Source organism: Bacillus sp. FJAT-47783 (assembly GCF_022808615.1).
Taxonomy (GTDB): Bacteria; Bacillota; Bacilli; order Bacillales; family Aeribacillaceae; genus Bacillus_BZ.
In genome coordinates this window covers 288,123-463,883 of the sequence record NZ_JAKZKS010000001.1, presented here as the reverse complement: position 1 = coordinate 463,883, position 175,761 = coordinate 288,123, and the positions used below count along the sequence as shown (strand labels likewise).

The 175,761-nt window shown below is 37.5% G+C and carries 178 protein-coding genes, 1 pseudogene, 5 riboswitches and 1 other annotated feature (1 of these 185 cut by a window edge); of the genes and pseudogenes, 146 read left to right on the top strand and 33 right to left on the bottom strand.

What is annotated here, in order from left to right; all coding sequences use genetic code 11:
- Nucleotides 1–120 precede the first annotated feature (120 nt).
- The 6 genes and pseudogenes from wecB to MLD65_RS02325 all read left to right on the top strand — a co-directional run.
- Nucleotides 121–999: pseudogene (wecB, locus tag MLD65_RS02350) on the top strand (non-hydrolyzing UDP-N-acetylglucosamine 2-epimerase); the annotation flags it as partial.
- A gap of 75 nt (nucleotides 1,000–1,074) precedes the next feature.
- The gene (locus tag MLD65_RS02345) at nucleotides 1,075–2,160 is read left to right on the top strand and encodes a glycosyl hydrolase family 8 (protein ID WP_243290231.1); all 1,086 of its coding nucleotides are present in this window, start codon (nucleotides 1,075–1,077) and stop codon (nucleotides 2,158–2,160) included.
- A gap of 536 nt (nucleotides 2,161–2,696) precedes the next feature.
- Nucleotides 2,697–3,605 (top strand): amyloid fiber anchoring/assembly protein TapA, encoded by a 909-nt coding sequence (tapA, locus tag MLD65_RS02340; protein ID WP_347709257.1) that lies wholly within the window; start codon nucleotides 2,697–2,699, stop codon nucleotides 3,603–3,605.
- Nucleotides 3,583–4,164 carry a signal peptidase I SipW gene (sipW, locus tag MLD65_RS02335; protein ID WP_243290230.1) on the top strand — a complete coding sequence of 194 codons (582 nt, stop codon included), beginning with the start codon at nucleotides 3,583–3,585 and terminating at the stop codon, nucleotides 4,162–4,164. The genes tapA and sipW overlap by 23 nt, the downstream gene beginning before the upstream one ends.
- An 83-nt stretch (nucleotides 4,165–4,247) precedes the next feature.
- The gene (locus MLD65_RS02330) at nucleotides 4,248–4,925 is read left to right on the top strand and encodes a TasA family protein (RefSeq protein ID WP_243290229.1); all 678 of its coding nucleotides are present in this window, start codon (nucleotides 4,248–4,250) and stop codon (nucleotides 4,923–4,925) included.
- Between the two features lie 61 nt (nucleotides 4,926–4,986).
- A complete protein-coding gene (locus MLD65_RS02325; protein ID WP_243290228.1) occupies nucleotides 4,987–5,610 on the top strand; it encodes an LPXTG cell wall anchor domain-containing protein in 624 nt (207 codons plus the stop codon).
- 314 nt (nucleotides 5,611–5,924) lie between these two features.
- On the opposite strand, the gene MLD65_RS02320 is transcribed toward MLD65_RS02325, so the two are convergent.
- The 4 genes from MLD65_RS02320 to MLD65_RS02305 form a co-directional block, all read right to left on the bottom strand.
- Nucleotides 5,925–6,251, bottom strand: coding sequence for a helix-turn-helix domain-containing protein (locus MLD65_RS02320; RefSeq protein WP_243290227.1), 327 nt, complete (start codon nucleotides 6,249–6,251; stop codon nucleotides 5,925–5,927).
- Nucleotides 6,252–6,302: 51 nt separating this feature from the next.
- Nucleotides 6,303–6,467 carry an anti-repressor SinI family protein gene (locus tag MLD65_RS02315; protein ID WP_243290226.1) on the bottom strand — a complete coding sequence of 55 codons (165 nt, stop codon included), beginning with the start codon at nucleotides 6,465–6,467 and terminating at the stop codon, nucleotides 6,303–6,305.
- Nucleotides 6,468–6,497: 30 nt separating this feature from the next.
- A riboswitch (cyclic di-GMP riboswitch) is annotated at nucleotides 6,498–6,584 on the bottom strand.
- A gap of 104 nt (nucleotides 6,585–6,688) precedes the next feature.
- Nucleotides 6,689–7,492: a YqhG family protein gene (locus MLD65_RS02310; RefSeq protein WP_243290225.1), complete on the bottom strand. Its 804-nt coding sequence runs from the start codon at nucleotides 7,490–7,492 to the stop codon at nucleotides 6,689–6,691.
- Between the two features lie 169 nt (nucleotides 7,493–7,661).
- The gene (locus MLD65_RS02305; protein WP_243290224.1) at nucleotides 7,662–9,329 is read right to left on the bottom strand and encodes a DEAD/DEAH box helicase; all 1,668 of its coding nucleotides are present in this window, start codon (nucleotides 9,327–9,329) and stop codon (nucleotides 7,662–7,664) included.
- A 294-nt stretch (nucleotides 9,330–9,623) separates the two neighbouring features.
- Nucleotides 9,624–9,712: riboswitch (glycine riboswitch) on the top strand.
- Between the two features lie 206 nt (nucleotides 9,713–9,918).
- Here MLD65_RS02305 and gcvT point away from each other — a divergent pair.
- Genes gcvT through gcvPB form a run of 3 tightly spaced genes read left to right on the top strand, consistent with a single transcriptional unit; the run spans nucleotide 9,919 to nucleotide 13,845 of the window.
- Nucleotides 9,919–11,022 (top strand): glycine cleavage system aminomethyltransferase GcvT, encoded by a 1,104-nt coding sequence (gene gcvT, locus MLD65_RS02300; RefSeq protein WP_243290223.1) that lies wholly within the window; start codon nucleotides 9,919–9,921, stop codon nucleotides 11,020–11,022.
- 20 nt (nucleotides 11,023–11,042) lie between these two features.
- On the top strand, nucleotides 11,043–12,389 hold the full coding sequence (gene gcvPA / locus MLD65_RS02295) for an aminomethyl-transferring glycine dehydrogenase subunit GcvPA (RefSeq protein ID WP_243290222.1): 1,347 nt from the start codon (nucleotides 11,043–11,045) through the stop codon (nucleotides 12,387–12,389).
- Nucleotides 12,382–13,845: an aminomethyl-transferring glycine dehydrogenase subunit GcvPB gene (gene gcvPB / locus MLD65_RS02290; RefSeq protein ID WP_243290221.1), complete on the top strand. Its 1,464-nt coding sequence runs from the start codon at nucleotides 12,382–12,384 to the stop codon at nucleotides 13,843–13,845. Before gcvPA ends, gcvPB begins: the two co-directional genes overlap by 8 nt.
- 268 nt (nucleotides 13,846–14,113) lie before the next feature.
- Here gcvPB and MLD65_RS02285 read toward each other — a convergent pair whose 3' ends face one another.
- Nucleotides 14,114–14,488 (bottom strand): rhodanese-like domain-containing protein, encoded by a 375-nt coding sequence (locus MLD65_RS02285; protein ID WP_243290220.1) that lies wholly within the window; start codon nucleotides 14,486–14,488, stop codon nucleotides 14,114–14,116.
- Nucleotides 14,489–14,808: 320 nt separating this feature from the next.
- On the opposite strand from MLD65_RS02285, the gene MLD65_RS02280 reads away from it, so the two are divergent.
- From MLD65_RS02280 to MLD65_RS02265, 4 genes are all read left to right on the top strand, one after another.
- The gene (locus MLD65_RS02280; protein WP_243290219.1) at nucleotides 14,809–15,645 is read left to right on the top strand and encodes a lipoate--protein ligase family protein; all 837 of its coding nucleotides are present in this window, start codon (nucleotides 14,809–14,811) and stop codon (nucleotides 15,643–15,645) included.
- 353 nt (nucleotides 15,646–15,998) lie between these two features.
- On the top strand, nucleotides 15,999–18,563 hold the full coding sequence (locus MLD65_RS02275) for a vitamin B12-dependent ribonucleotide reductase (RefSeq protein WP_243290218.1): 2,565 nt from the start codon (nucleotides 15,999–16,001) through the stop codon (nucleotides 18,561–18,563).
- A 310-nt stretch (nucleotides 18,564–18,873) separates the two neighbouring features.
- A complete protein-coding gene (gene mntR, locus MLD65_RS02270) occupies nucleotides 18,874–19,299 on the top strand; it encodes a transcriptional regulator MntR (RefSeq protein WP_243290217.1) in 426 nt (141 codons plus the stop codon).
- A gap of 388 nt (nucleotides 19,300–19,687) precedes the next feature.
- Complete coding sequence (locus MLD65_RS02265) at nucleotides 19,688–20,566, top strand: patatin-like phospholipase family protein (protein ID WP_243290216.1); 879 nt, start codon at nucleotides 19,688–19,690, stop codon at nucleotides 20,564–20,566.
- Between the two features lie 5 nt (nucleotides 20,567–20,571).
- On the opposite strand, the gene MLD65_RS02260 is transcribed toward MLD65_RS02265, so the two are convergent.
- Both MLD65_RS02260 and MLD65_RS02255 read right to left on the bottom strand, forming a co-directional pair.
- Complete coding sequence (locus MLD65_RS02260; protein ID WP_243290215.1) at nucleotides 20,572–20,940, bottom strand: SA1362 family protein; 369 nt, start codon at nucleotides 20,938–20,940, stop codon at nucleotides 20,572–20,574.
- A 66-nt stretch (nucleotides 20,941–21,006) separates the two neighbouring features.
- Nucleotides 21,007–21,942 carry a DUF1385 domain-containing protein gene (locus MLD65_RS02255; protein WP_243290268.1) on the bottom strand — a complete coding sequence of 312 codons (936 nt, stop codon included), beginning with the start codon at nucleotides 21,940–21,942 and terminating at the stop codon, nucleotides 21,007–21,009.
- A 250-nt stretch (nucleotides 21,943–22,192) separates the two neighbouring features.
- Between MLD65_RS02255 and MLD65_RS02250 the strand changes: the two genes are divergently transcribed.
- The 4 genes from MLD65_RS02250 to efp all read left to right on the top strand — a co-directional run bounded on the left by MLD65_RS02250 (nucleotide 22,193) and on the right by efp (nucleotide 24,989).
- The gene (locus MLD65_RS02250) at nucleotides 22,193–22,720 is read left to right on the top strand and encodes a YqhR family membrane protein (RefSeq protein ID WP_243290214.1); all 528 of its coding nucleotides are present in this window, start codon (nucleotides 22,193–22,195) and stop codon (nucleotides 22,718–22,720) included.
- A 123-nt stretch (nucleotides 22,721–22,843) separates the two neighbouring features.
- Entirely contained in the window at nucleotides 22,844–23,290 is a 447-nt protein-coding gene (gene aroQ / locus MLD65_RS02245) for a type II 3-dehydroquinate dehydratase (RefSeq protein WP_243290213.1), read from the top strand.
- The gene (locus MLD65_RS02240; RefSeq protein ID WP_243290212.1) at nucleotides 23,287–24,348 is read left to right on the top strand and encodes a M24 family metallopeptidase; all 1,062 of its coding nucleotides are present in this window, start codon (nucleotides 23,287–23,289) and stop codon (nucleotides 24,346–24,348) included. The genes aroQ and MLD65_RS02240 overlap by 4 nt, the downstream gene beginning before the upstream one ends.
- A gap of 83 nt (nucleotides 24,349–24,431) precedes the next feature.
- Nucleotides 24,432–24,989 carry an elongation factor P gene (gene efp, locus MLD65_RS02235; protein WP_243290211.1) on the top strand — a complete coding sequence of 186 codons (558 nt, stop codon included), beginning with the start codon at nucleotides 24,432–24,434 and terminating at the stop codon, nucleotides 24,987–24,989.
- Between the two features lie 178 nt (nucleotides 24,990–25,167).
- Here the strand turns inward: efp and MLD65_RS18055 are convergent, their stop codons facing one another.
- On the bottom strand, nucleotides 25,168–25,293 hold the full coding sequence (locus tag MLD65_RS18055; protein ID WP_279325926.1) for a hypothetical protein: 126 nt from the start codon (nucleotides 25,291–25,293) through the stop codon (nucleotides 25,168–25,170).
- A 122-nt stretch (nucleotides 25,294–25,415) separates the two neighbouring features.
- On the opposite strand from MLD65_RS18055, the gene MLD65_RS02230 reads away from it, so the two are divergent.
- The 25 genes from MLD65_RS02230 to MLD65_RS02110 all read left to right on the top strand — a co-directional run bounded on the left by MLD65_RS02230 (nucleotide 25,416) and on the right by MLD65_RS02110 (nucleotide 47,984).
- Complete coding sequence (locus MLD65_RS02230; RefSeq protein ID WP_243290210.1) at nucleotides 25,416–25,685, top strand: YqhV family protein; 270 nt, start codon at nucleotides 25,416–25,418, stop codon at nucleotides 25,683–25,685.
- 67 nt (nucleotides 25,686–25,752) lie between these two features.
- The gene (gene spoIIIAA / locus MLD65_RS02225) at nucleotides 25,753–26,679 is read left to right on the top strand and encodes a stage III sporulation protein AA (protein ID WP_481748483.1); all 927 of its coding nucleotides are present in this window, start codon (nucleotides 25,753–25,755) and stop codon (nucleotides 26,677–26,679) included.
- Nucleotides 26,676–27,191: a stage III sporulation protein SpoIIIAB gene (gene spoIIIAB, locus MLD65_RS02220; RefSeq protein WP_243290208.1), complete on the top strand. Its 516-nt coding sequence runs from the start codon at nucleotides 26,676–26,678 to the stop codon at nucleotides 27,189–27,191. The genes spoIIIAA and spoIIIAB overlap by 4 nt, the downstream gene beginning before the upstream one ends.
- Before the next feature lie 26 nt (nucleotides 27,192–27,217).
- Nucleotides 27,218–27,424 (top strand): stage III sporulation protein AC, encoded by a 207-nt coding sequence (gene spoIIIAC, locus MLD65_RS02215; protein WP_243290207.1) that lies wholly within the window; start codon nucleotides 27,218–27,220, stop codon nucleotides 27,422–27,424.
- A 14-nt stretch (nucleotides 27,425–27,438) separates the two neighbouring features.
- Nucleotides 27,439–27,831: a stage III sporulation protein AD gene (gene spoIIIAD, locus MLD65_RS02210; protein WP_243290267.1), complete on the top strand. Its 393-nt coding sequence runs from the start codon at nucleotides 27,439–27,441 to the stop codon at nucleotides 27,829–27,831.
- A gap of 16 nt (nucleotides 27,832–27,847) precedes the next feature.
- Nucleotides 27,848–29,050 (top strand): stage III sporulation protein AE, encoded by a 1,203-nt coding sequence (spoIIIAE, locus tag MLD65_RS02205; RefSeq protein ID WP_243290206.1) that lies wholly within the window; start codon nucleotides 27,848–27,850, stop codon nucleotides 29,048–29,050.
- Between the two features lie 9 nt (nucleotides 29,051–29,059).
- Entirely contained in the window at nucleotides 29,060–29,695 is a 636-nt protein-coding gene (gene spoIIIAF, locus MLD65_RS02200) for a stage III sporulation protein AF (protein WP_243290205.1), read from the top strand.
- Nucleotides 29,695–30,336, top strand: a complete 642-nt coding sequence (spoIIIAG, locus tag MLD65_RS02195; RefSeq protein ID WP_243290204.1) for a stage III sporulation protein AG — start codon at nucleotides 29,695–29,697, stop codon at nucleotides 30,334–30,336. Before spoIIIAF ends, spoIIIAG begins: the two co-directional genes overlap by 1 nt.
- Before the next feature lie 4 nt (nucleotides 30,337–30,340).
- Nucleotides 30,341–30,997, top strand: a complete 657-nt coding sequence (locus MLD65_RS02190) for a SpoIIIAH-like family protein (RefSeq protein WP_243290203.1) — start codon at nucleotides 30,341–30,343, stop codon at nucleotides 30,995–30,997.
- Nucleotides 30,998–31,360: 363 nt separating this feature from the next.
- On the top strand, nucleotides 31,361–31,864 hold the full coding sequence (gene accB, locus MLD65_RS02185) for an acetyl-CoA carboxylase biotin carboxyl carrier protein (RefSeq protein ID WP_243290202.1): 504 nt from the start codon (nucleotides 31,361–31,363) through the stop codon (nucleotides 31,862–31,864).
- Between the two features lie 11 nt (nucleotides 31,865–31,875).
- The gene (gene accC, locus MLD65_RS02180) at nucleotides 31,876–33,225 is read left to right on the top strand and encodes an acetyl-CoA carboxylase biotin carboxylase subunit (protein WP_243290201.1); all 1,350 of its coding nucleotides are present in this window, start codon (nucleotides 31,876–31,878) and stop codon (nucleotides 33,223–33,225) included.
- Nucleotides 33,226–33,244: 19 nt separating this feature from the next.
- Nucleotides 33,245–33,652, top strand: a complete 408-nt coding sequence (locus MLD65_RS02175; RefSeq protein WP_243290200.1) for an Asp23/Gls24 family envelope stress response protein — start codon at nucleotides 33,245–33,247, stop codon at nucleotides 33,650–33,652.
- A 330-nt stretch (nucleotides 33,653–33,982) separates the two neighbouring features.
- Complete coding sequence (nusB, locus tag MLD65_RS02170; RefSeq protein WP_243290199.1) at nucleotides 33,983–34,378, top strand: transcription antitermination factor NusB; 396 nt, start codon at nucleotides 33,983–33,985, stop codon at nucleotides 34,376–34,378.
- Between the two features lie 19 nt (nucleotides 34,379–34,397).
- The gene (folD, locus tag MLD65_RS02165) at nucleotides 34,398–35,249 is read left to right on the top strand and encodes a bifunctional methylenetetrahydrofolate dehydrogenase/methenyltetrahydrofolate cyclohydrolase FolD (protein WP_243290198.1); all 852 of its coding nucleotides are present in this window, start codon (nucleotides 34,398–34,400) and stop codon (nucleotides 35,247–35,249) included.
- A 120-nt stretch (nucleotides 35,250–35,369) separates the two neighbouring features.
- Nucleotides 35,370–36,722: an exodeoxyribonuclease VII large subunit gene (gene xseA, locus MLD65_RS02160; protein WP_243290266.1), complete on the top strand. Its 1,353-nt coding sequence runs from the start codon at nucleotides 35,370–35,372 to the stop codon at nucleotides 36,720–36,722.
- A complete protein-coding gene (locus MLD65_RS02155) occupies nucleotides 36,715–36,954 on the top strand; it encodes an exodeoxyribonuclease VII small subunit (RefSeq protein WP_347709256.1) in 240 nt (79 codons plus the stop codon). The genes xseA and MLD65_RS02155 overlap by 8 nt, the downstream gene beginning before the upstream one ends.
- Nucleotides 36,954–37,835, top strand: coding sequence for a polyprenyl synthetase family protein (locus MLD65_RS02150; protein WP_243290264.1), 882 nt, complete (start codon nucleotides 36,954–36,956; stop codon nucleotides 37,833–37,835). Before MLD65_RS02155 ends, MLD65_RS02150 begins: the two co-directional genes overlap by 1 nt.
- A gap of 736 nt (nucleotides 37,836–38,571) precedes the next feature.
- Entirely contained in the window at nucleotides 38,572–39,186 is a 615-nt protein-coding gene (locus tag MLD65_RS02145; RefSeq protein WP_243290197.1) for a hypothetical protein, read from the top strand.
- Between the two features lie 9 nt (nucleotides 39,187–39,195).
- Entirely contained in the window at nucleotides 39,196–41,097 is a 1,902-nt protein-coding gene (gene dxs, locus MLD65_RS02140) for a 1-deoxy-D-xylulose-5-phosphate synthase (RefSeq protein ID WP_243290196.1), read from the top strand.
- The gene (locus MLD65_RS02135; protein ID WP_243290263.1) at nucleotides 41,087–41,920 is read left to right on the top strand and encodes a TlyA family RNA methyltransferase; all 834 of its coding nucleotides are present in this window, start codon (nucleotides 41,087–41,089) and stop codon (nucleotides 41,918–41,920) included. The genes dxs and MLD65_RS02135 overlap by 11 nt, the downstream gene beginning before the upstream one ends.
- 115 nt (nucleotides 41,921–42,035) lie before the next feature.
- Nucleotides 42,036–42,485 carry a transcriptional regulator AhrC/ArgR gene (gene ahrC, locus MLD65_RS02130; protein ID WP_243290195.1) on the top strand — a complete coding sequence of 150 codons (450 nt, stop codon included), beginning with the start codon at nucleotides 42,036–42,038 and terminating at the stop codon, nucleotides 42,483–42,485.
- 24 nt (nucleotides 42,486–42,509) lie between these two features.
- On the top strand, nucleotides 42,510–44,204 hold the full coding sequence (gene recN / locus MLD65_RS02125; protein WP_243290262.1) for a DNA repair protein RecN: 1,695 nt from the start codon (nucleotides 42,510–42,512) through the stop codon (nucleotides 44,202–44,204).
- A 399-nt stretch (nucleotides 44,205–44,603) separates the two neighbouring features.
- Complete coding sequence (gene spoIVB / locus MLD65_RS02120; RefSeq protein ID WP_243290261.1) at nucleotides 44,604–45,890, top strand: SpoIVB peptidase; 1,287 nt, start codon at nucleotides 44,604–44,606, stop codon at nucleotides 45,888–45,890.
- A gap of 291 nt (nucleotides 45,891–46,181) precedes the next feature.
- Complete coding sequence (gene spo0A, locus MLD65_RS02115) at nucleotides 46,182–46,964, top strand: sporulation transcription factor Spo0A (RefSeq protein WP_243290194.1); 783 nt, start codon at nucleotides 46,182–46,184, stop codon at nucleotides 46,962–46,964.
- Between the two features lie 288 nt (nucleotides 46,965–47,252).
- Entirely contained in the window at nucleotides 47,253–47,984 is a 732-nt protein-coding gene (locus tag MLD65_RS02110; protein WP_243290193.1) for a glycerophosphodiester phosphodiesterase, read from the top strand.
- A gap of 54 nt (nucleotides 47,985–48,038) precedes the next feature.
- Here the strand turns inward: MLD65_RS02110 and MLD65_RS02105 are convergent, their stop codons facing one another.
- Entirely contained in the window at nucleotides 48,039–48,278 is a 240-nt protein-coding gene (locus MLD65_RS02105; protein WP_243290192.1) for a DUF2627 domain-containing protein, read from the bottom strand.
- Between the two features lie 184 nt (nucleotides 48,279–48,462).
- Between MLD65_RS02105 and MLD65_RS02100 the strand changes: the two genes are divergently transcribed.
- From MLD65_RS02100 to MLD65_RS02020, 17 genes are all read left to right on the top strand, one after another.
- A complete protein-coding gene (locus tag MLD65_RS02100; RefSeq protein WP_243290191.1) occupies nucleotides 48,463–50,535 on the top strand; it encodes a sigma-54 interaction domain-containing protein in 2,073 nt (690 codons plus the stop codon).
- A gap of 149 nt (nucleotides 50,536–50,684) precedes the next feature.
- Nucleotides 50,685–51,578 carry a phosphate butyryltransferase gene (gene yqiS, locus MLD65_RS02095; protein ID WP_243290190.1) on the top strand — a complete coding sequence of 298 codons (894 nt, stop codon included), beginning with the start codon at nucleotides 50,685–50,687 and terminating at the stop codon, nucleotides 51,576–51,578.
- A gap of 18 nt (nucleotides 51,579–51,596) precedes the next feature.
- Nucleotides 51,597–52,700: a Leu/Phe/Val dehydrogenase gene (gene bcd / locus MLD65_RS02090; protein ID WP_243290189.1), complete on the top strand. Its 1,104-nt coding sequence runs from the start codon at nucleotides 51,597–51,599 to the stop codon at nucleotides 52,698–52,700.
- A 51-nt stretch (nucleotides 52,701–52,751) separates the two neighbouring features.
- Entirely contained in the window at nucleotides 52,752–53,885 is a 1,134-nt protein-coding gene (gene buk, locus MLD65_RS02085; protein ID WP_243290188.1) for a butyrate kinase, read from the top strand.
- Between the two features lie 16 nt (nucleotides 53,886–53,901).
- Nucleotides 53,902–55,323: a dihydrolipoyl dehydrogenase gene (lpdA, locus tag MLD65_RS02080; RefSeq protein ID WP_243290187.1), complete on the top strand. Its 1,422-nt coding sequence runs from the start codon at nucleotides 53,902–53,904 to the stop codon at nucleotides 55,321–55,323.
- A gap of 24 nt (nucleotides 55,324–55,347) precedes the next feature.
- Entirely contained in the window at nucleotides 55,348–56,340 is a 993-nt protein-coding gene (locus tag MLD65_RS02075; protein ID WP_243290186.1) for a thiamine pyrophosphate-dependent dehydrogenase E1 component subunit alpha, read from the top strand.
- 13 nt (nucleotides 56,341–56,353) lie between these two features.
- Nucleotides 56,354–57,337 carry an alpha-ketoacid dehydrogenase subunit beta gene (locus MLD65_RS02070; protein WP_243290185.1) on the top strand — a complete coding sequence of 328 codons (984 nt, stop codon included), beginning with the start codon at nucleotides 56,354–56,356 and terminating at the stop codon, nucleotides 57,335–57,337.
- A gap of 36 nt (nucleotides 57,338–57,373) precedes the next feature.
- Complete coding sequence (locus tag MLD65_RS02065) at nucleotides 57,374–58,696, top strand: dihydrolipoamide acetyltransferase family protein (protein WP_243290184.1); 1,323 nt, start codon at nucleotides 57,374–57,376, stop codon at nucleotides 58,694–58,696.
- Nucleotides 58,697–59,149: 453 nt separating this feature from the next.
- Nucleotides 59,150–61,051 (top strand): methylmalonyl-CoA mutase family protein, encoded by a 1,902-nt coding sequence (locus MLD65_RS02060; protein ID WP_243290183.1) that lies wholly within the window; start codon nucleotides 59,150–59,152, stop codon nucleotides 61,049–61,051.
- Complete coding sequence (gene scpA / locus MLD65_RS02055) at nucleotides 61,048–63,201, top strand: methylmalonyl-CoA mutase (RefSeq protein ID WP_243290182.1); 2,154 nt, start codon at nucleotides 61,048–61,050, stop codon at nucleotides 63,199–63,201. Before MLD65_RS02060 ends, scpA begins: the two co-directional genes overlap by 4 nt.
- Nucleotides 63,201–64,205, top strand: coding sequence for a methylmalonyl Co-A mutase-associated GTPase MeaB (meaB, locus tag MLD65_RS02050; protein ID WP_243290181.1), 1,005 nt, complete (start codon nucleotides 63,201–63,203; stop codon nucleotides 64,203–64,205). The genes scpA and meaB overlap by 1 nt, the downstream gene beginning before the upstream one ends.
- Before the next feature lie 74 nt (nucleotides 64,206–64,279).
- Complete coding sequence (locus MLD65_RS02045; RefSeq protein WP_243290180.1) at nucleotides 64,280–64,717, top strand: BrxA/BrxB family bacilliredoxin; 438 nt, start codon at nucleotides 64,280–64,282, stop codon at nucleotides 64,715–64,717.
- A 281-nt stretch (nucleotides 64,718–64,998) separates the two neighbouring features.
- Entirely contained in the window at nucleotides 64,999–65,778 is a 780-nt protein-coding gene (locus tag MLD65_RS02040) for a transporter substrate-binding domain-containing protein (RefSeq protein ID WP_243290179.1), read from the top strand.
- An 85-nt stretch (nucleotides 65,779–65,863) separates the two neighbouring features.
- The gene (locus MLD65_RS02035) at nucleotides 65,864–66,523 is read left to right on the top strand and encodes an amino acid ABC transporter permease (RefSeq protein WP_243290178.1); all 660 of its coding nucleotides are present in this window, start codon (nucleotides 65,864–65,866) and stop codon (nucleotides 66,521–66,523) included.
- Nucleotides 66,516–67,238 carry an amino acid ABC transporter ATP-binding protein gene (locus MLD65_RS02030; protein ID WP_243290177.1) on the top strand — a complete coding sequence of 241 codons (723 nt, stop codon included), beginning with the start codon at nucleotides 66,516–66,518 and terminating at the stop codon, nucleotides 67,236–67,238. Before MLD65_RS02035 ends, MLD65_RS02030 begins: the two co-directional genes overlap by 8 nt.
- Nucleotides 67,239–67,421: 183 nt before the next feature.
- Nucleotides 67,422–68,393, top strand: coding sequence for an aromatic acid exporter family protein (locus tag MLD65_RS02025; RefSeq protein ID WP_243290176.1), 972 nt, complete (start codon nucleotides 67,422–67,424; stop codon nucleotides 68,391–68,393).
- A gap of 36 nt (nucleotides 68,394–68,429) precedes the next feature.
- Nucleotides 68,430–68,936 (top strand): L,D-transpeptidase, encoded by a 507-nt coding sequence (locus tag MLD65_RS02020; protein ID WP_243290175.1) that lies wholly within the window; start codon nucleotides 68,430–68,432, stop codon nucleotides 68,934–68,936.
- Between the two features lie 53 nt (nucleotides 68,937–68,989).
- Here the strand turns inward: MLD65_RS02020 and prli42 are convergent, their stop codons facing one another.
- Nucleotides 68,990–69,082: a stressosome-associated protein Prli42 gene (gene prli42, locus MLD65_RS02015; RefSeq protein ID WP_243290174.1), complete on the bottom strand. Its 93-nt coding sequence runs from the start codon at nucleotides 69,080–69,082 to the stop codon at nucleotides 68,990–68,992.
- A 276-nt stretch (nucleotides 69,083–69,358) separates the two neighbouring features.
- Between prli42 and mce the strand changes: the two genes are divergently transcribed.
- The 3 genes from mce (at nucleotide 69,359) to MLD65_RS02000 (ending at nucleotide 72,594) form a co-directional block, all read left to right on the top strand.
- Nucleotides 69,359–69,778 carry a methylmalonyl-CoA epimerase gene (gene mce, locus MLD65_RS02010; RefSeq protein ID WP_243290173.1) on the top strand — a complete coding sequence of 140 codons (420 nt, stop codon included), beginning with the start codon at nucleotides 69,359–69,361 and terminating at the stop codon, nucleotides 69,776–69,778.
- The gene (locus MLD65_RS02005) at nucleotides 69,771–71,321 is read left to right on the top strand and encodes an acyl-CoA carboxylase subunit beta (RefSeq protein WP_243290172.1); all 1,551 of its coding nucleotides are present in this window, start codon (nucleotides 69,771–69,773) and stop codon (nucleotides 71,319–71,321) included. The genes mce and MLD65_RS02005 overlap by 8 nt, the downstream gene beginning before the upstream one ends.
- A gap of 151 nt (nucleotides 71,322–71,472) precedes the next feature.
- Nucleotides 71,473–72,594, top strand: a complete 1,122-nt coding sequence (locus MLD65_RS02000; RefSeq protein WP_243290171.1) for a tripeptidase T — start codon at nucleotides 71,473–71,475, stop codon at nucleotides 72,592–72,594.
- Nucleotides 72,595–72,667: 73 nt separating this feature from the next.
- Here the strand turns inward: MLD65_RS02000 and MLD65_RS01995 are convergent, their stop codons facing one another.
- From MLD65_RS01995 to gltC, 3 genes are all read right to left on the bottom strand, one after another.
- Nucleotides 72,668–73,654: an ABC transporter substrate-binding protein gene (locus tag MLD65_RS01995; RefSeq protein ID WP_243290170.1), complete on the bottom strand. Its 987-nt coding sequence runs from the start codon at nucleotides 73,652–73,654 to the stop codon at nucleotides 72,668–72,670.
- An 85-nt stretch (nucleotides 73,655–73,739) separates the two neighbouring features.
- Nucleotides 73,740–74,846 carry a FecCD family ABC transporter permease gene (locus tag MLD65_RS01990; protein ID WP_481748482.1) on the bottom strand — a complete coding sequence of 369 codons (1,107 nt, stop codon included), beginning with the start codon at nucleotides 74,844–74,846 and terminating at the stop codon, nucleotides 73,740–73,742.
- Between the two features lie 150 nt (nucleotides 74,847–74,996).
- A riboswitch (cobalamin riboswitch) is annotated at nucleotides 74,997–75,188 on the bottom strand.
- A 194-nt stretch (nucleotides 75,189–75,382) separates the two neighbouring features.
- The gene (gene gltC / locus MLD65_RS01985; RefSeq protein ID WP_243290169.1) at nucleotides 75,383–76,285 is read right to left on the bottom strand and encodes a glutamate biosynthesis transcriptional regulator GltC; all 903 of its coding nucleotides are present in this window, start codon (nucleotides 76,283–76,285) and stop codon (nucleotides 75,383–75,385) included.
- Nucleotides 76,286–76,418: 133 nt separating this feature from the next.
- Here gltC and gltB point away from each other — a divergent pair, with 133 nt between their 5' ends.
- From gltB to gndA, 4 genes are all read left to right on the top strand, one after another.
- Nucleotides 76,419–80,978, top strand: a complete 4,560-nt coding sequence (gltB, locus tag MLD65_RS01980; RefSeq protein ID WP_243290168.1) for a glutamate synthase large subunit — start codon at nucleotides 76,419–76,421, stop codon at nucleotides 80,976–80,978.
- Nucleotides 80,979–80,991: 13 nt separating this feature from the next.
- On the top strand, nucleotides 80,992–82,479 hold the full coding sequence (locus MLD65_RS01975; protein WP_243290167.1) for a glutamate synthase subunit beta: 1,488 nt from the start codon (nucleotides 80,992–80,994) through the stop codon (nucleotides 82,477–82,479).
- A 169-nt stretch (nucleotides 82,480–82,648) separates the two neighbouring features.
- A complete protein-coding gene (locus MLD65_RS01970; RefSeq protein ID WP_243290166.1) occupies nucleotides 82,649–83,881 on the top strand; it encodes a DNA polymerase IV in 1,233 nt (410 codons plus the stop codon).
- A 91-nt stretch (nucleotides 83,882–83,972) separates the two neighbouring features.
- Complete coding sequence (gene gndA, locus MLD65_RS01965) at nucleotides 83,973–85,385, top strand: NADP-dependent phosphogluconate dehydrogenase (protein ID WP_243290165.1); 1,413 nt, start codon at nucleotides 83,973–83,975, stop codon at nucleotides 85,383–85,385.
- 87 nt (nucleotides 85,386–85,472) lie between these two features.
- On the opposite strand, the gene MLD65_RS01960 is transcribed toward gndA, so the two are convergent.
- From MLD65_RS01960 to zwf, 3 genes are all read right to left on the bottom strand, one after another.
- A complete protein-coding gene (locus tag MLD65_RS01960; protein ID WP_243290164.1) occupies nucleotides 85,473–86,855 on the bottom strand; it encodes a M28 family peptidase in 1,383 nt (460 codons plus the stop codon).
- Between the two features lie 373 nt (nucleotides 86,856–87,228).
- The gene (locus MLD65_RS01955) at nucleotides 87,229–87,849 is read right to left on the bottom strand and encodes a cyclase family protein (RefSeq protein WP_243290163.1); all 621 of its coding nucleotides are present in this window, start codon (nucleotides 87,847–87,849) and stop codon (nucleotides 87,229–87,231) included.
- Nucleotides 87,850–87,876: 27 nt separating this feature from the next.
- Nucleotides 87,877–89,346: a glucose-6-phosphate dehydrogenase gene (gene zwf, locus MLD65_RS01950; protein ID WP_243290162.1), complete on the bottom strand. Its 1,470-nt coding sequence runs from the start codon at nucleotides 89,344–89,346 to the stop codon at nucleotides 87,877–87,879.
- A 273-nt stretch (nucleotides 89,347–89,619) separates the two neighbouring features.
- Between zwf and rnz the strand changes: the two genes are divergently transcribed.
- Entirely contained in the window at nucleotides 89,620–90,564 is a 945-nt protein-coding gene (rnz, locus tag MLD65_RS01945; RefSeq protein ID WP_243290161.1) for a ribonuclease Z, read from the top strand.
- A gap of 40 nt (nucleotides 90,565–90,604) precedes the next feature.
- On the opposite strand, the gene namA is transcribed toward rnz, so the two are convergent.
- Entirely contained in the window at nucleotides 90,605–91,627 is a 1,023-nt protein-coding gene (gene namA, locus MLD65_RS01940; protein ID WP_243290160.1) for an NADPH dehydrogenase NamA, read from the bottom strand.
- Between the two features lie 126 nt (nucleotides 91,628–91,753).
- Here namA and MLD65_RS01935 point away from each other — a divergent pair, with 126 nt between their 5' ends.
- Nucleotides 91,754–93,376, top strand: coding sequence for a M20/M25/M40 family metallo-hydrolase (locus MLD65_RS01935; RefSeq protein ID WP_243290159.1), 1,623 nt, complete (start codon nucleotides 91,754–91,756; stop codon nucleotides 93,374–93,376).
- Here the strand turns inward: MLD65_RS01935 and proC are convergent.
- On the bottom strand, nucleotides 93,373–94,212 hold the full coding sequence (proC, locus tag MLD65_RS01930; protein ID WP_243290158.1) for a pyrroline-5-carboxylate reductase: 840 nt from the start codon (nucleotides 94,210–94,212) through the stop codon (nucleotides 93,373–93,375). The genes MLD65_RS01935 and proC overlap by 4 nt on opposite strands.
- Before the next feature lie 55 nt (nucleotides 94,213–94,267).
- Nucleotides 94,268–94,472: a binding site (T-box leader), on the bottom strand.
- 212 nt (nucleotides 94,473–94,684) lie between these two features.
- On the opposite strand from proC, the gene MLD65_RS01925 reads away from it, so the two are divergent.
- Together MLD65_RS01925 and MLD65_RS01920 are read left to right on the top strand one after the other, a co-directional pair.
- A complete protein-coding gene (locus MLD65_RS01925) occupies nucleotides 94,685–95,650 on the top strand; it encodes an MBL fold metallo-hydrolase (RefSeq protein WP_243290157.1) in 966 nt (321 codons plus the stop codon).
- 2 nt (nucleotides 95,651–95,652) lie between these two features.
- A complete protein-coding gene (locus MLD65_RS01920) occupies nucleotides 95,653–96,447 on the top strand; it encodes an SDR family NAD(P)-dependent oxidoreductase (RefSeq protein WP_243290156.1) in 795 nt (264 codons plus the stop codon).
- Between the two features lie 59 nt (nucleotides 96,448–96,506).
- Here the strand turns inward: MLD65_RS01920 and MLD65_RS01915 are convergent, their stop codons facing one another.
- On the bottom strand, nucleotides 96,507–96,704 hold the full coding sequence (locus MLD65_RS01915) for a YqzH family protein (protein WP_243290155.1): 198 nt from the start codon (nucleotides 96,702–96,704) through the stop codon (nucleotides 96,507–96,509).
- Between the two features lie 186 nt (nucleotides 96,705–96,890).
- On the opposite strand from MLD65_RS01915, the gene MLD65_RS01910 reads away from it, so the two are divergent.
- The 3 genes from MLD65_RS01910 to MLD65_RS01900 all read left to right on the top strand — a co-directional run bounded on the left by MLD65_RS01910 (nucleotide 96,891) and on the right by MLD65_RS01900 (nucleotide 99,934).
- On the top strand, nucleotides 96,891–98,156 hold the full coding sequence (locus MLD65_RS01910; protein WP_243290154.1) for a Y-family DNA polymerase: 1,266 nt from the start codon (nucleotides 96,891–96,893) through the stop codon (nucleotides 98,154–98,156).
- A 116-nt stretch (nucleotides 98,157–98,272) separates the two neighbouring features.
- Complete coding sequence (locus MLD65_RS01905) at nucleotides 98,273–99,436, top strand: RNA-guided endonuclease InsQ/TnpB family protein (protein WP_243290153.1); 1,164 nt, start codon at nucleotides 98,273–98,275, stop codon at nucleotides 99,434–99,436.
- A 153-nt stretch (nucleotides 99,437–99,589) separates the two neighbouring features.
- On the top strand, nucleotides 99,590–99,934 hold the full coding sequence (locus MLD65_RS01900; protein ID WP_243290152.1) for a YolD-like family protein: 345 nt from the start codon (nucleotides 99,590–99,592) through the stop codon (nucleotides 99,932–99,934).
- Nucleotides 99,935–100,010: 76 nt separating this feature from the next.
- Here the strand turns inward: MLD65_RS01900 and MLD65_RS01895 are convergent, their stop codons facing one another.
- A complete protein-coding gene (locus MLD65_RS01895; protein ID WP_243290151.1) occupies nucleotides 100,011–100,217 on the bottom strand; it encodes a CDGSH iron-sulfur domain-containing protein in 207 nt (68 codons plus the stop codon).
- 252 nt (nucleotides 100,218–100,469) lie between these two features.
- Between MLD65_RS01895 and MLD65_RS01890 the strand changes: the two genes are divergently transcribed.
- The gene (locus MLD65_RS01890; protein ID WP_243290150.1) at nucleotides 100,470–100,799 is read left to right on the top strand and encodes an iron-sulfur cluster biosynthesis family protein; all 330 of its coding nucleotides are present in this window, start codon (nucleotides 100,470–100,472) and stop codon (nucleotides 100,797–100,799) included.
- A 6-nt stretch (nucleotides 100,800–100,805) separates the two neighbouring features.
- Nucleotides 100,806–101,048, top strand: a complete 243-nt coding sequence (locus MLD65_RS01885) for a DUF2552 family protein (RefSeq protein WP_243290149.1) — start codon at nucleotides 100,806–100,808, stop codon at nucleotides 101,046–101,048.
- Between the two features lie 85 nt (nucleotides 101,049–101,133).
- Here the strand turns inward: MLD65_RS01885 and MLD65_RS01880 are convergent, their stop codons facing one another.
- From MLD65_RS01880 to MLD65_RS01875, 3 genes are all read right to left on the bottom strand, one after another.
- Nucleotides 101,134–102,096 (bottom strand): alpha/beta hydrolase, encoded by a 963-nt coding sequence (locus MLD65_RS01880; protein WP_243290148.1) that lies wholly within the window; start codon nucleotides 102,094–102,096, stop codon nucleotides 101,134–101,136.
- A 211-nt stretch (nucleotides 102,097–102,307) separates the two neighbouring features.
- Nucleotides 102,308–102,430 carry a hypothetical protein gene (locus MLD65_RS18050; protein WP_279325924.1) on the bottom strand — a complete coding sequence of 41 codons (123 nt, stop codon included), beginning with the start codon at nucleotides 102,428–102,430 and terminating at the stop codon, nucleotides 102,308–102,310.
- A 63-nt stretch (nucleotides 102,431–102,493) separates the two neighbouring features.
- On the bottom strand, nucleotides 102,494–103,399 hold the full coding sequence (locus tag MLD65_RS01875) for a hydroxymethylglutaryl-CoA lyase (RefSeq protein ID WP_243290147.1): 906 nt from the start codon (nucleotides 103,397–103,399) through the stop codon (nucleotides 102,494–102,496).
- Between the two features lie 166 nt (nucleotides 103,400–103,565).
- Here MLD65_RS01875 and MLD65_RS01870 point away from each other — a divergent pair, with 166 nt between their 5' ends.
- Nucleotides 103,566–103,751, top strand: a complete 186-nt coding sequence (locus tag MLD65_RS01870; protein ID WP_243290146.1) for a YqkE family protein — start codon at nucleotides 103,566–103,568, stop codon at nucleotides 103,749–103,751.
- Between the two features lie 354 nt (nucleotides 103,752–104,105).
- Here the strand turns inward: MLD65_RS01870 and MLD65_RS01865 are convergent, their stop codons facing one another.
- Entirely contained in the window at nucleotides 104,106–105,023 is a 918-nt protein-coding gene (locus tag MLD65_RS01865; protein WP_243290145.1) for an aldo/keto reductase, read from the bottom strand.
- 94 nt (nucleotides 105,024–105,117) lie between these two features.
- Nucleotides 105,118–105,258 carry a hypothetical protein gene (locus MLD65_RS01860; RefSeq protein WP_243290144.1) on the bottom strand — a complete coding sequence of 47 codons (141 nt, stop codon included), beginning with the start codon at nucleotides 105,256–105,258 and terminating at the stop codon, nucleotides 105,118–105,120.
- 130 nt (nucleotides 105,259–105,388) lie between these two features.
- On the opposite strand from MLD65_RS01860, the gene MLD65_RS01855 reads away from it, so the two are divergent.
- From MLD65_RS01855 to lysA, 21 genes are all read left to right on the top strand, one after another.
- Nucleotides 105,389–105,937, top strand: coding sequence for an NUDIX hydrolase (locus MLD65_RS01855; protein ID WP_243290143.1), 549 nt, complete (start codon nucleotides 105,389–105,391; stop codon nucleotides 105,935–105,937).
- Between the two features lies 1 nt (nucleotide 105,938).
- Nucleotides 105,939–107,120 (top strand): endonuclease Q family protein, encoded by a 1,182-nt coding sequence (locus MLD65_RS01850; RefSeq protein WP_243290142.1) that lies wholly within the window; start codon nucleotides 105,939–105,941, stop codon nucleotides 107,118–107,120.
- 84 nt (nucleotides 107,121–107,204) lie between these two features.
- Nucleotides 107,205–107,846, top strand: coding sequence for a stage II sporulation protein M (spoIIM, locus tag MLD65_RS01845; RefSeq protein ID WP_243290141.1), 642 nt, complete (start codon nucleotides 107,205–107,207; stop codon nucleotides 107,844–107,846).
- Between the two features lie 117 nt (nucleotides 107,847–107,963).
- Nucleotides 107,964–108,422 carry a ferric iron uptake transcriptional regulator gene (gene fur, locus MLD65_RS01840; RefSeq protein ID WP_243290140.1) on the top strand — a complete coding sequence of 153 codons (459 nt, stop codon included), beginning with the start codon at nucleotides 107,964–107,966 and terminating at the stop codon, nucleotides 108,420–108,422.
- Nucleotides 108,423–108,762: 340 nt separating this feature from the next.
- Nucleotides 108,763–108,990: a YqzK family protein gene (locus MLD65_RS01835; RefSeq protein ID WP_243290139.1), complete on the top strand. Its 228-nt coding sequence runs from the start codon at nucleotides 108,763–108,765 to the stop codon at nucleotides 108,988–108,990.
- A gap of 7 nt (nucleotides 108,991–108,997) precedes the next feature.
- Nucleotides 108,998–109,891 carry a site-specific tyrosine recombinase XerD gene (xerD, locus tag MLD65_RS01830; protein ID WP_243290138.1) on the top strand — a complete coding sequence of 298 codons (894 nt, stop codon included), beginning with the start codon at nucleotides 108,998–109,000 and terminating at the stop codon, nucleotides 109,889–109,891.
- A gap of 326 nt (nucleotides 109,892–110,217) precedes the next feature.
- On the top strand, nucleotides 110,218–111,402 hold the full coding sequence (gene deoB / locus MLD65_RS01825) for a phosphopentomutase (protein ID WP_243290137.1): 1,185 nt from the start codon (nucleotides 110,218–110,220) through the stop codon (nucleotides 111,400–111,402).
- Nucleotides 111,403–111,414: 12 nt separating this feature from the next.
- Entirely contained in the window at nucleotides 111,415–112,233 is an 819-nt protein-coding gene (locus MLD65_RS01820) for a purine-nucleoside phosphorylase (protein WP_243290136.1), read from the top strand.
- Between the two features lie 19 nt (nucleotides 112,234–112,252).
- Nucleotides 112,253–113,557 (top strand): pyrimidine-nucleoside phosphorylase, encoded by a 1,305-nt coding sequence (locus tag MLD65_RS01815; protein WP_243290135.1) that lies wholly within the window; start codon nucleotides 112,253–112,255, stop codon nucleotides 113,555–113,557.
- Nucleotides 113,558–113,701: 144 nt separating this feature from the next.
- Nucleotides 113,702–114,868 carry a D-alanyl-D-alanine carboxypeptidase family protein gene (locus tag MLD65_RS01810; protein ID WP_243290134.1) on the top strand — a complete coding sequence of 389 codons (1,167 nt, stop codon included), beginning with the start codon at nucleotides 113,702–113,704 and terminating at the stop codon, nucleotides 114,866–114,868.
- A 97-nt stretch (nucleotides 114,869–114,965) separates the two neighbouring features.
- The gene (gene spoIIAA / locus MLD65_RS01805; protein WP_243290133.1) at nucleotides 114,966–115,319 is read left to right on the top strand and encodes an anti-sigma F factor antagonist; all 354 of its coding nucleotides are present in this window, start codon (nucleotides 114,966–114,968) and stop codon (nucleotides 115,317–115,319) included.
- Entirely contained in the window at nucleotides 115,316–115,756 is a 441-nt protein-coding gene (spoIIAB, locus tag MLD65_RS01800; RefSeq protein WP_243290132.1) for an anti-sigma F factor, read from the top strand. Before spoIIAA ends, spoIIAB begins: the two co-directional genes overlap by 4 nt.
- 11 nt (nucleotides 115,757–115,767) lie before the next feature.
- Nucleotides 115,768–116,526 (top strand): RNA polymerase sporulation sigma factor SigF, encoded by a 759-nt coding sequence (gene sigF, locus MLD65_RS01795; protein ID WP_243290131.1) that lies wholly within the window; start codon nucleotides 115,768–115,770, stop codon nucleotides 116,524–116,526.
- Nucleotides 116,527–116,658: 132 nt separating this feature from the next.
- Nucleotides 116,659–117,279: a stage V sporulation protein AA gene (locus tag MLD65_RS01790; RefSeq protein ID WP_243290130.1), complete on the top strand. Its 621-nt coding sequence runs from the start codon at nucleotides 116,659–116,661 to the stop codon at nucleotides 117,277–117,279.
- The gene (locus MLD65_RS01785) at nucleotides 117,269–117,691 is read left to right on the top strand and encodes a stage V sporulation protein AB (RefSeq protein WP_243290129.1); all 423 of its coding nucleotides are present in this window, start codon (nucleotides 117,269–117,271) and stop codon (nucleotides 117,689–117,691) included. Before MLD65_RS01790 ends, MLD65_RS01785 begins: the two co-directional genes overlap by 11 nt.
- Nucleotides 117,692–117,719: 28 nt before the next feature.
- Entirely contained in the window at nucleotides 117,720–118,163 is a 444-nt protein-coding gene (gene spoVAC, locus MLD65_RS01780) for a stage V sporulation protein AC (protein ID WP_243290259.1), read from the top strand.
- A gap of 20 nt (nucleotides 118,164–118,183) precedes the next feature.
- The gene (gene spoVAD, locus MLD65_RS01775; RefSeq protein WP_243290128.1) at nucleotides 118,184–119,206 is read left to right on the top strand and encodes a stage V sporulation protein AD; all 1,023 of its coding nucleotides are present in this window, start codon (nucleotides 118,184–118,186) and stop codon (nucleotides 119,204–119,206) included.
- Nucleotides 119,207–119,208: 2 nt separating this feature from the next.
- Nucleotides 119,209–119,559 (top strand): stage V sporulation protein AE, encoded by a 351-nt coding sequence (gene spoVAE, locus MLD65_RS01770; RefSeq protein ID WP_243290127.1) that lies wholly within the window; start codon nucleotides 119,209–119,211, stop codon nucleotides 119,557–119,559.
- A 6-nt stretch (nucleotides 119,560–119,565) separates the two neighbouring features.
- Nucleotides 119,566–120,165, top strand: a complete 600-nt coding sequence (gene spoVAEA, locus MLD65_RS01765; protein WP_243290126.1) for a stage V sporulation protein SpoVABEA — start codon at nucleotides 119,566–119,568, stop codon at nucleotides 120,163–120,165.
- Nucleotides 120,125–121,594 carry a spore germination protein gene (locus tag MLD65_RS01760; RefSeq protein ID WP_243290125.1) on the top strand — a complete coding sequence of 490 codons (1,470 nt, stop codon included), beginning with the start codon at nucleotides 120,125–120,127 and terminating at the stop codon, nucleotides 121,592–121,594. Before spoVAEA ends, MLD65_RS01760 begins: the two co-directional genes overlap by 41 nt.
- A 189-nt stretch (nucleotides 121,595–121,783) precedes the next feature.
- Nucleotides 121,784–123,112 carry a diaminopimelate decarboxylase gene (gene lysA / locus MLD65_RS01755; RefSeq protein ID WP_243290124.1) on the top strand — a complete coding sequence of 443 codons (1,329 nt, stop codon included), beginning with the start codon at nucleotides 121,784–121,786 and terminating at the stop codon, nucleotides 123,110–123,112.
- Nucleotides 123,113–123,354: 242 nt separating this feature from the next.
- Here lysA and MLD65_RS01750 read toward each other — a convergent pair whose 3' ends face one another.
- On the bottom strand, nucleotides 123,355–124,221 hold the full coding sequence (locus MLD65_RS01750; RefSeq protein WP_243290123.1) for a DUF1002 domain-containing protein: 867 nt from the start codon (nucleotides 124,219–124,221) through the stop codon (nucleotides 123,355–123,357).
- 337 nt (nucleotides 124,222–124,558) lie between these two features.
- Between MLD65_RS01750 and brnQ the strand changes: the two genes are divergently transcribed.
- The 6 genes from brnQ to MLD65_RS01720 all read left to right on the top strand — a co-directional run bounded on the left by brnQ (nucleotide 124,559) and on the right by MLD65_RS01720 (nucleotide 130,047).
- Nucleotides 124,559–125,911 carry a branched-chain amino acid transport system II carrier protein gene (gene brnQ, locus MLD65_RS01745; RefSeq protein ID WP_243290122.1) on the top strand — a complete coding sequence of 451 codons (1,353 nt, stop codon included), beginning with the start codon at nucleotides 124,559–124,561 and terminating at the stop codon, nucleotides 125,909–125,911.
- A gap of 164 nt (nucleotides 125,912–126,075) precedes the next feature.
- Nucleotides 126,076–126,516, top strand: coding sequence for a peptidylprolyl isomerase (locus MLD65_RS01740; RefSeq protein ID WP_243290121.1), 441 nt, complete (start codon nucleotides 126,076–126,078; stop codon nucleotides 126,514–126,516).
- A gap of 396 nt (nucleotides 126,517–126,912) precedes the next feature.
- A riboswitch (FMN riboswitch) is annotated at nucleotides 126,913–127,043 on the top strand.
- 156 nt (nucleotides 127,044–127,199) lie between these two features.
- The gene (ribE, locus tag MLD65_RS01735) at nucleotides 127,200–127,853 is read left to right on the top strand and encodes a riboflavin synthase (protein WP_243290120.1); all 654 of its coding nucleotides are present in this window, start codon (nucleotides 127,200–127,202) and stop codon (nucleotides 127,851–127,853) included.
- Nucleotides 127,854–127,866: 13 nt separating this feature from the next.
- Nucleotides 127,867–129,060, top strand: coding sequence for a bifunctional 3,4-dihydroxy-2-butanone-4-phosphate synthase/GTP cyclohydrolase II (locus MLD65_RS01730; protein ID WP_243290119.1), 1,194 nt, complete (start codon nucleotides 127,867–127,869; stop codon nucleotides 129,058–129,060).
- Between the two features lie 13 nt (nucleotides 129,061–129,073).
- A complete protein-coding gene (gene ribH / locus MLD65_RS01725; RefSeq protein WP_243290118.1) occupies nucleotides 129,074–129,538 on the top strand; it encodes a 6,7-dimethyl-8-ribityllumazine synthase in 465 nt (154 codons plus the stop codon).
- A 149-nt stretch (nucleotides 129,539–129,687) separates the two neighbouring features.
- The gene (locus tag MLD65_RS01720) at nucleotides 129,688–130,047 is read left to right on the top strand and encodes a GNAT family N-acetyltransferase (RefSeq protein ID WP_243290117.1); all 360 of its coding nucleotides are present in this window, start codon (nucleotides 129,688–129,690) and stop codon (nucleotides 130,045–130,047) included.
- Here the strand turns inward: MLD65_RS01720 and MLD65_RS01715 are convergent.
- Complete coding sequence (locus tag MLD65_RS01715; RefSeq protein WP_243290116.1) at nucleotides 130,044–130,568, bottom strand: DUF309 domain-containing protein; 525 nt, start codon at nucleotides 130,566–130,568, stop codon at nucleotides 130,044–130,046. The two genes, MLD65_RS01720 and MLD65_RS01715, sit on opposite strands and share 4 nt — an antisense overlap.
- A gap of 379 nt (nucleotides 130,569–130,947) precedes the next feature.
- Between MLD65_RS01715 and MLD65_RS01710 the strand changes: the two genes are divergently transcribed.
- From MLD65_RS01710 to MLD65_RS01645, 14 genes are all read left to right on the top strand, one after another.
- Nucleotides 130,948–131,712, top strand: a complete 765-nt coding sequence (locus tag MLD65_RS01710; protein WP_243290115.1) for a segregation/condensation protein A — start codon at nucleotides 130,948–130,950, stop codon at nucleotides 131,710–131,712.
- The gene (gene scpB, locus MLD65_RS01705; RefSeq protein WP_243290114.1) at nucleotides 131,693–132,292 is read left to right on the top strand and encodes an SMC-Scp complex subunit ScpB; all 600 of its coding nucleotides are present in this window, start codon (nucleotides 131,693–131,695) and stop codon (nucleotides 132,290–132,292) included. Before MLD65_RS01710 ends, scpB begins: the two co-directional genes overlap by 20 nt.
- A gap of 133 nt (nucleotides 132,293–132,425) precedes the next feature.
- A complete protein-coding gene (locus MLD65_RS01700; RefSeq protein WP_481748481.1) occupies nucleotides 132,426–133,562 on the top strand; it encodes a D-alanyl-D-alanine carboxypeptidase family protein in 1,137 nt (378 codons plus the stop codon).
- Nucleotides 133,555–134,151, top strand: coding sequence for a nucleoside recognition domain-containing protein (locus MLD65_RS01695; protein WP_243290112.1), 597 nt, complete (start codon nucleotides 133,555–133,557; stop codon nucleotides 134,149–134,151). Before MLD65_RS01700 ends, MLD65_RS01695 begins: the two co-directional genes overlap by 8 nt.
- Complete coding sequence (locus MLD65_RS01690; RefSeq protein ID WP_243290111.1) at nucleotides 134,151–134,684, top strand: spore maturation protein; 534 nt, start codon at nucleotides 134,151–134,153, stop codon at nucleotides 134,682–134,684. The genes MLD65_RS01695 and MLD65_RS01690 overlap by 1 nt, the downstream gene beginning before the upstream one ends.
- 220 nt (nucleotides 134,685–134,904) lie before the next feature.
- Entirely contained in the window at nucleotides 134,905–135,639 is a 735-nt protein-coding gene (locus MLD65_RS01685) for a pseudouridine synthase (RefSeq protein ID WP_243290110.1), read from the top strand.
- Nucleotides 135,640–135,728: 89 nt separating this feature from the next.
- On the top strand, nucleotides 135,729–136,250 hold the full coding sequence (resA, locus tag MLD65_RS01680) for a thiol-disulfide oxidoreductase ResA (protein WP_243290109.1): 522 nt from the start codon (nucleotides 135,729–135,731) through the stop codon (nucleotides 136,248–136,250).
- A gap of 16 nt (nucleotides 136,251–136,266) precedes the next feature.
- Entirely contained in the window at nucleotides 136,267–137,898 is a 1,632-nt protein-coding gene (gene resB / locus MLD65_RS01675; RefSeq protein WP_243290108.1) for a cytochrome c biogenesis protein ResB, read from the top strand.
- A gap of 18 nt (nucleotides 137,899–137,916) precedes the next feature.
- Nucleotides 137,917–139,092, top strand: coding sequence for a c-type cytochrome biogenesis protein CcsB (ccsB, locus tag MLD65_RS01670; protein ID WP_243290107.1), 1,176 nt, complete (start codon nucleotides 137,917–137,919; stop codon nucleotides 139,090–139,092).
- A gap of 157 nt (nucleotides 139,093–139,249) precedes the next feature.
- Nucleotides 139,250–139,972, top strand: coding sequence for a response regulator transcription factor (locus MLD65_RS01665; RefSeq protein ID WP_243290106.1), 723 nt, complete (start codon nucleotides 139,250–139,252; stop codon nucleotides 139,970–139,972).
- Nucleotides 139,969–141,750 (top strand): ATP-binding protein, encoded by a 1,782-nt coding sequence (locus MLD65_RS01660; protein WP_243290105.1) that lies wholly within the window; start codon nucleotides 139,969–139,971, stop codon nucleotides 141,748–141,750. The genes MLD65_RS01665 and MLD65_RS01660 overlap by 4 nt, the downstream gene beginning before the upstream one ends.
- 90 nt (nucleotides 141,751–141,840) lie before the next feature.
- A complete protein-coding gene (locus tag MLD65_RS01655) occupies nucleotides 141,841–142,416 on the top strand; it encodes a cob(I)yrinic acid a,c-diamide adenosyltransferase (protein WP_243290104.1) in 576 nt (191 codons plus the stop codon).
- Between the two features lie 204 nt (nucleotides 142,417–142,620).
- The gene (gene sigX / locus MLD65_RS01650; RefSeq protein ID WP_243290103.1) at nucleotides 142,621–143,175 is read left to right on the top strand and encodes an RNA polymerase sigma factor SigX; all 555 of its coding nucleotides are present in this window, start codon (nucleotides 142,621–142,623) and stop codon (nucleotides 143,173–143,175) included.
- Entirely contained in the window at nucleotides 143,150–144,283 is a 1,134-nt protein-coding gene (locus tag MLD65_RS01645) for a hypothetical protein (RefSeq protein WP_243290102.1), read from the top strand. The genes sigX and MLD65_RS01645 overlap by 26 nt, the downstream gene beginning before the upstream one ends.
- A 429-nt stretch (nucleotides 144,284–144,712) precedes the next feature.
- Here MLD65_RS01645 and MLD65_RS01640 read toward each other — a convergent pair whose 3' ends face one another.
- Nucleotides 144,713–145,252 carry a hypothetical protein gene (locus MLD65_RS01640; RefSeq protein WP_243290101.1) on the bottom strand — a complete coding sequence of 180 codons (540 nt, stop codon included), beginning with the start codon at nucleotides 145,250–145,252 and terminating at the stop codon, nucleotides 144,713–144,715.
- The gene (gene phaQ, locus MLD65_RS01635; RefSeq protein ID WP_243290100.1) at nucleotides 145,224–145,676 is read right to left on the bottom strand and encodes a poly-beta-hydroxybutyrate-responsive repressor; all 453 of its coding nucleotides are present in this window, start codon (nucleotides 145,674–145,676) and stop codon (nucleotides 145,224–145,226) included. The genes MLD65_RS01640 and phaQ overlap by 29 nt, the downstream gene beginning before the upstream one ends.
- 270 nt (nucleotides 145,677–145,946) lie before the next feature.
- Here phaQ and MLD65_RS01630 point away from each other — a divergent pair, with 270 nt between their 5' ends.
- Nucleotides 145,947–146,624, top strand: coding sequence for a peptidoglycan DD-metalloendopeptidase family protein (locus tag MLD65_RS01630; RefSeq protein WP_243290099.1), 678 nt, complete (start codon nucleotides 145,947–145,949; stop codon nucleotides 146,622–146,624).
- A 156-nt stretch (nucleotides 146,625–146,780) separates the two neighbouring features.
- Here the strand turns inward: MLD65_RS01630 and serA are convergent, their stop codons facing one another.
- Nucleotides 146,781–148,352: a phosphoglycerate dehydrogenase gene (serA, locus tag MLD65_RS01625; protein WP_243290098.1), complete on the bottom strand. Its 1,572-nt coding sequence runs from the start codon at nucleotides 148,350–148,352 to the stop codon at nucleotides 146,781–146,783.
- A 225-nt stretch (nucleotides 148,353–148,577) separates the two neighbouring features.
- A riboswitch (FMN riboswitch) is annotated at nucleotides 148,578–148,710 on the top strand.
- A 156-nt stretch (nucleotides 148,711–148,866) separates the two neighbouring features.
- On the opposite strand from serA, the gene MLD65_RS01620 reads away from it, so the two are divergent.
- The gene (locus tag MLD65_RS01620) at nucleotides 148,867–149,451 is read left to right on the top strand and encodes an ECF transporter S component (RefSeq protein ID WP_243290097.1); all 585 of its coding nucleotides are present in this window, start codon (nucleotides 148,867–148,869) and stop codon (nucleotides 149,449–149,451) included.
- Between the two features lie 59 nt (nucleotides 149,452–149,510).
- Here MLD65_RS01620 and MLD65_RS01615 read toward each other — a convergent pair whose 3' ends face one another.
- A complete protein-coding gene (locus MLD65_RS01615; protein WP_243290096.1) occupies nucleotides 149,511–149,759 on the bottom strand; it encodes a ferredoxin in 249 nt (82 codons plus the stop codon).
- A gap of 291 nt (nucleotides 149,760–150,050) precedes the next feature.
- Between MLD65_RS01615 and MLD65_RS18215 the strand changes: the two genes are divergently transcribed.
- The 9 genes from MLD65_RS18215 (at nucleotide 150,051) to MLD65_RS01570 (ending at nucleotide 158,320) form a co-directional block, all read left to right on the top strand.
- A complete protein-coding gene (locus MLD65_RS18215) occupies nucleotides 150,051–151,115 on the top strand; it encodes a YpbB family protein (protein ID WP_243290095.1) in 1,065 nt (354 codons plus the stop codon).
- Entirely contained in the window at nucleotides 151,115–152,605 is a 1,491-nt protein-coding gene (locus MLD65_RS01605) for a RecQ family ATP-dependent DNA helicase (RefSeq protein WP_243290094.1), read from the top strand. Before MLD65_RS18215 ends, MLD65_RS01605 begins: the two co-directional genes overlap by 1 nt.
- 5 nt (nucleotides 152,606–152,610) lie before the next feature.
- Nucleotides 152,611–153,243 (top strand): CPBP family intramembrane glutamic endopeptidase, encoded by a 633-nt coding sequence (locus MLD65_RS01600; RefSeq protein WP_243290093.1) that lies wholly within the window; start codon nucleotides 152,611–152,613, stop codon nucleotides 153,241–153,243.
- The gene (locus tag MLD65_RS01595) at nucleotides 153,221–153,895 is read left to right on the top strand and encodes a LysM peptidoglycan-binding domain-containing protein (RefSeq protein WP_243290092.1); all 675 of its coding nucleotides are present in this window, start codon (nucleotides 153,221–153,223) and stop codon (nucleotides 153,893–153,895) included. The genes MLD65_RS01600 and MLD65_RS01595 overlap by 23 nt, the downstream gene beginning before the upstream one ends.
- A 98-nt stretch (nucleotides 153,896–153,993) precedes the next feature.
- A complete protein-coding gene (locus MLD65_RS01590) occupies nucleotides 153,994–154,449 on the top strand; it encodes a DUF2663 family protein (protein ID WP_243290091.1) in 456 nt (151 codons plus the stop codon).
- Nucleotides 154,450–154,506: 57 nt separating this feature from the next.
- Nucleotides 154,507–154,902, top strand: a complete 396-nt coding sequence (locus MLD65_RS01585) for a hypothetical protein (protein WP_243290090.1) — start codon at nucleotides 154,507–154,509, stop codon at nucleotides 154,900–154,902.
- Nucleotides 154,903–155,062: 160 nt separating this feature from the next.
- Nucleotides 155,063–155,647, top strand: a complete 585-nt coding sequence (locus tag MLD65_RS01580; protein WP_243290089.1) for a genetic competence negative regulator — start codon at nucleotides 155,063–155,065, stop codon at nucleotides 155,645–155,647.
- A gap of 332 nt (nucleotides 155,648–155,979) precedes the next feature.
- Nucleotides 155,980–157,236 (top strand): Glu/Leu/Phe/Val family dehydrogenase, encoded by a 1,257-nt coding sequence (locus MLD65_RS01575; protein WP_243290088.1) that lies wholly within the window; start codon nucleotides 155,980–155,982, stop codon nucleotides 157,234–157,236.
- 103 nt (nucleotides 157,237–157,339) lie between these two features.
- Complete coding sequence (locus MLD65_RS01570; protein ID WP_243290087.1) at nucleotides 157,340–158,320, top strand: YpdA family putative bacillithiol disulfide reductase; 981 nt, start codon at nucleotides 157,340–157,342, stop codon at nucleotides 158,318–158,320.
- 36 nt (nucleotides 158,321–158,356) lie between these two features.
- On the opposite strand, the gene MLD65_RS01565 is transcribed toward MLD65_RS01570, so the two are convergent.
- Complete coding sequence (locus MLD65_RS01565; RefSeq protein WP_243290086.1) at nucleotides 158,357–159,322, bottom strand: asparaginase; 966 nt, start codon at nucleotides 159,320–159,322, stop codon at nucleotides 158,357–158,359.
- A gap of 150 nt (nucleotides 159,323–159,472) precedes the next feature.
- Here MLD65_RS01565 and prsW point away from each other — a divergent pair, with 150 nt between their 5' ends.
- From prsW to fni, 9 genes are all read left to right on the top strand, one after another.
- Nucleotides 159,473–160,141 carry a glutamic-type intramembrane protease PrsW gene (gene prsW / locus MLD65_RS01560; protein WP_243290085.1) on the top strand — a complete coding sequence of 223 codons (669 nt, stop codon included), beginning with the start codon at nucleotides 159,473–159,475 and terminating at the stop codon, nucleotides 160,139–160,141.
- A gap of 208 nt (nucleotides 160,142–160,349) precedes the next feature.
- The gene (sleB, locus tag MLD65_RS01555; RefSeq protein WP_243290258.1) at nucleotides 160,350–161,273 is read left to right on the top strand and encodes a spore cortex-lytic enzyme; all 924 of its coding nucleotides are present in this window, start codon (nucleotides 160,350–160,352) and stop codon (nucleotides 161,271–161,273) included.
- A 15-nt stretch (nucleotides 161,274–161,288) separates the two neighbouring features.
- Nucleotides 161,289–162,632, top strand: a complete 1,344-nt coding sequence (ypeB, locus tag MLD65_RS01550; protein ID WP_243290084.1) for a germination protein YpeB — start codon at nucleotides 161,289–161,291, stop codon at nucleotides 162,630–162,632.
- 114 nt (nucleotides 162,633–162,746) lie between these two features.
- Nucleotides 162,747–163,403 (top strand): flagellar brake protein, encoded by a 657-nt coding sequence (locus tag MLD65_RS01545; protein ID WP_243290083.1) that lies wholly within the window; start codon nucleotides 162,747–162,749, stop codon nucleotides 163,401–163,403.
- 53 nt (nucleotides 163,404–163,456) lie between these two features.
- Nucleotides 163,457–163,648 (top strand): DUF5359 family protein, encoded by a 192-nt coding sequence (locus MLD65_RS01540; protein ID WP_243290082.1) that lies wholly within the window; start codon nucleotides 163,457–163,459, stop codon nucleotides 163,646–163,648.
- Nucleotides 163,649–163,815: 167 nt separating this feature from the next.
- Nucleotides 163,816–164,499, top strand: a complete 684-nt coding sequence (gene cmk / locus MLD65_RS01535) for a (d)CMP kinase (protein WP_243290081.1) — start codon at nucleotides 163,816–163,818, stop codon at nucleotides 164,497–164,499.
- On the top strand, nucleotides 164,492–165,085 hold the full coding sequence (locus tag MLD65_RS01530; protein WP_243290080.1) for a lysophospholipid acyltransferase family protein: 594 nt from the start codon (nucleotides 164,492–164,494) through the stop codon (nucleotides 165,083–165,085). Before cmk ends, MLD65_RS01530 begins: the two co-directional genes overlap by 8 nt.
- A gap of 147 nt (nucleotides 165,086–165,232) precedes the next feature.
- Nucleotides 165,233–166,381, top strand: a complete 1,149-nt coding sequence (gene rpsA, locus MLD65_RS01525) for a 30S ribosomal protein S1 (protein ID WP_243290079.1) — start codon at nucleotides 165,233–165,235, stop codon at nucleotides 166,379–166,381.
- 16 nt (nucleotides 166,382–166,397) lie between these two features.
- Nucleotides 166,398–167,450, top strand: a complete 1,053-nt coding sequence (gene fni, locus MLD65_RS01520; protein WP_243290257.1) for a type 2 isopentenyl-diphosphate Delta-isomerase — start codon at nucleotides 166,398–166,400, stop codon at nucleotides 167,448–167,450.
- 313 nt (nucleotides 167,451–167,763) lie between these two features.
- On the opposite strand, the gene MLD65_RS01515 is transcribed toward fni, so the two are convergent.
- Nucleotides 167,764–167,895, bottom strand: coding sequence for a YpzI family protein (locus MLD65_RS01515; RefSeq protein ID WP_243290256.1), 132 nt, complete (start codon nucleotides 167,893–167,895; stop codon nucleotides 167,764–167,766).
- Nucleotides 167,896–168,035: 140 nt separating this feature from the next.
- On the opposite strand from MLD65_RS01515, the gene MLD65_RS01510 reads away from it, so the two are divergent.
- From MLD65_RS01510 to MLD65_RS01470, 9 genes are all read left to right on the top strand, one after another.
- Nucleotides 168,036–168,641 (top strand): YphA family membrane protein, encoded by a 606-nt coding sequence (locus MLD65_RS01510; protein ID WP_243290078.1) that lies wholly within the window; start codon nucleotides 168,036–168,038, stop codon nucleotides 168,639–168,641.
- Nucleotides 168,634–169,530, top strand: a complete 897-nt coding sequence (locus tag MLD65_RS01505; protein WP_243290077.1) for a YIEGIA family protein — start codon at nucleotides 168,634–168,636, stop codon at nucleotides 169,528–169,530. Before MLD65_RS01510 ends, MLD65_RS01505 begins: the two co-directional genes overlap by 8 nt.
- The gene (locus tag MLD65_RS01500) at nucleotides 169,527–169,715 is read left to right on the top strand and encodes a capping complex subunit for YIEGIA (protein ID WP_243290076.1); all 189 of its coding nucleotides are present in this window, start codon (nucleotides 169,527–169,529) and stop codon (nucleotides 169,713–169,715) included. Before MLD65_RS01505 ends, MLD65_RS01500 begins: the two co-directional genes overlap by 4 nt.
- A gap of 170 nt (nucleotides 169,716–169,885) precedes the next feature.
- The gene (gene der / locus MLD65_RS01495; protein WP_243290075.1) at nucleotides 169,886–171,196 is read left to right on the top strand and encodes a ribosome biogenesis GTPase Der; all 1,311 of its coding nucleotides are present in this window, start codon (nucleotides 169,886–169,888) and stop codon (nucleotides 171,194–171,196) included.
- A 90-nt stretch (nucleotides 171,197–171,286) separates the two neighbouring features.
- The gene (locus tag MLD65_RS01490) at nucleotides 171,287–172,330 is read left to right on the top strand and encodes an NAD(P)H-dependent glycerol-3-phosphate dehydrogenase (RefSeq protein ID WP_243290074.1); all 1,044 of its coding nucleotides are present in this window, start codon (nucleotides 171,287–171,289) and stop codon (nucleotides 172,328–172,330) included.
- A 195-nt stretch (nucleotides 172,331–172,525) separates the two neighbouring features.
- Nucleotides 172,526–172,726, top strand: a complete 201-nt coding sequence (locus MLD65_RS01485; protein WP_243290073.1) for a DUF2768 domain-containing protein — start codon at nucleotides 172,526–172,528, stop codon at nucleotides 172,724–172,726.
- Nucleotides 172,727–172,741: 15 nt separating this feature from the next.
- Complete coding sequence (locus MLD65_RS01480; RefSeq protein WP_243290072.1) at nucleotides 172,742–173,461, top strand: hypothetical protein; 720 nt, start codon at nucleotides 172,742–172,744, stop codon at nucleotides 173,459–173,461.
- A 254-nt stretch (nucleotides 173,462–173,715) separates the two neighbouring features.
- The gene (gene spoIVA / locus MLD65_RS01475) at nucleotides 173,716–175,194 is read left to right on the top strand and encodes a stage IV sporulation protein A (protein ID WP_243290071.1); all 1,479 of its coding nucleotides are present in this window, start codon (nucleotides 173,716–173,718) and stop codon (nucleotides 175,192–175,194) included.
- 484 nt (nucleotides 175,195–175,678) lie between these two features.
- Nucleotides 175,679–175,761 carry the 5' portion of an HU family DNA-binding protein gene (locus tag MLD65_RS01470; protein WP_243290255.1) on the top strand. Its footprint extends 196 nt past the window's final position, so 83 of the gene's 279 nt are visible here — the first part of the coding sequence; it begins with the start codon at nucleotides 175,679–175,681; its stop codon lies beyond the right edge, outside the window.

Genomic DNA, 175,761 nt, shown 5'->3' with positions numbered 1-175,761 from the left:
AAAAATCTGAATAACTTTGGGCACAGACCGAAATATAGTGATAAAAATGGTACATTATTTCAGAATGAATTCTGGATTATTGTGAAAACTGGTTTCTGAATTAATGTGCTCGGTTACATAAATATTTTAGAAAAAATGAAAGTGGTTTTGGAAGAAGTGAAGCCAAATGTGGTATTAGTCCATGGTGATACATCCACAACATTTGTAACATCTTTAGCTTGTTATTATTTACAAATTCCAGTTGGTCATGTAGAGGCTGGGTTAAGGACTCAAAATATTTACTCTCCATATCCAGAAGAATTTAATCGTCAAGCCGTAGGTATTGTAGCTAAATATAACTTTGCTCCAACAGAGATGTCCAAAGACAACCTCTTAAAAGAGGGTAAAGACCCTTCTACTATATATGTGACAGGTAATACTGCCATAGATGCGCTTAAGACCACAGTAAATGATGATTATTCTCATGAACTGCTCGATTGGGTATCAGATAGCAGCTTGATTTTGATAACTGCTCACAGAAGAGAAAACCTTGGAGAACCGATGAGAAAAATGTTTAAAGCAATCAAAAGAATTGTGGAAGAGTTTCCTAATTTTAAGGCGATATATCCTATCCATATGAACCCGGCAGTAAGGGAAACAGCTAATCAAATTTTAGGAACCTGTGACAAGGTAAGAATCATTGAGCCATTAGAAGTATTAGATTTTCATAATTTCCTTTCAAGATCATATTTAATCCTTACTGATAGTGGTGGTATTCAGGAGGAGGCTCCAAGCTTAGGTAAGCCGGTATTGGTTATGCGTGATACGACAGAGAGACCAGAAGGTATTGCAGCTGGAACGCTGAGATTGGTTGGGAAAGATGAAGAGAATATTTACAATACATGTAAATTGCTTCTTGAGGATAAAAGTGAATATAAAAAAATGAGTCAAGCAAGTAACCCATATGGCGATGGCTTTGCGAGTAAGAGGATAGCGGATGTGATAGAGGAGAGGGATTGAACCCATTTAATTTTGTGAAGTAAAGTTAACAACCATATGATTAAAAAAATAAAGAAGAATTACTAGGGAGAAACTATGAAGAAGATAATGCTTTGTCTGATTATCCTAGATCTATTCATGTTAGGGTGGTTCTTGATTAAAAATAATAATACACCTCAGACTGAAAAGTTTATCAAAAAGTGGATGATAAACCCAAATGGAACGATAGCATCCAATTTAATTCCGGATTCTCCAATTGATGAAGATTATGTTGGGGGGAGAGAAGCTTTATCGGAATCTCTCGGTTTATGGATGATTTATGCCATCGAAAAAAATGATTCCAAACTCTTCTTTCAAGCTTACAACACTTTAAACCTCTATTTTTTAACAAATGACGGCTTTATCTATTGGAAGTTAACGCCGGAAGGTCAACCAAAAGTAAGTACTAATGCACTTGTTGATGATTTAAGAATCATAGACGCTCTATATCAAGCTGGATCCAAATGGAGAAAGGAAGAATACACGGAGACGGCAAGGGTTATTACTGAGTCACTTATTCATAGAAATTTAAATCAACATCTTTTAACGGACTTTTACAATCAAAAAAATGGACAGATTGCAGATACTATAACAATTTCCTATATCGATGTCTCTACATTAAAAAAAATGAAAAAAGATAATAGATTAGATGAAACACTATATAAACATATGGTTTCTTTACTAGAAAACCTTCCAACGAAAAATGGATTTTATCCTAAAAACTTTAGTATTAAAAAAAATAGTTATGAATTTGAACAAATTACAAATATGATTACGCAAACATTGACAGCTATTCGGCAAATCGAAGCTGGAAAGGACTCGGGGAAATTCTTTCATTTTATCAAAAGTGAGTTCCAACAAAATGGAGTACTATACGGTAGATACAATGTCATTACAGGTAAACCAGCTAACACATATGAATCTCCTGCATTATATGGATTAACAATTCTTTATTGCATAAAAATAGATCAATTGGAACTTGCTAATGCATTTTATGAAAGAATGATTCAATTACAGGAAAATAGTATATTCAATCCTTTTTATGGTGGTTACATCAATACTACTGATAAGAATACACATATTTTTGATAATCTTCTTCCTTTACTAGCAACGGAGAAAATAAAAAATGCAAAAAGGGAATAGGAATAATGCGTAGATTCGTTCGTTGATTAAATAACCGTTATCGAAGTAGTTAGATTATGATAATAATTCGTCTGCAATAGTTTACATAGAGTGCTTGATCACAATCGTGCAATTGTTCATTCATCGTTACTACATAATGCTTAATCGTTTGTTTCTCATTTTGTTTATCCCACACTTTTCGAATGAAAAGTATGATTTACGCTAATGGATAAATGGTAGAATTCCACATTTAGGAAAGGATTATACTTACACTTTGTTAATATTGCTCCTTTCCTCTCGTGTTTTTTAAATATAGGAAACGACCATGGTCCAAGGTGCGCTCCTAGTATTTAGTATAACTTTCATTATTAAGAACGTAATGTTCAATGAAAAACACGAAAAAATGAGAAATTAGGAGTATTTTCTAGATAACGGACGAAAAGTGTTCGTTATTAAGAATAAATGAGCAGATTTACTATTTTCCATTCTAGAACAAATCACCTATACTCAAGTTGTGAGTTCGTTAAAAAGAACGAAAAACTCCTAAGAAGGAGGAGATCGTCATTCGATATAGGCGAAAACAAAAGTATAAAGGCACTGACAAGAAGTGGTTTATTGGATTTCAACTGTTCTCATTACTATATTTACTCTTACTGATTGGAGTTTTTCAATTAAGCTTTACAAATGCTGAATTTACTGATGTAGAAAGAACGTCTGGAACTATTTCTATATGTAGCAACTATCATCCAGACAAAGGGTGTCATGAAAAAGAAGAAAATCAATGGGATAAAAGCTCTTTAACATTTACTGATCAAAAGTGGAATGAACCAAATGTTGAAGCTGTAATACAAAACGGAGCCGATTCTGATGATATGGAAGGAGCAACTACATATGAGGTGTATTACACAGAAGTAGTGAACCCTAAAAATGGAACTGTTATTGCTTCGGGTGAGGTTCCAGCCCTTAAAAGTGGGGAAACGATCACTTTATCAGTAGATGTAAAAAATAGAAAGGGAATTTATATGTTTAAAGCCTACCAGCGTCCTGGTCATAAAGGTATAGGAGAGCTTTGGAGTAAAGAAATAATTGTACAAGCAAAAAATGAAAAAACGGAAGAAGAAACAAAAACTTCTAAAGAAGTAGAGCCTTCTAATAATGAATCTCAATTGAAAGAGAATACCGAACAGCCTAAAAATGAAACAAAAGCATCAAATGAAAAAGCAGAAAAGAATAATGCAGATGTAGATAATGAACAAATCGAAAAACAGAACAATGAACAAACGGTAATTGAAAAAAATGAAGAATCTGTGAAGGAAAAGGAATCTGAAAAACAAGATTCCCAAGTTGAAGAAAGTGAATCAAAAGCAAACCAAAAAGAAGATTGGAATAGTGAAGAAACAAATGCACATGGGAAAGCCAATGTAAATGAAAAGGAGGAGAGCCATGAAACAGATTCGGAACAGTAAGATTTATAAGATAACAAGTAATATATTATTCACCATGATCTTTTGTCTACTTTTATTGTTAACAATCACCGTCATTTCGAGTAGGGCGTCTGGAGGAGAACCCGAGCTGTTTGGTTATCAAATAAAAGCAGTTTTATCAGGGTCTATGGAACCAACTTTTTTAACAGGTTCATTAATTATTGTTGAAAAATTAGATGATGCAACAACAATTCAAAAAGGGGATGTCATTACGTTTAAGAAGAATGAGAACGAGCTTGTCACACACCGAATTGTTGATGAGGTTAAAACAGGAACTGCCATCAGCTACGTAACTAAGGGTGACAATGTAGAAGGTCAAGATCCACAACCGGTATTAGCTGAAAATGTCGTGGCAAAGTATACAGGTATTACTATCCCTTATGCTGGTTATTTCTTAAGCTTTGCGAGTAGTAATGTCGGAACAGGACTATTGCTAATTATCCCTGGGATTATGCTTTTAGTATATTCAGCATTTACCATTTGGCAAGTCATCAAAGATATTGAACGGAAAACAAATTCAAACAATGAAGCGTCTCTTTAATTTTCGGTTGAACGCCTAAAAAGGCTTCAATATAAAAATTTTACATACCTCTAAATGAGGGAATAGTAAAAGGAGGAGAAACAATGGGAATTAAAAAGAAAATGAGCATGGGTGTTATGTCAGCGGCATTAGGTTTATCGTTAGTTGGTGGAGGAACTTGGGCTGTATTTAGCGATACAGAAACGGTAGCGGAAAGCTATCAGGCTGGAATTTTAGATTTAGTATTGAAGGAAAAAGATGGGAAAACAGATCTTCAAAGTGGAATTTTCACGAGTGAACTTACAAATTTAAAACCCGGTGACAGTATTGAAGAAACGATTCGCGTTAAAAACAATGGGACATTATCGATTAAAGACGTTGTTGTGAAAGCAAGTTATGACGGGTTTACAGATGGAGGTACAAGTCTAAACGGTGATGCGGATCTAGGTGGAGAAAACTCGGCTGATGATTTCGCGAAACAGATTCATGTGTTAATAACAGATAAAGAAGGAACAGAATTATATAACGGAAATCTTAAACAATTTAAAAAAGCAAGTGATGATATTACAGATGGAACATCTAATGGTAGCTTACCAGTATTACCGAACCCAGATTCCGATCCTGTAACAATTAAACTAACATTTAAAGAATCTGCTGATAATAGATATATGAACGACAAAATGAATGTAAACTTTGAATTTGTAGCATCCCAGTTTGAAGGAACAGAGTTTACAGACGGTGACAATATTAATGAATTAAATGCGAGTCAAACAGAAAAATAATTGAACAAGAAGGCGGGGGTAATCCCGCCTTCTGTATAATAAGTGCAAATGAGGTATTTTCATGGTTAAATATTTGAAATTATATGTATTGGTTACTTTAGCATTTATGTTATTTGCAACTTTACCTACTCGAACTGCTTTTGGAGATGAACAAAATGAAGTGGATCTGTCTCTAGCTCCAGGCTCTTTCTCCATTTTTGCATCGAATTTAAAGCCCGGTGATTCGGTCACAAGAAAAATAGTCTTATCGAATACAGGACTTCGAGATATTAAGTATATTACGAGTGTACAATTTGAAGATGGTTCGAAGAAGTTTTTTCAACAGTTACTCGTTGAAGTTTATACCGATCGTGAAAAACTCTTTTCAGGGAAATTAATGAATTTGCATGAATTTGCGGCAAGACCGTTGGCAATCGGTGAAGATGAACAGTTATGGATAAAAGTGATCGTTCCTTCTTCACTTGGAAATGAATATCAGGGTCTGCGCTCTGTCGTAAAGATGATATTTTATGCTGAAGATGACCTTGTAACTGAGGTTCTTTCGAATGGGGGAGAAAATAATCGATTATTACCAATGACAGCAACACACACGATGAATGTATTGATTATTGGTATGTTGTTAACAATTGCGGGAATTGTATTCGTTCGTTTCAAAAAACGTGATAGTGAAAAAATACAATTATAAAAAGTGTCCTTACGGTAGTTGTGTGAGGGCACTTTTTTGAAAGTGCTAGTTCTTTAATAAGAACAATGAGAGGTGAATCAGTTTGTATAAAAAACTTTGTCCACGATGCTTTCAATCTTCCTATAGTAGCTATAAAGAGCAAGAATGGTACTGTCCTGTATGCTTGAATCATTTAACGAACTGTAAAGCCATTAAGGTTAACCATTGTTCAAGGGAAATCAGAGTTACTGACTATTATGAACAAAGAAAAATTAAAACTTCAACGTTTTCTAAGACTATATAAAAAACCGCTTCATCAAAGACGAAGCGATTTTTTATTGGCCATTTTTTAGCTTCCACTTGTTAAATTCTAAAAATTTTCTAAACTCTTCTTTCGAAACCCCAGAGTCCATTGCTTCTCGAACTAAAGTAGTCCACTCAGAGTCTAATTGGATTTTCTGATCTTCGTTCTGTTCAATTAGTTGATTGACCGTCACTCCAAGTACAGAAGATACTTTTTCTAAAAATTGTACGGAAGGATTTTTTTGAATATTCCGTTCGATTGAGCTTAAATATGATTTCGCTACTCCAGCTTTTTCTGCAAGTTCTGATAGCGATAAGCCTTTTTCTTTACGTAATCGTTTGATTCGTTCACCTATCATGTCAAGTCATCACCTTCCTGCGTTTATTATAGCATTTATAGAAGGTGTTTTCTATTTCGTACTTAATTTTATTTTAGGGTTAGATGAAGGTGAAAAATCAGCTGACTCGATAAATTCTCTCACTTCTTGCGGAGTTAATCCTATTTCCCTCGCCTCTTGCAATAATTGAATCCATTCTAAATCAATTGACCCCTTTAGGTTCTCTGTTTTCTTCATTTGAATCCTCCTAAAATACCTATTTGTATTTCAGGTAGCCCAGCCATCATAGTAAAAAAGCACTTTAGATCTGTAGCTTTGCGTCCTTGTTTTTCAACAAGTTTGCCTTTTTCTGATAGGACACGTTTCCTGTCCTAATACAATTATAACGTTTATTTTTCAGAAAAATGCGATAATTTGTCGGTGAACTTCTCGTTTTTCTCGATTAAATACGACAAAAGTCATGTGTTCTCCCATATTTTATGCGATGATAGGTAAAAAATGCCGCCGTTTTGAATTTGGATATTAATATGTGGTTCGTATAGCGTTCTTAGAGCTTCTTTCTCATTCCAATAAATAGCTGGTTTTTCGTCCATCGGTTCATAAAAATGGTTTAAAAGCATGAGATCACGGTTCATTCGTTGAACCGCATCATTTGCCCAATCATGCTCTTGTTGATTTATTTTGTCGACAACATATTGCTCGATTCGCTTTAATCCGCTCTTGGGTTTAATGATGGGCGACATTGTAAAACAGTAGTCAGGAATTTTAGGCGTGAGTGTGATCGTATTTAATTTTTGTTGGAAATCTTCTATAATCGTTCCACTTATTAAATGAAGGCCGAGTGAAAATAGCTCATCTTTCTTTTTATCACATATATAAGAGACGGTGAGGTTAACACCAATCCAAGGATGAAGCGGGAGATGTCCTTGTGTAATCTCGCATTGTTCGTATAACCGAATAAAGCCGCCAATCTTTTTAGCCGTTTGGAAGATTTGATGTAAGCGTGGTGAACCGAAATGAATTTTCTCTCCATTAATATGATTAGGTGTCATTTTCGAATTTGTAATAAATGAAAGTTTCATCGGCTGTGGGTCTCCACCTGTTTTCTCTAAATAGTGCCAATAAAAGGGGCGGTTCATTAACTCTTTGTCCATTTCAACCGTTAGTTGGACTGTAAAATACCCTGATCCTTCTTCTAAAACCGGACAATGATTAGCTTGAAAGAAACGTTTTAAATATTGTTTAATTTCCACTTGTTGCATACAAATGCTCCTTTGCAATGGACTAGCTTTTATCTAAACAAGGTAAAAAGACGTCGTATCTTTGGCTCTTAACTTTTATTTAGCTATAAGAAACTATATATGTGGATAACTGAAATCGGCTATTTCACTGATTTTAACTAAGCTGGACTCTGAACAAAGTCTTTGTTCTTTACGCATCTTGCTTCTTCATAGTAAACCCAAAATTAATGATGGAAGACAAATTCTCCATTTTAATTTTCATTTCACCTTCTGTCTGAGATTGAAAGATAATATCACGAACATGGTCTTCTATATTGGTGATTTCTAAATTTGTTAAAATGTCATCGAGTTCTCCAACAACTCGCTCAAAAAGGCGAATTTTTTCAAATAACAGTTTTAAAATATGTTCTTCAACCGTATTCTTTGTTGCCATATTGTAAATAAAGACGTCTCGTTCTTGTCCTAAGCGGTGGATCCGTCCTATTCGTTGTTCTAGTCTCATTGGATTCCATGGGAGGTCGTAATTGATAATATGGTTACAAAATTGAAGGTTAATACCTTCACCACCAGCTTCTGTTGCAATTAATACTTGTGCTTTTTGCTGAAACAGTTCCTTCATCCAATCTTTTTTTCCGCGTTTAAATCCGCCGCGAAAAGGAACGGAAGTAATGCCGTGTTGTTTTAAAAACCATTGCAAATAAAGTTGTGTTGCCCGATATTCTGTGAAAATAATGACTTTATCATCAATTTGTTGAATTAATTCCAGCGCTTTTTCTGCTTTTGAATTTTGTTCAACTTGATTGACAAGATCCATCAGTTCTTGAATAAACATTGGTGGTAATGCAAATTCTGCTTCTTGATCTTTTTCCGCCATTTTTTTTAAAGACATATAAACGGCTTCTCTGCTTGAACACGCCTCTTTCTGTAACGTTATAATGGAAAATGCGTTTTGGGCGTACGATGTTTCGTGGCGTAAGCGTGAAATGGCATCATATAACCTGCGTTCTGTTTCAGAAAATTCGATGAGAACACTTTGCACGTTACGTTTTGTCCAATGTATGCCCGTATCGGTTCTGCGATTACGAATCATGACTTTATTAATGAGTTCACGTAAATATTCGTCTTGCTCAACTTCACGATTTTTAGCGGAAAATACTTCTGTAAAGTATTGTTCGTTTCCTAAATGTCCAGGTTTTAATAGTGAGACAAGGTTAAAGATTTCTTCAATCCGATTTTGAACAGGAGTAGCTGTTAAGAGTAAGCAAAACTTTTTCTTCAAAGCTTGAACAAATTCATAGTTTTTCGTTTTTTTATTTTTTAATTTATGGGCTTCATCGATAATGACCATGTCATATTCTTGATTAAAAATAATGTCTCTATGTGGATTGCGTTTTGCTGTGTCAATAGACGAAACGACAACATCACATTGTTCCCAAACGTAGCTTTTTTTCTGCTCGATAGCAGGTATATAAAATTTTTCATTTAATTCTTTAACCCATTGGGAGACGAGAGAAGCGGGCACTAATATGAGCACTTTTTTAACAAGACGGCGAATCATGTATTCTTTTAAAATGAGCCCTGCTTCAATCGTTTTTCCAAGTCCGACTTCATCGGCTAAAATTGCCTTTCCATTCATTTGTTGCACAACTTTTTCTGCAACCTCCAATTGATGCGGCAGCGGTGTGAAATGTTCTAAATGCTTTGGTGCTTGTAGCCCTTCAAATGTAGGGATGGCAAGGTGCTTCGTTGCTTCACAAGCAAGTTTGTAAAGATCCCAATTTCCCCAAGGTCCATCTTCTTCTAATTTGGTTAAAAATTGTTCCTGCCAGTCTTGATCAATACGAATCTCAACATTCATTTATGACAGCCCTTTCAAAAACGGTAATAGAGTTTTTGATTGTTCATGTATAAGTTGAAAAATATCTTGAAAACAATTTGCAGATCAAATAAAATAAATAAAAACCGAACAATAGAATGGATTAACATTCTTTTGTTAAGGAAAAATGTCATTGCTCATTTCGTGAGAAGATGGTAGGATGATAATGAATAAGAAATTTAATAAAATGCTTAACTTTCTGTCATTCCGTTTCGTTTAATTGTCGAATTGTCATTTTCTTTTTATCATGACCACTTCTTAGAAAAATATGTGCGAATGAGAACAAGGGGAGAGACTCCAATCGAGGGGCGCCGAAGGAGCAAACGTAAAGTGAATCTCTCAGGCAAAAAGACTCTTGTTTGACGCAACTCTGGAGAGTGTTTGCTAGTAACAAACCACCAAAGGGGAAAACCTTCAATCATTAGAGGGTAAACTTTCAGGTGCCAGGACAGAGACCCATTTTCATGATGCCTAATCCTAGGTTTCGTGATAATTGTCTCTGCCCTGGTTTTCTTTTTTAAAAATTAGACGATAGTAAAGAAAGAAGCTTAAGTCGATTGGAGGAGAAAGAATGACCACTTTAAAACGTACACCTTTATTTGAAGTTTATGAATCATATGGGGCTAAAACGATTGACTTCGGAGGCTGGGAACTACCTGTTCAATTTTCTTCTATTAAAGAAGAACATGAAGCTGTTCGAACAAGAGCAGGATTATTTGATGTGTCTCATATGGGGGAAGTTGAAGTAAAAGGTTCTAATAGTTTAGCTTTTTTGCAAAAAGTATTAACGAATGATGTCTCGAAAGTAAAAGACGGTGGTGCGCAATATACAGCGATGTGTTATGAAAATGGCGGGACTGTTGATGATCTTCTCGTATATAAGAAAGGTGAAAATGACTATTTACTCGTCATCAATGCGTCTAATATTGAAAAAGACTATGATTGGCTCGTATCCCATCAATGTGGAGATGTATCCATCGTAAATATTTCAAGTGAAGTTGCGCAGCTTGCCTTGCAAGGGCCTTTAGCAGAAAAAGTTTTACAAACGTTAACAGATGTAAATTTAGCAGAAATTAAATTTTTTAAATTTAAAGACAACGTAGATATTGCTGGCGTGAAAGCACTTGTATCTCGAACGGGCTATACAGGGGAAGACGGCTTTGAAATTTATTGTCATAAAGATGATGCTGTAACGATTTGGAATGAAATTTTAGAAGCAGGGAAAGAAGACGGGGTAATTCCATGTGGATTAGGAGCGCGTGATACCCTTCGTTTTGAAGCGACCTTACCGCTTTATGGACAGGAATTATCAAAGGATATTACTCCGATAGAAGCTGGAATCGGGTTTGCCGTAAAAGTAGATAAAGAAGTGCCGTTCATCGGTCAGGATGTTTTAAAAGAGCAAAAAGAAAACGGTGCTCCTAGAAAACTCGTTGGAATTGAAATGATCGATAAAGGAATTCCTAGACACGGATATTCCGTTTTTGTTGGAGAAGAATTAGTAGGGGAAGTGACAACAGGAACACAGTCTCCAACTTTAAAGAAAAATGTTGGGTTAGCCGTTATAAAAAAAGAATTTACAGAACTTAATACAGAAGTTGAAGTGCAAGTTCGTAAAAAGCGATTAAAAGCGAAAATTGTTCCTACACCTTTTTATAAACGCCCAAGAAACTAAACGAAAGAGGGGTTACTTCGATGAAACATCGTTATTTACCAATGACTGAAGAAGATAAACAAGCCATGCTGCAAGCAATTGGTGTGAAAACGGTTGATGAGCTTTTTGAAGATATTCCCGAAAAAGTTCGCTTCCAAGGTGACTATCAAATTAAACAAGCGAAATCAGAAACAGAATTGATGAAAGAACTGTCTACACTTGCTGCGAAAAATAAAGATATGAAAACTTATGCGTCTTTTTTAGGGGCAGGGGTTTACGATCATTACATGCCAGTTATTGTCGATCATGTTATTTCGCGATCAGAATTTTATACAGCGTATACACCTTATCAGCCAGAAATTTCCCAAGGGGAGCTACAGGCGATTTTTGAATTCCAAACGATGATTTGTGAATTAACAGGGATGGATATTGCGAACTCGTCCATGTACGATGGGGGAACTTCTCTTGCTGAAGCGGCTATGTTAGCAGCCGGTCAGACGAAAAAGAAAAAGATCATCGTTTCAAAAGCTGTACACCCAGAATCACGAGCTGTTCTTTCAACATATGCGAAAGGACAATATATCGAAGTTATTGAGGCTCCTGTGAAAGATGGGGTAACAGATTTAGAGAAACTACAACAATTAATGACAGATGATGTAGCAGCTGTTATCGTCCAATATCCTAACTTTTTCGGACAAATTGAGCCATTACAACAAATTGAGCCGATTGCTCATACAGGAAAAAGTATGTTTATCGTTTCAGCGAATCCTCTCTCATTAGGTGTGTTAACACCTCCAGGGAAGCTTGGTGCTGATATCGTTGTTGGTGATGCACAGCCATTTGGAATTCCAGCGGCATTTGGCGGTCCTCATTGCGGATATTTTGCTGTAACGAAAAAATTAATGCGTAAAGTTCCTGGTCGTCTCGTTGGACAAACGGTTGATGAAGATGGACGTCGCGGATTCGTTCTTACATTACAAGCGCGTGAGCAACATATCCGTCGCGATAAAGCGACGTCAAATATTTGTTCAAACCAAGCGTTAAATGCTTTAGCAGCTTCCGTTGCAATGACAGCATTAGGTAAAAAAGGCGTGAAAGAGATGGCCATTCAAAATATCCAAAAAGCGAACTATGCTAGAAAAGTGTTGGCTAGTTATGGTGTTGAAATTGCCTATGAAGGTCCGATCTTTAATGAATTTGTCGTGCGCTTAAATAAGCCATTTGCAGAAGTGAACCAAGCGTTATTACAAAAAGGAATCATTGGTGGTTATCATTTAGGTCGCGACTTTTCTGAACTAGAAAATCATATGCTTGTCGCTGTAACAGAACTACGAACAAAAGAAGAAATCGACACATTCGCGAAAGAATTGGGGGATCATCATGCATAAAACAGATCAACCGTTAATTTTTGAATTAAGTAAACCAGGTCGCATAGGATATAGTTTACCAGAGTTAGATATACCGGAAGTATCGTTAGAGTCGCTAATTCCAGAAGAGTACCTTCGTCAAGAAGAGCCTGAACTGCCAGAAGTATCTGAGCTCGATATTATGCGGCACTATACCGCTTTATCCAATCGAAACCATGGGGTGGATTCTGGGTTTTATCCATTAGGGTCATGTACGATGAAATATAATCCGAAAATTAACGAAAACGTTGCTCGTATGCCAGGCTTTGCTCATATTCATCCTCTTCAAGATGATGAAACGGTTCAAGGTGCCATGGAGCTTATGTATGACTTACAAGAACACTTAAAAGAAATTACGGGGATGGATGAAGTCACACTTCAGCCTGCAGCTGGTGCTCACGGTGAATGGACTGGATTAATGATGATTCGTGCGTTCCATGAAGCAAATGGAGATATGAAGCGAACAAAAGTCATTGTACCAGATTCTGCTCATGGAACGAACCCTGCATCGGCAACAGTCGCTGGTTTTGACACAGTAACTGTGAAATCTGATGAAAATGGGTTAGTGGATTTAGAGGATTTAAAACGTGTTGTCGGTGAGGATACAGCTGCTCTTATGCTAACAAATCCAAATACACTTGGCTTATTTGAAGAATATATTTTAGAAATGGCTGAAATCGTCCATCAAGCAGGTGGAAAGCTTTATTACGATGGGGCGAACTTAAACGCTGTTTTAAGTAAAGCGCGTCCTGGAGATATGGGCTTTGATGTTGTCCATTTAAATCTTCATAAAACATTTACTGGTCCACATGGTGGTGGTGGTCCTGGTTCAGGCCCTGTCGGTGTGAAAGAAGATTTAATCCCATATTTACCTAAGCCGGTACTTGTGAAACGAGATGATCAATTTGTGTTTGATTATGATCGTCCGCAATCGATTGGACGTGTGAAGCCGTTCTATGGAAACTTCGGTATTAACGTTCGTGCCTATACGTATATTCGTACAATGGGACCAGATGGATTGAAGGCCGTTACGGAGTACGCAGTATTAAACGCGAACTACATGATGAGAAAGCTTGCTCCTTATTACGATTTACCGTTTGATCGTCATTGTAAACACGAATTTGTATTGTCAGGAAAACGTCAGAAGAAGCTAGGTGTACGTACATTAGATATCGCGAAACGTCTTTTAGATTTTGGCTACCACCCGCCAACAATCTACTTCCCGTTGAATGTTGAAGAGTGTATTATGATTGAGCCGACGGAAACAGAATCGAAGGAAACGCTAGATGCGTTCATCGATGCTATGATTCAAATTGCAAAAGAGGCGGAGGAAACACCTGAAGTTGTTCAAGAAGCCCCTCATACAACCGTCATTAAACGACTAGATGAGACGATGGCAGCACGTAAGCCGGTTTTACGATACGAAAAAAATGCATAAGAACAAAATCGCTGATGCGACTTTGTTCTTATGCAAGAGGTTAGAGATCGGAATAGTCGAAATCGGTGAATTAGCCGATTTCAATGATCTAAAAGTTGGGTCATCCCGATTACCGATAACTAAAAAAGCTGTAAAAGATAAATTCTTAGATCATATAAAAAACAGTTGCTTCGAGCGGGGAAGCAACTGTTTTTTTTGTGATAAAATGTAAGAGTGAAAACGTAACAATCAGCCTTTTAAACGCTTTTTATCTAGGCCTTTGTGTTAACTATTTACCACTCTTAATTTTTCCAGACCATTTCTTAAATCCACCCTTTAGGTTATAAATGTCCTTATACCCTTTACGTTTTAACATTTGAGCAGCACGGCCGCATCGAGCACTGTTTTGGCAGTATAAATAAACTGGTTTATCAGGGCGAATTTCTTTATAGCGTTGACGCATCTGAGATAATGGGATATTTCTTGCTCCTAAAATATGCCCGCCTTCAAATTCATTCGGTTCACGAACATCGATTAATTGTGCTTTTCTGTAGCCTGCTTTAAACTCTTCTTGTGATAATGTTTTCATAATGTTACGTTGATAAAGGTACGTAACGACGGAATAAACGATGATAGCACCAACAATGATAAGAATCCATTCCAAAGTTACTCGACTCCTTTTTAATTAGTTTTATGTTCATTTCTAGTATTCGAGCAGTGATCTCGTCATGTATAATCGTAAGAGAATTTGCTCGTAAAAACCGATTTAGTCACATGCAGTCTAAAGATAAAAAACCTTGTTAGTCGGGGGAATCATTCGCTAGAAAAGATGCAGATAGTCGGTGTAAAGAGAATAAATTCGACAAGTTCTATTATAATCAAGTCGAAAGAAAATGTCATTCCTTTTACAAAAATGAATGACTTGCATTCTCTTCTTGATTTGATAGACTTAATACGAGATAAAGTGACAAAGAGGTTTTAAATATGACAATAGAAGTATGGAATTTTATTGATTCAGGTTTTTGTTCACCAGCCTACAATATGGCGTTAGATGAAGCGTTATTAGAATGGCACAGTGAAGGGGAAATTGATCCAACGATTCGTTTTTATGGATGGAACCCGCCAACGTTATCGATTGGTTATTTTCAAAAAGCAGAAAAAGAAATTGATTTAGAAGCGGTGAAAAAAGCCGGCTTAGGGTTTGTTCGCCGTCCGACTGGCGGCCGCGGTGTGCTTCATGACCAGGAATTAACGTACAGTGTCATTGTATCGGAAGAGCATCCGAAAATGCCTAAGACCGTTACTGAAGCTTACAGAGTCATTTCTGAAGGCATTTTAGAAGGGTTCCGTGCGCTTGGGCTCGATGCTTATTTTGCGATTCCAAAAACAGAAGAAGAGAAACAGGGGTTAAAAAATCCGCGTTCTTCTGTTTGCTTTGATGCACCATCTTGGTATGAGCTAGTCGTAGAAGGCCGTAAAGTAGCAGGAAGTGCCCAAACGCGTCAAAAAGGAGTCATTTTACAACACGGCTCCATCTTGCTTGATTTAGATGAAGATTTGCTATTTAGCTTATTTAAGTACCCGAATGAACGTGTAAAAGAGAGACTGCAACGAAATTTTAAAAACAAAGCGGTTGCGATTAACGAAATTGCATCAAGCCATGTTTCGTTACAGCAGGCATGGGAAGCGTTTCAAAAAGGGTTTGAAAAAGGATTAGGTATTACCTTGAAACCATACACATTATCTGATGAACAAAATGCGTATGTTGAAAAAATTGCAAAAGAGAAATACAGTTCAGATAGTTGGAACTTCAGAAGATAAGCGGCACTTGTCGCTTATCGTTTTTTGTGTGCATAACGATTGTGTGAAAATTTTTTTAGCACGAATTCTTCTCGAGTGATTGGTAATAATAGGTCGATCCAATTTTAGCATTTAGCAAGTTTAGAATTTGTTGAAAATCATCGATTAAGATAATTTATTCTTATAAATTCTTCATTTTTCTTTGTTTTTTATTAAGTTGATCATTTGACTTTTAGGAAGAAGATGACCTAAAATAACAACATGTAGAGAGAACGTTTGTTCTTAGGTACTATATATTGAATTCGTTATCTAAATGTGATAAGTTAAAGCAATATGATAAATTTAATTAAGTAGTAAATAAGGGAGTTGTAGAAATGACAGTTGGGCTTAACGAGCAGATGAAGTTGGATGTTGACAAATTAAATCAAGATATTCGCTTATTTCCCCAAGTCCATCCAATTACAAACGATATGAAATTGACACATAAAGGGGTTTCCCGCCTTGTAATGTTAGACCGCTATGCATTTAAAGATACGGAAAAGTTGACCCTCTCAAAAGGGGATTTCGTTGTATTAACGATTAAAGAAGATCCAAAATTCCCAGCACGTGGCTTAGGTTACATTGTCGATATTGACTGGGAAAACAAAAAGGCGACAGTTCGAGTAGAAGAGGGATTTCGTCATACATTAAACAGTGAAGAAGAGGTTGAAACGGGCTTAGTAGTTCGGTCATTAGATGTTATTGAAAAACCGTTAGAAATCTTCTATGAGCAAATTGCGAAACGTAATGCAACTGGATTAGCAGCTGTCGAAGAGACGGAAGAGAAACGCAAAGAATGGTTTGAACATTTTTATCAAGAACTGATGAATTTGAACTTCATCCCAGCCGGCCGTGTTCTTTACGGTGCAGGAGCAGGAACGGAAGTAACCTACTTTAACTGTTATGTGATGCCATTTGTGAAAGACTCACGTGAAGGGATTTCCGAACATCGCAAACAAGTGATGGAAATTATGAGTCGAGGCGGCGGTGTAGGAACAAACGGTTCAACGTTACGCCCGCGCAACACATTAGCACGCGGTGTTAATGGTAAATCATCTGGGTCTGTATCATGGCTTGATGATATCGCCAAATTAACTCACCTTGTCGAGCAAGGTGGTTCGCGTAGAGGCGCGCAAATGATCATGTTAGCGGATTGGCACCCGGATATTATTGAATTCATTATCTCAAAAATGCAAAACCCTCGAATCCTTCGCTATTTAATCGAAAATACGAATGATGAAGGGATTAAAAAAGCAGCGGAAGATAAGCTGAAATTTAACCCACTCACAGAACAAGAACGCGACATGTATCAAGGGATTGTCAATTATAAAAACATTCCGGGTATGGGTGGTTTCTCTGAGAAGATTGTGAAAGAGGCTGAATTGAAGCTTCGTATCGGCGGAACGTACACGGTACACCATCCTGAGTTTTTAACAGGTGCTAACATTTCTGTTTGCTTAACGAAAGACTTTATGGAAGCTGTCGAAAAGGATGCAGAATATGAACTTCGTTTCCCAGATGTGGAAAGTTATGATGAAGAACTAATGAAAACGTACAACGAAAAATGGCATGAAGTTGGCGATGTAAGAGAATGGGAAAAGCTAGGCTATAAAGTACGTACGTATCGTAAAATAAAGGCACGCGAGCTTTGGAACTTAATTAATATATGCGCAACGTATTCAGCGGAGCCAGGAATATTCTTTATCGACAACGCAAACGACATGACGAATGCAAAAGCGTATGGTCAAAAAGTTGTCGCGACTAACCCGTGTGGAGAACAACCTCTTGCTCCATATTCCGTTTGTAATTTAGCTGCTGTAAACTTAGCTCAAATGGCGGATAAGAAAACGAAAACGGTAAATATGGAAAAACTAAAGAGAACAGTTGAAGTAGGTGTTAGAATGCAAGATAATGTTATTGATTCTACACCGTACTTCCTTGATGAGAATAAAAGACAAGCGCTTGGTGAACGCCGTGTTGGCTTAGGTGTTATGGGACTACACGACCTCCTTATTTATTGTGAAACAGAGTACGGCTCAAAAGAAGGAAACGAGCTCATTGATAAAGTGTTTGAAACGATTGCGACAGCTGCTTATCGAGCGTCAATCGAGTTAGCGAAAGAAAAAGGAAGCTTCCCATTCTTACAAGGAGAAACGGAAGAAGAAACAATGAAGCTTCGTGAAGCTTTTATTAACACAGGCTACATGAAAAAGATGCCTGAAGATATTCGTGAAGGAATTTTAAAATATGGAATTCGCAACTCTCATTTATTAACCGTCGCTCCAACAGGTAGTACAGGAACAATGGTCGGCGTATCAACAGGGCTTGAACCATATTTCTCCTTCTCCTATTTCAGAAGTGGCCGACTCGGTAAATTTATTGAAGTAAAGGCGGATATTGTTCAAGAATATTTACAAGAGAATCCAGAAGCTGATCCAAATCAATTGCCACATTGGTTCGTATCTGCGATGGAATTATCACCGGAAGCGCATGCTGATGTTCAATGTGTTATCCAACGTTGGATTGATAGTTCCATTAGTAAAACGGTAAATGCTCCTAAAGGATATACGGTTGAGCAAGTGGAAAAGGTATATGAGCGTTTATATAAAGGCGGAGCTAAAGGTGGTACGGTATACGTAGACGGAAGTCGTGATACACAAGTATTAACCTTAAAAGCGGAAGAAAACACGTTTGACGAACATCATGAAGAAGAAGCTGTAAAAGAAAATAGCAGTAAGGTTGTATTAATGAATACCGTACAAGATATTCGCTCTACAGATGTTACATTTGGAAATGAAGTAGGAAATATTTGTCCGGTTTGTCGAGAGGGTACCATTGAAGAAATCGGTGGATGTAACACATGTACGAAATGTGGTGCTCAATTGAAGTGTGGCCTATAATTTATTAAAGGACTGGGGGTTTCTTCAGTCCTTTAATAAACTTCTTAAAAAAATGCTCTACTCTAAAAGGTTGTTGTTTTTAAATAGGTTTCTTAAAGAAGTGCTGTTTTAAGGTTGGTTGGAGCGGAATCAACCAGTCCCCACTATTTGTAAAATAGCAACAAAGTTTGCGAAAGCAACCTAAAAAAACGGTTACATTGTTGGTTTAAATTACGTTTGTGTACCTTGATATTTCTAGGAAACTAGTGTAAACTTGTAATGATTTTGGAAAATGACAGAACGTTTCATTGCGAAGTTTGGAGGAAACTACATGCCAACACCAAGCATGGAAGATTATATTGAACAAATCTATTTATTAATTGAAGATAAAGGATATGCACGAGTATCAGATATCGCCGAAGCATTATCCGTCCATCCGTCATCTGTAACGAAAATGGTTCAAAAGTTAGACAAGGACGAATACTTAATATATGAAAAATATCGTGGGCTTGTTCTAACGTCAAAGGGAAAGAAAATTGGTAAACGGTTAGTCGATCGTCACGAACTGCTTGAACAATTTTTACGAATCATCGGTGTAGATGAAGATAAAATATATAACGATGTTGAAGGAATCGAACATCACTTAAGCTGGAATGCGATCGATCGGATAGGTGATTTAGTGCAATATTTTGAAGAAAATAAAGAACGGGTCGAAACATTACGTCAAGTTCAAAAAAATAGCGAAAATAATGAGTAAACAGTACACGAATGGGTGTGCTGTTTTTTTATGTTAACAGCGGAAAATATATCAAGAATGAAAAAGCATTTAAGGTAAATGGAGTCTTCGTTGTCAAGTTTAAGAATCCTTCGAGTAAAAAGGTGCAAGCGGGTCACTCATAAGGTTGCGTTCTTTTTTATGAACTTGCAGATTTCTTTCAAGGCACGGACGATTTTCATAACTTGCGGACTAATTGTCCAAACTTGCGCAAGTGTGAGCTCAATTTGCAGATACGCTTTTTTCTACACAAGAAAGGAAACTTGAAAAGTTTTTTTCATTCACATCCATTTTGTTCGAACAATTTTCATATTATTATACGAACATTTCATATTTTTTTAAAAATGTACGAAAATAGAGGGGGAGGCGCATGTACATCGATGGTGTGTTTTCTGGTGGAGGGATCAAAGGATTTGCCTTGATTGGATCCTATCAAGTTATTGAAGAGAGTGGATATCAATTTGTAAGGGTAGCTGGAACGAGTGCGGGTTCCATATTAGCTGCCTTTATCGCTGCAGGCTATAAAAGTGATGAAGTGCTGGAAATGATGGAAGATGTCGATTTAAAAATGTTTTTGGATGAAAGAACTTCCTTCATTCCGATAAAATTAATGAAATGGTTTCAACTCTATTGGAAAATGGGATTATATAAAGGACAAAATTTAGAAGAATGGTTGGATGCCCGATTAAAAGAGAAGGGAGTGACGACGTTTGGTGATTTAAAACCAGAGGCATTACGTGTTATCGCCTCTGATTTAACGAATGGCAGACTTATCGTTTTACCAGATGATTTAGCTTCATATGGCATTCATCCAAACAATTTTTCTGTGGCTCGAGCGGTGAGGATGAGCTGCAGTATTCCTTACTTTTTTGAACCTGTTCGATTAAAAGGGAAAAATGGTATTAGTATCATCGTTGATGGAGGGGTTTTAAGCAACTTTCCTATTTGGTTATTTGATCAAGAACGAAAAAAGCGGCCTGTTCTTGGCGTTAAGCTAAGTGCTAACGCAGAAAACAGACCGAAAAATGAGATTGATAATGCATTTGAAATGTTTGGAGCATTATTTGAGACGATGAAAGATGCGCATGACGCTCGACATATTGCCTCTAGACACCGGCGAAACATTATCTTCATACCGGTTGAACATGCGTTATCTACTGAATTTAATCTTACCGAAAAAAAGAAAGATGAACTAATTCAATTAGGGAGAAACAAAACCGAGCAATTTTTTAAAAGATGGTCCTATTAGTTCGGCTAGAAAAGTGCCCGATTTTTCTTTTTACTTTTCTTCCCTTCAATAACGGTTAAATGTGTGTGATCTCGTTTTCGTTTCGGTAAATGTGTCCTTGGCTGTTTCTTTGCCTTTTTAAGCTGGCTTACAGTGGCTTGAGATTTATATTTACGTTTGGACTTTTTCGCTGCCTTTAAATAGGCAGAATATTCATTATTTGAACGACTTCTCATAACCGCTCGATAGATGAAATAAATGACCCCAATCACAACGGCCCAAATAAATAATTGACTAATTAACTCTCCAGGATTGACAAATAATTTGTATCCAAAACCGAATAGAGCTAGACCGATAATCATATAGAATAATGGTTGAAGACGATTACGGCTCATAAAGTCCACCTCCCGCTAATCGTTTTTACAATAGTTTATTACGTGAAAACCAATAAGTTGCGGTTTCTACACAATCTCTTCAGCCTTTTCTGCTTTTTTTTCTAATTGCAATAGTCTTTGAAAGCTAGCAATGGCGACTTCCACTTGATCATTTGTCGGTTCTTTTGTTGTTAATAGTTGTAACCATAGTCCTGGGTACCCTAACACTTTTAGTCCCGGGACTTCTCTTACTTTATTCGTTAACTGAAGAACTTCAAATGAAACACCAAGTACAACGGGTATAAGTAGTATTCGATTCACAACTCTTAACCAAAGAGGATCAGTCGGAACGAGCATATAAATGAAAACACCGACGATAACGGTAAATAAAATAAAGCTCGAACCACAACGATAATGGAGCCTTGACGACTTTTGTACATTTTCAACGGTTAACGGTAAATTATGTTCATACGCGTTAATCACTTTGTGCTCAGCACCGTGGTATTGAAAAACACGTTTGATTAAAGGTGTAAAAGAGATTGCGTATATATAAGTTAATAAAAGTAAAAGTTTAAAAAAGCCTTCTAGCAAAATTTGACCGAAGTCATGTTGGACAAACGGGCGAAATAGTTCGGCGAGAAATACTGGAATAAGCGTAAAAATAAACTTTCCGAAAATAAAAGACAGAACACCAATGGTAGCTACACCTAGCCACATCGTTAATTTAGAGGTTTGTTCTTGTTTCATTTGATCGTCATCTTCTGGGGCGACTTCATAGCGTTCGGAAGAAAAGTTTAAATGCTTAGAACCATTTGCACTTGCTTCAATAATTGCGACAATCCCTCGAACAAAAGGAATCTTCTTTAATGTTACTAATGTTTTATTTTGTACTCTAGGAACGTGGAAGTAATCGATGGATTGATCATTACGGCGAATTGCCGTTACATAATGATGTTTTCCACCGAACATAACTCCTTCTATGACGGCTTGCCCGCCATATGTTGCTTTTTTCTCTGTCGTCATGTACATCAACCTGCCTACTCGAACCATACACGGTTCCCTTATTTATATATATTTATTCTACAAAAAAGCATATAAAACCTCTAGGCTGATGTGTCTTTATTTATCTATTTTTGTCAAATTTGCTTATTACTTAGTTTTACCCAAAATTCACCATTTTAATCGTAAGTGTTTGTGATAGTTAAAACAAATTTTCGTAGAATAATCTTTTTCAATTCATTGGACATAATAAAATTGGGAGGTGTTTTTAGAAATGACAGATCAACATGATGTACAACAAACGAGAGATGATGCGAAAGAAAATGATCAATTTGAACAAAACAAGCGTGAACAACCGATGTCGTTTCTAGCAAAAGTGATATTGACAGGATTTATTGGCGGAACTTTATGGAGTGCGATTGGGTATTTTGCCTATTTTTTTCATTTTACGACCATTAGTCCTAATCTTGCATTAACACCTTTGGCCGTTGGTGATTGGAAGTATGAAACAATAGGAAATGTTATGGGGATATTTGTAAACGGGTTCATTGCCATTTTTGTTGCTTTATTATATTTTGCTTTTTTAAAAAATATTAAGTCAATGTGGGCAGGAATTCTATACGGAATTGTTCTATGGGCGATCGTCTTTTATTTACTATCACCAATCTTTCCACATTTAGATCCTGTCGTCGAGTTGGATACGAACACGAATATTACAAATATTTGTCTTTTTGTTCTATTTGGTGTATTCGTCGGTTACTCGATTTCCTTTGAACAAAATGAGTTAGCGGAAGGAAGTTAATAAGGATGTCTAGAACGAACTTGATATGGTAGAATGTTCTTTGACTGAACATTCTTTTTTTTATATAAAAGAATGAAATTAGCGTCCAACTTTCTAAGTGCTGAACGGGAAAGGTGAATGAAAATGAGAAAAATACTCGTATTAAATGGACCGAATTTAAATCGCCTTGGTATTAGGGAACCGAATGTTTATGGGTCTAATACGTTAAAAGATTTAGAGGAACAATTAAGCGAATTTGGGAAAGGTAAACAAATACAATTGTCGTTTCTTCAATCCAATCATGAAGGGAAATTGATTGATGTGATTCATGATGCGGACGAACAGTTTGATGGTATTATCATAAATCCAGGTGCCTTTACTCATTACAGTTATGCGATTCGAGATGCTATTGCAAGTATCTCCATTCCTGTTGTTGAAGTACATATTTCGAATGTTCATAATCGAGAATCGTTTCGTCAACATTCCGTAACAGCACCTGTCACAATCGGTCAAGTTGTTGGTTTTGGCTTATTTGGATATCAATTAGCAACAGAGGCATTAATTCATTATCTAGGAGGGGATGTACAATGAAATTATTGAAAATGAGAGAGCGTTTACAAGAATTAGGTGTAGATGGGATGATCATTACAAACCCATATAACCGACGGTATTTAACAGGGTTTACGGGGACCGCCGGTGTTGTTTTAATATCAAATGAGGATGCATCTTTTATTACCGATTTTCGTTATGTTAAACAAGCAGAGGATCAAGTAAAGGAATTTCGTCTTGTAGAGCATAAAGGAACAATTGTTGAAGAAGTGGCAGTACAAGCGAAGAAAATGGGAATCAAAAAGCTTGGATTTGAAGAGCAAAACGTATCATTTGCTACATACAAAACGTATCGTGAACAACTGAATGACATTGAACTCGTGCCGGTTTCGGGTGCAGTAGAAAAGTTACGCTTGATTAAGACTAATGAAGAGATTAAGATATTAAAGGAAGCTTGTGAAATAGCAGATGCGGCTTTTTCTCACATTATTCAATTTATTAAGCCAGGAATGAAAGAAATCGAAGTTGCAAACGAATTAGAGTTTTTTATGCGGAAAAACGGTGCAGCTTCGTCTTCTTTTGATATGATTGTTGCATCAGGATATCGTTCTGCATTACCCCACGGTGTAGCAAGTGAAAAAGTCATCGAAAATGGAGAGCTTGTTACATTAGATTTTGGGGCATATTATAAAGGATATTGCTCAGATATTACACGGACGATTGCTGTAGGTGATCCTGGGGAAGAAATGAAAGAAATATACGACATCGTTCTTGAAGCGCAATTACGCGGCATGAATGGAATCAAGCCCGGAATAACAGGTCGCCAAGCAGATGCTCTCACAAGAGATTACATAAAAGAGAAAGGTTTTGGAGACTATTTTGGACATTCAACTGGACATGGGCTCGGAATGGAAGTTCATGAAGGTCCAGCTCTTTCCTTCCGTTCTGACACACCGTTAAAAGAAGGAATGGTAGTCACAGTGGAACCAGGAATATACCTTCCGGGTAAAGGTGGAGTCCGGATTGAAGATGATACGGTCATTACCTCTTCAGGTAATGAGTCTCTTACACATGCAACAAAAGAACTGTTGATTTTATAATGATGCTTTTAACATTCCTTTCGTAACAGATATTAGCATTGAAAGCTTCCAGCTAAGAAATTTCATTAATAGGAGGACATAACATGATTTCAGTTAACGATTTTCGTACTGGTTTAACGATTGAAGTGGATGGAGGCATTTGGCGTGTTCTTGATTTCCAACACGTTAAGCCTGGTAAAGGTGCCGCTTTTGTACGTTCAAAATTACGTAATTTACGTACAGGTGCCATTCAAGAAAAAACATTCCGTGCGGGTGAAAAAGTAGGACGTGCCCAAATCGATACAAGAAAAATGCAATATTTATATGCAAATGGTGATCAACACGTTTTTATGGATACAGAGTCGTATGAGCAAATTGAGCTTAATGCATCTCAGCTTGAGCATGAGCTGAAGTTTTTAAAAGAGAATATGGAAGTTCATATCATGATGTACCAAGGTGAAACACTTGGTGTTGAATTACCAAATACGGTTGAACTTACTGTTACCGAAACAGAACCTGGTATTAAAGGAGATACAGCTTCTGGTGGAACGAAGCCAGCAACTGTTGAAACAGGTCTTGTTGTTCAAGTTCCTTTCTTCGTCAATGAAGGAGACGTATTAATTATTAATACGACAGACGGTTCTTACGTATCACGTGCATAATGCATCTTTGTTTAAAGTGAGGCTGTCTAAAAAGTCCATATTAGGATAAAATACTGCAAAATTAAGACCGAAAGAATGCTGAAACATCAGTACTCTTTCGGTCTACTTTTTTGATTTCGGGGCGTAAATACCACTTTTCGGACAGCCCTACACGTCCTCTATTGAAAAAGAAACTTCCCTAATCATATGGCATGCTACGCATTTTTCGTTTCTTTCTCATATGTTGAAAAATATAAATCGGTAAAACGATATAAATGCCAATCCCAACTATCCATTGAAGCCCCTCATATATGTAAATGAGCAAAGGTTCCACCCCCATACATTCATTATACTTAAAGTGTCAGAAAATTCAATATATATCAATGTACATGTTTGGTTATATAACGTCATACAGTTTATTAGAGATGACAAGCAAGGAGGAGCTACATGAAGCGATTTGACCCTATTGTCCTTTCAATGGCTGGTGTTCGTTTAATTTCCTCTTTAATCGAATTTACAGCCGCTATGCTGATGATTTTAACAAACGATTTAAAAAAAGCGATTGCAATCAACTCGATATTAGCCATTGTGGGTCCAGTTATTTTTATTGTAACAATGACAATCGGTGTGTACCATATTGCAAATGAATTATCGTATTCCAAACTTATTTTTATTACATTAGGTGTTTGTTTTATTTTGTACGGTATATTCAAATAACGAGTAGTCATATTGTGTCCAAGCTAGCATACATTGAAAGTAAAGAATTAGGAAAAGGGGGATGGCGTTGCGAGAATTACTAACCTTTTTACCAGATGGTTTGAAAGAGGAATTGAATGTAATTCCACCCCCTTTATTACAAGAAATCGAAGAAGTTCGTATTCGCGTTTTAAAACCAGTTGAGGTGATTGCAAGAGGAAGACCAAAATTTTTGCGATACAGAGCAACGCTAGAAGACAGTGTCACGATTTTAAATAAAATTAGTCAATATTCCATTTATGCGTTAGAAGAAGAGCTGAAGCGTGGTTATATTACCGTTAGCGGTGGTCATAGAATTGGATTAGCTGGAAAGGTCGTTACGGAACATGGAGCGGTTAAGGCTATTCGTCACGTTACGTCTTTTAATATTCGTGTTGCAAAGGAGAAAGTTGGGATAAGTAACCCATTTGTTCCGTATGTGTATGGAGGCAAATGGTTAAATACGCTTATATTTGGGCCACCGCAAACGGGGAAAACAACATTATTACGAGATTTTGCTCGACTAATAAGCTCAGGAACCGATCGAATTAAACCAGCGAAAGTTGGAATTGTCGATGAGCGATCCGAGATTGCTGGTAGTGTTAAAGGCATTCCGCAGCATCAATTTGGCATTCGTGTAGATGTGCTAGATGCTTGTCCGAAAGCTGAAGGAATGATGATGCTCATAAGGTCGATGAGCCCGGATGTCATTATTGCTGATGAAATTGGTAGAAAAGAAGATACAGACGCACTATTTGAAGCGATCAATTCAGGTGTACAACTATTTGTTTCGGCACATGGGGAAAGTTTTGAAGATTTATTGTTACGTCCTACAGTTCGAGAAATAATTCAAGCGGGCATATTTGACCGATATATTTTGCTATCGAGAAGACAAGACGTGCCTGGGAATGTTGAAAAAATCATGGATCGAAAAGGGAAGGAAGTCCCGATAAAAGCGAGAGTGACTCCAACATGATAAAACTGATAGGTGCTCTATTTATATTACTTGCGACGACATGGACAGGGTTTGAAGCATCGAAGCATTTACGGGAACGTTCGAAACAACTCCGGCAACTAAAAGTAGCTTTGTCTGCACTTGAGGCGGAAATCATGTACGGGCATACGCCATTAAACGATGCTTCAATGCATTTAGCTAAGCAAATGACGAAACCGCTGTCTTGGTTATTTGAATCTTTTTCTCAAAAATTAAAAGAAGGAAAATTAAGTGTGAAGGATGCGTGGGAAGAAAGCTTAGTTGAAATTTGGCGGTATACAGCGTTAAAACAAGGAGAATTAGAAGTATTAAAACAGTTTGGTGAGACGCTTGGACAACATGATTTACTTTCCCAACAAAAACATATTCAATTAGCCCTTCTCCATTTAGAAAGGGAAGAAGATGAAGCGATTGATACGCAAAAAAGGTATGAAAAAATGGTGAAAAGTCTAGGGGTATTATCTGGTTTACTAATTATTATTTTATTGATGTAACGAGTAGGCTAGGAGGCGTACAAAAGATGGGTGTTGATGTAAATACAATCTTTCAAATTGCTGGAATTGGAATTGTTGTGGCCTTTCTTCATACCATTTTAGATCAAATGGGAAAGAAGGAGTATGCACAATGGGTAACACTATTGGGGTTTATATATATTTTGTTTATGGTGGCAACCATTGTGGATGACTTGTTTCAAAAAATTAAATCTGTCTTTCTTTTCCAAGGGTAAAGGAGGGCTCTTTTATCGAAATTATACAAATTGTAGGACTTGGACTCATTGCTACGTTTTTAGCATTAATTGTGAAAGAACAAAAACCTACGTTTGCCTTTATGCTTGTCGTGTTTGTCGGTTGTGTCATCTTTCTATTATTAATAGATCAAATTTCTCATATCATTCAGATGATTGATTCAATTGCTCGTAGTGCGAATGTTAATGTCATGTATGTAGAAACAATTTTAAAAATCATTGGAATTGCTTATATTGCCGAATTTGGTGCACAAATTACAAAAGATGCTGGCCAAGGAGCTATCGCATCTAAAATTGAATTAGGTGGAAAAATATTGATTTTAACGCTGGCGATCCCAATTATTTCAGTTATCATTCAAACGATCATTAGCCTTTTACCAAGTGCGTAACGAAAGGAGGGGGAGCTTGAAAAGAATAAGTATCATCATCAGCATGATGGCGTATAGCCTCTTCATTTTTTTATTTTTCCCAAACTTTGTACAAGCTAACGAACCATTACAACAAGACAAAGCAGAAATGGATCAACAATACATTCATGAGCAAGTCGAAAACATAGGTCTTGAAGATATTACATCATTTTGGGATTACATTATGAAAGAATACGGCGGCTATCTACCTGAAAGTCAAAAAGGATCCCTTTATCAGTTTATTGAAGGAGAAAAACGTTTTTCCATTCAAGAATGGTTCCAAGGAATGGTAAAGTTTTTATTTTATGAAATTTTAGCAAATGGGAAATTGCTTGGAACACTCATTTTATTAACCATTTTCAGTACATTATTACAGCATTTGCAAACGGCATTTGAACAAAATACTGTGAGTAAAATTGCCTATGCTATTGTTTATATGGTGTTAATCATTATCGCACTAAACAGTTTCCATGTTGCCATTTCTTATACGGAAGAGGCGATTAGTAGGATGACAAGCTTTTTGCTCGCCCTACTTCCTTTACTTTTAGCATTAATGGCTTCATCTGGTGGGGTTTTATCAGCAGCATTTTTTCATCCCGTCATCATTTTTTTAATGAACACAAGTGGATTATTAATTGAAAAAATTGTATTACCATTATTATTTTTATCAGCTCTCCTTTATTTAGTTAGTACTCTATCAGAGCAATTTAAAGTTACGCAACTTGCCCAGCTTTTGAGAAATATTGGGATTGGACTGTTAGGGGCGTTTTTAACCATCTTTTTAGGGGTTTTGTCCGTACAAGGCGCCTCAGCTGCTGTTTCTGATGGAATTACATTGCGAACAGCCAAGTTCGTAACGGGGAATTTCGTCCCGGTATTAGGGAAAATGTTTACGGATGCAGCAGATACCGTTATAAGTGCTTCCATGTTACTCAAAAATACAGTCGGATTAATTGGAGCGGCGATCCTATTAATCATCGCCTTATTTCCAGCTATAAAAGTGTTAGCGTTATCCTTTATTTATAAATTTGCCGCAGCATTGTTACAGCCGTTAGGCGGTGGTCCTGTTATCAATTGTTTAGATATTATTAGTAAAAGTGTCATTTATATTTTTGCCGCATTAGCAATTGTCTCTGTCATGTTCTTTTTGAGTATAACCGTTATCATTGCAGCTGGCAATCTCACAATGATGGTAAGGTAAGGTGGTTAAATGGCGTTTTTAACAGAGTGGGTAACGAATATTATTTTGTTCATTTTGCTCGCGCTCGTCGTCGATATGCTTCTGCCAAATTCATCTATGAAAAAGTACACAAAACTAGTGATGAGCCTATTATTAATGGTTATCATCATTACACCTATCTTCCGTCTATTCTCATACGACCTACCTCAGTCGATTACTGACATGAATATTCCTTCCTTAGAACAGAATCAACAGATAAAAAATGAGATGGAATTAAAGAAAAAAGAAATACAGACTAGTAAACATGCATATATTTTAGAACAAATGGCTGTCCAAATGGAATCTGTAGCAGAAGAGGAGTTGATCGGAAAGTATGGATTAGGAATTAAGTCAATCGTTCTTTCCACTAATGTAAAAGAAATGGACATTCAATCAGAAAAAGATTTAGAAAAAATTGTCGTAACGATAGCCAAACGATCAGGAGAAGAAGCAGATGAGACCATTGAAACAATTCAACCGATAAAAGTAGAACCGATCATCAGAGAGGAAGAAGAACATGAAAAACTACAAAATGAAGCAGACGTTATAAAAGAACTAGCGCATATTTGGGGAGTTTCCACAGATAAAATTAGTATTCAATTGGAAGGAGGAGAGGGCGAGCGATAATGGGAGATAAAAAAAGTTTTGCAGATAAGTTTAGAAATTTATTTCCTGGAGGGGACAAAAAAAATTCGAAATCCCAATACGTAGTCGTTCTTTTTTTAATCGGTATAGCCTTTATGATTGTGAGTAATTTTTTTTCACAGTCGCAACGTGAAACAATGGAAACTATTAACGATATCAATGGGAGTGAAGGTACTGAAGTATTTAAACAAACAGATGAAAATCAATCAACCATCGATATTTTCGAACAAGAATATGAAAATCAATTAAAAGAGGCATTAGAAACAATCGTTGGTGTTGATGATGTAACAGTAGTCGTTAATGTTGATTCCACCTCTGAAAAAATATTAGAAAAAAATACGGTCACACAAAGTCAGTCAACAACAGAGTCTGATCGAAATGGTGGAACAAGGGAAGTAGGGGATCAATCGACTGATGAACAAGTCGTTATTATTCGAAAGGGAGATCAAGAAGCTCCCATTGTTATTAAAGTAGAAAAGCCAGAAATTCGAGGGGTACTCATCGTCGCCAAAGGGGTGGAAAATATTCAAATAAAGAAAATGATGACCGATGCGGTTACGAGAGTTCTCGATGTGCCTAGTCATCGTGTCGCTATATTACCGAAGAAATCAAAGGAGGATTAAAAAAATGCTAAAAAAACAAACCGTTTGGTTATTAACAATGCTAAGCTTAGTTGTTGTGTTAAGCGTTTATTACATTACTTCACCTGATGGAGGAATGAATTCTAACGTTGCGACAATTTCAACTGATCAACAAGACGCACCGGTAGATGAACAAAAAGATAATCCTGAAAAAGATAGTGAAACGCCTGAAAGTGAGCCTTCTGAAGAAGAAGGACAAAAAGAAGACGGAGAGAATAAAGAAAACACTACGTCAGGTGAAAGTGTAACGGAAACAGAGGAAGGGGATGTTATCTCAACCATTTCAAGCGATGACTTATTTACGGCTGTACGTATGGAACTAGAAGATGAAAGAAATGAACGAAAACAAGAGTTAGAAACCATTATCGGTTCGAAAGATGCCTCTGCAGAAGAAAAAAGTAAAGCGTATGAAGAAATGCGACAATTATCTGCTGTAACTACGAAAGAAAAAGTATTAGAAACATTAATTAAATCAAAAGGATATAGTGATGCGTTAGTGCAGGCTGATGGTGAACACGTACGGATAACCGTCAAAACTTCTTCTGAACATTCGAAGAAACAAGCGAACGAAATTATCCATCTTGTAAAATCAGAAATTAACACAATGCAAGACGTCGCAGTCACGTTTAAAATTTCAAAATGATTTTACACCCCTTCAAGTGAGGGGTTTTTTATTTTTGTTTTTTTCAGTGTTATATCTATAGGGGAATAGGATAGATTGACAAGTATAGAAGGAGCCAATTTATTTTCACTTGATGTGCACATTGTGATAAATGGTGCTTGAAATTCGACATAATTAGAAAAATAATATAAAATTGTTTCAAAATTTGTTGAATTATTTTATAATTTTAATTAGTTTGTACTATATGTAACCTCCCTAACATATTGAATTTTAGCTCGGAATTGTCGTATGATACTATGTAGTACTAACTTTTAGTACTTGATGTCAAATCGCTTGTAACTACAAAGCTTGTTCGAATACGAACAAAAATAAGGGGTGCTTAACATGTTGAAAATACAAGAAATACGAGAAATTATTAAACTTATTGATCAATCATCCATTAATGAATTTAAGTTTGAAAACGATGGAATGAAAATTAATTTGAAAAAAAATGGGCAAGAAGTTGAAACGGTTGTACAAAAAGTTGTCCAAGAGAAAGTAGCACAGCCTGTACAGCAAGTAGAAGCACAACCAGTTGCCGAAACAGTAGCGCCAGTGCAAACAAAAGAGGTCGTGCAAGAAGCAGTAAAACAAGTGGAAACAGAAAATTTACATAAAATTACGTCTCCAATGGTTGGGACTTTCTATTCTTCGCCTAATCCGGATGCTAGTCCATACGTATCACCGGGTTCGAAAGTTGATCATAGTACAGTTGTATGTATCGTAGAGGCGATGAAGCTATTTAATGAAATTGAAGCAGAGGTAAAAGGAGAAATCGTTGAAGTATTAGTAGAAAATGGACAGCTTGTCGAATATGGACAGCCATTATTCCTTGTAAAGCCTGAATAAGGAGCGAGTTTATGATTAAAAAATTATTAGTTGCTAACAGAGGAGAAATTGCCGTTCGAATTATTCGAGCATGTAAAGAGTTAGGGATTGAAACTGTCGCCGTTTATTCTGAGGCAGATAAAGAGGCATTACATGTTCAATTAGCGGATGAAGCTTATTGTATTGGTCCGACAGCTTCTAAGGATAGCTACTTAAATTTTACTAATATTATTAGTGTAGCGAAATTAACGAATACAGATGCTATTCATCCGGGCTACGGATTTTTAGCTGAGAATGCAGACTTTGCTGAGTTATGTAAAGATTGTAATATCATTTTTGTTGGTCCTAGTGCTGAAGCGATATCGAAAATGGGGACGAAAGATATTGCTCGTGAGACAATGCGTGAAGCAGGTGTTCCGATCGTACCTGGTTCACAAGGAATTATTGAGACAGTGGAAGATGGGATGGAAATTGCCCAAAAAATTGGCTACCCTGTTATAATTAAAGCAACAGCGGGTGGTGGCGGAAAAGGTATTCGCGTCGCTCGTGATGAGGATGAGCTTCGAAAAGGTATTCAAATTACTCAGCAAGAAGCAGCGACAGCGTTTGGAAATCCTGGCGTTTATTTAGAAAAATATATTGAAGATTTTCGTCATGTGGAAATCCAAGTGTTAGCGGATAACTACGGAAACGTCATTCATTTAGGTGAACGCGATTGTACGATTCAGCGCCGCTTACAAAAGCTTTTAGAAGAAACACCATCTCCTGCTTTGACAAGAGAGATTCGTCAAGAAATGGGAGAAGCTGCTGTGAAAGCGGCACAAGCCGTGAACTATTCTGGAGCTGGTACGGTAGAATTTATTTTTGATTATCGTACAGGTGATTTTTATTTCATGGAAATGAATACGCGTATTCAAGTTGAACATCCTGTAACAGAAATGGTCACAGGAATTGATTTAATTAAAGAGCAAATAAAAGTGGCTGCTGGCGAAAAGCTTGAATACAAACAAGAGGATATCACGTTTAACGGATGGGCAATCGAATGCAGAATTAACGCAGAAAATCCAGAGAAAAACTTTATGCCATCACCAGGAAAGGTTAACATGTACTTGCCTCCTGGCGGACTTGGTGTGCGTGTGGATTCAGCCGTCTATCCAGGCTACTCAATTCCACCATTTTATGATTCCATGGTTGCGAAGCTTATCACATATGGAGCAACTCGTGAAGAGGCGATTGCTCGAATGAAACGTGCATTAAGTGAATTTGTCATTGAAGGTGTGTCGACAACCATCCCATTCCACTTAAAACTTCTTGAACATGAAACATTTGTGAATGGTGAATTTAATACTAAATTTTTAGAACTCCATAAAGTAATGGAATAACTGAGTTGGAGGTGACGTTATGAATGAACATAACGCATTAGAAATGAATCAAAATGATTCAAGTTTAGGAAAAGTCGAAATTGCACCTGAAGTCATTGAAGTGATTGCTGGTATTGCAGCATCTGAAATTGAAGGCGTAGCGCAAATGCGTGGCAACTTTGCTGCAGGCGTTGTAGAGCGTCTTGGCAGGAAGAACCACGGAAAGGGCGTAAAAGTTGATTTGTCAGATGATGGAATCATCATTGATGTCTATTGTGTCATTGAGTTCGGTGTATCCATCCCAACTGTAGCCCAAAAAGTTCAAGATAACATTCGTCAAGCATTATTAAACATGACAGCACTAGAGATTAATGAAATTAACATTCACGTTGTTGGCGTTCAGTTTGAACAAAAGCAACCAGAAGTTGAAGTAGAAGAAGAAATGTAAGGGGAACGCGGGGGATACTCCCGCGTTCTTATTTTTTAGGTCAGAAAGTATAAAAGTTGCACGTCGTTTTAAGTATCTAGAGAAAGTTGCTTAAGCCCCTCGAGTTAATAACATGGCGCTGTAAAGACAAAGAGTGTCTTTCTTGGATGAAGTACATTTTTGCCCGAGGGTAAGGAAGGCGCTTTCGCTTTTCTTGTTAAATACATAATTTTTTAATCTTTCTGAATATGTGTGAGAGTGAACTTTCGTGTGCTTCATGTCGACAATTGTGATATTATTCTTTTATGACAATTCGACAATGACCATATTAGAAGTAAAAGGAGAAAGAAAATGAAACGGAGAACAGCAAGAGAAAAAGCATTACAGGCACTGTTTCAAATCGATTTAGCCGAAACAACTCCAAGTGAAGCGATTTCACATGTGCTTGAAGGAGAAGAAGAGGATGAGTTTTTAAACCGCCTTGTTCACGGTACGGTTGAAAAGTTAGATTTTATAGATGAAATGATAAAACCCCATTTATTGAAATGGAAGCTAGAGCGTCTAGCTAATGTTGACCGTACGATTTTACGCATGGCTGTTTATGAAATGAAATTCGAGCAAGATATTCCTCTCGATGTAACAATTAATGAAGCCATTGAACTTGCTAAAACATTTGGTGATGAAAAATCAAGTCGCTTTGTAAATGGTGTCCTCTCGAATGTTAAAAATGCTTTATTAGAAGAATAGCATAACTAGGAGGAAGACGATGACTGCAACGATTATTAGTGGAAAAGAACTTGCTTTTGAAAAACGACAACAACTTAAAGCTGAGGTTGAAAAATTAAAGGAACAAGGAGTTACGCCAAAGCTTGTCATTATTTTAGTAGGTGATGACCCAGCTTCATTATCTTATATTAAGGGTAAACAAAAAGCATCGGAAGAGACGGGAGTAGCGTTTCATTTAGAGCACTTAGCTGAACATACTTCTCAAGATGAATTATTACAATTAATTGACCGTTACAATTGTGATGAAGAAGTGGACGGAATTTTAGTTCAATTACCTTTACCAAATCATATCGAAGAAAAAGCAGTAATTGAACGAATTTCACCTGAAAAGGATGTAGATGGATTCCATCCAATAAATATTGGTAAAATGATGATAGGACAAGAGACTTTTTTACCGTGTACGCCAGCAGGGATTGTCGAGATGATAAAATCTGCAAATATTGAGATTGCTGGGAAGCATGTTGTTGTAGTAGGAAGAAGTAACATTGTTGGGAAGCCAGTCGGACAATTATTATTAAATGAGCATGCGACTGTTACGTATTGCCATTCAAGAACGAACGATATTAAAAAATATACAAGCGATGCGGATATATTAATCGTTGCAGTTGGAAAAGCGAATATGATTACAAATGAACATATTAAAGAAGGGGCCGCTGTTATTGATGTTGGAGTCAATCGTCTTGAAAACGGGAAGCTAGCCGGAGATGTTGACTTTGAACATGCAAAGAGTAAAGCAAGTGCTATTACTCCTGTACCTGGTGGAGTGGGACCAATGACGATTACAATGCTTGTTTATAACACGGTTATGTCCGCGAAAAAACGCCTTTCATAACATCATGAGCTATCAGTAGTGCATCTGCTGATAGCTTATTTTACAGGCGGTGGCCAATTTTTCATTGAAGCGTAGTTCATTCTTGTTTCGAAAGTTTCGCTTACAAAGGAGTTTTTCATGATGACAGAATTGAAGTATGTCACTGTAACGGCTTTAACGAAATACATAAAACGAAAATTTAATGTCGATCCTCATTTGCAAGATATTTGGGTTAAGGGAGAGTTGTCTAATGTCAAAATACATAGTAGAGGCCATGTGTATTTTACATTAAAGGACAAAGGTGCTCGTATCCAAGCGGTTATGTTTGCAAGTCAAATCCGTCATTTAAAATTCCGTCCTGAGGATGGGATGAAAGTTCTCATAAGAGGAGAAATTTCCGTCTATGAGCCGAGCGGAACGTATCAAATTTATGCAAAGGAAATGCAACCAGATGGCATTGGTAGTCTGTATTTAGCTTATGAGGAGTTAAAGAGAAAGCTTGATGGAGAAGGGATATTCGACTCGAAACATAAAAAGAAAATACCCGCTTATCCTGAAACAGTCGGTGTTATTACATCTCCTACTGGTGCAGCAATAAGAGATATTTTATCCACGATCAAAAGAAGATACCCGATTTGTAAAGTTGTATTGCTTCCAGCTCTCGTTCAAGGAGTTGAAGCAAGTAATTCGATTGCAAAACAAATTGAAAGAGCGAATGAAATAAGAGGAATAGATGTTTTAATCGTAGGTCGAGGCGGAGGATCTATTGAAGAGCTGTGGGCTTTTAATGAGGAGATTGTAGCAAGGCAAATGTTTAAATCGAGAATACCAATTATTTCTGCTGTCGGGCATGAAACAGATTACACGATTGCTGACTTTGTGGCTGATTTGCGTGCACCAACTCCAACAGCTGCAGCAGAGTTAGCGGTTCCAAACTACAAAGATTTAATCGATCGAATAACCGAACGTAAAGTACGTTTGCATCGGAATTTTAAAGAGCGGATTAAGCTTGAAAAGGAACGTTTGAAAAGGCTACAAAAATCTTACGCCTTTAAATATCCGAAACAATTGTATCAGCAAAAAGAACAACAATTAGATTTGACGTTGGAACGCTTTCATCGGGAAGCAAACCGTTACTTGAAAACTAAAATGGATCAATTACAAATGGTTGATCAACGGATGATAGGACTTCACCCGAAAGATAGGATAAATCGCTTAAAAGAGCAGCGTGAAACGCTTCATCGAAAACTGACAAGAGAAATCGAACTATTATTACGTCAAAAACAGGCAGCATTTCAGACGGAGCTTTCAAAATTAAATGCGCTAAGTCCTCTGAAAGTGATGGAAAGAGGATATAGTCTCGTCTATAAAGAAAATGAGCTTATGAAAAGTGTTCAAAATGTTAATTTAGAGGATGTTATTGAAGTTAAAATGCAAGATGGGAAATTACAATGTGAAGTTATTCGTATAAAGGAGGAACCTGTAAGTGAGTGAAGAAAAAGAGTTAACGTTTGAGCAAGCGATGGAACAATTGGAGGAGATTGTTGGCAAGCTGGAAGAAGGAGATGTACCACTGGAAAAAGCCATTCATTATTTTCAGGAAGGAATGAAATTATCGAGAGTATGTCATGAAAAATTAGAGAATGCTGAAAAGCAAATGGACTATATTTTGAAAGAAAATGGACAAATGGAGCCGTTTGACATTCAGGAGGAACAAGAAGCGTGATGGACAGTGTGACGACTTTTTTACAAGAGAGAAAAGCGATTATTGAATCGATTTTACCGACATATATAGAACGGTTACAATCACCAAAGAACTTGAAAGATTCCATGCTATATTCCATAAATGCAGGTGGTAAACGATTAAGGCCTGTTTTGTTATTAGCTATTTTAAATGCCTATAGCAAAGAAGAAAAAACCGGATATTTTGTAGCGTGTGCGATTGAAATGATTCATACGTATTCGCTCATTCACGATGATTTACCTAGTATGGATAATGATGATTTGCGAAGAGGAAAACCGACAAACCATAAAGTTTTTGGTGAAGCAATGGCGGTTTTAGCTGGCGATGGCTTATTAACAGAAAGCTTTCGAATTATTGCTGAGCAAGAAGAAATATCGCCTGAAAAACGTTTGCGTTTAATTTCTGAATTAACTAAGGCAGCCGGAGTTGAAGGAATGGTTGGCGGACAAGTGGCGGATATAGAGGGTGAGAAGAAAGCGTTAACGTTAGAAGAGCTTGAATTTATTCATGAGAATAAAACGGCTAAATTGTTAGGGTTTAGTATTATAGCGGGCGCTATACTTGCAGGGGCAAGTGAGGAGGATATTGAAAAGTGGCGTGTCTTTTCCTACCATATCGGAATCGCTTTTCAAATTCGAGATGACATTTTAGATATTGAAGGAAAAGAAGAAGTGATCGGGAAGCCTGTTGGCTCTGATACGGGTAATGAAAAAACAACATATCCAACTCTTTTAACGATGAATGGTGCCAAACAAAAGCTTGAAGAACATATAACAACTGCGAAAGAGATATTGCATACATTAACCATAAATACAAAAATACTGAAAAGTTTGTGCGATATGATTGCATCAAGGGACCATTAAACTTAGGTATGATTGAATATGTCAGACCTTTATGCTATAATTATCAGTAGAATGTTTTGGGTGGTGCAGTATTCTAGTCAGTCCCCCAGTTCTGAAGGCGGGCCTAAAAATCCGCTAAAGGGCACATCGATGAAGTTCCTTGTGTTGGCTTGAGGCGCCCAGCCTTGGGTTGATGCTGGGAGTTAAGGTTAGAGGGCGATCCACAAAGGCATGTGGGCGTTGACCCTCTTTCCGCGGAGGCCCATTTACGTATCCACATTGTGAGGTATGGAATGGGGTATGAACCTGTTTACGTCCTTTACTGATGAAGGGCGGACAGCGTAGCCTGCCTTGAGTGGAGTTTGAGGGGATTATGGTTAAATAGTAACCTTTTCATATGGCCAATGAAAGGGCTACTGTATGCTATATGAAATCATCTCTGCAAAAGAGGCTAAGAACTGGTAAAAGGACTGTTGAGGAAAACTCCTAGACTGTTCGCAGAACCGACATATATAAAGGATTATAGTACGGACTAAGTGGCAATCCAGTCTAGCATTTGGTGACAGTGCTAAGTTACGTTTAAAGGGAAACCGCCAGAGTGGCAACGCTCGGTACGTAGCTGGGAAAACCTACTGGACCTAAGCCGTAATTTTTACTTTATATATGACCACCCAACCTTAATACATAGTCAAAATATCATTCGGGCCTTGTTCGTATTGAGCCTGATTTAAAAAAGGTATAGGTGTAAACATAAAAAATGAGAGAATTATTTCGACAATCAATTAAATGGAGCTTAAGTATAGCCGTTATCACGTTTGTGTTAGCGGCTCTTTTTTCAGTTATATCAAATGCTACACTCGGTGGTGTCGGGTGGGGAATTGGCATGCTGATTGTGTTTGTCATCGTTTTAATTGGAATCTTTTTTGATATGTTAGGTATTGCCGCAACAGCTGCCAATGAAGTACCTTTTCATGCAATGGCTTCCAAGAAGATTGAAGGTGCGAAACATTCCATTGTTATTATACGAAATGCAGATCGATTCTCGAATTTCTGTAATGATGTGATCGGTGATATTTCAGGTATCATAAGTGGTACAGCATCAGCTATTGTTATTGTGCAATTAGCGTTAAGCTTTAACTTTCGTCAAGGATCAATCTTTGAGTTTGTTATATCTGTGATCTTTACAAGTGTTGTTGCCGCATTAACGGTTGGCGGAAAAGCGTTCGGAAAAACCTTTGCAATCCAATATTCGACAGATATAATATTTCAAGTCGGGAAACTATTTTATTTTTTAGAAAAACGGTTTAATATTGTATTGATTAAAGAAAATAAAGGGAAAAATAGAAAAAATCGAAACCAGAATCGAAAGTGAGTGGTCCTTTTGGATCTATTAGCAATACAAAATCCGAAATTTTTAAAGCAACTATCGAATCAAGAGTTGGAAAAATTAAGTGGTGACATTCGCAAATTTTTAATAGAAAAATTATCGATAACGGGTGGACATATTGGTCCAAACCTTGGTGTCGTAGAACTAACACTTGCTTTACATAAAGAGTTTAACAGCCCGAAAGATAAATTTATTTGGGATGTCGGACACCAATCTTATGTTCATAAAATATTAACCGGTCGTGCCAATCAATTCGATACGCTGAGACAATATCGTGGATTATCTGGTTTTCCGAAACGTTCAGAAAGTGAACATGATGTGTGGGAAACAGGTCATAGTTCAACGTCATTATCTGCTGCAATGGGCATGGTAATCGCACGTGATATAAAAGGAACAAATGAACATATTGTACCGATCATTGGTGATGGAGCTTTAACGGGTGGAATGGCATTAGAAGCGTTAAACCATATTGGACATGAACAAAAGGATATTATTGTTATATTAAATGACAATGAAATGTCCATTGCCCCAAATGTCGGTGCGCTCCATAACGTATTAGGAAGATTACGGACAGCCGGAAAATATCATTGGGTAAAAGATGAATTGGAATATTTATTAAAAAAAGTGCCTGCTGTAGGCGGGAAGCTTGCTTCAACTGCTGAACGTGTAAAAGATAGTTTAAAATACTTTTTCGTCTCCGGTATGTTCTTTGAAGATCTCGGATTTACGTATTTAGGCCCTGTTGATGGACATAATTTTGACGATTTATTTGAGAATTTACGATACGCAAAGAAGACGAAAGGTCCTGTTCTTCTTCATGTCTTAACGAAAAAAGGAAAAGGCTATCTCCCAGCAGAATCAGATACAACTGGAACGTGGCACGGTACGGGCCCGTATAAAATCGAAACAGGAGACCTTATTAAGCCAAAAAATGCACCTCCTTCTTGGAGCGGTTTAGTAAGTGAAACCGTACGAAAAATGGCGCGAGAAGATAAGCGGATCGTTGCGATAACACCTGCCATGCCAGTTGGCTCTAAGTTAGAAGGATTTAGAGAAGAGTTTCCAGATCGTATGTATGACGTCGGAATTGCTGAGCAACATGCGGTTACACTTGCAGCTGGTCTAGCTCAAATGAAGATGAAGCCATTTTTAGCGATTTATTCTACTTTCCTACAACGCGGATACGATCAAGTTGTACATGATGTTTGCCGACAAAATTTAAATGTCTTTTTTGGAATTGACCGTGCAGGGTTGGTAGGAGCCGATGGAGATACGCACCACGGTGTATTTGACATCGCATTTTTAAGACATGTTCCTAACATTGTCATAATGATGCCGAAAGACGAAAACGAAGGGCAACATATGGTTTATACAGCGTTAAAATATGATGATGGACCGATTGCTGTCCGTTATCCACGTGGAACAGGTCTTGGGGTTCCACTTGATAAACAATTAAAGGAAATTCCTATCGGTACTTGGGAAGTGTTAAAAGATGGAACAGATGTCTGTATTTTAACCTTTGGGACAACGATTGAAATAGCAATGGATGCAAGTGTTGATTTAGAACAAAAGGGAATTTCTGCAAAAGTCATCAATGCACGCTTCATCAAGCCGTTAGATGAGAAAATGCTTCACGAAATATTCTCACTAAAAATGCCTGTATTAACGGTTGAAGAAGGGATTCTTCAAGGTGGTTTCGGAAGTGCTGTACTAGAATTTGCAGCAGACAATGGCTACCACGATGTAAAAGTAAACCGCATGGGAATTCCGGATGCCTTTATTGAACACGGTAGTGTATCGAAATTGCTCGAAGAAGTTTCTTTAACGAAAGAATCGATTGTCAAGCAGATTCTGAAATTAACACCAACTGTAGAAAAAGGAATAAATTATGGGTAAAAAAGAACGTTTAGATGTTTTACTTGTGGAAAGAGGACTAGTGGAAACGAGAGAAAAAGCGAAGCGATCCATTATGGCAGGGTTAGTATATAGTAATGAAGAAAGATTGGAAAAGCCTGGAGAGAAAGTGGATAAAGAAATCCCCTTAACGGTGAAAGGGAATGTTCTCCCATATGTTAGCCGCGGAGGATTAAAGCTTGAAAAAGCCATAAAAGAATTTCATTTACAACTTCAAGATAAAATTATTGTTGATATTGGCTCTTCAACAGGTGGATTTACGGATTGTGCTTTGCAAAATGGAGCGAAAATGTCGTATGCAATTGACGTAGGCTATAACCAACTTGCTTGGAAGCTTCGTCAAGATGATCGTGTCGTTGTCATGGAAAGAACGAACTTCCGTTATGTGACAAGTGCTGACTTCTTATATGGAATGCCTGAATTCGCGACAATTGACGTATCCTTTATCTCTTTACGGCTTATTTTACCAGTGTTAAAATCAATCCTTGTTCCAAATAGCCACATTGTTGCACTTGTTAAACCACAGTTTGAAGCAGGGAAAGAAAATGTTGGTAAAAAAGGAATTGTTCGTGATAGAAACGTTCATGAGCAAGTTTTGACCGATATGGTTACATTTGCTATAAACGAAGGATTCAATTGTGAACATTTAACACATTCCCCGATTACGGGGGGAGATGGTAATATTGAATTTTTACTTCATCTCCATTTTGAAGGTGAGAAAGATAGCGGAAATTTAAACATCGAGCAGACGGTACAAGAAATTGTGGCGTCAGCACATGAACAATTAAAACAACATAGAAAATAAAAAACGAACAGGGATAGCCTTGCTATTCCTGTTTATTATGTGTAGGATGTATGTACTTTTCACCCTTTTTTGTATAACATAAAAAGTAAATAAATGAAGTTTGAGAGGTGCCGTAATGAATAAAGGACAAAGACATATAATGATTCGGGAACTCATTACAAACTTTGAAATTGAAACACAGGATGAACTTGTGGATATGTTAAAGAATTCAGGATTTAACGTTACACAAGCAACGGTTTCACGGGATATTAAAGAATTGCATTTAGTGAAGGTTCCAATGCCAGATGGACGGTATAAGTATAGTCTACCGGCAGATCAACGTTTTAATCCATTACAAAAATTAAAGCGTTTATTAATGGATGCCTTTGTCAAAATAGATTCAGCCGGGCATTTATTAGTGATGAAAACGATGCCTGGAAATGCTCATGCAATCGGGGCTTTAGTCGATAATCTCGATTGGGAAGAAATTTTAGGAACGATTTGTGGTGATGATACTATTTTAATCATTTGTCGTACATCAGAAGATACAGAAATGCTAACAAATCGATTTTTGGACATGCTTTAATCCCAAGTGGGAGAGGTGATGAATATGTTAGCTGAATTATCGATTAGAAATTTCGCTATTATTGAATCGTTAACGGTCTCCTTTGAACGGGGATTAACCGTTTTAACTGGTGAAACAGGTGCTGGCAAGTCAATTATTATTGATGCGATATCACTGCTTGCAGGAGGTCGTGGATCTTCTGAATTTGTTCGATTTGGGGAAAAGCGTGCAGAAATTGAAGGGTTATTTTTACTTGAAAGTGTTGATCACCCATGTATTCAAAAGTGTAGTGAGTTTGGTATTGACGTTCAAGATGGAATGGTTATTTTACGGCGAGATATTGGTGCTAATGGAAAAAGTGTATGCCGTGTAAACGGAAAGCTTGTAACGATAGCTGTATTAAGAGAAATTGGAAGGTTGTTGGTCGATATTCATGGCCAGCATGATAATCAAGAATTAATGGATGAAAATCAGCACTTGCACTTACTTGATGAATATGGTGGAGTTGAAATCAAACAAGCTAAAAAGGTATATCAAGAAATATATAAACGGTTTGTTGAGTTAAACAGTAGACTAAAAAGCTTAACGGAAAATGAACAAGAAATGGCTCACCGCTTAGATCTAATCCAATTCCAATTAAATGAAATCGAGTCTGCCCATTTACAGCCAAATGAAGATGTGAAGCTTCAAGAAGAACGAAAACAAATAGTAAATTTTGAAAAAGTGTTCAACGCATTACAAAGTGCTTATGATGCATTGCAAGGTGAACAACGTGGTATAGATTGGCTTGGTCTTGCCATGAGTCATCTTGATGATGTATCTGATTTAAATGAAACGTTACAAACACTTTCTGAGACATTATCAAATCATTATTATTTAATTGAAGATTTGACGTATCAATTACGAAATGAGCTCGATACATTGGAGTTTGATCCAGAACGATTAAATACGATTGAAGCGCGTTTAAATGAAATTAATCATTTAAAACGGAAATATGGACAATCGGTTGAAGAAATTTTGTCCTATGCTGCTCAAATCGAAGAGGAAATTGAAACGATTACAAATCGCGATAGTCATTTACATACTATCCGTGAAGAATTACAATCCATTCGAAAAGATTTACTTGTAGAGGCGAAAAATGTTACACAAATTCGTAAAAAATCGGCGAAAAAATTAACAGAAAGCATAACAGAAGAGTTAAAAGCTCTGTATATGGCGAAAACAACCTTTGCCGTTCAATTTTTAAAGGAAGAGCTAGAAGATAGTAAATTTACACAAGAAGGTATAGATCAAGTAGAATTTTACATAGCAACAAACCCAGGTGAACCGTTGAAACCGTTAGCAAAAGTTGCATCTGGAGGAGAGCTTTCGCGAATTATGTTAGCGATGAAATCCATTTTTTCAAAACACCAAGGGATTACATCAATTATTTTTGATGAGGTTGATACAGGTGTAAGTGGACGTGTTGCTCAAGCGATAGGCGAAAAAATTTACCGCGTTTCAGAAGGTTCCCAAGTATTATGTATTACACATCTGCCGCAAGTAGCCGCAATGGCAGATACCCATTTATTTATTTCAAAAGAAACAATGGATGGCCGTACGAAAACGAATGTGAAACCGTTAAACGAAGAAGAAAAAATAAAAGAAATTGGTCGTATGATTGCGGGAGTAGAAGTAACAGAATTAACGAAGCAGCATGCCAAGGAATTGTTACAAATGGCGCATACTGTAAAATGTTGAAGCTCTAATGAGAGCTTCAATTTTTTTGTAAGAATATAATTTATATCATGTCGATAAAGTGTTCCATGTTGGTTATTGGAGGCTCTAGGAGCTATCGGCTCAGAAATATAGCCTATCTGTCCAGAAAGTTAAAACAACCATCTTTATCGTGGAGTCAGATGACGACATTGCGACGTTGCTTAACAGAGTGGGCAGCGGTTAGTCGCAATTGGGGTGCCCTGAACTTTTCATCTTTAATCGTTGTATTTTTCCTATTTAGCCATTCTTTTTTCTTAACTCATTACCAAACAATTTCTTTTATTTATAGTTATATTTGACCTCGCTCAAGGAAAAATTAATGGATGTAGCCATATAAATGTTTGTCATGATGGTGTGGATAGGAGCGAGGAGAGTGAAATGATGAATGGTGAACAAATAAGAAAAATAATAGGTGCTATTCTCCTTGTTTCGTTAATCAGTTTAGGTTTTTCCAAAACTGTAAAAGAATATGTATCAATTCCTAAACATGTAACTGTGTTTGAAAAACAAACAGCTCAAATAAATGAAGCATTACCTGCAAATGCTTCTGTAAATGGAACAAGCAACGCTTTCAAAATCGCAACAAATGAGTCGGAATTACAAATAAAGGGGCAAAAAATTGGAAGCGGAGACGTTGTTTATGATATGAAAGGATTTCCCATTAAAAAAGTATCTGTAAAGGTCATTCCCGATTTAAAAGTCATACCTGGTGGCCAATCTATCGGCGTGAAGCTTAATACATTAGGTGTATTAGTGGTTGGTTTTCATCAAATTGAAACAGAAGCTGGAAAAGAGTCACCTGGTGAAACAGCTGGCATTCAAATTGGAGATATTATAACAAAAATTAATGGGAAAAAAATTGAAAAAATGAGTGATGTTACTCCTTTTATTCAACAGTCAGGTAAAACGGGCAGTCCGTTAAATTTAGTTGTAAAACGTAACGAGGAGCTTATTGAAACGGTATTAACACCTGTAAAGGATGATAAAGATCATTCGTATCGGATTGGGCTATATATTCGTGATTCAGCTGCTGGTATTGGCACAATGACATTTTATGAACCGAAGTCAAAAAAATTCGGTGCTTTAGGTCACGTTATATCTGATATGGATACAAAAAAACCAATTATCGTAAATGAAGGGAAAATTGTTCAATCAACGGTAACGTCCATTGAAAAAGGAAGTAATGGAAGCCCGGGAGAAAAACTGGCTCGATTTTCTGAGGGAACAGAAGTTATTGGTCGCATTACTCGAAATACTCCCTTTGGTATTTTCGGTCAATTAAATAAACGGCTAGAAAACGGTGTTTTGGATAAGCCACTACCGATTGCTTTATCCCATGAAGTAAAAAAAGGACCAGCGAAAATCTTAACAGTTGTTGAAAAAGATCAAGTAGAAACATTTGATGTTGAAGTCGTAAGTACAGTTAACCAAAAGTTTCCAGCTACAAAAGGAATGGTTATTAAAGTAACCGACAAAAGACTGCTTGAAAAAACTGGGGGCATTGTTCAAGGAATGAGTGGAAGTCCTATAATTCAAGAAGGAAAAATAATTGGTGCTGTCACTCATGTTTTTGTAAATGATCCAACTTCAGGATACGGTGTTCACATTGAGTGGATGCTCCAAGATGCTGGAGTGGATATATATAACGATCAACAAAAAGCGAGCTAAAACATGCTCGCTTTTCTTATGGGGAGTGATTATTTAATAGAAGTTTCACTTTATTTCTGTTCCTTTGTTCGGTAAAATGAAAATAAAGATTTTTCGACAAGAGCAACAACTTTCTTTTACAATATAACAAGTACACGTCGAATACATAAGAAAAATAGAGAAAAATGGAGATAAATGAAAATCTTTAGTTTTTTTCAAAAATAAAGAGGAATCTTTGGAGAATTGTCGAAAACAACTGTTAGACTAATAAATCGCGTATGATAATGGAAATGAACATGGGGAGGATAAAGTGTGAAAAAAATTAAGGTTTGTATTGTTGATGATAACAAAGAGCTTGTGGCCCTTTTAGAAGAATATTTATCAAGCCTTGATGACATGGAAGTTGTAGGTGTTGCCCACAACGGACAAGACTGTTTAAAATTACTTCCTGAGAAAAAACCAGATGTATTATTGTTAGATATTATTATGCCCCATTTAGATGGTCTTGCAGTGTTAGAAAAAATGCGGGAACTGGATATTCCAAACAAATTAAATGTGATCATGTTAACCGCTTTTGGTCAGGAAGATGTGACGAAGAAAGCGGTCGACTTGGGGGCTGCTTACTTTATTTTAAAGCCATTCGATATGGAAAGTTTAGCAAATCATATTCGTCAAGTAAGTGGAAAAGCTTCGCCTATTATGAATCGATCAAAACAGTTATCGCAGCCTGAGGAAAAAACGGCAAACTTAGACGCCATGATTACAAGCATTATTCACGAAATTGGTGTACCTGCCCATATTAAAGGATATCAATACTTACGTGAAGCGATTTCGATGGTATATAAAGACATTGAATTATTAGGGTCAATTACGAAAGTGTTATATCCAGATATTGCCAAAAAATACAACACAACCGCATCAAGAGTTGAGCGTGCGATTCGTCATGCGATTGAAGTTGCCTGGAGCCGAGGGAATATTGAGTCCATATCAAACTTGTTTGGCTACACGGTAAGCATGTCAAAAGCAAAACCGACAAATTCAGAATTTATTGCGATGGTTGCAGATAAATTGCGTCTCGAACATAAAGCTTCTTGAAAGGGTTAGGAATAAATCGGTTTTAACATTTAATTAAATAGTCGCTATGATCGTTAAAGCCCAATAAGTTTAATCAAATTTATTGGGTTTTGTTATGATATCAAAAATTATCATTTGAAAAAGCTTTCAGTAATTAATGTAAAGTCTCCTATGTCCAGCTCCAGCACCTAGCTTCTTGAATCAGAAACGTGACGTCGTAAAGGTAAAGAGCTCCTTTTCGTCGTAAGAATATTTTTGTCTGAGGCTGACCAAGGAGCTTACGCTTTTCTTATGAAAGGATGGCTTAAAATGACAAAAATTTTTGCCCATCGAGGTGCAAGTAAACAATATCCGGAAAATACGATGCTCGCATTTGAAGCGGCATATTTACAAGGTGCTAATGGCATTGAGTTGGATGTTCAAATGACGAAAGATGGCGTACTTGTTGTCATTCATGATGAAACATTGGATCGAACGACGAATGCAACAGGTTGGGTGAAAGATTATACATATCGTGAAATTCAACATGTAGACGCTTCATACACCTTTACACAATTTTTAGGTAGATGCCCAATACCTAAATTAGAAGAAGTTTTAAGTTGGGCAAAAAAAAGACAGCCCTTTTTCCTCAATATTGAATTAAAAAACAGTGTGATTGATTATTTTCAATTAGAAGAAAAGGTCGTCGATATGGTCAAACAATTCCGACTTGAAGATCGCGTTATCCTTTCATCGTTTAACCATTATAGTTTAGTCCGTCTTCACCGCATCGCAAAGGACATTGAAACAGCTATTCTTTATAGTGAATGGTTATATGAGCCGTGGGATTATTGTAAGAAAATTGGTGTAAATGGCCTTCATCCACATTACCGGTCACTTAAAAATGAATTAGTGATTAAAGAAGCAAAGAAACATAATGTGCCAATTAGACCGTATACAGTGAATAAAATGAAAGATATAGAGAGGTTCTTTCGTTTAGAGGTTGAAGCAATTATTACAGACTTTCCAGAAAAAGCGATTCAAAAAAAGTCTGTCAACTAAAAAAAGTAGCCAATCAAATGGCTACGATCGTCGAAAAACTAGCCGATGTTTAGGCTAGTTTTTTTTCTTAAAACGAGCTTGTACTTTATTTCTTTTTCGGTCTCGGTGAAAAATAAATCCCGCAATAAACGTTAAACCTAAAACGAATAAAAGAAGGCCAACTAAAAACTGTAAGCCTAGAAATGGGAAAGGTGGGTGTAATACACCGAATACCATATCCCGCATTAATTTAATGCCATATGCAGCGAAAATTCCAGGTATAACCATAATTAAAAGAGCGATCATTCTTGTCATGATTGTAAATCCCTTCATACATAAATCAAGAAAACATTTTGCCTGAAACAAATCAAGGCGCTTGCACTTTTCTTAATTTTCATCTTGTTTTTATTATTTGTCAACCCCGGGAAACATGGATATGATATTAGTAATGCAAAAAATTTCATTAACAGATGAACGGCTTTAGATAAGGGGGATTTTTATGCAAAAAGTGATGTTAATTGGTGCAGGAAAAGGGGGCATGACGTTAATAAAAAAACTTCATCGAACGCAAATGTTGCAAATCGTTGCAGTTGTGGACAAAAACCCTCAAGCCCCAGGGATGGATTTAGCCCGGTCATTAGGGATTTTAACTAGTACAGAATGGAAGCCGATACTTTCTGATCAAATTGATATCGTCATGGAAGCAACGGGGGATGATGAGTTAGCGAAAGAATTGATAACTGTTCGGAGTGACAATTTAATCGTTATTCCTGGTTCTATTGCTATGATTTTATCGCAACTGATAGAAGAAAAAGAATCTCTAATTGAAACGCTTGAACATAAAACATACGTACAAGAGACCATCTTTAATTCAACAAATGACGGGATGATAGGCATCGATGTGGAAGGATGTATTTTCTTATTTAATAAAACTGCTGAAAAAGTAACTGGAATGAAGCGGTCAGAAGTGTTTGGAAAGTCAATTCAAGAAATTATGCCAAAAAGCGGGTTACCCAATGTACTAACCACTAGAAATATCGAAGTGAACCAGCAGCTTTTATTGGATAATGGTGTGTCAATCGTTACAACTCGAATTCCAATCATGGATGAAAAAGGAGAGTTGCACGGTGCATTATCGATCTTTAAGGATATTACAGAAGTAGAGCAATTGGCAGAAGAAATTACTAACTTAAAAGAAATTCAAACGATGTTAGAAGCGACGATTCAATCGTCTGAAGAAGCTATCTCGGTAGTAGATGAAGAAGGTCGTGGAATTCTCATTAATCGGGCCTATACGAGAATGACAGGATTGACAGAAGAAGAGGTTATTGGAAAACCAGCTGAAATTGACATTTCAGAAGGGGAAAGTATGCATATGAAAGTATTAAAAACGAGACGACCCTTCAGAGGAGCTCGGTTAAAGGTTGGGCCGAATAAAAAGGATGTTATCGTAAATGTTGCTCCAATTATTGTCGATGGAAAGTTAAAAGGGAGTGTCGGAGTTATACACGATGTTTCTGAAATACAAACATTAACGAATGAATTGAATCGAGCTAGGCAGATCATTCGGACGCTTGAAGCGAAATATTCATTTAACGATATTATCGGGGAAAGTGAAGAAATGAAAGTGGCGATTGATCAAGCAAAACTTGGAGCCAAAACACCTGCCACTATATTATTGCGCGGGGAATCAGGTACAGGAAAAGAACTTTTTGCTCACGCCATACATAATGCAAGTGATCGTAGGTTTAATAAATTTATTCGTGTCAATTGTGCTGCAATCTCAGAATCATTACTTGAAAGTGAATTGTTCGGTTATGAAGAAGGTGCTTTTTCCGGTGCAAAACGTGGCGGAAAAAGAGGGTATTTTGAAGAGGCGAATAATGGGAGTATTTTTTTAGATGAAATTGGCGAATTATCCGCTCATATGCAAGCGAAACTACTTAGAGTGCTGCAAGAGAGAGAAATTGTTCGAGTTGGCGGGACAAAAGCAATACCTGTCAATGTTCGAATTATTGCGGCGACGAACGTTAATTTAGAGAAGGCAATGGCTGATGGTAGTTTTCGTGAAGATTTGTATTACCGTCTCAATCGTTATCCTATTTCTATTCCGCCATTACGACTTCGAAAAGTTGATATTCCGGCATTGTGTGGGTATTTAATTCGGAAAATTAATCAAGACTATGGACGAAATGTAGAACGGATAAGTGAGGAAGCATTAAATGTATTTTTTCGATATCAATGGCCTGGCAATGTTCGAGAACTAGAAAACATATTAGGACGTGCCATTATTTTCATGAACCATAATGAAACGATTATTCAAAAGCACCACTTGCCACAGTTAGAGCTAGAGCTAGAACAAAATAATATGAAGAAAATAAATCATTTTGTCAATACTAATACTGCTCGTTTATCTGACCTTGTAGATCAATTTGAATCCGATGTCATTCGAAATGCTCTTGAAGAAAATGGTTATAATCGAACAAAAACTGCACAACAATTAGGGATTTCAATCCGGAATTTATATTATAAAATAGAAAAATTTAATCTTGCAAAAAATGACATGCAATAGTTTGCGTATAGTGCAATAATTTGCAGTATAAAAATATTGTCGAATAAAGCGTTTTCAACAACGGTGAAGTTGGCACGATTCTTGCTAATTATATTAACGGGTGCTAACAAAGGGGATGCTAACTAAACTTCGGAAGGGTTGAGGCATTAATGAAGTTAGATGATTTGCTTACAAAAGCAGCCCAATTAGAAGGCAAAACTGTAGCAGTTGCTCAAGCAGAAGATGAAGAAGTAATTGAAGCAGTTAAAGCTGCACGTGAAAGGCAAATAGCAAATTTCTTACTTTTTGGAGATGAAGAAAAAATTCATCATTTATTAAAAGCAAAAGGTGTACAAGAAGAAGGTGTGACAGTTGTTCATACAACCTCCAAAGAAATGTCTGCCCAACAAGCTGTAAAGGCTGTTCAACAAAAAGATGCAGATGTTGTAATGAAAGGGAATGTACCGACAGCAACTATTTTAAAAGCAGTTTTAAACAAAGAACATGGGCTACGTACTGGGAATGTACTATCACATGTTGCCGTGTTTGAAGTGCCTGACTATGACAGGTTTATCATCGTAACAGATGCGGCAATGAATATTGCACCTGATTTACAACAAAAAGCACAAATTGTAAGCAATGCGGTTGATATTGCTACTTCCATCGGGATTGATACACCAAAAGTTGCACCAATCGCTGCTGTGGAAACGGTGAATCCTGCTATGCAAGCAACATTAGATGCAGCCGCACTTGCACAAATGAATGCGAGAGGGCAAATTAAAAATTGTATTATTGATGGTCCTCTAGCACTTGATAATGCAGTATCTATAAAAGCAGCAGAACATAAAGGGATTACGAGCGAAGTAGCTGGTGATGCGGATATCCTTTTAGTTCCTGTTATTGAAGCGGGGAATATTTTGTATAAATCATTAATTTATTTTGCAAAAGCAAAAGTCGGCGCCGTTATTGCTGGAGCTAAAGCGCCTATTGTCTTAACGAGCCGAGCTGATTCAGCAGAAAGTAAATTGTATTCATTAGCACTTGCCATTTGTTCAGCAAAATAACTTTAGGGGGAACGAAACATGGAAATCTTCAAATATATGGAAACTTATGATTATGAGCAATTAGTATTTTGTCAAGATAAACAATCTGGATTAAAAGCGATTATCGCGATTCATGATACAACACTTGGGCCAGCTCTCGGTGGTACACGTATGTGGACATATGACTCTGAAGAAGCGGCAATTGAGGACGCACTTCGTTTAGCTCGTGGTATGACGTACAAAAATGCTGCTGCGGGATTAAACCTTGGTGGAGGTAAGACAGTTATTATCGGAGATCCTCGAAAAGATAAAAACGAAGAAATGTTCCGTGCATTTGGTCGCTTCATTCAAGGGTTAAATGGTCGTTACATTACAGCAGAAGATGTAGGTACAACTGTTGCTGATATGGATTTAATCTATGAAGAAACAGATTACGTAACAGGTATTTCACCTGCATTCGGTTCTTCTGGTAACCCATCTCCAGTAACTGCTTACGGTGTTTATCGTGGAATGAAAGCAGCTGCTAAAGAAGCATTTGGTACAGATTCTTTAGAAGGAAAAGTGATTGCAGTTCAAGGTGTAGGGAACGTAGCTTACAATTTATGCCGCCACTTACATGAAGAGGGAGCACAATTAATTGTTACAGATATTAATAAAGAAGCGGTTCAACGCGTTGTTGAAGAATTCGGTGCCAAAGCCGTTGACATTAACGACATTTACAGTGTAGACTGTGATATCTTTGCTCCATGTGCGCTTGGTGGAATTATTAACGATGAGACAATTCCTCAAATAAAAGCAAAAGTAATCGCAGGTGCTGCAAACAACCAGCTTCGTGAAGCGAAACATGGTGACATCATTTCTGAAATGGGTATTGTTTATGCACCAGACTATGTCATCAATGCAGGTGGGGTTATTAATGTAGCTGATGAGTTATATGGTTACAATCGTGAACGCGCGATGAAACGTGTTGAGCAAATTTACAACACCATTGAAAAAGTATTTGAGATTTCTAAGCGGGACAATATTCCATCTTACGTTGCAGCAGACCGTCTTGCGGAAGAGCGTATTGAAAAAATGCGTCAATCTCGCAGCCAATTTTTACAAAACGGCCAAAGTATTTTAAGCCGTCGTCGCACACGATAATTACTTTGATTAAGAAGTAGTAACGCTTTTTTTAAGTTACTACTTCAAAACATGTATAAAAAAACGGAGGTCATCACAGTGCAAGAAAAAGCATTTAGAATTCTTGTCATCAACCCTGGGTCAACCTCAACAAAAATAGGTGTATTTGATGGAGAACGTTCTATTTTTGAAAAGACGATCCGTCATGATGCTGATAAAATCAATTCATTTGCTTCGATCATTGATCAGTATGAGTTTCGTAAGCAAATGATTTTAGAAACATTAGATGAAGAGGGAATCAATATTTCAAAACTGAGTGCAGTTTGTGGTAGAGGTGGATTGTTGCGTCCAATTGAAGGTGGGACATATGAAGTAAACGACCAAATGCTTGAAGATTTACGTGCGGGCTTCGCTGGTCAACATGCTTCAAATCTTGGTGGAATTTTAGCGTATGAAATCGCAACAGGGTTAAATATTCCTTCTTATATTGTTGACCCGGTTGTCGTTGATGAAATGCAGGATGTTGCAAAAATATCAGGTGTTGCAGGAATCGAGCGGGTTAGTATATTCCACGCTTTAAACCAAAAAGCTGTTGCCCGTAAAGTAGCAGCTAAATTTAACAAAAAATACGAAGAAATAAATTTAATTATTACGCATATGGGTGGCGGTATTACGGTTGGAGCTCATAAACAAGGCCGTGTTATTGATGTAAATAACGGCTTGCACGGAGATGGGCCCTTTAGTCCAGAGCGCGCGGGAACAGTTCCGGCAGGTTCATTAGTTGAAATGTGCTTCTCTGGTCAATATTACCGTGAAGAAATTATGAAAAAGCTTGTTGGACAAGGTGGTCTTGTTGGCTATTTAGGAACAAATGATGCCGTTACCGTCGAAAAAATGATTGAAAATGGGGATGAAAAGGCTAAACTGATTTATGATGCAATGGCTTATCAAATTGCGAAAGAAATCGGTTCTGCAAGTGCCGTTTTAAAAGGTCAAGTAGATGCAATTGTCTTAACAGGTGGACTTGCTTACGGGAAAGAATTTGTACAAGAAATTTCATCTTATATTGATTGGATTGCAGACGTTGTTGTATTCCCAGGTGAAAATGAATTACAAGCTCTTGCAGAAGGTGCGTTACGTGTCCTTCGTGGCGAAGAAGAGGCGAAAGTGTACCCTGGTGGCGTGAAAGAAAAAGTTCTGAACTAAGAAAGGAGTTTAAGACATGGCAACAGAATATGATCTAGTCATATTAGGTGGCGGTACGGGTGGTTATGTAGCGGCTATTCGTGCGTCTCAATTAGGATTAAAAACAGCAGTGGTTGAAAAAGGAAAACTTGGTGGTACATGCTTACATGCAGGGTGTATCCCTAGTAAAGCATTGCTGCGTAGTGCCGAAGTTTATGCGCAAACAAAACATAGCGAAGATTTCGGTGTAGAAACGTCTGAAGTAAAGCTTAACTTCTTGAAAGTTCAAGAACGCAAAAATAAAATTATTAGCCAGCTTCACCAAGGTGTACAAGGCTTAATGAAAAAAGGAAAAATTGATGTATATGAAGGAACAGGTCGTATTTTAGGTCCTTCTATATTCTCGCCGATGCCAGGTACAATTTCTGTTGAAATGAACAACGGTGAAGAAAACGAAATGTTAATTCCGAAAAACGTTTTGATTGCAACAGGCTCTCGTCCTCGTACATTACCGGGATTAGACATCGACGGGGAATATGTCATGACTTCTGATGAAGCTTTGCACATGGAATCCTTACCAAAGTCGATGATCATCGTTGGCGGCGGCGTCATCGGTATTGAGTGGGCTTCAATGTTACATGACTTTGGTGTAGAAGTAACTGTTCTTGAATATGCAGATCGCATTTTACCAACGGAAGATCGTGACATTTCTCGTGAAATGGAGCGTCTAATGAAAAAACGCGGTGTAAACATCGTTACAAGTGCAAAAGTACTTCCTGAAACGTTACAAAAGGGAGAAGGCGTTACAATCTCTGCGGAACATAAAGGGGAAGAAAAAGCATTCACTGCTGAAAAAATTCTTGTATCAGTTGGTCGACAAGCGAATGTAGAAGGTATAGGAATTGAAAATACCGATATTCAAATTGAAAAAGGCTTCATCACGACAAACGAATATTTCCAAACGAAAGAGTCTCATATTTATGCAATCGGAGATGTAATTGGCGGCTTACAATTGGCTCATGTAGCTTCTCATGAAGGAATTGTTGCTGTTGAACATATCGCTGGACAGAATCCAGATCCCATTAATTATGACAATGTATCTAAATGTGTATATTCAAGCCCAGAAACAGCAAGTGTCGGCTTAACAGAAGAACAAGCGAAAGAAAAAGGCTTTAACGTAAAAACCGGTAAATTCCAATTCCGTGCGATTGGAAAGGCGCTTGTTTTCGGTGAGTCTGATGGATTTGTTAAAATAGTTGCGGACAAGGATACAGATGACATACTTGGTGTCCATATGATTGGTCCACACGTAACAGATATGATTTCTGAAGCAGGTCTTGCGAAAGTATTAGATGCAACACCTTGGGAAATTGGACATACAATCCATCCACATCCAACGTTATCTGAAGCAATCGGCGAAGCTGCCCTTGCAGTTGACGGAAAAGCGATCCATAGCTAATTACTGAATTAAGGAGGTTTTCATATGGCTGAAAATCGTCATAAAGCATTAGGATTAACAGATGAACAAGTATTAGAAATGTATGAAACAATGCTACTTGCTCGTAAAGTTGATGAGCGTATGTGGCTATTAAACCGTTCAGGTAAAATTCCATTCGTTATTTCTTGTCAAGGACAAGAAGCAGCGCAAGTAGGTGCAGCATTTGCATTAGATCGTGAAAAAGATTATGTCCTCCCATACTATCGTGATATGGGTGTCGTATTAACGTTCGGTATGACAGCAACTGAATTAATGTTATCCGGGTTTGCAAAAGCAGAAGATCCGAATTCAGGTGGACGTCAAATGCCAGGTCACTTCGGACAAAAGAAAAATCGAATCGTTACCGGCTCTTCTCCAGTAACAACCCAAGTTCCTCATGCAGTTGGAATTGCGTTAGCAGGAAAAATGGAGAAAAAAGAACTCGTTACTTTCACAACGTTCGGTGAAGGTTCTTCTAACCAAGGTGATTTCCACGAAGGGGCAAACTTTGCTGGAGTGCATAAGCTTCCAGTTATCTTTATGTGCGAAAACAACAAATACGCGATTTCTGTACCAGTTGAAAAGCAATTAGCGTGTGAAAAAGTATCGGATCGTGCAATTGGTTACGGAATGCCTGGGTTTACAGTAGATGGTAACGATCCATTAGAAGTATACAAAGTGGTAAAAGAAGCGAGAGAGCGTGGAATTCGCGGCGAAGGTCCTACTTTAATTGAAACTGTTTCTTATCGTTTAACACCTCACTCTTCTGATGATGATGATCGCAGTTATCGTGAGCAAGAAGAAGTTGCTGAAGCGAAGAAAAATGACCCAATCGTTAAATTCGCAACTTACTTAAAAGAAGTAGGCGTTATGACAGAAGAAAAAGAGAAAGAAATTCTTGATAAAGTAATGAATATTGTCAATGAAGCAACAGAATATGCGGAAAATGCTCCGTATGCAGAACCTGAACATGCTTTAAGACATGTTTACGCTGAGTAAGGGGGAATTTTTAATGCCAGTAATTTCATATATTGATGCCGTTACAATGGCTCTGCGTGAAGAAATGGAACGCGATGAAAAAGTATTTATTCTCGGTGAAGACGTAGGTAGAAAGGGTGGAGTATTTAAAGCCACTCATGGATTATATGACAAATTCGGTGAAGATCGCGTTTTAGATACACCATTAGCAGAATCTGCGATTGCAGGTGTAGGGATTGGCGCTGCGATGTATGGGATGAGACCTGTAGCGGAAATGCAGTTTGCAGATTTTATTATGCCTGCTGTTAACCAAATTATTTCAGAAGCGGCTCGTATTCGTTATCGTTCAAATAACGACTGGACTTGTCCAATTACAATTCGTGCACCATATGGTGGAGGTGTACACGGAGCTCTTTATCACTCTCAGTCAGTCGAAGCTGTGTTTGCAAACCAGCCAGGACTTAAGATTGTAATGCCTTCAACACCATATGATGTGAAAGGCTTGTTAAAAGCAGCTATCCGTGATGAAGATCCTGTTTTATTTTTCGAACATAAACGTGCTTACCGTTTAATTAAAGGTGAAGTACCAGAAGATGATTACGTATTACCAATTGGTAAAGCAGATGTGAAGCGTGAGGGTGAAGACATTACCGTTATCACATACGGATTATGTGTACACTTTGCTCTCCAAGCAGCAGAGCGTTTAGCGAAAGATGGTATCTCTGCACATATTTTAGATTTACGCACTATTTATCCGCTTGATAAAGAAGCGATTATCGAAGCGGCATCGAAAACAGGTAAAGTTTTACTTGTAACAGAAGATAATAAAGAAGGTAGCATTATGGGTGAAGTTTCAGCAATTATTGCTGAAAACTGTTTATTTGATTTAGATGCACCAGTGAAGCGTCTTGCTGGACCAGACGTTCCTGCAATGCCTTATGCGCCTACGATGGAGAAATTCTTCATGGTAAACCCTGATAAAGTTGAAAAAGCAATGCGTGAATTAGCGGAATTTTAATCGAACGAATGGATAGCTATAAGGAGGTAATTCGAAGTGGCAGTAGAAAAAATGACAATGCCTCAGCTAGGTGAGAGTGTTACAGAAGGTACGATTGAAAAATGGCTTGTCTCACCTGGTGATAAAATAAATAAATACGACCCAATCGCAGAAGTAATGACAGATAAAGTAAATGCGGAAGTACCTTCTTCATTCACTGGTGTGATTAAAGAATTAGTAGCTCAAGAAGGACAAACTTTAGCAGTTGGTGAAGTCATTTGTACTGTAGAAGTAGAAGGTGGGGGTTCTGCTGATTCAACTGCTGCTGAAGAAGTAAAAGAAGAAAAAGCGGAAGCAGCAAAAGAAGAACAAGTATCGAAAAAGTCCGCTCCTGTTAAAGACCCAGCAAATAAGGGTCGTTACTCGCCTGCTGTATTAAAACTTGCTCAGGAGCATGATATCGACTTATCTCAAGTTGAAGGCTCAGGTAAAGGTGGCCGCATTACACGTAAAGACATTTTAGCACTCGTTGAGTCTGGAAATATTCCGAAAGCAAGCGACAAACCAGCTCAGGCGGCACCCGTTCAAGAAGCAGCTCCACAAGCTCAAGCGCAACCTGGTCAAACGGCGGCTCCAGCAAAACAAGCTGCACCTGCGCCAAATGTACCCGTGTATCCTGGTGATGTGGAAATTCCAGTTTCAGGTGTTCGTAAAGCGATTGCGGCTAACATGCTTCGCAGTAAACACGAAGCTCCACATGCTTGGACAATGATGGAAGTAGACGTAACAAACTTAGTTGAATATCGCAATTCCATTAAGAACGAGTTTAAGAAGAAGGAAGGCTTCAATTTAACATTCTTCGCATTTTTCGTAAAAGCGGTAGCCCAAGCGTTAAAAGAATTCCCAATGATTAACTCTATGTGGGCTGGCGATAAAATCGTTCAAAAGAAAGACATTAACATCTCCATTGCAGTCGCTACAGACGATGCGTTATTCGTTCCAGTTATTAAAAATGCTGACGAAAAAACGATTAAAGGAATTGCACGTGAAATCACTGAATTAGCGCATAAAGTACGTACAGGTACATTGAAGTCGGATGAAATGCAAGGTGGAACATTCACGGTTAACAACACGGGTTCATTCGGTTCTGTTCAATCTATGGGTATTATTAACTATCCACAAGCGGCTATTTTACAAGTTGAATCGATCGTAAAACGTCCAGTTGTCATGGACAACGGCATGATTGCTGTACGAGATATGGTGAACTTATGTATGTCATTAGATCATCGCGTATTAGATGGCTTAGTTTGTGGTCGCTTCTTACAACGAATAAAAGAAATTTTAGAAAACACATCAAAAGAAAATACATCCGTTTATTAATCAATAAGAGGGAGCTAACAAATGATAGCTCCCTCTCTTTATTTACGATATCGTTGTTATGTTTTAAAAAGTCATTCATGTTACTGCAAAAAAATTCATATCATACGTTTTGTTTTTTTATGTCATGTAAGAAAAAATTCACTAGGGGTAATGAGGCCTTCGTTGTCCAGCGAAAGCCCCTAGCCCTTCGAGTCAAAAACGTGACGCTGTAAAGGAAAAAAGCGCCTTTTCGTCTTGGATGAACAAGGCACTTGCGCTTTTCTTATGTTTAATCTTACGATGAGAAGGCATTGAACGACCGCTCAATATGTAATAAAATAAAAAATAGTTAAATATTTTTGTTTTTTAAAAAATAATTTTTTTTGCTAGTTTTTTTATTTAGGAAGTTGCAAGGGGATAAAGTTGTATTTGCTTATGATTGAAAGGGGGAAAGCTTCCAAGTGAAGCGCGGTCATGACAAGAGATACGCAATTTCAAGAAGCTACATTTGAGGACTGGGTAAAAGCAGCGGAATCACAATTAAAAGGAAAGCCATTTGATAAGCTCTTTTCAAAAACATATGAAGGAATTACGGTTAAACCACTTTATGATCAAGAAGATGTAAAAGAATCTTTCACTTATCCAGGTGACTCACCGTTTGTTCGAGGAACAACACAATCAAATGATGGGTGGTCTGTATGCCAATATTTACATCATACCGATCCAGAAATAATGAACAAGAAGCTAGTTGAATCCTTCAAACGAGGTCAAAATACAATCTACATTTCAGTTGATCATATTGAGAATACGGATCAATTAAAGACTATTTTTCATAATATCGATGTAGAAGAGGTCACATTTTATATTGATGCGACGAAAAATCGTGCGTTTTTACCTTTATTTGTTCATTATTGTGAAACAAGTGGGATTTCACTTTCTAAAATAAAAGGAACGATTGCGATTGATCCATTCTTTGAACTTGTCCAGCTTGGGGTTAGTGAACGGACGTTTCAAGATGCCGTTGAATATATCGCTTCTTCACTTACATGGACGTTAGAGAACAATATGAATATTAAATTAGCTTTACTTCGCGGGCGAGAGTTCCATGAATCAGGTGCTAATTTAATTCAAGAGTTGTCATTTACCTTTTTAAAATCTATAGAATTGTTGGAAACGCTTACTGATAAAGGCTTCTCTATTAACGATATAGCACGTTCTATGCAATTTTCATTTACTGTAAGTTCAGACTTTTTTATGGAAATAGCCAAGCTTAGAGCGGCAAAACAAATATGGGCCACAATCGTTTCTGCATATGGAGGAGATGAACATGCGCAAAAAATTTGTCTCCATGCGGAAACATCTTTCTGGAATAAATCGAAGCTTGATATGCATGTGAACTTGTTGCGAACAACAAGTGAGGCATTTTCGGCCGTCATCGGAGGAGTAAATTATGTAACAATCTCTCCTTTTGATGAGCTGACTGGACAACCTTCAGAACTAGCTGATCGAATTGCTCGTAATATTCACTATATATTGAGAGAAGAGAGTTTTCTCCATAAAGTACAAGATCCGGCTGGAGGATCGTACTATGTTGATACTCTAACAAAAGAGATATGTGAAAACGTTTGGAACAATATTCAAACTTACGAAAAATCAGGAGGATTTTTAAAACGCTTTATCGACGGAACGATTCAAAACGAAATCGAAAATACGTATGAATGGAAACGTTCGGATGTCGAAAAGCGTAATAAGTTGTTAATTGGCACGAATATTTATGCGAACTTAGGAGAAAAAATAACTCATTCTGTTCCAAATGAGGACAGCAATACTTTTATCGAGATCGCAAACTTTCAATCATGTTTACAAATTGTGAAAGAACAAAATGGAAGTGTCGCTTCATTAAAAGAACATAAAACAACAAAAGAAAGCCATATTCGTCCACTCACTCCGAGACGATTAAGTGAGCCATTTGAACGTTTACGTGAAAAGGCTGACATGTATAAAAATAAAACGGGTGCTTATCCTTCCGTAACCGTCACGACGGTTGGACAGTTAAAAGATTATAAACCGAGATTAGATTTCATTCGAGGTGTACTCGCTACAGGCGGTATTGAAGTAAAAGTACAGTCAGTAGAAGATCAAGAAATAAAGCATCATCAAATTGTTATATTATGTGGAACAAACGAAGATTATGCACGTATTGAACAAGCTGATATTTCATGGCTAATCGAAAAATCAGCCAACTTGTGGATGGTAGGAAAGGAAGGAAATGAATGGATGGGAAAATGGCACATACATAAAGCCATTGATTCCAAATTGAACGTGCTTCATTTACTTGAGCATGCTCATCAATTGTTGGGGGTGGATGAAGAATGAGAAAGGTTGACTTTTCCAATATATCTTTAATACAGGGAGATAAAAATGGAGTCAGGGTAAATGGTGAGGAAGGATTTTTAACGAATGAATCTATTCGTATCCATCCTGTGTATACAGAAGAAGACACAAAGTCTCTTGACCACCTTCACACATATCCTGGTATCCCTCCATATGTAAGAGGTCCTTATGCGACGATGTACACAAGCCGTCCGTGGACAATTCGACAATATGCAGGCTTTTCAACAGCAGAAGAAAGTAATGCGTTTTATCGTCGAAATTTAGAAATGGGTCAAAAAGGGCTTTCTGTTGCCTTTGATTTAGCAACACACCGTGGTTATGATTCTGATCATCCCCGTGTTGTCGGTGATGTAGGAAAAGCAGGTGTTGCGATTGATTCAATTTTAGATATGAAAATATTATTTGATGGTATTCCTTTAAATAAAATGTCTGTATCGATGACGATGAACGGTGCTGTGTTACCTGTTATGGCGTTTTACATCGTTACAGCTGAAGAGCAAGGTGTCAAAAAGGAACAGTTATCCGGGACTATTCAAAATGATATTTTAAAAGAGTATATGGTTCGGAATACGTATATTTATCCACCGGAGACATCGATGCGAATAATTGGAGATATTTTCTCCTATACGGCAAAACATATGCCAAAGTTTAATAGCATTAGTATTTCTGGTTATCATATGCAAGAAGCAGGGGCACCAGCTGATTTAGAGCTTGCTTATACACTCGCGGATGGTCTTGAATACATTCGGACCGGATTAAAAGCAGGCTTAACCATAGACCAATTTGCACCGAGATTATCTTTCTTCTGGGCAATCGGTATGAACTACTTCATGGAAGTTGCCAAAATGCGAGCTGCACGTTATATGTGGTCGAATATTGTGAAATCTTTTGACCCGAAAAATCCAAAATCTCTAGCTCTAAGAACCCATTCTCAAACATCAGGCTGGAGTTTAACAGAGCAAGATCCATTTAACAACGTCGTTCGTACTTGTATTGAAGCACATGCGGCAGCGATGGGTCATACACAATCCCTTCATACAAATGCTCTTGACGAAGCTATTGCTTTGCCAACTGATTTCTCGGCACGAATTGCTAGAAATACGCAGCTTTATTTGCAAGAAGAGACAGAGATATGCCGCGTTATTGATCCTTGGGCAGGTTCTTATTATGTTGAATCCTTAACGAACGAGCTAATAAATCGTGCACAAATGCATATTGATGAAGTTGAACAATTAGGAGGAATGGCGAAAGCAATTGAAACAGGATTGCCAAAAATGCGTATTGAAGAAGCAGCGGCAAGAAGACAGGCACGCATTGATTCGGGAGCTGAATCGATAATTGGCGTCAATAAATTTAGACTTGAGGAAGAAGAAGCGATTGATATTTTAAGTATCGACAATACAGAAGTTCGTAAAAAGCAAATTGCTCGATTAGAAGAGTTAAAGCGAACACGTGATGAACAAAAAGTAGAAAAAGCATTAGAAGCTATTACAGAAGCGACTCGTACTGGCGAAGGAAATTTACTTGAGCTTTCTGTTGAAGCGGCAAGATGTCGCGCAACATTAGGGGAAATTTCAAGTGCGATTGAAAAAGTATCGAAAAGACACCGTGCCGTTATTCGATCAATTAGTGGTGTTTACGGTTCAGAGTATTCGAATGAACAAGAAATTGAAGAAGTTCGGAAAAGAACAGATGAATTTTTTGAATTAGAGGGTCGCAGACCGCGAATATTAGTAGCTAAAATGGGTCAAGATGGTCACGACCGTGGAGCAAAGGTAGTCGCGACAGCCTATGCAGATTTAGGTTTTGATGTTGATATCGGTCCGTTATTCCAGACACCTCAAGAAACTGCTCGCCAAGCTGTTGAAAACGATGTTCACATCGTGGGGATGAGCTCTTTAGCAGGTGGTCATAAAACATTGCTTCCAGAATTAGTGAATGAACTAAAAAAACTAGGTCGTGAAGATATTGTTGTCATTATAGGTGGAGTGATTCCGCCACAAGATTATGAATTTTTACGTGAAAATGGAGCCGATGCTATTTTCGGTCCGGGATCCGTTATTCCAAGGGCAGCGATGAACATTTTAGATATAGTGTATGAACGGTTAGGATATGAGGAAGTGCCACAATAATGATGAAAAAACGGAAGGAAAAGTCGATTGACGAGCTAGTAGAAGGAATTGTAAAAGGTGACCGTGTTACATTAGCACAAGCGATTACACTTATTGAAAGTAACTCAAGCCGTCATTTTGAGCGAGCACAACAGCTGATTGAAGCGTTACTCCCGTATGAAAAACAAGCGGTTCGAATTGGAATTACGGGTGTACCTGGCGCTGGGAAAAGTACATTTATCGATACATTCGGTACGTTTTTAACAGAACAAGGGTTAAAAGTAGCCGTTTTAGCTGTTGACCCATCTAGTAAAGTATCGAAGGGAAGTATATTAGGGGATAAAACGAGAATGGAACGTCTCTCTCGAAATAACCTCGCCTTTATTCGCCCTTCCCCGTCAGGTGGGACGCTCGGGGGGGTAAACCGTAAAACAAGGGAAACGATTCTACTATGTGAAGCAGCGGGTTATGATGTCATTATCGTCGAGACGGTCGGTGTTGGACAAGGTGAATTTGTTGTTCGAAGCATGGTCGACTTCTTTTTACTTATCGTTTTAACGGGCGCTGGTGATGAGCTGCAAACGATGAAAAAAGGAATTATGGAATTACCTGATTTAGTCGTTGTAAACAAAGCGGACGGGGATAATGTAGAAAAAGCGAAAAAAGCTAAAGAAGAAATTAATATGATGCTTCACTTTTTAAAATCGTATACAGAAGGATGGCAAACGAAAGCTGTAACCGCCTCTAGTTTACAAGAAACAGGAATCGACCATATTTGGTCGCTTATCCAAAAATTTGTTCATGAAACGAAGCAATCCGGTCAATTTACGAAACGCCGGAAAGAACAGCAGCTAGAGTGGATGCATGAAATGATTAAAGAACATATTGAAAGGCAATTTTATGAACATCCTGAAATGAAAGAACTCGTGCCTCAATTTGAGCGTGAAATTATGAATGGGAAACGCGCTGTTTCTGCTTCTGTTTTACAGTTGGTGAGTCTCTTTCAACAACAATTAAAACTTTAGCATTTGCCACATGCATACGATACATTGTAAGATAACGATAGGTTTAGTAAAATGAACATAAAGGAGAGAGTTTCGTGAATATGGATTTCAACCTCTTTATGAATGACATCGTACGCCAAGCACGTGAAGAAATCGAAGCGGCTGGTTACATGCAATTAAAAACGCCTGAAGATGTAGAAGAAGCGTTTAAAAAGAGCGGTACGACACTAGTGATGATCAATTCTGTGTGTGGATGTGCTGGAGGAATTGCTCGCCCAGCTGCTCTTCATTCCATTCATTACGATAAGCGTCCCGACCATTTAGTAACTGTGTTCGCTGGACAAGATAAGGAAGCGACAGAAAAGGCGAGATCATATTTCACAGGTTATCCACCGTCTTCTCCATCTTTTGCTCTTTTAAAAGATGGGAAGCTCATGACGATGGTTGAGCGCCATGAGATTGAAGGACATGACCCAATGTCAGTCGTGGCGAAATTACAAAGTGCTTTTGATCAATATTGTGATGAGGTTTAAGATTCATAAAAGACTGCTAACGAACTGTTAGTAGTCTTTTATTTTTTATCAATGGAATCCTCTAGCTGTTCAGGGGTGCTTTGCGCTTTTTAATGAATAAAAAATGTATAAAAGAATATGGTTTATTTACTAGAGTAAGTTTGGAAATGCTGATATAAGTAAAAAATGTCATTTGTAAATTTGTATTGCATTCCAGATAAAATGTGTTAAAATACAAATAAATGAATAAATATTAATATCGTTTTATTTTTATGCAATAAATCTAATAGGAGGAAAACAACATGAAAAAGGTATTAATTATTGTAATGACGATCGTTATGATTGGAGTATTAGCAGCTTGTGGAGATACAGCCTCAGAAGGGGAAGGAACAGAAGAGAAACAAGTATTAGTGATGGGAACTTCTGCGGATTTTGCACCGTTTGAATATATTGATACAGCAAAAGGTTCTGACATTATTGGAATTGATGTAGATATTGCCAAAGCCATTACTGAAAAGCTAGGCTACGAGCTTGAAATACAAGATATGGATTTTAATGGATTAATTCCAGCCTTGCAATCAAAAAAGCTAGATTTTGTTTTAGCTGGAATGTCTGTAAATGAAGAACGGAAAGAAAGTGTTGACTTCAGTGATGTTTATTATTCTGCCCAACACATGATCGTAACGACAGAAGGTAGCGGTATTGAATCTGTTGAAGATTTAGAAGGAAAAACAGTTGGTGTTCAATTAGCTTCCGTACAAGAAGAAAAAGCGAATGAAATTGCTGAAACGATTAATGTAAAAGTTGAAAATCGCAATCGTATTTCTGAAGTGATTCAAGAGTTGAAAGCAGGCCGCTTTGATGCTGCCATTATTGAAGATGCAGTGGCAAATGGGTATATTGAGAAAAACGAAGACTTAAAAGGGTATATCATTGAAGAGGAAAATGCAGAAGAAAATGGGTATGCGATCGCTTTTCCAAAGGGCAGCGAATTAACAGAGAAATTTAATGAAGAGCTACAAAAAATGAAAGATAGCGGTGAGTTAGACGAGATTTTAGTCAAATGGTTTGATGCACAATAAAAAAACTTTTAACCAGAAACGTTCATCTGTACGTTGAACGTTTCCTTTTTCTTTCTACGATTGAATAATTAGGAGTGTCGTAACTATGAATTTAGATTTTCCATCAATAGCGCCTTCCATTCCGTTTATTTTAGAAGGAATTCCTGTTACGTTAAAAATTGTCGGGTTATCCGCAATACTTGGATTTATTTGGGCTCTCATTTTAGCGTTATTAAAAATTAGTCGATTAAAACTATTCATGTGGTTTGCAGATGCGTATACGTCTGTTTTTCGAGGAACTCCTCTATTATTACAACTTATATTAATTTATTTTGGTATACCACAATTAACAGGGATCGAAGTGGATCCGTATCCGGCTGCGGTTCTTGCTTTTACATTAAATTCAGGAGCTTATATGTCAGAAGTGATTCGCGCTGGCATTATGGCTGTGGACAAAGGACAGCGTGAAGCAGCGATGGCACTCGGTATCCCTTATTATAAAATGATGAAAGATATTATTATTCCGCAAGCAATGAAAAATATTTTACCTGCACTCATGAACGAATTCATTACATTAACGAAAGAATCTGCGATTGTAACCATTATAGGTGTACAAGATGTCATGCGCAGTGCCTATATCGTTGGTGGTAATACGTATCGGTATATCGAACCACTAATCATCGCAGGTGCAATCTATTATGTATTAGTCATAATTTTAACCTTCATTGGTAGATGGATTGAAGGGAGAATGAGAAGAAGTGATTAAAGTCGATAATTTGTATAAAACGTATGGTCATAACGAAGTATTAAAAGGAATCTCAACGGAAATTGAAGAAGGTTCCGTTGTTGCAGTCATTGGTCCATCTGGTTCAGGAAAATCTACCTTTTTGCGTTGTTTGAATTTGCTCGAAGAACCGACAGATGGGCGTATTTGGATTAGGAGTCATGAGTTAACGAATCCGAAAACGGATAAACTGAATATTCGTCAAGAAGTAGGCATGGTTTTTCAACACTTTCATTTGTTCCCGCATAAAACAGTTTTGCAAAATTTAACATATGCACCGATAACAGTGAAAGGTATGGCGAAAAATGAAGCGGAAGAGCTTGCATTCCACTTATTAAAGAAAGTAGGACTTGAAGAAAAGGCAGAAGCTTATCCAAATCGCTTATCTGGGGGGCAAAAACAGCGTGTGGCGATTGCTCGTGCCCTTGCAATGGAACCGAAAGCGATGCTGTTTGATGAACCGACATCGGCATTAGACCCGGAAATGGTAAAAGAAGTGTTAGAAGTAATGAAAGATTTAGCCAAATCAGGGATGACGATGGTGATTGTAACACATGAAATGGGATTTGCTCGCGAAGCGGCCGATCGTGTGCTCTTTTTAGACGATGGGAAAATTGTTGAAGATGCAGACCCGAAAACTTTTTTCACAAATCCGAAATCAGAGCGTGCAAAGGAATTTTTAAATAAAATGTTATGACGAGGTGATCCAAAGAAATGGATCATCTTTTTTTATAAATACAAAAAAATAGATAATTTGAGAATGGTTATGCAATAGAAAATAATAGTTGTCATTGAATGGTTCTCTCGGTAACATATTCATGTAGAAGTAAGCGTGACGATGAATAAAGAAAATGCTTCGTCTTTAGTTAGGAGAGAAAATATGCCGAAGTTTGCAATTGGGTATCGTACAATTAAGACGGCGCTAGGGACACCGATAGCCATTTGGATTGCCCAATTATTACAATTAGATCATTTTGTATCAGCCGGAATTATTACGGTTCTTTGCATTCAAATTACGAAGAAGCGTTCCATTCAGAGTGCTTGGGCTCGATTTTTAGCTTGTTCCATCGCCGTTTTGTTTTCAGCGTTGATTTTTGAGATCATCGGCTATCATCCGATTAGCATAGGATTATTGTTGTTATTGTTTATTCCTACGACCGTTATGTTGAAGGTGAAAGAAGGAATTGTGACGAGCACGGTCATCATTTTGCATGTATATTCAGCAGGCAAAATCACGTTCGATTTATTTCTCAATGAACTATTATTAATTTTGATTGGAATTGGTGTTGCCTTACTCATGAACGTGTATATGCCGAGTTTAGAAAAAAAATTAGAAGCTTATCGAAATGAGATTGAACAAAAATTCTCTCAAATCTTTTGTGAAATAATTAACTTTTTACTAAATGGTGATAGTGATTGGGATGGTAAGGAAATTACCGAAACAGCTCAATTACTAGAAGAAGCAAGGACACTCGCACTTCGTAATGTGGAAAACCAAGTGTTAAGACATGAAGATATATACTACCATTATTTCAAAATGCGGGAAAAACAATTTGAAATTATAGAACGGGTATTACCAACGGTTGCATCTATTTCAGCAAATGTGGAACAAGCAGAAATCGTTGCCCAGTACATTGAGGAATTACGAACAAATATTCACCCAGGCAATACAGCGCAAAAATTTTTACGGAAACTACATTTGTTATCAAAACAATTTCAAGAAATGCCTTTACCGAATACAAGGGAGGAATTTGAAACAAGAGCAGCGCTGTTTCATTTTTTGAACGAGATGGAGCAATATTTAATCATTAAAAGTCAATATAAAGGGTATCCTTATGATAAAAATCAATAGTCACTGCCATACTAACTGAAAAAAGGGTGTAGACAAATGAAAGGCACACTATTATTTTTGATCATATTATTTTCACCCATTTGGCCATTAGGACAAAATCCGTTATTAGGTGATCCATTTATTATCGTTAATAAAAAAACGAATGAACTTGCGTATATTAACAGAGGAAGCATTCAACAAACCTATTCGATTGCGACTGGAAAAACCGAGTTCTTAACTCCTGTTGGGAAATTTACGGTTGTTGTGAAAGCGAAAAATCCTTATTATCGGAAAAAAGATATCCCGGGTGGGTCTAAAGACAATCCGCTTGGCACGAGATGGATTGGGATTGATGCTCTTGAAACAGATGGAAGAATATACGGTATTCATGGAACAAATCAACCTGATTCCATCGGAAAATTTGTCACAAATGGCTGTGTTCGGATGCAAAACAAAGAAGTGGAAAAATTGTTTGAGGAAATTCCACTTGGAACGCAAGTGCTAATCACTCATACTGATGATTCGTTTGAATCGATTGCGAAACAATATGGGGTTATACAATAATAAGACCACGAAAAAACGACAGTGACCGGACTGCCGTTTTTTTTAGTTTCATATTAAAACCACATACTAACACCGGTTAGCAGTGTTGTTAAAAGCATTGTTCCAATCATTAAATAAACAACGACTTTTTGAGTACGTTTTGACATCATCATCACTCCTGTCCAAGCCTACATCTATTTTATAAATTTTATGAGGGAGAGACAAGTGTAATAATTTAAGAGGCAATAAAACCGCTCATTAAATGAAGTGTCACTTTTTAAGTGATAAGTAAATATATTCTACAAAAATTTTTTTAATAAATAATTTGACGAAATAGAAGGAATTTTAAAATAAAATGTAGAATATTTATAGGAGGTTGTATCCGTTTACAAAGGGAATGAAGACGGCTAGTTCTTCTAATCGTCGAGAAAGGAGAAGTTGAAATGGTAAAAAAAGTAGACCATATAGGAATCGCGGTTCATAACATTGAACAAGCATTGCCGTTTTACACAGAAAAGCTCGGCTGCAAATGGATGGGGGAAGAAATTGTACAAACACAACAAGTGAAAGTCGCCTTTTTAGATGTAGGGAACACGAAGATTGAATTATTACAACCGACTACCGAAACTAGCCCAATAGCAAAATTTTTAGAAAAACGCGGGGAAGGCATTCATCATATCGCTTTAGGAGTTGCCGATATTGAAGCAAGAATAAAAGAAATAACAGAAAAAGGGGTTCAAATGATTGACCAATCTCCTCGAAAAGGAGCAGGAGGAGCAGATATTGCTTTTATGCATCCGAAATCTACAGGAGGAATTTTATTTGAGTTATGTGAAAAACGAGGAGGTAAAAACAATGATTGATATGTATGAAAAAATAAATGAACTTTATGATAAACGTCGTGATGTTGAGCTTGGTGGTGGAGATGACAAAATTTCTAAACAACACGATAAAGGGAAACTAACGGCACGGGAACGAATTGATTTATTAGTAGATGAAGGAACGTTCGTTGAGTTGAATCCGTTTATCGAACACCGCTCATATGATTTCGGATTGGAAAATAAAAAGGGTCCTGGCGATGGCGTTGTTACAGGCTATGGTAAAGTGAATGGACGTCCAATTTATTTATTTTCACAAGACTTCACTGTGTTTGGTGGAGCACTTGGTGAAATGCATGCGAAAAAAATTGCCACGGTTATGGATTTAGCTGCTAAAAATGGAACCCCTTTCATCGGATTAAACGATTCAGGTGGTGCTAGAATTCAAGAAGGAGTATTATCACTTGACGGATACGGTCATATTTTCTATCGCAATTCCATTTATTCTGGGGTTATTCCGCAAATTTCTGTCATTTTAGGCCCTTGTGCAGGTGGCGCTGTTTATTCTCCTGCTATTACTGATTTTGTCTTTATGGTAGAGAAAACGAGCCAAATGTTTATTACGGGTCCGAAAGTCATTGAAACCGTAACGGGTGAGAAAATTTCACAAGAAGATTTAGGTGGAGCACGCGTTCATAGTTCCGTTAGTGGAAACGCTCACTTTGCTGGTGAATCAGAAGAAGAGGTAATCGCCCAAGTACGTAAATTATTAAGTTATTTGCCGCAAAACAATGAAGAAAAGCCACCTTCCTATTTCGTCAATGATAACGATGATGACCGACCGGATTTAGCAGATGTCGTGCCGATTGATGGGTTACGCCCATATGATGTCCGAAATGTTATCAAACATGTTGTCGATGAAGGATCATTTTTTGAAGTTCATCAAAATTTCGCAAAAAATATTGTTGTTGGATTAGCACGTATTAAAGGGGATGTCGTTGGTCTTGTTTGTAACCAACCGAAATATATGGCCGGGGGACTAGATATTGATTCCTCAGATAAAGCTGCTCGATTCATTCGTTTTTGTGATTCCTTTAATATTCCAATCATCACATTTGAAGATGTAACAGGGTTTTTCCCTGGAATCAAACAGGAACATGGTGGCATTATTCGACATGGGGCGAAAATTTTATATGCGTATTCAGAAGCGAACGTTCCAAAATTAACGGTTATTTTACGAAAAGCATACGGTGGAGCATATGTAGCGCTAAATAGTAAATCCATTGGTGCAGACATTGTATATGCTTGGCCAAACGCTGAAATTGCCGTTATGGGGCCGCAAGGAGCAGCGAACATCATTTTTGCAAGAGAAATTGAAAACAGTCCAAATCCGGAACAGACGCGTGCTGAGAAGATTGAAGAGTACCGTAGTAAATTTGCAAACCCATATGTCGCAGCGAGTCGAGGTATGGTGGATGATGTTATTGACCCAAGAGAGACGAGGGTTAAAATCATACAAGCTCTCGATATGTTAAAAACGAAAAAAGAAGTAAGACCGTATAAAAAACACGGCAATATCCCACTTTAATGTTATACTAATATAGGTGATCGTTCAAAAAGGCTTTACAGGAAAATCAAGACGGTTTTTCTTTAGAATTTTCCAACGAATATGGTGCATATTAAATCAGTACTTTTTGAACAACCTCTAAAGGAAACTTTTAATGGAGGGATATTGGACGATGATTAATCAAGAACGTCTTGTAAAAGAATTCATGGAACTTGTTCAAGTTGATTCGGAGACAAAATACGAAGCAGAAATCGCAAAAGTATTAAAAGAAAAATTTGAACAATTAGGTGTAAAAGTTGTTGAAGACGATACAATGGCCGAAACGGGTCATGGTGCAGGGAATTTAATTTGTACGTTAGAAGGGACAAAAGCTGGCGTTGATCCTATTTATTTCACCTCGCATATGGATACGGTTGTTCCGGGGAAAGGTGTAAAGCCTGCGATTAAAGATGGGTATATTGTAACAGATGGAACAACAATTTTAGGTGCTGATGATAAAGCTGGCTTAGCTGCAATGTTTGAAGCTATTCGTGTGTTAAAAGAGCAAAATATTCAACACGGAACGATTGAATTCATTATTACAGTAGGCGAAGAATCCGGCCTTGTTGGAGCCAAAGTGCTAGATCCGTCGATGATGACAGCAAAATTTGGTTATGCCCTTGATAGTGATGGAAAAGTAGGAAATATCATTGTCGCCGCTCCGACGCAAGCAAAAATAAAAGCTACCATTCATGGTAAAACAGCCCATGCTGGCGTTGCGCCTGAAAAAGGGGTATCTGCGATTACGATTGCGGCAAAAGCGGTGGCGAAAATGCCGCTCGGACGAATCGATGAAGAAACGACAGCAAATATTGGGCGCTTCGAAGGGGGAACACAAACGAATATCGTTTGTGATCGCGTTGATATTTTAGCGGAAGCTCGTTCATTAGAGCCGAAGAAAATGGAAGAGCAAGTCGAAAAAATGAAAGAAGCTTTTGAATCGACTGCAGAGGAAATGGGCGGACGTGCAGAAGTAGATATTGAAGTGATGTATCCAGGGTTTAAATTTGCTGACGGTGATGAAGTTGTAGAAGTAGCCAAAAAAGCGGCGAAACGAATTGGGCGTGAAAGTGAACTGTTAACAAGCGGTGGTGGAAGTGATGCGAACGTCATCGCGGGCCACGGAATTCCTACCGTGAACTTAGCTGTTGGCTATGAAGAAATCCATACAACGAATGAAAAGATGCCAATGGAAGAGCTTGTGAAAACGAGCGAAATGGTTGTAGCGATCATTCAAGAAGTAGCAGGAGAATAATTAGATGCATAAAGCACATGCGGGTCATAACCGCATGTGCTTTTCATGTGATTCTATATGTTTTTTTTGAACTTTATTTCGAAAATTTTTCAGGATGCAAGCCTTTTGCTAATGTTTGTAATGCTTGTGGTGCACGAATTCCTTCTGCTCCAGCTGAAAGCGGAAGGATAATAAAGCGTTCGTTTTTAATGGCGGGAACATTTGCAATTTCTTTTTTAGAAAGGAGTAGCTCTTTTTTCTGTTCGACGGTCGTATCTCCATAATCAATAATGACGATCACATCCGGATTTCGATTCACAACTTCTTCCCAGCTGACATTGGCCCATCCTTTTTCGATGTCATCAAAAATGTTTTTACCGCCTGCTAAATGGATTAAATGTGTCAAATAGTTGTTGGCTGCTGTTAATGGAGAATCTTCACCGCTATCGTATACAAACACATGTTGTGGTGTTTGTACAAAACCAATTTTCTCCGTAATGCTTTCAATGTCCTGTTTCATATTGCTGATGACTTCATTTGCTTTTTTTTCTACTTGAAAAATACGCCCGATGTTCTGAATATCTTGATAAACATCCTCTAACGTTGGCCCTGGAGTATTCGAAGACTCTTGGATGTACGTCTTAATCCCTAATTTCTCCAACTCTTTTACGGTTCCTAATGTTTTTTCAGTAAAGGCGCTTTTCCAGCCTGCATAAGCAAAATCAGGTTCTGATGCTAAAAATATTTCCTTAGAAGGATATTGCTTTGCAAGTACTGGGATGTTCTCATATACTTCTTGATAGGTTGGTAAAATTTCATCATCTAAAAAGGCTGTTCCTACCATAGAGTCTTGTAATTCTAAAGCCAGCATAATTTCAGTTGCATGTTGATTTAACGTAACAGCACGTTTTGGAGGTTCTGTAAACGTAATGGTCTGACCCATATTTTCAATGACCACTTCTTTGGAATTGCTTGTGTCTTTTTCCTTTGTGTCTGGAGCTGATGTTGAACTGTTGCAAGCTGTTAATACCAATATGACAACGAACCAAATTGATAATGATAATAGACGGTTTACTTTCATTTACAATCAATCTCCTTATTTCAATTGCTAATGTAGGAACAGGCAAAAGGGCATGTGAGCGTTCATAAACATATTAGTTATTCAATTAAAATGAATATGTACTACGTCGTAATAGCCAAATGAAAAAAGGGCCACCACATAATGCTGTCACCACGCCAATCGGAATTTCTTGCGGAGCAAGAATTAGTCGAGCGAGTACGTCAGACCAAATAACAAGAATCATTCCTATCAATATACTAACAGGAAGTACTTGTCGATGATCTGAACCGACTAATAGCCGCGATATATGCGGGACAACTAAGCCGACAAAACCAATAGAACCACTAACGGATACAACTGTACCTGTAATAAGAGATGTGACAATAATGAGTTTTTTTTGGAACATATCGATGTTCATACCGAGTGATGTGGCAAATTCTTCTCCCATCAATAAAATATTTAATGAACTGGATTGAAACATTAAATATACAAGGCCGATTAACAAGACAATGCTTGGAATCGTTAAATACTCCCATTTTGCACCAGATAAGCTCCCCATCATCCAAAACATCGCTTCACGTATACCAGAGTCCTTCGGAGCTAGGGTGACGATAAAGTTCGTAACAGCGGACAAAATGATGGATACGGCAACCCCAGCTAAAAGAAGTCGGGTTGTTTGGAGTGTTCCTCGTACTCGAGCTAGTAGCAAAACGAGGACAATCGATGATAGCGCACCAATAAAAGCACCAAATGCTAATGCGTATTGACCAAAAATAGATAAGGCACCAAACAAAATAACGAGTGTTGCGGTAACAGATGCACCAGATGAAATACCAAGTATATATGGGTCAGCAAGTGAGTTCCGAACTAATGCTTGAATGACGACTCCTGCAATGGATAACCCAGCACCTACCACAGCTCCGAGTAAGACGCGGGGTAAGCGAATATCCCATATAATTTTTTCGTGTGCGCTCGTCCAATTGGTTTGAATGGAGTATCCAATTACTGGAAGGTGTGATAAAGCAATTTTCCACACCGTAAAGGGCGATATTTTAACAGGTCCAAGTGTAACAGCAAATGTAATCGATAATAATAATCCACTAAACAATACGAAAATAAGTAATTGATGCGTTCGCTTTCGCTCAGGTAGTTGACTTTGTTCATCTCTAGACTCTACTTTTTGTATGCTACGATCGTGAAGCAACTCTCCCACACGATGTTCCCCCTAAAAAATTTTCTATAAAAACTAAAAACCCCATTCATTCACGATGAATAGGGTTACGAGTACCGATTTAACGACGTGATCAAAAAGGTAACGAATCTTCTTAATCCTCGTACACCACTCCTTTTCCGCGAAGGCATGTTTGGTGCTTCACATTAGGTAGGTCTCCTGGCTTCCAGATCATCGTACTCTTTCGTCTTCCCAGATATCGTACATCCAGTGACATAAAGTAAAGAGGACTCACATGGTTACAGTGGCGGGACCGCTCGGGATTTGCACCCGATTCCCTGTTACCCTTTGTCTTACAAAGGCACCTAATGATACAACTATGGAATTGTTATCATTTCAACATTTTAGTATATTTTTAATTTTTTATCAAATGTTTTTTAATTTTGTTGAAAAATGAAAATCGAATATTGCAGCATTATCAGAACATTCACTATAAGAAACTTGGTTGATTTGTACGATATTTAAGAAAAATGGAACGTAAAGTTTACTTTCCAAGTTTGCTTTCGACAATAAGTTAGTTATTGATAGCGCTCCAGAACGGAGAAAAAGTCTTTTGCAAAATGATAAAACACTTTTTCTGATGGTGTGAGTTCTCGGTTTTTTGAAATAATAATGCCAACATTCCGTTTTACATGAGGAATCTGTATTGGGATCTTCACAGTAAAACGTGGCATTGTTTCATAAAACGTACTCTCCGGTAGTAATGTAACCCCAATACCTGCTGATACTAATCCTTTTATGGCGTCTAAATCTTCACCTTCGGAAGAAATATCAGGAGCAAACCCAGCTTGTTTACATGCATCAACAGCGATGTTTCTAAGCACAAATCCTTTTGGAAACATGATAAACGATTCGTTTCGAAGCTCATTCAAGTCAATACTTTGTCTGCCTGCAAGTCGATGATTTGCTGGTAATAAAGCCGAAAAAGTTTCTGTAAATAAAATATTTCCTTTTATTTCATTGTCATCAGAAGGAACTGGACCTAAGAAGGCTAAGTCGATGTCTCGATTCTTCACCGATTCAATTAAAAATCGATAAGACCCTTGTCTTAAATGGAATGATACATTTGGATGTTGCGCTTTAAAAGCAGAAATAATGGTTGGAAGTGTATGACTTGCTAAGCTAGTTGGAAAGCCAATTTTAATCGTCCCTCTTTCAGGGTCTAAATACTCATCAATTTGTTGTTTTGCAAAATCGATCGCCTTCAGGGCTGTCTCTACATGTGGTAAAAAATGCTTTCCTATTTGTGTTAACTTGACATTTCGACCTTCCCTTATAAAAAGTTCAACCCCAAGTTCTGCTTCTAAATTAGAAATTTGTCTACTAATGGCTGATTGTGCAACATGAAGCTCTTCTGCTGCTTCTGAGACGTGTTCTCTTTTTGCTACTTCAACGAAATAACGCAATTGACGAAGTTCCATTTCAACCTCCCTAAAATCAATTGTTCTCAAATTGAGATAGTTTTAATCTAAATTATATATTGTTTATATTATTTTTAGAAAGTACAATTATAAATAAATACACAACGGATAAAAGGAATGGGGGAGAGGATATATGAAATACAACGGACTACCTGAAGCACAAGGTCTCTACCGTCCTGAATTTGAGCACGATGCTTGTGGAATCGGTTTATATGCGCATTTAAAAGGAAAACCTACACACGATATCGTGAAAAAAGGACTTCATATGTTATGTCAATTAGAGCATCGCGGCGGACAAGGAAGTGATCCAGAAACAGGTGATGGCGCGGGTATTATGGTACAAATTCCGCACGAATATTTTCAGTATACATGTACCGAATTTCAAGTTCCAGATAAAGGTCGATACGGTGTTGGAATGATATTTCTTCCACAAGAAAAAGAGGAACGTTTAAAGCTTGAACAAATGATTGAGGAAATCGTTCATCAAGAAGGGCAAATGGTACTAGGGTGGCGTACTGTACCGGTAAATGTCAGAAAACTCGGAAAACTTTCGAGCGAAAGTCAACCGTTTATTCGCCAAATTTTTGTTGCGGCAAATGATGACGTAACAGAAGAATTACAATTTGAGCGAAAGCTATATATCATTCGTAAACAAGTGGAGAATAAAGTTGGCGAGAACAGCTATTTATATTTCGCAAGCTTCTCAAGTCGGACGATTGTTTATAAAGGGTTACTTACACCAGAGCAACTTGATCAATATTATGTAGATTTACAAGATGAAAAATTTACATCTGCTTTTGCACTTGTTCATTCACGTTTTAGTACAAATACGTTCCCGAGCTGGGAGCGTGCTCATCCGAACCGTTACATCATTCACAATGGTGAAATTAACACATTAAAAGGGAATGTCAACTGGATGAGGGCGCGAGAACAGCAATTTACATCCGAAATTTTTGGCGAAGATTTGGCGAAAGTGACGCCAATTTTAGATATGAATGGTAGTGACTCATCGATTTTAGACAATGCGTTTGAATTTTTTGTATTGGCAGGTAGAAAGCCTGCACATGCGGCGATGATGCTAATTCCTGAACCTTGGTCAGAAGTGGAGATGGATGACGAGAAAAAAGCCTTTTACCAATATCATAGTGCGTTAATGGAGCCTTGGGATGGACCAACGGCGATTTCATTTACAGATGGAAAGCAAATTGGCGCGATTTTAGACCGAAATGGACTTCGTCCGGCACGATACTATGTCACAAAAGATGATTACATTATTTTTTCATCAGAAGTTGGTGTCGTTGACGTTGATCCACAAGATGTCCTTTATAAAGATCGTCTAAGCCCTGGGAAAATGTTGCTGATCGATTTGGAAGAGGGACGCATTATTTCGGATCAAGAAATGAAGGAAAGTATGGCAAAGGAAAAGCCATATCAAAAATGGGTTTCCGAAGAGATGATCTCATTAGACGAACTTCCTTTGCAAAATGAAAATGAGAAAGTCGACGATCTTTTAACGATTCAAAAGGCGTTTGGTTATACGTATGAAGATGTTTCGAAGACCATTATTGCAATGGTGGAAGAAGGGAAAGATCCGATCGGTTCGATGGGCAAGGATACACCGTTAGCTGTTTTATCCGACCGTCCGCAAAGCTTGTTCAACTACTTTAAACAAGTGTTTGCTCAAGTAACGAACCCTCCAATCGATGCCATTCGTGAAAAACTTGTAACATCTACGACCACGCTTCTTGGAAAAGAAGGAAACATTCTTCATCCGACTGCTCAAGCATGTCGCCGGATTCAGCTAGTGTCACCGTTTCTTTCAAATGGAGAGCTAGCAAAAATTAAGCATAATCCATATCCGGAGTTTCGTACAGTTACGATTCCGATTTTATTTCAAGACAATCTTGAAGAAGCACTAAACCAATTATTCATTGATGCAGATCAAGCGATTGAAAATGGTGCTGTCATTCTTATTTTATCCGATCGCGGTGTCGATCAACATCATGTGGCGATCCCATCTTTATTAGCGGGAAGTGCTCTTCATCAATATTTAGTTCGTCAAGGTACGAGAACGAAGGTTAGCATCATTGTTGAGTCCGGAGAAGTTCGCGAAGTTCACCATTTTGCATCATTAATTGGGTTTGGTGTCGATGCGGTAAACCCTTATTTAACAATTGAAACAATCCAACATGTCGTTGATTCTCAAGCTTTAAATATTTCATCTGCTGATGCCGTGAATAAATATTTAAAAGCTGCAACTGATGGGGTTGTGAAAGTAATGTCTAAAATGGGGATATCAACGATTCAAAGCTATCGCGGTGCACAAATTTTTGAAGCGATTGGTATTGGAGAAGAAGTCATTGAGAAGTATTTCACGGGGACTCCATCACAACTTAGTGGAATTTCGTTAAATGTCATTGCAAAAGAAGCAATACTTCGTCATCAAGCAGCATTCCGACAAAATGGAGAACATCCATCGTTAGATACAGGAAGTGAACTTCAATGGCGAAAAAATGGTGAGCACCATGCGTTTAATCCGAAAACGATTCATACCCTTCAATGGGCATGTCGGAAAAATGACTACAACTTATTTAAAACTTTCTCAAAATTAGCAAATGAAGAACGAATGACATTTTTGCGAAATTTATTTGACTTCAAATCGGATTTAAAGCCTGTTCCGATTGAGGAAGTTGAGTCGGTTGAATCCATTGTGAAACGATTTAAAACAGGTGCGATGTCCTTTGGTGCTTTAAGTCAAGAGGCTCATGAAGCATTGGCTATTGCGATGAACCGACTTGGGGCGAAAAGCAACAGCGGGGAAGGTGGCGAAGATCCAGATCGCTACACACCAGATGAAAATGGAGATTTTCGAAGAAGTGCCATTAAACAAATTGCATCAGGAAGGTTCGGTGTTACAAGCCATTATTTAGTGAATGCGGATGAATTACAAATTAAAATGGCTCAAGGTGCCAAGCCAGGAGAAGGTGGTCAACTACCTGGTAAAAAAGTGTATCCGTGGGTAGCGAAGGTTCGTGGATCTACACCGGGCGTAGGGCTTATTTCCCCACCTCCTCATCACGATATTTACTCGATAGAAGACTTAGCTCAATTAATTCACGATTTAAAAAATGCAAACCGTAATGCCCGCATTAGTGTAAAGCTCGTCTCCAAATCCGGCGTAGGAACGATTGCAGCTGGTGTTGCAAAAGGGTGTGCGGATGTCATTGTCGTTAGCGGATTTGATGGAGGAACAGGTGCTTCTCCGAAAACGAGTATTAAACATGCAGGTTTACCTTGGGAGCTCGGGTTAGCAGAAACACATCAAACGTTAATGCTAAATGGTTTGCGTAACCGTGTCGTATTAGAAACAGATGGCAAGCTCATGACAGGGCTTGATGTCGTAAAAGCTGCGTTGTTAGGGGCAGAAGAATTCGGTTTTGCAACAGCACCTCTCGTCGTTTTAGGTTGTATTATGATGCGCGCTTGTCATCTTGATACGTGTCCGGTTGGCGTTGCGACACAAAATCCAGAACTTCGCAAAAAGTTTATGGGTGACCCAGAGCATGTTGTTAACTTCATGCTGTTTATCGCACAAGAAGTACGTGAAATCATGGCGCAATTAGGATTTAAAACGATTGAAGAAATGGTCGGCCGTACGGATGTGTTACAAGTTAGTGAACGAGCAACAAATCACTGGAAAGCAAAGCATTTAGATTTGTCACGTTTACTTCATCAAGTCGAAGGACCACGCACGTTCCAAACGGCTCAAGATCATAAAATCAACCAATCATTTGATGTGAAAAAAATTCTCCCGGTTATTCAACCGGCGTTACATCACAAACGACAAGTGGAAGAATCGTTTACGATTACGAATATTCATCGTGTCGTAGGAACCATTGCTGGGAGTGAAGTAACGAAGAGATATGGTGAAGAAGGGCTAGAAGAGGATACGATTAAGCTTCATTTTAATGGATCTGCAGGACAAAGCTTCGGGGCATTTGTACCGAGAGGAATGACGTTAAATTTAATTGGAGATGCAAATGACTATGTTGGTAAAGGGCTGTCAGGCGGGAAAATTATCGTGAAAAATCCGAAAGAAGTTTCATTCACATCTGGGGAAAATGTCATCATTGGAAACGTTGCTTTTTACGGAGCAACAGCTGGAGAAGCGTATATTCAAGGTCGTGCGGGAGAAAGATTTTGTGTGCGTAACAGCGGCGTAAAAGCCGTTGTCGAAGGAGTCGGAGATCACGGTTTAGAATATATGACAGGTGGTCGCGTAGCAATCCTTGGACCTGTCGGGAAAAATTTTGCAGCAGGTATGTCTGGTGGAGTTGCCTACGTATTTACAGACGATGAGGAACAATTCAAGCAATCATGTAACAAGGAAATGGTTCAGTTTGAACAGCTCATCGACCTAGATGAACAACAAGAAGTAAAAACGATGATTCAAAAACATTATCAATATACACATAGCCCAAAGGCCGCTAACATATTAGCAAATTGGGATCAATTTATTCAAAAATTTATTAAGGTCATTCCGAGTGATTATAAGGAAATGCTTACAGCTATTGAACAACATAAGCAATTAGGCTTATCAAATGAAGAAGCAGCTTTAGCAGCGTTTGAGTCAAGTGCGAAAAAGGTCAAACGAAAAATAGTAAATGACCAATTAGAAGTAGTAGCAAAATAAGGAGGGAGAGAAGATGGGAAAAGTTACAGGCTTTATGGAATACGGACGTGAAGAAGAGAAGAAACAAAATCCACTTTCCCGACTTGATAATTGGAAAGAATATAGTCAACGTTTTTCCAACGAAACATTACAAAAGCAAGGAGCCCGCTGTATGGATTGCGGGACTCCGTTTTGCCACATGGGAATGGAATTGAATGGACTCACTTCTGGATGTCCAATTCATAATTTGATTCCAGAATGGAATGACCTTGTTTATAAAGGGCAATGGAAAGAAGCGTTAGATCGTCTACTAATGACAAATAACTTTCCGGAGTTTACTGGTCGTGTTTGCCCAGCACCATGTGAGGGGTCATGTACAGTCGCGATTTCAGATTCATCTGTCGCAATAAAAGGAATTGAGCGCGCCATTATTGACAAAGGGTTTGAAGAAGGGTGGATAAAGCCACGTATTCCAAACTATCGGACGGGTAAAAAAATTGCCATTGTAGGAAGTGGTCCAGCGGGTTTAGCAAGTGCGGATCAATTAAACCAGGCTGGCCATTCTGTGACGGTTTTTGAACGAGCTGATCGAATCGGCGGATTATTAATGTATGGAATTCCGGGTATGAAGTTAGATAAGGAAATTGTCGAGCGTCGTGTGAAAATGTTAGAAGAGGAAGGGATTCGGTTTGTTGTTAATACAGAAGTCGGTAAAGATATAACAGCGTCTGAATTACGCGAGCAATATGATGCGGTTATATTATGTACGGGTGCTCAAAAACAACGCGATTTAATCATGGAAGGTCGTGAGCTTGAAGGTGTTCACTTTGCAATGGATTATTTAACTAGTACAACAAAAAGCTTACTAGATTCTAATTTTGAAGATGGTCAATGCTTAAATGTGGAAGGAAAGCATGTCATCGTCATCGGTGGTGGGGATACAGGTGCTGACTGTGTTGCAACAGCACTCAGACAAAAATGTAAAAGTGTTGTTCAATTCGGGAAACATCCACAATTACCGACAAAGCGTAAAGTAGAAAACCCATGGCCGGAATTCCCACTTGTCTTTACATTGGATTACGCGTATGAGGAAGCGAAGGCAAAATTCGGAAAAGACCCGCGTGAGTATTGTATCCAAACGAAGAAAATCGTCGGCGACAATCAGGGGTGTGTAAAGGAATTACACACGATTCAAATGGAAAAAGTAGTTGATGAAAACGGCAACGTTGTATTCCGTGAAATACCTGGTACTGAAAAAGTGTGGCCGTGTGATCATGTCTTTATTGCGATTGGCTTTGAAGGTCCAGAGCAGCCAGTGTTAAAGCATTTTGGCGTTGAAACGGTAAAGCGTAAAATAAACGCACGATACGGTCAGTTTACGACAAATATAGAAGGGGTTTTTGCCGCAGGAGATGCCCGTAGAGGTCAAAGTTTAATCGTTTGGGCGATTCATGAAGGGCGTGAAGTAGCAAAAGAAGTGAATCGTTACGTGATGGAATTAGATAAAGCGGTTCATGCATAAAAAAGGTGAGAAAGCTGCCTGACTGAAAGGTAGCTTTTTCTTATTTGTTCCAATCTATAAAAAATGATTCCAGTCATATTTGTGGTAATAACGAAGAAAACTTGGTGTAATGATTCCCGCTACATGAAGTTTCACTTTATTCTCGGTATAATGGGAATAGGTGATAGGAATGAGCAAACCGAATAAAGGGAGAGTTATATTTCATGTTGATATGAATAGTTTTTATGCTTCTGTTGAAACGGCGTTTGATCCTGCCTTAAAAGGTAAACCCGTTGCAATTGCGGGGGACCCAGAACAGCGCCGTGGTATCATTGTTACGTGTAGCTATGAAGCCCGTGCTCGAGGTGTAAAAACTACTATGCCGTTATGGCAAGCGAAAAAACTTTGTCCAGAGTTAATTGTGAGACGACCTAATTTCAAGCGGTATCGGAAAGCTTCAAAAGCGATGTTTCAACTTTTAAAGTCATATACAGAGCTTGTAGAGCCTGTTTCCATTGATGAAGGGTATATGGACGTTACAGATGTGCAGTTGCACCCAGTCACTTTAGCAAAAGAAATTCAGCAGCGTTTAGTAGATGAGCTTTTATTACCTTGCAGCATTGGGATAGCCCCAAATAAGTTTTTAGCGAAAATGGCTTCTGATATGAAGAAGCCACTCGGCATCACCATTCTACGTAAGCGTGATTTAAAGAATGTTTTATGGCCTCTTCCTGTAGAAGAAATGCACGGAGTCGGTAAAAAATCAACAGAAAAGCTTAAAAGAATTGGTATACAAACGATTGGTGATTTAGCAAGTGGTCAACATGTCCAGCTAGAAAAAGTGCTAGGTGTGAATGGGAGGCGGTTAAAAGATCGAGCGAATGGCTTTGATGATCGAGCGGTCGACCCTCATTCCATTTTTGATTTTAAAAGTGTTGGAAATTCAACAACACTTCCGAATGATTCAGAAGATGAAGAGGAGATTTACCGCATAATAGCAAAGCTTTCTCAATCGGTTAGTTCTCGATTAAAACGAAAAGGAGTTATGGCGGGGAAAGTCTCCATCATGATCCGCTTTCATGACCGAAAAACGATTACGAGAAGTGTGAAGGTAGAAAATCCAACCGATTTAAAAGAAGAGATTGAGAAAAAAGCGGTTCATCTTTTTCAACGTCATTGGAATGGTGTCCCAATTCGGTTAGTAGGTGTATCTGCTGTTGATTTAGTGGAAAAGGAAGCGGCGTTCAAACAATTGGATCTATTTTCCTTTGAACAAGATGCAATGAAGGAACCGTTGCAGAAAACGGTTTTACAAATTCAAGAAAAGTATGGTGAACATATTCTTCGAAAAGGGGCAAAGCTTGATGATGGGAAGCAAATGGAGGGAACGAGTTTTACAAAAGATTTTTTGCAAGATGAATAACTGATTGTTTCAAACTTGAAATATTGACGAGAGTTTGGTATTTTCTAATGTGTACAAAAGTATCTTTTTAAAAGAAAGGGACGTTCACAAGATGTCAAAACAACAAATTGGTGTTATCGGACTTGCGGTAATGGGAAAAAATCTTGCCCTAAATATCGAAAGTAGAGGGTATACTGTTTCTGTTTACAATCGTTCTTCTGAAAAGACAGAAGAAATGTTAAAAGAAGCAAAAGGTAAAAATGTTATTGGTACGTATAGTATAGAAGAATTTGTTCAATCACTTGAAACACCTCGCAAAATTTTATTAATGGTCAAAGCAGGTGCTCCGACTGATGCAACGATTGAGCAGCTCCTTCCGCATTTAGAGGAAGGCGATATATTAATTGATGGCGGAAATACATATTTTAAAGATACACAGCGTCGAAATCAACTATTAGCAGAACGTGGAATCCATTTCATAGGAACGGGTGTTTCCGGAGGCGAAGAAGGAGCGTTAAAAGGGCCTTCCATTATGCCTGGCGGTCAAAAGGAAGCACACGAGCTTGTGCGCCCCATTTTTGAAGCCATCTCAGCAAAAGTCAATGATGAGCCTTGCACAACGTACATTGGCCCAGACGGTGCTGGCCACTATGTAAAAATGGTCCATAACGGAATCGAGTATGGAGATATGCAATTAATCTCTGAGGCATACTTTATTTTAAAGCATGTGCTCGGATTAAGTGCAAAAGAACTTCACAAAGTATTTGCAGAATGGAACAAAGGTGAACTAGATAGCTATTTAATTGAAATTACAGCAGATATTTTTACAAAAGTGGATGAAGAGACAGGTAAGCCATTAGTTGACGTCATTTTAGATACAGCAGGTCAAAAAGGTACGGGTAAGTGGACAAGCCAAAGTGCCCTTGATTTAGGTGTGCCGCTTCCAATCATTACGGAATCTGTTTTCGCACGCTTCATTTCTGCTATGAAAGAAGAACGTGTAAAAGCGAGCAAAGTTCTTTCCGGACCTGAAGTTAAACCTTTTAAAGGTGATAAAGAGGCGGTAATTGAAGCAGTTCGCAAAGCGCTTTATATGAGTAAAATTTGCTCTTATGCTCAAGGGTTTGCACAAATGAAAGCTGCTTCTGATGAATATGATTGGAACTTAAATTACGGTGAAATCGCCATGATTTTCCGTGGTGGTTGTATCATTCGTGCGGCGTTCTTACAAAAAATTAAAGAAGCGTATGATCGTGATCCAAACTTACCAAATTTACTTTTAGACCCGTATTTCAAAGAAATTGTTGAAAGCTATCAAGGAGCATTACGTCAAGTGATGACGATTGCGATTGAACGTGGAATCCCAGTACCTTCATTCTCTGGAGCGTTAGCCTACTACGATAGCTATCGTACAGAAACATTACCTGCCAACTTAATTCAAGCGCAACGTGATTACTTCGGTGCTCACACATACAAGCGTGTTGATAAAGAAGGCATTTTCCATACGGACTGGATGAATAAATAATAAGGCAAAAAAAGCATCGGTACGATTCCGATGCTTTTTCGTATTACAACAAAAATGGGGATTACTTCTCATTCTGTCAGAACATTACTATTGTAGTCCACCTGAATATTTTTCATACTCTACTTCTTTAGGTGCAACATTTGCACGTTCTAGTGCAGGGGTGTCAGGTCTTGCAATTTGATAAACGGACGCTCCGACTATTTCTGCTGTTTCTTGCAATTTTTCTTTACTGATTTTATCTAAAGTATCTTCTGGAGAATGATACCATGGCTCTACCGGTGAATGGATGAAAAGTGCTGCCGGAATGCCAGCGTAATAGAATGGAACATGGTCGCTTCGACCTTCCTGACCATATGTTAATGGTGTTCCTGTTCGGACCCCTGCGGAAGCTGCTAAATCTGTCACGATATTTTTCTCACCATCTACAGTAAACATCACTAAATCTCCAGCATCACGACTTCCAACCATATCCATTTGGAACATGCCAACCGTTCTATTTATTTCGTCTTCTGTTAACGAATCGACATATTCATATGACCCGATTAAGCCGAGCTCTTCTGCACCGAATGTTACAAAACGAAGCTCTGTATCTGTCGGCATATTGGCCATTACCCTTGCTAATTCAAGTGTAGCAGCTGTTCCTGAAGCATCATCATTAGCTCCTGGAGCACCGTCAACAGAATCGTGATGAGCCCCTACAATCACCATTTGGTTTGTATCCTTTTTCTTATGTGTTGCTTTCTTTGTAGCGATAACATTATGAGAAGTTTTCGCGGAAACATTCGCACCTTCAACAGTGACGGAAGCGGTGAAAGCTTGTCCGGAGCTTAACTGTGATACAAGTGCTTCACCTTCTTGTTTTGTAATTGAAACAACTGGCACAAAATCATCATTAGCTCCACCTAGTGTACCATGAAGCTCACCGTCGATATGGTTAAAAATAATAACCGCTTCTGCACCGGCATTTGCCGCATTCAACACTTTTTCTGCAAATGAAAAGCTACCACGCTTAATCAAGGCGATTTTACCTGATAAGTCTTTCCCTTGAACATCCTCAACACTTCCTAATCCTACAAAAACAAGCTCTCCAGTCACATTGCCATTCGGTGTATATGTAAAAGGATCTGTTTCAATACGATTTCCATTCACCGTTAATGACACGTTTGTTGGCTCTTCATAACTCATAAAGGTGAATGGCTGAAGTTCAGTATGATAGCCATACGATTCAAATTCGTTTTTAATATATTGAACCGCTTTCCATTCTGATTCTGTTCCTGCGACTCGTGGTTGTTCACTTAAAGTAGCAATATGATGATAAATTTTGTCCGCGCTTATCCGTTTAATGATTTTGTTGTCAAACGCATGATTTGAATGAACATTTTGCGCTTGAAGCGGCTCTGCAGATACGGCGGAAACCCCTAACGATATACTTGCGGCAACTAATAATGATGCAAATGCTTTTCTTCTCATAATCTACCTCCCAAATTTCTATTATTCTTTCATTCATATAAATAATAGAATTAAGAGAATATTCTGTAAAGGTAATAAATACCTATTATTTTTACTGATACAAATGAAGGATATTAGGTATAGAATGAAATCTTCTTTCTGTATTGACTTATATGGATTTTTTACGGAAATATAGTATTTTAAGAGTATGCAATCGAATAAAAAAGGAGTATTTTAATCCAATGGATATATAATCGAATAGAGGGAATTTGCATGAAAAAACCTTCCTAACGGTTGTTTTTGTCGGGTTATCCTTACTGAATGAAGTTTCACTTAATCCTTTATAAAAAGTACTTAAAAAAACATCCTAGCTGAGCTAGGATGTTCGTCTCTTTCATGCTTGTATCCCGTCAAATAATAATACACGCGCTGGGGCAGCATCTGTACCTTGAATTTTTAGCGGTGCTGCGACCATGAAATATTCTCCTTCCGGAACTTCTTTCAGTCGTAAGCCTTCCATAATAATGACTTGATGGCTAAATAATGTGCGGTGTGTTGGGTGACCTGGTTGGCTTCGTTCAATGCCAAGCCCATCGATGCCGATTCCTTTTACCCCAACTTCAGCTAAGTATGTTGCTGCATCTTCTGCAACGAATATAAACTCGAAGTTAAACTCTTCATCAAATGAGTTTGTTGTCTTAAAAAGGATGAAGTCACCTTTCTTGATGTTTAAGCTTTCAATGTCTTTTTTCGTAATGCGATCTTTAACAGTAGTCAAGTCAAACAGTTTTACTTGACCAACTAAATCTTCAATTGAAATAGTCTCCATCGTGTCACCGTCGTTAATCATATGAAGCGGTGAATCGACGTGTGTTCCTGTATGTAAATCCATATCGATGCGCGATTCGGTTACGTGCGCATTTGTAACAGTTTGGATTTTCGGTTGTTTTTCTGGTTTGTTTTTGTAAACGGGCATCCCTTCAAAAATGGGAGCTGTTACATCATATAGTTTCATTTTTCGACACTCCTTCTTTTTCTTCATTTAAATGGGCCACCAGTGGAAGCCGTCTTTTGATAGTAATTCGTCTGCTGCTTTTGGTCCCATCGTTCCCGATACATAATTAGGGAAATCAGCTGTTTCTTTTGCCCATGCTTTTGAAATCGTATCGACATAACTCCATGAAAAAGCGACTTCATCCCAATGTGTGAAGTTTGTAGCATCTCCAAGCATGCAGTCATGTAATAATTTTTCATACGCTTCCGGTGTGTTCATTCCATCGATACCGTTATTATTGTAAGAAAGTTTAATCGGAGTGGAAATCGAACCAGCACTTCCTTTTTTCGCATTTAAGTGAAGGGTAATCCCCTCTTCCGGTTGAATGTGAATAACGAGTAAATTCGGATGGTTTACGTCTAAATTCTTAAAGTAAAGATTCATCGGAATGTCTTTAAATTCAACGACAATCTTTGTTGACTTTTCCGGCATTCGTTTTCCTGTACGAATGTAGAATGGAACACCTGCCCAACGATAGTTATCAATCATAATTTTACCTGCTACAAAGGTTTCTGTATTCGAATCTTTTCCGACTTCATCTCGGTATCCAGAAACTTCTTTCCCATTTACGGTTCCTTTTCCATATTGTCCACGAACGAAATAAGTGGAAACTTCCTCTTCAGATATCGGTCTTAGGGCGCGAAGTACTTTAATTTTCTCTGAACGAATTTCTTCCGTTGTTAGTTTAATTGGCGGCTCCATCGCAAGTAAGGCAACCATTTGCAGCATATGGTTTTGTACCATGTCGCGAAGAGCGCCAGACTTGTCGTAATAGCTTGCGCGTTCTTCAACACCGAGTGCCTCGCTTGAGGTGATTTGGATATTTGAAATAAATCGATTATTCCATAAATGAGCAAATATGGCATTGGCGAAACGAATGACTTCAATGTTTTGAACCATCTCTTTCCCTAAATAGTGATCGATACGGTAAATTTGCTCTTCACTAAATGCTGCACGGATTTCTTCGTTAAGCTTTTGGGCAGAAGGTAAGTCATGACCAAATGGTTTTTCAATGACTAAGCGTGTCCAACCTGCAGTATCTTTTAATCCGAAATTCTTTAAATTATTTGCAATCGTACCGAAAAATTCAGGTGCCATCGCTAAATAAAAGATTCGGTTTCCTTTTGTATTGTATTGACCGTCCAAGTCATTTAATAAGCTTCGTAAATCATGATAGGACGAAGGGGTTGTCACATCAAACGGATGGTAGTAAAAATGTGATGTAAAGTCGTCAAGATCTTCTTGACATGGGACAGCCGTTTGCACGGATTTGCAAACATTTTCACGAAATACATCGTTTGTCCATGGGCGGCGAGCAACCCCGACAACAGCAAAATCTTGATCAATTTCTCCGTTCTGATAAAGCTTATAAATAGAAGGGAACAGTTTGCGTTTCGCTAAGTCCCCAGTAGCTCCGAAGATGACAATTACGGCTTTAGGTTTATGTACTGTATTCACTATATGTACCTCGCTTTGTATAAACTTTCAATTTTTATTATTTCGGAATATGTTATTCAATATAAAAAACACTCATCTAAATTCTTAATTTTAAAGGGAAAGTGGTGATAAAGCAAATAATATAAAGGTCTGACAACTTAACACTACTTCAACAATCGATTGAACAAGATGAATTTTAAGAGAGTGATATGAAATAACATCACGATTATTCACAATTTTTCCATTGTCATGTATGCTAATGATAACCATTTTGATGGGTTGGAGGTAAGAACTTTGGATATTTATTTTTTAGGAACAGGTGCAGGTGTTCCTGCAAAAGAACGAAATGTTTCATCCGTTGCTCTTCAACTTTTAGAAGAACGAAAAGCTGTATGGTTATTTGATTGTGGAGAGGCAACACAACATCAAATTTTACATACGTCGATTAAACCGAGAAAAATTGAAAAAATTTTTATTACCCATTTACATGGAGACCACATCTTCGGACTACCCGGCTTACTCGGCAGTAGGTCGTTTCAAGGAGGGGAGACCCCGCTTACCGTTTACGGCCCACCTGGTATTAAAGAATATGTTGAAACATCCCTTCGCTTAAGCTGTACACGTGTAAAATACGAACTAATCTTTAAAGAAATCGAATCGGACGGGTTATTATTTGAAGATGAGACGTTTCAAGTTTTTGTCAGTAAGTTAGAACATGGGATTCCTTCTTATGGTTATCGCGTCGTTGAAAAAGACTTACCAGGAATGTTGCTTGTCGACCAATTAAAAAAGCTAAACATTCCACCAGGCCCTGTTTACAAACAATTAAAGGATGGGAAAACCGTAACGTTAGAAGATGGAAGAACGATACGAGGAAAAGAGTTTTTAGGACCTCCTAAAAAAGGACGTATCATAGCGGTTCTAGGCGATACAAGAGCGTGCCATGCTCGGTTTGAGTTAGCAAAAGATGCGGATGTTTTAATTCATGAAGCAACGTTTGCGAAGGATGAGGAGAAACTTGCATATGATTATTACCACTCGACAACCGAGCAAGCCGCTTATTTAGCGAAAGAGGCAGAAGTGAAGGTGTTGTTATTAACACATATTAGCTCCAGATATCAAGGAGAAGAATCAGAACGGCGATTACTAAGTGAAGCAAAAGAAATCTTTGAAAATACGTTTGTGGCTCGAGACTTCTTTCAAATGGAAGTGCAAAGGAGGGAAAGTGACATTTCATGATTTAACATAAAAAAGCCGGGGATTCCCCGGCTTTTTTATGTTAAAATATCCACCCGCGTTCATATTGAGTAGGAGCTGTGATTTCCGTTTTTAGTTCTTTTGCTGCTTCATACGGCCAATATGGGTTACGGAGTAGCTCACGGCCGATGAAAATTAAATCTGCTCGTTCATTCCGTAAAATTTCCTCTGCTTGCAGTCCGCTCGTAATCATCCCGACAGCACCTGTACATACACCAGATTCTTTTCGAATCGTTTCTGCATATTTCACTTGGTAGCCTGGATATACATTAATGGTTGCTGGGACAACGGCACCAGAGCTAACGTCGATTAAGTCAACTCCATCTTCTCTCATCCATTTAGCATATTGAACATAATCTTTTGCTGTTAACCCTTCTTGATTGTAATCATTTGCGGAAATTCTAACAAATAAAGGTCCATCCCATACTTGTTTTACAGCATGGATGATTTCTTTTAAAAAGCGGTAACGATTTTCCGGTGTCCCACCATATAAATCGTTTCGTTTATTCGTTAATGGCGATAAAAACTCATTGATTAAATAACCATGAGCACCGTGAAGTTCAATGATATCAAATCCAGCTGCCTTTGCACGTCTTGCTCCATTTTGAAAGGATTGTACTGTTTCGTTTATGTCTTCTTCTGTCATTTCTTTTGGTAGCCTAAATGGTTGATCAAACGGAATAGGGGACGGGGCGTAAATGTCCCCTTCAACCATTGCTTTTCGACCTGCATGGGCGAGTTGAATGGCGGTTTTTGCTCCATAGGCTTGAATCTCTTGTACAAGCTTTTGAAATGGCTGAACATGTTTATCATCCCAAATGCCTAAGTCTTGATCGGAAATTCTTCCTTGCTTCGTAACCGCAGTCGCTTCTATCATAATCAGTCCTACTTGTCCTACCGCTCGCGATATGTAGTGAGTATAGTGAAAATCTTCTAAAAATCCTTCTTTATTAACAGCCGAATACATACACATCGGGGACATGACAATACGATTTTTTACTTTAACATCTTTAATGGTAAATGGAGAAAATAAAGCTCTACTCAATTTTTTCGCCTCCCTAACTCATTTCTTCAAATTATAGCAACGTTTTACTGTGAGCGTCATATATTTTGTTTTTTAGTTGTGTTAAAATATTGAAATATTAAAAAATACGAGCGAGGGTGTGATAGTGTGAAGTGGCAAACGAGTGACCAGCTTAAAGACTTATTATGCACGTTAATTGAACATCCTTCCATAACCGGGACAAAAGAGGAAGTGACGTTTGCTGAACATTTATATTATTTGCTGAAAAGCTTTCCGTACTTTGAATCACATGCTGAGCATTTAAAGCTTCATTCATTGCGTGATGGGAGGCAATTTCTTTCGGCTCTTGTTAAACAAAAGGATACATCAAATACTGTCATTTTGTTGAGCCATTTTGACGTTGTCGATGTAAACGATTATGGCCATTTGGAGCATTTAGCATTTCGCCCAAGAGAACTGACAAGTGAACTGAAAGACTTAATCGACCGGATGCCAAAAGAAGCGGCAAAAGATGTAGCATCAGATGAATGGTTATTCGGTCGCGGATCCATGGATATGAAGGCAGGGCTAACGGTTCAGCTTTCGATGCTTGAACGAGCTATGAATGGAGAGTTTGATGGAAATGTGCTGCTCCTAACGGTTCCAGATGAGGAAGCGAATTCAGAAGGGATGCTGGCTGCTATCCCAGTTATACAAGATATGGCCGAACAGTTTTCGTTAACGTATAAAGCTTGTATTAATAGCGAACCGATGTTCGCTCAATACCCGAATGATAATCATCATTATATCTATACAGGCTCTATTGGAAAAATATTAGCCGGCTTTTTTTGCAAAGGAATTGAAACGCATGTAGGCGAACCTTTTTCTGGATTAAATGCCAATTTAATGGTGTCTGAGTTAAATCCGTTGTTAGAGTTAAATGAATCGTTTTGTGAAGTCGTTGAAGGAGAGGTAACTCCTCCACCGACGAATTTAATGCAAAAAGATTTGAAAGAAGAATATTCTGTTCAAATTCCTCATGAATCGGTGACCATGTTTAATCTTTTAATGATGAATCGCTCTTTCGATTCGTTGCATCAATTATTGTATGAAACAGCATGTAGAGCAGCAAAAAAGATTGAACAAACGTATAAGAAGCGAGAAGAGAAGTTTCGAAGCAAAGTTCCGTTTGAGTCTTGTGATCGAAAGGTGCGTGTATTTACGTATCAACAATTACTGCAAAAGGCGATTGAACGGTACGGAGAAGCAGAAGTAGGGCGCAGAATCGACTATTTACAGTCCAATCGCGGTGATGTAGGAGATCGCGATTTTTCAACAAAGCTCGTCTCTGACCTTGCTGCACTTTGCCAAGAGGAAGCACCGTTTATCGTCTTATTTTACAGCCCTCCTTTTTATCCAGCGGTATCTTCAAAAGGTGAAAAGCTGATTGAAAACACAGTGGAGAGTTTAGCGGACTACGCCAATAAAATGTACGGAGTGGAGTTAACGCGACTTCACTATTTTCCTGGACTGTCTGATTTAAGCTTTCTAAAATTAAATGAAGACCCGAAAACATTGCACATGTTAACGTCCAATATGCCGCTTTACGGAAAAGGGTATTACATGCCGATTCAAGAAATGATGAAACTGAATGTGCCTATTATCAATGTCGGCCCACGCGGAAAAGATGCACATAAGTGGACAGAACGGCTTCATCTTCCGTTTAGTTTTTCCATACTACCCGGTTTGTTAAGTTACACTATTCATACATTGTTAAAGGAGAGAGCTTAAACTCTTTCCTTTAACATGTTTTCAAAAAAGGCGTGTCGTAATTCTTTTGAACGAGCTTCAGCTTGTTTGACGCAATCGACAATCGCGTTTTGAAATCCGTTTGCTTCTAATATTTTTATTCCCGCTTCAGTCGTTCCTCCAGGACTTGTCACTTCTTTACGAAGGACAGCTGCCTCTTTATTCGTTTGTTTGAGCATTTCAGATGCACCGCACAATGTTTGAATAATGAAGGAACGTGCTGTTTCCTCATCAAACCCGACTTCCTTTGCAGCATGCTCCAATGCTTCAACTAAATAATAAATGTATGCAGGTCCGCTGCCAGCAAGGCCTGTAACGGCATCTAATTGCTCCTCTTTGACGATTTGTACCGTTCCGATGGCTTCAAATAATCCTTTAGCAAAAGCAAGTTGTTCTTCTGTTGTGTAATGTCCTTTTGTCATGCCAGTAGCTGATAGACGGATCGTTGCGGACGTGTTTGGCATTGCACGGATAACAGGCACTTTTTTTACTAATATTTCTTCAATCGCTGTCGTGGAAACACCTGCTAAGACAGAGATAATGAGATGATCTTCCGTTACAAATGGTTGAATGGCACGAATGACTGTTTCAGCACCTTTCGGCTTTATCGCTAAAATAATCACGTCCGCTTTTTGAATGATCTCTTCTTTGTTTTCGGCCATATGAATACGATATTTGGCATGTAATTGCTCGAGTCGTTCTTCATTCGTCTTATTTGACACATAAATATGTTCTGGTTTGTAAATACCACCGTTAATGAGCCCAGAAATGAATGCTTCTGCCATCGAACCAGCTCCGATAAACCCGATTGTTTTCATGTCATCATTCCTCCTTTGATTGAATGGAAATAAAAAAACCTGTTCGCCCTTGTCAAAAAAGGACGGACAGGTTTCCGCGGTACCACCTTACTTGCCGCATTTATGCAGCCAACTTTATCTCTTAACGCGAGTAACGGTTAGGTTTACCTAACAGCTCATAGGGTAGGTTCAGCTAGACAGTGGACCGCGAAATCTTTCAGCCAATGAATTTCGCTCTCTTCGATCATCTCTAGCTTACTATTCCTAATCATAGCTCCTTTATTTTAATCTATGCGAATAATTTGAAAATACGAAAAGATTTTTCATTATTATGCAATTGTGGACAACGGTTTGTCAAGGTATTTAAAGAATTTTTTTAGTTCATGATGTTTGAATTATTTGAATATAATGTCAAATGTGTGTTATGTTTGTCAAATAAAGTTATGTCGGTTTAAAATATTTTTATAAAATAAAATTAAAAGGACGGTTTTTCATGATGAACACGTTAAAACCTAGTCAGATTACGATGCTTTCACTGCCAACTCCGTTTCCCGTAGGAGATGTCAATGTGTATTTAATAAAAGGGGATGCTTTAACACTTGTAGACGCAGGTCCGAAAACAGATGAAGCATGGAGTCGTTTTCAATCACAACTATATGATCATGGATATAACATTGAAGATATTGATCAAGTCGTATTAACCCACCACCACCCAGATCATATCGGCCTTCTTGATTATTTGCCTCATGATATACCCGTGTACGGAGCTTCTTATAACGCTCCATGGCTCCGGCAAGAGAAATCATTTTTGGGCTACCAAAAGCAATTTTATTCTGAATTATTTACTTTATTCGGTGTCGATCAGAAGCATGAAAAATTTTTATCTTTAGTCGATATGACATATCATTTTTCTTGCCATCGCTCATTATCCAAAGTGATCCAAGAAGGGGATACAATTGATGGGCTTTTGAATTGGACCGTTCTTGAAACACCGGGTCACGCCCAAAGTCATATCGTTTTGTACAATGAACGGACGAATGAAGTGATCGGTGGCGATCATTTGCTGAAGAAGATTTCATCCAATCCATTATTAGAGCCGCCACTAGGTAGTGGGGAAAGACCTAAGCCACAGCTTCAGTACAATACTTCGCTTAAAAAATTGCTAGATTTTCCGATTTCCATTGTTTATCCGGGTCATGGTGAGTTCATTTATGAAGCGCATACGCTTATTCGTCATCGTCTTCAACGTCAACATGAGCGAGCGATGAATGTTCTAGAGCTCATAGACAAACAGGAGATGACGGCGTTTCAAATTTGTCAGAAGCTGTTTCCGACGGTATACGAACGTGAACTTATGTTAACGATGTCGGAGACGGTCGGTCAGCTCGACTATTTAATCGATTTACAGCTTTTGACGTCTACAAATGAAGATGGTGTGTTACTTTACAGGAGGGTGTAGTTTTGAATCCGAATTTGAAAGATCGCCTCGTCATTATTACTGGTGCCTCAAGTGGGATCGGTGAAAAAATGGCGTATGAAGTGGCAAAGAGCGGTGGGCATTTAATTTTGCTGGCACGGAGAAAAGCCCGCCTTGCTGAAATAGCAAAAGCAATTGAAGAGAGGTATAACGTTCGCTGTCATTATTACGAGCTAGACGTTCGTCATTTAGGAAATGTAGAGCAGACATTTCAACACATTTTAAACGAGCATGATCGTATTGACGTCTTAGTGAATAATGCTGGTTTTGGTCTGTTTCGTTCATTTGAAGAAGCTTCATTAGATGAGATGGAAGCAATGTTTGAAGTGAACGTGTACGGGATGATGGCCTGTACGAAATATGTTTTACAAAAAATGCTTAACCAGCAAAGTGGTCACATTATTAACATCGCTTCACAAGCTGGGAAAATGGCAACACCGAAATCGAGTCTTTATGCAGCAACGAAGCATGCGGTGTTGGGCTTTACGAATAGTTTGCGATTAGAGGTTGCTGACCGGTCTGTTTTTGTGACAGCGGTAAACCCTGGACCGATTCAAACAGAATTTTTTGATGTTGCAGATACGTCTGGTCAATACGTGCAAAATGTCCAAAAATGGATGCTTCGGGCAGAGGATGTTGCGGAAAAGGTCGTTCGGATTATGTTAACGAACAAAAGAGAGCTGAATTTTCCGTGGTGGATGGAAACAGGGAGCATTGTTTATCGAATTATGCCGAATGTTTTTGAACGACTGGCGAAAAAAGCCTTTCATAAAAAGTGATAGCTTCTAAACGTTTAGGGCTATCACTTTTTTGAGCTTTTCTAGAGAACTGCCACATTTTATTTATTTGTAATGTAGTCATACACGACATCTTCAATAATTTCATACCATTCCGTTGTCTTTTGTGTTTCTTTCTCATGACAAATTTTTTCATATAACCTTTCGTATTCTTTTTCTGTTAATGGATCAATCGTTAAATTCCGTTCATATTGAAGAAATGATTTCTTTATCATTTTGTCAAGCAGTTTCCTTTCCATCTTGCACCTCGATTTTCACTACTTCTCTTTCATATAGTAGCCTTTTCTTGAAAAAGAGGGAAGAATATTTATAAAATTGTTTACTCCTTCTTTTGGTTGTAACTACCATTGAATGAGAACGTATATTCGATTAAAATGGAGTATATATTAATACACGAACATACATTCTTGTTTTAGGGGGATATTATGGTTGTTAACTATGAACAACTGCCAAAACGAAGTATTTTATGTATTGATATGAAAAGCTTTTATGCGAGTTGTGCGGCAGTGATGGATGGACTTGATCCGTTAAAGGATTATATTGCTATTGCCGGTGATAAAGAACGAAAAGGGAGCGTGATATTAGCCGTATCCCCAAAATTAAAAGCGGAGTTTGGGATAAAAACGGGATCGCGTTTATTTGAAATTCCGAATGATCCGCGTATTCGAATCCTTCAGCCGAAGATGGGGATGTATCTTCGTATTTCAACCGAAATAACACGTCTCTTGAATCGTTTTGTTCCGAAGCAATCGATTCATACGTATTCCGTAGATGAAAGCTTTATTGACGTCAGTGGGGTAGAGCGAATGTGGGGGGATGCGCGTACAATCGCACGCTACATTAAAGAAGATTTAGAGCGTGAATTTCAGTTGCCGTGCTCCATCGGTATCGGCCCGAATATGCTCATGGCGAAGCTTTGTTTAGATTTAGAAGCGAAAAAGAGCGGAATTTCTGAATGGACGTATGATGACGTATCGACAAAGCTTTGGCCGGTAAATCCGCTTAGTGAAATGTGGGGGATCGGTAAGAGACTTGAGAAAACGTTAAATCGAATGGGGATTTTCACAGTCGGGCAACTGGCTAACTATCCACTCGAGATTCTCGAAAAAAAGTTTGGGGTTATCGGAAATCAGCTTTATTACCATGCGTGGGGAGTGGATTTATCCAATATCGGTGCACCGATTTTAAATGGGCAAATTAGCTTTGGGAAAAGTCAAATTTTATTACGAGACTATCCTGATCCAAAGGAAGTGAAGTGTGTCATTTTAGAAATGTGTGAAGAAGTAGCAAGAAGGGCACGCCGGCATCGAAAAGCAGGGAGAACAATCAGTCTTGGCATTGGCTATAGTAAAGATGAACTTGGTGGTGGGTTTTATCGTTCGAAAACGATTGAACAGCCAACAAATATTACGATGGATCTTTACAAAGTATGCCTTGAGCTGTTTGAACAATTTTATGAATCAAAAACCGTTCGGAAACTTTCGATTACGCTCTCCAATATTGAAGAGGATGAAACGATGCAGCTCGATCTATTTCAACCGAATAGAACGAGACAACATCAGCTTGGATATGCGATGGATGCGATTCGAAATAAGCACGGCTCCAAATCGTTGCTACGAGCTGTTTCATATACAAAGGCAGGAACGAGTGTGCATCGAAGTCAGCTAATTGGAGGGCATAAAGCGAATTAGGAGGAGATTTTTAATAGTTATTTAAAACATGGACAAAAGTGTTCATATGGTTTGCTGAACTTTTAAATGTGTCTGTTAAAACCCTTCAACGTTGGGTATAAGGGAGGATGTAGACGTTGAAAAGGGCATACAAGGTAGAAATCAAACCAACAAACCATCAGATGCAAAAAATCCATAAAACGATCGGTGTTTGTCGCTATGTCTACAATCTATATCTAGCGACAAACAAAGAATACTACGAAAAAGAAAAGACTTTTATGAGTGGATACGACTTCTCTAAATGGCTTAACAATGTTTATACAAAAGAACATGACCGATGGATTAAGGATGTTTCCAGTAAGGCGGTTAAGCAATCCATCATGAATGCTGAGAGGGCATTTAAGAACTTCTTTAAAGGATTCGCTAAATTTCCTAGATTTAAAAAGAAAAAGCATCAAGATGTAAAAGCATACTTTCCGAAGAACAACAAAACAGACTGGGCTGTTGAAAGGCATCGAATTAAAATTCCTACAATGGGTTGGGTTCGACTAAAAGAATTTGGTTATATCCCGACCAATGCTGTCGTGAGAAGTGGCACGATATCGCATAAAGCAGGAAGATACTATGTATCTGTGTTGTGTGAAGTAGAAGATAGGAATCAACCAATAAACATAAAAGACGGCATTGGTGTAGACTTAGGTGTTAAAGATTTTGCTGTTTGTAGTCATAATAGCGAATTTAAAAACATCAACAAGACAGAGAAAGTAAGAAAATTAGAAAGAACGTTAAAACGAGAACAACGCTCTTTGTCTCGCAAGTACGAACATTTAAAAAAGAAGGGTGGTGAACCTGCTACTAAAAAAAGAGCGAACATAACCAAAAATATACTTCGCATTCAAAAAATACATGCTAGATTAGCCAATATCCGAGAAGAATATATTCGCTATGTGGTGAATAAATTGGTGAAAGCCAAGCCAACATTTATCACGATTGAAGATTTGAACGTAAGAGGCATGCAGAAAAATAAACACCTATCTGATTCTGTAAGCAAGCAGAAGTTCTATCGCTTTCGAGAATGGCTACAATCAAAGTGTAATCAGTCTGGTATTGAATTACGATTAGTCAGTCGGTTCTATCCATCTTCTAAATTATGCTCTAGCTGTGGCTTTAAGAAAGTAGACCTAAAGCTATCTGATAGAATGTTCAAATGCCATAACTGCGACACAGAACTAGATCGAGACTTTAATGCTAGTTTAAATCTTAAATATGCAAGCGAATATACGATTATCACTTCTCGATAACGTATATGTGTACGGTGGGCTACATCGGAATTTACGCCTGCGGAGTGTTAGACCAAACTCAAGTAGCGAGCAAGTGGCAAAAGAGGACACGGTGAAGCAGGAAGAATCTAGCATAGATACGTATATTTGTCTATGTTTTTAGTAGCAGTGAGCATGATTCGTGATCGCGGAACGATTAAATGGACGGCGATGATGTTGCCGGAGCATGTGAAGATACTAAGAGATTGGATGAAGGAAGATGGCTATGAAGAGAAGCCTGAATTAGATGAACAAAAGCTCGAACAGTTTAATGAGCTCATTTACCAATCGCTTAAGCAGCGATGTGAGCTGCAGTTTACGTATTACGCGGAGCGAACTTTTCATAGTGTGAGAGGGCGTGTCGTCAACATTACCCCTATTCATCGAACGATTCGTATTGAGCAAAAAGAGAAAGGGGAAAGGGAATTGAAAATCGATTCCATTGTGGATATTGTTTATCCTACTCTTAACGGGCAGTGAAACCCCCATTGAATGAAGTGTCGCTTTATGTTGACTAACGTACGAAAAACGAGCAATGAAGATTGCCCGTTTTTGTCTATTCCTCTTTCTCTACTCGAACAACAGATTGAAATTTCCCCTTATGGGAACCATCACAAAATGGCATTTTTTCAGATAATCCACAGCGGCATAAAGAAAAAGTTGGCTTCGTTTCAAAGCGGTTTCCTTCCGCATCAATTAGTTCAACTTCACCAGTTACGCGGAAGGAGCCGTTATCATTTACTTTAATTTGCACTTTAGACAATTTTTATTCCTCCTTGTAGAATCCTCAACAATATCGTAAACATTCCCGCCAAAAAAAGCAAATAGAGGACAAATAGGAAAGTCGTGTCGGTTTATCCCACTCTTAACGGGCAGTAAGACCCCCACCTCAAGATTCTGTAGTAAAGCAAAGAAGTTAGGTGGGGGACTAACATTCAGTCGGGGATGAAAAAAAACCCCACTGAATGAAGTATCACTTTATGATAAAATAACAGAGAAATAAGGAGTGGAAGCAATGAACATTACATTTACAGAACGGGGAATAGATAAACTTTCGAAAACACTTCGAGAACACGAAGATGCTTACGTAAAAATAAAGTATGATACAGAAGGCTGTGGTTGTGTTGTAAGCGGTGTGACTGCCATATGGATCGTAGAGCAAATCGATGAAGAGGACGTCCGTGTTGAAACGAACTTTGTACCGGTATATGTTGAAAAGTCAAAAATGCTATTTTTTGATGAAGAGATGAAAATTGACTTTAATGAAACAGCTAATACATATATGTTAACAAGTCCACAGCAAATATTAAATCCGAGAATGAGTTGTATTGTGAAAAGAGGGTAAGACATCATGAAAGATCGATTTCAATCATTAAAAAATGTTGCGCTAAATAAAACGTGGGTATCTTTTTTATATGAAAATCATCCGTATAGCTTAATGCATTGGTCCATTGGTGGAATGGATCGAGAGCAAAAGGATGTTTGGCTTTTGCAAGATGAGATGACATTTGAAGCACAGGAGTTTCCGACAATTGATGCGGCGATTGATTGGATGAAAGAAAATATGCCGACGATTACAGACATATTAGGATAAAAGGCGATACAAAAGAGCAAATTCGCTCAAATGTTTAACAACCTTTGAAATTCAGAAAGGGGCATCTCTAAGTCGAAAATTCGACTCATGAGAGAGCCCCTTGTTTTTTTTCTAAAGCAACGGTCGAACTGACCATGCTGCTTGGTAAACCGATCCGATCCAAAAACTGATCAACAGCTTTTTCGTACTCTGTACGATTTTCCGTATAGCTCATTGCATGTAGTCCTTTTGGAGCAATAAATAGCTGCTTTATCCCTTGCTTTTTATCATACAATTGTTTCGTCATGTAAACAGGGATATAGTCATCAGGTTCACTATGGATGAATAAAACCGGCTTTTCAATACGATCGATAACTTGAAGAGGTGAGACATCTTTTAAACGATAGCCGTCACGTAATGTTAAAACATGTTTCGCAAACGGAAGCACAAAATGATGTGGGAGGCGATAATCAGCTTTTAAGCGGATACGAAGCTGTTCTTCTAAATCAGAAAAAGGACAGTCAACGATGTAAAAATCACAGCCGTCCTCAACCGTGCCAGCATATAGAAGCGTGGTGGCAGCCCCCATTGATTCGCCATGGATACCGATTACGCATTCATGACCAAATCGAGAGCGAACAGACTGAACAACAGCTTGTAAATCATCTTTCTCGTAATACCCGTAGCTCGTCGTTTTGCCTCCAGATAGACCGTGACGACGATGATCGTAAAGGACAACATTCCATCCTCTATGTAAGAAAAGATTCATATATTTCACAGAGTTTAACAAATTCATCGTAACACCGTGACAAATAATGATGAATTGATTCGTAGGATGTGGTCTAGCGATGTACCCGTGAATGGAATACCCGTGAACAGACGGAACCGAAAACGATTCCTTCGGCAGTTGATCAAAACGTTTTTGATCAAAGTGTCCCGCCTTTGTTTCTCGCTCCATGATTTCTTTATCCGTTTTTCTTTTAATATACATAAGTTTATTCGTAAAAACGATGCTAACAAAAAGAACATAACCGAACAACAGAGCAAGTAAGGTCAATAAGTTTTTCATTCATCTCCCTCCCATTTACATTCATTTTATCCCACTCTTAACGGGTAGTAAAACACCTACTGAATGAAGTTTCACTTAATCATAAAGTAAGAGGGAAAAAGAAAAAGGCAGAAAGAACTGCCTTTTCAAGATCAGAATGTGTTCTAGTTATTCTGTTTAGTGAAAATAAATCTCCTAGCCTATTTGTTTAATCGTAAGGGTGAACTACGGCCTATTGTTCGGAATTTTGTCGTTTCGTTGGTTGAATGGCTTGTTTAAGCTCCTCTTGTGCGATAACGTTTTTTGTTGTGTCCGCATTTCGTTTTCCTTTTTGACTTCCATTGGAACGAGTCATCTTTAATCCCCTTTCTCTTTTTGATCATTTTTAACTTGTCAAAAAGAAAGAAGAACTATACATTTACAGATGACCTAGCTTATATAATTGATACGTTTTGGATTGAATGTTTCTTGATAAATGTGGTTCTAACAAATCGAGTGCTTTGAAAATTTGTTGGATATCGATATTTGTATGTACCCCCATCGACTCAAGCATAGATACGACATCTTCAGTCGCGACATTTCCGCTTGCACCAGGTGCGAAAGGACAACCGCCAAGTCCACCTGCGGAGCTATCAAAGCGATTGATACCTGCTTCCAAAGCAGCGTATACATTTGCAAGTGCCATCCCTCGTGTATCGTGAAAATGAGCTGTTAGGAGAATGTCATCACCATATGCATCATTTAGCTTTAAAAATAAATGATACACTTCTTCAGGATTTGCTTTTCCAATCGTATCGGCAACACTTAAATCATCAACACCGAGAGTGATAAACTGTTCGCATAGACGTAAAACATCATCCGGATTTACCTGTCCTTCATAAGGGCAATGAAACGCCGTTGAGATACAAGCGCGAATATAGATGCCCTGCTCTTTTAAGGAGCGGATGAGAGGGGATAAAGCCTCCATGCTTTCATCTGTCGTTTTATTAATATTCTTTTGATTAAAGCTGTTGCTAACACCGACAAAAAAAGCAAGGTTTTGACAGCCTTCCTGAAGTGCTCGATTTGTTCCTTTTTCATTTGGGACAAGGACGAGATCTCGTTTTCCTTCTCTTAAACAAGCTTGAACAACTTCAGATGCATCCTTCATTTGCGGCACCCACTTTGGAGAAACAAAAGACGTTAATTCCATTTCAGAGAAACCAGCTTGTTGTAACGTTTGGATGAACTCAATTTTCACAGGTGTTTCGATTAAATTTGCCTCATTTTGTAAACCATCACGTGAACCTACTTCAATGATTGTTGCCTGTCGCTTCGTTTTCACGATACGCCTCCTTTGTATTTGAAAAGGTTTCCATATTTATATTTTAGTAGAAAGTAGTGTGTTGTTTCAATATTATTACTATTTAAATAAATTTCCTTCTTGACATTGAAAAGAGAGAACGGCAAAATAATTTCACAAACGATTGTAATGGAATGAGGGGAGTAACATGGCTTTTTCGGAAGAACAGATAAAAAAGTTAAAAAATATGAAAAAAGGTCTTGTGGAAAAAGAAGACGAAAGGAAACAAAAAGAGCTGGAATTAGAGAGAAAACGAAAAGAAGAACGTGAACGAAATAAAAGCTTTGAACAACTATTAAACGAGAGTGAACTCGATTGGAGTAAGTTTAAGTAATTCAATGGTAAGAGAACGTGCAAGTTTGAGTATTTGAATGAAAAAGTGGACTAGAAATAGAAAAAGACAGCATTTTTAGCTGTCTTTTTCACGTATTGCATAATATTCAATGGGGATTAAACCTGAATTGCACCAGTTGAGAAGTTTTTTGCACCACTTTCAGCAATAATTGCACCACTTCCGTGATTAATTGCACGAATCTAAAATTATTTGCACGACTGACCGTATTATTGCACCTGAAGTCTGGTAATTGCACCAGAACTCCCATAATTGCATGAGAAACTGATATTGCAGTGAAACTTTTAATTACACTGCTATTTAACCTATACAAATAAATGCAGACTTGTCTCTCTGCTAACGATGGTTCGTATAAATCGCTTGTTTTGTGACTTGTTTTAATGTATCGATTTCTTCTTGTGTAAGTGGTTGAGACTTTGCGGCTTGTACATTTGCACGCACTTGCTGAACGTGACTAGCTCCGGGGATGACAGCTCCAACAACATTGTGACTTAAGCAATAGTGTAAAGCGATTTCGGTACGAGTATGTGTTGGACATGCTTTATCGATTTTTTCTAGTGTTTCTCGTAAATCAGAAAAAGAATAATGTGAATAACCATTTTCTTTTATTTTGTCAGATGCTTGTGCTAGAGGGCGTTCTGTTAATAATCCTTTCGCTAAAGGTCCTCTTGCAATGACGCTGACATTGTGCTTTTGGATCAATTCGAACCATTCCTCAGGCCTACGGTCGAGTAAGTTGAATTGCATCATGATGGAGACAATATTAGAATGCTCCAAATATTCTTTTATGACATTTGGACGAATAGAGGAAATCCCGTAATAACGAATGACTCCTTCCTTCGTTAACTCTTCAAATGCTTCAATTGTTTCTTCGATATTGTCTTCGATTGTCCCGCCGTGTAGTTGATATAAGTCGATATAGTCTGTTTGCAGGCGCAGTAAGCTTCTTTTTACAGCTTCTTTTATGTATTCTTTTGAAGGATCCCAATCCCAGCCTTCTTTTCCTTGTTCAAAACGATTCCCAACTTTTGTAGCCAGAATCATTTTATGACGAACATGCTTCATTGCTTTTCCGATAAATTGTTCATTTAATCCGTAATGATATAAATCAGCCGTATCAAAATAATTAATTCCTAAGTCAATCGCTTCATCAAGGATTGATTTTGCTTTTTCTTCATCGGTTCCAATTGACATGCAACCTAATCCGACTTCACTTACATATAAGTTTGACGTACCTAACCGACGTTTGTTCAACTTCCACACTCCCTAAATAAATCCGATATTGTCTTCAAATTAGTACAACACGACTAAAAATGCAAATGAAACGGATTGTGAAAGAGACAGTGTCTTATTGATTTTTAACTTTTTTCTGTTCGTTCAGCCAGTTAAGAACGGTCGTATCATTAGTAGAAAGGTGCTTCAAGTATTTCAATACTTCTTGCTTTTTTCCGATAAGGATCAATCGCTTCCGGTCATCAAAGTGTTTCAAGGCGACTCACTCCTTTAGTAAAAGATTAAGAACGTATAAATTTGTCACCGAAGGGTGCGCGCCTTCGGTATTTCAAATGTGGTAAAATGTATGAAGAAAATAGGAACAGTAGAACGAAGGGATGGAGAAGATGGACCATTTAAAAGAAAGAACTATATCAAAAGAGCAAATTTTTTCAGGGAAAATTATTGATTTATTTGTTGAGGATGTCGCGTTACCGAATGGAAGTACGTCAAAACGAGAAATTATTAAACATCCAGGGGCGGTTGCGATTATTGCGGTAACGGATGATGAAAAAATCGTTATGGTCCGCCAATATCGGAAAGCTTTAGAAAAAGCCATTGTCGAAATTCCGGCAGGTAAGCTCGAAAAAGGAGAAGAACCAATGGAAACGGCGATGAGAGAATTAGAGGAGGAAACAGGTTATCGCTCTCAACAATTAAAACCACTCATTTCTTTTTACACATCACCAGGCTTTGCGGATGAACTAGTTCATGTATTTGTCGCGGAAGGGTTAACCAAAATGTCCAATCGTCAAAATTTAGACGAGGATGAATTTGTTGACATTGTTGAGGTTACATTAGAAGAAGCGCAAAAAATGATTGAAACGAAAGAAATTTATGATGCGAAAACCGCGTATGCCGTTTTATATTTATCATTAAAAATGAAAAAGGGATAGTATGAACACATTCTTTGTTGATTTGCATATTCATATCGGGCGAACGCCAACAGGGAAGCCTGTGAAAATTACCGGATCGAGAACGTTAACGATGGAAAACATTTTGTATGAAGCCGTACATTATAAAGGAATCGACATTATTGGTGTCATTGATTGTCATGTACCCGAAGTGCTCGATCATTTAGAGGAAGATTTACAAAGTGGTCGATATTCAGAGCTTCAAGATGGTGGGATTCGGTTTGAAAACACGACATTGCTTTTAGGAAGTGAACTTGAGATTTATGACGAGAATTGTCACGGCCCGATTCATGTTCTCGTTTTTCTCCCAACGATCCATAAAATGCGAACATTTTCATTATGGTGTCAAAAATATGTAAAAAACATCCATTTAAGTTCTCAACGCTTGTATGTAACCGGAACGACCTTACAGAAAAAAGTAAAAGAGTTAAACGGATTGTTTATACCAGCACATATTTTTACACCATTTAAAAGTTTGTATGGAAAAGGGGTTCGTTTTTCTTTAACAGAAGTATTTTTGCCAGAACTTATTGATGGAGTGGAGTTAGGTTTAAGCGCTGATACAGAAATGGCATCGTACATAGCAGAATTAAAGCGATATCCGTTTTTAACAAACTCAGATGCTCATTCGCTCACGAATATAGCGAGAGAATATCAACAAATGCTATTAAAAACTCCTTCATTTCAAGAGGTCAAGTACGCATTAAAAGGGATAAATGGACGAAAGGTTGTGGCAAATTACGGACTAAATCCGAAGCTTGGGAAGTATTATTTAACCTTTTGCAACACTTGCGAAAAAATGATCAATCACAAGGAAAATTCAACATGTCCTTATTGTGGTAGCACATCCATAGTAAAAGGGGTCTTAAACCGAATTTGTGAATTATCTACACATGCTGATGTGTATGATGAGCGCCCGCCTTATATGTATCAAATACCACTCGCATTCATTCCTGGCATCGGCAAAAAAACGTTAGCGAAATTACTCGATCGTTTTGGAACGGAAATGAATGTTATGCATAGAGTATCGTTTGAAGAGCTAACAAAAATAGTTCCTGAAAAAATCGCGACGTTTATCGTGGCCGCTCGGGAAGGAGGATTACATATTGAAGCTGGTGGTGGAGGTGTTTACGGAAAAGTAACAAGGCATAAGGATGAACTCTAGTAATCTGAAAATTTTTTCATCCGATAGGAATACAAGCTTTTTCCTCTCATACAATCTATTAAGAGTGAAATGGGAGGAAAAAGTATGCGTAATCAAGGGTTTAAACATGTGTTCATTCAGCATATAAAGGAGCATTCTTCAACGTATTTATTCGTTTTCGTCTTGTTTGTCATGGGAGTCATTTTTGGCGCCGTTATCGTAAACAGCATGAATATGACACAAAAGGAAGATTTATATTATTATTTAAACTTATTTTTTGGACAAGTATCAGATGGAAGTGTCGGAAGTGCTTCCGAAATGTTTCAACAAAGTTTTTTTCATAACTTGAAATATTTAGGATTAATGTGGGTTTTAGGCATTTCCATCATCGGTCTCCCCGTCATCTTAATAATGCTCTTTTTAAAAGGGATGGTTGTCGGATTTACGGTAGGTTTTTTAGTAAATCGCATGGGATGGAGCGGTTTTTTACTTTCGTTCGTATCCGTTCTTCCGCAAAACCTCCTACTTATTCCTGCTTTTATTATTACGAGTTCAACAGCGATCGTGTTTTCACTAAAGCTGATACGGCAATTGTTTATGAAGCGAATGCAAGAATCTCCGATGAAATTATTTACAAGATATGCGCTTGTATTTGTTGGAATTACGGTATTAACTTGCATAGCTGCTGTTTTTGAAGGGTATGCATCCCCGTTTCTTATGAAAGGAATCATTAAAATGATTTCTTAACAATAATTTTTATCATTTAATACTATATATAGTTATTAAATTAAAATAATTATAGTTGGACACTTCCTCTTAATTTGTTATAATAAGTGGGGAATGTAGCGAGGGAGGGAAAGTGTCATGGAAAGTCGCGTAGAGCGTATTAAAAAACAGTTGCATTCTGCAAGCTACAAGTTAACACCGCAACGTGAAGCGACTGTACGTGTGTTACTTGAACATGAAGAGGATCACTTAAGTGCAGAAGATGTTTACCTCCTCGTGAAGGAAAAGTCTCCAGAAATTGGATTAGCAACTGTTTACCGTACGTTGGAGTTACTGACAGAATTAAAAATTGTTGATAAAATAAACTTTGGTGATGGTGTATCGAGATACGATTTAAGAAAAGAAGGGGCAGCCCACTTTCATCACCATCTCGTCTGTATTGAATGCGGATCTGTGGATGAAATCCAAGAAGATTTATTAGAGGATGTTGAAAAAATTGTCGAGCGTGATTGGTATTTCAAAATTAAAGATCATCGCTTAACTTTTCACGGAATTTGTCACCGCTGTCAGGATAAAGAGGACAATGAAGATCAATAAGAGTGTAAAGCCTTTTCTTAATTGGAAAGGCTTTTTATCGTTTGTTAGGGCAGCAGTAGCAAAACGCCCGCCGTGTCCTTCCAAGTTAAACACAGCTATAAGTGTTCTTGTTACAAAGGAAGGCATAAACTTTTGCACATCGTTTTTTGTGTCCAGCTCCAGCGCCTAACCCCTCGAGTCAAATAACCTTACGCCGTAAAGGAAAAAATGCCTTTTCGTCGTAAGAACATTTTTGTCTGAGGCTGAACAAGGCGCTTACGCTTTTCTTATGAAAACCACGTATAAAGATTGTCCAAGCTGGCATATCTTCTAATAAGGAATGAAGATATGGAGGACGAACATGAAAAAGTGGTTAATCATCTTTTTAGATATGATGAAGGTTTTTATCCTGTTCACAGCATTTACGATTATTTTTTACTATGCTATTATATGGATTAACTTAGAGTACGATCACTATCGTCGCTACGAAGAGCCAGAAGGGGCAGCGCTAAAAGTAACGAATATGGTTGAAGAAAATAATGAAAGTTGGGTCAACCGATTAATTTTCTTTTATTTACATGGGGAGTAGAGGGATATTGAACGATCAAATTCAAGACTTTATTCATTATTTACTAGTAGAACGCGGATTGTCGAAAAATACACTTGTGTCTTATGAACGGGATTTAAAAGGATATGCTTTTTATTTAAAGGAGCACGCTTCCATTCAAAACGTTCATGAAATTGGAAGAGTTCATATTATCCAATTTTTAAAGCATTTAAAAGAAAGCGGGAAATCAAGTAAGACGATTGCTAGGCATATAGCATCTATTCGTTCATTTCACCAATTTTTATTACGGGAGCGAGTCGTAAATGAGGATCCATCTGTTCATATTGAAACACCACAAGTGGAACGCAAACTCCCGCAAGTATTGTCGCTATCAGAAGTTGAAAAACTTATAGAAACGCCGAAACTCACTTCCCCAATGGGGTATCGTGATAAGGCGATGCTAGAGCTTCTTTATGCAACAGGGATACGGGTAAGTGAAATGATTGATTTGAATTTATCAGATGTCCATTTAATGATGGGATTTATTCGTTGTTTCGGAAAAGGGAGGAAAGAACGAATTGTACCGATTGGAGATCAAGCGACAAAAGCGATCGAAGAATACATTCAAAAAGGACGTAGTAAGCTCGCAAAATCGAAATATGAAACAGAAGCCCTTTTTTTAAATCATCATGGAAAACGTTTATCTAGACAAGGGTTTTGGAAGAATTTAAAAAAGATTGCCAAAGAAGCAGGCATTCAAAAAGAGTTAACCCCGCATACGTTAAGGCATTCATTTGCTACACATTTACTTGAAAATGGAGCTGATTTACGGGCTGTACAAGAAATGCTTGGGCATGCGGATATTTCAACAACGCAAATTTACACGCACGTATCGAAGAAGCGACTAAAAGATGTTTACAAACAATATCATCCAAGAGCATAATGGTTGGCCAGAAGAAAACCGGGCATTCGTTTTTATGCCCGGTTTTCTTCTTAATTATAATAATGGTCGTGCTTTCAACTTGAGAAGCCGAAAAGAACGGAGCACGTAAAAATGGAAGAGTGGCAGGGAAAGAGGAGGAATCCAGCTCAAAAAAAGAAAAATGAAAATTAAGTGTCAAAACGTAAAATTTACTAGTTTTTTATTGCATATAAGAATGTAAACGGTTTATAATTTAGTTGTCAGACTTCTGACGATAGAAATTCAACAATCTCCCTTTCCATTTAGGGTATAGTAAATAGAGACACTTCGACAAGGAGGAAGTACAGATGAACGACTTTACATATAATCGTGTTTTTCTAATTGTATTAGATTCAGTCGGAATTGGAGAGGCACCGGATGCTGAAAAATTTAATGATAAAGGTGCTGACACACTAGGACATATTGCCGAAGCAATGAACGGGTTAAACATGCCAAATATGAGTAAGCTAGGCTTGAGTAATATTCGTGAAATAAAAGGGATACCAGTTCAAAAAACGCCACTTGCGTATTATACGAAAATGCAAGAAGCTTCCAACGGCAAAGATACGATGACGGGGCATTGGGAAATCATGGGTCTTCACATTGAAAAACCATTCAGGGTGTTTCCAGATGGATTTCCGAAAGCGCTTATTGATGAATTAGAAGCTAAAACGGGGCGTAAAGTGATTGGAAATAAACCGGCTTCCGGAACGGCTATACTAGACGAACTAGGAAAAGAACATATGGATACGGGAGCATTAATCGTCTATACGTCAGCGGACTCTGTTTTGCAAATTGCAGCACACGAAGAAATCGTACCGCTCGATGAGCTTTATAACATTTGTAAAATTGCCCGTGAATTAACATTGGATGAAAAATACATGGTTGGTCGTGTGATTGCTCGTCCGTTTATTGGCGAGCCTGGTCATTTTACACGTACACCAAATCGCCATGACTATGCATTAAAACCATTTGAACGTACAGTCATGAATGAATTAAAAGATGCTAATTTTGACGTCATTGCACTTGGGAAAATATCTGATATATACGATGGTGAAGGAATTACTGAAGCGATCCGTACATCGTCAAATAATGATGGAATGGATAAATTTATTTCAACACTTGATAAAAACTTTACAGGTCTTGCATTTTTAAACTTAGTTGATTTTGATGCGAAATTTGGACATCGTCGTGATCCGATTGGATACGGTAAAGCGTTAGAAGAGTTTGATGCTCGTTTACCAGAAGTGTTTGAAAAGCTTCGCGATGACGATTTATTCATAATTACAGCAGATCATGGAAATGACCCAGTTCATCACGGAACCGATCATACAAGAGAGTATGTACCTCTTCTCGTTTATAACAAAAAGATGCAAGAAGGAAAAGAACTTCCAATTCGCAAAACATTTGCCGACATTGGGGCAACAGTAGCAGACAATTTCAACGTAACAATGCCTAAACATGGAGCGAGCTTTTTAGATAAGTTAAATTAAGGGGGAAATATCATGTCAGTCAAACAACATATTTTAGAAGCGGGTCAATTTTTAAAAGACAAATTTTCAAAAACACCTGAAATTGGACTTATATTAGGTTCTGGACTTGGCGTATTAGCAGATGAGATTGAAGAGTCGGTAAAAATTCCATATCAAGACATTCCAGGATTTCCTGTTTCTACAGTTGAAGGTCATGCAGGACAACTTGTATTCGGGACATTAAAAGGAAAAACAGTTGTAGCCATGCAAGGGAGATTCCACTTTTATGAAGGGTATAGCCTTGATAAAGTTACATTCCCAGTACGAGTGATGAAAGCGCTTGGTGTAGAAAAATTAATCGTAACAAATGCAGCGGGCGGAATTAATGAAGCATTTAAGCCAGGGGATTTAATGATTATTACAGATCATATTAACAACATCGGTACAAACCCACTAATTGGACCGAACGATGCTGAGCTCGGTGTTCGTTTCCCTGATATGTCTGAAGCGTATGATAAGGATTTACGTGCACTTGCAAAAAATGTAGCAAGTCAATTAAACATCGGTGTTCAAGAAGGGGTTTATGTAGCAAATAGTGGTCCATGCTATGAAACACCTGCAGAAGTGCGTATGTTAAGAATTCTTGGCGGAGATGCAGTTGGAATGTCTACAGTACCTGAGGTGATTGTAGCGAAACATTCCGGCTTAAAGGTGCTAGGAATCTCATGTATTTCCAATATGGCCGCGGGTATTTTAGATCAACCGCTAACCCATGATGAAGTAATCGAAACGACAGAAATGGTGAAATCGAACTTTTTAAGCTTTGTGAAAACGATTGTTGAAAAAATGTAAAGAAAAAAGGTGATTATTAATGAGAATGGTGGATTTAATTGAAAAGAAACGTGACGGAAAAGCGTTAACGAAAGAGGAAATCCAGTTTATCATTAAAGGCTATACGAACGGTGATATTCCAGATTACCAAATGAGTGCATTTGCGATGGCTGTTTATTTTCAAGGAATGACGGAAGATGAGCGTGCACAATTAACAATGGCGATGGTTCATTCGGGTGATATGATTGACTTAAGTCAAATTGAAGGTATTAAAGTCGATAAACACTCGACAGGTGGGGTTGGCGATACGACAACATTAGTGCTCGGACCGCTTGTTGCCTCGGTAGGCGTTCCGGTAGCGAAAATGAGTGGACGTGGATTAGGTCATACAGGTGGAACAATCGATAAGCTTGAATCGATACCAGGGTTCCACGTAGAAATTGATAACGATGAATTTATGAAATTAGTAAACGAAAATAAAATTGCCGTCATTGGACAATCCGGTAATTTAACACCAGCAGATAAAAAGCTATATGCACTACGGGATGTTACAGGTACGGTCAATAGTATTCCATTAATCGCAAGCTCCATTATGAGTAAAAAAATCGCAGCTGGCGCTGACGCCATTGTGTTAGATGTAAAAACGGGTGCGGGTGCATTCATGAAGGATCTAGAAGATTCAAAAGAGCTTGCAAAAACAATGGTTAAGATCGGAAACGCCGTTGGTCGTCATACGATGGCAGTCATTTCAGACATGAGTCAACCGCTTGGGCGTGCGATCGGAAACGCATTGGAAGTAAAAGAAGCGATTGATACATTATCAGGAAAAGGTCCAGAAGACTTACATGAGCTTTGCTTAACATTAGGAAGCTATATGGTTTACTTAGCGAAAAAAGCAGATAGCTTACAAGAAGCAAGGACGAAATTGGAAGAGTCAATTCACTCAGGTAACGCATTGGAAGTGCTAAAGACTTTCATTGCCGCCCAAGGTGGCGATGCTTCTGTTGTCGATGATCCATCAAAATTACCACAAGCAAGCCATACATTTGAGCTTGAGGCGAAAGAAGATGGATATGTATCTGAAATTGTGGCGGATGCGGTTGGAACAGCTGCGATGTGGCTCGGAGCCGGCCGTGCAACAAAAGAATCTCAAATTGACTTAGCCGTCGGCTTAGTGTTAAATAAAAAAATTGGTGACGAAGTGAAAAAAGGTGAATCGCTCGTGACGATTTACAGCAATCAAGAAGATGTAGAGGAAGTCAAACAAAAGCTATACGAGAATATTATCATTTCAAAAGAAAAAGTAGAAAAACCAACGCTCATTTACGATACGATTACAGAATAACGTTTTTAGAATCAGGATAAGCTCCTGATTCTTTTTTTTATAGAAGAAAAATGCCTCCATTTTAAAACAATTTTCCAACTTTTTTGTATGAAATAGTGAAGGAATGGAAAAAATGGGAACGTATAAAGAATGGAGGGTGTGGACATGAAACAACTACTTGCGATAACGACATCTATCTTCGTATTGTTTTGGCTCTCAACGGAAGTCGGGGCAAAGGAAAAGGAAAAGGACATTCAATTAGTTGATGACGTTAGATCCGCGATTTTAATGGAACGAGATACAGGTGAAGTTTTATTTAGCCGTAACGAAGATGAAAAACTTCCTCCAGCTAGTATGACCAAAATAATGACGATGTTATTAATTATGGAAGAGCTAGATAAAGGTTCATTAAAGCTGGATGAAAAGGTGCGTACGAGTGAAAATGCCGCATCAATGGGTGGGTCGCAAATCTTTTTAGAAGCTGGGGAAGAAATGACCGTCGAAGATTTATTAAAAGGAATTGCAATAGCTTCTGGAAACGATGCTTCTGTTGCCATGGCGGAAAGAATATCAGGGTCAGAAGAGGCGTTTGTTAACAAAATGAATGAGAAAGCGAAAGAGCTTGGTTTAAAAAACACTCATTTTAAAAACCCAACAGGGCTCCCTGAAGAAGGCCATTACAGCTCAGCACAAGACATGGCCATTATGGCAAAAGAACTATTGAAATATGAAGACATTACAAAATATACAGGGGCATATGAAGACTATTTAAGACAAAATACAGACAAAAAGTTTTGGCTCGTGAATACAAACCGTCTAGTGAAATTTTATTCAGGTGTAGATGGAGTGAAAACTGGCTATACAACGGAAGCGAAATATTGTTTAACAGCTACGGCAAAAAAAGGTGATATGCGCGTCATTGCCGTTGTATTTGGTGCACCAACACCGAAACATCGAAACGCACAAGTGACGAAAATGCTTGATTATGCTTATAGTCAATATGAGACACATCCGCTTTTTTCTCGAAATGAAAAAGTATCAGAAGTGAAAATTAGTAAAGGTAGTGACAAACATGTCAATTTAGTCACTTCTGAGCCAATTTCGATTTTAACAAAAAAAGGGGAAAACATTGATGATATGAAGCAGGAAGTCGTTTTCAAGGAAGATGTTCAAGCTCCAGTAAAAGAAGGAGATAAACTTGGTACGCTTGTGCTGAAGAAGGGAGAAGAAATAAAAGTCGAAAGTCCACTCATAGCGGAGAAAAATATTGATATGGCAAGCTGGTGGACCTTGTTTAAACGAGTGTTGAGTGACTTTACAAAAGCTGGGTAATTATGGCGAAAAGCCACTAGTTTTGTCATAAAGAAGGAATTACGTCTATGTATCACGAAAGACTCAATATCCTTACATTTAGAAGGAGGAGTTTGAGTTGAGTCTTTTGATTGATATGGAGGTAAAGAAAAACGTCTTATGTGTACGTCTCTCTGGTGAGTTAGATCATCATACAACGGAAGAATTACGAAATCAAGTAAATGAAGTGGTAGAGACGCAGAAGATTGAGCATATGGTATTTAATTTTCAAGACTTACGTTTTATGGATAGTTCAGGATTAGGAGTCATCTTAGGTCGATATAAACAAATTCGAAACATTGGTGGAGAAATGGTCGTTTGTGCCGTTTCACCCCCAATTAAACGTCTTTTGGATATGTCCGGTCTATTTAAAATTATCCGATTGGAAGAAACAGAGAAAGCTGCGCTCGCTACATTGGGGGTGGCATCATGAAAAATGAAATGAACCTTCAGTTTTCAGCACTAAGCCAAAACGAGTCATTTGCTCGTGTTACGGTGGCAGCGTTTATTGCTCAACTAGATCCAACAATGGATGAATTAACGGAAATAAAAACGGTCGTATCTGAAGCAGTAACAAATGCGATTATTCATGGTTATGACCATGACCCAAATGGAGTCGTATATATTTCTTGTACATTAGAAGATCATATCGTTCATTTAACGATAAAAGATGAAGGAAATGGTATTAAAAATATTAATGAGGCACGCCAACCACTTTATACAACAAAACCAGAATTAGAACGATCTGGTATGGGTTTTACCATAATGGAAAACTTTATGGATGAAATTCATGTTGAAAGTAGGGAAGGGAAAGGCACAACGGTTAAATTGACGAAGCATTTATCAAAAAGTAAAGCTGTATGTAATTAAGGAGACGAGCTATGGATGTGGAGGTCAAGAACGAATTTTCAAATGGACAGTTGAAGGATCATGAGGTTAAGGCGTTAATTAAAAAAAGTCAGCAAGGAGAACAAGAAGCAAGAGATATTCTCGTGCAAAAAAATATGCGGCTCGTATGGTCTGTCGTTCAACGTTTTTTAAATCGAGGCTATGAGCCGGACGATTTGTTTCAAATTGGCTGTATTGGGTTATTAAAGTCTGTTGATAAATTTGATTTATCCTATGACGTAAAGTTCTCAACATATGCTGTTCCAATGATAATCGGGGAGATTCAACGCTTCATACGGGATGATGGAACAGTGAAAGTGAGTCGTTCGTTAAAAGAGTTAGGAAATAGAATTCGTAGGGCAAAAGAAGAGCTTTCGAAAAAGTTAGGAAAGGTGCCTACTGTTCAAGAAATTGCTGACCATCTAGATATTCCACCTGAAGATGTCGTTCTTGCACAGGAAGCTGTTCGTGCACCATCATCCATTCACGAAACGGTATATGAAAATGACGGAGACCCCATTACATTACTCGACCAAATAGCAGACAATTCAGAACATAAATGGTTTGATAAAATTGCTTTAAAAGATGCGATTGAAGATTTAGATGAGCGAGAACGTCTTATTGTCTATTTACGCTACTATAAAGATAAAACGCAGTCAGAAGTAGCAGAAAGGCTTGGGATTTCTCAAGTACAAGTCTCAAGGCTAGAAAAGAAAATATTAAAACAAATGAAAGACCGAATGAGTGGATAGCTCATTCGGTCATTTTTTATATGGGTAAATTTACGTGGAAATAAATGGAGATAGCATCTTTTGTATGTTAGTATCTTATCCAATCCATACTACATATAACAAAAAGAATAAAAATAGTAGGGTGTTGAGCGTATGAACAGTACTGTTTATTTGCGCCTACGAAATCGCGTTGAAGTAAAACCAGATCAAGCGATAAAGATTAAAGATATAGCAAAGGTTGTTACCGATCAGGAGATAAAAGATGAGATTGAAAATCTCATTTTACATGTCGTAACGAAAGAAGATAAAACGATTATCGTTATTGATGTCATTCACATCGTTCAAGAAATTCGTCAATTATTGGAATCAGTAGAAATTGAAACATTCGGATCGAATCAAACGATTGTAGAGGTCGTCTATCCGAAAAAAAATTTATCTCCTATTAAGTTTGTATTTGTTTGGTTATTGCTATTTGTAGGTGCCGCTTTAGCCATTATGAACTTCCATGAAGATGTGAGCATGCAAGAAGTCCATATTCGTTTATATCGAATATTGACGGGAGAAGAGAACGAAAAACCGCTGATACTGCAAATCCCTTATTCTATTGGGCTCGGATTAGGTATGGTTTTATTTTTTAATCACGTTTTCAGAAAGCGTATTAACGAAGAGCCAAGTCCATTAGAAGTGGAAGTGTTTAATTATCAAATGAATATTGATAAATATGTTTCAATGAATGAAAACAAAGAAAGTATGAAAAAAGTCGATGGTCATTAATGTGTTATTCATCATGTTTATCGGATTATCGGCAGGATTTGCAGTAGGAGCAGGATTTGTCGCTTTTTTAACGGTGCTTGGTATTATTCCTCGATTAATGCAACTTACAAAGACGATATCGTTTATTCGCTTTTATGAATGGGGCGTGATTGCTGGTGCCATTATGGGTGGGGTACTTAGCTTAATGGAACCAACGTTCAATGCTTCTCCATTTTGGTTGTCAATCATAGGTTTTTTCAACGGTATTTTTGTTGGGATGCTTGCTGCAGCATTAACGGAAGTGTTAAATGTAATCCCTTTATTAACGAAACGAATTGGTATGGAACGAAATATTGTGATGTTATTAGCTGCGATCGTTTTTGGGAAAGTAGTTGGATCATTATTTCACTGGCTATATTTTGTCGATCACTAATAAAGGGGTGACCATAGTGAAGAAGAAAATGAAAGACGATTACGCCAATCAAATTAAACAATTTCAGCCGAAGCCGAATTATATGTTAAATGGTCTAAAGGCTTTTTTCGTTGGTGGAGCTATTTGCGCGTTTGGACAATTGCTGCAAAATATGTATATAAACGTGTTTCATTTTTCTAAAGAAAACGCAGGGAATCCAACGGTCGCGACGTTAATTTTAATTTCTGCATTATTAACAGGTTTCGGGATATATGATAAAATCGGTCAATTTGCTGGTGCTGGTTCTGCTGTACCGGTAACCGGTTTTGCGAACTCGATGACGAGTGCAGCTTTAGAGCATAAAAGTGAAGGACTCGTATTAGGGGTTGCGACCAATATGTTCAAATTAGCAGGTAACGTCATCGTTTTTGGGGTTGTATCTGCATACATAGTTGGATTAATTCGCTATATTTTCAGTCTCTCCATTCGTTGAGATGAAAGGAATGATAGCTTATGGGATTAATGGGGCGACAAACGTGGACATTTCAAAATCGCATTTATGTCAATGGTGCCGGTACCGCTGTCGGGCCCAAAGAGGCTTCCGGACGATTTGGGCAAAAATATGACGTTTGTCACGACGACCTTTATTGTGGTGAAGTTAATTGGGAGTTGGCAGAACGACGTTTAATGGAGCAAGCGATCGAAAAGTGTATGGAAAAGTCGAAAATCGAAATCCGAGATGTTGATTTTTTTATAGCAGGAGATTTACTCAATCAAAATGTGACGGCAAACTATGTGGCGAGGCATTTAGGGATTCCAACCATTTGCATGTTTGGTGCATGTTCATCGTCGATGGAAACGATTGCTGTTTCTTCACAACTTATCGATAGTGGATTTGCAAATAAAGTGATAGCAGCTACGAGCAGCCATAATGCAACGGCGGAACGGCAATTTCGATATCCGACTGAATATGGCGGACAAAAACCAGACACAGCTACATCAACCGTAACAGGAGCAGGTGCTGTACTAATGAGTCGAGATTATGGAGAGATTGTCATTACTTCTGCGACAATTGGAAAGGTCGTTGATTATGGAGTGAAAAATCCGTTTGATATGGGGTCAGCGATGGCACCTGCAGCCGCAGATACGATACAGCAGCATTTACAAGATTTAAACCGAACACCCGCTGACTATGACATGATTGTAACAGGGGATCTATCAGCGATTGGGAGTCCAATCTTGAAAGAGTTATTAAAAGAGGAACAAATTGATATTGATGAAAAACATGAAGATTGCGGACTTATGATTTATCGACCTGATCAAAAGGTGTTTGCAGGTGGAAGTGGTTGTGCTTGTTCAGCTGTTGTCACGTACAGTCATATTTTTGATATGTTACGCACTGGCGAGGTAAAACGAGTATTTGTTGTCGCAACAGGAGCACTATTAAGTCCAGTGATGATTCAGCAAAAGGAGTCCATACCAACCGTAGCTCATGGTGTTGTGTTTGAACGGGTTGAAAGGAGAGTAAATCATTAAACATGGAGTATGTAATTGCTTTTGTTGTCGGTGGTTTAATATGTATTGTCGGGCAACTTTTACTAGATTTTTTAAAATTAACACCTGCGCATGTGATGAGCTCATTTGTTGTAGCTGGAGCGATACTTGATGGATTTGGTATTTATGATCAATTTATTGAGTTTGCCGGTGCAGGTGCAACCGTTCCGATTACAAGCTTTGGTCATTCGATACTCCATGGTGCGATGAAGGAAGCCGAGAAACATGGATTAATAGGACTTGGTATGGGGGTATTTGAATTAACCTCTGCTGGGATTTCCTCTGCCATTTTGTTTGCTTTTCTCATCGCACTCATTTTTAAACCGAAAGGATAGGATGGCATGAATGTAAGAAGGGTCATACTCGTTACAGATGGAGATGAATATGCACTGAAAACGGTCGAGTACGTTGCATCTAAACTAGGGGGACGTTGTATATCGCAATCGAAAGGAAACCCGTCGTACTTAAGTGGTAAAGAGATCGTTGAATTAATTTTACAAACTCCTTATGACCCTGTTTTTGTCCTGTTTGACGATTGTGGCTTACAAGGAGAAGGACCGGGAGAACGAGCGTTAAAATATGTTGCAAGCCATAAACAAATTAAAGTACTAGGTGCCATTGCTGTTGCCTCAAAATCAAATTGTAAAGAATGGACGAAAGTGGATGTTAGCATTGATCGGTACGGGAATTTATCGACATTTGGCGTTGATAAATATGGTGTACCAGATATTGAAGAGGGAAGAATAAATGGGGATACTGTTTATTGTTTAGACCAGCTTAATATTCCTGTCGTTGTAGGCATTGGAGATATTGGAAAAATGAATCGAAAGGACCATGTAGAGCGTGGAGCACCGATTACGATAAAGGCCGTGCAAGTAATATTAGAAAGGAGTGGGGATTATGACACAAGAGAAAACGCCAATTTCACCACATTTAGCTGAGAATGAACGATTTTTTAAAGAACATATCGGCTTAGGGACGAGCTTTGATTTAGGTGTAAGAAAAATCAATATTTTGGGTAAACAAGTTCATTTATATTATGTGAACGGTTTGTGTGACACACAATTTATTATTGATTTACTTCGTCAAATGACGGAAGTTAATGATCATGAAGTGGAAAGTTCAAAAGTTAAGGATATTATAGAAAACAGACTTATTCATCAACAAGTTAGTCCGATCAAAACATTAGATGAAGCAGTGGATCAATTGTTATCTGGGTTAATCATTTTTATCATTGAAGGATGCGACTTTGGATTTGTTGTAGATGTCCGAAGCTATCCGGGGAGGTCACCGGAAGAACCAGATACTGAGAAAGTTGTGCGCGGAGCACGTGATGGATTTGTTGAAAATATCATTGTGAACACAGCTTTAATTAGAAGAAGAATTCGAGATGAACGGCTCCGGTACGAAATTTTAAAAGTAGGTGAACGATCGAAGACGGATATTTGCATCGCCTATGTAGAGGATGTAGCCGATCCGGGATTAATCGAAGTTATTAAGAAAGAATTAAATACGATAAAAATCGATGGTCTGACAATGGCAGATAAAACCGTTGAAGAATTTTTAGTAAAGCAGGGCTACAATCCTTTTCCACTCGTTCGATATACGGAGAGAGCAGACGTTGCGGCGAATCATCTTTTAGAAGGACATGTCATCATTATGGTTGATACGTCTCCGAGTGTTATTATTACACCGACTACTTTTTTTCATCACGTTCAGCATGCTGAAGAGTATCGGCAAGCACCTGCTGTCGGAACGTTTTTACGATGGGTACGCTTTATCGGGATTATGTCATCGATTTTTTTATTACCATTATGGTTTTTATTCGTTTTAGAACCGTCCTTACTACCAGAAAATTTAGCATATATTGGACCGAATGAGCAAAAAAACATTCCTGTCATTGTCCAGTTGTTTTTAGCGGATCTTGGCATTGAGTTTTTGCGGATGGCAGCGATCCATACACCGACTGCTTTATCTGTTGCAATGGGATTAATTGCTGCGGCACTTATCGGTCAAATTGCGATTGATGTTGGATTATTTGTCCCTGAAGTTATTTTATATGTTTCCATTGCGGCAATTGGAACGTTTACAACTCCGAGTTATGAACTAAGCATTGCCAATAAAATGGTTCGGCTTTTTTTGTTAATACTCGTCGCTATTTTTCAAATTCCAGGGTTTGTTATTGGCTCAACATTGTATATTTTATTGCTTGCGAGCATACGTTCTTTAAATACACCTTATTTATGGCCGTTTATTCCATTTAATCCTAAGGCCATTTGGCAAATTGTTATTCGAACATCTGTACCTGGGGCTAAACTTCGGCCAAGTATCGTTCATCCACAAAATGTAAAAAAACAACCGACATCATGAGAAACTTTACTCGTCATTCATTCGATTAAGGGGATTCTGTTATCACCTGCAATCTATTTAGAATCCATATAGCCCGACAAAGATGCATAAATATTCATTGAAACAGCCATTAATTTATGATAATGTATTTTTAACTATTTAAAGGATGAATGTTTATTAGGATGTTTTCTATGAAAAGGGGGCTACAAAGTGTATTTACATGGAACGAGTAAAGTGAATGAATTAGGCCATTTAGAAGTAGGTGGTGTAGATACAGTCGAGCTTGCGAAGAAATATGGGACCCCTTTATACGTTTACGATGTGTCACTAATCCGGAGACGCGCGCGGGAATTTAAAAAAACATTTGAACAATTAGGGATTACAGCGCAAGTTGCCTATGCAAGTAAGGCGTTTTCTTCTATCGCCATGTTTCAGCTAGCGGATCAAGAAGGTTTATCGTTAGATGTCGTTTCTGGAGGAGAGCTATATACAGCGTTACAAGCGGGATTTTCTCCTGAGAAAATTCATTTTCACGGGAACAATAAAAGTTCAGAAGAATTAGAAATGGCTTTAAATGCGAATATCGGCTGTATCGTTGTTGATAACTTTCATGAAATAAGCCTTTTAAAACAAATGACCCGTCATAAAAAACAAAAAGTTGATATTCTTCTTCGGGTGACACCGGGAGTTGAAGCACATACACATGATTATATTACAACAGGTCAAGAAGATTCGAAATTTGGTTTTGATCTCCATAATGGTCAAATCGAAAAAGCGATTGAAATGGTATTGAACCATGAATGGATCAAATTATTAGGAATTCACTGTCATATTGGCTCGCAAATCTTTGAAACGAAAGGTTTTGTTTTAGCAACAGAAAAAATCTTTCAAAAAATTAGTCAATGGAAAGAGAATTATCGCTATTTACCAACCGTTGTCAACTTAGGAGGAGGATTTGGGATTCGATACACTAAAGAAGATGATCCGATTCCGATGAGTATTTATGTTGAAAAAATGGTTGAAGTTGTGAAAGAACATGCAGAAAAACTCAATATCCCAATTCCTGAAATTTGGATTGAACCCGGGCGTTCGTTAGTTGGAGATGCGGGGACGACACTTTATACAGTTGGCTCGCAAAAGACGGTTCCTGATATTCGGAAATATGTAGCAGTAGATGGTGGGATGAGTGATAATATACGTCCGGCTTTATATCAAGCAAAATACGAGGCACTACTTGCTAACCGTATGAATGAAGCTCCATCTAAACAAGTATCCATTGCGGGTAAGTGTTGTGAAAGCGGTGATATGTTAATATGGGATATTCAACTGCCTGAACCGAAAACAGGGGATATATTAGCTGTATTTTGTACAGGTGCGTACGGATACTCCATGGCTAACAATTACAATCGCATTCAAAGACCGGCTGTTGTATTTGCCGAAAATGGTAAAGCTGAGCTCGTCATTCGACGAGAAAGCTATGAAGACTTAATAAAATTAGATGTCCCTTTAAAATGCAAATCGGTTGTAAGTACAAAATAATGAAAGGCTGTCGAGAAACTTTCGACAGCCTTCTTTATACTTTATCCCACTCTTAACGGGCAGGAAGACCCCCACCTTAAGATTTTGTCGTAAAGAAAAGAAGATAGGTGTGGGGGCAACTGCCCGTAAAGGTCCGATTGGTTCAACTAACATTCAGTGGGGGATGAAAAAAACCCCCACTGAATGAAGTTTCACTTTATCCCGCTATTGACCCTACCTTAAAATTGTAATGAAGTGTCACTTTATTGAAAAATGGAACGTATAGAATCGAAAAGAGATTGAAAGAACTCTTTTACCTTCTGAAAAAAGCCTTGAGCTTCTTCTGATTCAAGGAATTTCGAAATTTCATCTTTTGTTTTCGCTAATTGATCTCCTACTTGATTCCAATTAATATTGATATCTATCATATCGTTAAATAAAATCATGAGATTATTGATTTCTTGTTCTGATAAGGTAATATTTAAGTCTTTCGCCGATTGTTCGATCCATTCCCTCAATTGTTGATCGTCTTTTGGCAGACCGTTTTCCGCTAATTGCTCTTTAATTTTCGCGATGAGTGCAGAAGCGTTTTCGGCACCAATTTTGTCCCCTAATTTTGCTGTTTCAACAAGCTCCTTATTTGCAATTTGTTTGACTTCTTCTGATATCGCCTCATCTGTAGACACTTCATATGCTTTAATTAGTCCAGTAAGTGCTGCAGTTCCAGAAACATCAAATGGTGCTGTCACATATATTGTTGCATCTTTTACACCTGCCGTCATTAAAGCATTTAAATACATTTCATCTGTAACCCAATTAATATGATTTGTTTTTACTTCTAAACCAGAGCCCTTTTCTCCGATCGTAATTTTAGAAGATGATATGGCTCTCGTTCCAATTTGTGCTTTCGGAATATAGTCCCCTAAATATTGATGTTCTTCTTCATTTGATACGGTAACAACTAATCCGTTTTCAGGTGCTTTCATTTCTGTCATGAGTGCTTCTTTTTGATTTTCTGTTAAATCGTTTCCTAACGTAATAATCACATCACCAACTGCTGCATCTGCTAAACTTATTGTTGGACATGCGAATAGCAAAATCGCCACAATTGATAGGATAAATTTCTTCATGTTATACCCTCCAAATTAATTAATGCATTTTAGAAATAAATCAAGAAAATGCTACGCATGTATAGACGGAAAAGAAATAAAGAAAGTTTCATTTAGTCAATAATTTCAAACGATCTTTTTCAATTTTTGGAATATATAGACTAGAAAATATGTTGTATGTTATACTATAACTAATTTCGACATAATCAAAAGCAATTCGACAAAATTTTCACAACAAACTCAAAATTAAAACTTTTAATAAGGCTCTTTATTTTTTTTGTAAATGTGATAGGATGTATAAGGCTTTATTCATAGTTGTTTGAAAATTTTGATAGAAAGAATTGTAAGGAGGCTCATCATGCAAACAAAACTTTCAAATAAACAAGTCTTTGCTGTAGGGTTAATGTTGTTTGCTCTTTTCTTAGGTGCAGGAAATATGATTTTCCCTCCAGCGTTAGGACAAGCTGCGGGAGATAATATATGGATTGCCATTACTGGATTTTTAATTACAGGTGTTGGTTTACCTTTGTTAGGTGTTACCGCAATTGCTTTAACAGGAAGTGATCTTGAAAAATTAGCTTCTCGTGTTCACCCAATTTTCGGAATTGTCTTTACATTTATCGTGTATCTAGTGATTGGCCCGCTTTTTGCGATTCCAAGAACCGCAACCGTGTCGTACGAAATTGGTGTATCGCCATTTTTATCAGAATCAGCAAAAGGTGGTAGCATTAGTTTGTTTTTAACAACAGTCGTGTTCTTTAGTATTACATTGTGGTTATCGATGAATCCAACAAAACTAGTAGATCGTATTGGGAAATTATTAACGCCTATCCTAGTTATTGTTTTAGCAACGGTAGCGATTAAAGCAATCGTAACACCGATGGGAAGTATAAGTGAACCAACAGAAGCTTACCAATCAGGTGCATTTTTTAAAGGATTTATTGAAGGATATTTAACAATGGATACTCTTGCTTCATTAGTATTTGGTATCGTCGTAATTAATGCAATCAAAAACTTTGGTGTAAGCGACAATAAAGTGTTAGCTAAGGCGACGATTAAAGCTGGAGTTGTAGCTGCTATCGGTTTGGCGCTCGTCTATGTTTCATTAGCTTACCTCGGGGCTACTTCTACTCAGGTTATTGGTCACGCGGAAAATGGTGCAGAAATCTTATCTGGATCAGCCACACATTTATTTGGAGGAATCGGTGCATCGATTTTAGCGTTAGCGATTACGTTTGCATGCTTAACGACATCGATTGGTCTCGTTTCATCTTGTAGTGGTTATTTTTCGAAAATATTTCCGAAAGTATCCTATAAATCATTTGTTATGATTTTGTCAGTATTTAGCATGATTATTGCAAATGTTGGTTTAACTCAATTAATTCAAATTTCTATCCCTGTTTTAATTATGGTTTATCCATTAGCGATTGTTATGATGTTCTTATCATTTTTACCAAAATCAGTTGTCGGGTATTCTTCAGTTTATACATTTGCATTAGTGGGAACTGCGATTGTAAGTGTTGTGGACGGATTAGCCTTAACTTCAATAGATGTTTCAAGTCTTCAGAATGCCTTAAGCTTCTTGCCGTTATTTAATCAAGGAGTTGGATGGCTCGTACCGTCTATTATTGGCGCTCTTATCGGTATCGTATTTGTACACGTTACTGGAAGGAAAAAAGAACAACCAGAAATACTAGGGAAAGTATCCTAAAAAATTAGGATGATCGTATAAAGCGCTCCGTTTGAAATGGAGCGCTTTATGAAATGTTCAATGAAAAGCCTTATGAAAATTGAAAGAGGATGTTCTTATTCATTTGTTTCTCGTTCGTAATATGTTATGATATTAGAGAAATTTTACATAAGGAGAGCGAACATATGGCGAAAAAAGGTTATATTTTAATGGATAATGGTGAAAAAGTAGAATTTGAATTATATCCAAATGAAGCACCTAACACGGTAGCAAATTTTGAAAAATTAGTGAATGAAGGGTTTTACAACGGTTTAACCTTCCACCGCGTGATCCCTGGGTTTGTTAGCCAAGGAGGGTGTCCACACGGAACGGGTACTGGTTCAGCGGGGTATACGATCGCTTGTGAAACAGAAGGAAACCCTCACAAGCATGTTGTTGGAGCTCTTTCGATGGCTCATGCTGGAAAAGACACAGGTTCTTGTCAGTTTTTCATTGTTCATGAACCGCAGCCACATTTAGATGGTGTTCATACTGTATTTGGTCAAGTAACGAGCGGTATGGAAACCGTTTTAAAGATGAAAAACGGCGATGTAATGGAAAAAGTGGAAGTATTCGACGAAGAATAACCGAATGAAGCCGAGGAAGGAGAGGTGTAAACCTCTTCTTTTTTAAAAGTCAAAAGTTATATTATTTTCATAAAGTTTTCAAGGGATAATGGAGTCTTCGGTGTCCAGCGAAAGCCACCAAGCCCCTCGAGGCAAAAACGTAATGCCGTAAAGGCATAAAAAGGGACTTTTCATCGTAAGAACATTTTTGTCAGGGGCTGAAGCGTTTGCGCTTTTCTTACTATTATGGAGGAGGGACATAATGGAAAAGAAAAAATGGGTTTTATTAGGAGTTATCTCACTTTTTTGTCTAGTATGGGGGATTGGTTATTGGCTATATTTAGTTAACTAATGATTATTCGTTGCAGCTTTTACCATTGTTCGTTAAAATATAAACAGGACAACAGAATAATGTTCTGTATCCTTCGGGGCAGGGTGCAATTCCCGACCGGCGGTGATGAAGTTTCATCTTCAAAGCCCGTGAGCCGCATGGCTGATCTGGTGAGATTCCAGAGCCGACAGTATAGTCTGGATGGGAGAAGGATCACAGAAAGGAAAAGAGTAGTAAATGACGATTGAAAAAATCCATTCATATATACTCTTATTTGACTATGCCTTTCTATTGTGATCACATACTCACTTACCCTCTAGGATGAAAATTCTAGAGGGTTTTTATTCGAATTTGGATTGTGAGGAGGTGCGCAATGTTTACAGGAATTGTTGAAGAAATCGGAAAGGTCTCACAAATTAAAGGGACGGAAAAGGCGATAACATTAACAATTGAAGCGAATAAAATATTATCGGATGTCCATTTAGGTGATAGTATAGCTGTTAATGGTGTTTGCTTAACCGTTACCCATTTCACATCACAATCTTTTACTGCTGATGTCATGCCTGAAACAATGAAAGCGACTTCATTAAGAAGCCTTCAAGTTCGCTCTCATGTAAATTTAGAACGTGCAATGGCTGCAAATGGGAGATTTGGAGGTCACTTCGTATCTGGGCATGTTGATGGACTTGGAGAAATTATCGGTAAAACAAAAGATGAAAATGCAGTTTACTACGAAATAAAAGTAGAAGAGGAAGTAATGGACTTTATGGTGTTAAAAGGTTCTGTCGCAGTAGATGGAACGAGTTTAACGATATTTGGATTATCAGAACAGACGTTTACACTTTCCCTTATCCCTCATACAATGTCGGAATCCGTTTTAGGAGAAAAAGAAATTGGGGATATCGTAAATATTGAATGTGATATGATAGCAAAATATATTAAAAAATATGTCCAACAACCTTTGAAAGAAACGAGAAAGTCTCCAATTACGAAAGGGTTTCTACAAGAGCACGGATTCAATATGTAAAGGGGATGCTAGTATGTTTCATAAAATTGAAGAGGCAATTGAAGATTTAAAACAAGGAAAAGTGGTTATCGTTGTTGATGATGAAGATAGGGAAAACGAAGGGGATTTTGTCGGGCTTGCCGAATTTGCCTCCTCGGAAATGGTCAATTTTATGGCAACACATGGACGTGGTTTAATATGTGTTCCGATTACAGAAGAGGATGCAAAAAGACTTGAATTAAAACCGATGGTTGAGCAAAATACAGACCCTCACGGAACAGCTTTTACGGTGAGTGTCGATTATAAAACGACAACAACTGGAATTAGTGCATTTGAACGTGCGGAAACGATTAAAGCATTATTGGATGAACAAGTAAAAGCAAGCGATTTTAAAAGACCTGGACATATCTTTCCGCTCATTGCAAAAAAAGGTGGCGTGCTAAGGAGAGCAGGTCATACGGAAGCGGCGGTCGATTTAGCCAAACTTGCCGGTGCAAAACAAGCTGGGGTTATTTGTGAAATTATGAATGAAGATGGTACGATGGCACGAGTGCCGCAACTAAAAAAAATTGCTGCAGATTTCAACTTGAAAATGATTACAATTAAAGATCTTATCGACTTTCGCACGAAAAAAGATAAATTAGTAAAGCGTGAAGTAACGATCGAATTACCGACAGAATATGGGGAATTCCAAGCGGTTGGCTATACGAATGTCATTGATGGAAAAGAGCACGTAGCGTTAGTGAAAGGTGAAATAACTTCTGATGACCCTGTATTAGTTCGAGTCCATTCTGAATGCTTAACAGGGGATGTGTTTGCATCAAACCGATGTGACTGTGGGCCGCAATTACATGCTGCCCTATCCCAAATTGAGGCGGAAGGAAAAGGGGTTCTTCTTTATATGCGTCAAGAAGGACGAGGAATCGGTCTCATTAATAAAATGAAAGCTTATAAACTGCAAGAGACAGGTCTAGATACGGTTGAAGCTAATGAACAATTAGGGTTTGCGCCAGACTTACGGGATTATGGAATTGGGGCGCAAATATTAAAAGACCTAGGGGTTCGTAAAATGCGCCTATTAACAAACAATCCTCGAAAAATTGCAGGACTAGAAGGATACGGTTTATCCATTTATGAACGAGTCCCGATTCAAATGCCAGCGAAGCTTGAAAATGAACGCTATTTAAAAACAAAACAATCTAAATTAGGACATTTTTTACACTTTTAATGGAGGAATAGACATGAAAACATACGAAGGAAATGTTGTAGGTACAGGACTTAAAATCGGAATTGTCGTTGCTAGATTCAATGAATTTATTACAAGTAAATTACTTAGCGGTGCTCTGGATGGGTTAGTTCGACATGGTGTATCAGAAGATGATGTTGAAGTTGCATGGGTTCCAGGTGCATTTGAGCTGCCACTGATCGCAAAAAAAATGGCCGAAACGAAAAAATATGATGCGGTAATCTCATTAGGAACTGTTATTCGTGGCTCTACAACCCACTATGATTATGTTTGTAATGAAGCAGCAAAAGGAATTGCACAAGCGTCTACACAAACTGGTGTTCCGGTCATTTTTGGTGTAATCACAACGGAAAACATTGAACAAGCGATAGAACGAGCTGGAACAAAAGCTGGAAATAAAGGGTATGAATCAGCCGTATCAGCTGTGGAAATGGCGAACTTAATTAAGACCATTTCGTGAAATTTCTTAAAATCAGTTTAAATTAATTTAGAAACTGTATATAATGTTTAAGAGTAGACGTTATATACTAATTTTTACTGGATGCTCTAATCATGTATTTATACTACTTTCTAAGTTAAGAAAGTTCATTTATTAATGAGGGATCTAAAATGTTAGTACGTTACAAAAAAGCGTTTGAAAAAATTGCAATGGGTTTATTGTCCTTTATGCCGAATGAAAAGGATTTAAAGAAGCTTCAGCAAACCATTCAAACGTATGAAACAGACGAACGTTGGCAGTTGTATTTGTGGAAAGATGATGACATCATCGGTGTTATTGGCGTTGAAGTAAAAGATGATCAATCAATTGAGATTCACCATTTATGTGTGAACCCGTCTCACCGACACCAAGGAATCGGCAAAAAAATGGTGAATGCTGTCCGAGACGTCTATAAAGAAAAATCAATAGTTCCTAACGAAATGGTCGCTACATTTTTTGAAAAATGCTTAACAAAAGAAGCAGAGAGTTAATCTCTGCTTCTTTTCTTTTGATCAAGTTTTCGCTGACGTTCTTTCACGACGTCTGTACGATCCCGTAACGAATGTTTATGTAGTAAAAATTGATTGTTTAAATCGCTTGGTGCTCCCCATGTTTTCCCTCTTTGTTTAGCGTATGTTTCACATTTCTTTAGTAAATTTTGATCATATATAGGTAAATGAATACTTTCATATTGTTTACCATGGCGGATGTCATCAAGGCAAACCGATAGTAAAGAAAGTAATTCGTCATAATTGATTCCGAGTGATGTAACGTACCTTTCATTTTTTTGTAAGATGTTAAGCGCACGTTGAAACATTCGCTCTGCTCCAACAAAATTGTTTCGGCGATGATGATACAAACCAACGGCAATTTGAATAAACCCTACCCAATAAGATTTTCGTTCATTTGGTGGGTCTTCTTTCCAAAATTCCTCTAGTATTTCATGACATTCAAAATAATCTCTTTCACAATGAAAATAATACAAATACTGAATAAATGGTTGTGGAATCACATGAAATCTCCTTCTATGAGTACCGTTTTAACTCTAAGTTTAGCATAAGAAATGTCTGTAAGATAGAAGAGGCTGCATGACAAGCATCATTATATGGTTCATGATTATAACTAAGGTAAGCACCGTAGTTGTATTATATATATTTGCTAAAGTCGTATATGTGGATTGTAACAGAATGAGAAAAAAATTAAAATGAACGTAGACTTAGTATGAAATAAGTATTGGAGAACAGGGATATTTGTTCTATACTAGAGTTTAGCTGCTTTTTAAGAGCTGTTTGCGAGGATGGTAAAGCAGAAAACCCTTTTTAATGACTAGTCGTCACGCTTGATATGACTATACAAACTAGGGTGAAAGAAGTTATTTTATGGTGGGATAAATGGTGGAATACCTTGTGAAAATTGATGCATTTGAAGGTCCGTTAGATCTTCTGCTTCATTTAATTAATCGACTTGAAATTGATATATACGACATTCCAGTTTCAGAAATAACAGGGCAGTACGTAGCGTATATCCATACAATGCAAGAACTTGAACTAGATGTTGCTTCAGAATATTTAGTTATGGCAGCAACATTACTCTCCATTAAAAGCCGTATGTTATTGCCACAACAAGAAGAAACGTTAATGGATGATGTACCGGTTGAAGAAGAGGATCCACGGGAGGAACTGGTGAATCGATTAATTGAATATCGGAAGTATAAAGAAGCGGCGATAAAGTTAAAAGCAAAAGAAGAGGAAAGAGCTCAAGTATTTACGAAACCTCCAAGTGATTTAAGTGATTTTGCGATAAATGAACAAGTTGTCAAGCAACAATCAGATGTAACGATTTATGATATGATTGGCGCATTTCAAAAAATGCTCCGGCGAAAAAAGCTTCAAAAACCACTTTCTACACGGATAACAAGACAAGAAATACCGATTGAAAAAAGAATGAATGAAATCATTGAAGATTTACGAATAAATCGGGTGAAGCGTCATTTTTATGATTTATTTCCTGCCCATCAAAAAGAATACTTAGTGGTTACGTTTTTAGCAATTTTAGAATTAATGAAAAAACAATATATTCATATTGAGCAGGAACGAAATTTTTCGGATATTTACATTTATGGGAGTGAAAAAATCGATGAGCTTCGGGATCATTGAATGGAAATCAATACTAGAAGGCCTGTTATTTGCAGCGGGAGATGAAGGGCTTTCACTTAAGCAATTGACTTCTGTTCTTGAGATTGATGAACCAGTAGCTCTTGAAATCATTGAAGATTTAAAACAAGAGTACAGTAAAAAAGAACGGGGGCTTATGTTAATCGAAGTGGCAGGAGTATACCAATTAACGACCAAAAAAGAGCATGCTCCATATTTAAAACGACTTGTCGAATCGCCGGTTAATCAAGGGTTGTCGCAAGCTGCTTTAGAAACATTAGCCATCGTAGCTTATCGACAACCGATTACAAGAATGGAAATCGAGGAAATTCGTGGGGTGAAATCAGAACGGCCGATTCAAACGCTTGTTGCAAAAGGCTTAATTCAAGATGTAGGGAGAAGAGAAGGGGCGGGACGCGCCATTCTCTATGGTACGACAAGAGAATTTCTCGAATATTTCGGATTGAAAACAATTGATGAACTTCCGGCTTTAGCGGAAAATTTGGAAGAAGATTTTGTGCAAGAAGAAGCTGACTTATTCTTTGAAAAATTTCAAGAGGTAGAAACAAGCGGTAAACAATAGTTATCGCTTGTTTTTTTGTGCTCTAATGTAATTAAAAATCCAATCATATCACAAAACTTCATGCATAAACTTGTACAAATCAGACATGTACAAGACGGTTCGGCTAACAATATAAGAGGGACGTGAAGGATGTATGCGATGGATGAAATGGATAGGGTTTTTCTGCCTTGGCCTACTGTTGATGACTAATTTTCCGACGTCATCAGAAGGAGCATTATCTGTTAATGCCGAAAGTGCCATCATGATAGATCAAGATACGGGACGCATTTTTTATGAAAAAGATTCACATAAAAAAATGAGGATTGCTAGCATAACGAAAATTATGACGGCAATCATTGCCATTGAGTCAGGAAAAATGGATGAAGAGGTGACAGTGAGTAAAAATGCTCCATATACAGAAGGCTCTTCGATTTATTTGAAACAAGGGCAAAAAATAAAGTTGCGTGATTTAGTATACGGACTGATGCTCCGTTCCGGCAACGATGCGGCAGTCGCTATAGCCGAGCATGTTGGTGGAAGTTTAGAAGGATTCGTCTATTTAATGAACCAAAAAGCAGAAGAAATTGGCATGATGAATTCACAGTTTCAAAATCCACATGGCTTAGATGATCATGATGATCACTATTCGACTGCCTACGATATGGCGATTTTAACGAAATATGCGATGAAAAATAAGGAATATGAAAAAATTGCAGGGACGAAAGTTCACAAAACAAATGGTGGTGAGTACGTTTGGAAAAATAAAAACAAATTATTGAATTTATATAAATATAGTACGGGTGGGAAGACAGGGTATACGAAGCTTGCTAAACGGACATTAGTTTCAACAGCATCAAAGGATTCACTTCACTTAATAGCGGTAACATTAAATGACCCGGATGATTGGAATGACCATATGAATATGTTTAATAGGGCATTTTCTCAATATATGAACGTGTTAGTGAAAGAAGAAGGATATTTAAAGAACATTGAAGATCCGTTCTATAAAAAGAAAATATATATTGACCGGGAAATTATTTATCCATTAACAGAAGAAGAAAAGGAAGATGTGAAAATTAAATTATCCCTATTAAAACCTGAGAGGGATTGGGATGAACCAAATGATGTACCGAAGATTGTAGGGGAGTTAGCTGTCGTATTACATGATGAGAAGATTGAAGAGGTTCCAATCTATTTCGATCGAGAAAAAATGGCAGCAGAGCAAAAAAACTTTTTCGATCACTTTAAAGACATGTTTTCAGCTATGACAGGTGTCATTTACGATGGTTAATCTGATTTGGGTAGGACTTGCGTTGGTCGGTATTGTCTTTTCCTTTTTTAATGGAACGGTTGAACAAGTAAATAAGGCGATTTTTGATGGAGCAAAAGAAGCCGTAACGATTTGTATCGGACTCATTAGTGTACTCGTTTTTTGGTTAGGGCTGATGAAAATTGCTGAAAAATCAGGCTTGTTAAATAAAATTAGTCAGCTATTTCGTCCGGTTGTGTCTCGGTTATTCCCAGAAGTTCCTTCGAATCACCCTGCGATGGGATATATTTTATCGAATATGATTGCGAATATGTTTGGTTTAGGGAATGCCGCCACACCACTTGGTATTAAAGCAATGGAGCAATTAAAAATATTAAATGGAAATCAAGATAAAGTTTCTAATAGTATGATTACGTTTCTAGCAATAAATACTTCAAGTTTAACTATCATTCCGACAACCGTTATTGCGATCAGAATGACATATGGATCTAATAATCCGACAGACATTGTTGGAACAACTCTTCTTGCAACGATTTGTTCTACAATTGGAGCCATCCTCATTGATCGGTATTTTCGATTTCGTAGAAATGGGCGAGGAGGGATAGAATAATGGAAGCGATCAATTTAATTTCATTGTGGTTGATACCATTGATCATTGGGTTTATATTAATATACGGGACAATGAAGAAAGTTGAAACATACGAAGCGTTTGTTGAAGGTGGAAAAGAGGGAATCGATATTGCCTTCTCCATTATTCCTTACTTAGTTGGAATGCTCGTATCTATTTCCATTTTTCGTGCTTCAGGGGCAATGGACTACATCATCCAATTATTACAGCCCGTACTAAGCATGATTCATGTACCTTCTGAAGTCGTTCCCCTTGCCCTTATCAGACCGATATCAGGTACTGCTGCTTTAGGAATGACGACAAATATTATTTCTACTTATGGACCCGATTCCTTTATTGGACGCTTAGCAGCTACGATGCAAGGAAGTACAGATACGACTTTATACGTCCTTACTGTTTATTTTGGTGCAGTAGGAATTAAGAAGATGGGAGATGCGCTAAAAGTTGGACTTCTAGCAGATTTAATTGGAATCGTGGCAGCTATCATAGTCGTAACGCTCGTTTTTTCATCATAATACACGTATTTCGCCTTTTACGTATTAAAAATGGTATATTAGTAAAATAGCGCCTAATCTCAGGCGTGTTTTTGTTTTACCCAATCGAATAAGCTTTAAAATTAGGTGAGCAGTTATCTGTGTGAATATGGATGGGGAAAATGATTAAGAAAATGAGAGAAGATTTGAATGTGGTTGTACAAATTGGAAGAAAGAATTACTATTATTTAGAGGTGATACGATGGAACGTTTACAAAAAGTGATTGCACATGCAGGCATTGCATCAAGAAGAAAAGCTGAACAACTCATTTTGGACGGAAAAGTGAAAGTGAATGGAAAAATCGTGCGAGAATTAGGTGTGAAAGTATCCGACCAAGATCGTGTTGAAGTAGAGGGGATACCGGTGGAAAGAGAGGAGCCCGTCTATTTTATGTTGTACAAGCCAAAAGGCGTCATTTCAAGTGTGAAGGATGATAAAGATCGAAAAGTAGTGACCGACTTTTTAGAAGGAATCGAACAGCGTGTTTACCCAATCGGTCGTCTTGATTATGATACATCTGGCTTACTATTATTAACGAACGATGGTGAATTTGCGAATTTACTTATGCATCCACGATACGAAATTGAAAAAGTGTATGTGGCGAAAGTGAAAGGAATCCCGAATAAAACAGAATTAAAACAATTGGAAAGAGGTGTCATGTTAGAAGATGGCATGACAGCACCAGCACGAGTGAAAATGATGTCCATTGATAAGAAAAAACAAACGGCTATTGTTGAAATAATGATACATGAAGGCCGAAATCGTCAAGTAAGAAGAATGTTTGAGCGAATTGGCCATCCTGTTTTAAAGCTAAAGCGTGAACGATTTGCGTTTTTAGATTTACGAGGATTAAGACCGGGTGACGTTCGAGAATTATCTCCACATGAAGTGAAACGTTTAAGGCAAATTGCCGAGCATGGAAGGGATAAGCGATAAATTCACATAACCGTCAAAAATGTGGTCAATTTGTGAACAGAAAAAAATGATATAATGATACGGAATGCATTGTTAAAGGAGTTTGACTCATGAAAAGAAATCGACTCATCATGCGCTCAGCTATTTTATTTATATTACTAGCCGCACTAGGTTATACGTTATATGCAAATTTTATTGTTAGTAAAGAAAAAGTTCAAGTAGGTTCAAAAGCCCCTGATTTTGTCCTAAACGATTTACAGGGAGATTCGTACAAGCTATCTGATTTTGCTGGCAAAGGTGTATTTATAAACTTTTGGGGAACATGGTGTGAACCGTGTAAACGAGAAATGCCCTATATGGAAAGACAATACAAACATTATAAAAATGAAGGTGTTGAAATATTAGCGATTAATGTCGGTGAATCAAAAATCGCTGTTGAAAATTTTGCGAATCAACACGGATTAACTTTTCCAATTGTACTCGATAAAAAGATGGAAGTATTAAATGCATATGGTGTAGATCCACTACCGACTACCTTTTTAATCGATAAAAATGGAAAGGTTGTCAAAATTATTACAGGGCAAATGACAGAGCGAGATGTAAGTAATTATATGGAATTAATTAAACCTTAGATAGGGAGTTTTCAACATGAAGGAAATAAAATGTGAATGCGGTCATGTGAACCCTCTTGGAACCGTTCTTTGCGAAAATTGTGGGCGCTCTATCGGTGAGGAAAATCAAGACACGAAACAAATGCTTGATATGCGATATGATGGAAGTGCAAGAAGGTCGCAAACGTATAACAAAACATTCATTGATAAGATTTGGAACTTTTTCTCCTCTGTAAAAGTAGGCGTTTGGCTTATTATTATTACGTTGATTGCTTCGGCGATCGGTACGATCTTTCCACAAGAAATGTACATTCCGCCGAATGTACCTCCAGAAGAATTTTACCGTGATGAGTATGGGGTCTTCGGGCAAGCTTATTATGTATTAGGCTTTCATAATTTATATGGATCTTGGTGGTATATGATTTTAGTTGCATCCATCGGTGTATCACTCGTAATATGCAGTTTGGATCGTGTCATTCCCCTATACCGAGCTTTAAAAAAGCAAGGCATTACACGTCATGAATCTTTTTTAAAGCGACAACGGTTATATAGTGAATCAGTCGTCGAAAATGTGGAAGAAACGATGCAACTTGTAAAATCAAAATTACAGGCGAAACGATACAAAGTACGCGAAGAAAATGGAAACATATTAGCAGAGAAGAATCGCTTTTCACGATGGGGACCTTATGTCAATCATATCGGTTTAATCATTTTCTTATTTGGTGTCATGCTTCGGTACGTACCGGGAATGTATGTGGATGAAGTATTGTGGTTAAGAGAAGGTGAAACGCGAGAAATTCCTGGAACAGACGGAACGTATTATTTAGAAAATCATCAATTTATTTATGAAACGTACTCGGCGGAAAAAGAAAAAGATGTGTTTCAAGAGGCAATTACTCGTGTAGGTGATGGAGAAGTAGTCAAGAATTATCAGACCAATGTGACGCTTTATAAAAAGGCGGAAGATACATTGCCTGGTCAGGAAGCTGAATTACATAAAATAAAAGATGATGAAATTCGTGTAAACGAGCCACTTAAGTTTGAATCATTTGCTCTTTATCAAGTGGACTACCGATTAAGTGAATTAAATCAAATGAAGTTTGAATTAATTGATAAAGACACTGAAACGAGTTATGGACAAATAACGGTTGATTTACTAAACCCTGAGAGGTCATACGACTTAGGAGATGGCTATAAAGTTGAGATTGCCAGCTATTTACCTGACTTTTATTTTGATTCAGAAGGAAATCCTGCGACAAAGACAAGAATGCCGAACAACCCGGCATTCGTATTTAAAATGATTACACCTAATAATCCAGAAGGTGAGACAAGCTTTGTTGCCATTCAGCAGACGATTGAACCAAATGATAACAACAAGTATAAAATGAAATTTGCTGGTGTAAAATCAGTGAATGTGACCGGTCTAACAGTCCGAAAAGATTTAACACTATGGATTCTTGGCATCGGTGGTGCTATTTTTATGATTGGCGTCATTCAAGGCTCTTATTGGCATCATCGTCGTATTTGGATTCGGAAAGATGGACAGAAAGTACACGTTGCAGGACATACAAACAAAAACTGGTTTGGCTTAAAGAAAGAAATTGAAATAGTTATTGATGGTACAATGATTCAAGAGCCCGTCGATCAAAAACAATTAAAGGAAGCCTAATAAGTAGGAGGGAATGACGTGGCACAACTAAGTAGTAATTTATTGTATATCGCGTTTTTTATGTATTTAATTGGAACTTTGTTTTTTGCCGGTGCGATACGAGATAAAAGAAAAGAATACGACAAACAAAACAGATGGGCCCGAATCGGGTTTCTCATTACCATTGCCGGCTTTCTTGCACAAATTGGGTATTTTATCACACGTTGGGTAGCAGCAGGTCATGCACCTGTGAGTAATTTGTTTGAGTTTACAACCTTTTTTGGAATGATGCTTGTTGGGGCGTTTATAATCCTTTATGCTATTTATAAAACAGCTCCGCTCGGCTTGTTTACATTACCGATTGCACTATTATTAATTGCTTATGCAAGCATGTTTCCTACTGAAATTAGTCCATTAATTCCAGCTCTTCAAAGTGATTGGTTAAAAATACATGTAACGACAGCTGCTGCTGGGCAAGCCATTTTGGCGGTTAGCTTTGTTGCTGGAGTTCTCTATTTAGTCAAAGCGGTTGATCAATCAAAACCTTCTAAAAAAACATTTTGGCTAGAAGCTGTTATGTTCGTTGTTGTGACTACGTTAGCCTTTATTATCATATCTTCTACATTTCGTGCAATAGGATATGAAGCGGTATATAAATGGATTGATAAAAATGGTGTAGAAAGTGAAATGGTATACTCGATGCCTGCTCTTATCGGCCCAAATGAGGGAGAGCTTTTAACAGAGGGAAAGTTGGAAGCATTTTTGGAGGTTCCGGCTATTATATCGGCAAGAAAGCTTAATACTGTCATTTGGTCGACAATGGTAGGATTTGTGTTATACGGTTTCATTCGTCTTATTCTACGAAAGCGCATTTCACAAGCGTTACAGCCATTTGTGAAAAACTTGAACTTAGATATTGTTGATGAAATTGGCTACCGTTCTGTTGCCATCGGATTTCCTGTTTTTACATTAGGGGCATTAATCTTTGCGATGATATGGGCACAAATTGCTTGGACTCGTTTTTGGGGATGGGACCCGAAAGAAGTATGGGCTCTTATCACATGGCTGTTTTATGCAGCATTCTTACATTTAAGGCTATCAAGAGGCTGGCACGGAGAACGGTCTGCCTGGTTGGCAGTAATTGGGTTTGCTATTATTATGTTTAATCTAATATTTGTAAACTTAGTGATTGCTGGATTGCATTCATATGCATAATAAGAAGGGAAGCAATTAGGGAAAACCTCTTAAAAATTGAAAATCTAAAATGTTGATCAATCAGCATTTTAAACTGTAAAAGGGGCATCCAAGGCCGAAAAAATCGACTAATTGGACAGCCCCTTTTTAAAAAGTTGGTATGAAGGAGGAATAATGAATGGAACAGTTACAAGAAGGCAAAATTTTAGTTGTTGACGATGAAGAAAGAATTCGTCGTTTATTGAAGATGTACTTAGAACGAGAAAACTATCAGATTGAAGAGGCTGAAAATGGGGACGAAGCGCTTGAAATGGCACTCAATCAAAATTATGATTTAATCATTTTAGATATAATGATGCCGGGTATGGATGGTGTTGAGGTTTGTCGTTTGATTCGAGAGAAAAAAGCGACCCCAATCATTATGTTAACTGCAAAAGGGGAAGAAGCGAATCGTGTGCATGGGTTAGAAGCTGGTGCTGATGATTATATTGTTAAACCATTTAGCCCGCGAGAAGTTGTCCTAAGGGTGAAGGCGATATTAAGACGCTCTTCTCCTACGAGTTATTTAAAAACAGACGCAACGGCGAAAAATATCATTGTATTTCCTTACTTAACTATTGACCACGATGCACATCGTGTAACAGCAGGTGGCAATGAAGTAAATTTAACACCTAAAGAATACGAATTACTATACTTTTTAGCGAAATCACCAGATAAAGTGTATGATCGTGAAAAATTGCTAAAGGAAGTGTGGCAATATGAATTTTTTGGTGACTTACGAACCGTCGATACACATGTTAAACGATTAAGGGAAAAGTTAAATAAAGTATCACCTGAAGCGGCGAAAATGATTGTAACGGTTTGGGGTGTCGGTTATAAATTTGAGGTTGTGGGTGAATGATGTTTTGGCGAAGTGTTGTCGTGAAGCTATGGGGAACGATTTTACTCCTCGTATCCTTCACCCTATTAATATTAACAATGCTCTTGTTACAATTTATGCAAAATTACCATATTGATGCAGCGAAGAAAGAGTTAACAACTTTAGCAGGTAAAATGTCGATTATATTAGAAAACCATGATGACGAAGAATTAGCTCGATCACTAGCCGTAGATCTATCTGATGAACAAACGAATGTGTTAATTGTCGAAGACCCATCGCAATATTGGAAGTCTCCTGATATTGGCAAGCTTGCGCCGCAATTTACGATTCAAGATATTTTTGCTGATCCAAAGCTATCGGAAGCATTTTATCAGCATAAAGAGATTAGTGTTGTAAAAGCACATGAGTCTTCTAATTCATCTGATCATAAAGAAAATGAGATGATTATTGTCGGGATTCCTTACGAAAAAAATGGGGAATATGGATCTGTTTTTGTTGCCAGGCCACTACTTGCCATTAATGAAACTACGAAACAGACGACAAAATATATTTTATTAGCTGCCGGGATTGCGATCATTTTAACAACGATATTCGCTTTTTTCTTGTCTTCGAGAATTACATATCCGCTCCGAAAAATGAGGGAAGTGGCGATTGAACTCGCAAATGGGAAGTTTAATACGAAAGTTCCGAAGCTTACACACGATGAAATCGGAGAACTAGCGGTCTCCTTCAATCAAATGGGAAAGCAAGTTCAATTTCATATGAATGCTTTAAGACAAGAAAAAGAACAATTATCCAATATATTAAGTAGTATGGCTGATGGTGTTATTACGTTAAATATTGATGGCACAATACTTGTCACAAACCCACCAGCGGAACGTTTTTTACAAGCGTGGTATTATGAACAAGAAATGAACGTTGAAAAAGGGGAAGAGCTCCCGCCTAAAGTAAAAGAATTGTTTCAGCAAGTAGCCTCTACACAACGAGAACAAGTAACGGAAGTTCAATTGCAAGGTCGAACATGGGTTGTTATTATGAGTTCCTTATACAATCAATCGAATGTTAGAGGAGCTGTCATTGTTCTCCGAGATATGACGGAAGAAAGAAGATTGGATAAATTACGTAAAGATTTTATTGCGAATGTATCACACGAATTAAGAACACCGATTTCGATGCTACAAGGGTATAGTGAAGCTATTTTAGATGATATTCCAACAAGCGAAGAAGAACGTAAAGAAATTGTTCAAGTAATTTATGACGAATCATTACGTATGGGGCGTCTTGTCAATGACTTACTTGATTTAGCACGAATGGAAGCAGGACATATATCTTTAAACTATGAGCGTATACCATTCCATCCATTTATCGAGAAAGTAGTAAGGAAATTCCAAAAACCAGCAAAGGAAAAAGAAATTGAATTAACAGTTCATTGGATGAATGAAGTAAATGAGGGATTTTTTGATCCTGATCGAATCGAGCAAGTGCTAACAAATTTAATCGATAATGCGATTAGACATACAAAAAGTGGTGGTTTTGTAAAATTAACGATTCAAGAAACAGATAATGGACTGAAATTGGATGTACAGGATAGCGGAAGTGGGATTAGTAAAGAAGATTTACCTTTCGTATTCGAACGCTTCTATAAAGCGGATAAGGCGAGAACGAGAGGCAGGTCTGGAACGGGTCTTGGCCTTGCGATTGCCAAAAACATCGTTGATGCCCATAACGGAAACATTCACGTACATAGTAAAGTTGACGAAGGCACCACTTTTAGTATTTATCTCCCGAAAAATCAGTAGATGGTCGTAGCTTTACAAATATGTCTTTTGCTTATTCGTAAAATTCTATAAAATGAAATGTAAAGAAGTGAAATTGGGGAGGGAGATTGGATGAATATTTATACAAAAACGGGTGATAAAGGGCAAACGAGTATTATTGGAGGACGTGTTGATAAAGACGATTTACGTGTACAAGCATATGGAACGATCGATGAGCTCAATGCTTTTATTGGATTAGCGATGACAAAATTGACAAGTGAGCCGTTTCGTGATATTTATAACGAGTTAGAAAAAATTCAACATGAATTATTTGATTGCGGTGGGGATTTAGCCGTTGTTTATGAGAAACAAAAGAATCCATTTAAAACAACGGAAGAGATGGTGCAGTTTTTAGAACAAAGAATTGATGAATACGTAAAAGAAGCTCCACCACTTGAACGATTTATTTTACCAGGTGGAACAGAAGCAGCAAGCACCATTCATATTGCACGAACGATAGCTAGAAGAGCAGAACGAATGATTGTTTCACTACAAAAAGTTGAAAAAATACATGAACCGGTATTAAAATATATGAACCGACTTTCCGATTATTTATTTGCGTTAGCTCGTGTCATTAATAACCGTTCAGGTAAAAAAGATATTGAATATGAACGTAGTGCGATAGTTTTTCGTTCGAAAAAACAATAGGGTCACAATAGTGGGCCCTTTCTTTTTGTCTAATTTTAACAGTTGCTAAATATGAGAGGAATGATCAGACGCATTTCATTGTCATTCGGATCTCGATCGTCATTAGCCTTTTGATCCGAACGGACGTCCTCCCTTTGAGCACACTCGAGTGATGTAACTTTTTTACCGTCTCTTTCGACAAATACTTTGAACGGAGGGTAATACATGGAGGATGCTTTCGAGCAGCTTTATGAAAAGTATCACCATGATCTTTTTCAATTTTTATTCTACATGGTGAAAGATAAAAATGTTGCCGAAGATTTAGTACAAGATGTGTATATAAAAGTATTAAAATCTTACAATCGTTTTGAAGGAAGAAGTAGCGAAAAGACATGGCTGTTTTCAATTGCACGCCATGTTGCCATAGATTATTTCCGGAAACAAAAATCTCTCCGTCAGCGCATACTTGAAAAGTTTGATTTTGAAAAAACATCTATCATGGACGAAGGCCCGTTACCGGAAGAAATTGCAATTGAGCGTGAGGACATTCAGTTATTATATAAAGCGCTTGATGCATGTAATGTGAATCAAAGATCCGTTATTTTATTACGTTATTTTAAAGATTTGTCGATCTCCGAAACAGCATCTATATTAGGGTGGACAGAAAGTAAAGTGAAGACGACCGCGCATCGGGCCATTAAGTCATTAAAAAAAGAAATGGAACGGATTAAAGACGAACAGGAGGTCGATTCCCATGACCAAAAACTTTCGGTGGAATGACGACAATGTGAAGCAATTGTTGAATGAATTGCCTAAAATCGAAGATACGAGGGGAAAGAAGGAGATTTGGGTACAAATTCAACATCGAAAGCGTAAAAAACAACTGTATTGGCTCTTCCCTACTTTTAGTTTTGCTGCGCTTCTCTTGTTTGTCTATATTTCCTTTCCCTCATTGTTTTACAATGAAGAGCAAGCAACGGAAATGAGTGGTGCATCATTAGCTGAGGAAAGCCGTGCACACAAATATTCAAAAGAAATGGCACCACTTTCGTCAGCAAAGGATACACTCGGTCCTCAACAGACTTACGTTGTTCACGAGAATACATCTCAAATTGTGACAGTTGGTTTTTTGGATGAAACAAATGAAATTGTCATACCCGTTAGCTTTATTGGAAATGGCAAGGAACCACCTGCAAATCAAGTTCAACATTTAATACAACAATTTAATGATGAAGAATACGGACTTGAAACGAATGAACTAGAGAATACGGAAATGTTTGACGTCGACTCTATCGTACAGATGAATGTTCCACCTGAAAATATTAAAAACATGACGTACGATAGGCAAACATTTAAAAACATACTCCGCGAAACATTTAGGTGGCAACATTACGATAAAGTCAAATTGTTTACCAATCATCAACCCGGTATTCAACTTCCAATCGGTGATAAAGTGACGGAGGTGAATATCGAGCAATTATTAAAGAAAGGCTATTTTCTTTTTCAACCTGAAGATGTGAATCGTTCGTTTTTAGTCCCATCCTCCCAGTCATATGAGACAATTGGTGAAGCTTTTCAAGCAATGAAAAGGGGAGACCGACAAATTAATTCAGCATTAAGTCCGACAATTTTACCGGATATTGTGATTGAGAAGGTTGAAGCAGACCAACAGCTATTAAAAGTTACTTTTGAAGAAGTCACAGACTTCTTGAATGAAGATGCGGCGATTATTATGATTGAAGCAATGCTTATGACAGCAAAAGAATTTGGTTTTAACTATGTTAAGTTTGAAGGGTTAAATCGAGCATATATTGGCGAAATGGATGTTACAGGGCCAATAAAGGTCCCCTATTCTCCTAATCCTGTATCTATACACGACTTTTCTTAAGTAGAAAAGAGTTGATTATCCATTTTCTGCTTTCTATTATTATAAAAAGGGATCAAACCTGCCTTTAAGTTTGATCCCTTTTTATAAACCTTTATCCCACTCTTAACGGGCGGTAAAACCCCTACCTCAAGATTCTGTAGAAAAGCAAAGAAGATAGGTGGGGGACAAATGCCCGTAAAGGTCCGAAAAAAATGAACACAGACTAAGAGCGCCACATCCTGTGGGTCACAAGGGCCTTTAGGCATCCCGCAGGGACTAACATTTAGTGGGGGATGAAAAAACCCCCACTGAATGAAGTTTCACTTTATCATGTAGGAAAAAATTCTGGGGGAATCAACATCTATTCACTTACTCGCCCGAATTTCCTTTATCTCCTACTGAAATGGTACAGTTGTACGCCACTTTAGCGAAGCTCTCACATTTTTGTTCTTAGCTGTTAACGAATGCACGGAAGCTGTTTTCAAAAAGGTGTGTAAATTTTTTATGGTTTTCTTTGACTAGCTTTAAGTATTCATCTGTATGAGGTACCATTACTTTTCGACTCTGACGCACATGATCGAAATAGGCTTCACTGTTTTCGATCATTTTTTCTTCCACTCGATCGATTAGGTCTAAAGATGCTTGATAGGGAGTTAACGCAAGTTTTTCTAACTGGGTAGCAAGGTCGAGTATTTGTTTTTGACTATCTTTAGATGATTGATCTACATTACCTGTAGCATTATTTACGAATTCAGTTGCCATAGCAGTGTTTACTTTGCTTGCTTCTGTATAAAGGCTTTTTAACGTATTACGAAATTCTTTTGAAAATTTTGTTGCTTCTTTTAATGCACTTAAATAGGCATCCTGTTGTTTAATGTCAAAATTTCTTGCACGGTTTAATTCAGACTCATATACATCCCATAGTCCATCAACAAATGAGTCTGTTACATATTTTTCTTCTTTATTTGTTGCTGTCTTTCTTTGTGTCATTTGAATTCCTCCCCTTATTAGTGGTAGATTGTTTCTCTATAGTGTCCTCCTTCGGAAAAGAAGGTAAATAGAGCTCAAGGATACTTGAATACATATTAAAAAATTGATCGAGCAAGGTTTGATAATGTTCCAGTTGGTTTGCATATGTTTTTAAGTAATCTTTCCCAGATTCAGTAATGGAGTAAAGGCGCTTGGCTGGGCCGCTTCCTGTTGTATCCCATTCTGAAATGACTAAGTTATCATTTTCAAGACTACGTAACAAACGATACAAATTCCCTTGATCGAGCGTTTGAAAACCAAAAGAGTGCAACTTTTGAATTAATTCGTAACCATGAAGGGACATTCGACTCAGCAGTAATAAAATAAATGGTAAAATAAAGTTTTTAGAAGGACTAACTGAAAATTCTTTTTTATCTTTAGTCACAAAAAACACCTCAATAATTTTTTGCTTATATATGTATTTTACACATATAGGTGGTGTTTTGTAAAGAGAATAGTTTTAAAACGATTAAATAGTGTGAATTTTCTAATCGTAGAGGTGTATAATCCTTTTTCTGTTTTTTTATGTATGAAATAACAAATAGACAAACACACTAGTAATGTACGAGAAACTAAGGGTCAATAGGTTACAAATAACTGATGGAAGCACTTGGCTTCAAAACTTCAAGGTGAAATATTGAACGGGAGGATTTATATGTTTTTGCAGATTTACCGTACATTAAGTAGATTGGTATTACTAGGATTGTTTTTTTGCATTCTAATGCTTCAATCTTTGGAACCATTGGCAGAAACTAATTCGAAGATGAATATAGATGGGTGGGTAAAGCCGATTGACGGTGTTTTAACCGATAAATTCGGAACAAGGAATGGAAAACATAAGGGAATTGACATTGGTGCAAAAGAAGGAGAACAGGTTAAAAGTGTTGATGGAGGTCGCGTAAATCGTTCTTATTATTCAGATTCGTACGGTCATGTTATTTTCATTCTTCATCAAAGTGGAATTGAAACGGTATATGCTCACTTAAGTGAACGCCATGTTGCTGAAGGAGACATAGTGAAAAAAGGTCAAGTAATTGGTATAGTTGGAAGCACGGGTATTTCGACTGGTACTCATCTTCATTTTGAAGCACATCAAGGTAGCTGGACTTTTGATAAAAAGAATGCATTTGATCCATTACTTGCCTTAAATGAAACGGATTATGGTGGAGTGGCAGAGGTAACTAGTCAAGTGAAAATTGTTGTCGTGAAACATGGAGATACATTGTGGAGAATATCTAATCAATACAATGTTTCAGTGGATAAGTTAATGAAGTGGAACGGTTTATCTTCACACACAATTTATCCAAATCAAGAGTTGATGATTTATACATAAGTGGAAGCCCCTTAATTGACTTTGAACTAAATCAGAGAGAGTTATGTAGGTTTCGTCAAATGTCCACAGCTTTTTTGACATTTTTAAACTTGAGGGAAGATCTTTTCAAAACGAAAAATAAAAGCCAGTCGAAATCCATTCGCCTGGCTTTTTACATTATAAATAAATCGTCCGTATTGAAACAATATCGTCAAATGAAGACAATTTTTGAATTAATGCTTCATCAAGCGGTTTATCAAAGGATAGCATCATAATTGCTTCTCCGCCTGCTTCTTTTCGTCCAACTTGCATTGTCGCAATGTTGACATGATGTTCACCTAAAACATTTCCAACGCGACCAATGACACCAGGTTGGTCAATATGTTGGATATATAGTAAAACACCTGTTGGATAGAAGTCAATGTCATATCCATTAATTTCGATTATTCTTTCACCGAAATGAGGGATGTATGTCGCTTTAACATTAAAAGAATTTGTTTCTCCTTTAATTGTAATACTTATACAATTTTCATATCCTGAAGTGTTAGAGACAATCTTTTCACTATAGTTAATACCACGTTCACTTGCAATAATACCAGCGTTCACTTCATTGACAGTAGAAGCAATACGTTCATTTAAAAAGGCAGAGAGAAAGCTTTTTGTAATAAAAGCGGTTTCTAATTCACCTACAGAACCTTCGTAAGCAATTTCAATTTCTGCTACAGGCTCTTTCATACATTGAGATCCGAGTGAGCCAATTTTTTTGGCAAGCTTATAAAATGGTTGGATCTTTTCGTATATTTCTTTTGATAACGTTGGTAAGTTAATGGAAGAAGATACAGGATGTCCATCTAAAAATTTCAGCACTTCCTCTGCGACTTGAGATGCCACATTTAACTGAGCTTCTTTCGTTGAAGCACCTAGATGTGGTGTGACAATCACTTGTTCATATTCAAGAAGCTTATTATGAACAGGTGGTTCAACTTCAAACACATCTAGGGCAACACCTCGTACGTGTCCTTTTTCAATAAATTCAATCAGTGCTTCTTCATCAATAATGCCACCGCGAGCACAGTTTAATAAATACACACCTTGCTTTGTCTTTGCTAGATTTTCTTTTCCTAATAGTCCTCTCGTCTCTTTTGTTAGAGGAGTATGCACTGTAATGATATCTGCATTTGTTAGCAATTCGTCTAATGAGTAGCTGTTAACGCCAATTTTTTTCGCACGCTCTTTCGTTAAAAATGGATCAAATACATGAACGGTCATACCAAAAGCCTTTGCCCGTTTAGCAATTTCTCCCCCGATGCGTCCGAGACCGATTATACCGAGTTCTTTTCCGTAGAGCTCAGTACCAACATAGGCCGACCGATTCCATTCTCCGGACTTAACCGATACATTCGCTTGGGGAATATGCCGTAATAGTGCCATCATCATAGCAAATGTATGTTCAGCTGTTGAAATCGTATTCCCATTAGGCGCATTAATGACAACGATTCCGTGTTTTGTAGCAGCCTCCACATCGATATTATCAACGCCGACTCCTGCTCGACCGACAATTTTTAAATTTGTCATTTTTTCTAATAAATCATTCGTCACTTTTGTAGCGCTTCGTACTAATAGTGCATCAAAACGAGTTAAATCTTCTACTTCGTCAATCTTTTTTTGAACAACTTGCACATTTGAAGACTCCAATAATGGCTTTAAACCGATAGAACTAATGGCATCAGAAACAAGTACATGGAACATTTAGCTAATCCCCCTAATGTTAGTAAGTATCGCAATAATGAAATTTCTGATAATTTTAACTTACTAAAGTTACTTTTGTCAAGGTTTAAAACTTTACAGATTGAAAGCGTTTACGTTATTTGTATTTCATGTTTTTAAGAAAAAAAACAATTTAAAAGAAAAAAAGCTGTTTTATTCACAATCAAGGTAGAATTATGTATAATTATCTTGAAAACAAAATATTTGGTTCATCTTCGGGGCAGGGTGAAATTCCCGACCGGCGGTAAAGAATCGTGATTCTAGAGCCCGCGAGCCGTAAGTGGCAGGATCTGGTGAAATTCCAGAGCCGACAGTATAGTCTGGATGGGAGGAGATGAAGGTTCACACGTTTGAAAAATGGTTTATTCAAACGTTTATTTGGCCTGCAATTCTCCCTCTACATCATATTGTAGAGGGTTTTTATTTCCATTTTTGCTTGGTCACTTTGAACCTTCCTTCTTTTTTAAGGTGAATCTTAAAAGGAGAGAGGGAAAATATGTTTCAATCAAAAGCGTTTAAACTTGTATTTATTGGTGTTTTAAGCAGTATTTCATTTATTCTAATGGTGTTAAACTTTCCGTTGCCAGGTTTACCACCGTATTTAAAAGTTGACTTTAGTGATATTCCAGCAATTATTGCACTCATTATGTTCGGCCCTGTAGCAGGTATCATTGTTGAGGCTATTAAAAACATTCTTCACTTTTTTATTCAATCAAGTGCAACGGGTGTACCTATAGACCAAGCAGCGAATTTTATTGCAGGCGTTTTTCTCATTATTCCGTTTTCTTTTATTTTTAAGAAAATGCGATCATTAAAAGGAGCGGTTATTGGATTAGTAGTAGGGACGATCTTTATGACTGTAGGAATGGCCTTGTTAAACTACTTTGTTATTCTTCCTGCTTACACCTATTTCTTAAATATGCCACAAATGCAATCGCATGATGTAAAATTATTAATTATAACAGGTATTTTACCGTTTAATTTAATAAAAGGATTACTCGTTACAACATTGTTTTATTTCTTATATCATAAACTCATTCGACCAATGGAGTATAAGCTTCATCGTAAAATCCCTGCCTAATGCAGAGATTTCGTTTGGAATAAAAAAATCCCTGACACTCATGCAGGGATTTTTTTAGTCTATTCAAATTTTAAGGCGTCGCCGTCAAATGGTTCATCTGCTACTTTAATAGAATCAGTAGGACATCCTTCAAATGCGTCCATCATATCTTCTTCAAGGATTTCAGGTATTTCAACAATTCCTTGGTTATCATCTAATGTGACAAATGCAATCCCTTCATCATCATAATCATAAATATCTGGAGCTGCTGCACCACAAGCGCCACAAGCGATACAAGTATCTTTGTCTACAATTGTATATTTAGCCATCAAAAACCCTCCCAAAAAATTTAGCAGTTAAATCCTGCGTATTAAAAAATATTTTAACTTCAATAGATCGTTGTCTTTCATCTAGTTGAAGAATGGAAACATGAACCTTAACCATATTGTAAAATGGAATAACAAACATTTCAATAGTAAAGTCATTGAGAATCCTTATCACACAAGGGGTTGGGGAAATTCTACTATCTACATTACGTAGTTTGTCACCATTTGTTGTTCCAAATCTGATAAAATAATGGCATACAATCGAAAAATGTCAAATTATCTAAGGTGATGTGGGTGAGTCATTCTTTTTTTAATATTATTACGCTATTTTTGATTAAAAAGTTCCGACATGAACGAACCATTTCAGCGGTTTATCATTTATTAAAAGGGAAACGATCATCACAAACCATCCAAGATGGGATAATCTTTCATGTTTCGAATTTCTTTGGCTTATTCCCGACACTTAATCGACAAACATTGATGGACAGTATTGAATACTTGAAAAAAAACGCGTTTATTGAAAAAATCGAGCAAAATCAGTATTGTCTAACAAAAGTGGGTGATAATGAGTTATTCGAGCAGCTAAAAAAATCTCCGATCCCACAATCATTAAATGGATGGACCTATTCAAATGAAACGGGTCTTTTTTGGAACCGATTCGCTTTGCTTGTACAAACACTATCGAACTTATCTTATGGTCATAAAAACTATATTCCACTATCACAACAATTGGATGTATTACAATTTGTTAAAACGTATATTTTTTCACTCCCTTATACGAAACAACAATTAGTCAATGAACTTTACAAAGAGCTACATCATTTATTAAAAAATAAACACGAAAAAGATGCTCAAATTTTTATGTATCGATTAACAGGTTACAAAAGAATTGGGATGACAAACGAACAAATTGCCAATAAGATGAATGAGGATTCAACATATATATATATTCGTTTTGTTGCTACCATTCATTATATATTAATGACAATACAAGAAAAACCGGTTCAGTTTCCGATTATAGCTGGTATTATGAACGGTCAAATAAAAAAACATACGTTAACCGCTTCCACACAATTAACGTATTCCTACTGGCAAAAGGGGTATAACATTGATGAAATCGCACAAATCCGAAACTTAAAGCATAGTACAATTGAAGATCATTTTGTTGAAATTGCCTTAAATGTTCCTAATTTTAATGTGTCTAGTTTTCTACATCAAGATGACATTGAAAAAATTTGGCGAAAAATGAGGGAGTTGAAAACGAGTAAACTTAGGATCATTAAAGAAAGTTTACAAAATCAATATAGTTATTTCCATATTCGTCTCGCCATGGCGATTGCCGCTAAGGGGGAAGCGTAATGGAGAAAGTTGAACAATTATTACATAATAAATTTGGATATCGAACATTTCGACCTGGTCAAAAGGATATCATTGACGAGATTATAAGAGGAAAAGATGTAATTGGATTATTGCCGACAGGTGGAGGGAAGTCACTTTGTTACCAGCTTCCAGGCTATGTATTAAAAGGAGCGGTTTTAATCGTATCACCTCTACTTTCTTTAATGCAGGATCAAGTACAGCAGTTGCAACTATTTGGTGAAAAACGAGTTGTTGCCATTAATAGTATGTTAGATCAAGAAGAGCGACATTTCGTGTTTCAGACACTCGATTCCTATAAATTTATTTTCGTTTCTCCAGAAATATTACAGGTCGAATTTATATTAAAACGATTGAAGCAAGCTCGCATTTCATTGTTTGTCGTCGATGAAGCTCACTGTATTTCACAGTGGGGGCACGATTTCCGCCCCGACTATTCAAAGCTAGGTGAAGTGCGCAAGCAACTAGGTGATCCTCCTTGTCTTGCATTAACAGCGACGGCCACGAAGGAAGTAATTGCAGATATTGTGACAAGCCTTTCCTTAAGGCACCCACGCTATCACATACATTCGATGAATCGTTCAAATATTGCCTTCTCAATTGAAAAGTGTGAAAGCGTTGAAGAGAAGATGGCACGACTTGTGAAATGGATGTATGAGCTTGATGGCTCTGGTATAGTTTATTGCTCGAGCCGTTCGTGGACCGAAACAATAACTAAGCATTTAAAAGAAAGCGGAATTGAGAGTGTCGCATATTATCACGGTGGAATGAGTAAAGAGGATCGTCAATTAATTCAACAACAATTTATCTATGATGAACTTTCTTATATTATTGCGACGAACGCTTTCGGTATGGGCGTTAATAAACCGAATATTCGTTTTGTCATCCATTTCCATATTCCGCAAAGCTTTGAAGCGTATATTCAAGAAATAGGGAGAGCTGGAAGAGATGGTGAAAATAGCATTGCTATAATGTTATGGGCAAATGGTGATGAACAAGTACCAAAATCACTTATCGAATCAGAAGTGTTACCAACATCATCTATTCAACATGTCTTATCCTTTCTCACTCAACATTCACGTCTTAACCAAAAACAATTTTTGAAAGAGGAAGAGTGGACGCAGCTAGGACTTTCTGAAACAGGTTGGCGCTATCTTGATCACTTAATTCGACAAGTGAAGGAGCTATCTCCACAAAACATGCTCGAAACAATTCAACTTAACATGAAAGAAAGATTCACTATTAAAGAGCAAAAACTACAAGCCTTTATATCTTGGATACATGAAAAAACATGCCGACGTAAAACGCTTCTTACTTATTTCGGTGAAGAGTTGGAGGAAAAGCCGGAAAATTGCTGCGACATTTGTCAAATCAATATGGATGTATATAAACGAATGAATCAACTAGAGGATACAAAGCATTTCATGGATTGGAAACAAGAATTAAGGCGGATGTTTCGCCAAAGTGAGTGATAAATGTGTTTAAGAGGCAACAAGAAGCGATAAAACAAATGAACGATCAACAACTGCTAGTCAATTTACTATTGACACAAGCCGTACTATTTTTTATATCGGTCGTATTGTATTTTTTCTTATTTAAAGATATTCATCATCTCTTTCATTTCGTACAATTGGATTTTGCAGAAATAATTATATACGGTGGAGGATTAGCTCTTTTAGTGATCATTGTCGACTTTCTTTTCATGAAAATACTTCCTGCCGACATGTTGGATGACGGAGGAGTTAATGAACGATTATTTCAAAAAAGAAGCATACTAGAAATTCTATTTTTAACGACCATCATTGCTTTTACAGAAGAAATCCTTTTTCGAGGCGTATTGCAAACGAAATTTGGGATTATGATCGCGAGTGTTATTTTTGCGATATTGCATATACGTTATTTGTCTAAATGGTTCCTATTTATACTAGTAACAGCTATTAGTTTTTTGCTAGGGCTTGTCTTCGAACTTACGAACAATTTGCTTACAACGATGTTTAGTCATTTTTTAATTGATTTTCTTTTTGCCTTACATATTCGCTTTCAATATTTGAAATCGATTAAAATTCAGCGGGGGGAGACGTTTAACGATGACGAAGAAAGTAGGAAGTGATCAGGCGCAATCTTTAAGAGAGAAACTTATCGATGAAGTGAAAGAAAGAACAGGGTCATACCCTCCTCGACGTGAAGTGCATAAACAAAAACAGTCCAAACCTAAATTAAAAATGAAGTATCCGTTAATACGCCTGCTTGTCATAATTTTTATCTTTTTTCCTTTTATGGTTCTATCCATTATGTACTATTTGGAGCAAAAAAATGGTGCGAATATAGGAGAGGAAACGATCGGAGATTCTGTGATTGTTAATTTTAGTAAAAGAACGGATTCACCAGATGATCCAGCATTGGAAACGAATGCCCAAGAAGAAACAGAAGAAAAGACAAATGAAGAAACGGATGTATCTTCAGAACAAGTAGACGAAGATAAGCCTTCACAACAAGAAAATGATCACGAAGAAGTCAATCAACAAAAAGAAACAACTCAAAAGGGTTTTGGCAAAAATGATGTCGTGCCCGAAGAAAAAAGTGTAAAGAAACCATCCGAACAAAAAGTGATAACTCATGAAGTACAACCTGGTGAGAATTTATTTCGAATTGCAATGAAGTATTATGGAAGTCGTGATGGTGAGCGAATCATTCGTGACTATAATCAGCTAAATGGAAATGACATATACGTTGGGCAATTATTAAAAATCCCGTTAAAATAACGAGTATAAGAAAACCCGTTCATTTTCAAGTTTTGTTCATATTTTTCATTTCTCATACATAACTTGTACTAAAACTTGAAGAATGGGGTCTAAAATGGATGGAAAATCAAATAAAACTACTCCCATTTACGGATGAACCGACAAAAAATATGCTTCAGGAGCTCGTAAAGAGAAAACATAAATACGATACGATGAAATCAAAATGCTTTATGTGGCAAATGATTGCGGTCTCGTCATGCGTATTCTTGTTCATTTATGGATACTTTTTTTTATTTCTTCCGAATAACGGTCATATCGGATACATGTTTCAATCGTTTATCAATAACCTGTTTCATCTCTTTTTTGTCTTATTCATTGGAAGTAGTTATGCGTCTGTTTTGTTTTACAAAAAAAAAGAAGAAAAAAAAGAAAAAGAATTTCATGATTTACGTTGCGAAATTATTGATAAAAGTACAGACCTTTGGAATTCTGATGAAGCATGGAAGGAAAGAGATCGAGTTTTTACTTTTATGAAAAATAAATATGATATCAATTTATATTTTGAAAGTAAATAATATTGAACGCATCATCAACTCCCTATCCACACATATAGTGTAATTGGAGGGGAGTTTATGTTTGGAAAAATAATTACAGTATTCATTGGATTTTCATGCGGTTACATGTATATCCGTTCGTTAGCTCTTGAAAAGCCATTTGACATGACACAATTTTTACTTGAGCTTATATTAGATCCAATTCAATTCTTTTTCGCAATGGTCTTTTTTTTCGTCAGTTTTTTAGCAAATGCTTATATGTTCAAGCATGTTATTGAGGAAACCTACGAGCTAATAAAACGGAAACGGTGGAATGGACTACAATTATTACTCAGCTATTCAGTATTCTTCGTATTTTATGTTTTATTTCTTCAAGGGGGAGTGGAAACATTCTTATTATTTATTTTTTCTGTCGTTTATAGCTTACTATCGATTGATTTAAAAGTAGCAAAAGAAATTGAATTGGAAAGATAATTTGGCCCCTTTACGCATTCCTTTTCACAAAGATACCTTTTATAGCTTGTCTTCCTTCATATCTCATTGTAAACTGTTTACTAACTAAAGAACCATCTCCAAAGATTCTCATACAATAACATTATAGAAGGCCTGATGGGTGACGGCAGGAGGGAAAAGGATGCGACTTGAGCGTCTGAATTATAATAAAATTAAAATTTTTTTAACGCAAGATGATTTATTTGAACGAGGCTTAACGAAAGAAGATCTTTGGAAAGACTCGCTCAAGGTTCATCAGCTTTTCCGCGATATGATGAACGAAGCAAGCGAGGAATTAGGCTTTGAAGCACATGGACCAATAGCTGTAGAAGTGTACTCTCTTCAAGCGCAAGGAATGGTTATCATCGTGACAAAACATCACGATGAAAAAGAAGATGATGAGTTTTCAGATGATTATTTAGAAATGGAAGTAAAAGTGGATGAAAGTCATGATATCTTATTTGAATTTAATGATTTTGAAGATGTCATTGCGCTATCAAAAACTTTAAATCGTATAAATATTAAAGGTGGTACGCTATATTCTTTCGAGAATCATTTTTATTTATTATTAGATGAATGGCAGCCTGTTTCAGTCGATTCGCTAATTTGTATATTAGCGGAGTACGGGAATTCCACACCGATTACGATTCATCGCCTTCATGAATACGGGAGACGGTTGATGGATGGCGATGCGATCGAACAAATATGTAAATATTTTAATAAATAGGGGCTAATAGTAGTTACGCTACAAAATCTAAAAAAGATAGACCTAAAGAATGTTGATTTTACAGCATTCTTTAGGTCTTCATTTTTGTATATTCTACTCGAATATGGACTTTTTTGACAGTCCCTAATGTATTTCAATGAATGTTCTTTTATCGTTAAGAGATAATATAAACTATCATAGCAAATGTTGAAATCGCTTACTATTGATTCGGAAAAATTATTTAAATCAAAGAAATTAATATTGCATATATTTATGGAAGGTGTATACTATGTCATGAAAGGTGGAGCAATACATCTTTCCATTGAATGATTAAAGTAGGAGGTTTACATAGTATGGTAGCCGAAAGTAATGAAAAACATAACGTCCTAAAATCTACACAAACGGTGATACATAGAGCGTTAGAGAAGCTTGGGTATCCCGAAGAGGTGTACGAGTTATTAAAAGAACCGATGCGGATGCTTACTGTGAAAATTCCTGTACGCATGGACGACGGTTCTGTAAAAGTCTTCACTGGCTACCGGGCACAACATAACGATTCTGTTGGACCAACAAAGGGAGGTATACGGTTCCATCCAAGTGTTACTGAAAAAGAAGTTAAAGCGCTTTCTATTTGGATGAGTCTAAAATGTGGAATCGTTGATTTGCCATACGGTGGGGGAAAAGGCGGCATCGTTTGTGATCCGCGAGATATGTCATTTCGAGAGTTAGAAAGGTTAAGTCGGGGGTATGTAAGAGCAATTAGTCAAATCGTTGGGCCAACGAAAGATATTCCGGCTCCAGACGTATTTACCAATTCACAAATTATGGCGTGGATGATGGACGAATACAGTCGAATTGATGAATTTAATTCTCCTGGATTTATTACAGGAAAGCCGCTCGTTCTTGGTGGTTCGCATGGCCGTGAATCTGCTACGGCTAAAGGGGTTACAATTTGTATTCGTGAAGCTGCTAAAAAGAAAGGGATTTCTTTAGAAGGAGCACGCGTTGTTGTACAAGGCTTCGGAAATGCAGGAAGCTATTTAGCAAAATTTATGCATGATGCGGGTGCAAAAATAATTGGTATTTCCGATGCATATGGCGCCCTACATGATCCGAATGGTTTAGATATTGATTATTTATTAGATCGTCGTGACAGTTTCGGAACAGTAACGAAACTGTTTAAAGATACAATTTCAAATAAAGAGCTTTTAGAATTAGATTGCGATATATTAGTACCTGCAGCAATTGAAAATCAAATTACAGAAGAAAATGCCCATAATATTCGCGCAAGCATTGTAGTTGAAGCAGCCAATGGACCAACGACTTTAGCGGCAACTCAAATTCTTTCTGATCGCGGCATTCTTCTCGTTCCTGATGTGTTAGCTAGTGCAGGTGGGGTAACCGTTTCATATTTCGAATGGGTACAAAATAACCAAGGATACTATTGGACGGAAGAAGAAGTTGAAGAAAAGCTTGAAAAAGTAATGGTGAAAGCTTTCAATAATGTATATGAAACTTCCCATAATCGCCGAGTTGATATGCGACTAGCCGCTTACATGGTTGGAGTGCGTAAAATGGCGGAAGCATCTCGCTTTAGAGGTTGGATTTAATATTTGCAACTATACAGAAAATCTCCTATCATAAGATAGGAGATTTTTTTTGTACGGAAATAGGGATTCTTCCCTGTTTTTTAACATATAAGGAGTGGAATACATGAAGCAGGAAGAAGTCATTATTGTCGGGGGAGGACCATGCGGTCTATCAGCTGCAATTGAACTACAAGAAGTCGGGTTTAAACCACTTGTGATTGAAAAAGGCAATATTGTCAATGCAATTTATCATTATCCGACACATCAAACATTTTTCAGTTCTAGTGAAAAGCTAGAAATTGGGGGCGTCCCTTTTATTACAGAAAATCGGAAACCCGTGCGGAATCAAGCGCTTGCTTACTATAGAGAAGTTGTTAAACGAAAGAAATTACGAATTCAAGCTTTCGAAAAAGTCGAAAAGGTAGAAAAGCAAGAAGATAATACATTTATCGTGACAACTTCTAAAGACACATATCAAGCAAACTATATAATCATAGCTACCGGTTATTATGATCACCCTAACTATATGAATGTCCCTGGTGAGGACTTACCAAAGGTTTCACATTACTTTAAAGAAGCCCATCCATATTTTGATAAACATGTAGTCGTAATTGGCGGGAAAAATTCAAGTGTGGATGCCGCATTAGAATTAGTAAAAGCAGGGGCTCATGTGACGGTTCTTTATCGCGGTTCATCTTATTCTCCGAGCATTAAACCGTGGATCTTACCTGAATTTGATTCACTTGTGAAAAGCGGACGAATCAAAATGGAATTCCAAGCGGTTGTAAAAGAAATAACGGAAAAGACCGTAACGTATATTGTAAATAGCGAAGAAGAAAAAACAATTCGAAATGACTTTGTTTTTGCGATGACAGGGTATCATCCTGATCATCAATTTTTGAAAAAAATGAATGTATCGATTGATCAAGAAACAGGACGTCCCTACTATTCAGAAGAATCGATGGAAACAAATGTAGAAGGAATTTTCATTGCAGGTGTAATAGCAGCAGGTAATAATGCGAATGAAATCTTTATTGAAAATGGACGTTTTCATGGCGAACGGATTGCAAAAACATTACAAAATAGATTGCGAAACTCAAATTAATGAAAATGAGACACGACGATTTCGCCGTGTCTTTCATTATGAGAACAATTCGTTAATCTTTTGTAAATCTTTTGTTGTCTCTAATGCAATCATCAATTTAATACGGGCTTTTTGACCATTTAATCCATTGCTGAAAATAACGCCTAAATCTTTTAAATGCTTGCCTCCGCCTTCGTAAGCATATACATCCTGAACAATACCGTTGAAGCATCGGGAAACAATGACGATCGGAACTTTTTTCTTTATAAAAGAAGATAGTGGAGGAACAATGGCCGGAGGGAGATTCCCTTGTCCTAAAGCTTCAATAATAATGCCATCTACATGTAATGGTGTAAGTGCTTCGATAAGGCTTTCATCCATTCCAGCGTAAGCTTTTAGTAATACGACGTTTTTTGTTAATTTGCAAATTGGGTACGATTCTTTCGTAATCGGTTTATGATGGAAAGAAATGTTTCGTTTATTCACAATCCCAAGCGGTCCATATTGTGGGCTTTGAAATGTCGCGATATTGCTCGTATGTGTTTTTGTCACATTTTTAGCCGTATGGATTTCATCGTTCATCACGACTAACACACCTAAACCTTTGGCTTCCTCGCAACTGGCTACTTTAATGGAAGAAATTAAGTTATATAGACCGTCTGATCCTATTTCATTACTCGACCTCATCGCACCTGTAACGACAACAGGAATAGGAATTTGTAATGTTAAATCCAAAAAGTATGCTGTTTCCTCTAATGTATCTGTTCCATGGGTAATGACAATCCCATCTATTTTGTTATGCTCGTATTCGCTTTCAATTGTTTCTTTAATAACAAGCATTTCTCTTGGTGTTATATGGGGAGAGGGAAGATGGAATAATTCTTTAACGGCAATTGATACATTTTCAATAGGTAAATGCTGGTCAGATAGAGGATGCGTATCGCCAGGCTTTACTTCACCTGATGAAGCATCTTCTTGCATAGATATCGTCCCACCAGTATGTATAACTAAAATTTTTTTCATGAAAATACCTCCTAAAGCAGATGATGATGAATCGTTTCTATTTTACCAAATCTAAACTGACACACAATGAGAAGTTTCACTTTAGCGATTTTCAATTTCTCTTTTACGTGTTACCATTTAACTAGATTAACGGAGAAATGAGGCGCACGAATGTTCGGTATCATTTCGGCTGGGATTGCTCCAGGATTGGCCATCCTTTCATACTTTTATTTAAAAGATCAATATGAAATGGAACCACTTTCCTTCGTATTACGTGCATTTATTATGGGGGCCCTTTTAGTGTTTCCCATCATGTTTATTCAATATGTTTTGGAGGTAGAAGGGATTATTACCTCCCCGTTGTTAAAAGCATACATTTCATCTGGATTACTAGAAGAGTTTTTTAAATGGTTCATCTTTTATTTTACTATTTATTCACATTTTCATTTTGATGAACATTATGATGGAATTGTGTACGGAGCTTCCGTATCTTTAGGGTTCGCAACACTTGAAAATATTTTATACCTTATTGCGAATGGTGTCGAGTTCGCACTAGCTCGTGCATTATTACCTGTATCTAGCCATGCGCTGTTTGGTGTGTTGATGGGGTATTATTTCGGAAAAGGAAAATTTTCATCGAATCAACAAGCGAAATGGTTATTATTATCGCTTATCATACCGTTTCTATTACATGGAATGTATGACTTTATTATTTTAACATATGAAGATTGGAGATTGTGGGTCACGTTGTTTATGGTTTTTTTATGGGCGTTCGGACTTCATAAAGCAAAAAAGGCGAGAATGATTCATAAAAAACGTATCGAAACGATTTCTGGATAACTTGAATGATAAGAAATTCCCCTTTTGTAAAGAAAGGGGAATTTTTTTTGGATTTAATCATACCCTCCAACATTTACCAAGCGTCTGACCCCTGTATAAAATACCAAACTCTACAAAAAATACATGTAAGAAGATTTAGTTAGGAGGCAACATGATGAGAAGAATGAGGGAGTTCCTGCTCATAACGTTCGCTTTTTTCTTAATTGGTATGATTTTTACAATGAATACAAAGAATACGGAAGCATTTTCTAATCAAGTCATCCAGCGTGGAGCTGTAGGGGATGATGTCATTGAATTACAAGCAAGGCTTCAATATAACGGATATTATCATGGGAAAATTGATGGTGTGTATGGTTGGGGAACGTATTGGTCTGTTCGTAATTTCCAACATGACTTCGGATTAAAAGAGGTTGACGGTTTAGTTGGAGAAGAAACAAAAAATATGCTGAAACGATCAACTAAATATTACCGTGACTTCGTTATGCAACAGTTGAAGCAAGGGAAGGATTTTTCTCATTACGGAGGCGTACCTTTAGATATTCAAACGGGTCCATCAGAAGCAATGAGGGCGAAGTTTAGACAACAGGTAGAAGCGAAACGAAAAAGAGCGAAAGCGCCAAAACAAACGGAACAAACAGACAAGCAAGATCCTAAGCCAAAAAAGCAGCAACAAGATCCACAACCTAAAAAGCAGAAACAGCAACCGAAAAAACAGCAACAACAAACGGCGAATGAAAAGAAAAGTCAACCGACAGCCGTGAATATGCCGAGTGGATTTTCTCAAAATGACTTACAATTAATGGCAAATGCTGTTTATGGAGAAGCAAGAGGTGAACCATATATCGGTCAGGTTGCTGTAGCAGCGGTTATTTTAAATCGAATTGAAAGTCCTTCTTTTCCAAATACAGTTTCTGGTGTCATTTTTGAACCTGGTGCGTTTACAGCGGTTGCTGATGGTCAAATTTGGTTAACACCGAATGAAACAGCTAAAAAAGCTGTATTAGATGCTATGAATGGATGGGATCCAACTGAAAATGCTATGTATTATTTTAACCCGAATACAGCAACGAGTGCATGGATTTGGACACGGCCACAAATTAAGCAAATCGGAAAACATATTTTCTGTGAATAAGAGAGGTGGTATAACATGATACGTGGAATAGCTATTGCGATTTTAACAGTTGCGCTTGTTGGAACGGGTTATTGGGGATACAAAGAACATCAAGAGAAAAATGCAGTCCTTATACAAGCTGAAAATAACTATCAGCGAGCATTTCATGATTTAACGTATCAAATTGATCAATTACATGACAAAATCGGTACAACTCTTGCCATGAATTCTCGAAATTCCTTATCTCCAGCATTAGCAGACGTTTGGCGTATTACGTCTGAAGCCCATAGTGATGTAGGACAACTTCCGTTAACATTATTACCATTTAATAAAACAGAAGAATTTTTATCAGATATCGGTACATTTAGCTACCGAACAGCTGTAAGAGATTTATCGAAAAAACCATTGACAGAAGAAGAATATAAAACGTTAAATACTTTATATAAACAAGCCGCTGAAATTCAAAACGAATTACGAAAAGTACAGCATCTCGTATTAGAAAACAACTTACGTTGGATGGATGTAGAATTGGCTTTAGCTTCTGGGCAGAAACAAATGGATAATACAATTATTGATGGGCTGAAAACGGTAGAAAAAAATGTTGAAGCTTATTCTGAATCCAACTTCGGTCCTACGATGACGTCCATGCAAAAGTCAAAGAACACCTTTGACCATTTGAAGGGAAAAACAATATCAAAAGAAGAGGTGAAAAAAATCGCCGCTCAATTTGCTCCTAATAATGTAGATCGAATCCATATAACGGAAAGTGGAAAAGGGTCTTCTTTTGAATTTTATAGTGTTACGATGCACGATAAAGAAGATAAACATGATTTATATATGGATATTACGAAAAAAGGTGGATTTCCTATTTACTTATTACACAATCGAGACATCAAGGAACAAAAAATTAGTTTAAATGAAGCATCCAATCATGCGCTTGAATTTTTAAAAAAACACCGGTTTACAGGCCTTGAACTATTTGAAAGTGCTCAATATGATCATGTAGGTGTTTTTACGTTTGTAACCGTTCAAGATGGGGTCAGGTTATATCCGAATTCGATACGAATGAAAGTAGCCTTAGATAATGGTGAAATTATCGGATATTCTGGACGTGACTATTTAGTAGCGAATAAAGAACGTGTGATTCCAAAACCAAGCATCTCAAAGGATAAAGCTCGGAAAGAGATTAATTCAAATGTTCACATTCAAGATGAGCGTTTAGCTGTGATTACAAATGATCTTGGGGAAGAAGTGCTCTGTTACGAATTTTTAGGAACGATAAATGATGATACGTATCGAATTTTTATTAATGCAACAGATGGAACGGAAGAGAAAGTTGAAAAATTAAAAAATGCCGAACCAATCTTTAAGGAAATGTAAAGAATACAAAGGAATTGAAAGGAAAAGCACGAAAGGCTTTTCCTTTTTTTCATTCCATGATTTAATAGAATAGAGTGGAATTATAAGGATGTATAAATGAAAGAGTGATTTTGTATGTTAAGCATCGGGAGTGTCATGACACTTGAAGTATTATCAAGTAAAAAACAACTTCTTCGCTGTAAATTACTAGATCGGGAAGAAGATAGGCTGCTTATTAACTTCCCGATTAATGAAGATACGGGGAGAACAGCGTTTTTACATATAGGAACAGAATTATTAGCTACATTTATTACAGAAAATAACCAAGTCTTTCGCTTTAAGACATTCGTTATTGGGAAGAAAAAAGAAAATATTCCAATGATTATTTTAAAGGAACCGAAAGAACATGAAGTAAAGCATATTCAAAGGCGGCAGTTTGTCCGAATTGATACACGTAATGATGTAGCAGTACATTCAATCAATAATGAATTTGAAGGCTTTACAACCATTACTGATAATATTAGTGGCGGTGGAGTCGCAATTTTTATACCCGAACAGGCTGACTTGATTCAGGGTATTGATGTAAAGCTTTGGCTTGTTTTACCTTTTCAAGATGGCTCCATCGAATATTTACAAGTTTTAGCACATGTAGTGAGAATAGATGAAAGGGACCATCAACAACGAATTGCTTCCTTACAGTTTTTAGAGCTTGATAAAAAAAGTCAGCAAAAGATTATGAGATTTTGTTTTGAAACCCAATTGCAACAAAAAAAGCAAGGGATAATTGAATAGTGGGGAAGAAATTCCAACATAATAGGTAGTAAAAACGATAGGAAAGATTTAACATGAAACGTTTTGAAAAAATCTTAATGAAATTACTGCTTATTCACCTTTTTCTTCTCCTTATGGCACAAGCATTTATGCATCAAGATTCCGTTCGACCTTATTTATCGAAGGTTATTCAATACGAAGGAGTTGGCAAAATGTCCATTAACGAATGGATTGAAACATTAACTAAACCATCTCACGTAAAGTGAAACACGGGTGTCAACTTCTGAATATTTGAATGTGTTGACTTTCCATCACCTTATTGCCATTTCTGATTAAAGCATATTAATATATGAGGTGCAAAGGAAATGAACGATACCTTTTGTTAATAGAAAAAACATAAGTCATGTAAATTTGCAGTAAATGAGGAGGAACTATGAAGGAGAAAATCTCGATTGCAATAGATGGACCTGCTGCGGCAGGAAAGAGTACTGTTGCAAAAATAGTAGCGAAAGATTTATCTTATATTTATATTGATACTGGCGCGATGTATCGTGCTTTAACGTATGCATCTTTAAAAAATGAAGTAAATATTGAAGATGAAAATGATGTATCAACCTTATTATCTTCCCTTCGAATTGAATTAACACCTGATGAGAACGGTCAAAAAGTTCTTGTAAACGGTGAAGATGTGACAGAAATTATTCGCTCCAATGAGGTAACGAACAATGTATCGATCATTGCGAAACACCTGAAGGTACGTGAAGAAATGGTCTATCGTCAACGCGAGATGGCTGTAGGTGGTGGTGTAGTCATGGATGGGCGTGATATTGGTACACACGTATTACCACAAGCTGAAGTAAAAGTGTTTTTAAAAGCTTCTGTCGAGGAGCGGGCGAAAAGACGTTATGAAGAAAATATTCGAAAAGGATTCGAGTCGGACTTAGAGCAATTAAAAGAAGATATTCGAAAGCGAGATAAGATTGATTCCGAACGAGAGGTAGCCCCTCTCAAAAAAGCGGACGATGCCATTGAAATTGATACAACTTCTTTATCCATCGAACAGGTAGCGAACAAGATCAAAGACATAATTGAAGGAAGGCTTCATAAGGATGAATAAATCGTTTTATTATGTTGCAAGATCAATTGTTTATTCTGTTTTTAAACCGCTATACCGAATCGAAGTGATTGGTGTAGAGCATTTTCCAAAAGAGGGGGCGGTGTTATTATGTACGAACCATATTGATAATTTCGATCCCCCTTCAGTTGGGATTACAGCACCAAGACCTGTTCATTTTATGGCAAAAGAAGAACTTTTTTCTGTTCCTATTTTGAAAAGAATTCTTCCATCTTTAGGGGCTTTCCCCGTTAAGCGTGGTTTGGCAGATCGGGATGCCATTCGCAAAGGGTTAAACATATTAAAAGAGGGGAAAGTACTAGGGCTTTTCCCCGAGGGAACACGCAGTAAAACAGGTGAATTAAGGAAAGGAATGCAAGGAGCTGGCTTTTTTGCTCTTCGTTCAAATGCTCATATTGTACCTTGTGCAATTATTGGTCCTTATAAGCCGTTCAAAAAATTGAAAATCGTTTATGGAAAACCGGTAGACTTCACTCAATATCGTGAACAAAAAGTATCAGCTGAACAAGCAACAGAAATTATTATGAATGAAATTCGAAACTTATTAGAAAATCATCAACGTTCATAGAAGGTATGACTTGACAAAAGGTGCTATTTGTTAGAAGTTATTAAAAAGAGGTATTTTTCATTCTATTTAGAACAATGCTTACTAGATGGAATGTTACATAAACTTTTAATGTTGAGTTGATAGGGCTTGACCAAGGAGGTAATTGGAATGGTAGAAGAGATGAATCATATTGAAGTTCAATCACCTGAAGTAGGTGACATTGTGAAAGGGTCTGTTGCAAAAGTTGAAGAAAAGCAAGTGATTGTAGAAATTGAAAACTGTAAATTACCAGGTATTATCCCGATTAGCGAATTATCTAGCTTACATATTGAAAAAGCTTCAGATGTAGTAAAAGAGAATGATGAAGTTGAATTAAAAGTAATGAAAGTTGAGGATGAAGCCATCATCGTTTCTAAAAGCAAAGTGGATGCCGACAAAGCTTGGGAGAAGCTTCAAGAAAAATTTGAATCAAAAGAAATTTTTGAAGCAGAAGTAAAAGATGTAGTAAAAGGCGGTTTAGTTGTTGATTTAGGAGTACGAGGATTTATTCCAGCATCATTAGTTGAAGCACATTACGTGGAAGACTTTTCTGAATATCTTGGAAAAACATTAACTTTAATGGTGGTTGAACTTGATCGTGAGAAAAACCGTGTGATCTTATCTCACCGAGCTGTAGTTGAAAAAGAGCAAGCAGATAAAAGACAAGATATTTTAAATAATATTCAGCCAGGTGATGTATTAGATGGAACGGTACAACGTATAGCTGATTTTGGTGCTTTCGTTGATATTGGTGGAATTGATGGACTCGTTCATATTTCACAGCTTTCACATACTCATGTGGATAAACCGTCTGATGTTGTATCAGAAGGGCAACAAGTAAAAGTGAAAGTTTTATCCGTTGATCGTGATAATGAGCGAATTTCGTTATCCATTAAAGAAACATTACCTGGACCTTGGGCTCAAGTGTCCGAAAAAGTAAAAGTTGGCGATGTTTTAGAGGGTACGGTAAAGCGTCTTGTTTCCTTTGGGGCGTTTGTTGAAGTTTTTCCTGGTGTAGAAGGTCTTGTACACATTTCACAAATTTCCAATAAACATATTGGAACACCGCATGAGGTGTTAAGTGAAGGCGAAAAGGTGAAAGTAAAAGTTCTAGATATTAATCAAGAAGATGAGCGCATTTCTTTAAGTATGAAAGAATTAGAAGAAAGTCCAAAAGAAGAAGTTGATAACTATCAAAAATATCAACCGAAAGATGAGCAGGCAGGATTCCAACTTGGAGAAATGATTGGAGATCAATTAAACAAACTGAAAAAATGATAATATGGTGATGACATTGGATAGAGCGCAGCGTAAGATTGACCACATAAACTATGCAATACAAACAAGGAAAAACGGAGGCAATGGTCTTTCTGATATTCGGTTTGTACATAATAGTTTACCGGATATGGCTGTTTCAGATGTCGATCTATCTGTCAGAATGGGCGAACTATTTTTAAGTTCGCCCATTTTTATCAATGCGATGACAGGTGGTGGTGGCAGTGAAACATTAAAAATAAATGAAGGGCTTGCTCTCGTTGCGAAAGAATTAAATATGGCAATGGCCGTTGGTTCTCAAATGGCGGCTATTAAAGATCGTAACGAACTAAAATCGTTTGAAATTGTTCGAAAAATTCATCAAAAAGGAATGGTTTTTGCAAACTTAGGAAGTGAGGCAACGGTTGAACAAGCTAAACAGGCTGTTGAAATGATTGAAGCAAATGCCCTTCAAATCCATTTAAACGCTGTTCAAGAGCTTGTAATGCCAGAAGGTGATCGAGATTTTACAAACGCTTTAAAACGAATTGAACGTATTGTTAATGAAATTGAAGTGCCTGTCATTGTCAAAGAAGTAGGGTATGGGATGAGCCGTAAAACAGCTTTAAAGCTGTATGAAGCAGGTGTAAGCATAGTAGATGTTGGTGGATATGGGGGAACAAATTTTTCAAAGGTTGAAAATGAACGTCGTATGCGACATCTAGCGTTTTTTGAAGACTGGGGGATTGAAACTTCGGCTACTATCGCTGAGGTGGCAAGTATTAATCAACCACTTTCTATAATAGCAACCGGTGGAATCAATCATGCTCTTGATGTAGCGAAAGCGATTGCACTAGGAGCATCATCCGTCGGAATGGCCGGATATGTTTTAACGCTTTTACGGCAAAAAGGTGTTGAAAAACTATTAGATAAGATGAAAGAATTTCATGAAGATTTATCGCTGATCATGACCGCTCTAGGTGTTAAGTCAATTTCAGCATTACAACGTGTGCCGCTTGTCATTAAAGGTGATACATACCATTGGTTAAAAGAACGAAATGTTGATACAACTCGATACGCGAACCGCAATTAAGGGGCTGTCCGAAAAGTAGTATTTACGCCCTGAAACTAAAAAAGTAGACCGAAAGAATGCTGTGAAATCAGCATTCCTTCGGTCTTAATTTTGGCGTATTTTACCCTAATACAAACTTTTAGATAGTCCTTTCTTACAGGATCAGAATTTATATCGTGTATGCAAAAGTTTGGACGGTACTTAAGATTTCGTTGTCCAGCGCAAGGCGCCATCGGCAAAGACGTAAAGACAAGCTGGCTAGAAGGTTGATTTTCACCTTCTAGCCAGCTTGTCTTGTGCTTGTCGCCGATAGGCGTACCCAGTTGCGCTTTTCTTATTTATTCCGCTTTCTTGCATCATTAGGGCTTTCAAGACGTGATGCCCCTTTATAATGAATCGATTGGTCTCGGTCAGATTCTACTCTTCCTTCTTTTTTTAATTTCCGTTCTTGTCGATCTCTTCCCATCATCCCATCCCTCTCAGATAAACTTTTTTAGTAAATAAATTGTTACATTCATTTACATTATGTGAAAGGTAAGGCGTGACTATTCGTTGATTATTTTACATAATTTTTCCCCATAATGGAAATAGTAGGAGGGTGATGATGTGGAAGGGATCATTTATTATTGGACCATGTGGTTTGGATGGACAATTGTGACGTTTTGGATGGAAAAAGGAAAAAGAAGATGGCTTTATGCGTCCTTCATCATGATGAATATTATCGTAAGCCAATCGTATTGGTCTTTTTCCTTTGGTCAAATTGGATTTTCCTATTTTCTTTTTATCCTTTTTGGAATCTTTAACTTAAGAAGGACAAAAAAGAAAGTTCACTCTACTTTTTCGGTTGCAACGATTGCATTTGCTTATGCTGGAATTGAACTTTTTCATGTATATGACCCGGTATGGTTCTTTGGGAATGTGTCTATTATTTGTGCGCTCTTATCGTTCATACTATCCCTTCTGTTAAGTAAGACATATGAAGAAACGCTCGCTTATACTTTAACAGGTGTATGTTTGGGTGATGCATTATTTTGGACTGTCATTTTTCAAGTCATGAATTATCCAATTACCATTGGAAGTCCGCCTTTTTTAGATACGATTTCTTATGTTGGTATCTTTTTCACCCTTTGGCTCCTGTTTAAATCCTTAACGAAATGGTTAGAACAACTTGTGGACAAAACGATAAAGGAGAAAGAACGGATTTATGAATGAATTTACATATCCTATTTTATTTGGTGTTTTAGCAGGTGTTAGTTCTCGATTATATATGTTGAAAACAGATTACCGTCAATATCCAACGTATTTACATGGTAAAATTATTCATGTTGCGTTAGGTGTGATCGCCGCAGGCTTAGGAACAGTAGCTGTTCCTGCTATTATGCAAAAAGAATTTACAGCCATTACGTTTTTAACCGTTGCCGCCTCTCAATTTCGGGAAGTTCGAAATATGGAGAGAAACACGTTAACGGAGCTCGACAAATTTGAACTCGTTCCACGAGGGAATACGTACATTGAAGGGGTTGCCATTGCGTTTGAAAGCCGCAATTACCTTGTCATATTCACCTCGCTTTTTGTGACATTTGCTTACTTGCTTTTCAATTTTTGGGTAAGTATCATTGTAGCTGTTTTATGCATTGGAATCGCCAAAGTATTAATGTCCGGTGGGAAATTAGGTGAAATTGTTGAAGTGGAATATGTAAAGCCCCATTTTGACGGACCGGGATTATATGTTGATAACATATACATTATGAATATTGGGATACCTGACAAACGAGAGCTCGTATTAAAATATGGAATGGGCTTCATCTTAAAACCAAAATCATTTAATGCAAGAGCAACAATCGCTAATCTTGGTCAAAGACAAGCGGTACTTCACGATGTTTCAACCGCATTAGGCGTCATTCGTGATAGTGGTGAACCTTCGCTTGTACCTTTAGCCAAAAGAGATTTGGATGATGGTCGCATCGGTGTATTTGTTCTTCCACAAAATCCCGATATTGATATGGCCATACGTGTTATACAAAACGTACCAACGCTAGAGAGTGCCATTCGAATGCCTACTGAGTCTGATGCAAATAAGAAAGGACGTTTGATGCAATGATTCTTGAAAAATCGATTCTTGCTGTGATCACGACTGATCAAACGAAATTACAGGGGTCTGTGGCAACATTTATTTGTAAGGACCGGGAAGAGATGGATTTGTTTGCGAAAAATTTAGAAGCGATTTTGGACGGAATTGCACATGCGATTGGTGAAGATGTATACGTAGTTGTCAAACACTTTTGATGATTATTGTCGATTGGATGAAACTACTATATAATAGGATAGTTAGCCCTTCTTTTAAAGGAAGGGTTTCTTTTTCTGGATGGACAAAATAGAAGATATTTACATTTGATTTAAAAATTACCTTTTGAATGACCGGAAAAGTTCATATAAACGAGAAAGGATGTTGTGTAGTGCGAAAACATGTCGTTGCGATTGTGGGACGTCCAAATGTCGGAAAATCGACGATATTTAACCGCATCGTCGGAGAGCGTGTATCGATTGTAGAGGATGTTCCTGGTGTAACACGAGATAGAATATATTCACAAGCAGAATGGTTAACCCATCAATTTAATATCATTGATACAGGTGGAATTGAAATTGGTGACGCACCGTTTCTTGCACAAATTCGTCAACAGGCTGAACTAGCGATTGATGAAGCGGATGTTATAATATTTATTGTAAACGGACGCGAAGGGGTAACAGCTGCTGATGAAGAAGTGGCGAAAATTTTGTATCGTTCAAAAAAACCGATTGTCTTAGGGGTCAATAAAATAGATAACCCTAATATGCGTGATCAAATCTATGATTTTTATGCTCTCGGTTTCGGTGAGCCTTATCCAATCTCGGGATCACATGGAATAGGGCTTGGTGATTTACTTGATGAAGTTGTCAAACATTTTGAAACTCGTTCTGATGAAGATTATGATGATGATATCATTAAGTTTTCATTAATCGGTCGACCAAACGTCGGCAAGTCCTCTCTTGTCAATGCTATATTAGGAGAAGAGCGCGTCATTGTAAGTGACATTGCCGGAACGACTCGTGATGCCATTGATACGACCTTTAAGTATAGTGGACAAGAATTTGTGATTATCGATACTGCTGGAATGAGGAAAAAAGGAAAAGTATATGAAACAACTGAAAAGTATAGCGTATTAAGAGCTTTAAAAGCGATTGAACGGTCAGACGTCGTGCTTGTCGTCTTAAATGGAGAAGAAGGGATTATTGAGCAAGATAAACGAATTGCTGGATATGCACACGAAGCAGGAAAAGCTGTAGTTATTGTTGTTAATAAATGGGATGTTGTTGAAAAAGACGAAAAGACGATGAAACAATTTGAACAAAAAATAAGAGATCATTTCTTATTTTTAGATTATGCCCCGATTGTTTTCTTATCTGCAAAGACGAAAAAACGACTGCATACATTAATGCCAGATATTATAAAAGTAAGTGAAAATCATGCATTACGTGTTCAAACGAATGTATTAAATGATGTGATTATGGATGCGGTTGCGATGAATCCAACGCCAACTGATAAGGGAACGAGATTGAAAATATACTATGCAACACAAGTAGCCGTAAAGCCTCCAACATTTGTTATTTTTGTCAATGATCCAGAGCTATTGCACTTTTCATATGCAAGATTTTTGGAAAATCGAATTCGTGATGCATTCGGGTTTGAAGGAACGCCAATCAAACTTATCGCAAGAGCAAGAAAGTAATGACTTAGTTGTGAGTAGTAGTAGCATTTTCGACTCTACTCACTTTTTTACATAAGTTCATCATTAATTTTTTTAAAGGAAGTGAGAAGGTTGGAACATATCGCTGTTTTAGGAGCTGGAAGTTGGGGAACAGCCCTCGCACTCGTATTAAGTGATAACGGGCACCGTGTTCGTCTTTGGGGACATCGAAAAGAACATATTGAGGAAATGAAAAACTCACGGGTAAATGATCAATATTTACCGAATGTACCTTTACCAGAAAATATTCAAATGTATTATCAGTTAAAATTAGCGGTAGAGGATGTTAAGACGATTGTGCTAGCTGTCCCTACGAAAGCGATTCGAGAAGTACTGCAAAATTTACAACAGTACCTAAAACATCCTGTGGTCATTGTCCATGTAAGTAAAGGAATTGAACCGAACTCATTGAAACGCATTTCGGAAATTATCCGTGAAGAAATGAACGAAAAATTCCTTCAAGACGTTGTCGTCTTATCAGGACCTAGTCATGCAGAAGAAGTGAGTTTACGGCAACCAACGACTGTTACATCATCAAGCGATAATATGAAAGCAGCAGAATATGTACAAGATTTGTTTATTAATTACTATTTCAGAGTATACACAAACCCGGATGTTATCGGTGTTGAAATGGGTGGAGCCTTAAAAAATATTATTGCTCTAGCTGCCGGAATTAGTGATGGTCTTGGATATGGTGACAATGCAAAAGCAGCTCTTATTACGCGTGGGTTGGCAGAAATTGCTCGTCTAGGAAGTAAAATGGGGGCTAATCCTCTAACGTTTTCTGGATTAACGGGAATCGGTGACTTAATTGTTACATGTACGAGCGTACATTCGCGTAACTGGCGTGCTGGAAATATGCTTGGAAAAGGGAAAACACTTGATGAAGTGTTACAGTCGATGGGAATGGTTGTTGAAGGTGTAAGAACGACGAAGGCTGCGTATCAGTTAGCGGAAAAGTATGACGTGAAAATGCCAATTACAAGAGCGTTGTATGATGTTCTTTTTAATGGGAAAAATTCGAAACAAGCAGTAGAATCTTTAATGGGACGTGTAAAAACGCACGAAATGGAAGACTTAGTGAACATTATGGAAGGGCGTTCTACAGATGAATGAACTGTTAGTAAGTATTCATAAAGGATCCGATCCTAACTCTTCACGATTTTAGCCTAGATGGCAGCAGATACGTGTCTTCTTAAAAAGACTGAAGGAAAGGACAACTCCCTTGTTCACTTCAGTCTTTTTTTGATTCATCATTGAACAGTACCTTCATTATGTTATAATGTTTTCGGGAAAAAGGAGTGAAAAAGTATGACACCAGCATTAATGAAAATGTGGTTTGCGTTAGGGGCCATGGGATTTATGTTTATTTCAGTTTTCTCCATTTACTTAAGTCGTTATAAATTAAAAGGTTTTTGGAAAGTGTTGTTTAGTATCATTGCCTACATATTTATGATTCTAGCCGGAATTATTATCTTTTTTGTTGTCTTTTCAGGACCAGTAAATGAATAAAAAAGGAAGGTTTATATGAAAAAAATCGCAACATTTATCATTCCTTTCCTTTCAGTTATTTTATTGAGTGGATGTTTATATCCTGAAGGGAAATTATCAAAAAACGAAGTTCCGTACGATACACAAATTACTTCTGTTCAAACGGCTGTAAACAATTATCAAGAACAAAACAACGGGCTTTTACCAATCAAAACACGTGATATGGAAACACCGATTTATCAAAAATATCCGATTGACTTTAATAAGCTTATTCCAGAATTTTTACCTGAACCACCGGGGACAGCTTATGAGAATGGTGGTGTTTACTTATATGTTTTAGTTGATGTTGAAGAAAATCCAACCGTCAAACTGATTGATTTACGGATCGCTGAACAAATTAGAGAAATAAATATTCGGTTAGAAGCATATAAACAAACGAATGGTTATCCGCCATTTAAAGAGGAAATTACACAAGGGGTATATTCTATAGATTATAAAAAGTTAGGTTATAGTGAATTACCTCAAGTGTTAAGTCCGTTTTCAAATGAATATTTACCTCTTGTTATCGATAGCAATGGGGAAGTATTTGTTGACTACTCCATTGATTTATATAAAGCGCTTCAAAAAGGTGGGGGCAAGTTGAAGAAAGGCGAAGATATTCGCTCTATATTAGTTGAAGACTCACCTTTTGTTCCAGCATTTTCTCTCCCTTATACAGTAAATGAAGCCAACGAACCAATCTTTTTGATAAATTAAGTCATGAACCTTTCTCTAGATTCATACATCTTAAGAGAAAGGTTCATTTTTTTTATCCATAAAATCTCTACCTATATTATGATGGGTTGCGAATTTTTAACTGAAGAAAAGGGATGAACTGTTTTCAAAATAGAAATTAAATTTTATGGCTTTAGTCATAAACTAGTCGGACAACATCATAAACATATACTGTCTAATAACTGTATGCAATCATCTTTTTCATCCAATGACTAATGAGTCGGGAGGGGAATCACTTGGAAAAAGTAGATATTTTTAAAGATATCGCTGAACGAACAGGCGGCGATATTTATCTAGGAGTTGTCGGTGCAGTTCGAACTGGTAAATCAACGTTTATTAAAAAATTTATGGAGTTAGTCGTGTTGCCAAACATAGAGAACCAGTCAGATAAAGCTCGTGCACAAGATGAGCTCCCGCAAAGTGCGGCAGGTAGAACGATCATGACGACAGAGCCTAAATTTGTCCCAAATCAAGCGGTGACCGTTCATGTTGATGAGGGACTTGATGTCAATATAAGAATGGTTGATTGTGTAGGATATACCGTCCCTGGAGCAAAAGGGTATGAAGATGAAAATGGACCGAGAATGATTAACACACCATGGTATGAAGAACCAATTCCATTTCATGAAGCTGCGGAAATCGGCACAAGAAAGGTTATTCAAGAGCACTCTACCATTGGCGTTGTTATAACAACGGATGGGTCTATCGGTGAAATCTCTCGCTCTGATTATATTGAAGCGGAAGAGAGAGTAATCGAGGAATTAAAGGAAGTTGGAAAACCGTTCATTATGATTGTGAACTCTGTCCATCCGCATCATCCTGAAACAGAAAGCTTACGACGGGAATTAAATGAGAAATACGATATTCCAGTATTAAGTATGAGTGTTGAAAGCATGAGGGAATCAGACGTTATCAATGTGCTCCGAGAAGCATTATTTGAATTCCCTGTTCTTGAAGTGAATGTGAACTTACCTAGTTGGGTTATGGTATTAAGGGAGGACCATTGGCTTCGTGAAAGCTACCAAGATACTGTAAAAGATACAGTAAAAGATATTAAAAGATTAAGAGATGTCAATTTGGTGGTCGACCAATTTAGCGAATATGAATTTATCGAACGAGCTGGGCTAGCTGGTATTGAAATGGGGCAAGGAATTGCGGAAATCGATTTATATGCTCCTGATGATTTATATGACCAAATATTAAAAGAAGTTGTCGGGGTTGAAATTCGAGGGAAAGATCATTTATTACAATTAATGCAAGACTTTGCTCATGCGAAAACGGAATACGATCAGGTGGCCGATGCATTAAAAATGGTGAAACAAACAGGTTACGGAGTTGCAGCACCAGCGCTTACAGATATGAGCTTAGATGAGCCTGAAATTATTCGTCAAGGATCTCGGTTTGGCGTACGCCTAAAAGCTGTTGCTCCCTCAATTCATATGATTAAAGTGGATGTCGAAAGTGAGTTTGCACCAATAATCGGGACTGAAAAGCAAAGTGAAGAATTAGTTCGTTATTTAATGCAAGATTTTGAAGATGATCCATTATCTATATGGAATTCTGATATCTTTGGTCGCTCCTTAAGTTCTATTGTTCGTGAAGGAATTCAAGCGAAACTTTCACTTATGCCTGAAAATGCTCGATATAAATTAAAAGAAACGTTAGAGCGAATCATTAACGAAGGTTCCGGTGGACTCATTGCCATCATTTTATAACGGAGAGACCTCTTGCGAAAAGAGGTCTTATTTGATTTATAACGTCTACATTCCTTACTACTTATCCCGGATTAAATCTAAATAAAAACAGCTGTATCGGTACACTTTAATGCTTTAGCCGTAAAATGTGTATCGATAAAATAAGTTTCTTTCAAAAGGAGTTTGTTTTTTTTGACCAACAAACGAACATTTGTTCTATTTTGCTATAAATTGTTGATTTTTCAAGGGATTGTCCATGAATAATGCTTGATTAATAAATAGTGATTATGGTACTCTTTTAACAGAAATTCTTCTCTTTATTGGTCTATTATTCCTTGTTAACCAATTCTTTTACGAAAAATGATTGAAATCTGTTGTATTATCCATTAATATTAGCGTGTCACAACATCTTGTTTATCGTTAATATGTATATATTTTCAAAGAATTGTGAAGAAATGAATATATCGAAACACTTTTGGGAACTTCTTGGGAGGAGGTGAAACGAATGAACAAAACAGAACTAATCAACCAAGTAGCTGAAATGAGCGAGTTATCTAAAAAAGATGCAACAAAAGCTGTCGATGCAGT

Excerpts from the sequence above, each read along its gene's own strand:
- MLD65_RS02345 (WP_243290231.1), top strand. The coding sequence starts at position 1,075 with ATGAAGAAGATAATGCTTTGTCTGATTATCCTAGATCTATTCATGTTA.
- sipW (WP_243290230.1), top strand. The coding sequence starts at position 3,583 with ATGAAACAGATTCGGAACAGTAAGATTTATAAGATAACAAGTAATATA.
- MLD65_RS02330 (WP_243290229.1), top strand. The coding sequence starts at position 4,248 with ATGGGAATTAAAAAGAAAATGAGCATGGGTGTTATGTCAGCGGCATTA.
- MLD65_RS02325 (WP_243290228.1), top strand. The coding sequence starts at position 4,987 with ATGGTTAAATATTTGAAATTATATGTATTGGTTACTTTAGCATTTATG.
- MLD65_RS02320 (WP_243290227.1), bottom strand. The coding sequence starts at position 6,251 with ATGATAGGTGAACGAATCAAACGATTACGTAAAGAAAAAGGCTTATCG.
- MLD65_RS02315 (WP_243290226.1), bottom strand. The coding sequence starts at position 6,467 with ATGAAGAAAACAGAGAACCTAAAGGGGTCAATTGATTTAGAATGGATT.
- MLD65_RS02310 (WP_243290225.1), bottom strand. The coding sequence starts at position 7,492 with ATGCAACAAGTGGAAATTAAACAATATTTAAAACGTTTCTTTCAAGCT.
- MLD65_RS02305 (WP_243290224.1), bottom strand. The coding sequence starts at position 9,329 with ATGAATGTTGAGATTCGTATTGATCAAGACTGGCAGGAACAATTTTTA.
- gcvT (WP_243290223.1), top strand. The coding sequence starts at position 9,919 with ATGACCACTTTAAAACGTACACCTTTATTTGAAGTTTATGAATCATAT.
- gcvPA (WP_243290222.1), top strand. The coding sequence starts at position 11,043 with ATGAAACATCGTTATTTACCAATGACTGAAGAAGATAAACAAGCCATG.
- gcvPB (WP_243290221.1), top strand. The coding sequence starts at position 12,382 with ATGCATAAAACAGATCAACCGTTAATTTTTGAATTAAGTAAACCAGGT.
- MLD65_RS02280 (WP_243290219.1), top strand. The coding sequence starts at position 14,809 with ATGACAATAGAAGTATGGAATTTTATTGATTCAGGTTTTTGTTCACCA.
- MLD65_RS02275 (WP_243290218.1), top strand. The coding sequence starts at position 15,999 with ATGACAGTTGGGCTTAACGAGCAGATGAAGTTGGATGTTGACAAATTA.
- mntR (WP_243290217.1), top strand. The coding sequence starts at position 18,874 with ATGCCAACACCAAGCATGGAAGATTATATTGAACAAATCTATTTATTA.
- MLD65_RS02265 (WP_243290216.1), top strand. The coding sequence starts at position 19,688 with ATGTACATCGATGGTGTGTTTTCTGGTGGAGGGATCAAAGGATTTGCC.
- MLD65_RS02260 (WP_243290215.1), bottom strand. The coding sequence starts at position 20,940 with ATGAGCCGTAATCGTCTTCAACCATTATTCTATATGATTATCGGTCTA.
- MLD65_RS02255 (WP_243290268.1), bottom strand. The coding sequence starts at position 21,942 with ATGACGACAGAGAAAAAAGCAACATATGGCGGGCAAGCCGTCATAGAA.
- MLD65_RS02250 (WP_243290214.1), top strand. The coding sequence starts at position 22,193 with ATGACAGATCAACATGATGTACAACAAACGAGAGATGATGCGAAAGAA.
- aroQ (WP_243290213.1), top strand. The coding sequence starts at position 22,844 with ATGAGAAAAATACTCGTATTAAATGGACCGAATTTAAATCGCCTTGGT.
- MLD65_RS02240 (WP_243290212.1), top strand. The coding sequence starts at position 23,287 with ATGAAATTATTGAAAATGAGAGAGCGTTTACAAGAATTAGGTGTAGAT.
- efp (WP_243290211.1), top strand. The coding sequence starts at position 24,432 with ATGATTTCAGTTAACGATTTTCGTACTGGTTTAACGATTGAAGTGGAT.
- MLD65_RS02230 (WP_243290210.1), top strand. The coding sequence starts at position 25,416 with ATGAAGCGATTTGACCCTATTGTCCTTTCAATGGCTGGTGTTCGTTTA.
- spoIIIAB (WP_243290208.1), top strand. The coding sequence starts at position 26,676 with ATGATAAAACTGATAGGTGCTCTATTTATATTACTTGCGACGACATGG.
- spoIIIAC (WP_243290207.1), top strand. The coding sequence starts at position 27,218 with ATGGGTGTTGATGTAAATACAATCTTTCAAATTGCTGGAATTGGAATT.
- spoIIIAF (WP_243290205.1), top strand. The coding sequence starts at position 29,060 with ATGGCGTTTTTAACAGAGTGGGTAACGAATATTATTTTGTTCATTTTG.
- spoIIIAG (WP_243290204.1), top strand. The coding sequence starts at position 29,695 with ATGGGAGATAAAAAAAGTTTTGCAGATAAGTTTAGAAATTTATTTCCT.
- MLD65_RS02190 (WP_243290203.1), top strand. The coding sequence starts at position 30,341 with ATGCTAAAAAAACAAACCGTTTGGTTATTAACAATGCTAAGCTTAGTT.
- accB (WP_243290202.1), top strand. The coding sequence starts at position 31,361 with ATGTTGAAAATACAAGAAATACGAGAAATTATTAAACTTATTGATCAA.
- accC (WP_243290201.1), top strand. The coding sequence starts at position 31,876 with ATGATTAAAAAATTATTAGTTGCTAACAGAGGAGAAATTGCCGTTCGA.
- MLD65_RS02175 (WP_243290200.1), top strand. The coding sequence starts at position 33,245 with ATGAATGAACATAACGCATTAGAAATGAATCAAAATGATTCAAGTTTA.
- nusB (WP_243290199.1), top strand. The coding sequence starts at position 33,983 with ATGAAACGGAGAACAGCAAGAGAAAAAGCATTACAGGCACTGTTTCAA.
- folD (WP_243290198.1), top strand. The coding sequence starts at position 34,398 with ATGACTGCAACGATTATTAGTGGAAAAGAACTTGCTTTTGAAAAACGA.
- xseA (WP_243290266.1), top strand. The coding sequence starts at position 35,370 with ATGACAGAATTGAAGTATGTCACTGTAACGGCTTTAACGAAATACATA.
- MLD65_RS02150 (WP_243290264.1), top strand. The coding sequence starts at position 36,954 with ATGGACAGTGTGACGACTTTTTTACAAGAGAGAAAAGCGATTATTGAA.
- MLD65_RS02145 (WP_243290197.1), top strand. The coding sequence starts at position 38,572 with ATGAGAGAATTATTTCGACAATCAATTAAATGGAGCTTAAGTATAGCC.
- ahrC (WP_243290195.1), top strand. The coding sequence starts at position 42,036 with ATGAATAAAGGACAAAGACATATAATGATTCGGGAACTCATTACAAAC.
- recN (WP_243290262.1), top strand. The coding sequence starts at position 42,510 with ATGTTAGCTGAATTATCGATTAGAAATTTCGCTATTATTGAATCGTTA.
- spoIVB (WP_243290261.1), top strand. The coding sequence starts at position 44,604 with ATGAATGGTGAACAAATAAGAAAAATAATAGGTGCTATTCTCCTTGTT.
- MLD65_RS02110 (WP_243290193.1), top strand. The coding sequence starts at position 47,253 with ATGACAAAAATTTTTGCCCATCGAGGTGCAAGTAAACAATATCCGGAA.
- MLD65_RS02105 (WP_243290192.1), bottom strand. The coding sequence starts at position 48,278 with ATGACAAGAATGATCGCTCTTTTAATTATGGTTATACCTGGAATTTTC.
- MLD65_RS02100 (WP_243290191.1), top strand. The coding sequence starts at position 48,463 with ATGCAAAAAGTGATGTTAATTGGTGCAGGAAAAGGGGGCATGACGTTA.
- yqiS (WP_243290190.1), top strand. The coding sequence starts at position 50,685 with ATGAAGTTAGATGATTTGCTTACAAAAGCAGCCCAATTAGAAGGCAAA.
- bcd (WP_243290189.1), top strand. The coding sequence starts at position 51,597 with ATGGAAATCTTCAAATATATGGAAACTTATGATTATGAGCAATTAGTA.
- buk (WP_243290188.1), top strand. The coding sequence starts at position 52,752 with ATGTATAAAAAAACGGAGGTCATCACAGTGCAAGAAAAAGCATTTAGA.
- lpdA (WP_243290187.1), top strand. The coding sequence starts at position 53,902 with ATGGCAACAGAATATGATCTAGTCATATTAGGTGGCGGTACGGGTGGT.
- MLD65_RS02075 (WP_243290186.1), top strand. The coding sequence starts at position 55,348 with ATGGCTGAAAATCGTCATAAAGCATTAGGATTAACAGATGAACAAGTA.
- MLD65_RS02070 (WP_243290185.1), top strand. The coding sequence starts at position 56,354 with ATGCCAGTAATTTCATATATTGATGCCGTTACAATGGCTCTGCGTGAA.
- MLD65_RS02060 (WP_243290183.1), top strand. The coding sequence starts at position 59,150 with ATGACAAGAGATACGCAATTTCAAGAAGCTACATTTGAGGACTGGGTA.
- scpA (WP_243290182.1), top strand. The coding sequence starts at position 61,048 with ATGAGAAAGGTTGACTTTTCCAATATATCTTTAATACAGGGAGATAAA.
- meaB (WP_243290181.1), top strand. The coding sequence starts at position 63,201 with ATGATGAAAAAACGGAAGGAAAAGTCGATTGACGAGCTAGTAGAAGGA.
- MLD65_RS02040 (WP_243290179.1), top strand. The coding sequence starts at position 64,999 with ATGAAAAAGGTATTAATTATTGTAATGACGATCGTTATGATTGGAGTA.
- MLD65_RS02035 (WP_243290178.1), top strand. The coding sequence starts at position 65,864 with ATGAATTTAGATTTTCCATCAATAGCGCCTTCCATTCCGTTTATTTTA.
- MLD65_RS02025 (WP_243290176.1), top strand. The coding sequence starts at position 67,422 with ATGCCGAAGTTTGCAATTGGGTATCGTACAATTAAGACGGCGCTAGGG.
- MLD65_RS02020 (WP_243290175.1), top strand. The coding sequence starts at position 68,430 with ATGAAAGGCACACTATTATTTTTGATCATATTATTTTCACCCATTTGG.
- prli42 (WP_243290174.1), bottom strand. The coding sequence starts at position 69,082 with ATGTCAAAACGTACTCAAAAAGTCGTTGTTTATTTAATGATTGGAACA.
- mce (WP_243290173.1), top strand. The coding sequence starts at position 69,359 with ATGGTAAAAAAAGTAGACCATATAGGAATCGCGGTTCATAACATTGAA.
- MLD65_RS02005 (WP_243290172.1), top strand. The coding sequence starts at position 69,771 with ATGATTGATATGTATGAAAAAATAAATGAACTTTATGATAAACGTCGT.
- MLD65_RS02000 (WP_243290171.1), top strand. The coding sequence starts at position 71,473 with ATGATTAATCAAGAACGTCTTGTAAAAGAATTCATGGAACTTGTTCAA.
- MLD65_RS01995 (WP_243290170.1), bottom strand. The coding sequence starts at position 73,654 with ATGAAAGTAAACCGTCTATTATCATTATCAATTTGGTTCGTTGTCATA.
- gltC (WP_243290169.1), bottom strand. The coding sequence starts at position 76,285 with ATGGAACTTCGTCAATTGCGTTATTTCGTTGAAGTAGCAAAAAGAGAA.
- gltB (WP_243290168.1), top strand. The coding sequence starts at position 76,419 with ATGAAATACAACGGACTACCTGAAGCACAAGGTCTCTACCGTCCTGAA.
- MLD65_RS01975 (WP_243290167.1), top strand. The coding sequence starts at position 80,992 with ATGGGAAAAGTTACAGGCTTTATGGAATACGGACGTGAAGAAGAGAAG.
- MLD65_RS01970 (WP_243290166.1), top strand. The coding sequence starts at position 82,649 with ATGAGCAAACCGAATAAAGGGAGAGTTATATTTCATGTTGATATGAAT.
- gndA (WP_243290165.1), top strand. The coding sequence starts at position 83,973 with ATGTCAAAACAACAAATTGGTGTTATCGGACTTGCGGTAATGGGAAAA.
- MLD65_RS01960 (WP_243290164.1), bottom strand. The coding sequence starts at position 86,855 with ATGAGAAGAAAAGCATTTGCATCATTATTAGTTGCCGCAAGTATATCG.
- MLD65_RS01955 (WP_243290163.1), bottom strand. The coding sequence starts at position 87,849 with ATGAAACTATATGATGTAACAGCTCCCATTTTTGAAGGGATGCCCGTT.
- proC (WP_243290158.1), bottom strand. The coding sequence starts at position 94,212 with ATGAAAACAATCGGGTTTATCGGAGCTGGTTCGATGGCAGAAGCATTC.
- MLD65_RS01925 (WP_243290157.1), top strand. The coding sequence starts at position 94,685 with ATGATGAACACGTTAAAACCTAGTCAGATTACGATGCTTTCACTGCCA.
- MLD65_RS01915 (WP_243290155.1), bottom strand. The coding sequence starts at position 96,704 with ATGGAAAGGAAACTGCTTGACAAAATGATAAAGAAATCATTTCTTCAA.
- MLD65_RS01910 (WP_243290154.1), top strand. The coding sequence starts at position 96,891 with ATGGTTGTTAACTATGAACAACTGCCAAAACGAAGTATTTTATGTATT.
- MLD65_RS01900 (WP_243290152.1), top strand. The coding sequence starts at position 99,590 with ATGATTCGTGATCGCGGAACGATTAAATGGACGGCGATGATGTTGCCG.
- MLD65_RS01890 (WP_243290150.1), top strand. The coding sequence starts at position 100,470 with ATGAACATTACATTTACAGAACGGGGAATAGATAAACTTTCGAAAACA.
- MLD65_RS01885 (WP_243290149.1), top strand. The coding sequence starts at position 100,806 with ATGAAAGATCGATTTCAATCATTAAAAAATGTTGCGCTAAATAAAACG.
- MLD65_RS01880 (WP_243290148.1), bottom strand. The coding sequence starts at position 102,096 with ATGAAAAACTTATTGACCTTACTTGCTCTGTTGTTCGGTTATGTTCTT.
- MLD65_RS18050 (WP_279325924.1), bottom strand. The coding sequence starts at position 102,430 with ATGACTCGTTCCAATGGAAGTCAAAAAGGAAAACGAAATGCGGACACA.
- MLD65_RS01870 (WP_243290146.1), top strand. The coding sequence starts at position 103,566 with ATGGCTTTTTCGGAAGAACAGATAAAAAAGTTAAAAAATATGAAAAAA.
- MLD65_RS01855 (WP_243290143.1), top strand. The coding sequence starts at position 105,389 with ATGGACCATTTAAAAGAAAGAACTATATCAAAAGAGCAAATTTTTTCA.
- MLD65_RS01850 (WP_243290142.1), top strand. The coding sequence starts at position 105,939 with ATGAACACATTCTTTGTTGATTTGCATATTCATATCGGGCGAACGCCA.
- spoIIM (WP_243290141.1), top strand. The coding sequence starts at position 107,205 with ATGCGTAATCAAGGGTTTAAACATGTGTTCATTCAGCATATAAAGGAG.
- fur (WP_243290140.1), top strand. The coding sequence starts at position 107,964 with ATGGAAAGTCGCGTAGAGCGTATTAAAAAACAGTTGCATTCTGCAAGC.
- MLD65_RS01835 (WP_243290139.1), top strand. The coding sequence starts at position 108,763 with ATGAAAAAGTGGTTAATCATCTTTTTAGATATGATGAAGGTTTTTATC.
- deoB (WP_243290137.1), top strand. The coding sequence starts at position 110,218 with ATGAACGACTTTACATATAATCGTGTTTTTCTAATTGTATTAGATTCA.
- MLD65_RS01820 (WP_243290136.1), top strand. The coding sequence starts at position 111,415 with ATGTCAGTCAAACAACATATTTTAGAAGCGGGTCAATTTTTAAAAGAC.
- MLD65_RS01815 (WP_243290135.1), top strand. The coding sequence starts at position 112,253 with ATGAGAATGGTGGATTTAATTGAAAAGAAACGTGACGGAAAAGCGTTA.
- MLD65_RS01810 (WP_243290134.1), top strand. The coding sequence starts at position 113,702 with ATGAAACAACTACTTGCGATAACGACATCTATCTTCGTATTGTTTTGG.
- spoIIAB (WP_243290132.1), top strand. The coding sequence starts at position 115,316 with ATGAAAAATGAAATGAACCTTCAGTTTTCAGCACTAAGCCAAAACGAG.
- sigF (WP_243290131.1), top strand. The coding sequence starts at position 115,768 with ATGGATGTGGAGGTCAAGAACGAATTTTCAAATGGACAGTTGAAGGAT.
- MLD65_RS01790 (WP_243290130.1), top strand. The coding sequence starts at position 116,659 with ATGAACAGTACTGTTTATTTGCGCCTACGAAATCGCGTTGAAGTAAAA.
- MLD65_RS01785 (WP_243290129.1), top strand. The coding sequence starts at position 117,269 with ATGGTCATTAATGTGTTATTCATCATGTTTATCGGATTATCGGCAGGA.
- spoVAC (WP_243290259.1), top strand. The coding sequence starts at position 117,720 with ATGAAAGACGATTACGCCAATCAAATTAAACAATTTCAGCCGAAGCCG.
- spoVAD (WP_243290128.1), top strand. The coding sequence starts at position 118,184 with ATGGGATTAATGGGGCGACAAACGTGGACATTTCAAAATCGCATTTAT.
- spoVAE (WP_243290127.1), top strand. The coding sequence starts at position 119,209 with ATGGAGTATGTAATTGCTTTTGTTGTCGGTGGTTTAATATGTATTGTC.
- spoVAEA (WP_243290126.1), top strand. The coding sequence starts at position 119,566 with ATGAATGTAAGAAGGGTCATACTCGTTACAGATGGAGATGAATATGCA.
- MLD65_RS01760 (WP_243290125.1), top strand. The coding sequence starts at position 120,125 with ATGACACAAGAGAAAACGCCAATTTCACCACATTTAGCTGAGAATGAA.
- MLD65_RS01750 (WP_243290123.1), bottom strand. The coding sequence starts at position 124,221 with ATGAAGAAATTTATCCTATCAATTGTGGCGATTTTGCTATTCGCATGT.
- brnQ (WP_243290122.1), top strand. The coding sequence starts at position 124,559 with ATGCAAACAAAACTTTCAAATAAACAAGTCTTTGCTGTAGGGTTAATG.
- MLD65_RS01740 (WP_243290121.1), top strand. The coding sequence starts at position 126,076 with ATGGCGAAAAAAGGTTATATTTTAATGGATAATGGTGAAAAAGTAGAA.
- ribE (WP_243290120.1), top strand. The coding sequence starts at position 127,200 with ATGTTTACAGGAATTGTTGAAGAAATCGGAAAGGTCTCACAAATTAAA.
- MLD65_RS01730 (WP_243290119.1), top strand. The coding sequence starts at position 127,867 with ATGTTTCATAAAATTGAAGAGGCAATTGAAGATTTAAAACAAGGAAAA.
- ribH (WP_243290118.1), top strand. The coding sequence starts at position 129,074 with ATGAAAACATACGAAGGAAATGTTGTAGGTACAGGACTTAAAATCGGA.
- MLD65_RS01720 (WP_243290117.1), top strand. The coding sequence starts at position 129,688 with ATGTTAGTACGTTACAAAAAAGCGTTTGAAAAAATTGCAATGGGTTTA.
- MLD65_RS01710 (WP_243290115.1), top strand. The coding sequence starts at position 130,948 with ATGGTGGAATACCTTGTGAAAATTGATGCATTTGAAGGTCCGTTAGAT.
- scpB (WP_243290114.1), top strand. The coding sequence starts at position 131,693 with ATGAGCTTCGGGATCATTGAATGGAAATCAATACTAGAAGGCCTGTTA.
- MLD65_RS01700 (WP_481748481.1), top strand. The coding sequence starts at position 132,426 with ATGCGATGGATGAAATGGATAGGGTTTTTCTGCCTTGGCCTACTGTTG.
- MLD65_RS01695 (WP_243290112.1), top strand. The coding sequence starts at position 133,555 with ATGGTTAATCTGATTTGGGTAGGACTTGCGTTGGTCGGTATTGTCTTT.
- MLD65_RS01690 (WP_243290111.1), top strand. The coding sequence starts at position 134,151 with ATGGAAGCGATCAATTTAATTTCATTGTGGTTGATACCATTGATCATT.
- MLD65_RS01685 (WP_243290110.1), top strand. The coding sequence starts at position 134,905 with ATGGAACGTTTACAAAAAGTGATTGCACATGCAGGCATTGCATCAAGA.
- resA (WP_243290109.1), top strand. The coding sequence starts at position 135,729 with ATGAAAAGAAATCGACTCATCATGCGCTCAGCTATTTTATTTATATTA.
- resB (WP_243290108.1), top strand. The coding sequence starts at position 136,267 with ATGAAGGAAATAAAATGTGAATGCGGTCATGTGAACCCTCTTGGAACC.
- MLD65_RS01665 (WP_243290106.1), top strand. The coding sequence starts at position 139,250 with ATGGAACAGTTACAAGAAGGCAAAATTTTAGTTGTTGACGATGAAGAA.
- MLD65_RS01660 (WP_243290105.1), top strand. The coding sequence starts at position 139,969 with ATGATGTTTTGGCGAAGTGTTGTCGTGAAGCTATGGGGAACGATTTTA.
- MLD65_RS01655 (WP_243290104.1), top strand. The coding sequence starts at position 141,841 with ATGAATATTTATACAAAAACGGGTGATAAAGGGCAAACGAGTATTATT.
- sigX (WP_243290103.1), top strand. The coding sequence starts at position 142,621 with ATGGAGGATGCTTTCGAGCAGCTTTATGAAAAGTATCACCATGATCTT.
- MLD65_RS01645 (WP_243290102.1), top strand. The coding sequence starts at position 143,150 with ATGACCAAAAACTTTCGGTGGAATGACGACAATGTGAAGCAATTGTTG.
- MLD65_RS01640 (WP_243290101.1), bottom strand. The coding sequence starts at position 145,252 with ATGACACAAAGAAAGACAGCAACAAATAAAGAAGAAAAATATGTAACA.
- MLD65_RS01630 (WP_243290099.1), top strand. The coding sequence starts at position 145,947 with ATGTTTTTGCAGATTTACCGTACATTAAGTAGATTGGTATTACTAGGA.
- serA (WP_243290098.1), bottom strand. The coding sequence starts at position 148,352 with ATGTTCCATGTACTTGTTTCTGATGCCATTAGTTCTATCGGTTTAAAG.
- MLD65_RS01620 (WP_243290097.1), top strand. The coding sequence starts at position 148,867 with ATGTTTCAATCAAAAGCGTTTAAACTTGTATTTATTGGTGTTTTAAGC.
- MLD65_RS01615 (WP_243290096.1), bottom strand. The coding sequence starts at position 149,759 with ATGGCTAAATATACAATTGTAGACAAAGATACTTGTATCGCTTGTGGC.
- MLD65_RS01605 (WP_243290094.1), top strand. The coding sequence starts at position 151,115 with ATGGAGAAAGTTGAACAATTATTACATAATAAATTTGGATATCGAACA.
- MLD65_RS01595 (WP_243290092.1), top strand. The coding sequence starts at position 153,221 with ATGACGAAGAAAGTAGGAAGTGATCAGGCGCAATCTTTAAGAGAGAAA.
- MLD65_RS01590 (WP_243290091.1), top strand. The coding sequence starts at position 153,994 with ATGGAAAATCAAATAAAACTACTCCCATTTACGGATGAACCGACAAAA.
- MLD65_RS01585 (WP_243290090.1), top strand. The coding sequence starts at position 154,507 with ATGTTTGGAAAAATAATTACAGTATTCATTGGATTTTCATGCGGTTAC.
- MLD65_RS01580 (WP_243290089.1), top strand. The coding sequence starts at position 155,063 with ATGCGACTTGAGCGTCTGAATTATAATAAAATTAAAATTTTTTTAACG.
- MLD65_RS01575 (WP_243290088.1), top strand. The coding sequence starts at position 155,980 with ATGGTAGCCGAAAGTAATGAAAAACATAACGTCCTAAAATCTACACAA.
- MLD65_RS01570 (WP_243290087.1), top strand. The coding sequence starts at position 157,340 with ATGAAGCAGGAAGAAGTCATTATTGTCGGGGGAGGACCATGCGGTCTA.
- MLD65_RS01565 (WP_243290086.1), bottom strand. The coding sequence starts at position 159,322 with ATGAAAAAAATTTTAGTTATACATACTGGTGGGACGATATCTATGCAA.
- prsW (WP_243290085.1), top strand. The coding sequence starts at position 159,473 with ATGTTCGGTATCATTTCGGCTGGGATTGCTCCAGGATTGGCCATCCTT.
- sleB (WP_243290258.1), top strand. The coding sequence starts at position 160,350 with ATGATTTTTACAATGAATACAAAGAATACGGAAGCATTTTCTAATCAA.
- ypeB (WP_243290084.1), top strand. The coding sequence starts at position 161,289 with ATGATACGTGGAATAGCTATTGCGATTTTAACAGTTGCGCTTGTTGGA.
- MLD65_RS01545 (WP_243290083.1), top strand. The coding sequence starts at position 162,747 with ATGTTAAGCATCGGGAGTGTCATGACACTTGAAGTATTATCAAGTAAA.
- MLD65_RS01540 (WP_243290082.1), top strand. The coding sequence starts at position 163,457 with ATGAAACGTTTTGAAAAAATCTTAATGAAATTACTGCTTATTCACCTT.
- cmk (WP_243290081.1), top strand. The coding sequence starts at position 163,816 with ATGAAGGAGAAAATCTCGATTGCAATAGATGGACCTGCTGCGGCAGGA.
- MLD65_RS01530 (WP_243290080.1), top strand. The coding sequence starts at position 164,492 with ATGAATAAATCGTTTTATTATGTTGCAAGATCAATTGTTTATTCTGTT.
- rpsA (WP_243290079.1), top strand. The coding sequence starts at position 165,233 with ATGGTAGAAGAGATGAATCATATTGAAGTTCAATCACCTGAAGTAGGT.
- MLD65_RS01515 (WP_243290256.1), bottom strand. The coding sequence starts at position 167,895 with ATGGGAAGAGATCGACAAGAACGGAAATTAAAAAAAGAAGGAAGAGTA.
- MLD65_RS01505 (WP_243290077.1), top strand. The coding sequence starts at position 168,634 with ATGAATGAATTTACATATCCTATTTTATTTGGTGTTTTAGCAGGTGTT.
- MLD65_RS01500 (WP_243290076.1), top strand. The coding sequence starts at position 169,527 with ATGATTCTTGAAAAATCGATTCTTGCTGTGATCACGACTGATCAAACG.
- MLD65_RS01485 (WP_243290073.1), top strand. The coding sequence starts at position 172,526 with ATGACACCAGCATTAATGAAAATGTGGTTTGCGTTAGGGGCCATGGGA.
- MLD65_RS01480 (WP_243290072.1), top strand. The coding sequence starts at position 172,742 with ATGAAAAAAATCGCAACATTTATCATTCCTTTCCTTTCAGTTATTTTA.